The organism is Pacificispira sp. (assembly GCF_965228185.1).
Lineage (GTDB): Bacteria > Pseudomonadota > Alphaproteobacteria > UBA8366 > Aestuariispiraceae > Pacificispira.
The window spans coordinates 1-226,786 of the sequence record NZ_CBDDHE010000004.1 but is presented as its reverse complement, the minus strand read 5'-3'; the positions used below and the strand labels follow the sequence as shown (position 1 = coordinate 226,786).

At 61.7% G+C, this 226,786-nt stretch carries 231 protein-coding genes and 4 tRNA genes (1 of these 235 cut by a window edge); 88 read left to right on the top strand and 147 right to left on the bottom strand.

Features of this window, described 5'->3' with window-relative positions; translation table 11 throughout:
- The 4 genes from ACO06O_RS09400 to ACO06O_RS09385 all read left to right on the top strand — a co-directional run.
- Positions 1 to 288 carry the 3' portion of a cysteine synthase A gene (locus ACO06O_RS09400; protein WP_421878659.1) on the top strand. 714 nt of this gene lie to the left of the window's left edge, so 288 of the gene's 1,002 nt are visible here — the last part of the coding sequence; the start codon falls outside the window, past its left edge; the stop codon is at positions 286 to 288.
- Positions 289 to 377: 89 nt separating this feature from the next.
- On the top strand, positions 378 to 1,094 hold the full coding sequence (locus ACO06O_RS09395; RefSeq protein WP_421878656.1) for an alanyl-tRNA editing protein: 717 nt from the start codon (positions 378 to 380) through the stop codon (positions 1,092 to 1,094).
- A 3-nt stretch (positions 1,095 to 1,097) separates the two neighbouring features.
- Entirely contained in the window at positions 1,098 to 1,955 is an 858-nt protein-coding gene (gene sseA / locus ACO06O_RS09390; RefSeq protein WP_421878653.1) for a 3-mercaptopyruvate sulfurtransferase, read from the top strand.
- 30 nt (positions 1,956 to 1,985) lie between these two features.
- Positions 1,986 to 3,005 carry a GNAT family acetyltransferase gene (locus tag ACO06O_RS09385; RefSeq protein WP_421878650.1) on the top strand — a complete coding sequence of 340 codons (1,020 nt, stop codon included), beginning with the start codon at positions 1,986 to 1,988 and terminating at the stop codon, positions 3,003 to 3,005.
- A gap of 63 nt (positions 3,006 to 3,068) precedes the next feature.
- On the opposite strand, the gene ccoP is transcribed toward ACO06O_RS09385, so the two are convergent.
- The 4 genes from ccoP to ccoN are packed head-to-tail and all read right to left on the bottom strand — an operon-like array spanning position 3,069 to position 6,368.
- Entirely contained in the window at positions 3,069 to 3,938 is an 870-nt protein-coding gene (ccoP, locus tag ACO06O_RS09380) for a cytochrome-c oxidase, cbb3-type subunit III (protein ID WP_421878646.1), read from the bottom strand.
- Positions 3,939 to 3,949: 11 nt separating this feature from the next.
- On the bottom strand, positions 3,950 to 4,141 hold the full coding sequence (locus ACO06O_RS09375; RefSeq protein WP_421878642.1) for a cbb3-type cytochrome c oxidase subunit 3: 192 nt from the start codon (positions 4,139 to 4,141) through the stop codon (positions 3,950 to 3,952).
- A gap of 14 nt (positions 4,142 to 4,155) precedes the next feature.
- A complete protein-coding gene (gene ccoO / locus ACO06O_RS09370; protein ID WP_421878639.1) occupies positions 4,156 to 4,884 on the bottom strand; it encodes a cytochrome-c oxidase, cbb3-type subunit II in 729 nt (242 codons plus the stop codon).
- A gap of 17 nt (positions 4,885 to 4,901) precedes the next feature.
- Positions 4,902 to 6,368, bottom strand: coding sequence for a cytochrome-c oxidase, cbb3-type subunit I (ccoN, locus tag ACO06O_RS09365; protein WP_421878636.1), 1,467 nt, complete (start codon positions 6,366 to 6,368; stop codon positions 4,902 to 4,904).
- Between the two features lie 170 nt (positions 6,369 to 6,538).
- Between ccoN and ACO06O_RS09360 the strand changes: the two genes are divergently transcribed.
- Positions 6,539 to 6,703: a hypothetical protein gene (locus ACO06O_RS09360; protein ID WP_420416656.1), complete on the top strand. Its 165-nt coding sequence runs from the start codon at positions 6,539 to 6,541 to the stop codon at positions 6,701 to 6,703.
- 46 nt (positions 6,704 to 6,749) lie between these two features.
- Here the strand turns inward: ACO06O_RS09360 and ACO06O_RS09355 are convergent, their stop codons facing one another.
- Complete coding sequence (locus ACO06O_RS09355; protein ID WP_421878633.1) at positions 6,750 to 7,823, bottom strand: NAD(P)/FAD-dependent oxidoreductase; 1,074 nt, start codon at positions 7,821 to 7,823, stop codon at positions 6,750 to 6,752.
- 100 nt (positions 7,824 to 7,923) lie between these two features.
- Here ACO06O_RS09355 and metC point away from each other — a divergent pair, with 100 nt between their 5' ends.
- The 5 genes from metC (at position 7,924) to ACO06O_RS09330 (ending at position 12,975) form a co-directional block, all read left to right on the top strand.
- On the top strand, positions 7,924 to 9,123 hold the full coding sequence (gene metC, locus ACO06O_RS09350) for a cystathionine beta-lyase (protein ID WP_421878630.1): 1,200 nt from the start codon (positions 7,924 to 7,926) through the stop codon (positions 9,121 to 9,123).
- On the top strand, positions 9,120 to 9,878 hold the full coding sequence (modA, locus tag ACO06O_RS09345) for a molybdate ABC transporter substrate-binding protein (RefSeq protein ID WP_421878627.1): 759 nt from the start codon (positions 9,120 to 9,122) through the stop codon (positions 9,876 to 9,878). Before metC ends, modA begins: the two co-directional genes overlap by 4 nt.
- A gap of 3 nt (positions 9,879 to 9,881) precedes the next feature.
- Positions 9,882 to 10,586, top strand: coding sequence for a molybdate ABC transporter permease subunit (modB, locus tag ACO06O_RS09340; RefSeq protein WP_421878624.1), 705 nt, complete (start codon positions 9,882 to 9,884; stop codon positions 10,584 to 10,586).
- Positions 10,583 to 11,680, top strand: a complete 1,098-nt coding sequence (gene modC / locus ACO06O_RS09335; protein WP_421878621.1) for a molybdenum ABC transporter ATP-binding protein — start codon at positions 10,583 to 10,585, stop codon at positions 11,678 to 11,680. The genes modB and modC overlap by 4 nt, the downstream gene beginning before the upstream one ends.
- 83 nt (positions 11,681 to 11,763) lie before the next feature.
- Complete coding sequence (locus tag ACO06O_RS09330; RefSeq protein ID WP_421878618.1) at positions 11,764 to 12,975, top strand: adenylate/guanylate cyclase domain-containing protein; 1,212 nt, start codon at positions 11,764 to 11,766, stop codon at positions 12,973 to 12,975.
- 2 nt (positions 12,976 to 12,977) lie between these two features.
- Here ACO06O_RS09330 and ACO06O_RS09325 read toward each other — a convergent pair whose 3' ends face one another.
- A complete protein-coding gene (locus ACO06O_RS09325; RefSeq protein WP_421878615.1) occupies positions 12,978 to 14,432 on the bottom strand; it encodes a sulfotransferase in 1,455 nt (484 codons plus the stop codon).
- 80 nt (positions 14,433 to 14,512) lie between these two features.
- On the opposite strand from ACO06O_RS09325, the gene ACO06O_RS09320 reads away from it, so the two are divergent.
- The gene (locus ACO06O_RS09320; RefSeq protein WP_421878612.1) at positions 14,513 to 15,298 is read left to right on the top strand and encodes a substrate-binding periplasmic protein; all 786 of its coding nucleotides are present in this window, start codon (positions 14,513 to 14,515) and stop codon (positions 15,296 to 15,298) included.
- A 154-nt stretch (positions 15,299 to 15,452) separates the two neighbouring features.
- Here ACO06O_RS09320 and ACO06O_RS09315 read toward each other — a convergent pair whose 3' ends face one another.
- From ACO06O_RS09315 to ACO06O_RS09285, 7 genes are all read right to left on the bottom strand, one after another.
- Positions 15,453 to 17,909 (bottom strand): arsenate reductase (azurin) large subunit, encoded by a 2,457-nt coding sequence (locus ACO06O_RS09315; RefSeq protein WP_421878610.1) that lies wholly within the window; start codon positions 17,907 to 17,909, stop codon positions 15,453 to 15,455.
- A gap of 11 nt (positions 17,910 to 17,920) precedes the next feature.
- Positions 17,921 to 18,445, bottom strand: coding sequence for an arsenate reductase (azurin) small subunit (locus tag ACO06O_RS09310; RefSeq protein ID WP_421878607.1), 525 nt, complete (start codon positions 18,443 to 18,445; stop codon positions 17,921 to 17,923).
- A 151-nt stretch (positions 18,446 to 18,596) separates the two neighbouring features.
- Positions 18,597 to 19,958, bottom strand: a complete 1,362-nt coding sequence (locus ACO06O_RS09305; protein ID WP_421878604.1) for a sigma-54-dependent transcriptional regulator — start codon at positions 19,956 to 19,958, stop codon at positions 18,597 to 18,599.
- Positions 19,933 to 21,381 (bottom strand): sensor histidine kinase, encoded by a 1,449-nt coding sequence (locus ACO06O_RS09300; protein ID WP_421879103.1) that lies wholly within the window; start codon positions 21,379 to 21,381, stop codon positions 19,933 to 19,935. The genes ACO06O_RS09305 and ACO06O_RS09300 overlap by 26 nt, the downstream gene beginning before the upstream one ends.
- Positions 21,382 to 21,386: 5 nt before the next feature.
- Positions 21,387 to 22,298: a PhnD/SsuA/transferrin family substrate-binding protein gene (locus ACO06O_RS09295; protein WP_421878600.1), complete on the bottom strand. Its 912-nt coding sequence runs from the start codon at positions 22,296 to 22,298 to the stop codon at positions 21,387 to 21,389.
- 477 nt (positions 22,299 to 22,775) lie between these two features.
- Positions 22,776 to 22,852: transfer RNA gene (locus ACO06O_RS09290), tRNA-Arg, on the bottom strand.
- Between the two features lie 48 nt (positions 22,853 to 22,900).
- Positions 22,901 to 23,206, bottom strand: a complete 306-nt coding sequence (locus ACO06O_RS09285; protein WP_421878596.1) for an ETC complex I subunit — start codon at positions 23,204 to 23,206, stop codon at positions 22,901 to 22,903.
- Between the two features lie 273 nt (positions 23,207 to 23,479).
- Here ACO06O_RS09285 and ACO06O_RS09280 point away from each other — a divergent pair, with 273 nt between their 5' ends.
- The 7 genes from ACO06O_RS09280 to ACO06O_RS09250 all read left to right on the top strand — a co-directional run bounded on the left by ACO06O_RS09280 (position 23,480) and on the right by ACO06O_RS09250 (position 29,550).
- Positions 23,480 to 23,650 (top strand): response regulator transcription factor, encoded by a 171-nt coding sequence (locus ACO06O_RS09280; protein WP_421878593.1) that lies wholly within the window; start codon positions 23,480 to 23,482, stop codon positions 23,648 to 23,650.
- Between the two features lie 308 nt (positions 23,651 to 23,958).
- Positions 23,959 to 25,140 carry a substrate-binding domain-containing protein gene (locus ACO06O_RS09275; protein ID WP_421878589.1) on the top strand — a complete coding sequence of 394 codons (1,182 nt, stop codon included), beginning with the start codon at positions 23,959 to 23,961 and terminating at the stop codon, positions 25,138 to 25,140.
- Between the two features lie 85 nt (positions 25,141 to 25,225).
- Positions 25,226 to 25,990 carry an ABC transporter ATP-binding protein gene (locus ACO06O_RS09270; RefSeq protein ID WP_421878586.1) on the top strand — a complete coding sequence of 255 codons (765 nt, stop codon included), beginning with the start codon at positions 25,226 to 25,228 and terminating at the stop codon, positions 25,988 to 25,990.
- Positions 25,983 to 26,705 (top strand): ABC transporter ATP-binding protein, encoded by a 723-nt coding sequence (locus tag ACO06O_RS09265; protein WP_421878583.1) that lies wholly within the window; start codon positions 25,983 to 25,985, stop codon positions 26,703 to 26,705. The genes ACO06O_RS09270 and ACO06O_RS09265 overlap by 8 nt, the downstream gene beginning before the upstream one ends.
- Before the next feature lies 1 nt (position 26,706).
- On the top strand, positions 26,707 to 27,738 hold the full coding sequence (locus tag ACO06O_RS09260) for a branched-chain amino acid ABC transporter permease (protein ID WP_421878580.1): 1,032 nt from the start codon (positions 26,707 to 26,709) through the stop codon (positions 27,736 to 27,738).
- A 1-nt stretch (position 27,739) separates the two neighbouring features.
- On the top strand, positions 27,740 to 28,792 hold the full coding sequence (locus ACO06O_RS09255) for a branched-chain amino acid ABC transporter permease (protein ID WP_421878578.1): 1,053 nt from the start codon (positions 27,740 to 27,742) through the stop codon (positions 28,790 to 28,792).
- Between the two features lie 2 nt (positions 28,793 to 28,794).
- Entirely contained in the window at positions 28,795 to 29,550 is a 756-nt protein-coding gene (locus ACO06O_RS09250; RefSeq protein WP_421878575.1) for an alpha/beta fold hydrolase, read from the top strand.
- Between the two features lie 33 nt (positions 29,551 to 29,583).
- Here ACO06O_RS09250 and ACO06O_RS09245 read toward each other — a convergent pair whose 3' ends face one another.
- The 5 genes from ACO06O_RS09245 to ACO06O_RS09225 are packed head-to-tail and all read right to left on the bottom strand — an operon-like array spanning position 29,584 to position 33,129.
- The gene (locus ACO06O_RS09245; protein WP_421878572.1) at positions 29,584 to 29,949 is read right to left on the bottom strand and encodes a hypothetical protein; all 366 of its coding nucleotides are present in this window, start codon (positions 29,947 to 29,949) and stop codon (positions 29,584 to 29,586) included.
- Positions 29,943 to 30,299, bottom strand: coding sequence for a MaoC family dehydratase (locus ACO06O_RS09240; RefSeq protein WP_421878568.1), 357 nt, complete (start codon positions 30,297 to 30,299; stop codon positions 29,943 to 29,945). The genes ACO06O_RS09245 and ACO06O_RS09240 overlap by 7 nt, the downstream gene beginning before the upstream one ends.
- The gene (locus ACO06O_RS09235) at positions 30,292 to 31,782 is read right to left on the bottom strand and encodes an AMP-binding protein (RefSeq protein WP_421878565.1); all 1,491 of its coding nucleotides are present in this window, start codon (positions 31,780 to 31,782) and stop codon (positions 30,292 to 30,294) included. Before ACO06O_RS09235 ends, ACO06O_RS09240 begins: the two co-directional genes overlap by 8 nt.
- Complete coding sequence (locus tag ACO06O_RS09230) at positions 31,775 to 32,557, bottom strand: enoyl-CoA hydratase/isomerase family protein (protein WP_421878562.1); 783 nt, start codon at positions 32,555 to 32,557, stop codon at positions 31,775 to 31,777. The genes ACO06O_RS09235 and ACO06O_RS09230 overlap by 8 nt, the downstream gene beginning before the upstream one ends.
- Positions 32,554 to 33,129, bottom strand: coding sequence for a TetR/AcrR family transcriptional regulator (locus tag ACO06O_RS09225; protein WP_421878559.1), 576 nt, complete (start codon positions 33,127 to 33,129; stop codon positions 32,554 to 32,556). Before ACO06O_RS09225 ends, ACO06O_RS09230 begins: the two co-directional genes overlap by 4 nt.
- A 139-nt stretch (positions 33,130 to 33,268) precedes the next feature.
- On the opposite strand from ACO06O_RS09225, the gene ACO06O_RS09220 reads away from it, so the two are divergent.
- Positions 33,269 to 33,345 (top strand) — tRNA-Pro (locus ACO06O_RS09220).
- Positions 33,346 to 33,397: 52 nt separating this feature from the next.
- Here the strand turns inward: ACO06O_RS09220 and ACO06O_RS09215 are convergent.
- Positions 33,398 to 34,180, bottom strand: coding sequence for a hypothetical protein (locus ACO06O_RS09215; protein ID WP_421878556.1), 783 nt, complete (start codon positions 34,178 to 34,180; stop codon positions 33,398 to 33,400).
- Positions 34,181 to 34,640: 460 nt separating this feature from the next.
- On the opposite strand from ACO06O_RS09215, the gene ACO06O_RS09210 reads away from it, so the two are divergent.
- Positions 34,641 to 34,967, top strand: a complete 327-nt coding sequence (locus ACO06O_RS09210) for an ArsR/SmtB family transcription factor (RefSeq protein ID WP_421878553.1) — start codon at positions 34,641 to 34,643, stop codon at positions 34,965 to 34,967.
- Here the strand turns inward: ACO06O_RS09210 and ACO06O_RS09205 are convergent.
- The 3 genes from ACO06O_RS09205 to ACO06O_RS09195 all read right to left on the bottom strand — a co-directional run bounded on the left by ACO06O_RS09205 (position 34,964) and on the right by ACO06O_RS09195 (position 37,448).
- A complete protein-coding gene (locus ACO06O_RS09205) occupies positions 34,964 to 36,334 on the bottom strand; it encodes a mechanosensitive ion channel family protein (protein WP_421878550.1) in 1,371 nt (456 codons plus the stop codon). The two genes, ACO06O_RS09210 and ACO06O_RS09205, sit on opposite strands and share 4 nt — an antisense overlap.
- A gap of 119 nt (positions 36,335 to 36,453) precedes the next feature.
- Positions 36,454 to 37,158 carry a DUF899 domain-containing protein gene (locus tag ACO06O_RS09200; RefSeq protein ID WP_421878547.1) on the bottom strand — a complete coding sequence of 235 codons (705 nt, stop codon included), beginning with the start codon at positions 37,156 to 37,158 and terminating at the stop codon, positions 36,454 to 36,456.
- 11 nt (positions 37,159 to 37,169) lie between these two features.
- Positions 37,170 to 37,448 carry a hypothetical protein gene (locus ACO06O_RS09195; RefSeq protein WP_421878544.1) on the bottom strand — a complete coding sequence of 93 codons (279 nt, stop codon included), beginning with the start codon at positions 37,446 to 37,448 and terminating at the stop codon, positions 37,170 to 37,172.
- A gap of 102 nt (positions 37,449 to 37,550) precedes the next feature.
- On the opposite strand from ACO06O_RS09195, the gene ACO06O_RS09190 reads away from it, so the two are divergent.
- The 3 genes from ACO06O_RS09190 (at position 37,551) to ACO06O_RS09180 (ending at position 40,478) form a co-directional block, all read left to right on the top strand.
- Positions 37,551 to 38,771, top strand: a complete 1,221-nt coding sequence (locus ACO06O_RS09190) for a hypothetical protein (RefSeq protein WP_421878541.1) — start codon at positions 37,551 to 37,553, stop codon at positions 38,769 to 38,771.
- A 9-nt stretch (positions 38,772 to 38,780) separates the two neighbouring features.
- Positions 38,781 to 39,416: a DUF5074 domain-containing protein gene (locus ACO06O_RS09185; protein ID WP_421878538.1), complete on the top strand. Its 636-nt coding sequence runs from the start codon at positions 38,781 to 38,783 to the stop codon at positions 39,414 to 39,416.
- 78 nt (positions 39,417 to 39,494) lie between these two features.
- Entirely contained in the window at positions 39,495 to 40,478 is a 984-nt protein-coding gene (locus tag ACO06O_RS09180; RefSeq protein WP_421878535.1) for a methyltransferase, read from the top strand.
- Positions 40,479 to 40,503: 25 nt separating this feature from the next.
- On the opposite strand, the gene guaA is transcribed toward ACO06O_RS09180, so the two are convergent.
- The 46 genes from guaA to ACO06O_RS08950 all read right to left on the bottom strand — a co-directional run bounded on the left by guaA (position 40,504) and on the right by ACO06O_RS08950 (position 79,240).
- Positions 40,504 to 42,072 (bottom strand): glutamine-hydrolyzing GMP synthase, encoded by a 1,569-nt coding sequence (gene guaA, locus ACO06O_RS09175; RefSeq protein WP_421878532.1) that lies wholly within the window; start codon positions 42,070 to 42,072, stop codon positions 40,504 to 40,506.
- Positions 42,073 to 42,142: 70 nt separating this feature from the next.
- Positions 42,143 to 42,538, bottom strand: coding sequence for a RidA family protein (locus ACO06O_RS09170; RefSeq protein WP_420416635.1), 396 nt, complete (start codon positions 42,536 to 42,538; stop codon positions 42,143 to 42,145).
- A 53-nt stretch (positions 42,539 to 42,591) separates the two neighbouring features.
- A complete protein-coding gene (locus tag ACO06O_RS09165; RefSeq protein ID WP_421878529.1) occupies positions 42,592 to 43,929 on the bottom strand; it encodes an RsmB/NOP family class I SAM-dependent RNA methyltransferase in 1,338 nt (445 codons plus the stop codon).
- Complete coding sequence (locus ACO06O_RS09160; protein WP_421878526.1) at positions 43,926 to 44,174, bottom strand: SemiSWEET transporter; 249 nt, start codon at positions 44,172 to 44,174, stop codon at positions 43,926 to 43,928. Before ACO06O_RS09160 ends, ACO06O_RS09165 begins: the two co-directional genes overlap by 4 nt.
- A gap of 10 nt (positions 44,175 to 44,184) precedes the next feature.
- Entirely contained in the window at positions 44,185 to 45,648 is a 1,464-nt protein-coding gene (guaB, locus tag ACO06O_RS09155) for an IMP dehydrogenase (protein ID WP_421878523.1), read from the bottom strand.
- Between the two features lie 195 nt (positions 45,649 to 45,843).
- Positions 45,844 to 47,586: a patatin-like phospholipase family protein gene (locus tag ACO06O_RS09150; protein ID WP_421878520.1), complete on the bottom strand. Its 1,743-nt coding sequence runs from the start codon at positions 47,584 to 47,586 to the stop codon at positions 45,844 to 45,846.
- A 60-nt stretch (positions 47,587 to 47,646) separates the two neighbouring features.
- Complete coding sequence (locus ACO06O_RS09145) at positions 47,647 to 48,369, bottom strand: RlmE family RNA methyltransferase (protein WP_421878517.1); 723 nt, start codon at positions 48,367 to 48,369, stop codon at positions 47,647 to 47,649.
- Positions 48,370 to 48,566: 197 nt separating this feature from the next.
- Positions 48,567 to 49,472, bottom strand: a complete 906-nt coding sequence (locus tag ACO06O_RS09140) for a DNA cytosine methyltransferase (protein ID WP_421878513.1) — start codon at positions 49,470 to 49,472, stop codon at positions 48,567 to 48,569.
- Positions 49,438 to 49,647 (bottom strand): Com family DNA-binding transcriptional regulator, encoded by a 210-nt coding sequence (locus ACO06O_RS09135; RefSeq protein ID WP_421878509.1) that lies wholly within the window; start codon positions 49,645 to 49,647, stop codon positions 49,438 to 49,440. Before ACO06O_RS09135 ends, ACO06O_RS09140 begins: the two co-directional genes overlap by 35 nt.
- Positions 49,648 to 49,983: 336 nt before the next feature.
- Positions 49,984 to 50,376, bottom strand: a complete 393-nt coding sequence (locus ACO06O_RS09130; protein ID WP_421878506.1) for a DUF1353 domain-containing protein — start codon at positions 50,374 to 50,376, stop codon at positions 49,984 to 49,986.
- Between the two features lie 97 nt (positions 50,377 to 50,473).
- Positions 50,474 to 50,884 carry a hypothetical protein gene (locus ACO06O_RS09125; protein ID WP_421878503.1) on the bottom strand — a complete coding sequence of 137 codons (411 nt, stop codon included), beginning with the start codon at positions 50,882 to 50,884 and terminating at the stop codon, positions 50,474 to 50,476.
- 134 nt (positions 50,885 to 51,018) lie between these two features.
- Complete coding sequence (locus tag ACO06O_RS09120; protein WP_421878500.1) at positions 51,019 to 51,399, bottom strand: D-Ala-D-Ala carboxypeptidase family metallohydrolase; 381 nt, start codon at positions 51,397 to 51,399, stop codon at positions 51,019 to 51,021.
- Positions 51,400 to 51,424: 25 nt separating this feature from the next.
- Positions 51,425 to 51,760 (bottom strand): phage holin family protein, encoded by a 336-nt coding sequence (locus ACO06O_RS09115; RefSeq protein ID WP_421878497.1) that lies wholly within the window; start codon positions 51,758 to 51,760, stop codon positions 51,425 to 51,427.
- Between the two features lie 3 nt (positions 51,761 to 51,763).
- On the bottom strand, positions 51,764 to 52,381 hold the full coding sequence (locus tag ACO06O_RS09110) for a hypothetical protein (RefSeq protein ID WP_421878494.1): 618 nt from the start codon (positions 52,379 to 52,381) through the stop codon (positions 51,764 to 51,766).
- Positions 52,382 to 52,393: 12 nt separating this feature from the next.
- Complete coding sequence (locus ACO06O_RS09105) at positions 52,394 to 52,924, bottom strand: discoidin domain-containing protein (protein ID WP_421878492.1); 531 nt, start codon at positions 52,922 to 52,924, stop codon at positions 52,394 to 52,396.
- Positions 52,924 to 53,514, bottom strand: a complete 591-nt coding sequence (locus tag ACO06O_RS09100; RefSeq protein ID WP_421878489.1) for a hypothetical protein — start codon at positions 53,512 to 53,514, stop codon at positions 52,924 to 52,926. The genes ACO06O_RS09105 and ACO06O_RS09100 overlap by 1 nt, the downstream gene beginning before the upstream one ends.
- Positions 53,515 to 53,517: 3 nt before the next feature.
- Positions 53,518 to 54,129, bottom strand: coding sequence for a YmfQ family protein (locus tag ACO06O_RS09095; protein ID WP_421878486.1), 612 nt, complete (start codon positions 54,127 to 54,129; stop codon positions 53,518 to 53,520).
- A gap of 1 nt (position 54,130) precedes the next feature.
- Positions 54,131 to 55,189: a baseplate J/gp47 family protein gene (locus ACO06O_RS09090; RefSeq protein WP_421878483.1), complete on the bottom strand. Its 1,059-nt coding sequence runs from the start codon at positions 55,187 to 55,189 to the stop codon at positions 54,131 to 54,133.
- A 70-nt stretch (positions 55,190 to 55,259) separates the two neighbouring features.
- Entirely contained in the window at positions 55,260 to 55,529 is a 270-nt protein-coding gene (locus ACO06O_RS09085) for a hypothetical protein (protein WP_421878480.1), read from the bottom strand.
- Positions 55,530 to 55,545: 16 nt separating this feature from the next.
- Positions 55,546 to 56,493, bottom strand: a complete 948-nt coding sequence (locus ACO06O_RS09080; RefSeq protein WP_421878477.1) for a hypothetical protein — start codon at positions 56,491 to 56,493, stop codon at positions 55,546 to 55,548.
- 1 nt (position 56,494) lies between these two features.
- A complete protein-coding gene (locus ACO06O_RS09075) occupies positions 56,495 to 57,076 on the bottom strand; it encodes a phage GP46 family protein (RefSeq protein ID WP_421878474.1) in 582 nt (193 codons plus the stop codon).
- Positions 57,073 to 57,660 (bottom strand): phage baseplate assembly protein V, encoded by a 588-nt coding sequence (locus ACO06O_RS09070; RefSeq protein WP_421878471.1) that lies wholly within the window; start codon positions 57,658 to 57,660, stop codon positions 57,073 to 57,075. Before ACO06O_RS09070 ends, ACO06O_RS09075 begins: the two co-directional genes overlap by 4 nt.
- 8 nt (positions 57,661 to 57,668) lie before the next feature.
- Positions 57,669 to 58,754: a phage baseplate assembly protein gene (locus tag ACO06O_RS09065; protein WP_421878468.1), complete on the bottom strand. Its 1,086-nt coding sequence runs from the start codon at positions 58,752 to 58,754 to the stop codon at positions 57,669 to 57,671.
- Between the two features lie 27 nt (positions 58,755 to 58,781).
- The gene (locus ACO06O_RS09060; protein ID WP_421878466.1) at positions 58,782 to 59,927 is read right to left on the bottom strand and encodes a DNA circularization protein; all 1,146 of its coding nucleotides are present in this window, start codon (positions 59,925 to 59,927) and stop codon (positions 58,782 to 58,784) included.
- A 6-nt stretch (positions 59,928 to 59,933) separates the two neighbouring features.
- Positions 59,934 to 60,560, bottom strand: coding sequence for a phage tail protein (locus ACO06O_RS09055; protein WP_421878463.1), 627 nt, complete (start codon positions 60,558 to 60,560; stop codon positions 59,934 to 59,936).
- Between the two features lie 2 nt (positions 60,561 to 60,562).
- Positions 60,563 to 62,248 (bottom strand): phage tail tape measure protein, encoded by a 1,686-nt coding sequence (locus tag ACO06O_RS09050; protein ID WP_421878460.1) that lies wholly within the window; start codon positions 62,246 to 62,248, stop codon positions 60,563 to 60,565.
- Between the two features lie 12 nt (positions 62,249 to 62,260).
- Positions 62,261 to 62,404, bottom strand: a complete 144-nt coding sequence (locus ACO06O_RS09045; protein ID WP_421878457.1) for a hypothetical protein — start codon at positions 62,402 to 62,404, stop codon at positions 62,261 to 62,263.
- A 20-nt stretch (positions 62,405 to 62,424) separates the two neighbouring features.
- Positions 62,425 to 62,742 (bottom strand): phage tail assembly protein, encoded by a 318-nt coding sequence (locus tag ACO06O_RS09040; RefSeq protein ID WP_421878454.1) that lies wholly within the window; start codon positions 62,740 to 62,742, stop codon positions 62,425 to 62,427.
- The gene (locus tag ACO06O_RS09035; protein WP_421878451.1) at positions 62,742 to 63,107 is read right to left on the bottom strand and encodes a phage tail tube protein; all 366 of its coding nucleotides are present in this window, start codon (positions 63,105 to 63,107) and stop codon (positions 62,742 to 62,744) included. The genes ACO06O_RS09040 and ACO06O_RS09035 overlap by 1 nt, the downstream gene beginning before the upstream one ends.
- A 55-nt stretch (positions 63,108 to 63,162) precedes the next feature.
- Entirely contained in the window at positions 63,163 to 64,653 is a 1,491-nt protein-coding gene (locus ACO06O_RS09030; RefSeq protein ID WP_421878449.1) for a phage tail sheath subtilisin-like domain-containing protein, read from the bottom strand.
- Between the two features lie 3 nt (positions 64,654 to 64,656).
- Positions 64,657 to 64,845 carry a DUF2635 domain-containing protein gene (locus ACO06O_RS09025; RefSeq protein WP_421878446.1) on the bottom strand — a complete coding sequence of 63 codons (189 nt, stop codon included), beginning with the start codon at positions 64,843 to 64,845 and terminating at the stop codon, positions 64,657 to 64,659.
- A 24-nt stretch (positions 64,846 to 64,869) separates the two neighbouring features.
- The gene (locus tag ACO06O_RS09020; protein WP_421878443.1) at positions 64,870 to 65,436 is read right to left on the bottom strand and encodes a hypothetical protein; all 567 of its coding nucleotides are present in this window, start codon (positions 65,434 to 65,436) and stop codon (positions 64,870 to 64,872) included.
- A gap of 22 nt (positions 65,437 to 65,458) precedes the next feature.
- Complete coding sequence (locus tag ACO06O_RS09015; RefSeq protein ID WP_421878440.1) at positions 65,459 to 65,818, bottom strand: head-tail joining protein; 360 nt, start codon at positions 65,816 to 65,818, stop codon at positions 65,459 to 65,461.
- Positions 65,819 to 65,922: 104 nt separating this feature from the next.
- Positions 65,923 to 66,417 (bottom strand): hypothetical protein, encoded by a 495-nt coding sequence (locus tag ACO06O_RS09010; protein ID WP_421878438.1) that lies wholly within the window; start codon positions 66,415 to 66,417, stop codon positions 65,923 to 65,925.
- Positions 66,418 to 66,549: 132 nt separating this feature from the next.
- Positions 66,550 to 67,587: a major capsid protein gene (locus ACO06O_RS09005; RefSeq protein WP_421878435.1), complete on the bottom strand. Its 1,038-nt coding sequence runs from the start codon at positions 67,585 to 67,587 to the stop codon at positions 66,550 to 66,552.
- A gap of 66 nt (positions 67,588 to 67,653) precedes the next feature.
- Positions 67,654 to 68,316, bottom strand: a complete 663-nt coding sequence (locus ACO06O_RS09000) for a head decoration protein (protein ID WP_421878432.1) — start codon at positions 68,314 to 68,316, stop codon at positions 67,654 to 67,656.
- A 66-nt stretch (positions 68,317 to 68,382) separates the two neighbouring features.
- Positions 68,383 to 68,910 carry a hypothetical protein gene (locus tag ACO06O_RS08995; RefSeq protein ID WP_421878430.1) on the bottom strand — a complete coding sequence of 176 codons (528 nt, stop codon included), beginning with the start codon at positions 68,908 to 68,910 and terminating at the stop codon, positions 68,383 to 68,385.
- Positions 68,911 to 68,933: 23 nt separating this feature from the next.
- Positions 68,934 to 69,842, bottom strand: a complete 909-nt coding sequence (locus tag ACO06O_RS08990; protein ID WP_421878427.1) for a S49 family peptidase — start codon at positions 69,840 to 69,842, stop codon at positions 68,934 to 68,936.
- On the bottom strand, positions 69,839 to 71,434 hold the full coding sequence (locus tag ACO06O_RS08985; protein ID WP_421878424.1) for a phage portal protein: 1,596 nt from the start codon (positions 71,432 to 71,434) through the stop codon (positions 69,839 to 69,841). The genes ACO06O_RS08990 and ACO06O_RS08985 overlap by 4 nt, the downstream gene beginning before the upstream one ends.
- A 22-nt stretch (positions 71,435 to 71,456) precedes the next feature.
- Positions 71,457 to 71,675: a gpW family head-tail joining protein gene (gpW, locus tag ACO06O_RS08980; protein WP_421878421.1), complete on the bottom strand. Its 219-nt coding sequence runs from the start codon at positions 71,673 to 71,675 to the stop codon at positions 71,457 to 71,459.
- Positions 71,672 to 73,624, bottom strand: coding sequence for a phage terminase large subunit family protein (locus ACO06O_RS08975; RefSeq protein ID WP_421878418.1), 1,953 nt, complete (start codon positions 73,622 to 73,624; stop codon positions 71,672 to 71,674). Before ACO06O_RS08975 ends, gpW begins: the two co-directional genes overlap by 4 nt.
- Positions 73,593 to 74,300, bottom strand: a complete 708-nt coding sequence (locus ACO06O_RS08970; protein ID WP_421878415.1) for a hypothetical protein — start codon at positions 74,298 to 74,300, stop codon at positions 73,593 to 73,595. Before ACO06O_RS08970 ends, ACO06O_RS08975 begins: the two co-directional genes overlap by 32 nt.
- Before the next feature lie 344 nt (positions 74,301 to 74,644).
- Complete coding sequence (locus tag ACO06O_RS08965; RefSeq protein ID WP_421878412.1) at positions 74,645 to 75,316, bottom strand: hypothetical protein; 672 nt, start codon at positions 75,314 to 75,316, stop codon at positions 74,645 to 74,647.
- Positions 75,317 to 75,624: 308 nt separating this feature from the next.
- Positions 75,625 to 77,427, bottom strand: a complete 1,803-nt coding sequence (locus ACO06O_RS08960) for a hypothetical protein (protein WP_421878410.1) — start codon at positions 77,425 to 77,427, stop codon at positions 75,625 to 75,627.
- A gap of 2 nt (positions 77,428 to 77,429) precedes the next feature.
- Positions 77,430 to 78,599, bottom strand: coding sequence for a DUF7146 domain-containing protein (locus ACO06O_RS08955; RefSeq protein WP_421878407.1), 1,170 nt, complete (start codon positions 78,597 to 78,599; stop codon positions 77,430 to 77,432).
- Entirely contained in the window at positions 78,596 to 79,240 is a 645-nt protein-coding gene (locus ACO06O_RS08950; RefSeq protein WP_421878404.1) for a hypothetical protein, read from the bottom strand. The genes ACO06O_RS08955 and ACO06O_RS08950 overlap by 4 nt, the downstream gene beginning before the upstream one ends.
- A 124-nt stretch (positions 79,241 to 79,364) precedes the next feature.
- Between ACO06O_RS08950 and ACO06O_RS08945 the strand changes: the two genes are divergently transcribed.
- Both ACO06O_RS08945 and ACO06O_RS08940 read left to right on the top strand, forming a co-directional pair.
- Complete coding sequence (locus ACO06O_RS08945) at positions 79,365 to 79,619, top strand: type II toxin-antitoxin system RelE family toxin (protein ID WP_421878402.1); 255 nt, start codon at positions 79,365 to 79,367, stop codon at positions 79,617 to 79,619.
- A gap of 12 nt (positions 79,620 to 79,631) precedes the next feature.
- The gene (locus tag ACO06O_RS08940) at positions 79,632 to 80,027 is read left to right on the top strand and encodes a helix-turn-helix transcriptional regulator (RefSeq protein ID WP_421878399.1); all 396 of its coding nucleotides are present in this window, start codon (positions 79,632 to 79,634) and stop codon (positions 80,025 to 80,027) included.
- 93 nt (positions 80,028 to 80,120) lie between these two features.
- Here the strand turns inward: ACO06O_RS08940 and ACO06O_RS08935 are convergent, their stop codons facing one another.
- From ACO06O_RS08935 to ACO06O_RS08910, 6 genes are all read right to left on the bottom strand, one after another.
- Positions 80,121 to 80,966: a DUF6551 family protein gene (locus ACO06O_RS08935; protein ID WP_421878396.1), complete on the bottom strand. Its 846-nt coding sequence runs from the start codon at positions 80,964 to 80,966 to the stop codon at positions 80,121 to 80,123.
- Positions 80,951 to 81,100, bottom strand: coding sequence for a hypothetical protein (locus tag ACO06O_RS08930; RefSeq protein ID WP_421878394.1), 150 nt, complete (start codon positions 81,098 to 81,100; stop codon positions 80,951 to 80,953). Before ACO06O_RS08930 ends, ACO06O_RS08935 begins: the two co-directional genes overlap by 16 nt.
- A gap of 4 nt (positions 81,101 to 81,104) precedes the next feature.
- Positions 81,105 to 81,401: a hypothetical protein gene (locus ACO06O_RS08925; RefSeq protein ID WP_421878391.1), complete on the bottom strand. Its 297-nt coding sequence runs from the start codon at positions 81,399 to 81,401 to the stop codon at positions 81,105 to 81,107.
- Positions 81,401 to 81,688: a hypothetical protein gene (locus ACO06O_RS08920; RefSeq protein WP_421878388.1), complete on the bottom strand. Its 288-nt coding sequence runs from the start codon at positions 81,686 to 81,688 to the stop codon at positions 81,401 to 81,403. The genes ACO06O_RS08925 and ACO06O_RS08920 overlap by 1 nt, the downstream gene beginning before the upstream one ends.
- Complete coding sequence (locus tag ACO06O_RS08915; protein WP_421878386.1) at positions 81,685 to 82,341, bottom strand: hypothetical protein; 657 nt, start codon at positions 82,339 to 82,341, stop codon at positions 81,685 to 81,687. The genes ACO06O_RS08920 and ACO06O_RS08915 overlap by 4 nt, the downstream gene beginning before the upstream one ends.
- A gap of 138 nt (positions 82,342 to 82,479) precedes the next feature.
- Positions 82,480 to 82,740 carry a hypothetical protein gene (locus tag ACO06O_RS08910; RefSeq protein WP_421878384.1) on the bottom strand — a complete coding sequence of 87 codons (261 nt, stop codon included), beginning with the start codon at positions 82,738 to 82,740 and terminating at the stop codon, positions 82,480 to 82,482.
- Positions 82,741 to 82,885: 145 nt separating this feature from the next.
- Here ACO06O_RS08910 and ACO06O_RS08905 point away from each other — a divergent pair, with 145 nt between their 5' ends.
- Positions 82,886 to 83,296 (top strand): helix-turn-helix domain-containing protein, encoded by a 411-nt coding sequence (locus ACO06O_RS08905; RefSeq protein ID WP_421878380.1) that lies wholly within the window; start codon positions 82,886 to 82,888, stop codon positions 83,294 to 83,296.
- Here the strand turns inward: ACO06O_RS08905 and ACO06O_RS08900 are convergent.
- A complete protein-coding gene (locus ACO06O_RS08900) occupies positions 83,293 to 84,009 on the bottom strand; it encodes a DUF7424 family protein (RefSeq protein ID WP_421878377.1) in 717 nt (238 codons plus the stop codon). The two genes, ACO06O_RS08905 and ACO06O_RS08900, sit on opposite strands and share 4 nt — an antisense overlap.
- A gap of 47 nt (positions 84,010 to 84,056) precedes the next feature.
- Complete coding sequence (locus ACO06O_RS08895) at positions 84,057 to 84,434, bottom strand: TM2 domain-containing protein (RefSeq protein WP_421878374.1); 378 nt, start codon at positions 84,432 to 84,434, stop codon at positions 84,057 to 84,059.
- Positions 84,435 to 84,624: 190 nt separating this feature from the next.
- Between ACO06O_RS08895 and ACO06O_RS08890 the strand changes: the two genes are divergently transcribed.
- The gene (locus tag ACO06O_RS08890; protein ID WP_421878371.1) at positions 84,625 to 84,933 is read left to right on the top strand and encodes a hypothetical protein; all 309 of its coding nucleotides are present in this window, start codon (positions 84,625 to 84,627) and stop codon (positions 84,931 to 84,933) included.
- An 837-nt stretch (positions 84,934 to 85,770) separates the two neighbouring features.
- Here the strand turns inward: ACO06O_RS08890 and ACO06O_RS08885 are convergent.
- Positions 85,771 to 86,469, bottom strand: coding sequence for a hypothetical protein (locus ACO06O_RS08885; RefSeq protein ID WP_421878369.1), 699 nt, complete (start codon positions 86,467 to 86,469; stop codon positions 85,771 to 85,773).
- A gap of 151 nt (positions 86,470 to 86,620) precedes the next feature.
- Between ACO06O_RS08885 and ACO06O_RS08880 the strand changes: the two genes are divergently transcribed.
- The 9 genes from ACO06O_RS08880 to ACO06O_RS08840 are packed head-to-tail and all read left to right on the top strand — an operon-like array spanning position 86,621 to position 91,505.
- Positions 86,621 to 87,073 carry a helix-turn-helix domain-containing protein gene (locus tag ACO06O_RS08880; protein ID WP_421878367.1) on the top strand — a complete coding sequence of 151 codons (453 nt, stop codon included), beginning with the start codon at positions 86,621 to 86,623 and terminating at the stop codon, positions 87,071 to 87,073.
- Between the two features lies 1 nt (position 87,074).
- Entirely contained in the window at positions 87,075 to 87,362 is a 288-nt protein-coding gene (locus tag ACO06O_RS08875; protein ID WP_421878365.1) for a hypothetical protein, read from the top strand.
- A complete protein-coding gene (locus ACO06O_RS08870; RefSeq protein ID WP_421878363.1) occupies positions 87,359 to 87,562 on the top strand; it encodes a hypothetical protein in 204 nt (67 codons plus the stop codon). Before ACO06O_RS08875 ends, ACO06O_RS08870 begins: the two co-directional genes overlap by 4 nt.
- A 30-nt stretch (positions 87,563 to 87,592) precedes the next feature.
- Entirely contained in the window at positions 87,593 to 89,989 is a 2,397-nt protein-coding gene (locus tag ACO06O_RS08865; protein WP_421878361.1) for a ParB/RepB/Spo0J family partition protein, read from the top strand.
- A complete protein-coding gene (locus tag ACO06O_RS08860; protein WP_421878359.1) occupies positions 89,986 to 90,243 on the top strand; it encodes a hypothetical protein in 258 nt (85 codons plus the stop codon). The genes ACO06O_RS08865 and ACO06O_RS08860 overlap by 4 nt, the downstream gene beginning before the upstream one ends.
- 10 nt (positions 90,244 to 90,253) lie before the next feature.
- Positions 90,254 to 90,472, top strand: coding sequence for a hypothetical protein (locus tag ACO06O_RS08855; protein ID WP_421878357.1), 219 nt, complete (start codon positions 90,254 to 90,256; stop codon positions 90,470 to 90,472).
- Positions 90,473 to 90,475: 3 nt separating this feature from the next.
- Positions 90,476 to 90,733, top strand: a complete 258-nt coding sequence (locus ACO06O_RS08850; RefSeq protein WP_421878356.1) for a hypothetical protein — start codon at positions 90,476 to 90,478, stop codon at positions 90,731 to 90,733.
- Positions 90,734 to 90,736: 3 nt separating this feature from the next.
- Complete coding sequence (locus ACO06O_RS08845; protein ID WP_421878355.1) at positions 90,737 to 91,075, top strand: hypothetical protein; 339 nt, start codon at positions 90,737 to 90,739, stop codon at positions 91,073 to 91,075.
- A 4-nt stretch (positions 91,076 to 91,079) separates the two neighbouring features.
- The gene (locus ACO06O_RS08840; protein ID WP_421878354.1) at positions 91,080 to 91,505 is read left to right on the top strand and encodes a hypothetical protein; all 426 of its coding nucleotides are present in this window, start codon (positions 91,080 to 91,082) and stop codon (positions 91,503 to 91,505) included.
- 45 nt (positions 91,506 to 91,550) lie between these two features.
- On the opposite strand, the gene ACO06O_RS08835 is transcribed toward ACO06O_RS08840, so the two are convergent.
- From ACO06O_RS08835 to ACO06O_RS08825, 3 genes are all read right to left on the bottom strand, one after another.
- Positions 91,551 to 91,757 carry a hypothetical protein gene (locus tag ACO06O_RS08835; protein ID WP_421878353.1) on the bottom strand — a complete coding sequence of 69 codons (207 nt, stop codon included), beginning with the start codon at positions 91,755 to 91,757 and terminating at the stop codon, positions 91,551 to 91,553.
- A 6-nt stretch (positions 91,758 to 91,763) separates the two neighbouring features.
- A complete protein-coding gene (locus tag ACO06O_RS08830; protein ID WP_421878352.1) occupies positions 91,764 to 92,015 on the bottom strand; it encodes a hypothetical protein in 252 nt (83 codons plus the stop codon).
- A 134-nt stretch (positions 92,016 to 92,149) separates the two neighbouring features.
- A complete protein-coding gene (locus ACO06O_RS08825; protein WP_421878351.1) occupies positions 92,150 to 92,338 on the bottom strand; it encodes a hypothetical protein in 189 nt (62 codons plus the stop codon).
- Positions 92,339 to 92,416: 78 nt separating this feature from the next.
- Here ACO06O_RS08825 and ACO06O_RS08820 point away from each other — a divergent pair, with 78 nt between their 5' ends.
- The 15 genes from ACO06O_RS08820 (at position 92,417) to ACO06O_RS08750 (ending at position 97,493) form a co-directional block, all read left to right on the top strand.
- Positions 92,417 to 92,659 carry a hypothetical protein gene (locus ACO06O_RS08820; RefSeq protein WP_421878350.1) on the top strand — a complete coding sequence of 81 codons (243 nt, stop codon included), beginning with the start codon at positions 92,417 to 92,419 and terminating at the stop codon, positions 92,657 to 92,659.
- A 23-nt stretch (positions 92,660 to 92,682) separates the two neighbouring features.
- The gene (locus ACO06O_RS08815; RefSeq protein ID WP_421878349.1) at positions 92,683 to 92,913 is read left to right on the top strand and encodes a hypothetical protein; all 231 of its coding nucleotides are present in this window, start codon (positions 92,683 to 92,685) and stop codon (positions 92,911 to 92,913) included.
- Between the two features lie 146 nt (positions 92,914 to 93,059).
- On the top strand, positions 93,060 to 93,278 hold the full coding sequence (locus tag ACO06O_RS08810) for a hypothetical protein (RefSeq protein ID WP_421878348.1): 219 nt from the start codon (positions 93,060 to 93,062) through the stop codon (positions 93,276 to 93,278).
- A gap of 1 nt (position 93,279) precedes the next feature.
- Positions 93,280 to 93,561 (top strand): hypothetical protein, encoded by a 282-nt coding sequence (locus ACO06O_RS08805; protein WP_421878347.1) that lies wholly within the window; start codon positions 93,280 to 93,282, stop codon positions 93,559 to 93,561.
- Between the two features lie 174 nt (positions 93,562 to 93,735).
- Positions 93,736 to 94,374: a recombinase family protein gene (locus tag ACO06O_RS08800; RefSeq protein WP_421878346.1), complete on the top strand. Its 639-nt coding sequence runs from the start codon at positions 93,736 to 93,738 to the stop codon at positions 94,372 to 94,374.
- A 13-nt stretch (positions 94,375 to 94,387) separates the two neighbouring features.
- Positions 94,388 to 94,753 carry a hypothetical protein gene (locus tag ACO06O_RS08795; protein WP_421878345.1) on the top strand — a complete coding sequence of 122 codons (366 nt, stop codon included), beginning with the start codon at positions 94,388 to 94,390 and terminating at the stop codon, positions 94,751 to 94,753.
- 33 nt (positions 94,754 to 94,786) lie between these two features.
- A complete protein-coding gene (locus ACO06O_RS08790; protein WP_421878344.1) occupies positions 94,787 to 94,975 on the top strand; it encodes a hypothetical protein in 189 nt (62 codons plus the stop codon).
- A 10-nt stretch (positions 94,976 to 94,985) separates the two neighbouring features.
- Positions 94,986 to 95,213 (top strand): hypothetical protein, encoded by a 228-nt coding sequence (locus ACO06O_RS08785; RefSeq protein WP_421878343.1) that lies wholly within the window; start codon positions 94,986 to 94,988, stop codon positions 95,211 to 95,213.
- Between the two features lie 16 nt (positions 95,214 to 95,229).
- Positions 95,230 to 95,490: a hypothetical protein gene (locus ACO06O_RS08780; protein ID WP_421878342.1), complete on the top strand. Its 261-nt coding sequence runs from the start codon at positions 95,230 to 95,232 to the stop codon at positions 95,488 to 95,490.
- Entirely contained in the window at positions 95,487 to 95,942 is a 456-nt protein-coding gene (locus ACO06O_RS08775) for a hypothetical protein (RefSeq protein ID WP_421878341.1), read from the top strand. The genes ACO06O_RS08780 and ACO06O_RS08775 overlap by 4 nt, the downstream gene beginning before the upstream one ends.
- Before the next feature lie 11 nt (positions 95,943 to 95,953).
- Positions 95,954 to 96,202 carry a hypothetical protein gene (locus tag ACO06O_RS08770; RefSeq protein WP_421878339.1) on the top strand — a complete coding sequence of 83 codons (249 nt, stop codon included), beginning with the start codon at positions 95,954 to 95,956 and terminating at the stop codon, positions 96,200 to 96,202.
- Between the two features lie 15 nt (positions 96,203 to 96,217).
- Positions 96,218 to 96,511 (top strand): hypothetical protein, encoded by a 294-nt coding sequence (locus tag ACO06O_RS08765; RefSeq protein ID WP_421878337.1) that lies wholly within the window; start codon positions 96,218 to 96,220, stop codon positions 96,509 to 96,511.
- 11 nt (positions 96,512 to 96,522) lie between these two features.
- Positions 96,523 to 96,783, top strand: coding sequence for a hypothetical protein (locus ACO06O_RS08760; protein ID WP_421878335.1), 261 nt, complete (start codon positions 96,523 to 96,525; stop codon positions 96,781 to 96,783).
- Between the two features lie 104 nt (positions 96,784 to 96,887).
- Positions 96,888 to 97,043 (top strand): HNH endonuclease, encoded by a 156-nt coding sequence (locus tag ACO06O_RS08755; RefSeq protein ID WP_421879100.1) that lies wholly within the window; start codon positions 96,888 to 96,890, stop codon positions 97,041 to 97,043.
- Positions 97,044 to 97,133: 90 nt separating this feature from the next.
- Positions 97,134 to 97,493, top strand: coding sequence for a helix-turn-helix domain-containing protein (locus ACO06O_RS08750; RefSeq protein WP_421878333.1), 360 nt, complete (start codon positions 97,134 to 97,136; stop codon positions 97,491 to 97,493).
- 12 nt (positions 97,494 to 97,505) lie between these two features.
- On the opposite strand, the gene ACO06O_RS08745 is transcribed toward ACO06O_RS08750, so the two are convergent.
- The gene (locus ACO06O_RS08745) at positions 97,506 to 98,837 is read right to left on the bottom strand and encodes a DUF6538 domain-containing protein (protein WP_421878331.1); all 1,332 of its coding nucleotides are present in this window, start codon (positions 98,835 to 98,837) and stop codon (positions 97,506 to 97,508) included.
- A gap of 146 nt (positions 98,838 to 98,983) precedes the next feature.
- Positions 98,984 to 99,057 (bottom strand) — tRNA-Gln (locus tag ACO06O_RS08740).
- 196 nt (positions 99,058 to 99,253) lie between these two features.
- On the opposite strand from ACO06O_RS08740, the gene ACO06O_RS08735 reads away from it, so the two are divergent.
- The 4 genes from ACO06O_RS08735 (at position 99,254) to ACO06O_RS08720 (ending at position 101,757) form a co-directional block, all read left to right on the top strand.
- On the top strand, positions 99,254 to 99,952 hold the full coding sequence (locus ACO06O_RS08735; protein WP_421878329.1) for a glutathione S-transferase family protein: 699 nt from the start codon (positions 99,254 to 99,256) through the stop codon (positions 99,950 to 99,952).
- A 214-nt stretch (positions 99,953 to 100,166) separates the two neighbouring features.
- Positions 100,167 to 100,382: a DUF1127 domain-containing protein gene (locus ACO06O_RS08730; RefSeq protein ID WP_421878327.1), complete on the top strand. Its 216-nt coding sequence runs from the start codon at positions 100,167 to 100,169 to the stop codon at positions 100,380 to 100,382.
- Between the two features lie 293 nt (positions 100,383 to 100,675).
- Positions 100,676 to 100,903: a DUF1127 domain-containing protein gene (locus ACO06O_RS08725; RefSeq protein ID WP_421878325.1), complete on the top strand. Its 228-nt coding sequence runs from the start codon at positions 100,676 to 100,678 to the stop codon at positions 100,901 to 100,903.
- Positions 100,904 to 101,190: 287 nt separating this feature from the next.
- Positions 101,191 to 101,757, top strand: coding sequence for a cold-shock protein (locus ACO06O_RS08720; protein ID WP_421878323.1), 567 nt, complete (start codon positions 101,191 to 101,193; stop codon positions 101,755 to 101,757).
- A gap of 187 nt (positions 101,758 to 101,944) precedes the next feature.
- Here ACO06O_RS08720 and ACO06O_RS08715 read toward each other — a convergent pair whose 3' ends face one another.
- Positions 101,945 to 102,316, bottom strand: a complete 372-nt coding sequence (locus ACO06O_RS08715) for a GFA family protein (protein WP_421878321.1) — start codon at positions 102,314 to 102,316, stop codon at positions 101,945 to 101,947.
- Positions 102,317 to 102,344: 28 nt separating this feature from the next.
- Entirely contained in the window at positions 102,345 to 103,151 is an 807-nt protein-coding gene (locus tag ACO06O_RS08710; RefSeq protein ID WP_421878319.1) for a CmcJ/NvfI family oxidoreductase, read from the bottom strand.
- Positions 103,152 to 103,297: 146 nt separating this feature from the next.
- On the opposite strand from ACO06O_RS08710, the gene gcvA reads away from it, so the two are divergent.
- Positions 103,298 to 104,194: a transcriptional regulator GcvA gene (gene gcvA / locus ACO06O_RS08705; protein WP_420416623.1), complete on the top strand. Its 897-nt coding sequence runs from the start codon at positions 103,298 to 103,300 to the stop codon at positions 104,192 to 104,194.
- Here gcvA and ACO06O_RS08700 read toward each other — a convergent pair.
- From ACO06O_RS08700 to ACO06O_RS08655, 10 genes are all read right to left on the bottom strand, one after another.
- Positions 104,184 to 104,711: a gamma carbonic anhydrase family protein gene (locus ACO06O_RS08700; protein WP_421878317.1), complete on the bottom strand. Its 528-nt coding sequence runs from the start codon at positions 104,709 to 104,711 to the stop codon at positions 104,184 to 104,186. The genes gcvA and ACO06O_RS08700 overlap by 11 nt on opposite strands.
- Positions 104,708 to 105,607, bottom strand: coding sequence for a glutamate racemase (locus ACO06O_RS08695; protein ID WP_421878315.1), 900 nt, complete (start codon positions 105,605 to 105,607; stop codon positions 104,708 to 104,710). Before ACO06O_RS08695 ends, ACO06O_RS08700 begins: the two co-directional genes overlap by 4 nt.
- Entirely contained in the window at positions 105,604 to 106,572 is a 969-nt protein-coding gene (argC, locus tag ACO06O_RS08690) for an N-acetyl-gamma-glutamyl-phosphate reductase (RefSeq protein ID WP_421878313.1), read from the bottom strand. Before argC ends, ACO06O_RS08695 begins: the two co-directional genes overlap by 4 nt.
- Positions 106,573 to 106,653: 81 nt before the next feature.
- On the bottom strand, positions 106,654 to 107,721 hold the full coding sequence (locus ACO06O_RS08685) for a M48 family metallopeptidase (RefSeq protein ID WP_421878311.1): 1,068 nt from the start codon (positions 107,719 to 107,721) through the stop codon (positions 106,654 to 106,656).
- On the bottom strand, positions 107,699 to 108,799 hold the full coding sequence (locus ACO06O_RS08680; protein ID WP_421878309.1) for a YjgN family protein: 1,101 nt from the start codon (positions 108,797 to 108,799) through the stop codon (positions 107,699 to 107,701). Before ACO06O_RS08680 ends, ACO06O_RS08685 begins: the two co-directional genes overlap by 23 nt.
- Positions 108,800 to 108,913: 114 nt before the next feature.
- Positions 108,914 to 109,120 carry a DUF2061 domain-containing protein gene (locus ACO06O_RS08675; protein WP_420416617.1) on the bottom strand — a complete coding sequence of 69 codons (207 nt, stop codon included), beginning with the start codon at positions 109,118 to 109,120 and terminating at the stop codon, positions 108,914 to 108,916.
- A 75-nt stretch (positions 109,121 to 109,195) separates the two neighbouring features.
- Positions 109,196 to 109,708 (bottom strand): DinB family protein, encoded by a 513-nt coding sequence (locus tag ACO06O_RS08670; protein ID WP_421878307.1) that lies wholly within the window; start codon positions 109,706 to 109,708, stop codon positions 109,196 to 109,198.
- Positions 109,709 to 109,711: 3 nt separating this feature from the next.
- A complete protein-coding gene (locus ACO06O_RS08665; protein ID WP_421878305.1) occupies positions 109,712 to 110,209 on the bottom strand; it encodes a GNAT family N-acetyltransferase in 498 nt (165 codons plus the stop codon).
- 8 nt (positions 110,210 to 110,217) lie between these two features.
- Positions 110,218 to 111,180: a zinc transporter ZntB gene (locus ACO06O_RS08660; RefSeq protein ID WP_421878303.1), complete on the bottom strand. Its 963-nt coding sequence runs from the start codon at positions 111,178 to 111,180 to the stop codon at positions 110,218 to 110,220.
- Between the two features lie 37 nt (positions 111,181 to 111,217).
- Positions 111,218 to 112,891 carry a PAS domain-containing sensor histidine kinase gene (locus tag ACO06O_RS08655; protein WP_421878301.1) on the bottom strand — a complete coding sequence of 558 codons (1,674 nt, stop codon included), beginning with the start codon at positions 112,889 to 112,891 and terminating at the stop codon, positions 111,218 to 111,220.
- Positions 112,892 to 113,042: 151 nt separating this feature from the next.
- Between ACO06O_RS08655 and ACO06O_RS08650 the strand changes: the two genes are divergently transcribed.
- From ACO06O_RS08650 to plsY, 3 genes are read left to right on the top strand one after another with little or no spacing between them, the layout of a single operon-like run.
- On the top strand, positions 113,043 to 114,002 hold the full coding sequence (locus tag ACO06O_RS08650; protein WP_421878299.1) for an aspartate carbamoyltransferase catalytic subunit: 960 nt from the start codon (positions 113,043 to 113,045) through the stop codon (positions 114,000 to 114,002).
- Entirely contained in the window at positions 113,999 to 115,303 is a 1,305-nt protein-coding gene (locus ACO06O_RS08645) for a dihydroorotase (RefSeq protein ID WP_421878297.1), read from the top strand. The genes ACO06O_RS08650 and ACO06O_RS08645 overlap by 4 nt, the downstream gene beginning before the upstream one ends.
- Positions 115,304 to 115,336: 33 nt before the next feature.
- On the top strand, positions 115,337 to 115,942 hold the full coding sequence (gene plsY / locus ACO06O_RS08640) for a glycerol-3-phosphate 1-O-acyltransferase PlsY (RefSeq protein WP_421878295.1): 606 nt from the start codon (positions 115,337 to 115,339) through the stop codon (positions 115,940 to 115,942).
- Between the two features lie 31 nt (positions 115,943 to 115,973).
- Here plsY and ACO06O_RS08635 read toward each other — a convergent pair whose 3' ends face one another.
- Entirely contained in the window at positions 115,974 to 116,375 is a 402-nt protein-coding gene (locus tag ACO06O_RS08635) for a TerB family tellurite resistance protein (protein ID WP_421878293.1), read from the bottom strand.
- A 215-nt stretch (positions 116,376 to 116,590) separates the two neighbouring features.
- Between ACO06O_RS08635 and dprA the strand changes: the two genes are divergently transcribed.
- The 7 genes from dprA (at position 116,591) to rpmG (ending at position 126,697) form a co-directional block, all read left to right on the top strand.
- The gene (gene dprA / locus ACO06O_RS08630) at positions 116,591 to 117,670 is read left to right on the top strand and encodes a DNA-processing protein DprA (RefSeq protein WP_421878291.1); all 1,080 of its coding nucleotides are present in this window, start codon (positions 116,591 to 116,593) and stop codon (positions 117,668 to 117,670) included.
- A 271-nt stretch (positions 117,671 to 117,941) separates the two neighbouring features.
- On the top strand, positions 117,942 to 119,015 hold the full coding sequence (locus ACO06O_RS08625) for a DUF2336 domain-containing protein (RefSeq protein WP_421878289.1): 1,074 nt from the start codon (positions 117,942 to 117,944) through the stop codon (positions 119,013 to 119,015).
- Between the two features lie 131 nt (positions 119,016 to 119,146).
- The gene (topA, locus tag ACO06O_RS08620) at positions 119,147 to 121,837 is read left to right on the top strand and encodes a type I DNA topoisomerase (protein WP_421878287.1); all 2,691 of its coding nucleotides are present in this window, start codon (positions 119,147 to 119,149) and stop codon (positions 121,835 to 121,837) included.
- Position 121,838: 1 nt separating this feature from the next.
- Positions 121,839 to 124,130 carry a ribonuclease R gene (rnr, locus tag ACO06O_RS08615; protein WP_421878285.1) on the top strand — a complete coding sequence of 764 codons (2,292 nt, stop codon included), beginning with the start codon at positions 121,839 to 121,841 and terminating at the stop codon, positions 124,128 to 124,130.
- A gap of 136 nt (positions 124,131 to 124,266) precedes the next feature.
- Positions 124,267 to 125,769, top strand: a complete 1,503-nt coding sequence (locus ACO06O_RS08610; RefSeq protein ID WP_421878283.1) for a S41 family peptidase — start codon at positions 124,267 to 124,269, stop codon at positions 125,767 to 125,769.
- A 7-nt stretch (positions 125,770 to 125,776) separates the two neighbouring features.
- The gene (locus ACO06O_RS08605; protein WP_421878281.1) at positions 125,777 to 126,427 is read left to right on the top strand and encodes an NUDIX hydrolase; all 651 of its coding nucleotides are present in this window, start codon (positions 125,777 to 125,779) and stop codon (positions 126,425 to 126,427) included.
- A 102-nt stretch (positions 126,428 to 126,529) separates the two neighbouring features.
- Complete coding sequence (gene rpmG, locus ACO06O_RS08600) at positions 126,530 to 126,697, top strand: 50S ribosomal protein L33 (protein WP_420416603.1); 168 nt, start codon at positions 126,530 to 126,532, stop codon at positions 126,695 to 126,697.
- A gap of 100 nt (positions 126,698 to 126,797) precedes the next feature.
- On the opposite strand, the gene ACO06O_RS08595 is transcribed toward rpmG, so the two are convergent.
- The 4 genes from ACO06O_RS08595 to ACO06O_RS08580 all read right to left on the bottom strand — a co-directional run bounded on the left by ACO06O_RS08595 (position 126,798) and on the right by ACO06O_RS08580 (position 133,572).
- The gene (locus ACO06O_RS08595; protein WP_421878279.1) at positions 126,798 to 127,985 is read right to left on the bottom strand and encodes an SPOR domain-containing protein; all 1,188 of its coding nucleotides are present in this window, start codon (positions 127,983 to 127,985) and stop codon (positions 126,798 to 126,800) included.
- Between the two features lie 15 nt (positions 127,986 to 128,000).
- Positions 128,001 to 130,346 (bottom strand): TolC family outer membrane protein, encoded by a 2,346-nt coding sequence (locus ACO06O_RS08590; RefSeq protein ID WP_421878277.1) that lies wholly within the window; start codon positions 130,344 to 130,346, stop codon positions 128,001 to 128,003.
- 118 nt (positions 130,347 to 130,464) lie between these two features.
- On the bottom strand, positions 130,465 to 131,787 hold the full coding sequence (locus tag ACO06O_RS08585) for an HlyD family type I secretion periplasmic adaptor subunit (RefSeq protein WP_421878275.1): 1,323 nt from the start codon (positions 131,785 to 131,787) through the stop codon (positions 130,465 to 130,467).
- Positions 131,788 to 131,808: 21 nt separating this feature from the next.
- The gene (locus ACO06O_RS08580; protein WP_421878273.1) at positions 131,809 to 133,572 is read right to left on the bottom strand and encodes a peptidase domain-containing ABC transporter; all 1,764 of its coding nucleotides are present in this window, start codon (positions 133,570 to 133,572) and stop codon (positions 131,809 to 131,811) included.
- A 426-nt stretch (positions 133,573 to 133,998) separates the two neighbouring features.
- Between ACO06O_RS08580 and ACO06O_RS08575 the strand changes: the two genes are divergently transcribed.
- On the top strand, positions 133,999 to 151,479 hold the full coding sequence (locus ACO06O_RS08575) for a FecR domain-containing protein (RefSeq protein ID WP_421878271.1): 17,481 nt from the start codon (positions 133,999 to 134,001) through the stop codon (positions 151,477 to 151,479).
- A gap of 83 nt (positions 151,480 to 151,562) precedes the next feature.
- Positions 151,563 to 153,944: a CHASE2 domain-containing protein gene (locus ACO06O_RS08570; RefSeq protein WP_421878269.1), complete on the top strand. Its 2,382-nt coding sequence runs from the start codon at positions 151,563 to 151,565 to the stop codon at positions 153,942 to 153,944.
- Positions 153,945 to 153,962: 18 nt separating this feature from the next.
- Here ACO06O_RS08570 and ACO06O_RS08565 read toward each other — a convergent pair whose 3' ends face one another.
- The 8 genes from ACO06O_RS08565 to ACO06O_RS08530 all read right to left on the bottom strand — a co-directional run bounded on the left by ACO06O_RS08565 (position 153,963) and on the right by ACO06O_RS08530 (position 162,761).
- Positions 153,963 to 154,871 carry a DMT family transporter gene (locus ACO06O_RS08565; protein WP_421878267.1) on the bottom strand — a complete coding sequence of 303 codons (909 nt, stop codon included), beginning with the start codon at positions 154,869 to 154,871 and terminating at the stop codon, positions 153,963 to 153,965.
- Between the two features lie 6 nt (positions 154,872 to 154,877).
- On the bottom strand, positions 154,878 to 155,387 hold the full coding sequence (locus ACO06O_RS08560) for a MarR family winged helix-turn-helix transcriptional regulator (RefSeq protein WP_421878265.1): 510 nt from the start codon (positions 155,385 to 155,387) through the stop codon (positions 154,878 to 154,880).
- A gap of 65 nt (positions 155,388 to 155,452) precedes the next feature.
- Positions 155,453 to 157,624, bottom strand: coding sequence for a tetratricopeptide repeat protein (locus ACO06O_RS08555; protein WP_421878263.1), 2,172 nt, complete (start codon positions 157,622 to 157,624; stop codon positions 155,453 to 155,455).
- Positions 157,625 to 157,766: 142 nt separating this feature from the next.
- Positions 157,767 to 158,654: an ABC transporter ATP-binding protein gene (locus ACO06O_RS08550; protein ID WP_421878261.1), complete on the bottom strand. Its 888-nt coding sequence runs from the start codon at positions 158,652 to 158,654 to the stop codon at positions 157,767 to 157,769.
- 12 nt (positions 158,655 to 158,666) lie between these two features.
- Positions 158,667 to 159,410 (bottom strand): ABC transporter ATP-binding protein, encoded by a 744-nt coding sequence (locus ACO06O_RS08545; RefSeq protein WP_421878259.1) that lies wholly within the window; start codon positions 159,408 to 159,410, stop codon positions 158,667 to 158,669.
- Positions 159,410 to 160,489, bottom strand: a complete 1,080-nt coding sequence (locus tag ACO06O_RS08540) for a branched-chain amino acid ABC transporter permease (RefSeq protein ID WP_421878257.1) — start codon at positions 160,487 to 160,489, stop codon at positions 159,410 to 159,412. The genes ACO06O_RS08545 and ACO06O_RS08540 overlap by 1 nt, the downstream gene beginning before the upstream one ends.
- 25 nt (positions 160,490 to 160,514) lie before the next feature.
- Complete coding sequence (locus ACO06O_RS08535) at positions 160,515 to 161,420, bottom strand: branched-chain amino acid ABC transporter permease (RefSeq protein ID WP_420416590.1); 906 nt, start codon at positions 161,418 to 161,420, stop codon at positions 160,515 to 160,517.
- 129 nt (positions 161,421 to 161,549) lie between these two features.
- Positions 161,550 to 162,761 (bottom strand): amino acid ABC transporter substrate-binding protein, encoded by a 1,212-nt coding sequence (locus ACO06O_RS08530; RefSeq protein ID WP_421878255.1) that lies wholly within the window; start codon positions 162,759 to 162,761, stop codon positions 161,550 to 161,552.
- 350 nt (positions 162,762 to 163,111) lie between these two features.
- Between ACO06O_RS08530 and ACO06O_RS08525 the strand changes: the two genes are divergently transcribed.
- Both ACO06O_RS08525 and ACO06O_RS08520 read left to right on the top strand, forming a co-directional pair.
- The gene (locus ACO06O_RS08525; RefSeq protein WP_421878253.1) at positions 163,112 to 163,924 is read left to right on the top strand and encodes an enoyl-CoA hydratase/isomerase family protein; all 813 of its coding nucleotides are present in this window, start codon (positions 163,112 to 163,114) and stop codon (positions 163,922 to 163,924) included.
- Between the two features lie 105 nt (positions 163,925 to 164,029).
- The gene (locus ACO06O_RS08520; RefSeq protein ID WP_421878251.1) at positions 164,030 to 165,193 is read left to right on the top strand and encodes a hypothetical protein; all 1,164 of its coding nucleotides are present in this window, start codon (positions 164,030 to 164,032) and stop codon (positions 165,191 to 165,193) included.
- 5 nt (positions 165,194 to 165,198) lie between these two features.
- Here the strand turns inward: ACO06O_RS08520 and ACO06O_RS08515 are convergent, their stop codons facing one another.
- A complete protein-coding gene (locus ACO06O_RS08515; RefSeq protein ID WP_421878249.1) occupies positions 165,199 to 166,041 on the bottom strand; it encodes a fumarylacetoacetate hydrolase family protein in 843 nt (280 codons plus the stop codon).
- On the opposite strand from ACO06O_RS08515, the gene ACO06O_RS08510 reads away from it, so the two are divergent.
- The 6 genes from ACO06O_RS08510 (at position 166,040) to ACO06O_RS08485 (ending at position 172,755) form a co-directional block, all read left to right on the top strand.
- Positions 166,040 to 166,828: a DUF1194 domain-containing protein gene (locus ACO06O_RS08510; RefSeq protein ID WP_421878247.1), complete on the top strand. Its 789-nt coding sequence runs from the start codon at positions 166,040 to 166,042 to the stop codon at positions 166,826 to 166,828. The genes ACO06O_RS08515 and ACO06O_RS08510 overlap by 2 nt on opposite strands.
- Positions 166,829 to 167,107: 279 nt before the next feature.
- On the top strand, positions 167,108 to 168,694 hold the full coding sequence (locus tag ACO06O_RS08505; protein WP_421878245.1) for an ABC transporter substrate-binding protein: 1,587 nt from the start codon (positions 167,108 to 167,110) through the stop codon (positions 168,692 to 168,694).
- A 74-nt stretch (positions 168,695 to 168,768) separates the two neighbouring features.
- Entirely contained in the window at positions 168,769 to 169,755 is a 987-nt protein-coding gene (locus tag ACO06O_RS08500) for an ABC transporter permease (RefSeq protein ID WP_421878243.1), read from the top strand.
- Positions 169,755 to 170,732 (top strand): ABC transporter permease, encoded by a 978-nt coding sequence (locus tag ACO06O_RS08495; protein WP_421878241.1) that lies wholly within the window; start codon positions 169,755 to 169,757, stop codon positions 170,730 to 170,732. The genes ACO06O_RS08500 and ACO06O_RS08495 overlap by 1 nt, the downstream gene beginning before the upstream one ends.
- A gap of 5 nt (positions 170,733 to 170,737) precedes the next feature.
- On the top strand, positions 170,738 to 171,745 hold the full coding sequence (locus ACO06O_RS08490) for an ABC transporter ATP-binding protein (protein WP_421878239.1): 1,008 nt from the start codon (positions 170,738 to 170,740) through the stop codon (positions 171,743 to 171,745).
- On the top strand, positions 171,742 to 172,755 hold the full coding sequence (locus tag ACO06O_RS08485) for an ABC transporter ATP-binding protein (RefSeq protein WP_421878237.1): 1,014 nt from the start codon (positions 171,742 to 171,744) through the stop codon (positions 172,753 to 172,755). The genes ACO06O_RS08490 and ACO06O_RS08485 overlap by 4 nt, the downstream gene beginning before the upstream one ends.
- Positions 172,756 to 172,771: 16 nt before the next feature.
- Here the strand turns inward: ACO06O_RS08485 and ACO06O_RS08480 are convergent, their stop codons facing one another.
- A complete protein-coding gene (locus tag ACO06O_RS08480; protein WP_421878235.1) occupies positions 172,772 to 173,146 on the bottom strand; it encodes a cereblon family protein in 375 nt (124 codons plus the stop codon).
- A gap of 37 nt (positions 173,147 to 173,183) precedes the next feature.
- On the opposite strand from ACO06O_RS08480, the gene ACO06O_RS08475 reads away from it, so the two are divergent.
- On the top strand, positions 173,184 to 173,945 hold the full coding sequence (locus tag ACO06O_RS08475) for an SDR family oxidoreductase (protein WP_421878233.1): 762 nt from the start codon (positions 173,184 to 173,186) through the stop codon (positions 173,943 to 173,945).
- 21 nt (positions 173,946 to 173,966) lie between these two features.
- Here ACO06O_RS08475 and ACO06O_RS08470 read toward each other — a convergent pair whose 3' ends face one another.
- The 6 genes from ACO06O_RS08470 to ACO06O_RS08445 all read right to left on the bottom strand — a co-directional run bounded on the left by ACO06O_RS08470 (position 173,967) and on the right by ACO06O_RS08445 (position 180,773).
- Positions 173,967 to 174,710: a HisA/HisF-related TIM barrel protein gene (locus ACO06O_RS08470; protein ID WP_421878231.1), complete on the bottom strand. Its 744-nt coding sequence runs from the start codon at positions 174,708 to 174,710 to the stop codon at positions 173,967 to 173,969.
- 139 nt (positions 174,711 to 174,849) lie between these two features.
- Positions 174,850 to 175,635 (bottom strand): carnitinyl-CoA dehydratase, encoded by a 786-nt coding sequence (locus ACO06O_RS08465; RefSeq protein ID WP_420416576.1) that lies wholly within the window; start codon positions 175,633 to 175,635, stop codon positions 174,850 to 174,852.
- Between the two features lie 23 nt (positions 175,636 to 175,658).
- A complete protein-coding gene (locus ACO06O_RS08460; RefSeq protein ID WP_421878229.1) occupies positions 175,659 to 177,719 on the bottom strand; it encodes an acetate--CoA ligase family protein in 2,061 nt (686 codons plus the stop codon).
- A 4-nt stretch (positions 177,720 to 177,723) separates the two neighbouring features.
- A complete protein-coding gene (locus ACO06O_RS08455) occupies positions 177,724 to 178,884 on the bottom strand; it encodes an acyl-CoA dehydrogenase family protein (protein WP_420416574.1) in 1,161 nt (386 codons plus the stop codon).
- 10 nt (positions 178,885 to 178,894) lie between these two features.
- Positions 178,895 to 179,869, bottom strand: coding sequence for an L-carnitine dehydrogenase (locus ACO06O_RS08450; protein ID WP_421878227.1), 975 nt, complete (start codon positions 179,867 to 179,869; stop codon positions 178,895 to 178,897).
- 13 nt (positions 179,870 to 179,882) lie between these two features.
- Positions 179,883 to 180,773: a 3-keto-5-aminohexanoate cleavage protein gene (locus tag ACO06O_RS08445; protein ID WP_420416572.1), complete on the bottom strand. Its 891-nt coding sequence runs from the start codon at positions 180,771 to 180,773 to the stop codon at positions 179,883 to 179,885.
- 176 nt (positions 180,774 to 180,949) lie between these two features.
- On the opposite strand from ACO06O_RS08445, the gene ACO06O_RS08440 reads away from it, so the two are divergent.
- Positions 180,950 to 181,852, top strand: coding sequence for a GlxA family transcriptional regulator (locus tag ACO06O_RS08440; RefSeq protein ID WP_421878225.1), 903 nt, complete (start codon positions 180,950 to 180,952; stop codon positions 181,850 to 181,852).
- 88 nt (positions 181,853 to 181,940) lie between these two features.
- Positions 181,941 to 183,368: a mannose-1-phosphate guanylyltransferase/mannose-6-phosphate isomerase gene (locus ACO06O_RS08435; RefSeq protein WP_421878223.1), complete on the top strand. Its 1,428-nt coding sequence runs from the start codon at positions 181,941 to 181,943 to the stop codon at positions 183,366 to 183,368.
- On the opposite strand, the gene ACO06O_RS08430 is transcribed toward ACO06O_RS08435, so the two are convergent.
- Positions 183,356 to 183,520, bottom strand: a complete 165-nt coding sequence (locus ACO06O_RS08430) for a DUF2256 domain-containing protein (RefSeq protein WP_420416569.1) — start codon at positions 183,518 to 183,520, stop codon at positions 183,356 to 183,358. The genes ACO06O_RS08435 and ACO06O_RS08430 overlap by 13 nt on opposite strands.
- A 39-nt stretch (positions 183,521 to 183,559) precedes the next feature.
- Here ACO06O_RS08430 and ACO06O_RS08425 point away from each other — a divergent pair, with 39 nt between their 5' ends.
- Entirely contained in the window at positions 183,560 to 184,327 is a 768-nt protein-coding gene (locus ACO06O_RS08425; RefSeq protein ID WP_421878221.1) for an SDR family NAD(P)-dependent oxidoreductase, read from the top strand.
- A gap of 3 nt (positions 184,328 to 184,330) precedes the next feature.
- Here the strand turns inward: ACO06O_RS08425 and ACO06O_RS08420 are convergent, their stop codons facing one another.
- On the bottom strand, positions 184,331 to 185,110 hold the full coding sequence (locus ACO06O_RS08420; protein WP_421878219.1) for an SDR family NAD(P)-dependent oxidoreductase: 780 nt from the start codon (positions 185,108 to 185,110) through the stop codon (positions 184,331 to 184,333).
- 238 nt (positions 185,111 to 185,348) lie between these two features.
- Between ACO06O_RS08420 and ACO06O_RS08415 the strand changes: the two genes are divergently transcribed.
- Positions 185,349 to 186,884, top strand: a complete 1,536-nt coding sequence (locus ACO06O_RS08415; protein ID WP_421878217.1) for an ABC transporter substrate-binding protein — start codon at positions 185,349 to 185,351, stop codon at positions 186,882 to 186,884.
- Here the strand turns inward: ACO06O_RS08415 and ACO06O_RS08410 are convergent.
- The 5 genes from ACO06O_RS08410 to ACO06O_RS08390 all read right to left on the bottom strand — a co-directional run bounded on the left by ACO06O_RS08410 (position 186,881) and on the right by ACO06O_RS08390 (position 193,964).
- Positions 186,881 to 188,125 carry an FAD-dependent oxidoreductase gene (locus ACO06O_RS08410; protein ID WP_421879097.1) on the bottom strand — a complete coding sequence of 415 codons (1,245 nt, stop codon included), beginning with the start codon at positions 188,123 to 188,125 and terminating at the stop codon, positions 186,881 to 186,883. The genes ACO06O_RS08415 and ACO06O_RS08410 overlap by 4 nt on opposite strands.
- Before the next feature lie 12 nt (positions 188,126 to 188,137).
- Complete coding sequence (locus ACO06O_RS08405; protein ID WP_421878215.1) at positions 188,138 to 190,795, bottom strand: valine--tRNA ligase; 2,658 nt, start codon at positions 190,793 to 190,795, stop codon at positions 188,138 to 188,140.
- Between the two features lie 135 nt (positions 190,796 to 190,930).
- A complete protein-coding gene (locus ACO06O_RS08400) occupies positions 190,931 to 191,602 on the bottom strand; it encodes a DUF2497 domain-containing protein (protein WP_421878213.1) in 672 nt (223 codons plus the stop codon).
- Positions 191,603 to 191,771: 169 nt separating this feature from the next.
- A complete protein-coding gene (locus ACO06O_RS08395; protein WP_421878211.1) occupies positions 191,772 to 193,196 on the bottom strand; it encodes a TolC family outer membrane protein in 1,425 nt (474 codons plus the stop codon).
- A gap of 114 nt (positions 193,197 to 193,310) precedes the next feature.
- Complete coding sequence (locus tag ACO06O_RS08390; RefSeq protein WP_421878209.1) at positions 193,311 to 193,964, bottom strand: protein-L-isoaspartate O-methyltransferase family protein; 654 nt, start codon at positions 193,962 to 193,964, stop codon at positions 193,311 to 193,313.
- Positions 193,965 to 194,150: 186 nt separating this feature from the next.
- Between ACO06O_RS08390 and ACO06O_RS08385 the strand changes: the two genes are divergently transcribed.
- Both ACO06O_RS08385 and ACO06O_RS08380 read left to right on the top strand, forming a co-directional pair.
- Positions 194,151 to 194,224, top strand: a tRNA-Cys gene (locus tag ACO06O_RS08385).
- Between the two features lie 108 nt (positions 194,225 to 194,332).
- The gene (locus ACO06O_RS08380; RefSeq protein WP_421878207.1) at positions 194,333 to 195,439 is read left to right on the top strand and encodes a pyridoxal-phosphate dependent enzyme; all 1,107 of its coding nucleotides are present in this window, start codon (positions 194,333 to 194,335) and stop codon (positions 195,437 to 195,439) included.
- Positions 195,440 to 195,465: 26 nt separating this feature from the next.
- Here the strand turns inward: ACO06O_RS08380 and ACO06O_RS08375 are convergent, their stop codons facing one another.
- Complete coding sequence (locus tag ACO06O_RS08375) at positions 195,466 to 196,824, bottom strand: hypothetical protein (protein ID WP_421878205.1); 1,359 nt, start codon at positions 196,822 to 196,824, stop codon at positions 195,466 to 195,468.
- Positions 196,825 to 197,223: 399 nt separating this feature from the next.
- On the opposite strand from ACO06O_RS08375, the gene ACO06O_RS08370 reads away from it, so the two are divergent.
- On the top strand, positions 197,224 to 199,092 hold the full coding sequence (locus ACO06O_RS08370) for a sensor histidine kinase (protein ID WP_421878203.1): 1,869 nt from the start codon (positions 197,224 to 197,226) through the stop codon (positions 199,090 to 199,092).
- A 13-nt stretch (positions 199,093 to 199,105) separates the two neighbouring features.
- Here ACO06O_RS08370 and ACO06O_RS08365 read toward each other — a convergent pair whose 3' ends face one another.
- The 4 genes from ACO06O_RS08365 to ACO06O_RS08350 form a co-directional block, all read right to left on the bottom strand.
- Entirely contained in the window at positions 199,106 to 200,368 is a 1,263-nt protein-coding gene (locus ACO06O_RS08365; protein WP_421878201.1) for a TRAP transporter large permease, read from the bottom strand.
- A 3-nt stretch (positions 200,369 to 200,371) separates the two neighbouring features.
- A complete protein-coding gene (locus tag ACO06O_RS08360) occupies positions 200,372 to 200,932 on the bottom strand; it encodes a TRAP transporter small permease (protein WP_421878199.1) in 561 nt (186 codons plus the stop codon).
- Between the two features lie 85 nt (positions 200,933 to 201,017).
- A complete protein-coding gene (locus ACO06O_RS08355; RefSeq protein WP_421878197.1) occupies positions 201,018 to 201,992 on the bottom strand; it encodes a TRAP transporter substrate-binding protein in 975 nt (324 codons plus the stop codon).
- A 25-nt stretch (positions 201,993 to 202,017) separates the two neighbouring features.
- On the bottom strand, positions 202,018 to 202,572 hold the full coding sequence (locus ACO06O_RS08350; RefSeq protein ID WP_421878195.1) for a 3-hydroxyanthranilate 3,4-dioxygenase: 555 nt from the start codon (positions 202,570 to 202,572) through the stop codon (positions 202,018 to 202,020).
- 120 nt (positions 202,573 to 202,692) lie between these two features.
- Between ACO06O_RS08350 and ACO06O_RS08345 the strand changes: the two genes are divergently transcribed.
- Complete coding sequence (locus ACO06O_RS08345) at positions 202,693 to 203,661, top strand: LysR family transcriptional regulator (protein WP_421878193.1); 969 nt, start codon at positions 202,693 to 202,695, stop codon at positions 203,659 to 203,661.
- On the opposite strand, the gene ACO06O_RS08340 is transcribed toward ACO06O_RS08345, so the two are convergent.
- Positions 203,648 to 204,445 carry an aspartate dehydrogenase gene (locus ACO06O_RS08340; protein WP_421878191.1) on the bottom strand — a complete coding sequence of 266 codons (798 nt, stop codon included), beginning with the start codon at positions 204,443 to 204,445 and terminating at the stop codon, positions 203,648 to 203,650. The genes ACO06O_RS08345 and ACO06O_RS08340 overlap by 14 nt on opposite strands.
- A 160-nt stretch (positions 204,446 to 204,605) precedes the next feature.
- Between ACO06O_RS08340 and ACO06O_RS08335 the strand changes: the two genes are divergently transcribed.
- Positions 204,606 to 206,753, top strand: coding sequence for a xanthine dehydrogenase family protein molybdopterin-binding subunit (locus ACO06O_RS08335; protein WP_421878189.1), 2,148 nt, complete (start codon positions 204,606 to 204,608; stop codon positions 206,751 to 206,753).
- A 3-nt stretch (positions 206,754 to 206,756) separates the two neighbouring features.
- Positions 206,757 to 207,710 carry a dihydrodipicolinate synthase family protein gene (locus ACO06O_RS08330; protein WP_421878187.1) on the top strand — a complete coding sequence of 318 codons (954 nt, stop codon included), beginning with the start codon at positions 206,757 to 206,759 and terminating at the stop codon, positions 207,708 to 207,710.
- Between the two features lie 57 nt (positions 207,711 to 207,767).
- Here ACO06O_RS08330 and ACO06O_RS08325 read toward each other — a convergent pair whose 3' ends face one another.
- From ACO06O_RS08325 to ACO06O_RS08295, 7 genes are all read right to left on the bottom strand, one after another.
- Positions 207,768 to 208,925 (bottom strand): iron-containing alcohol dehydrogenase, encoded by a 1,158-nt coding sequence (locus ACO06O_RS08325; protein WP_421878185.1) that lies wholly within the window; start codon positions 208,923 to 208,925, stop codon positions 207,768 to 207,770.
- 41 nt (positions 208,926 to 208,966) lie between these two features.
- On the bottom strand, positions 208,967 to 210,340 hold the full coding sequence (locus ACO06O_RS08320) for an aldehyde dehydrogenase family protein (protein ID WP_421878183.1): 1,374 nt from the start codon (positions 210,338 to 210,340) through the stop codon (positions 208,967 to 208,969).
- A gap of 46 nt (positions 210,341 to 210,386) precedes the next feature.
- Positions 210,387 to 211,748: a glutamine synthetase family protein gene (locus ACO06O_RS08315; protein ID WP_421878181.1), complete on the bottom strand. Its 1,362-nt coding sequence runs from the start codon at positions 211,746 to 211,748 to the stop codon at positions 210,387 to 210,389.
- A gap of 80 nt (positions 211,749 to 211,828) precedes the next feature.
- Positions 211,829 to 212,863 carry a TRAP transporter substrate-binding protein gene (locus ACO06O_RS08310; RefSeq protein WP_421878179.1) on the bottom strand — a complete coding sequence of 345 codons (1,035 nt, stop codon included), beginning with the start codon at positions 212,861 to 212,863 and terminating at the stop codon, positions 211,829 to 211,831.
- 78 nt (positions 212,864 to 212,941) lie between these two features.
- Entirely contained in the window at positions 212,942 to 214,264 is a 1,323-nt protein-coding gene (locus ACO06O_RS08305; RefSeq protein ID WP_421878177.1) for a TRAP transporter large permease, read from the bottom strand.
- Positions 214,264 to 214,866, bottom strand: a complete 603-nt coding sequence (locus tag ACO06O_RS08300) for a TRAP transporter small permease subunit (RefSeq protein WP_421878175.1) — start codon at positions 214,864 to 214,866, stop codon at positions 214,264 to 214,266. The genes ACO06O_RS08305 and ACO06O_RS08300 overlap by 1 nt, the downstream gene beginning before the upstream one ends.
- 9 nt (positions 214,867 to 214,875) lie before the next feature.
- Positions 214,876 to 215,685, bottom strand: coding sequence for an N-formylglutamate amidohydrolase (locus tag ACO06O_RS08295; protein WP_421878173.1), 810 nt, complete (start codon positions 215,683 to 215,685; stop codon positions 214,876 to 214,878).
- 191 nt (positions 215,686 to 215,876) lie between these two features.
- Between ACO06O_RS08295 and ACO06O_RS08290 the strand changes: the two genes are divergently transcribed.
- Positions 215,877 to 216,761 (top strand): MurR/RpiR family transcriptional regulator, encoded by an 885-nt coding sequence (locus ACO06O_RS08290; RefSeq protein WP_421878171.1) that lies wholly within the window; start codon positions 215,877 to 215,879, stop codon positions 216,759 to 216,761.
- A 6-nt stretch (positions 216,762 to 216,767) separates the two neighbouring features.
- Here ACO06O_RS08290 and ACO06O_RS08285 read toward each other — a convergent pair whose 3' ends face one another.
- The 12 genes from ACO06O_RS08285 to ACO06O_RS08230 all read right to left on the bottom strand — a co-directional run.
- The gene (locus ACO06O_RS08285) at positions 216,768 to 217,931 is read right to left on the bottom strand and encodes a peptidoglycan DD-metalloendopeptidase family protein (RefSeq protein ID WP_421878169.1); all 1,164 of its coding nucleotides are present in this window, start codon (positions 217,929 to 217,931) and stop codon (positions 216,768 to 216,770) included.
- A complete protein-coding gene (locus tag ACO06O_RS08280) occupies positions 217,924 to 218,568 on the bottom strand; it encodes a protein-L-isoaspartate(D-aspartate) O-methyltransferase (protein WP_420416932.1) in 645 nt (214 codons plus the stop codon). Before ACO06O_RS08280 ends, ACO06O_RS08285 begins: the two co-directional genes overlap by 8 nt.
- Positions 218,569 to 218,617: 49 nt before the next feature.
- Positions 218,618 to 219,409, bottom strand: coding sequence for a 5'/3'-nucleotidase SurE (surE, locus tag ACO06O_RS08275; protein WP_421878167.1), 792 nt, complete (start codon positions 219,407 to 219,409; stop codon positions 218,618 to 218,620).
- 2 nt (positions 219,410 to 219,411) lie between these two features.
- A complete protein-coding gene (gene serS / locus ACO06O_RS08270; protein ID WP_421878165.1) occupies positions 219,412 to 220,698 on the bottom strand; it encodes a serine--tRNA ligase in 1,287 nt (428 codons plus the stop codon).
- Between the two features lie 155 nt (positions 220,699 to 220,853).
- Positions 220,854 to 221,693 carry a twin-arginine translocase subunit TatC gene (gene tatC, locus ACO06O_RS08265; RefSeq protein WP_421878163.1) on the bottom strand — a complete coding sequence of 280 codons (840 nt, stop codon included), beginning with the start codon at positions 221,691 to 221,693 and terminating at the stop codon, positions 220,854 to 220,856.
- Between the two features lie 11 nt (positions 221,694 to 221,704).
- The gene (gene tatB, locus ACO06O_RS08260) at positions 221,705 to 222,322 is read right to left on the bottom strand and encodes a Sec-independent protein translocase protein TatB (protein ID WP_421878161.1); all 618 of its coding nucleotides are present in this window, start codon (positions 222,320 to 222,322) and stop codon (positions 221,705 to 221,707) included.
- A gap of 86 nt (positions 222,323 to 222,408) precedes the next feature.
- On the bottom strand, positions 222,409 to 222,651 hold the full coding sequence (locus tag ACO06O_RS08255; RefSeq protein WP_421878159.1) for a twin-arginine translocase TatA/TatE family subunit: 243 nt from the start codon (positions 222,649 to 222,651) through the stop codon (positions 222,409 to 222,411).
- Positions 222,652 to 222,724: 73 nt separating this feature from the next.
- Positions 222,725 to 223,798, bottom strand: a complete 1,074-nt coding sequence (locus ACO06O_RS08250; RefSeq protein ID WP_421878157.1) for an ABC transporter ATP-binding protein — start codon at positions 223,796 to 223,798, stop codon at positions 222,725 to 222,727.
- A 77-nt stretch (positions 223,799 to 223,875) separates the two neighbouring features.
- On the bottom strand, positions 223,876 to 224,550 hold the full coding sequence (gene scpB / locus ACO06O_RS08245; RefSeq protein WP_421878155.1) for an SMC-Scp complex subunit ScpB: 675 nt from the start codon (positions 224,548 to 224,550) through the stop codon (positions 223,876 to 223,878).
- Between the two features lie 27 nt (positions 224,551 to 224,577).
- The gene (locus ACO06O_RS08240) at positions 224,578 to 225,483 is read right to left on the bottom strand and encodes a segregation and condensation protein A (RefSeq protein ID WP_421878153.1); all 906 of its coding nucleotides are present in this window, start codon (positions 225,481 to 225,483) and stop codon (positions 224,578 to 224,580) included.
- A 72-nt stretch (positions 225,484 to 225,555) separates the two neighbouring features.
- Positions 225,556 to 226,569, bottom strand: a complete 1,014-nt coding sequence (nagZ, locus tag ACO06O_RS08235) for a beta-N-acetylhexosaminidase (protein ID WP_421878151.1) — start codon at positions 226,567 to 226,569, stop codon at positions 225,556 to 225,558.
- A 3-nt stretch (positions 226,570 to 226,572) separates the two neighbouring features.
- Positions 226,573 to 226,786 (bottom strand): SPOR domain-containing protein (locus ACO06O_RS08230; RefSeq protein WP_421878149.1); only part of this gene is annotated, 214 nt, incomplete at its 5' end.

Sequence of the window (226,786 nt, the reverse complement as noted above, 5' to 3'; positions counted from 1 at the left end):
CAGGGTCGCGTGACCGGCAATATCGACGGCGCGGTCTTCGACGACGCCTATAAGATCAAGGACGAGGAGGCCCTGCCGATCGTCCATCGTCTGCTGAAGGAAGAAGGCCTGTGCATGGGCCTGTCCACCGGTGTGAACATCGCCGGTGCGATCCGGCTGGCCAAGGAAATGGGGCCGGGCCACACCATCGTGACCATCCTGTGCGACTGGGGCCACCGCTATATGGGCAAGGTTTGGAATCCCACCTTCCTGAAGGAAAAAGGGCTGCCGGCGCCGGAATGGCTCTGATCCCATTCGGTTAAAATCCGCTCTGGCAAAATCGGTCGCCTTCATTAGGCTGTGACGCAATCCGCGCGCATGCTGAGTTGGAGGCGACCATGACCGAAAGAACCGAAGAGCTCTTTCGAGACGATTCCTATCTGAAATCCTGCGACGCCAAGGTCGTCGACGTGAACGATCGCGGCGGTATCGTGCTGGACCGAACCGTCTTCTATTACACGGGCGGCGGTCAGCCGGGCGATACCGGTACGCTTTCCTTCGATGGCGGGTCCGTTCGCATCGGCACGACAATTCAGGTCGACGGCGACATCATCCACGTCCCGGAAGAAGGACAGTCGCTACCTGCCCCCGGCACATCGGTGAAGGCTGAAATCGACTGGGACACCCGCTACAGCCTGATGAAGATGCACACCTCCATGCATCTGTTGTGCTCATTGGTGCCCTGCGGGGTTACAGGCGGTCAGGTCGGACCGGACAAGAGCCGCCTGGATTTCGACGTCGGCGAGCATACGCTGGACAAGGAAGCCCTGACCGAGGCGCTGAACCGGCTGATCGATGAAGATCACGCTTTGGAGACCATGTGGATTTCGGACGCGGATTTGGACGCCAATCCCGACCTGGTCCGCACCATGTCCGTCCAACCGCCGCGCAATGCCGGCCGGGTCCGGTTGGTGAAGATCGGTGATGCCGTCGATCTGCAGCCCTGCGGCGGCACGCATCTGGCCAGAACCGGCGAAATCGGGCGGCTTCGCATCGGCAAGATCGAGAACAAGGGCGCGCGGAACCGCCGCGTGAACATACATCTGGGAGATTGAGATATGAGTGCCTTCCCTCTGGTTTCGGCACAGTGGCTGAAAGGCCGTTTGGACGATCCGAACACAATCGTCCTGGACGCGACGTTTCATCTTCCGACGATGAAACGGGACGCCTTTACGGAGTTTCAGGCCGAACGCATCCCGGGGGCGCGCTTCTTTGATGTGGATGGAATCAAGGACACCGGCAATCCCCTGCCGCATATGATCCCATCGCCCGAAATTTTCGCCGAACATGCGGGCCGCTTGGGCATTTCCAAAGATAGCCATGTGGTGTGCTACGACACCTACGGCCTGTTCTCCGCCGCGCGTCCCTGGTGGATGTTCCGCCTGTTCGGCCATGATGCGGTATCCGTTCTGGATGGCGGGTTGCCGGCCTGGAAAGCGGCAGGCATGCCCGTTGCGACCGATCCCCCAGGCCGGTTCGATGGCACGACATATCAGGCGGATTTCCGCCCTGGCCTGGTCCGGCGGGTAGAGGAAGTCATGCAGAACCTCAACGACCCGAAAGAAGTGGTTCTGGATGCCCGCCCGACAGACCGTTTCGACGGCAGCACCCCCGAACCGCGCCCTGAAGTCCGGGGCGGCCATATTCCGGGATCACTGAATCTGCCGTTCAACCAGTTGACCGATCCCGACACAAAGAAGGTGCGGGACGTTCGCGCCCTTGCCGATCTGTTCCGCGATGCGGGGATCAAGGTCGGCCGGGACAAGGTCGTCGCCAGCTGCGGGTCGGGCGTCACCGCCTGTGCCCTGGTCCTGGGGCTGCATCTGCTTGGCGACGAGACCGCGGCGGTTTATGACGGGTCCTGGTCCGAATGGGGCACACGCGCGGACACGCCGATCGACAATCCCTCCGCGTAAGCCCGCGCCGTACAAGACAAGGATACCGTTATGGAGATTCGGGAAATCGCCGATGGCGATGAGGCTCATATCGTCCCGTTGTGGAAGGCCTGCGGCCTGACCCGACCCTGGAACGATCCCGAAAGCGATATCCGCCTGGTGCGCGAGGCACCCGGCGGCACCATACTGGTGGGGGAACTGCAGGGCACGATCATCGCTACGGCTATGCCCGGCTTCGACGGTCACCGCGGCTGGATCTACTATGTCGCCGTCCGGCCGGATTTGCAGGGCAAGGGCTATGGACGCAAAATCCTCGCCGCGGCCGAAGAATGGCTGAAAGCGACGGGCTGCCCGAAGGTCGAACTGATCGTCCGAGAGGACAATTACCAGATCATCGATCTTTATAAGGCCCTGGACTATCGCCAGGAACCCCGCGCGCTGCTGGCGAAGTGGCTGAAGGAACCGCCGGCCCAATCGCCCGACATGGCCCGTCCCCGCCTGCTGGACGTCACCATCACCTATCTGGAAATGCGCGAGCCGCCGGCGAGACCGGCTGCAAAGCCGCCTCGCACGCCAGTTCCCATGGCACTTCAGCGTGTCCAGTCGCCAACCGTTTCCTACTATCGCTACATTCAGCACACGGTGGGCGATCCCTGGCTGTGGTGGGAACGCCGGTCCTTTACGGACGACGACCTGCGGAAAGTCATCCAGGACGAGGCCGTCGAGCTCTACGTTTTGAGTGTCGGCGGCGTGCCCGCCGGATTTGTCGAACTGGATTTCCGCGACATGCCGGATCAGGCGGAAGTCGCCTATTTCGGCCTGATGCCGGAGTTTATCGGGCGCGGCCTGGGTCCCTATCTGCTGAATTGGGGGATCGACTGTGCTTGGAACCGGTCGCCCGCCCCAATGCGTCTGACGGTCAATACCTGCACACTGGACCACCCGAGTGCGCTGGGCGCGTATCAGAAAGCAGGATTTCAGGTCGTCGACAGGGTCGAAAAGCAAGTGCCGGACCCGGTCGGGGCAGGCTTTATTTCCAAGTCCGTTAAGATTCTAAGCCCCGGATATTGACCCTGGAAAGAAGAAGGGCGGCCGCGATCGACCGCCCTTCCCGTCTCCCAGACTAGGCGGTGTTTACTGCCCACCGCCAAGCTCGTGCACATAGACTGTCAGCATCTTGATAGTCACCGGGCTCAACCGGTTGTCCCAGGCCGGCATGACGCCGTGGCGGGGCCGCGCGATCTGCGTCGCAATTTCGTCGGCATTTCCGGCATAGAGCCAGACCGCGTCGTTCAGTGCCGGCGCACCGAGGGTCGGGTCGCCCGACCCATCCGCCTTGTGGCAGGCCGCGCATTGTTCGGCATAGACGGTTTGACCCGCCGCCGCCGTTGCCGCGTCATGGTCGAGATTCGCCAAGCTTAAGACATACTGTGTCGTTGCGGCGATCTGGGCACGGTCCAGTATGCCGTCTCCGAAGGGGGGCATTTCGGAATAGCGCGTATCCTCATTCTGCTCCCACCGGATGCCATGACGGATGGTTGTTTGAATGGCGTTCAGATCGCCGCCCCAAAGCCAGTCGTCATCCTGAAGGTTGGGGTAACCCGGCCCGCCTGTCGCGCCCGTACCGTGGCAGGCGGCGCAGTTTTCGGCGAAGGCGGCACCACCGCCGGCGATCGAAAAGGCCAGCAAGTTCTGGTCGCCCCGGATCGTCTCCAGGTCGGATTCAGCGACCCGGGCCAGAATGTCGCCCTGGGCGGCCTTTGCCTCCGCCAGGTCTTTCTCCACCTCGACACGCGCGGAATAATCGGCGGTGCCCTTCAGGTATCCATCGCCATACGGCACCGAGGGAAAGATCACCATATAGCCGATGGAGAACACGACCGTGGCGTAGAAAACATACAGCCACCAGCGCGGCAGCGGATTGTTCAGCTCGCGCACCCCGTCCCATTCATGGCCGGTCGTATCAACGCCGGTCGCCTGATCCTTTTCAATCTTGGTCGGCATTCTGCGCCTCCTCAATTCAGGCGGTCCGGACGGCTCTCCGTCCGGTGGGCCGCATCGTCGTCAATCGGGATACGCGCAGCGTGATCCATCTGCGCCTGCCGCGCCTTGGTCGGCCACAATGCGTAGGCGATGGCGACCACGAACATCAGCAACAGCCAGGCGTTCCATCCGGCATTGGCCAGTTCTACAATCATGTCCCACATGGTTGGGCCTCCCTTTACTGGCGCAGCGCGTCGGCGTCGTACTGGCTGAAATCGACCAGCGTACCGAGCATCTGCAGATAGGCGACAAGTGCGTCCATTTCGGTCAGTCGGGCCGGATCACCGTCGAAATCGCCGACGACAGCCCCTGGATAACGTGCCTGGATCGCGTCCCAATCGCCGTCGGGATCGGCCTGCCCCTTCATGTCGGCCTGTGCCTCCGCGATCATTTCCTGTGTGTAGGGGACACCGACATAGGTCAGGGAGGTCAGATGATCGGCAATATCCGACGGGTCGATCTTCCGATCTGCCAGCCACGGATAGGCGGGCATGATCGATTCCGGGACAACGGCGCGCGGATCCATCAAATGCAGGACCTGCCAATCGTTCGAATACTTGCCGCCTACCCGCGCCAGATCGGGGCCGGTTCGTTTCGATCCCCATTGAAAGGGATGGTCATACATGCTTTCCGCCGCGATCGAGTAATGGCCATACCGCTCGACCTCATCCCGAAAGGGGCGGACCATCTGCGAATGGCAGTTGTAGCAGCCTTCCCGGATGTAAATGTTCCGCCCGGCCAGCTCCAAGGGGGTGTAGGGCCTCACGCCGTCCACTTCCTCGATCGTGCTTTCGATGGTGAACAGGGGCACCAGTTCGACGATCCCGCCGATGGACACCGTCACCAGAACCAGCACGGTCATCAGCGACACGTTGGTTTCAATCAGCTTGTGTTTGATTAAGGACATCTTTCATCCCTCCCCGATCATTCGGCCGCGGCCGGTGCGGGTTGAAGCCGCTCTACCGGGGTTTCGCTGCGCAGGTCGCCGCGAATGGTGCGGCACAGGTTGTAGAGCATGATCAGGGCGCCCAGCAGGAAGAAGATCCCGCCGATCGCACGGATCACATAGAAGGGGTGCATGGCGTCGACCGTCTCGACGAAGCTGTATTGCAGGAAGCCGAGCTCGTCATAAGACCGCCACATCAGGCCCTGCAGGATTCCCGACACCCACATCGACGTGATGTAGAGGATGATGCCGATGGTCGCGATCCAGTAATGCCAGGCCACGAGACGCAGGCTGTATAGCCGTTCGCGGTGCCACAGAACCGGGACGAGGTAATAGACCGCCCCGAAGCTGATCAGCGCGACCCAGCCGAGGGCGCCGGAATGAACATGCCCGATGGTCCAGTCGGTATAGTGGCTGAGCGAGTTTACCGCCCGGACCGACATCAACGGTCCTTCAAATGTCGACATGCCATAGAAGGCGACGGCGGTGACCATGAAACGCAGGACCGGATCGGTGCGCAGCTTCTCCCATGCACCGGAAAGGGTCATGATCCCATTGATCATGCCGCCCCAGCTGGGCATCCACAGCATGACCGAGAAAACCATGCCCAGGGTCTGCGCCCATTCCGGCAGCGCGGTGTAATGCAAGTGGTGCGGACCGGCCCAGATGTAGAGGAAGATCAACGACCAGAAGTGGACGATCGACAGACGGTAGGAATAGACCGGGCGGTTCGCCTGTTTCGGGATGATGTAATACATCATGCCCAGGAAACCCGCGGTCAGGAAGAAGCCGACCGCGTTATGACCGTACCACCACTGCGTCAACGCATCCTGAACGCCGGCGAAGGCGGAATAGGACTTGGCGCCGAAGAACGAGACCGGGACGGACAGATTGTTGACCACATGCAGCAGCGCGACCGTCACGATGAAAGCCAGATAGAACCAGTTGGCGACATAGATATGCGGCTCCTGGCGGCGCATGATCGTGCCCAGGAAGACGATCAGGTAGACGACCCAGACCAGGGTCAGCCACAGATCGACATACCATTCCGGCTCGGCATATTCCTTGCCCTGGGTGACACCGGTGACATAACCGACCGCCGCCATCACGATGAAGAGCTGATAGCCCCAGAACAGGAACATCGCCACTTCCCGTCCGCCATACAGTGGCACCCGGCAGGTGCGCTGCACGACATGCAGGGACGTCGCGAACAACGCGCATCCCCCGAAGGCAAAGATGGCCGCCGACGTATGCAACGGCCGCAGGCGCCCGAAGGACAGCCAGGGAAGATCGAAGTTCAGGACGGGGAACGCCAACTGCAGGGCGATGACCACGCCCACCAGAAAGGCGACGACACCCCACAGGGCGGTCGCAACCGTGAAGTACCGGACAACGGTTTCATCGTATTGCGGCGCAGCCCCCATTTCGGCATGCGTTGCTTTCATCTCTCAAATCTCCAACCGCGTTTCGGCCGCCCGACGGCGACTCAACTGTCCGCTTTATGACGCCGGTGCCGTCCAGCTTCATTGATGCAGGTCAACGCAGGCTCACAATCTCGGCGTCATAAAGGCGTCAACGAAACGGGTCCGCCCGCCGAGATGGAAGGAGTGAAGAGATGACAAGTTGGGGATTGGGTATCGTAATGGCCCTGATCGCCCTGGTTGGCCTGGTTCTGGCCGCCGGCGCCGCTGACGCCACCATGGAATGGGTCGGACTGCTACTGACGCTATTCGGGATCGGCTACAATTACGGATTGATCGTCAAAAACACCGGTCACTGAGCCGACAGGCGGTCCAGGACCTCGGCGGCAATCGCCAGCGAGGACGTCAGTCCGGGGCTTTCGATTCCACACAGGCCAACAAGGCCCGGTACGCCATGCTGCGCCGGGCCGTCGATCTGGAAATCGTCGCCCACAGCCCCTGCGGATTCAGTTTCGGCCGGATACCGGCATAGCCTGGGATTAATGCGCCGTCGGCCAAGTCGGGATAATAACGCCGGATCGCAGCGTAGAATGCCTCTCCGCGCGCCGGGTCGACCTCCAGGACTCGGTCCTCGTCCAGCCCGCCGATCCATTGCGTGTCCGGACCAAACCGCATGCCGCCGGCCATATCCAGTGTCACATGCACACCCAACCCCGACCGCACCGGCACCGGATAGATCAAATGGCTGAAAGGCGCCCTGCCCGATGCGATGAAATAGTTGCCTTTACAGAAATATTGTCCGGGGATTGCGTCGTTCGGGTATCCTGCAATGGACCGCAAGACGGTCTGGCTATGCAATCCCGCCGCGACAACGACCTCCCGTGCTTCCAGGGTCATCGGCGTTTCACCGCCTGTTTCAAGTCGGATTCGTCCCGATCTGATTTCGCCCCTGATGACCGGGGTTTCGAATGCGACCATCGCCCCCGCCGCCTCGGCATCCCCTTGATAGGCCAGCATCAACGCATGGCTGTCGATTATGCCGGTAGACGGGGACAGCAAGGCCTTCGTGCAGCGCAACTCGGGCTCCTTACTCATTGCCTCTTCACCGGACAGCCAGATCAAGTCGTCCGGCCCGTCGACACCATTGCCGCGAGCCTTGGCGAGAATGCCGTCCAGGACCGCCTCTTCCTCTTCCGTGGTCGCGACGATCAGCTTACCGCAGCGCCGGTGCGGCACTCCGTGAGAGACGCAATAATCGTAGAGCATCCGCCGTCCGCGCACGCAAAGACGCGCCTTGAGGCTGCCTTGCGGATAGTAAATGCCGGCGTGGATCACCTCGCTGTTGCGGGAACTGGTTTCGGTCCCAATTGCATCCGCCTGTTCGATCACCACGACTTCGCGGCCGGATTCCGCCAAAGTTTTGGCGCATGCCAACCCGACCACCCCGGCGCCGATCACGACGGTTTCGACTTCATCCATTCACCTGTTCCCTGACCAGGATTTTCAAACCCGACGAAGGCGCATAGGCTGCACGCCGTTCGGAGAGACAACAACCAGTTTGCAAAGGGTGGATCGGCCGGTGGACGAAAACAAGAAGCATAAGGACGACACGATCGCAGTTCATGCCGGGCGGCGGCCGCTGGACAATTTTGGGGTCGTCAATCCGCCTGTCTATCATGCGTCCACCATTCTTCATCCGACGATCAAGTCTTGGGAAGGCCGCAAGGAAGGCACCGTCCATAAGGTCGGGCGGCATTCCGTCATGTATGGCCGGATGGGAACGCCGACCCAGTTCGCGTTGCGCGACGCGCTAAGCGAGTTGGAAGGCGCCGCCGATACCGAATTGCTGCCCAGCGGCATGTCCGCCTGCGCGATGCCCTTCCTGGCCCTGGCGGCACCGGGTGCGCATTTCCTGGTCCCCGACAATGTCTATCTGCCGGTCCGGAATCTGAGCAGCGGATACCTGACCCAGCTAGGCTGCGAGGTCACGTTCTACGATCCCGCCATCGGGGCCGGAATCTCCGAATTGATCCGTCCCGAAACCAAAATGGTTTGGACGGAAGCGCCCGGCTCGCTGACTTTCGAGATGCCGGATTTGCGTGCCATCGTCGCAGCCGCCAAGGAAAAGGGTGTTCTGACCGGAATCGACAATACCTGGGGCGCCGGTTACTTCCTGAAGCCGATCGCACTGGGGATCGATTTCTCGGCCCATGCGTTGACGAAATATCCCTGCGGCCATTCCGACGCCATGCTGGGCAGCGTTTCCTGCGCAACCCAGGAACTCTATGACCTGATTCACCAGACGACCCTGTATCAGGGGATCGGCGTCTCGCCGGACGACTGCTACCTGGTTCAGCGCGGCCTGCGCACCATGCCGACACGCCTGATGCGTCACCACGAAAACGGCATCCGCATCGCCCAATGGCTGGCGGAGCGGCCGGAGGTCGTGCGCGTCCTGCACCCTGCCCTGCCAGAGGATCCCGGACACGCGATTTGGAAACGGGATTTCACGGGGGCCTGCGGATTGTTTGGGGCCGTCATCAAAGCGCCGGACCGCGACCGGCTTGTGGCGATGGTCGAAGGGTACGATCTGTTCGGGATCGGCGCATCCTGGGGCGGTTTCGAAAGCCTGTGCATCACCGCCTATCCGGAAAAGATTCGCACGGCGACCGATTGGCCGCAGGACGGGCAGGTTTTGCGTTTCCATATCGGTTTGGAGGATCCGGAAGACCTGATCCGCGACCTGGAACGCGGTTTCGATCGGCTGGCCGGTAAGTGAGGCTATCCCTTCCCCGGATCGCCGCAATTGCCCTCGCATCCGCGGTCATTTGGGTTCTGGATCCGTCGCCGTCTTCGGCACAGGACCGCGTGCGGGTATTTGCGGCGGCCAGCCTCACCCAACCGCTGACCGAAATCCTGTCGGCAATCCCGAATGTCGACGGAATCTATGCCTCGAGCGGGACTCTGGCGCGGCAGATCCAGGCGGGCGCGCCGGCGGATATCTATGTCAGCGCGCATCCGAGGTGGACCGACCACTTGGTTACCCAGGGCGTTGTCGCATCAAGGGATGTGACCCCCTTTCTGCAAAACGCACTTGTCCTCGTCGCCGGTCCCGACAAGCCGCTTCCGGACGCGTTCGGCAGCGATCTGGCGGCGCTTCTGACCGAACATCGGCTAGCCATCGGCGATCCGGATCATGTGCCCGCCGGTCAGTATGCCCGTCAGGCGCTGACCGCCGTCGGATTGTGGTCTTCATTGGAAGGGAGTGCCGTCCGCTCCACCTCCGTCCGCGCCGTTCTGGCCTATGTCGAACGGGGGGCCGTCGGATACGGTATCGTCTATGAATCCGACGCGGTGGCATCGCAATCCGTCGCCAAACTGCGGATTCCGGACGCGCTTCACGATCCCATCCTCTACACAATTGCCCTGCTTCGCGACACACCGGCCGCGCGAGCGGTTCTGGACGCTTTGAAAGGGGCCGACTCGCAGGCTACCCTGTCGCGGTACGGATTCACCATAGCCCCCGTGGAATGACGCATGTTGAGCGCCTTCGAGGTCGAAGCGCTGCTGCTTAGCCTGAAGGTCAGCGCGGCCGCCACATTGGGCGCGCTGCCCTTTGCCGTGCTCTTCGCATTCTTGCTGGCGCGGGGACGGTTTCCCTTGAAGTGGCTGCTGGACGGTATCGTTCATGCGCCCCTGGTCGTGCCCCCTGTCGTGGTCGGGTATCTGCTGCTGATCGGCCTGGGCCCCAACGGACCCCTCGGCGCGCCGTTGAAGGACTGGTTCGGATGGACCTTGGCCTTCACATGGCAAGGGGCCGCCGTCGCGGCCGCCGTCATGGCGCTGCCGCTGATGGTGCGGGCCATCCGACTGTCCCTGGAACAGATCGATTTCAAGCTGGAAGACGCGGCGACGACATTGGGCGCGGGCCGCCTGGATGTCCTGACGTCGATCACGCTGCCCCTGATCGCGCCGGGCGTCGTCGTGGCGATCGTTCTCGGCTTTGCCCGGGCGCTTGGGGAGTTTGGCGCAACGATCACTTTCGTTGCCAATATCCCGGGCGAAACCCGAACCCTGCCTATCGCACTCTATACCCTGGCCCAGACACCAGGGGCGGAATTTGAAGCCGGCCGGCTAGCCCTGATCTCCGTCATCGTGGCGGTCGCAGCCCTGGTCGCGTCGGAAGCGGTGGCGCGCCGTACGCGCCGTGCCATCGGTCTGCAGGAGGCAAGATCGCAATGATCTTCGCCCGTATCTCCAGCCGGTTGGGCGATTTCTCCCTGAATGCCAGCCTGGCGACGACCGACGAGCAGCCCACGGTGGCACTGTTCGGGCGGTCTGGCTGCGGCAAGACATCTCTGGTCAACGCCGTCGCAGGATTGCTGAAGCCGGATTCCGGCCGGATCGAGATCGCGGGCGAAACCGTCCTGGACACGGAACGGGGGATCGACCTGCCGCCGAACAAGCGCCGCATCGGCTATGTCTTCCAGGAAGGGCGCTTGTTCCCGCATATGACGGTGCGGTCGAACCTGAGCTATGGCCGGAAACGCAATGGCGACGGCAGTGTCGGCTTCGATCAGGCCGTTCAGTTGCTCGGACTGGACCATCTTCTGGACCGGAAACCTTTCGCCCTGTCCGGCGGGGAAAGACAGCGTGTTGCGATCGGCCGCGCGCTTCTGTCGAACCCCAACCTTCTATTGATGGACGAGCCCCTGGCATCGCTCGACTCCCATCGAAAGAACGAGATCCTGCCCTTCATAGCCCGATTGAAGGATGAAGTGGGAACGCCGATCCTTTACGTCAGCCATGCGATGGAAGAAATCGCCCAACTGGCGGATGTCGTGGCCCTGATGGATGCGGGGCGCATCGTCGCGATGGATTCGGTGGAACGCCTGACCGCGCGCCTGGACTTGCATCCGCTGACGGGCCGTTATGAAGCCGGCGCATTCTTGACCGCCCGAATCGCGGAGAAAAGCGCCGCAACGGGCCTGATGCGCCTCGCCGTCGCCGGGAAGGCGTTCCTGACGGTTCCGGCCGCTCCCTTCCCGCTGGGTAGCGAAATGAAACTGCGCATCCGGGCCCGCGATGTCAGCCTGTCCCTATCAGAACCGAAGGATATCAGCATCCTAAACCGCCTACCCGGCACGGTGATCGAAGTCCGCCCGGACGCGGAGGGACCCATGGCGGAAGTCCTGGTCGATGTCGGCGCACCGGTCTGGGCCCGGGTCACAAAACTGTCAGCGGAAATGTTGAAACTGGCGCCAGGGCAGGAAATCTGGGCGTTGATCAAGACCGTGGCCATCGACAGGACCTCGCCCGGCCGGCAAAAATCCTGAATCGGTCTTCGTAGCGGATGGATTATGGCCTCCGGCACCCCATCTTGGCTCGCATGACACAAGCAAACGACACCAACGCCCCAATGTCGGTGCGCCAACAGGCCGAACTGTTGTCGGGCAGCGTCGAGGGCTGGCCATTGGCGCCGGTCGTCCACTGGCTGATGACCGAAGGGATCAAGACGAACGATGCCGGCATTCTAATCGCAGGGTTGAGCGAAGCCTTGCTGGCCGCCGGTGCGCCGGTCTGGCGCGTTCGGTTCTCCTTCTGGACGATCCATCCCCTCCTGGCCGCAATGGCCCATCAATGGGTTCGCGGCAAAGGCACGGAAACCTTTCAGGTCGGGCATGGCATTTTCGAAAGCGCGGCCTATATCGGCAGTCCGGCCGAACAATTGCGCGAGACCGGGAAGCCCCTGCGCTATCGCTTAATGGACGGGCTCGACCCGGACCGGGACCATTCCGTGCTGTTCGAAATCCGCGAACAGGGCGGTACCGACTATTATGCCATCCCGATGCAAACCTTCAGTGGGCAGGTCGATTCCTTTTTCGTGACGACGGATCACCCGGACGGGTTCGTCGAGTCCGACTTTCCAAAATTCGACGCATTGGCGCGCTACCTGCTGCCGGTGATCGAGACGATTTCGCATCACCGGCTATCCGTCGCCCTGTTGGACACCTATGTCGGCGAACGAACCGGCCGGCGGGTCCTGGAAGGAAAGATCCGGCGGGGCGACGGCGAAGAGATCGATGCGGCCCTGTGGTTCAGCGACCTACGCAATTTCACCCATATGACCGAAACCCTCGACCCGCCGGAAATGCTGGCGGTGCTGAACACCTATTTCGAATTTGTGTACAATGCCGTTCGAACCTACGACGGAGAGGTCTTGCGCTTTATCGGCGACGCCATGTTGATTGTGTTTCCGACCGATCGCACCGGCGGCGCGCGCCAGGCCTGCCGCCATGCCCTATCGGCGGCGGAAGACGCCTTTAGCGGCCTGGCGACCATGAATCACTTGAGACGCCGTCACGGCCAGCCGGAAATACTGTTCGGCGTCGGATTGCATGTCGGGACGGTCATTTACGGCAATGTGGGCGCGCCCAGCCGGCTGGATTTCACCGTTATGGGTCCGGCCGTCAACCGAACCGCGCGTCTGGAGAGCCTGACCAAACAGACCCGGACGCCCTTGCTGGTTTCCGATCGGTTCGCGGCCCATTTGGACCGTCCCTGCCGCCATGTCGGCGCTTTCGACGTCAAAGGCATCGTCCATCCGATCGACGCCTACGCCGTGGACTGAGACTAGCGCTGCAACCGCGTCAGTACTGATTTCGGCAGGAAAGGTTCGTAACGCCGCCAGTCTCCGGCCGGTACGCCCTGGCGCCCTCCAAAGGCGTCGATGGCTTCCGGCGGTACGGCCCCCGGCAGTCCGAGGAAGGTCAGGATCGTCGACAGCGTCCCCGACGGGTCGGATTTGGCGTTCTCATAAGAGATTTCCAGCAATCGGTCCTGCAACTCTCCGGCAGTGGCGATCCAGTTAGATTGCACCGCGTTGAACAGATCCGCTGCGGATTCGAAGCGCAGCAGATAGGACGACACCGGCGTCAGCTCATATCCCCGCATGCTGGAGGCCAAGCAGGTTTCGATTGGATCCCGATAGAACCGGACGAAACGCGCAGCCGGAAATAGTTCGGCCAGGAACCCGGCATAGGCTGCTGCAATCGGCATATGGTCGACCCGCAGTTTCTGCGCGGCCCCTAACGTACCGAAGTGCAGATCATAGGCCCTTCGGGATTCGGACAAGGTTTCAGGGCTTAATCCGCGCGGGATGGCGGGCGAGCCGAAGGCTTGGTGGATCGCCTTTTCGACACTGAACCCGTCGTCTCGCAACTTGATCTGGGGATGACGCCGCAGAACTGCCGCCAATTCCTCCGTCCCGCTGTTCGGAAATCCGACGAGGAAGACGAGATCCTGGCCGGGGCCCTGTTTCGCGCCGGCCAAGGTCTTGCCCTGATACATTGCGCCGATCGATGCCAGATCCGCACGCTCGATTGAGGCGCGCTCCAGTGCGTCGGGAAAAAGCGATTCCAATACCTGTCGGCCGGAATCGGCGGATTTCAGCGCCTCCTCAGGCTGGTCCAAGGCGTCATAAGCCTGGACTTTGGTGTAATGCACAAGTTGCGCAATACGCCGCCCTGCCCGGTCCAAGGGCAAGTCCTCCAACCATGCCAGCGCGTCCGCCGCCCGGCCCTCGTCGATGGCCCCCTTGGCGGCAATTGCGGCAAGCCCCGGATGCTTGGCGAAACGGTTCAGGGCTTCCGCGGCCAGATTGGCGCCATCGCGCACCATCCCGACGGATTCCAATAGGGAGGCGAGTGAGAAGACGGCTTGGGCATCGTTTGGCGCACGTGCAATTCCCAGGCGGTAGTTCTCAATTGCCTGCATCGGTGCGGTTCTGCGGTCCAGATTGCCGAGATTGACATAGGGCGCGGAAAACTCCGGCGCCAAGGCGACCGCCCGGTTCCAATGGTCGCGCGCGGCTTTCAAGTCGCCGCGCTGAACCGCGATCATGCCCAGACCATTGATCGCGCCGGCGTGATTGGGTGCGGACTTCAGGAGCTTATCGAACGCAGACTCCGCGGCGCTCAACTGGCCCGCCTGTAGTGCAACCAGGCCCGACCGGAAAAGCTTGTTCACCGCCTCAACCGCTTTTGCGTTCATCGTTTCGTTCATTGTGCCGCCCGCCGAAGTCTGCATTCCCGTTCCCAAGGCTGTACCGTCTTCGCCGCTGCAAATCAAACCGGGTAGCGGTGGAAATTCGGTACGCTATACTGGTCATGGGCGCAGAGGTTGCAGGGGGCAAGAAGGTGATCACCAGAATTCTTTCGGTATTTGTCGTCATGGTTCTTTGGGCCGGCGTTTCGCATGGTCCGGCAAAGGCGGTCGAACTGGTGACCGGCAATAATTATTTCCCGTACGCCGACGAACGGATTCCCGGTGGCGGTTTGGCAACCGTCCTGGTGAAGGCGATCTTTGAGAAGATGGGCCACAACGCCACCGTATCCTTCGCGCCATGGCCGGATGGCTTCAAGGCAACGAGAGAAGGTCGGTTCCTCGCCACGTACCCCTATATCAAAACACCGGAACGGGAAGCGGAGTTTCTCTATACGGATGAGCTCTTTTCCGTTCGCCCGCACATATTCATGAACTACAGAAACGCTCCCGGCCTGACGCAACCGTCCGATCTGGCAGGAAAGATCCTTTGCGTCCCTGTCGGATGGGGGATCGACGAATATCTGAAGGATGTGACGGCATCCGGCCAGGTTCGGGTCTATGACAAGACCACCGTTGTCGGCTGCTTCCAGTTGCTGGCTCAGGGCAAGGTGGACGCCATTTCCATAGATCGCCGCCTCGGGACAGCGGCCGCCAGGGCTGTCCAGGAAGGCGCATGGTTCAAGGTCCGGCGACTGACCATCGATTCCAGCCCGAATTATGTAATTGTATCAAAGTCCCTGCCCGGCGCGCAGGATTGGGTCAAACGCTTCAACGCCGCGAAGGATTCTCTACGGAAGGACGGCACCGTCGCGCGATTGATTCAGGCGTACTACGAAAACTACCCCTGATCCGAAGGGCGTGCCTCGACGACTGTAGGACGCAGAACCGTCTCAACGGCGCAGTCTTTCAAACTGAAGCTTGCAAACGTACCGCGCCAAAAAAGAGGGATAGCCGGATTGACCGGCTATCCCAGCAATCAACCGGATCTAACGACCGTCAGGTTCAGAAACTGTATTCCTTCGATTTGAAGGAAATATGCCGCACCGATTCCGGAGCATCCGATATTTTTCTGATATTGCCCCAGGTCTGCTTGTAGTTCGGCAGGACCAGTTCGTTGACGCCGGAATTGATCACGTTGCCCTGCGTGCCGGAAGGCGCGCCAAACAACATGAAGGTTTCCTTCCGACGCGCGGTATCGGTCGGATAGACCATGGCCTGCGTCGCCCCGACATCGTTGTAGACTTCAACCAAGTCACCCGCCTTCAACCCGAGTTCCGTCATATCCGCCGGATTGATTTCAAGGAACGGATAAGGATACCGGTCCGCGACAAAGTCGTTGTCCTTGTCCAGGAACCAGTTCTGCCAATTGATGTTGGAGCGGCCGTTATTGATCAGGAAAGCGAACTTTTCCTTCTGTGCCGCCTTGCCTGGAGCCTGCAAGCCGCGCCACGCCCCGCCGCAGAAGCGGGCTTTGCCATCCCCGGTTCCGAATGTGCCATCGGCATAGAGGCGCTTCGTACCGACCAGTTTCCCGTCCTTATAGCCGACAACCGGTTCCTGAACGCCGTCATTTCCCATCGCACGGAGGCGATCATAGGTCACGTCGGGATGGGCAGAGTTATACCCATCCATGAACGCGTCTTCCTCGGTCTGCCAGTCATAGCCCTTGAACTGATCGGCATACTCGCTGCGGCCTTCTTCCCGAAGCACCCGTTCGAGATGTTGTGCCAGTCCGGCCGCGATCAGACAGTCGGGCTTGGCCGAGCCCGGACCGTCCATGTATTTTTCGACAAGACGCATGCGTCTTTCGCCGTTCATGGACGTCAAGTTCATCTCACCCGATTCAACGGCCGGCAGGATGACATGCGCGGCTTGGCCGATCTGACTGTGAATGATGTCGACATTCACTGAGAAAATCCCGCCGGCCTCAATCGCGCCCACGATCGCATCGACAAGCTCTTCGCGGCTTGCGCCGGCCCGGGCGTCCATCGCCTCTTTCACCAGATTGGTGCGCTTGTTGTAGACACGTTTGAACTCGGATGCGTTCAGTGTCGTCTTGTAATGATCGTTCGCCCAGATGTGATGGACCTTGCCCTGACCGCCGATCAGCAGATCGTCGATATAGGGTGCCGGACGGCCGACATGCGCATCGGAAGGCCGGAAATACCCTTCCTGGTGACCGCCCAGCCGGCAAACGCCGCCGCCTTCACGGCCGACATTGCCGGTCGCCAACGCGATATTCACGAGCGAGCCAACGGTACGATAGTTGTCGTTGCCCCAGATGATCCCCTTCTCATAGGCAGAGACGCATTTGCGCCGGGAGCCGTCTTCTTTCGGCTTGGCGATCCATTCCGCAGCCTTGACGATGTCGGCAGACGGGACACTACAGATTTCCGCAGCTTCCTCCACCGAGATCCGACATGCCTCCCGGGCCATTTCAAAGGAACCCAGTGGCGCCGGGAACTGTTCGTTCTGGGCCTGAACGATCGCATCCTGCGCTGTTGAACCAGCGATGAAATCGCCGTCAACCCAGCCTTGATCGGCGATATAAGTGAATAGAGCGTTGAAAAGCGCCAAGTCCGTGCCGGAGTTGATTGGCAATTGCAGGACATTGTCCTTGCCGGCTTCCATCTCGCACGCATTGACGGTCACCGTACGACGCGGGTCAACAATGATTACCTTGGCCCCGTTTCGTATTCCGGGAACCATGTGGTTCAGGAACAGATTGGTTTGCGTTTCCAGAGGGTTCGCCCCAACCAACAGAATCGTGTCGGTCAGGCCGTAATCCTCATAGGCGTAGTTCAACTCGCCGACCCCCATGTCGCGGGTCGAATGCACTTCGGAATTGTAGGCGGGCCGGTTGTGGATCCGGCAGTTCCGGATTTTCATGGATTCGAAGTACAGCTTCCCGGTGCCCCAGGTATTTTCATACCCGCCGGCCGAACCGCCATGGTCGAACATCGAGACGAAAAGGTCGTCTTCATTGTCCTTGTCGATCACCCGCGCGGTTACGCGCGCCACCAAATCCAACGCGTCTTCCCAGCTTGTCGGCTGCCACGTGCCATAGCGCCAGACCAGCGGTTGATCGAGCCGCTGCTGCTGGGTACCGGTCACATCGGAACGGCGGTTTTCCGCCATTCGGGCACCGCGGATCGAACCCAGTCCGGAATTCACGGAGCAGTCCTTGTCCGGCTTGATCACCAGATGGACGTCCTTGCCGCCCTGCTTGACGACATTGTACATGGACGGCGCATACCATGCTTCAGTTTCCGCCCATTGCTGCTCGGAGAGGTCGACGCCGAAGGCATTCTGCTCCGGGGCCGTTCCGCCCTGCTTGTTCACAGGCCAGGTATAGGCGTGATACCCGCACCCGACGATGCAGTAATGGCAAGTGACGTTGTGCTTCTTGGCATCCGCCGGGATGATCGGCAGGCGCCCGATATTTCTCTTGTAAGCCATGCGACCCTCCCTCAGAGCACGTTGGACAGACGACCGTAGAGAAGCTCGTCGACGCCTTCGGCGTAGATGTCTCCCTTGTCGTCGATGCGAAGGATGTATTGCGGAAGGTTCTGGGTTGCCTGCCCCCAGGTCTGCTGGCCGCCGGCCTCGCAGTCGAAGACCGAATAATGGCCGGGGCAGTTCAGGGTCTTCCGGTCGGCGTTATAGGTCAGACCGAACCCTTTATGCGGGCAAACCGTCGAAAACCCTACGATATCGCCATCCGGTCCGACACCGCCTTCCACCGGCGTACCGAGTTTCAGCAGGACGCCCGGCGCGTCGTCATCGGGATAAGCCACATCCAAGGGCTCATTGGGGGATAAGTCCGACAGATTGGCCAACCGATTGGCCGGATATTCGACAAGGGCCGTTCCGGTTGCCGCCCTTGCGTGTTTCGTTGCTAGTACCGTCGATGTGGCGGCACCCGCCACGACCACGGCCCCCCCTCTTAGAAATTGACGGCGGCCGACATCGACCAGTTTCGTACAGCGTGACATCAAATCCTCCCTGATGCTCGAGTTATGACCCGGTATCAGCAAGGGACGTGCCGTCGTAATTTCGTAATATTTTTCAGCTAGTTAGATTTAAAAAGATGCAATCTAACATGAACTATGTTCGGATTTTCGAACATGGTGCGGCGCCGAAGGTTCAGGAATCCGAACGGGACGGACCAATATCGTACTTGGTCATTTTCTCCCACAGCGTCGTGCGCGAAATTCTGAGAAGCTTCGCCGCATCCGAAACATGCCCCCCCGTGCGTTCTAAGGCACGGTCTATCTGACGGCGCTCCGCCGAGTCTCTTGCTTCGGATAAGGTTATGAACCCGTCGCTGTCGGTTCTGGCAGGACGTTTCGCATCTGGGAACAAATCCTGCGGCATGATCCATTCAGTGTCGCTGACCGCGATGGCCCTTTCGATCCGGTTCCTCAACTCCCGAGCATTGCCGGGCCAACCGTGTTCCAGGATCATTTCCTCGGCTTCCGTACTAATGCCCAGTATCCGGCGCTCCTGCCTTCTGCTTGCTTCGACTAACATCCGATCCGTGAGCCAGATCAGGTCATCCGGCCGTTTGCGCAAAGGTGGAATTGGCAGCGGCAATGCGGAAACGCGAAAATATAGGTCTTCACGAAACGCTCGTTCCGCGCAGGCCTGTTCCAGGTCCTGATGTGTTGCGGCCACGACCCGGGCACGGAATTCGATTGGCTTTTCGCCGCCGATCCGAAAGAAGGTCCGTTCCTCAATCAATCGCAAGATCTTGGCTTGAAGCGGCAGGGGCATGTCGCCAATCTCATCGAGAAACAGCGTACCGCCAGCGGCGCGTTCGGCATATCCGTGATGCTGCCTGACGGCGCCGCTGAAGGCGCCACGCTCGTGTCCAAAGATTTCGCTTTCCAGCAATTCGGCTGGAATAGCGGCGCAGTTCACCGCCATGAACGGAGCCTTGGCCCCGCATTGCAGAAGATGCAGATGCTTTGCGGCCACTTCCTTGCCAACGCCCGACTCGCCGGTGATCAACACGGGCAGGTCCAGCTTGGCATACCGTTTCAACAGAGTTTCGACATCCCGCATTTCGGGCGACAGACCAAGCGGATCGTCGTTCGACGGTTCGCCCTGCCGTGCCCCGTCAGCGATCCGCCGGATGCGTGCCAGGAAATCTTCGAATTCAAAAGGTTTGGTCAGGTAGTCGGCTGCTCCGAGCCGCATTAGACGTACCGCCTGATCAATTTCGCCGAAGCCGGTCACAAATACGAAGGGCGGCGCCTGAGCGGCGGTGACCAATTCCTTGAAGATTTCCTCACCCGAAACACCAGGAAGACGGATGTCACACACTATCAGGTCCAGATTGTTAAGCGAGGCCGGGGCGGCATTGATCATATCCCGACCATTCTGCCACCAGGCGACAGAATAGCCTTCGAGTTCAAGTCGCTGAACGATCGACCCGCCCATGACGGGATCGTCTTCGACCAGACCGATCTTGAGGTTGCTAGGCTGCATGTTCAATTTCCTCATCCCCCTTTGGGGCGGATATGGTGATTGTCGTCCCGGACGGCGTCCCCTCCGCAACCGACACTCCGGCGTGAAGTTCCTCGGCGATACGGCGCACGACCCAGAGACCCAACCCCCCGGAATCCGAGGGTGGATGTATCGTCGAACCGGACGACAGAACCCTTCTTGCCGCTGCGGGAAGTCCTTGGCCCTGGTCGGATACCGACAGTTCGTACCTGTCCGGGGTGGTTCGGCAGGCCAGCGTTACCGTCGACCCCGCCGGGGATGCCTGACTGGCATTCAGAAGAAGGTTCAGCAATGCCTGGCGTAATGGACCCGCAGGCAAATCGATCTTCCCTTCAGCAAGATCGCCTGTCTCGATCTCCAGATTCTGGCCCTTTCGCTCCATTTCGGGTCTGAGAAGCAATTTCAGATCCTGAAAATCCTGAACGGAAAGCGGCCGTGTCGCCCGTTCGGCCCGATAGGTCGCCAGTGTCGCTGATACTACTTCCTTGATCCCCTGCAATCCGCGCTGGACCAGATCGAGCGACCGGTTCCGGACATCGCTGTCGGCGCCATGCTTCCTCAGCGTGTTGACTGCATTCATCAGCCCACCAAGTGGATTGTTGATCTCGTGCGCCATACCGGACGCCAGTCGACCGAGACTGGCCAACTTTTCCTCCTCCGACAATTGGCGGGCCAGCAATGTGCGGTCCCGTTCCGCCTCCACGAGTGCGTTATAGGCGTGATACAGGCGCCTCGCCTCATGGTCGGATGTCGCCAGTTCCTGTTGCGAGATAAGTCGCGCCTGCCCGGACGCCGCCGCGGTCATGTGGCTTTCCAGTATTTGCATCGGCTTCACCATCTGCCGGACGGTCGCGAACCCGATGAGCGCAATCAATCCGGTCAGCAATCCGTTCGTCACCAGAAGCGTCAGCAGCACCCTCTGCCGTTCCGCCAATAGAGACGAGACGTCGAAGATGACGAAAACCGCACCGATATTCTGTCCCTGATAATCGATCCGACGCTTGGCATAACCGCGCCGCTCGGCAGTCGCGATCGCAACCCCCTCGCCGGGAAAGAGCGATGTGAAGGACTGGGGCAACTCTCCCAAGGTCGGGCGTGCTTCAGGCCGGTCGGACGCCAAGGTCAAACCTTCCTCGGATGCAACGACCGTTTCCAGTGGCACGATTTCACCGTCGGTCGGACGCACTCTGACGATGGCGTCGTAGATTTCCCAACTGTCTTGCCGCAGGACTGATGGCGAAATCGAGGCGATGATTCCATCCAGATAGGAGGAGGCCAACCCGCTGAGCCGGTCTTCCTGAATCTGGTGAAGGCGCGACAGCACACGTTCGGAGATTGCCGCCGAAACCGCGATCATCAGAATCGCCACGGTGATCGGCACCCGCAATGTCAGGGGAAGTCGCCGGAAGCGGGTCAGCATACCCTTCACAGCACCCCCTTCAAGGCCTCGACCTTTTCGGCAATGGACCGGTATATCTCGTCCTCAGGGAGGCTGAACCCTGTCAGTCGCAGCATGCGCAAAACGTCCCGCCCCTCTTCGCTTTCCGACATGGCAAGAAATGCCTGTGAAAGCGATTGCATTTTCTCAGTTTGGGCGACCCGTCTATTGGCGGCGACAGGGGGGAAGCCCAGCCATTCAGATCGCCTTAGAATACGCGTCCGATTGACGAGTTCAGGTTCGATCTCGCGCATCACCTCCCAGACATACCCATCGACACTGCCGGATTGTGCCAGACGCGATGCGACGGCTCGGATCACATTGCGATGGCCGTAGGTAAACATGGCATCTCGAAAGAACCGGTTCGGCGACAGATCGAGTTCGTGCAACAGGGCCTGAGTTACCAGATAGCCGGAGTTGGAATCAGGGTCGGAATAGGCGTGAATATCCCCGCCCAGTTCTTCGATCGATTCCACCGCACGGTCCGACCCGACGATAAGATAGGAGCGATAGTATGGGCTCCCGTTCCAATCCGGAACGGCCACTAGATCCAGGGCATCCCGGAACTTGACGAACGGGTAGCCGCAAATCCAGGCGGCATCGAGTTCCCCGGTAACCAGTAGCGATGTGACTTCCTGGTAGGTTCTTCGGGTAACAAGTTCGACATCATGGCCGGTTGCCTTTGCGAGGTAGTGCCGTAGCCCGCCAAGCAGTTCCAAGTCATTGGTAAGAAAGACGGGGGTCAGCCCGAAACGGATCGTGCCGGCCTTCTTCCCGGAAGCGACCACAGCCCCTGTTCCGCCGACAGTCATACCGAACGACACACAGAGTGCCGCGAGCAATTGCCGTCGGCCCAATCGATACCGGTCGCCAACGCTGGACACGCGTTGTCCCCGCATGGTTCCTCCCCAGGGCGCATTTTCATTGTTTTGCGGATACTATGCCCTAACCGGACAATCTCAAAACACTGTCATTGCCGCCAGCACCGATACCGTCCGGACGGGACCGTCGCGTTCGAAGGCACTTCAACAAGGCTAAGCGCCGGTTATCGCACGGGCCTTCACCCTGATCTGCCCTAATATTTATGGACGCAGTGCTCTTAGTATTGAAGCGAAGGATTGTCCTTCGGATCTGACGGTATTGAGCGAAGAGCTGCGTTCGTTCCTTTGAGGAGTCGGACGCCAGATCCTGAAGCTCAGCCGGTCGGTGTTCGGATTTGCATGGATTGAAAGGATTGCGCCGGACGAATTGAGAGGTCAGGGCCAGCGGCGCACGGCAGGAACGAAGGTCCGCGCAAGGGAAAAAGAATGTTTGAAAGTCGAAATTGAACGAACTTTAAAGCCCGAACGGCACCACCACTAAGTGGTTGAAAAGTTTGGTGGCCCCGGCAGGACTCGAACCTGCAACCATCCGCTTAGAAGGCGGGTGCTCTATCCGGTTGAGCTACGGGGCCGGACGCCGCGGCGGGATGTCTAGTCGCGGCCCCGCGGTCGGTCAACGCTCAATGGGTCCAGGGGCGCTTACGCCCATTCGCGAAATTATCGGCATAGGCCTTCGGTTTGATCTGACGGTCCTTAGGCTTTTCGACCGTATAGGCATACCCGTGCTTCTCGGCGTAGGAGATCGCTTCTTCAGCCGTATCGAAGCTGAGCTGTACCTGCTTGCGCGTGTCGGCCGATCCGACCCAGCCCATCAGCGCATCCGGCCGCCCGGCGTCGGTCGGCTCGAATTCCAGGATCCAATCCCGGGTCTTGCCGCGGCCGGATTGCATGGCGGTTTTTGTGGGCTTGAAGATCCTGACTTCCACTGTCCCCTCCCTGGGCGAGGCAAATTCCGTAACGAACGGGTCTTACCACGCTTCGGCGGGATTATTCCAGCCTGCAAGCACAGTTCAGATTCACCCTCATAACCGGCGTGACGTCTTCGAGGGTCATCACATGGCCCCCCGTCTCGGACCATTTTGTCATTCTCGACAACGCAACTGGATCGAAGGGGTACGGATGATTAAACATTCAAAAGGTGCCGTTTCGCCCCCATGGCACAAGCACGGTCTGTCCAAATAGTTGATACGATTCAGAAATTGAAATGCCGCGTCCTGATCGTCGATGACAACGCGCCAGTGAAAATGCTGTTTCGCGAGTTGCTGCTGAAGGAAGGCGTTGCGTCAATTTCGGAGGCGGAGAATGGCGTTGAAGGCCTCCCCCATCTGGAGGCACGGCCGGCAAAAGGCGCCGATACCTGGGATCTGTAAAAGATTGGCCGACAGTGACCGATTCCGGGTCCTCCCGGTTTCCTTTATTTTGTAGGGCTGCAGAGTCCCAGAGCGGCGGTGGCCCAACGGGCGGGTTTGTATCGACCCGCCCCTATAACTCTCCCCAGCAGCCTCTATGAACAGAGGGGCGTTACCGCACCGGCATTTGCCCTGGTGCATGCATTCTGCACAGGTCCGTTCGATCCCCTGCCCGCTTGCGGCGAAATCAATCGCCTTCCACATTGACATGAATATTGATTCATGTTTCATAATTTGCCTAGAACATACAAACAGGGAGGACTATCCAGATGAAGAGAACGTTTATGGTAGGCTTGGCCGCTTCGTTAAGCGCCATGCTGGCGACGACCGCACTCGCCGAAATCCGAATTGCACATGTCTATGGCAAGACCGGGGCCCTGGAAGCCTATGCCGCACAGTCACACCAGGGTTTGATGCTGGGGCTTGAATACGCAACAGGCGGCACGATGGAAATCAACGGCGAGCCGATCGTCGTCATCGAAAAGGACACCCAGGTGAAACCGGACCTCGGCAAGGCAATGCTGGCGGAGGCCTTCGGTGACGATGACGCTCATATTGCCGTCGGGCCTGTGTCCTCCGGCGTCGCACTGGCGATGCTGCCGGTCGCTGAAGAATACGAGCGCATCCTGATTGTGGAGCCGGCCGTGGCCGACTCGATCACCGGCGAAAACTGGAACCGTTTCATCTTCCGGACCGGGCGCAACTCGTCACAGGACGCCATCGCGAATGCCGTGGCGCTGGGCGGCGAAGGGGTGACCGTTGCCACACTGGCGCAGGATTACGCGTTCGGCCGGGACGGTGTCGCCGCCTTCAAGGAAGCCCTCGAAGCAACTGGGGCGACACTGGCGCATGAGGAATATGTACCGACAGACACGACTGATTTCACCGCCGCGGCCGAACGCATCTTTCAGGCCATGGCCGACATCGAGGGGGAAAAGAAACTCTTCATCATCTGGGCCGGTGGCGGCAATCCGATGGGCAAGCTCAATGCCATGGATCCGTCCCGTTTCGGCATCGAAATCGCGTCCGGCGGCAACATTCTGGCGGCCCTGACGGCCTACAAGGAACTGCCCGGCATGGAAGGCGCCACCTATTACTACTACGAGATCCCCAAGAACCCGGTGAATGACTGGCTTGTGGAGCAGCATCTCGATCGGTTCGGCACGCCCCCGGACTTCTTCACCGCGGGCGGAATGGCGGCTGGAATTGCCGTCGTGGAAGCGATCCGCAAAGCAGGCGGCGCAGAAGATACCGAAGCGCTGATTGCGGCCATGGAAGGCATGGAGTGGGAAACGCCGAAGGGCACCATGCGGTTCCGCAAGGACGACCACCAGGCCATGCAGACCATGTACCACTTCCGGACCGAAATTCAGGACGGAAAGGACTATGGTGTTCCGGTTCTGGTGCGTGAAATCGGTATGGACGAAATGGACATTCCGATCCGCAACTGATCCGCACGGGCGGGCACCGGATCGGCGCCCGCCCCTGCTCCGCCCTTGCCGCTGTCACAGCCCTTCCCGCCGAAAGTGTGACTTCATGACCCGGACACTCCTGGAAACCGACGGCCTTACCGTGCGCTTTGGTGGTCACGTCGCCGTCGATGCGGTGACCTGTTCCTTTCGCGCCGGCGAACTGACCGCGATCGTGGGGCCGAACGGGGCCGGCAAGACGACATATTTCAATCTGATTTCCGGACAGATCCCGGCGTCGGCCGGGACGGTAAAACTCATAGGATCCGACATCACCCGGGACGGTGTATCGGAGAGATGCCACAAGGGACTTGGCCGCGCCTTTCAACTGACCAACCTGTTCCCCAACCTGACCGTGCTGGAAAACGTCCGCCTCGTGATCCAGGCACGGGCAAACAAGGGATTCAGCCTACTGTCGATGGCCGACAGCCATTCGAAACTGACTGCCGACGCGATGGCAATCCTGGAGCGTGTCCGCCTGGACCGCCTGAAGGGGCAGACCGTCCGCGAACTGAGCCACGGCAATCAGCGAAAGCTGGAAGTGGCGCTGCTGATCGCCTTGGATCCAATGGTTTACATGTTCGACGAACCGACCGCCGGCATGAGCGTCGACGAAGCGCCGGTCGTGCTTGATCTGATCGCTGAACTCAAGAAGGACCGCGACCGCACAATTCTGCTGGTCGAACACAAGATGGATGTCATCCGGTCGCTCGCGGACCGGATCATTGTGCTGCATAACGGTGCCCTGGCGGCGGACGGGCCGCCCGGCGAGGTCATGGCGTCCGACATCGTTCAGGAAGCCTATATGGGACGGGATCTGGAAGATGTCTGAACCGGTGCTCACCCTGACAGGCGTTCATACCGACATCGCCCAGTACCATATTCTCAACGGTGTCGATCTGGCCGTGCCACGGGGCGGTGTCACCATGCTGCTCGGCCGGAACGGCGTCGGAAAGACAACGACACTTCGAACGATTATCGGCCACTGGCAGACGAAGGCCGGCAGCATCACCTTCGACGGCACGGACATTACCGGTCAGACCGTACCGGCCAGGGCCCGCGCCGGAATTGGATTCGTGCCGGAGGATATGGGAATCTTCTCCGATCTGACGGTAGAGGAGAACATGATCCTTGCGGCGGTTTCGGGGCCACTGGACCCCGCCCGCCGCGACTGGCTGTTCTCCGTCTTTCCCCCGCTTCGAACGTTCTGGGAATCGCCGGCAGGGACATTGTCAGGCGGTCAGAAGCAGATGCTCTCGATCGCCAGGGCAATGGCGGAAGAACGGGTCCTTTATCTGATCGATGAACCCACGAAGGGACTTGCCCCGGCCATTGTCTCCACCATGGCCGGTGCCCTGCGAAAGCTGAAGGCGCAGGGAGCGACCATCCTGCTTGTCGAGCAGAATTTCGCGGTAGCCAGGGCCCTGGGCGATACGGCCGCGGTGATGGATGACGGTCGCATCGTTTGGGCCGGCCCCATGGCGCAACTGGCGGAAGACGCCGCGTTGCAGGAACGCCTGATGGGCCTCAGCATGGAAGCGCATTGAGATGACCACTGCACCGGACCACACGCCGACTTTCGCTGCCGAGACACTTGCGGAGCGCCTTGCCCGCTTGGCTCCGTATCTCCTGATCCCTGCCCTCGTGCTGATCGGCTTCATCGCAATCGGGGCGCCGTCGTCATGGCTGACCCTGACGGTGTCGGGTCTCGCCATGGGGATGATGATCTTCATCATGGCCTCCGGGCTGACCCTCGTGTTCGGGTTGATGGATGTCATCAACTTCGGTCACGGCGCCTTCATCTCGGTCGGCGCCTTTGTCGGGGTTTCCGTCCTGCTGGCGATGGGGGACTGGACCGGGGCCTCATCCCTGCTGCTGAATGTATCAGCCGTGTTCCTGGCGGTCATGGCCGCCATGGCAGTCACCGGGTTTATGGGCTGGGGGTTCGAGCGGATCATCGTACGGCCTGTCTATGGGGCCCATCTGAAGCAGATCCTGGTTACCGTCGGCGGACTGGTCGTGATCGAGCAGTTGATCCACGTCGTCTGGGGGCCGGATGAAATCTACCTGACCCGCCCGGAGACCCTGAAGGGAGCCTTCACCTTTGCCGGCGCCGCGGTCGAGAAGTACCGGTTGCTCGCCGTCGTACTCGGTATTGCCCTGTTCCTGGTCATGCGCCTTGTTCTGAAGCGCACGAAGATTGGGCTGATTGTCCGGGCCGGTGTCGAAAACGGCGAAATGGTGCAGGCGCTGGGTTACCGGCTGCGCGTGGTTTTCATCGGTGTCTTCGTGGCCGGATCCGCCCTGGCGGGACTGGGCGGCGTCATGTGGGGGCTCTATCAAGAAGTCATCACCGCCGGGATGGGTGAGGAGATGATGATCCTTGTCTTCATCGTGGTCATCATCGGGGGCCTCGGGTCGGTCGAAGGGGCCTTCCTTGGTGCGCTGCTGGTCGGGCTCTTGCAGAACTACGTCGCCTTCCTCGAACCGAAACTGGCGCTGGTTTCCAATATCGGACTGATGACAGCAATCCTCATGTGGCGGCCGCAAGGCATGCTGCCCATCGTGAAGGCGAAGTAGCATGATCTCGACACTCCTGTCCCGCGACCTGCCCCGGTCGACGATCCTGACCCTACTTCTTGTCACGATCCTGGTCTGCCTGGCGGCCGCCCCCTTCCTGTTCCCGGGGGTCCGCTCGCTGGAGACGGCCGCCCGGATTTGCATCTTCATCGTCCTGGTCGCCAGCTACGACCTGTTGCTTGGGTATGGCGGCATTGTCAGCTTCGCCCATACCATGTTCTTCGGGTTGGGCGCCTATGGCGTGGCCCTCGCCTCGACGCATCTCGGTCGAGGCTATGACGCCCTGCTCATCGGCGCCCTGCTCGGCGCCCTCGGCGCGGCGCTGCTGGCTTTGCTGATCGGGCTGTTCTCGCTACGCGTGAGAGCGATCTTCTTTGCCATGATCACCCTGGCCGTCGCATCGGCCGTCGCGGTGCTGGTTTCGCAGTTTTCCGGGATCACCGGCGGGGAGGACGGGTTGAACTACTCCATTCCGCGCGAACTGACGCCCGCCTTCCGGCTGGGTGAAGTCTTTGGGGTCAAGATCAACGGAAAGCTTCTGAACTACTATCTGATCTTCTTCGCTTCGCTGGCGCTTTTCCTGATCCTTCTCCGGGTCGTCAACTCGCCCTTCGGACGCGTCCTGCAGGCGATCCGGGAAAACGATTTCCGGGCCGAGGCAATCGGATACAAGGTCGTCTGGTATCGCACCGCCGCAACCTGTCTTTCCGCGGCAATCGCCGCACTTGCCGGCAGTCTGTTTGCCATCTGGCTGCGCTATGTCGGTCCGGATACGACGCTGAGCTTCACGATCATGCTGGACATCCTCTTGATGGTCGTGATCGGAGGCATGGGTACGATGTACGGCGCGGTCATCGGGGCGACGATCTTTGTTCTGGCGCAGAATTATCTGCAGAATCTGATGGGCGCCGCGTCGGACGCCACGGCGATGATCCCGGTTCTGCCGCAACTGTTGGACCCGGATCGCTGGCTGCTTTGGCTGGGTGTTCTGTTCATCCTGAGCGTCTATTTCTTTCCCTCCGGCATCGTCGGCCGATTGCGGGCGGGGCGCTGACAGTGGCGCACCAGTTCCTGTTTCTGCATGGCTGGACAATGCATGGCGGCATCTTCGATGGCCTTATCGCAAGGCTGGGGGATCGTTGCATCTGTGCCGCCCCCGACCTTCCCGGACATGGGAGCGCCAAGGCACGGCCGCCGACGCTGGACGACTGTGCAGATGTCGTAGCTTCCGCCCTCGACGCGCTTGGTCCGGATCCGGTCATTCCCGTTGGCTGGTCGATGGGCGCAGCCGCGGTCTGGCGATACATTCGCCGGCATGGCACTGGGAAAGTCACCGGCCTGGTTACGGTGGACATGAGCCCCAGGGTCAGTCCAGCCAAAGACTGGCCGCATGGCCTGATAGGTCAGACCGAGGAATCCGTCGCCGCATCGACCGCGCGGTTCGAAACGGATTGGCATTCTGCGACGGAGAGTATCGCGGCGACCATGTTCGGATCACCGGAGGGCGCGCCCCGGTTCAGCCGGTCCGATGCACTGCGTATTATTCGCGGACACTCCCCTGCTGCCATGCGCGCGCTATGGCATGACCTGGTGGCCCTTGATGAACGGGCGCTCATTCCGCAGATCGACGTGCCCTATCTGGTATGTTCCGGTCAGCGCAGTCGCGTTTATCCGGAGTCCGCGTCACGCTGGATCGCCGACCAGGCACCGCAAAGCCGTCATGCGGTCTTCGAAATGTCCGGCCACTCACCTCATCTCGAAGAACCGGCGACCTTTGCACGCACTCTATTGGATTTTGCCGACCAGCTTTGACACTGCCTGTCGGATACGAAGGGGCAAATGTCGCTAGAATCCTCCGGCGACATCCTTCGCCTTGACCAAGGAGCGCCCCTCACAGATCACCGTCCCGTCCGGCGTCACACAACGCGCCCAAAGGTCGACGAGGTGCTTGTCCGGGCGCAGGCGGGTGACTTCCACGCTCGCGGTCAAGTTCGTATCCAGCGGTGCGGGCGTTTTGAAATGCAGTTCTTGCTTGAGATAGTTCGTGCCCGCCCCAGGCAGCTTGACGCCCAGAAGGTAGGAGAACAACGCGGCGATCAGCGGTTCCGGGACATGATCGCCCGGATCCGCGCCCGCCAACACTGAGAAACGCTCCAGGTCGGCGCGGGAGTAGCGGCGGGCAACGGACGCTGACTGACCGACATTCAACATTCGATTTCGGCCTCGCCAACCAGAACCTCCGCTCCGTCGGCAACACGCATGGCCCGGAAGGCAAGCTTTCCAGGCGCTGTTTCGATAACCGACAAAGCCACCTCCTCCTCGGCAAAGGCCGGATTGGGAAACATCATGGTCTGAAGGTGCTGCCGGACGCCCGGACGCGCCTGTTGCAACAGCCCCCACAGTTTCGAATAGATCAGCATGCCGTGACTTACCGTACGGCCGAATGCGGTCCTGGCGGAGAATGCCGGGTCCACATGGATTGCATTGTCGTCGCCGGATACCGCCGCAAAGGCATCGAATTCCGCCTGGGTCGGCACCCAACGCGCGGACAGGTCAATCATGGTCCAGCAGCTTTCTCAGTTCCGGTTTCCGAACCTTCCCGGCGGCGGTGCGCGGGAAGTCTTCAACGATCCGGACAATTGCGGGCACCTTGTACGCGGCCAGTCTTTCCCGGCACCAGGGCCGCAATGTCTCCGCCGACAAGGTTTCACCGGGTCGCAATGTTATGAAGGCCGCGCCGACCTCGCCCCATTTATCGTCGGCAGTGCCGATCACGGCACATTCCAGAATGGCCGGATGAGCGATCAGAACACGCTCGACCTCGGCCGGATAGACGTTCTCGCCGCCGGAGATATACATGTCCTTGATACGATCGACGATGAAGTAATAGCCATCCGCATCACGCCTGCCGACATCGCCGCTCTGCAGCCAGCCGTCTTCGGTAAAGGTCTTCTTCGTTGCCTCGGGATTTTGGAAATAGCCCGGTGTGATGTTGGGCCCGCGCAGTTGGATTTCGCCTTCACCGGACTCTCCGTCAGGCACGCCGGCCAGCCGAACCTCCGTCAGCATCTGCGCCCGCCCGACAGAGCCGATCTTCTCCGCCGCATGGCGGGCATCCATCAGAAAGACCGTCGGGCCGGTTTCGGTCATTCCGAACCCGTTCAGGACATAGGCGCCGCGCTGCGCGAAGAACCGGATCAAGGGTTCCGACAGCGGCGCGCCGCCACAGCCACAGCGAATGCCGGCCCAGTCCACCGCATCGATGTCATTCAACAGCGAGAAGGCCTGATAGATGGCGGGGACGCCAAAGAACTGCGTCACGCCACCGCCCTCGAGAAGGGCCATGACCCGATCCGCGTCAAACTTCGGAAGGATGGTGGAGAAACCGCCATTCAGAAAAACCGGAAGCGTATAAAGATTGATACCGGCGGTATGAAACAGGGGCAGGAAATTGATCGACCTGTCCGCCCCGGTCAGGCCGATGGCCTGACCGATATTCACGGCATTCGCCCAGGCCATCTTTGCGGTCTGAATGACCGCCTTGGGCCGCCCTGTCGTGCCCGAAGTGAAAAGCAGGTACCAGGGACGGCCGGCGGGAATGGCGGCGCGCAGCCGCGGCCCGCCCGCGGCGATCCAGGACTTGAGGTCGCCATCCGTCCCAACCAACGGAATCCCCGACCTCCGCGCGACGTCTGCGGCCGTTTCGGCCATCGCCCGATCATGGATGAGGGCCCTGGGGGTGACGGTGGCCAGCGTCTCAACAAGTTCGGCGACAGGCTGTCGCCAGTTCAACGGACACAGGATGACGCCCGTTTTCTGGCAGGCGAACAACGCCAGAAAGAACTCCGCGCAATTATGACAGAGGATGGCAACGCGCTCTCCCTCCTCCAGCCCCATCGATCGAAAGCCACATGCAATGGCGTCGGCAGCCGCGTTTATGGCGGAGAAGCTCCAGTCCTGACCGGAAATGGCATCGTGAAACGCCAGATCATCGCGCGAAAGTTCCGCGCGTTTCATCGCCATGTCCGGGAGCAGATCAGACATTGCCGGCGGCCTCCTCCCGGCCAAGGAAACGCGCCATGCGGGACTTCACGATATCCGATCCGATCAAGCTGCAAAAGGCCGCTGTTTCCCGTGACAGGCCGTCCCGGACGCGACTCAGGCGTTCCGCATTCCAGATCAGCCGCTTCGTGGCCAGAGCACTGTCGATGTCGATCCGCGCAAGAAACTCCGCGCATCGAGACTCCGGATCGTCATCGACTGTGGCAGCAATGCCGAGCCCTACAGCGTCGCCAGCGGAAACGCGGCGATCGGTCAGGAGCCAATTCCGTGCTGCGGAGGTTCCGATAAGGTCGGGCAGTACCGCCGTCCAGCCGCCGTCGGGCGCGAACCCCACGGTCCCATAGTACGGTTGAACAAAGGCCTCAGGGCACAGTACCGACAAGTCGGCAGCGAATAGAAAGCCTGCGGACCCGCCTGTGATGGCACCCCGAGCCGCCACGGCGAAGATCACCGGGGCCGCCATCATGCGATAGACGCATTCCTGAAGGCGGGGCACAACGGCGTTTGCGTATTCCAGAACCTCCCCGGATTCCGCCGCGTCGTGGAAACGTCCGACATCGCCGCCGGTCGAAAAGTTTCTGCCGCCCGAGAGAACGACCCGCCTGACACCGCTGTCGATCACCGCATCCAGCGCAGATTGGAGGGCGTCGAGAAGTCCAGGTTCAAGAGCATTGGCACGGGGCGCGTCGAGCCGAATGAAATGACAACGCTCCCCGGTCGGCAGATCGCGCAGATCCAGCCTTACCAGTTCGTTCACGGCTCAAGTCCCCGGCAGATCAGGCGGTGCGCTTCTTCAACCACACGGTCGATATCGGGGGCATCATCCCAGAGGATGTATCGATCCCCCAAGGCCCGCGCCATGCCCATCAGCGCCCAGGCTCTGATTTCCGGATCGCCGGCGGAGATTTCGCCCTTCTGCTGCGCTTCCCGAAGACCGGCCGCATACGCATCGCCAAAGGCGGTGAAATAGCTGCGATAGGCTTCCGGATCGGTAAACCTGGCTTCCTCGACGATGCGGTACAGCGATGGCCGGGCCAGCAGAAACCGCAAGAAGGCCTCCAGACCCAGCCGTTCGGCCGTCAGCCTGTCCGGGGCACCCGCGACGGCGTCGGACACCTCCGAACGGGTCAGGCGCCCCATTTCCAGAACGAGTTCCCGGAAGATCTCCTCCTTGCTGGAAAAATAGATGTAGAATGTGCCAAGAGCGGTTTCGGCCTGTTGCGTGATTTCCGCGATCGATGCCGCAGCAAACCCCTGAGCACCGATGACGGCCTCAGCGGCTTCCAGAATTTTTGCGCGGCGCGCCAGTCCGCGTTTTGTTTTTGGCACAGCTTGAACACCCATAAAATCATGAATACTGATTCATGTTTCAAATTCAAGCTCTATTTTATCGTCGGAATGGCTTGCAGTACGCTCCAAGCTTGCAAAGACACCGAACTATCCATAGAAGACCCAACGTTTCATATATCGGGGCGTAGCGCAGCCTGGTAGCGCATCTGCTTTGGGAGCAGAGGGTCGTTGGTTCGAATCCAGCCGCCCCGACCATTCTCGAAAAACGACTTGAAATGGCGGCGTTGGCCTGCGGCGACGTCGGTGATCAGATATGTCTGTCCTTGGCGGATTTGGGCCAAGGACCTTCGCGCAGATGCCGGCGAAGCTCCATGCCGAAGAAGATCGCCCCATAGCCTCCAAACGAGATCGCGCCCCCGGCTTTCAACACCAACCAAACATCCAGCTCATACAGATGAACAGTTTTCATAATCCCAAGGCTAAACATCGAGGCCATAAAAAGCGTACCGGAGAGCTTAGATTCACAAGAGTCCAGCATAAATGATAACAATCCGGCGTTCATGGGCATGATGTAGCGGCGAAGAGCGACGAGTGGCAGCGCGCTGACCGCGAAGATGACAATCAAAATGGGCGTCGACCAAATCTGCCACACCTCTGAACCGAAATGGGCGGTAGAATTGGCGTAGAATGACAGGCCGATGCACGCCGCCGGACCGACCACCAGAAACAGAACAATGGCGACCAAGCGGGGAAGTTTTCCAAAAGGCGATGAAACCCTTGGGTCCCAATCATCGGGCAGTTTTTCAAACTCCCTATTCCGGGCCTCCTGCATCTCGGCTTCGGTAAACAGAAATGGGAGGCCGAACCGCCGGCAATCTGCGCGACGGCACAGGAAGGTGAGAGCCGGGCCGATCAGAATCACCAACCCCGCGACCCCAATAGACGCTATGACGGTACGATCGTCGATTCCGTCCCGCGTCTCCTTGGAAGCAAAGAGCATCACCGGGATCGCTAATAGAGAGAAACAGTGCACAATGGAGTGTAATAGAAATACACAGGCGGAATACGCCCGTTCATAAACCATCCGCATCCTTGGCCACCTCCCCGTCGAATGCCGGTCCTGCAATTGATACGCGATCGATCAATCCGTGCTGCTGAATTATATCAGCGACGCCGGGGCCGGTACGGCAATCCGTCCATCGTTCGGCATTTGAACGATTCCGGCAAAATCTCTTGCGGTTGTTCGTTATTCGAACGCATAGCCTGGGCAGATTGCGAGAAAAGTGACCTCTGGTTTTCCGGTTCCTTCCAACGCCCTTTAGCCTGAACAATTGTAAGCGAACGGTCATAATTCCATGGTTTTTAATCGCTTTTCGGGCATGGCGCGAATTGCGGCGTTCTGAGAAGTATTCTCGTTTACCGGGTATCAGAGACTTCGCCTAAAATGCTCCCAAAATCTCCTTGAAAAGATAAGGGTAAGACTATTACATCCCCCCGGGACATGGAAGTGAGTGCATTGCATTCGCTTAAACAATGAGTTGGTGGGACAGATGATGACCGCGCATGCAAGCATCGCGGACGAGCGGTCTTTTGACCGGCTTGTCGATTTTGACGCCGCAACGACACTGTTGCGTGCATTTGCAAACCCGCATCGGTTTAAGATTCTCTGCTTGTTGCGGCAGGGTGAACTGACCGTGGGTGAGCTGGAAATGGCGATTGGTATCCGTCAGCCCAGCATGTCGCAGCAACTGGCCAGGCTGCGCGAGGACGGAATCGTGGCATGCCGTCGCGACGGCAAGTCGATGATCTACAGCATTGCCAGCCCGCGGGCGCAACGCCTGGTAGACGCCCTGATCTGCATTCACGAAGCGGCTTAATCTTCCCCGCTTTGGGAGGGACCGTCCGGTACGTCCCCCCGTACGACCTGCACCGGCAACCTCACCGACGAGCGGATATGCAGGTCGCGCTGCGAGAACGGGAAATCGATGCCGTTCTCGCGATAGACTTGCCAGACATTCAGCAGGACCTCGCTGCGGACATTGGCAACCCCGGCCTGCGGATCGTCGATCCAGATCCTCAATTCGAGCTCCAACGCATCCGCGCCGAAGGCCATGAAGCGGCAGACCGGCGCCGGATCCTTGCGCACCCGCGCGGCCGCATTCGCGGATTCTTCCGCCAGGGCCATGGCCCGCTTCACGTCGGATTCATAGGAAATTCCGATTGGAATTTTCAGGCGTACCAACGTGTTGGAGAAAGACCAGTTCTCCACCCGCTGCGAAATCAATTCCTCATTCGGGATCAGATGTTCGGTTCCGTCCCGCGTGATGACCGACACATAGCGGGCCCGCAGCGAGTTGATCCAACCAAACGTGTCACCAATGGCGATCACATCGCCGGGTTTGACGGATTTATCCATCAGCAGGATCAACCCGCTGATCAGGTTCGAAACGACTTTCTGCAGGCCGAAACCGACACCCAGGCCAACGGCGCCGGAGAAAACCGCAAGCGCCGTCAGGTCGATGCCGATACTGTCCAAGGCAGCAACGACCGCCACCCCCATCAGGAAGATGCGAACCGTCTTCCCCAACAAGACCTTTGCGGAAGGCGAAAGTCCCCTGGCATGCTCGAACCGGGCCTCGATAAGGCGCGACAGGAATCCCGCCCCCCATAAAAGTGCGACGAGAACAAGGCCGGCCTTGAGGGCGCTCAGCACACTGATCCGCACGTCACCGAACGTGACGCCCATACTGTCCAGGGTAACCATTGTCGGGGTCAGCAAGCCGAGCAAATTGAGGGCTGCGAGCGTCCAGGCCAGGAAGGCGAGAGATTTGGACCAGCCAGGGTCCCGAATGGCGCGGGACAGAACCTGGATCACCACCCAGGCCGTCAGAAGACTGACCGCGCTTTCCACCAGATGGTTTGGCCATTGCGCCTGTTTTGCCGCAAAGACGCTGAACCACTGCAGGACGAGCCAAAAGACCGGCAGGACAAGCGGCAACAAGGTGCGTAACGCTGGATCCGTGAAACGAGCGAACCGCCCCTTCCCGATCTGCCGTTCCAGAATCCGGCGTCCCGCCGGTGACAGCATGCGTGCCAGCGCCCAGGCCGCGAAAATGATCAGAAACTGGACGAGAGTGGACGGCACAAGGACCGTATTATCAATCCAACTCCAGACCGTTCCGGACAATTGTTGCAATTCGTCCGGATCCAGCAGGCGCTCGAGTAGCCCGATCTCCTCTTCCATTCGTATAGTTTAGGATGGCTCCAGTCATTTGGCTATGTATTGGCGAAGCGATAGCCGAAGGAACGTGTCCCCCGGCTATCGGCTGACAGAACATTGTGAACGCCAGACTCGGTCCCGGACTAGCCGGATGACTGATCGTAACGATCGTGATGGCGCACCCACGCCATGCCGGAGGATTCATTGCGCCCTTTCGGGGCGAGGTCGAGCATGCCGTAGGTCCCCATCATGACCTCCACACCGCGTCCATAGGTCGAATAGGTGTGATAGACCGTGCCGTCCTGATCCCTGAAGAAGGCGCTGATGCCGGGCCACTCTTCGCCGGTCATGTCCCATTCACCGAAATTATAGTGGATGCGACCCTCTGCGATCTCCTCCGGGGTAAAGCTGACCCTGAAGTCGTAGTTGAACGAACTGCCGTTCGAGGACACCCAATTGAACCGCCAGCCCATGCGCTCCTGAAAGCGCTTGATCTCTTCAAGCGGCGCGCGCGATACGGCGATCATGGTGACATCGTGATTGGCGAGATGCTTGTTCATGCCGTCGGTATGATCGGCCATGAAGGAGCAACTCTTGCAGCCCTGCTTCCAGCCTGGTCCGAGCATGAAATGCTGCATGAGCAGTTGCGAGCGGCCTTCGAACAGATCGGCCAGGGTCTGCGGTCCAACCGACGTATCGAACATATAGTCTTCGTCGACACGGGTCATCGGCAGGGCAAGACGTTGGCGGGCGATTTCGTCGCGATGCCGCGTCAGGTCCTTCTCGGCCTTCAGCAACGCCCGGCGCGCGTCGAGCCATTCCTCGCGAGATACGATGGCATGTTCCATAACTTGTCTCCTTACTTTTTGGTTTCGGTGTGGTCGAACCGCCTTACACGACCGGATGCGGCCCTCAGCCAGGGCGGCAGATGAAACAGGGCCATCAAGACGTACATCAGGGTCATGTCATCGATCGGCAGAACGGCCGTGGCTGTCCCGCAGATGACGGGCCCCTGCGGGCCGGTTGCGGAAATCCAGGACATCACGGCGAAAACCGGTGTGGCGGCCAGGCTCAGCCAGTCCGTCAGGGGGCGGACCGGCCCGCAGGCCCTCTTTCCGTTTGTCTGTGTCCTTGCCAAAGTCGATCCTCCGATCTGACCTGCCGCTTGCGGCGGTTGCGATGACCGGACGCTATCGCGGGCGGCCCATCGAGTGAGAGTTACAAACGTGACGGGGTTTTCATGGACTCGTTGATTACCGCTGCGGCGGGGGCCCTATCGGCCGGCGATCCCCTCGCCGCGCTGAAGCGCGTCGCGCTGCGCGACGACCCGCCGGCCCTGGCGCTGCGCGGTATCGCAATGGCGCAACTCGGCGACCTCGCTCGCGCACGAGATCTGCTGCGCCGGGCTGCGCGCGCTTTCGGGTCGAACGAACCGATTGCCCAGGCGCGCTGCGTTCTCGCTGAAGCGGAAATCGCCTTGGTATCGCGCGATCTCGGCCGATCCCTTGATCGGCTCTCGAAAGCGCGTGTCGTGCTCGACAACGCCGGTGATCCTGTGAACGCCGCCCATGCCGGATACCTCGAAGCACGACGTCTGCTTCTGATCGGCCGGATCGATGAGGCGGAGCAGGTGCTGGAATCCGTCGATCCCAGTGTGCTGCCCCCCGCCTCCACAATCGGTTTCGAGCTGGTCGCGTCCGGTCTTGCCATGCGGCGCGTCAGGACTGAACCGGCATATGCCGCCCTGGCGCGCGCAGAGGACGCCGCGCGACATCTAAAAATTCCCGCTCTCCTGGCGGAGGTGGAACAGGCGCGCAGAGCGCTCGATTCCCCGCCTGCGCGGCTCGTTACGGGGCAGAACGGCCGGTTGATTGGCCTGCAAGAGGTAGAGGCCCTGCTCGCTTCACGGACCCTGGTCGTTGATACATTCCGGAACATGCTGCGTGCCGGATCAATCACGATCCCACTTTCCAGTCGCCCGGTTCTCTTGTCGCTCCTGCGTGCACTCGCCGAGGCATGGCCGAAGGATGTACCGCGCGAAACGTTGTTGCGCCGCGCATTCCAGGCTCGCCATGCCGACGAATCGCACCGCGCACGCCTGCGAGTCGAGATCGCGCGTTTGCGTGAGGCGATCGCGCCGCTGGCGCTGCTGAACGCGACCGGCCGCGGCTATGCATTGCACCCCATTAGGCCGGAGGAGGTTGTCGTCCTGGCGCCGCCCGTTGAGAGCGATCACGCCGAAGTTCTGGCATTGCTGGCAGACGGTGAGGCCTGGTCCAGTTCCGCACTGGCCCAGGCGCTCGGAGTCAGCGCGCGCACAGTTCAACGCTCCCTCAGGGAACTTGTCGAGGCAGATAAGATCGAAGCGTTCGGCCGCGGTCGCGCCTGCCGCTGGGTCGCCAAGAGCGTTCCCGGTTTCCCGACAAGTTTGTTACTCCCCGCCGCGGGTCTTTCCGGCTAGCCTTTAGCTATGAAAAAATTGAAAGCAGAAATCCTCCGTGAGTTTGGCCCCTTCCCCGGCATCGTCGAAGTCGCCGGGGTCAGCTTCGACGGTAGCCGCGTCTGGTTCGCCTCCGGCGACCGACTGAATGCGCTCAACCCGGATAGCGGGGCAATCGAACGCGCCCTTGCAATGCCTGCCCATGCCGGGACCGCCTTCGACGGGCAACATCTCTACCAGATTGCCGACGCCGTCATCCGCAAGATCGATCCCGAAACAGGAGCGGTGCTGTCCGAGATTCCGGCACCCGGCGACGGCGGTGATTCCGGGATGGCCTGGGCGGAGGGATCACTATGGGTCGGTCAGCATCGCGGCCGACGAATCCACCAGGTAGACCCGGAGACAGGCAAGATCCTGCGCACCATCGAGTCCGACCGTTTCGTCACGGGCGTGACCTGGGTGGACGGCGATCTCTGGCATGGCACATGGGAAGAGAATGAGAGCGAGCTGCGCCGCATCAATCCTGCGACCGGAGACGTGTTGGAAACGCTGGAAATGCCGACTGGCAGCAATATTTCCGGCCTGGAATCAGACGGCGGTGATCGGTTCTTCTGCGGCAGCGGCACTGTTGGTAAGCTCAGGGCTGTTCGGCGCCCCAGGTCTTAGTACGTTCATCAACCGTAACCGTGCGCGCCGCCAGGATACCCCGCCCATATTCCTGTACTGGCCAATAGGTGTGACATTGTGAACCCTGATCGGATCGATAGCCTGATCGCGGCGGTACCAGCCGCCTTAGCACTTCGTACCGGGTTGGATCTTGGCATATTCACCTTGCTAGGCGGACGCGCTATGACGGCCGGTGAGATCGCTTCCGCGCTCGACATTGATTCAAACCGTCTATCACGACTCCTCTACGCCCTAGCCAGCATCGGCCTCCTCGAAATCGAGGCCGGGCGGTTTCGAAACGGTGCGGAGGCAGCTGCCTATCTCGACGCTTCCAAACCGGGTTTCCGCGGCGGTGATCATGCCCTGTTGCGGACGCTATGGAGCGCGGATTTGCTGACGGCGGAGTCTCTGAGAACAGGCCGGCCGGCCGCGCTGCACGACTTCACCGACTCCGGTCCCGAAACAACGGCAGATTTCTTCAGAAATCTCGCACCGGGCGGGCTGAAGTTCGGGCAGCAGCTGGCACAGTTGCTGGATCTTTCCGAAACCAGTTCGGTGATCGACATCGGCGGCGGGGCCGGAACCAGTCTCATCGGGCTTCGCGAACGATGGCCCCGGGTATCGATGACGTTGCTAGAACTGCCGGCAGTCGCGGCCGTTGCGCGGGACATTCTTTCGGAATACGGCGCCGAGGATATCTTTATCGAGCACGGAGACATCACAGTCGCGCCGTCGCGGGATCGGCACGATCTGGCGATCCTAAAGGCCGTCGTTCAGGTTCTGCCGCCGGACAAGGCGCGCCTGTCGATCCTGAACGCGGCACGTTGCCTGATTCCCGGGGGCGAGATCGTTGTCGCAGGTTCAGGCGTTGTCGACGACGACCGCCTCGGGCCGCCCGAAGGCGTTTTCCTGAACCTCACCTTCCTGAACCTCTACCACCATGGCGAAGCCTATCCGGAAGGTCGGTATCGTGCCTGGATGACGGAGGCCGGTTTCCAGAATATCTCCCGAACGCGCCTGCCGGACGGCTGCACGCTGTTTCGGGCACGCCTGGCGGCCTAGGAGCCCCTATCCCTCGGCTTGCCCCTCACTCCCACTCGATTGTCCCGGGCGGTTTCGACGTCACGTCATAGACGACGCGGTTGATGCCGCGGACTTCGTTGATGATCCGGGTCGCGACGCGGCTCAGGAAGGCGTGTTCGAAGGGATAGCTGTCCGCGGTCATGCCGTCGGTGGATGTAACGGCCCGCAGACCGCAGACATGGTCATAGGTGCGCGCATCGCCCATCACCCCGACGGTCTTGACCGGCAGCAGGACCGCGAAGGCCTGCCAGATTTCGTCATACAGACCGGCATTGCGGATTTCTTCCAGATAAATCGCGTCGGCCTTGCGCAGAATGTCCGCCTTGTCCCGATCGACCGGACCCGGAATGCGGATGGCGAGGCCCGGGCCGGGGAACGGATGGCGGCCGATCATGCTTTCGGGTAGTCCCAGCTCTCGGCCCAGGGCGCGGACTTCATCCTTGAACAGCTCGCGCAGCGGTTCCACCAGTTTCATGTTCATGCGTTCCGGCAGGCCGCCGACATTGTGGTGGGACTTGATCGTCACCGACGGGCCACCGGCGAAGCTGACACTTTCGATCACATCCGGATACAGGGTTCCCTGGGCCAGGAAATCGGCGCCGCCGATCTTCTTCGCCTCTTCCTCGAAAACGTCGATGAACAGGCCGCCAATGATCTTGCGCTTGTGTTCCGGGTCGTCCACGCCGCTCAACTTGCCCAGGAACAGGTCAGACGCATCGCGATGGACCAGAGGAATGTTGTAGTGATCGCGGAACAGGCGCACGACCTGATCGCTCTCGCCCTGGCGCATCAAGCCGTGATCGACATAGATGCAGGTCAGCCGTTCGCCGATGGCTTCGTGGATCAGGACCGCGACAACGGAGCTGTCGACGCCGCCGGACAGACCGCAGATGACGCGGCCTTTTTCCCCGACCTGACGGCGGACGCTTTCGATCGCCTGCTGTTTGAAGGCGGCCATGGTCCAATCGCCGGTGCAGCCGCAGACCAGATGCACGAAATTGGAAATCAGCCGCGCGCCATCCGGTGTGTGAACCACTTCGGGGTGGAACTGCACGGCGTAGAATTTGCGGTCGTCGTTCGCAATCGCAGCAAAGGGGGCGTTAGAACTGCGGCCGACCACGCGGAATCCTTCCGGCAGACTGTCCACCCGATCGCCATGACTCATCCAGACCTGAGGCTTACCGCCCTTCTGCCAGACCCCCTCGAACAGGCCGCAATCGTCGACGATTTCCAGTTCGGCTCGGCCGAATTCCTGATGATCCGAACCTTCAACCGACCCGCCGAGCTGGGCACACATGGTTTGCTGGCCATAGCAGATGCCAAACACCGGCACGCCGAGGTCGTAAGCAATTTTTGGGGCGCGCGGCGTATCGGAATGAGTGACGCTGGCCGGGCCGCCGCTGAGAATGATCCCTTTCGGGGCGAAGGCGCGGATCTGCTCGTCCGAAAACGCATTGAACGGATGTACTTCCGAATAGACGCCCGCTTCGCGTACCCGGCGCGCGATCAACTGCGTTACCTGGCTGCCGAAATCGAGGATAAGAATGCGTTCGTCGCCGACAATGTCTGTCATGGTCTGAAATCTTCCTTCATCGGACGCGTCTCGCGCCTTGAGCTATCGGACATCCGGAAACCGGATAAGGTTAGGGTCGGCGGGCGACCATATCGATCTCAACCAGGGCGCCGACGGCAAGGCCGGTCACGCCGATGGTCGTTCTGGCCGGCAAACGCCCCGCCTCAAAATACTCCAGATAGGTTCGGTTCATGGCCGCATAGTCCCGCTCGAACTCGGTCAGATAAATCCGGCATTGCAGGACATCCGACAGCCCCAGATCGAGACCGCCCAGTATCAGGATCAGATTGTCCATGACACGGCGTGTCTGTGCCTCGATCCCGTCGGGCAGCGGTGCTTGATCGTTTCCGGGATCGGTCGGCATCTGCCCCGTCAGAAAGACGAAGCCGTTGACTTCCGTCGCGTGCGAAAAGGGCGCGACCGGTGTCGGGCCGTCGGCAATCATATGATACAGGATATCGGACAAGGTTCCTCCCCTCTATCTTGCGGACGCATTCAGCCGTAACGGTGCCCGTCCGCTCACCCCAGTTTCCGACCCAGAATCGCGACAAAGAACCCGTCCGTATCATGGTCCTTCGGGGTCAGGCGCAGGAACGGATTTTCGGTATCCCCAGGATAGGGAGAACCGGCAACCGCCTCCTTCCAGACATCCGCGGCGGGATGCGTAAAAAAGGACGGGTTCTGAGACAGGAATGCAGCGACCTGCGCCTCATTCTCGCTGGGCAGGATCGAGCAGGTCACATAAATCAGGCGACCGCCGGGCGCGACCAGACGTGCCGCGCTGTCCAGAACCGCCGCCTGTTTCGCCATAACCTCGTCCAACCCTTCGCGGGTCAGCTTCCACTTCTGGTCCGGATTGCGCCGCCAGGTGCCGGACCCGCTGCACGGCGCGTCGACCAGGACACGGTCGAAGCCGCCATCGAACCGGGCCGCACGGCGTTTGACCCATTTGTCCCGTTCGGACGACAGGTGACGCCGCTCCACCATGAACACGCCGGCCCGCTTCAGCCGTTGCCCCGCCCGTGTCAGACGGGCTTCCGAAACGTCGCAGGCGACGATGCGGCCGGTATTTTCCATCGCCGCGCCAAGCGCCAAGGTCTTGCCACCGGCACCGGCACAGAAATCGACGACCTTCATGCCGGGCTTGGCTTCGACCATCAGGGCGGCCAGTTGCGACCCCTCATCCTGCGGCTCGATCAACCCGTCCTTGAAAACGGCGGTCCCAGTCAGCGGCCGCCGTTCGCGCAAGCGCAGCCCAATCGGCGAATAAGGTGTCGAAACCGCTTCCACCCCTTCGGCTGCCAGGCGCTCGGCGGCAGTCTTCCGATCCCCTTTCAGCGTGTTGACGCGCAGGTCGACCGGCGCTTCCTCACCATGGGCGGACAGTTGCACGGCGGCAGTGTCGCCATAGAGCGATGTTAGCTCGTCTGACAGGAAATCCGGCACATTCGCGGCCGCGGACAAGGGCTGGCAATCCAGTTCGAAGCCTCGCTGAGACGCCAGTTCGACCGCGACGCGCTTTTCCGCACCGGTCAAAGGTGGGGGATCGAACCGGTCGCCAGTGAAGGCGCCATCCATATCCGTCAGTTGCTGCCCCTGCCCCAGCTGCAGCCAGATCAGAATCCGCGCGCGTGCCGTCGGCGCTCCGCCCTGGCAACGCGACAGCCACCAGTCGATCTGCCCCCTGCGGCGCAAGGTACCGTAGACCATCCCGGCGATGGCCGATTTGTCTTTTGCCCCGGCATACCGGTTGTTCCGTGCCCAATCGGCCAGCAGCTTGTCCGCCGGCGGCGCGTCGGCGGCATCGAGCCGTTCCAGCAGCCCTATGGCGGCCGAGATGCGTGCCCCTGGTGTCATCCGTACCGCACCTTCATCCAAAGAATCGACAATACCAGAAACAGCGTCACGCCATTCGCCAGGACGAGCGGCAGATCGCCGATCGCCAGGCCATAGGTCAGCCAGAGACACACTCCGGCCGCGAAGATCAGGAACATCGTCAAGGAGATGTCCCCGGTCGATCGGCTGCGCCAACATTTCAATGCCTGGGGCAAAAAGGCGATTGTCGTGCAAAGCCCCGCGATCAATCCGACGAGTTCGATCATCGGCGTCGGCTCAACGGTCGATTTGATAGTTCGGGGATTCCTTCGTCACCGTGATGTCGTGAACATGGCTTTCCCGCAGACCGGCATTCGTGATCCGACGGAAGGTCGCGCGTTCCTGCAGATCCTTGACGGTTGCGCTGCCGGTATACCCCATCGCGGCGCGCAGGCCGCCGACGAGTTGGTGCACGACGCCCGAGACGGACCCTTTGTAGGGAACGCGGCCTTCGACGCCCTCAGGCACGAATTTATGGCTTTCCGCGACCTCTTCCTGGAAATATCGATCGGCGGAGCCGCGCGACATCGCCCCGGCGGACCCCATGCCGCGATAGGATTTGTAGGAACGTCCCTGATACAGGAAGACCTCGCCCGGCGCTTCCTCGGTCCCGGCCAGCAGCGAACCGACCATGACGGCGTCGGCACCTGCGGCGATGGCCTTGGCGAGGTCGCCGGAGAACTTGATGCCGCCATCGGCGATGGCAGGAATGCCCTGGGCGCGGCAGACCTCGGACGCTTCGATGATCGCGGTCAATTGCGGGACGCCCACACCGGCAACAATCCGCGTGGTGCAGATCGATCCCGGGCCGATACCGATCTTCACCGCATCGGCGCCGTGGTCGATCAGCGCCTTCGCGCCGTCAGCGGTCGCGACGTTACCGGCGATGACCTGAGCATAGTTGGACAGTTTCTTGACATTGACGACCTGATCCAGAACGCCCTGGGAATGGCCATGAGCGGTATCGACGACGATGACGTCGGCCCCCGCCTCCAACAGCGCTTCGGCACGGGCCAGGCCGTCCGCGCCGGTCCCCGTCGCCGCGGCGACACGCAGGCGACCGCGTTCGTCCTTACAAGCGTTGGGATAGTTTTGCGCCTTTTCGATATCCTTCACCGTGACCAGCCCGACACAATGCCGTTCCTCGTCGACGACCAGCAGCTTCTCGATGCGGAACTTGTGCAGCAGGCGCATCGCTTCGTCGCGGTTGACGCCTTCCGGCACCGTGACCAGGCCGCGCTTGGTCATCAGTTCCTTCACCGGGGTGCTCATGTCCTCGGCGAAGCGCACATCGCGGTTGGTCAGGATGCCGACCAGCTTCTTCGAGCGTTTGGAGACGACCGGAATGCCGCTGATGCCGTTGCGGCGCATGATGGAAAGCGCTTCGTCCAGGGTCCGGTCCGGCGTGATGGTGATCGGGTTGACGACCATCCCGCTTTCGAAGCGTTTGACCATCCGAACTTCATTCGCCTGTTCTTCGACGGTCAGGTTCTTGTGAACGACCCCGATACCGCCCTGCTGGGCCATCGCGATGGCCAGACGGCCTTCGGTGACCGTGTCCATTGCGGCGGAGATCAAGGGAATGCCCAGTTCTACGGTACTGGTCAGCTTCGTCGCCGTCACGGTCTTCGCCGGCAGGACATTGGAATGTCCGGGCTGCAGGAGGACGTCATCGAATGTCAGGGCTTCGGCGAAGGTCATCGGACGGCACTCCTCTTTTGTCTGCGGTGCCGCAATATACGCAGAATTCCCTATAATCCAACCTCAATCGGGTGCGGATTTGCAAAATTTAACCCAAAATTCCTATTCCCGACGGTATCAACTGCAACTCAACCGCCAAAACAGACTTTCAGGTCACCTTGCGATGCATTTCGTCGGAATTTGACGTCAAATGACCTAAAGCAGGTCCGCATCCTGCAATTCAGCCTCGATTTTTGCGATTGCCTTGCCAGTGATCGCGCCATTCAGCAATCCGACGGCCGCCTTCGCCGCGACACGCTGCAGCGAATTGTCCAAATTCTCATCGATCAGACGACACAGAACCTTACCGATCCGCTTCTTCATCCGCCCCTTCAATTCCGGCAGTTTGTCCGGGAAGCCACTCGGCCAGGGCGGTGTGAAGGGGCGTAGCCCCAAATCCAATCCGAATAGATCGCGCCGGTTCATGCCGCCGACCAACGGAATGATCGGCACGACATGGGTTCCGTCGTCGCGCGCGATTTTCCAATAGTCGATCTGCTCGTCCGACCAGCGTCCCGCGATCAGGCGATGCTCGACGGGAACCGTGAACCAGTTCGCCAGGAACCGCTGAGCGTTGATCCGGCCCAGAATGTAATCGTGATGGCGAAAGCCGATATCCAGGAACCCGCCAAAGGCGCCAAGCGCCCCGCCCGCAACAGCATACTTCGCAGGCCTCTCATCCCCGGCAGCGTCCAATTCATAGCGGGCGGGGGCGATGACGTATCGGCTGGGCGTGCCATTGCGCAGGACCGCCAAATCCTCCGGTTTGAACCGGGCCTGTTGCTTCAGGGCGGACATAACAGCGCCCAGGACGAAGCCGATTGTCGGTTCCCCGTCTTTCGGTTCCCCTTCTTCATGAACATTCGGGAACGGGTCTACCATAATGAGCTTCCGTGTGGATTTGACAGGGTCTCGTTCATTCCGGCCGCTTTCGTCCGCGATCAGCCGTCGGCCGACCTCGATCGGCTCGTTATTCATCGTCCCGCCATCGACCGTCCAATAAGCGAAATCGCCACCAGCGGGCGAACCCGGGAAATCGGGCCGGATTTTGACGGAACTCATGCATTTGCCGTCGACGGGCTTATCCAACGGCACCGGCCAGTGCATTTGATTGTAAAGGTCCCGGTCGGTTGTGATCCGCCGGGGACGCAACGCGAAAGGAAATGCCGCCGTGCCCATGGCGGCATCGGCCAATGTCCGGAAGGCGGGCGAAGATCCATCTGTATTGAAGTCCAGAAAACCGTGCCCGACCCAGCCCGGATCCTGCGTCCCGAAGGCAAACCGGGCGTAGTCCTTATGCGCCGTCACCGCATGCAGGGTCCCCGCCTCGCCAATAAAGGACAGGTTATAGGGAACACCGCGCAAATTCGTGGTCGACAGATAGATCGGCAGAGGATCGCGCAGCCAGGCTGGAAAGTCGGTACGGGTCTTCCGGATGTCGACCGCCCGATCCCGGATACCGTCTATACTGTGTTCTCCGAGCGTGTTGAGCAGCGACACCAAGGGTTTGCCGTCGGTCAAATCATCGTCGCGCAACATGCCGGCAATATCGACCTCCTCCACCCAGGACCGGTAGAGCACGGAATGTTCGGCTTGCGGATCATAGCGGGCGCCGGCGACCCCCTTGACCGGACCTCGTACGACGGACGCGAGCAACGCCACGCTGATCCCACCGGCCGAAGCGCCGAGCACGGCATCGACCGTGACGCGATGGTCCCGGGGCAGCATGGGATCGCCCTCTGCCCGCGCGGTTTCCAGGGCATCCAATGCTTCGATCAGAAAATCCAGAACCCCGGCGGTATAGGCCCCCGCCGAAACCGCACCGGCCATGACCAAGGAAAGATGAAAGCCGGTATCGTCTTCCTGCCGCCCCGGCAGGCGCATGTCTTCCAAATACATTCGATTGCCCCCTCTTCCCCCGAAGAATGATGGCAATCATATCACGCTATTGTAGAATATTTAACCGCCCTGGTTGTCATCCTTTCGGCGGAAGCCGAGGGCGACCACATACATTTCCGGAGATTCCTTACGGCTTGAGGGCGGTTTCATATGGAAAACGCGCTCGAAATCGAGCTTCAGAACGTTGAGCAGCGATCCTTCGGTCCCGCCGGAAAAGACCTTTGCGACGAAAGCGCCGCCTGGTGCCAGGACCTCCTGAGCGAAGGCATAGGCCGTCTCGACCAGCGCGACGATGCGCAGATGGTCCGTCTTTGGATGGCCGGTCGTGTTTGCCGCCATGTCGGACAGAACAATGTCCGCCTGCCCGCCTAGGGCGGATTTCAAACGGTCCGGCGCGTCGTCATCCATGAAGTCGCCGGTCATCAGGATCGCGCCGGGGATCGGATCGCATTCCAGAAGATCGATCCCGACCACGCGCGCGCCGGCACCGCAGCGCTGCAGCGCGACCTGGGTCCATCCGCCGGGTGCGCAGCCCAGATCCACGATCCGGCTGCCGGGCTTCAGCAAATTGTGCTTATCGTCGATTTCCGCCAGCTTGAACGCCGCCCGACCGCGATAGCCCAACCGGCGCGCCTCCGCGACATAGGGGTCGTTCAGTTGCCGTTCCAGCCAGAGAGTGGACGACAGTTTTCGCCCGCGTGCGGTCTTTACCCGGACCCGGGCGCCGCGCGCGTCCGTGACATTCCGGCTGCCGCCGCCCTTCTTACCTGATTTCTTGGCCATTGAGCGGCCTCCCAGAACGAAGAAACCGCGCCGAAGCGCGGTTTCCGTGTGGCTGGGGAACCTGGATTCGCGCGCTGAGCGGGGTTTATTAAAAACAATAACTTAGCTAGGTTCCGCACATTAATTGTGTACCGAAATGTGACCCCAAAATCGGAATCCCTTGAGATTGCCGTTCCCCTATCACGAATTACCGCAACCTACGAGTCGCAATTGACCGTGCTGAGGACAGAGCGACCGAGCCATTCCACCACTTGCGGCACGATGGAATTACCTAGGCATCGCAGTCGGTCCAGTTGATAGGGTATCCCATCAGCCAGTCTGTCCAAGTCGGGTTCAGAGGCAAACCAAGCCCCGATTGATAAATCGCATTGGCTCGATCCAAGTGTTTTGCCAGCGACACAGGGTCGACTGTCCCGCCGGTCACTAGATCCCGATCTATTCCTCCCAAATCCACAATCCAAACCGTGTGGGTCAGACACAGTCCGTACTTGTGACCTGTCTGTGCAAATTTCACATATCGGGCGCCGGAGATCGACAGACGGCCGGTCGCGAATGATAGGGCGTTGGTGTCGGTTGCTACTGGGGTAGGCCAGTATCCAGATTCGGTCGCGGCGGTGAGGGGCACCAAGGGCGGAAGCTGGAATGCAGTGCCATTCCGCATCATACCCGATCTCGGCCAGGTCGCCGAGAACGGTTCCCAACCCTCGAAAAGTGAGCGCTGCGACGTTCTCCACGAGCACGAAGCTGGGTCGTAGTTCGCCAGTAAGACGGGCGATTTCGGACCATAGCCCGGACCTGGCGCCGGCAAGTCCGACGCCGCTGCCTGCAACGGATAGATCCTGACAGGGAAATCCCCCACAGATGACGTCGATTGGAAGAAGTCCGGCTGATCCGAGAGAGGCATGTGTTACCTCCCGGACATCGCCGAGAACCGGGATACCAGGCCAACGCTTGGCGAGCACCGATCGCGGGTATTTTTCGATCTCGCAAAACGCGGCCGTTTCAAAGCCGCCAGTGCGCTCCAGGCCGAGCGAGAAACCGCCAATGCCTGAAAATAGATCCAGAATTCTAAGTTTTTGATGGGGATTTGGTTGAGCATCCAATGCCAGCCTCCGGGCAAACAGACGCTCCAGGGCGTTCGGAGGGGGCGTTCTCGGGGACGCTCAGTTTGTGGATAGTCCCGCAGCGCGGGCACTTGGTTTCGATGACCAACCCAGCCATGCGCCGGGCAAGTTTGTAGAGAAGCCGGCCGCAGGGCCGACAGCGTATAGACTCCATTGAGTTGCATCCGTAATGTGCCCTCTTGTCACGCGCGTGACGGGCGGGGCGACCGCCGGGCTCGCGAAAGCCTGGCCTAAGTGCGGCGTTGTCGCGCCGCGGTTCGGGGCGTTGCTGCGCCCCTGCCCCCGTCAGCTACTTCTGAGCGGAGGGTGAAATGTATATTGACGACGCGCTGCGGCATTTTCGGAATGCGCAAAACACACAAGATCGTGGAATTCAGGAATTAGCCAAAGGGATGGAGGATTTATCCCATGCTATCCGGATTTTACTAAGCAAACTCGACAATATCGAGAGAGCGGTCGAAGACGTCTCCGCGGAGCACAAATAGCCGGATCAAGGCCGCCAGGCGCGCCCCCCGAAGATCCGGACAGCGAAATACATCGCCCGGGCGCGCCAGGCGGGCACGCCGTAGCGCAGCATGATCTCCAGGAAAATCGCATCGGCGCGGGCGCGCGAGACCGGGCGATTGACGTAGAGCCAATCATGTACGATCGCGGCGCGCAGATGGAATCCGAAGGGCGGGAAAATCGGCCACAGCGCACGCGGGACCGATGCCAGGTCGGTATGAAAGCCCGCCGGGATGGTCAGGGACACGCCCAAACCGTCGCGATAGCTGACCGGCGCTGCGAGGCGCCAGGTCGGAATACCGGATTCCAGACTTTCGCGTTCCTTGAAGGTCACCGAGATTTCGGAAACCTGAACGGATTCGGGATCGATCGCGGCCATGGGCCCGCCCTCGCCTGTTGGAAACGGGAAAAGCGGGCCGCGAATGGCGTTCGCGGCCCGAGGAGACCCCAGGATGTGAGGCCAGGGGAAATCGGTTCTAGTGGGTAAGGCCGGACGGAGGATCGTCGCCGGCACCGACCGGACTCATCAAAGCGGTTTGCGTCTTGGGCTTCGGACGCGGCGCCGGCGCGCCCCCACCGGACACCCGCTCGGGGATCTCAGGCGCCGCCGCCTTCCCCACGCGTTTGGCACAGTGGATTTCCAGAACGTGACCGGACGTATAATCCGCCAACGCACCGCGCAGGCCGAGGCGCTGCGCCTCCGGCACGACGGCGCAATAGGTATCGATCGCCTTACCGACGCGGCCCAGGGTCTCGTCGGAGACCTTACCCTTCAGTTCGGCGGCCTCGGTCAGGAAAGCGGCCGGATCGGACAGGGCGGAACAGGCGGCAACCACGGGCACCAATAGGCACAGCGCGGCGGCCGCGAAAAGATTTCGCAGACGCATGGGATCTCTCCCCTCTTTCAGTGGATGGACGGGCCGTCAGTCGACCCAGGACCCGGTCACCCGGGTTTCGCGCACCGCTCTACTCGCGCATGAACGGATTTCGCGAATGCTTGGCGACGCCGCCCTATGGCGCGTCAGCTGTATGTCCAGATTGCAGGCCGGGCGGCGTAGGCGTGCCCATCATCGATATGGACAAACGAACGCCCCACCCCGACGCCTTGAAAACCCGCCATCAAAGCGAGCTTTACGAGGCGGTGCCGGTTCCCGCCGTCGATGCAGCGAATATCCGCCGCCAAGCCTTGGGCATGCGCGCCAGGCTTTGCTTTCTGGCGCTCGTCCTTGTGATTAGGGCATCGAAAGCCGGATTTGACGACCATGCTCTGCCCATAGGCAACCCGCAGCGCCTCTAGTCCTTCCATGAATTTCTGATCCATTTCACAGGCGCCACAGCCGCAACGGCATTGCATTTCTTCCCTTGTGAAATGCGGCGTGGTCGCCGGATCCCATTTCGGCATCGAACGATCCTTTCGTTAGTTGTGTTTAACCCTGAGCCTTGGGCAGATGGCGGTCTGCCAGCCAGATCACGATCGTCGTGATCCCGCGCGGACCGATATAGGCGATGGCGACGACGGCACCGCTTTTCACCGGGCCGGTAAAGCCGAGATAAGAGGCGATACCATCGGCGACGAAGGCGATCGCAACCGCGACAGCCGTTTCCCAGACCAGATGCAGCGACCAGAATTTCCGACGCTGGCGTTGAACCTGCTGGACATGGAAGGCCATCCGGCCGACCCAGCTAAAGAAGAAAAGCGTGGCGAGCCCATAGATCGCCTTTGCCAATTCAGGCGGCACATATCTTTCGATAAGATCGAACATGATCTATTCGCCCAGATCGACGGTCTGGACCGCCGGCCAATGGCTATCCTCCGCGAAATCGGCAGGCGGTGCGGCCCGCAGCACCGCAGACGTCGCCAGCACGGCCGCGCGATGGCGCAGAAGCGCCTCGTAGATCGCGGCGGCGGCGGCGGCGGTCTCGGTCAACGTCAGGACGTTTCCGGCGGCGGTGGCAAAAGTGACCCCTTCCACCGGCACAAGGGCGCGTTCGAATGCGTCCAGCATCTCGGAAACGCGCTGTACCGACGCATCGTCCCCCCGGAACGCCGCGCCATCGACCAGGATACCGACCGCGATCCGCCGCTCGGCCTCCGCCGCGATATCGTCGGCGGTCACGGGGCGCACGCTATAGGCCGGCAGGGCGAGACCGTCACCGGACAGATCGCCGCCGCCGTCCGCGACATGGCGCGACGGATCGAAATCCGAGGCCGGATCGACCGCGACCAGACCGACCCGCTCGGCCAGCTCCGCGTCGCTGAAAGCCGTAACGTCGGTGTGGCGATAGATCGCCCCGTCGATCACCGCATCGGTGCGGATCGGCCGGGGCACCGGGACGCCGACGACGCTGGTACGGTCTTCGGACAGCTTCATATAAAGCGTCATCGCGGGCGCTCCTTAAACGATGTTTTCGATAAACTGGGCTTCTGCGACAACCCAGACAGGGATCGATCCGCCGCCGGTCAACGCCGTCGGACGCAGCCGCGCCGCGCGGGCCAGGACCGGCACCGCGACGTCGAAGGTTTGCACCGGCCCCGCGCCTTCGCCGAAACTAGTGTTCAACGCGCGCGTATCGACGACTGTCCAATCGACCAGGTCGTCGGACACTTCGAGAACGGCCGTACTGGCGAGCTTGGTTCCGTTGGACGCGTTGTAGGCTTGCTGGATTGACCACCGCCGAACAATCGCCCGGCAATCGTCCTCGCCGGCGCTCCAATTCCAACCGATATAGCTGGCCGTAGTGCCGGGACTTTCGGATTCCCAGTTGTTCGCCGAATTGTTGTCGAACGCGCGGTCGCCGCTGGCGCTCGCGCGGTGCCCACTTTCGATATAGGCACCGACGCCAAGGGCGGTGATATCCCCCGTGACGCCGATGAAGCAGCTACCGATCCCGGGCCGGACCGATACGCCTTGCGGATAGAGGTGCATCAGCCCGCCTCACCCTTCAGAGTGAAGCCGATGCGTTGCCCCGCCACGCTAGACCCGACCTGCGTGACCTTGAATGTAAGCCGTGTCCCCGCCGCCAGCGTCAGGCTTGCGGCGCCGGCGGTGAAGGCACCGGCCGTCATGGCGTTGGCCCCGGCCGCGAATTGTGGCGCGGTCTGGAAAATCGTCGCCCCGTTGGCCTCAACGTCCAGAACCACCGCAGCGCCGGTCGCAGGCGCCTCGATATACCCGGCCATCCCGGTCAGCTTGATCGCCCGGGCCAGGACCAGGTAACCATATGTCGCGACCTCCAGGTCGGCGCCCGCGCCATCCGGCCCGAACCCGGCCATGAAGGGGACGTCCCCGATCGCGCCGGCTTTAATCAATGCCAGGACCGCCGCGGCGATCTGAGCGTCGTCCTCGTCGTCGAGATCGATCCCGGCCGCCTCAACAAGGGCGATCAATTCCGCTTGGACGAGATTGAAGAACCTCGCGGATGGGATCGATCCGGACCCCGGAACACCCGATGACCCGTTTGCATAGGCACGGTCGGGATCTTCAAGGTCGCCATTGAGCGGCGGCACATATTCCATGGTCTAACCCTCGTAAATAAGGTCGGCGTCGGTATGCGCCGGCTTCAATCTTTGGACGAGGCAGTTGAGATCCTCGGCCTGGCGGTAGTCGGTCAGCGCCGTGACGCCGCATTCGCCTTCCCCGCAATGGAAATGAACGACCCGGGGCCCGGCGACGTGCAGGAACCAGTTGAACCGGATCGTTTCGGCCGCGATTTCATGCGCGCCGCCGCATTCCGAGACGCCACAGGTGAACGGCCGGCGCTCCGCAACCGTCGCGCTGTAACCCAAGGCGGCGGCCAATCCTTCAAAGAAGGCCGGCGTTTGGCCATTCTGAGCCGTCAACCTTGCGACCACCGCCTGGCGCCGCTCCTCGATCGTCGGAGATTGCGGCATGCAGGGATCGGGCAGACCGACAAACCTTTCCCAATCCGTCAGCAATTCGGACGCGGCAGACGGATCGCTTTCGCGGATCAGATCCAAGACGCGAAGGTGAAAACGCGCGAATTCGCGCACGATCCCGCGCCAGAATTGTTGGATCGCCCCGTCGTCGCCCTCTTTGGGCCAAGCCAGACCGACCGGCAACAAACGCAGCGCGGCGCCGTGATAGGCCGCGGTCAATTCGTCCAGGGTCATTTTACGCTCCCGGGAAGGTCACAGCCCCGAGTACCGGCAACTCGACCGTATCGGGCTCGATATCGGCGGCGGGTGCGGTGATTAGGTGGCGGCGCTCGCCGGCGGCAACCGAAACCGCCTCCCAGATGCGCGAGATCGGCAGCACGGCCCCCAGGTCGCCGTCGCGGCGGAATAGATCCTGCAGTTCCAGCTCGACGGCCGCCCGGATTTCCGGTGTATCCGGCGACAGGCCGGTTACCTCGACCGGCACGACCAGGGCCGTCGGCGCAAACGCCGTCGCATCGGAGGTGACCGGACGCTGCTCGTCGATTGCGGCCTGAACCAAAGCGACCAGGCCGGCCGACGGAATAGGGCCGTCCTCGGCGTCATCCGCCGCCACGGCAACGCCAACGGTCCCGGCACCGTACAACCCTCCGATCGTCCAGGCGCGGGTGACGCCCGCGACCGCCTTCGCCCATGCGACATAGTCATGGGCCGCGCCACCTGCAGGCGGACGCTGTACTCGCGCCAGCAACCGGCCGCGCAAGGCGCTGTCTGTCTCCGCGTCGGCGCCGCCGGCAAGTCCCGGCGCCGAAACAAGCGCCTCAGCCTCGATCCCGGACACAGCGGCCGTCAGGCGGAAACTTGTGCCGGTCTCAGCATTGCCCGCCGCCCCGGCCTGTGACGCGACAACCGACACCTGCGCGGTGCCGCCCGCGATTACCGCCGATACGATCGCGGATACCGGCGCACCATCCGCCCGGGCGAATTCCGTTCCGACCGCAACCTGCGCGCCGTCGACACCGGTCACCGTCAGAAAGCCCGAGGCATTAGTCGCGGGTTTCCGCGTCACACCCCAGATCCGGCAATGCCGATCCAGATAGGCGGTTTCCGCCGTGTCCGGCAGGATCTGGCGCGCCGCCCATGCCTGAAACGCATAGACACCATCGACCAGGGCGGCGGCGGTATCACTTATGACCGCCAGGTTCGAATTCCGCAGGATCGGCGCGGCGATACTCGCGCGAAGATCCGCCAGCATCCGGCGCATAAGGTCGGATAGTTTGGGACGTTGAAACGGCATGGGTTCTGACCTGGTTCTGCGCCAACAATGGCGATGGCAAAGCGGACCGCGCGGCCGGGCAACCAGGCCCCTAAACGATCTCGGCCCCACTCCAGTCGGGCTTGGTAACCAGAATTGCGTACCAATCCGCACGCGAACGATCCGGTTCGTAATCCGACCCCAAGAACGTCTCGCTGAGAACATCGAGCGGCCGCATTTTCTGCTGCGCCGCCTGCTCATCCTTGAACCCGTACAAGGTCAATTGAGCGCCACCAGACCAAAAATCCTCATTGATATTTCCGATCATCCAGTACGTCGCGTCGACGCCTGTTCCGGTCGGGCGGGTTTTAAGCATACCCATTGCAATTCTCCCTTTATCAGGCGGGCGCAATTTCTGTGACTGTTCCTGCCGGGCCGCGATATTTCAAAGCGCCGGCCGCGTCGACAAACAGGTACCCGCCGCCGGTTGGATCGGTTGACGGAACGGCGGTACACGCGCGGATGAACTGAACCCGGTCGCCGCCGCCGAACACCCCGAAGCTGACCTGCCACCCGTTAAGTGTGTTTCCGATTTCGACAGGGGCGGCGCCTTTGGCGTAAACCTCGGATTTCACGGACCCGTCCGCGCCGTCCGCCAGCCAACGCACGCCCGATCCTGTCGGTGCGCCGGCGACATGGGGGAAATTCACCGCCAGGTCGACCGTCGTCGCCTTGAGTCCGGGCGCGCCGCCGGCGCCGCCCAGCGACACGACGCCGGCCGCGTCGATCGCAAGCCGCGTCAGCCAGGTCGACCCGTTGTAGAAGCGCATGAGCAAGCCGCCCGTCGTATTCGGCGCGATATTCCATAGTTTGCCTGAAATGTTGTCTCCAAGACGCAGCCCCTGATTGCTGGGGTCCGAAATGTTAAAGATATCGAGTCGGCGGCCATTCATATTGACGTTGCCGTTCATCGTGAACGTGCCGTCGGCCGCTATTCGCATCCGCTCCGCAAAGACGCCGGCATTCGACGTTCCGAAACGGATCTGCGTGTTGCCGCCAGATGAGTCCGGACCGAACCATGCCACGCCCGCGTTGGCGTCATAGGTTGCCTTCAAACAGTTCGCCAATGATCCGGCGGCGCCGAACACCGAAAACTGGCCCTGTGAGGACAAGGATTGGAATACGCCGGTCCCGCCGGTAATGACGACATTGTCCGCGCCCTGCCCCGCCATACTGCCCAGGAAGTCGCTGGCAGAGATCTTTCGGGTCGAACCGTTCTGGTGGACGACAAAATAGGCGGGCGTCAGCAATGCCTCTGCGGCGGGCAATTCCGGGATCGACGACATGTCACAACACCTCGATAAGTTGGCCCGTCTCGGTCCGGATTGCGGCGCCGGCCTCGGTCGCCAGAACGTCCAGGGTCGGTATCGCCGGACTATCGGCCGCGCGCACGCCGATAGCGCCGGCGAGATCCCGCCAAATCACGCCATAACGGCCAACAAAGACCTCGACGCCGGATTTCCAGATCGTCACGACCAGCACCAGGCGGTCGCGAATTGGCGCGGCACCGCCCGGCTCCAAACTCGCCTCGACGTCGATCCGGTCGGCAACCGCATCCTCCAGCATCCAGGCCAAGGCCTCGCGCGCATACCCTTCCGCGCGGGGCAGAGTGCCGGGCGTCGCCTTTTCGCGTGACAGAAGCCAGAGCCGCGAGCCCTTTTTCCAGCCGGAGATCCCATCCGCCCAATGCCCCCGACGGTCCGTGCTCCCATCGGGAATTTCATCGGAAGGTTCCGCGATCCGGTCGGTGAATAGAGAGTGGATGACGGAGGTACCCAAACCGGTATCCTGCGCGAGACCGCCGTTGCCGAACGTCCAACCGGCTACAAGCTTGGTACCGTCAAATTCATGCCGGACATCCGCCATCATGCGCCCTCCCCGCCGGCCGCCGGATGTTCGCTATCGAGTGCCGGCTGCGAGACGGGATAGGCCGCGCCGCCGACAATCGCATCCGTGTCGAACGTGTCCCGGGTGTAGTTCTTGGCGCCTGTCCATTTGACCCGCTCGCCATAACCATAGACCTCGGTCTGCATCGACGTTTCGGCGCGCATTTCGATTTCGCCGGCGTCGACACGAAAGACACCCGGCGTCTTGACCAGGACGTTCTTTCCCTCGATCTCGACACCGTTCCGGGTCAGACGCACGACCTGGCCCTCGAAATCATACTGCGCAACGTCACCCGGCGCCGACGCGGGCGGGCGAACGCGCTGATCTTCCACCACGACGGCGATGACCCCGTCGCGAACGCCGTTCGCGGACAACAGAACCACCGTCGCGCCCGGCAGCGGATGGGCGGTGAAGCCGTAATTCTGGTACCGGGGCACGGTCAGAACCTCATCCGCCAGAACCGAAACGATCAGGCGCTGTAAGCCGCCATCGTCGACCACGGCTTTCAGGGCACCGCGCACGATCAAGCCCGCAACTCGCCGGGCGATTGCCTGTAACGCCCGCATCGAGGCCCCTATTCCACCGGCTGAAGTCCGGCCCAACTGAATGAATTCGCCCCTGACGCGGCGGCGGCGGTTGCCAGCGACTGCACGTCGACCGCTTCCGGCAGGATCAGATCCAACGACGCAACGGTCCCCGCGCCGCGGCTGCGGGTCAGCGTCACCGTTTCGATCAGCATGTCGCGCTGCAGGCCGATCGACGGAATCCACACAGGGACGATCCGGTTGACGTCCCAAAGCGCGCCGCCGGGGGTTTCCTCCCAACCCTGTACCGTCACCGTCGCGGTGACACCGGCGGCGAGACGCCGATCGCGCTCGTGCGCCGCCCGGGTCGTCAGGGACGCGGCGACCTGGTCGCCCGATGGCGTTACGATCAGCGGCCGGTAGCGTGTCACGCCGAGGTCTGTCGCCCGTCCCTGGCCCGTGAGGGCCGGCGCGCCGTGGAACCCGTCAGTCTCAAAGGCCTGTCCCTTGAAAATATACTCCGAATACCGATCCGAAACGTCCAAGTTGGCCGACCCTTCCAGGACCGTTTCCCCTTCGACCAACCGCCCCGTCGATCGGCCGGACGCCGGCAGGCCGATCACCGCGCGGCCCTCGGCGTCATCGTGGAAGATCGCGCCGCGATCCGCCGACAGGCGGGTCAGCAGCGCGGCGACTTCTTCCCCCGGCGTTACGGCAACCGACGCGAAGGGCGCACCGGGCGCCAGGCGCAGATCGAGCGCGACGCCGAAGGGCCGCAACAAGGCCCGGGCGATCGCATCCAACGTGTAGCCGCGAAACTGACCGCCCGGCACGACCGCGGAACAATCCGCGAGGTCGACTGTCCGCGACGCGCCTGCTATCCGGACGCCGCGCGACCGTCCCGAGAATGACGGCGCATAGCCGGTCACATACCCCGTCACCACACGACGCGCCGGATCGGGAACCGTCAGCGTGCAGGCCTGGCCCGGGCGTATCTGCCAGCGTTCGCTTTGCCCGACCCATCGCTCAGTCACGCTAAGCGAGAATTGCGACGCGGCCTGCCGGATCGAACGCGTTACCGAGACATCCGTCCAACCCAAATGGCGCAGCCCGTCGACTTCCAGCACAACGTCCATTGCGGACCCTTCCGGCGGCGGCTTCCGTCATCGCCCGATCGCGAGTCCGGTGCCGGCGTGAAACAAGGGATGCGGCGCCGGCGCGGCGAGGATCAGCTCCTCGGCCCGCGCGCCGTCACCATAGAGCCGTTGGGCGATTTCCAGGACCGGGCCCGACGGCAATTCGAACGGGACCAGGCGCTCCAACTTGGCCGCGCGGTCGGTCAGATCCGCGACCACCCGGCCGCGCAGATCGAACAGCGCCGTTGCAGCCCGATCTTCCGAACCGTCCGCCGCCGTCAGCGCCTCAACGCGCAGAGCCTCCCCCAATCGGGCGCGCATGCCGAGCGCCGCGTCGGCGTTCCCGAATTCCGCCGCGGCGGCGGTGCGAGCCCAACCGGTCAATGCCAGGCGCCGGACCAGCCCGGCCGCCAAGGTCGCATTGCCGGCGGCACGCAACCGCGTCGGCGTTGCCAATCCGGCAGCGGCCGGCGCGAACGCCGTCAAGCCCTCCGCGAAATCGGCGAAGGCCGTCAGATCCAACACCGCGCGCACCGTGGCGACGGCATCGGTGAAGGCGGTGCCAATTCCAGCCGCGCGGGCCGCCGTATCAGGATCGACAAAACCTCCCAGCGACGCGGTCAGGTCGACCGCGCCCGCCATCAGCAGATCGGCCGCTGCAGACAGGGGAGCCCCCGACAGAGCGACCGCCCAATCCGGCAATCCCGTGATATCGAATGCCGCCTCGTACCCGGCCAAGGTTTCCAGATCCGCGAAATCCGCGGCCCTGTTGACCTGCGCCTGCGTGTCGACGATCGAAACCGGCGACGGCGCCAAGTCCGCACGTTCGAACCGCAGCCGAAACGACGCCAGCCGTTGCCGGCCTGCCGCCTCCGACACCGTGAACCCGTCGGCCTGGGCCATCATCGACCCATGGCGCGGATGGACCAGTTCGCCCGGTCCCGGCATTTCCAGGGCCGCAATCAGGCGATCACGGTCGATATCGTAATCCGCGCCGATGACATAAGCCGCGAACTCCATGACCCGCGGCTGCGTGCCGAGATCCTCGGGGTAACTGCCGCGCCCCGGATAGGCGTGAGACACGACCGCCCGGCCGCCGGACACATCGTCGCTTTGCACATGAAACGGTACGCCGCGAAACGATGCAGCGCGCATTCGGTCCCGGTAAGACATGACACCCTATCCCGCGCGGTCGAACTTCGCCTGCGCTGCCGCCGACAGTTTCGCGCGGCCGGTCAACACTCTCAGGCGGCGGTCGATTTCGTGATCGAGGTGCCGGCCGAGAAGATCGGACGCGATACGTTGCAATTCCGCAAACACCTCCGGCATGCGCGCAACGCCGGCGACGCTGGGGCCGAACAAGCGATCGATCGGCAGGCGCCCTTTCCCGCTTCGGCGGAAAACCTGCCAGCGACCTGGCGCGACCTCGACGAAGAAGGCGCCCGGGTAGAGCGACCGAACCCCGAAGATCTTCGCCGGAACGCCGATCTTGTGCCGTCGAGCCGGCGGCTTTTGTCCCGACACGAAGCGGATTAATCCGACTTCCTGCCGGCCGATCCGAAACTCGGCAACCGGCATTACCGGACTGGCCGCCACGATGCGGAACCTTGGCCGGATTTCCTGAGTCGTCTTCAGCATACCGACCCGCGCCTTGATAAGCGCCGCGGCCGGCCGCGCCATCCCCTTGGCGGTCTTGGTCGCGGCCCGCGACTGAACCAGGTCGATGTTCTTTTTGCCGAAGACCGCTAAACGATCCTGGGCCACGCGCGCATCGATCTTGACGGTCACTCCGAAGGGATCGGTCATTCTCACCCACCCGCGAGCGCCAGGGCGCCATCCATGTTGTAATCGCGCGTTTTCGTCGACCCGTTGTCGACTTCCGTCTCCAAGGAATCGACCTTGCCGGCAACGTGAACGTCGACGGTAACCGGCGCGGCAACCGCTGAGGGGCCGACCGTCCCGGCGGCGGCGGCGTCGCGTAAATGGTCCGTCGCCGTTCCGCGTCCCCGACCGACACCAAGCGACCCGGGCCGACCATCCTCGCGAACGGCATTCGCGTCCGGCGTTTCGCCACCGGAAAGCCAATCCGGAATGAAACTCGACGCGAAGGATGACACCCCGTCCAGGGCACGGCCAAAGCCTGCCGAAAAGTCCGTACTGAAAAGATCGTCGACGAGGCTAAGCACCGCCTCGATTTGCCCGATCATACCGTCAAAAATGCCGTCAATCAGATCGGCGAATCCAGTTGCCCATTGCTTCGCCCCACCAAAGGCGCGGCCAAAGTCCAGCGTCAGAATGCCTGCGATAACATCGACCGAACCCTGGAAGATATCGGCGATATTCCCCCACATCCGCTCAAACCAGGCCGAGACACCTTCCCAGTTCCGATAAATCAGATAGGCGCCGGCTGCGATAGCCGTGATAGCGGCACCAATCGGATTCATCAGAAAGACCCGGGACAGGGCTATGCCGACATTCAGCAGCGATGCGATCAACGGACCGTTCAGGACCGCCGCGATACCGATCGCGGCGTTGTCCCAACCGCCGATCATGTCGACGACGCCGCCGATCGATTGACCGATCTCCGCGATACTCGTTCCGACGGCCTGCCAATCGACCCCCTCCAGCGTTGCCGCAAAGCTTTTCGCGACGCCCTCGATATTGGTTGCGATCAGGTCGCGGTTCGCCGCGATCCAGTTCGTCAACTGCTCGATCAGCGGGCCGATGATCGGTGCCAGGCGCGCGCCGATTGTCAGGAACAACCCCTCGCCCGCGCGGGACAGGTCGGTCCATTGGTCCGTCAACTTCTCCGCCGCCGAGGCGTTCTCCTGGGACATGCTGAGCCCCAGGCGCCGCGCCTCGCCACGCAACGCCGCCATGGCGTCCCGGCCTTGGCTCATCGCGTCGACCATGCGAACGCCCGCCTCCTCGCCGAATAGCGCGATCGCCATCCGCTGCCGGGCGATCGGATCGGTGTTCGCCTCAAAGGCCGCGGCCAGGTCGCCCAGAACGGCGTCGGTCTGGCGCGCATTCCCCGCCGCGTCGCGCAGTTCGATGTTCAACGTCCGCAACAGGCTGGCGACTTTCTCGTTATCGCCGCCGGCCGCCTGCGCCAGACGGGACGCCAGCGCGCGCTGCGCCGCGCCCCATTGCTCGGTCGAGAGGCCGGACCGTTCGGCCCAGAAACCCAATTCCCGATAAGCGCCGGCGGTCATGTTCAGGGCGCGGCTCATCTTTGCCGCCTCGTCCCCGACATTCGCGAAGGTCGTCAGGGACTTTCCGAGACCCGCGACAACGCCCGCGCCGGAAATGAAGCCGAGCGGCCCGGCGATACCGCGCAGATTGCGGCCCAAATCGCGGGTAGCATTGCGCAGTTGGCTCAGCCCCGGCCCGAGGTTGCGGGACAGATTGCGGCCGATCCCACGCGCGATCTTGCTGACCCCGTCAATTCCGGCGAACCGGAAAACGACGTCCTTCTGTTTACCGGCAGCCATGGCACGACCCGATCATTTCCGTTTCAGGAGCGCGTTCACCACGCCCATGCCGGCCTCAAGTTCTTCCAATTCCGCGATGGTCTTTCCCAACACGACGGTCGGATCGAGTCGCCAGAAATACGCAGCCGCGAAATAGCGCTCGACCAGGCGTTCCAAGGCCCCAGGATCGTCGGGGTCTAAGCCTGCTCGCCGAAAAAACCCGCGATGTGCCAGGCGAGACGGTTCGCGGTGCGCGCATCAAGCTCATCGATAACGGCGGGCGGTACGCCACCCAGATCCGCCGCGAGCCGTAAACAAGCGTCGATATTCGGGCTGACATCCCCCGACGGCGAGACGCTGAACAGCGACCCGACCTTTCGGAGCTCGCGCCCTTTCGGGGCGCGGAAGGTGAGCGCCTCGACCGTCTGAGCCCCTTCGCCGCGACCGATCGTGACCGGGACGGGAAACAGGAACGGCTGCGGCGCGGCAGTGGCGTCGTCGTTGGGGGCGCTCATCAGACAGGCCCAATCGACTTGCAGTCGAAATTCAGCGTCATGCCTGCCGTGATCGCGTCGAACTCGCCGCCGCCGGCCGCCTTGTACCAGGCGTCCCGCGCGATGTAACTCCGACCATCGCGCAGATCCGCCTGGATCATCATATTGTCGACCTCGTGCAATGCCACGAGATCGAAACCGGGCGGCACGGAAACCTCGACATCAAGGCCGGGCACCGTCGGCGTCGCGGTGTAGCCATGCACGCCGCTCTGGCCGACCACCGTCTCGCGTTCTTCGAGGCCGAGGCGCACGGTCACGGTTCCCCGCACGCTCAGCGTTTGTCCGCCGGCGATGATGTGCAATACACCGCCCAATTGATTAGGCATGATTTTGTCCTTTCCTCAGCGCGGCACGGCGGCCGCTTCAGGCGTCGCGAGCGGCTTAGGCCGCGGCCGGATATTGCAGGCGGTACTGGGCCAGAACGGCGACGACCATCAGGCCGTTCACCAGGTCCGGCGGGAATAGAACATCAACACGGTTCGGATTTGTGGTGGACCGCTCTACAACCAAGTGCCTTTTGAACTCAGCCAGGTTTTCAACCAACCCGTCGATCATCATTGCCTCGTACTCAGCAATAATTCGCCCTCGAATCAGCTTAGGGGTTGTCGTCGCCGATCCGGCCGCAATCGGCTGATCGTCATTCGCTAGCTTCATTCGCCCGAACTCAGATTCGACGACGCGACGCGGGCGGCGCAGAACTTCCATAATCGTGTAAGGCGTCGTGACGTCGAGCCAGGCGTTATCCGGCTGGCCGAACGGGTTTTCCTGATAGGTCGTCACGACACGCTCAAGCCGAACCGTCCCGCGATCGTCGACCGACAGGGGCGCGACACCGTCATAGAGCAGCGTGTTCCGTTCCTGCATCGTGAACCGCTGGCCGCTGGCGCGGCAGCGAATGCCCGACAGGGTCAGGGTTTGGAGCGGCCGGGCCGGATCGATGCGCAAAGACTGTGCCGCGCGCGCGGCAGACGCCGCCGCGATCTCCCAAACAGGATGCGGACAGGCTCGCAGAACCGATACCGTGACGTGTTCGCCGTTCCGGGCGTTGCCGAAGCTCGCCAGGTTCGACAGCGTGTCGACTTTGGCGGCGAAGGCGTGACCGTAGAGTTGCGACGCGTAGCTCCACCGACCGGAGACACCGGACAGAAAATCATCCAGATCGTCGAGCGCGGCGGTATCGGTAAAGGCCGACACGATGAAATCGTAAATGTCGTCCCCCAGGGCGGCGAGGCCCGCGGCGATATCCGGAACACCGGCACCGTCGGCAAAGGCGGACGGCGTGACGGTCAGACCTGCCGGCACCGTTTCGCCCCCCAGACTGCCCAAGGGGGCGATTTCAACCGGCAGGCCGTTATAGACCACGCCGTCGTGACGCGCGGTGAGCGTTACCGTCCCATCGACTGCGGCCGCCGTGGCGACGCCGTCCTTGTCGGCCTGCACCGCCGCGGCGAGCGCCGTCGCGACCTCGGCCGCGGTATCACCGACCGAGACAGACACGCTGACTTTTCGTCCGCCAGCATAAACCGGCAGGACCCCGGCCTGGGTCGCCGTGCCGGCAATCGCCACCGTCGCCTCGGCGGCCGTCCCATCGGGGGCCGCGACCGGCAAGATCCAGGTTTCGATCGTCGGATCGTTCTCAAAGGCGCGGCGCGCCATCGCATGCAGCATCGAGCCGCGGCCGGCCAGCTCGCCGGCGTGATCCGCCGACCCGATGAGATGCGGCAGATCCTCCGCTGCGGTCCCGGTGCCGAGCTTGTGACCGATCAGGATCAACGGTTGCCGAATATCGAACGTGCCGGCGCGCGATCCGTCGACCTCCGCATAGAACAGCGGGACACGCAGATCGTTCGGGATGGTGTTGAAATCGACCATGGATCAACCCTCGGCTTTCTGGGATTTCGGGGCGGCGGGCGGCTTCGCGGCAACGGCGTCGCCATCGGCGATCCGGCGCCGCCAGTAAACGTCGTCCGGAACAAAGGCGCCGCCGGCATCGAGCGGGCGGCCATCGGGCGCGGGACGTCGGCAAACGCGGCCGGGGGCCGGTTTCAGAAACAATCGGGTCATGGGATCTTCCTTCGTCTGGCCCGCTTAATCGGGCGGCGGTAAATCGATACGCATCAGCAGCGCGCCGGCGTCTTCCGGGCCGGGATAGGCGACGTCGATATCGACGCCCTCCAGATGCGGTGCATCGACGGGCGGGTAGCCCGTCGGATAGGCCACAGTCACGGTCAGGGCGGCCGTGCCCGCAACCAGGGCACCGCCCCCTTCAAAGGCCAGTGCATGATCGATGCGGCGGATATCCAACCGCCAGGCATAAGCCGGGTCCTGCAACAGCACTGCCCGGATACGGGCACGCAAGGCGCGGATCGCTGTCTCCCAACCAGACGCCGCCGGGACGGTCGCTATGATCGCGATCTGCGCCTCGGTAACGTCGGATTCCGGCGGCCCGGCATTCGGAAAAACCTCAGTCTCCGACACGCCGAATATCTCGATCGCCGCACCGTCGCGGCCGTCGCGGGCATCGACCGGCGATTCCCGGACCTGCCTTTGCGACGCCAGGGACAGATACGCGGCATTCGCGCGCAAGGCGGCGGCAGTATCCGCGACCAGGGTCGACAGAACGTCCGGCGCGACATGGGCCAAAGGCAAGACCATGGAACCCCCTCGCCCGCTTTCGTCAGGCGGCCAATCGCAGAAACAATCGGATCGCGGATTGTCCGTCGGAAGACGGCTTTCGGATTACCTCGTAATCGGTTTCCCGAATTCTAAGCGTCGCCCCGCGCCAGCCGGACGGCGCCAGCAGCGCCGCCGGCAGATCCGCCAGGGCGAACACGGCCGACGGCGTTTCCATATCGAATCCCGGATCGTCACCAGCCGCCGCAACCTGCTCGGTCGGATCGAAGAAAATGCCCTTGAGATCCGCATGCACCGACAGAATTTCCAGGTCGTCGCCGATCAGTGTCAGAACCGCCGGCTCACCGAACGCGCTGCGCGCAACGCCGATCAGCCCGGCCGTCAGTCCCCGCCAATTCGTCATGCCGCACCCCTAACCTGTACGAATCCGCCCCGCGAACGGCGTTCGCGGGGCGCACAAGACGCGCAAGGGAGAGAGAGAGGGCCCAGACGCGCCCGTGTTTCGGGCTATTCGTTTCCGCCGACGATCGGCGGATCGGGATTATCCGACCCGCCCTGCGCGGGATCGTCACCGCCTGCGGCCGCGCCGGAGACACCCGGCTCGAAGTCAGGGTTTTCACGGTGGAAGACGGCAAGCGCTGCATTCCGCTGCGCCGCATTCAGCTTGACCGACTTGCCGAGAACCGATTTCAAGCCGGCCTGGATCGGCGCCAGATTGGGCACGCCGTCCTTGCCCCATTCCTCAACCGTCAGCGCACGGAAAACGGCGGGCAAAGCCACCTGAACATCCGCTGGCAAGTCTTCGGGGGCCGGCGCGGCGGGGCGGGCCGACAGAATGACGGTCCCGGCTGCCGGCGCGGCTTCCTTTTCGGCAAGACCTGCCGCAATCAACTCTTCGGCAAGGGTTTCGGGGACATCGCCGCGCCAGTTTTGGGGAACGTGGCGCATATCGCCGCGATCGTTCTCCGGATAGGAGAACGCTTCATTCGCTCGAATTCGCATCGGATTTCCTTTCAATCGGGTCTCTTGCCGGCGCGGCGCGCCATGAACGCGGCGGGCGGGAAAGAAACGGACAAAGACAAGGGCCGCCGTTGTCGCGGCGGCCCTTCCCAGGCAATCGGTAACGCCGGAAGGTCAGTCCGACGAATGACCGCGGACCAGAATTTCCGGACGCAGACAGAGAAACAGCGGGTTGCTCTGGGCGTGGAAATCGATCCAACGGTTCATCTTCCCCGGTTCCGCCTTCTGATAAAGCGGCAGGCCCAGGGTGTTGGCGGTTTCGACGAAATCGCCCGGCGCACAATGATGGGTGAACGTTTCCTGGGTGCCTTCCGGGAAGAACCGGCAATCGCCGGCGGCGATGAAACGCCGTGTCGTCGTCGTGCCGTCGGAATTCAGCGCGCCCGCACTGCCGCGATATTCCTCGAAGGTGATACCGCCGAACTTGAACCCCTTGCGCGGATCGCCGCCGAGTTTGTCCGTCGCTTCCGAATGATACATGAAGGCTTCCTTGACGCTTTCATGCTCGATCAGCTTGTCGAAGAATTCGGGACTGGCCATGCCACGAACGCCGGTCATGGTCTCGCCCAGCAGATTGTCCTCGATATGGCGGCTGACTTCCAAACACTTGGTGCGAACCGCCGTACCCGCCGTGCCCAGTTTGAAGTCGACGACTTTCTGGGTAATGCCGAACGTCTCGTAAAGATCGTGAATGACCGATCCGTCGGCGTCCAGGACCTTGCCGGACATGGCGCCGATGCGGTGGAATTCCCAGGTGATAAAATGCTTCTTCGCCATGGATTCTTGAATTTCCATGGTCTTCTGCTGCAGCGGCTCCAATTCGTTGGCGCTGCCGAACTTCCGGACCCCTTGGAAGTCCTCGGCCTTCAGAATGTCGTCCAGCGGGATATGCGGGACGACGAAGCTGATTGCGTCGCGCTTGCCGCGCTCGTTGGCCGGCGCCGGTTCGCCCCGCGTCTTGGTCGACAACAGGTTCAGCTTGCCGTGCCGGCGTTCGATGACGACGGTCGTCGTCGCAATGCCGCGCGGCTCGCCGAACAGGCCGATTTCCTGAAGTCGGCCGTACTCATTGGGGATGACGTTGATCGCGTTCGTCAGGGACGTCGTCGAGAACAACCCATTCGGGCCGAACATATCCGGGGTCAGATCCATGACCGTTACTCCTTTCACAGGGCCGACCCCGTCGGGTGCCGGCAAATTGGGTTGGCGTCCGCCGGCTTAGCCGCGGTCGCGGAATTGGAAACCGCGGGCGGCCAGGTCGGCTTCCGCCATATCCTGCTCCGCCGGGTCGATATCGGCCGGCCAGACCAGGCCGCCGCGCTTCACGATCGCCTCGCCGGTGATGACCAGACCCTTGGTGTCTTCGCCATCGGGCACGGTCAGCAGCGCGAAGTTCACCGCGTCCGCGATCTGTTCGCCGTGCGTGCCGTCCTGGTCGTAGGGGACCTGTTTCAGCGACCCGGCGGAAACCGCGATCGTCGCGGTATCGCCGACCTCGAAATCCGTCGCGGCGTCGGCGATCGTGAAGCCCATATGATCGTTCGCGTATGCGACGCCGACCAAAGCGTCGGCCAACGCGACACCGGACGGCGTCACGACCTGGAACCGGCCACCATCGGCGGCGGCGGCGATACAGGTCAGGGTGTAGGTGCCAATCACGGCCGCGCGGCCAAGCACGACACCGCCGACCGCACCCTTGCCGCCGCCGACATCCGTGACAACGGGATCGGCGAACAGGACGCGGCCCAGAACGGTACCGGCCTTGATCGTCAGATCGGCGCCGTCCCCAGCCAGAAAAGTACGCGCCGCGCGGCTGCGGTGATCGTCCGCCTCGCGCAGCAACCAATCGCCGGGATAGGCCGGCTCAACTTTCGTAACCATGGCATTTCTCCAAAGTGATTTTCAGAAACGCCGAGGGCACTTCCTGCGGCGCGATTGGTGCCGGCGTTACCGGCGGCGGCTCTCGGCGCGGGCCGCGATACGTTCCCGCTGCAGGTCCGCGAGGGACTTGGTGCCAGCAGGCGCGGAGGCCGACGGGCCGAGATCCGGACGATCGATCTTGTCCATCGCGGCGCTGAGACCGCCGGACTTCGCGAAGGTCGGCAGAATGCCGAGGATCTTGGCCGGGCTCATGTTCGAACCGGCCAGCAGCATCGCGGCCTGTCCCTCACGCCCCTTTGCCTTCGGGTCGCCGAGTACAGTCGCGGTGCGGCGGCGCTCGCGGCGGACACCCGCCTTGAGGCCGGCGCGATAGTCGCGGGACTTTTCCTTGTCGCCGGCGACGGGCTCGTCTTCGTCCTCGTCCTCCGCATCGGCCGCGGACTCGTCTTCGTCCTCGACTTCGGTCTCCGCGCCCTCCTCCTCGTCCTCGTCTTCGGGACCGGCGGCGGTTTCGTCCTCGTCCTTTTCCGGATCGTCCGGATCGGCGGCGCGCTTCGCGCGCTTGCCCATCAACGCAAGCAGCGAGTTTTTCATAACCATTCCTTCCATTGTGGAAATCAGCCGCCCCGGGCGGCCGACAGGGACGCGCTCAATTCCCACTGAGCACGAAAGCGATCCTTGATCCCGTCAGCGAGACCGGCCGACACGGCGGCAGGCCCGCGCAGAATGCGGGCTTCGGTTTTCAGAACATCGGCGACCGACAGATCGCGATAACGCGCGACGGCATCCGCGAAGACGGCGCGCGTTTCGTCGACGCTGGCCTGCCAATCGGCCTGGACATCCTCGCCCAACGGCGCGAACGGATGACCGTCGACCTTGTGCTTGCCGGCATGGATCAAGGTCGGGCTAAGCCCCTCACCCTTGAGGCGCGCCGACATGTCCATATGCAGACACCAGACGCCGATCGAACCGGCCTCACCGAGGCGCGGCAGATAGACATTCCCGGCCGCCGAGGCGAGCCAATAGGCCGCGCTCAATGCTTCGTCCGCAAGGCATGCCCATACCGGCATTTCACCGGCGATCGCCTCGATCAGCTCCGCCAGTTCCGCACATCCGGCCGCCTCGCCGCCGCCGCAGTCGATATCCAATAGGATCGCCCGCACATCCGGATCGTGATAGGCCGCCGTCAGTTGCGCGCGCAGCCCCTCGTAACTGGTCATCCCGCAATAGGAGCCGATCCATGCGCCGCGGTTGACCAATGTCCCCTCGATCCGGATCTCGGCGACACCGCCGACAACCGGGTACAGTTTCTCCAGCGCAGGTTCGGCGGCGCCGGGATCGTCCGCGTCGAGATCGAAGGCGAAGGCCGGCGCCGCAAGCGGCAGGCGCGCGCCGTCGATCCAGACGCTATCAAACCCCAGGCGCGGCCCCAGCACCGAGAGAAGCGGCTGCAGCCGTTCCGGCCCCATCAAGAGGGGACGGTTCAGCACACGGGACGCGAGTTGCGGATAGGGCTGTGACTTCATGGCTTTTGCCCCTCACGCGCCTCAATGTCCGATGCGTGTTCCACTGGCGCCTGCCCGCGCGCCCCGGCTCCTGGGTCCGGCAGGTTCAACTGCTGGCGTCGAGCCCGCTCCCGCGCCTGCTGCTCTAGAACGTCGTCATAGTCGTTGCCCTGGATCGCCGCCTCGATCGTGCTTGTCGAAATCTGGCCGTCGATCCGCATCAACGCGCCCTGCGCTTCCTTGGTCGGATCGACCCAGCCGCGCGCCGGTCCCAACCATTCGCAATCGGTATAGGCGCCCATGGCTTCATAGAAATCCGGGGCGCCCGGCGGCAGTTCCACATCGCCCAGGTCGATCGCCTCCTCGAGCCAGGCGGCATAGATCGGTGTCGCGAAGCTCTGCGCGAAGTAAAAGCGCCGCGCATCCAGGAACCGCCAGACCTCGATCAGGGCGGCCCGGGCGCTCGAATAGTTCACGGCGGACCAATCGCCGGACAGCTGCTCGTAACTAATCCCAAGCGCGGAGGCCGTTGACCGCAGCACGGTCTGGATAAACGGCCAATGACCGCTATGCGGCCGCGCCGCATTCGGGAATGTAGCCTCATCGCCTGGAAACAGGTTCGAGATTGCAACGCCGTCGACGGTAATCGCGCGCTCGCCATAAAATGCGGCACGCTCCTTTTGGTAGTCGCCGAAACCGTCACCACCATCCAGCAGCTCGGAGACCATTTGCGAGTCGGCCTTCGACTGGATGAATGCCGCGAAGACGGCATTCAGAACGGCGGCCTGCAATTCGGTTTTGTCGTATTTGTCCCCCATCCGAAGCTTGGCGAGAACCGGCGCCAACATGGATTTCCCGCGATGCTGACCCGCGCGTTCAGGTTCGAAGAAGTGAACACATTGGGGACGGCCCCACGGCGTAAACCGCGCAACGCGCTCCACCTGGTAGCCATCCGCCCGGAACCCGATATCGGACGGGTGCGATTTCCGGATATGCGCGGCGATGAACGCTCCGTAACCGTCGAGCTCGATCCCGCCGCGCAGGACGTTCGAATCCGCCGCGCCGATCGGATTGGCCAGGCGGTCAGGATCGACCAGTTCCACCGCCAGGGCGTAGCGGGCGCCCCGGTTCGGAATCCAATGCAGCACCGCCAAACCTTCGCCGTCGACGACGCGATGACGGAACGCCGTGCCGCACAAGCCGGCAAAGGTCGATTGGCGCGTGCTGTCGATCCAGCAGCGCGGGTCCATGGCGTACTCGCGCCATTTCGCCTCGACCTGGTCGGCGAACTCAAAAGCCCATTCGGACGACAAACCCAACGCGCGCCAGTTCGGCTTGGATCGGAGCCTCAGCCCTTGTCCGATAACCGCGTCGAGCTGCCGCTGCAGACCGCCCGCCACCCAGCCGTTATTGGCGGCCTGGTCACGGGCGCGGGAGACCAGGGTATCCCGCTCATAGAGCAAACCCGCATCGGCCGACAGGATCGGCGCATGCCAGCGGGCGGTTTCGCGCGACATTCGCGACGCGCCCTCATGAGTCGTGTCGCGGATATCCGACGCGGCGCGGCGCATCGGTGCGCCATCCGCGCCGAGGATCGGGGACAATGCGGCCATGGTGCCAATCGCCAAATGCGTTTCAGAAATACGGAAGGATCGGCCGGCGGCCGGACCCGAGCCCCAACTGCATGCGAAGCTCCGAAATCCGGCGGCGCAACGCCGTTTCATCGGCTGCCGTATAGGTCACCGAGTTTCCGCCATAGGCGACGGTCACCGGCCGAAGTCCGGTCGTCAGCTCCTGCAACGCCACTTCGGCGTCGTTCAACCACTTTTGAAGCGTCGCCTTGTCCTGTGTCATGCCAGATCCCTATGCCGCGCGACTTTCCTCGGCGGCGTTCCATCCTGTTCCGAACCCTGTCCGCGAACGGCGTTCGCGGCCGGCACAGCGAGATCCTCTAGATCGAGCTGAGCGCCGGGCGGGCCGACGGGCGCCTCGCGTTCCGCGCAAAGCGTGTCCCAGAATTCCTCGTGACGCTGGTTTTGCCGCCATCCTTTGAAAACCGCGGCGGCCTCGGCGTACATCATCGTGTCCAGCGGTTCGTTGCGGGTGTTGGGCCGAACCTCCCATTTCCACCGCTCTTGTCCATTCGGGCCGCGCTTCGCCTGACGCACCCGCCTTTCGGCGGTTAGTCCCTCGAAAAACACGTCTTCCATCCCGGATGGCAGCGCGACATAGCCGCGCGATAGCGGATCGGTTTTTTCCAGCAGACGATAGAACGCCGCTTTCATCCCGATGACGCCGACCGCTTTGAACCGTTTCCCGAACCGCTTCTTCCGGCCGCGGCGGTCGCGTTCGTATTTCACTTCCGCAAGGGGCGGCGCGGTCTCTTGGTTCGATCCGCGAATTCCGATCACTTTCGAGGCCGGGTGGCGTTTCACCCAGTCCATGACGTCCTCGGTATACGCGTTCGCGTCGACCGCCATCGCATCCGCTTGAACGCGTCCGCCGGCGGCGTTCCGCCAGGTCCGCGTCAGCAGCGCGTCCAACGCTTTGCGCGGTTTGTCATCCTGAATGTGACCTTCGATCACGATGTAATCGACGATCGCACGGCGCAGATCCGGCCCCCAGGCGACGACCTGGCATTCCAATCGCGGTTCGGCGTCCCCGCCCTGAACGTCGACACCGATCGTCAGCAACGGGAACCCGGCCGGGATCACCCCGCGCGGGTGCCCTTCGACCGCGCGGTCGCGCAGGGCTTCCGCCGGGGGCGCCTGGCCGGCGGCCTCATAAGCGAGACCCAGCCAATCGTTGTAGAAAACCTGTTCCGCCGCCGGGTCGCCTTTGACCTGAAGCCATTTCCGGGCGATATCCGCGAAGGTATCGACACCAAACAACGCTCGCCAAAGATAGAACGACCGGGACGGCGCGCCGGGATTGCCCGCGACGAAGCGGCCTTTCGACCGCATGCCCCGCAAATGGTGTTGCTCAATCAAGCCGCCGCAATCGGGACAGGAAAACGCCGCCGCTTCCGGATGCGCCTCATCCAGATTTTCCAGCAGGTTCTCCCACCGAAGCGGGTGCCGAAAGCCGCAATGCGGGCACGGCATGGCCCATTCTTCGCGCGTCCCGGCCTTGTATGCCCGGGTGATGCGGCACCCCGGCTCGATCAGCGGCGTCGACGCCTTTAGCGTCTTGCGGTTCCGCACCGACGCCGACCGGCTATCGGCTTGTTCCTCCGGGTCGCCGGCCTCGTTCGTTTCCCATTTCGCCAGGTCGTCTTGCACCTGGCGCCGGGCCGTAATCATCGACAGCGACGATTCCGAACGCGCGCCCGATACCTGGATCTGCGCGGCCCCATCGCGACGTTCGATATACAAGAGCGACTGGTCCGACACCGGACCGAAAATCTGGGTCAGCGCCGACGACTTTCGCAGCATCGGGCGCAGCTTGGTACGCGACCAGCGTTTCGCGTTGTCGTCCTGGGGATGCGTATAGAGAAACAACCCCTCTTGCGTCGACACGGTACCCAAACAAAACACTTGCCCGATGACCGACTTGCCGAACTGCGCGGACCCTTTCAGAACAACGTCGCGACACGGATCGGTCGGTTCCAACGCCGAGAAGATCGTCGCGTTCCACGGCGCGTTGTCCGGGTTGTACGGTCCCGGATACGGGCTTTCGCCTCCGAAGACGATGTTGTCGATAGCCCATTGGTTCAGGTCGAGCGGCGGCGGTGGCGGCAGAACGGCGGCAATTGTGGCCGCGACAAGGTGTTCAAGATTTCGAAGGACGATCCCCGTTGTCATCGTCGACGCCTTCCGCCGGGTCCTCTAGCCTGTCGGTCACGGTTTCCGGCAAAGCGGATAACATCGCTTCGCCATGTCGCGCGATCCGGTCACGTTGCCGGTTCCAGGCGTTTGACAAGGCAACCTCTACCACCCTGGCCTCGACCGTAACGCCGCTGTTTTCTCGGATCGCCTGCGCGACGTCCTCGCTGATTTCCGGCAAGCCGCCCTCGATCTGGCGAACAACGCCCGCCAGCCCCTCGCCCAAGGCGCGGGCCACATCGTCGGCGCGGACATAGATCCCTGCCGCGGCGCGGCTTTCGCGTTCCAGTTTTTCGTTTTTGAGCCGCGCCTCTCGGATGCGCTCTAGCTTCAGCTCGTCCGTTTTGCCCAAAGGCCGGCCATCGTTCCGAACGCGTTCCACGTTGTCGCGCTTCGGAAGATCGAAATCCGGCGCATCGTCGTCTTGATCCAGATCCGCGCGGCCGTTGATCGCGCGCTGCAAAGGATCTAGCGACCGGCCGAGCTGCTCAAGCGCGACCCGCGCGTCGATCTTTTGACCGCGGCCATCCCCGACCAGTGCCGCACCGTGCAATTTGCCCTCTTGGATCCAACGGGTGATGTTGCTGCGGTCGATTTCCAGCCGTCGCGCAAAATCCGCTTTCGAGATCGGCCGTTCCAATCCGTTCGCGCCCATCGCAACATTCCTCAACACCGCGATTGTTGAGCCTTTCGTTGAGTTGTTGAGGCTCCCAAAACCCCATCCGACGAGTGAAACCCCGCGGGTCTCCTCGCCGCATGACGTGAGGGTGCCGGGAAGGACCCGCGCGGGGCGGGCCCTGTCCATGCGGTCACATAGCACCCTCCGAAACGACGAACGGCCCGGGCGAGACGCTCCGAGCCGAACCATTTTCTTCGAATTAGACGTCGCCCTGATCCTTCGACCCACACGACGCGCTAGCATGGCCGAAAACTACCCCTGATTTGTCAACCCCGTCAACCCCTATGAAAATAAATCCCGGGAGCCCCCATATCTTGCGGCTATCCGCGCCTTTCTACGGCGACGCTCGTCCCGGAAAAGTCCGACGCCAACGCATTGCATGCGCGATCTAGCTTCTTATTCGCCGCCTGCCGGGAAATGCCGACCTTGCGGCCGATATCGGCGAACCCCGCACCGGTCACATACCAAATCAAGATCAAACGATAGTCGATATCCGACGGTTCCCAGGCCAACAGCAAGTTCCAGACCTTATCCAATCGCGAAACATCCGCTGCCGAAGCGCCCGCGCTGAAAAAATCCGACGGCGCGAACTGCGCCATCTGCGAGCCCTGTGCCTTGCGAAGAAATCGGACATGATCCGGCGCCGGCATGGCGCGCATCGTTTCGCGGGCCCGGTAAATTTCATCCTTCACCGCTTGCCCGCCGCTGGTCAGGTTGATCTGCCCCGAATTTCGTTTGGTATGTCGCGACGCCGTTTCGCCCATCCCGTCAAAGCGCGAGACAAATCCAGGTCCGAAGGCGGCGACTGCCGCCCCCAAGGTCATGACCCGCACCTGCCCCCCGATCCAGACACCTTTCCCGCCCGCCATTGGCTCAAGATTGGTCTGAACGAGATCATTCTGCCCGCCTTGCCCAGGAATGACCCGCGCCAGGCGCCGCAGACCTGCGCCCGAACCGCTAGATTTCGTATCCGTGCTATCACCGTCCCGCATAATCTCGCCCTCTCTGCTAGATTTCGTGGCCCGTTACCGGGTGTTACCGAAACTGTTACGGCCTAACTCTTTGATCTTTCTTTCTCTTTCTCTCTTGGTAACGGAATTAAAGAGAGAACTAGAGAAATTACGTCCTGCGCGCCCGCGCGCGTGAACGCCCTGCCCGTTACGCCGTTACGCCGTTACGCGGGCCGGTTTCGCTTGATTTGTCAGGGAGATACGCCGTAACGCCTCCGGTAACGATGGCGTCGCGCGGCACATCCAGCCCGCGCATAGTCCGGGGGAAAGGGGGTATGGGGGAAAGGGGGTTAGAACGGCGGATCATCGGCTTCACCTTCATAGTGGTCGGACACTTCCGGGAATGCGGTATCGATCGGGATCAGAACCGCGCGGAACCGATGTTCCCGTCGCGAGGCGTCGGCGCCACCACCGCCGCCGAAGTTCAACGATGACTTGGACCGAACCGCCCCTTCCAAGCCAAGCAAGGCGGATTCATAGCCCCCGTCCCGCCATTTCGTCTTTGCGAAGACCTGAACGATCGCCTGGTGCCGCCGCCCGATGGCGATATGGGTCATTTCGACGTCCGAGTGTTCCCGGACGACTCGACCGTCCTTGTCGGTGAACATGATACCGGACATGCGCAACACGTCCCGATCGTCGGCGGCCATAGGGAAACTCGACAGCGCATGCTCAATGAAATCCGAGAACGGCCGGCGCCGACCCGAATTCCAATTGTCCGCATGAGAGGTCATCAAATGGTGCCAGCACGAAGACGCATTATCGTCGCTTTCGTCGACACCGACCGCGTCCTCGTCGACCAGGTCGACCCATTGACGCAGATCCGCATCAGACCGCAGACGGTCGAACAAGATGATATCGGCCAGCGCGAACAGCGTTCCGAACGTGTCCGCCACGCGCGGGACATCGGGAAAGGCCGGCAGGATCAAGCGCCGATAGGCCTTCAAGGTTTCGGGGAAACGCGCCCAACCGTCCAGCACACGCCTAAAGAGGCGCGGCCCCATCGCGGCATAGTGCGCCGTCCGGTCCCCGAACCCCGTCAGATCGGCAGATTTTCCTAATTTCTTGAGGCGCAACACGACAATCCGCGTCGCCTCAGCAGGGGGCAATGGCGGCGGCTGGATCGCCCCAGCCAGGAAATAGGCGTTCAATGGCCGTCCGGCGTCCCCCATCCGCGCATAACCGCCCTGCCCCTGTGTATAGGCAGATCGAATGACGTCCAGCAGCTCTTGAATTCTGGCGTTCCTATCTTCGCCCGACGGCATTTCCAATTCGTCCAGCACGACAGGCCGCGCGCCATCGCCGACAATGTCCTTTTGGACCGACGCCGCCGTTGCCTTGTCCTTCCAAACCGCCATTGGCCCGAGGAGTTGCTTGACCAGCTTCATCAAGGTCGATTTTCCGGACGACGCCTCGGCCTGCAGTAGGACGGGCGGACGAAAGGGCACAACGCCGGTCATGAACCCCGCGCCGATCCCGCCCAATAGACAGGCCGCCGCCAATTCCGGTTTCTCGAACTGCCAGCTTTCCCGTATGAATTCGAATAGCGTTGCGGCGTCGGCGGTGGACAACGCATCGCGCGCGGGCGGCGGAAAACTATCCTTGGATACCGGATAGACATAATCTCCGACGCGGCGGCCGGCGATCGGCATTGCCGCGTCGAACAACCCTTCGGACGGATCGAAATCGGCGCAATAGCGCCCGGTATTCAAGACCACACGCGGATTATCGGACGTGAACTCGCCGACAGGCCAAACCCCCATACCGCGCCGCGCCTGGTCGGCGGACAGAAACCCCGCTGCGTTACAGGCCTCAATCAGAAACGCCGCCGCATCCGCTTTTGCGAAGCGAAACCCTTTGCGCTCGCTCGGAAAAGCGGCGGAAAGCCAAGAGACCGCCCCACCGAACAGATCAATCAAACCGTTCTCGGAAAAGCTCGCCGCCGTCATGCGCCGTAACTGTCCGGCCCGGTCGAAGAAGAAGTAATTGCCCTCCAAATGACCCAAGGGCACGACGGGGCAGTCGTCCAAGCGCGGATCGCCGACGGTTTCGGCGACGTTGTCCAATTCGGCGCTCAGATCCTCGACGGCCATACCTACCCCCTTCCGGACGCCGCGCGTCCGGGTAACAGTGTCAAATGGTTTGCATCGCCCGTCAGCCAGACCAGATCCACGCGGCGGCGGCCGCCATCCGCCCATAGCCGGGCGGCATGCCGCAGGCTTTCATCGGCCGGGACCAAGGGCGATCCGTCGGGTTTGAATACGGGGTTGCCGGCAGCGTCCTTGGCGCACCCGGAATCGGTCTCGCCGCAACCGACGACACGGCGCACCAGGCCGGGGAACCGCAACACCCCGAACCGGCCCGACGATCCCGCGCACCAACCGCCCCAATCGGGCCGGGCGTCCAGGACCGATTGCGTGTTCTCGATGCCCTCCGCAACCGCCATGACAGGCCGAGCCGAAGTCAATCGTATCCAGCCATCCGCCGGATCACCCCGGAACTTCTTTGCGGGCACCCCTTCGCCGGTTTCGGGATGCGTCAGGCGCAGCTTCCCTTTAGGCGCGGCCAGATCGATATAGGTCAAATGCAGGGCCGTCAGCGACGCCTGGCCGCCCCGGTCGGCAATCATCGGCGTCACGATGCAGGGATAGGCGCCCAGGTCGATCCGCTTCTTATCCGACCCCTCGACCCAATAGCGCAGTGCCGGCACGAACCGGCACGGCGCCGGAACGGAAATGCCCCGCAGTTCGCGGAAATAGATCTCGCCATCCGTCCCCCGCACCGGTCCGACACGCCGCCACAACTCGCGGGCGTTTTCCGCTTTCCTGGCCTTTTCGATCTGCGAACGGCGTTCGCGTTCCCGCGCCCTTTCCGCCGCTTGTTCCTTGTCCCGTTCGATCCGGCGGCGCTCCTCGACCGTCAGCGCGCGGCGGGCCGGATAGCCCAGAATTTCCTCACGCGCGAACCGGAACGCCTCCGCCTGGTCGCAGCCACGCACCAACATAATCAGATCGATCATCGACCCGCTTTGCCCGGTCGGATCGCCCTCGAAATCCCGGTACCGTCCCGCCTTGGCGTGCGACCCGACATAGACGCAAAACGACGTGCCCGGCGCACCATGCGGCCCGCCACAGCGCCATTGCGTCGCGGTCTGGCGCCACTGCGCCCCCGGCATGACGCGCCCAAGGACCGTTTCCACGCGATCCGCCAGCATTTCGCGGATCTGTTGCGCCGTCAGGTCGCCGTCTTTCGCCCGATCCGTCATTGCCCGGCCGCCTTCCTCATAGTCAGCAGCACATCCGGCCGGATAAGGTGACCGCCCAGCCAGGGCGCGCCCGGCGGGTGCAGGCGATCGTAAAGGTGCCAATGATAGTTCGTCTGCCCGCCAGTCGGTTTAATCCCGCGACCGCCTGGCGGCATGGAGGGTCGGCTGGACAGCACCCAGACCCGGGCCAGGGGCAAGCCCTCGGTAAAGTCCAGATAGCGATCCTCCGACGCCAGAAAGCTTTCGGTGACGACCGCCGCGACATAGCGCCGGGTGAGTGTCAGCGCATGGCGGATAAAGTCGATCGCCAGAACGCCTCTGTCATAGGGCGGATTGAAAACGAAATCCGCGACACCGGCCGCGCCGCGCGGAAGATCCGTCATGCCGAGAAAATTCCCGACCCGATCCAAAGCGATGTAGCCCCGATCCCGAAGATCCATTGAAACGACGTCATACCCGAACGACCGCGCCGATTTCGGGATATTCCCCGACCCGGCGCAGGGATCGCAGATCAGCGGTGCGAAGTCGCGAAATGCCGCGAACAGCAACGCCGAGACCCAGGGCTCATCGACATACCAATGATCCGGCTCGCGCTCATATCCGCTTTCCTTGAACAGGCGCCCGCGACCTTCAGCCCCCATAAGCGCCTCCGTCGACCAGACCGGCACGGGCACTCTCACAAATTATAACTTTTAGTGCGATTTTTCGCTTGCCGCTACCCGCACTAAAAGTTATAGTTTGTTTCATCGGAAGCGAGGAAACGACATGCAAATCGAATTCACCAAAACCGCCGCCAAAGGCCTCCGGAAAGCGCCGAAGCATGTCGCGACCGCTATCCTGGACAAGCTGGCCGATATCGCCCGCACCGGCGCCGACGCCAGCCGTCACGACGTGGTTCGGCTTTCGGGCCGGGATGGCTACCGCCTGCGGGTTGGCGCATGGCGCGCGATCTTCACGGCGGACGGAACGGTTCTGTTGGTCTTGAATGTCGCCCCGCGCGGCGAAATCTATAAACGCTAAGGAGTCATCGAAATGGCCAAGGTACAAATCATCCACGACGCCGACGGACGCCCGGCCTTCGCCGTGATTCCGATTGACGAGTATCGCGCCGCCTTCGGCGACCCGGACCCGGCCGGAACCGCCGCGACGGACGAGGAGCTGTTTGACGCCGCCATGGCGGAGCGCAGCACCGGCGAGGAAACGGTCCCGTTCGACGTGTTGCGCCGCATGACCGACGGCGAGGCCCCGCTGAAAGTGCTGCGCGAATGGCGCGGATTGACCCAGGCGGATCTTGCCGCCGCGATCGGCGTCACGCCGAACTATATCAGCCAGATCGAGCGCGGGACGGGCAAGCGCCTGTCCCGAAAGCTCGAACCGCGCGCGGCCGAGGCGCTGTCCATCGACGTGGATTTGATCCGCAGTACATAGAAATGCCCGGCTCTGCGCGTCGCGATGGTGGCGATACCGGAACATCATTCCAGGGCCCTTGAAACTGCGGTTGAACAAATGACGCGGACCGGATCAACGATCCCAGGGCAGCCGCCGCGTTTGTGGCAGATTGCGGTTATAGGCCCTGACGACGACCATTCGGATTGCATCCGGCAACTTTGTGGACACCAAATGCTCCGACAGGGCCCGGCCCGCGCGAATCCAATCCTCTCCCGCTTGTTCGGCAATGGCCGCCACCAGGCGCGCATCGTCGATTTCCGGGCCGCCGGATTTTGCCTCGACGGCCGCCAATCCGATCAGACGGACAACACCGGCAATCAGGGGACCGCGAAGGTCACCGCCGCCCTCTGGATAGGCTTCTCGCAGAATGCTCAAGGCCCGGCGCGCCTTCGCTTCCCCGTAAACTTTGACCGCCGACGCGACGGCGGAAACCGACAGGATTTCACCGGCGCGCATGGCCGACGAGTGCTTGACGTTTCGCGGGATTGAGCAGCCGGACGCATCCAGCACCCTTGCGATTGCCAAAGCGGTTTCATCCCCGGCAATGCGTTCGGCATGAAAAATTTGCAGGGGATTGATATTCACACGCCCCTTGTTGATCCCGACAAAGGCCTCGGCCTGTTCTTTCAAGGTCTCGGCATCCGGTACAACGCACGGAACGGATCGGATTTCCCCGATTTCCAGGGCGGCATGCAGACGATGCTGCCCATCGATCACAACATAGGTGCCGTCGGCATTGTCGGCGCAAACCAGGGCGCCAAACTTATGCCAATCGAACTCCCGAACGATGCGCGCGACCGCTGCGGCGCTGCGCTTTTCGCTCATGCTGCGCTGATACCGCGGATCGACCGACAAGACCGACTTATCGATCAACAGCACGGCCGGCGGCGGACCGATCGGGTTCAAGGGCGCGTCCATTCAGGATCTCCTTTAGCGGTGACAGGCGCCGGCGGCAGATCCGGCAAGATGGGCGCGCGGCCCGGAACGATGGCGCAGTAAATCAGCGCCGCGACGCAAAGGCAGACAATCAGGGCTTCGTCGTCGATCCGCATCGCCTTAAAACTCCCCGTCCGGATCGTCGGACCACAGATCGTCGCCCTGACGGCGCGCGGTATTCCGGCGGACGCCCGCCTCGGCCTCGACCCGGCGGTAAACGCCGATCCAGTCACGACGCGGCGCACCGTCGGCATACGGACAGGAATCGATCCCCGTCGCGGCATTGGCGCAGGCCATCGCATGGAGAATGCGCGCGGCGCTGTTGGACGGATCGGCGCGGCAGGCATTTTCCAGATCCGCAAGCGGCGTACTGGCCGACAGGACCGCAGGCGCGTTATGAACCGCCGCACCGGTCATCAGACGGGCCCCTTGCCCAAGACGAAATTCAGATCGGCGGAAAGGGACAGCAGATCGCGCGGACGCGCGACGATGGTGAAGCGGCGACCGACGCGGTCCCGCGCCGACACCTGAAACGCCATGGCGCCATAGTTCGCATATTCCGCGCCCGTACGCCGCGACCGAACCGCCAGGTCGCGACCGGTCGACGTCGAGATCACCAGATCAAGCGCATCGGGGAGACCGCGATAGAATTGCAGGCGGATTGCCCCGCCCTCCCCCGTCACGATAGGCGCCGGCAGGGTCATACCGACACCTCACGGATATTGCGCAGGACACGCGACACCGGCGGACGAATGTTAGGCGGCCCGGACGGCCCCCGGCGCAGGTCGATATCGGCGGCTTGCAGCGTTCCCGACATTTGCGCGGCGGCGACCAGGGTGAAAACGCCGGCGACGGTCAGCGCTCGGAGTGCCGCCCCTGCCCGCGCCATCCCCGTTCGCCGATCCAGATTGCGAGAATGGTCAATCCCATCGACAGCCGGTTCAGCACCGACGCCGCCCCCGCCACAATCCAGGCCAGGCGTTCCGACGCGGTCAGACGGCGCGGCGCCGATCCGGTCGCGGCCCATTCCGAGCGTCGCATAAAATTCCTCCAGATCCCGTTTGATTTGCGCGGTTTCGAGCGCGACCCGCTCGACGCGATCGATCAGCGCCAGGTCCGGCGCGTCCATCAGCGGCCCATAAAGCACGTCGAGAATGGTTTGCCCCCAGACCCGCACCATGCCCTGAACCTGGGCCGGGCCAGGATTGTTCCCAGCCTTGTATCCGTGCGCCGTGCGGACCTCACAGCCCAGCATTCGCGCCAGTTCCTTGGCGGACCATTGACCGAAGAACTCGCGCCGCCGCGTCGCGAGAAGGTCCTCCACCTGGTCGAGGGTCATCGTGTCGATCATCGACATGGCGTTCCCTCCCCGGTCCGGGGACGATCGGCGCATGACACACACCACGCACCCCAGACGCAGCCGCGACGCGGCGGCACGCCCCGCCCGGCCGTCCCGCGCCCCGATCCGGCGATCGCCGGGGTATGCCGGGCACCGTCACGCATCGCCCAAGGCCTCCGCCCGGTCGGCGGATGTATCTGAAGAGAAAACGGTCGCGGACAGATCGAGCCCAGCGGGATCGCGACGCAGAAATTCTTCCGCCTTCTCGATCGACCGAAAACTGACCCCACGTCCGCGCGCCAGGTTCGCCAGAAACTTCGGATCGCCGGTCGCCTCCCGGCTATACGGCGTGACATCCAGGCCCAGGGCCCGCCGATGCGCGTCGAGCGACCGCAATATTTTGTGGCGTATCGTCATCGGCACTAACAAAAGTGTGATTTTACCCATTAGTCAATGGGATTTTTCACATCTTACCTAAACGACTGAAAAATCGCAGTATTTAGGCATGAAAGCGCGAGACCTCACTCACATGCCACCGTTAGCGCGGGAAATTTACCGTCGCATGGTGGCAAAAAAGTCTACCCAGAAGCGGCTGGCAATCGCCGCCCAGCTGTCAGACACCTATTTGCGGGATCTGTTTGACGGCCGGAAGCAAAGCGTCACCGTCGACAAGCTTCAACGTATCGCCGAAGAACTTGATTGCACTGTTGGCGAGCTGCTCGGGGAGAAGCCGACCATAACCGAGGACACTCGTGCCCTGGTTTTTCGGCTTACCCTTGAATTTCTGAAAGTCTTCCGCGATGGGGAGCAACCTGTTCCCCCGGACGCGTCGGATTACGATCTCGAGATCATTGCAAAAGCATTCGCCGACGGCGCGCTACAGCAGAAGGCGCCGGACCCTGACAAGCTACGCCAGACCGTGAAACACGCGATCGAAGAAGTGAACGATCTGCAGTCACTCCGCGGCCGCTAGTCCTTCTCTATCCAGTAGAAAGTCGCGAATTGGCCTGGGCTGAGCAAAGTCAAATCCCTCACCCAATCCGATAGACGGACATGCGCCGATGCGCGCGTGTCCACATCCTTTACATTGTAGAAGCCCTGCGCCCCATCCGGCCAATCGATCTCCCCGTCAACATAACTTGCTACCGTTCGGAGCTCGATCGGCTGGCGCAGATCGTTATGGAGAACAATTCGATAAGAAACGTCTCTAGGGTCGAACCGCGCCGTCGGAACCACGCTCGCCACCGCGTCCTTAAGGGCTTGCTGCCCTTCATCGGGGAAGTACAGATTAAATTGCGAGGAACCGTCGGACGCGCGTGTACTCAACAATACGCCAACCCCCTGATAGCTGACGTCCGCCACCGTCGGGTTCACAATCTGAACCCAAAATCGGACCCTAAGGAAAGTGGATATGCCGTTTTTCTCGCACCAACCTGGACGATCAGCATCGAGATCAAGCATTTGCCCCAACGTCGGAAGCAACTTTTCGACTTGCGCGGTACATTTTTCAACGCCCATCAACACTTCCGACGCATACTCGGCCTGAACCTTGCCGCGCGCCTCGGGGTCGGCAATTACATCCTGCATGTCCCGTGAATAGACATGAAAGGCGACCTCGTCCTTACATCCGGCCAATCCGGCCGCCACTACAATTGAGCCGATCAAACTAATCAAAAATCTGAACATTTGCCCCTCCCCGTCCCGATACGGTACCACAAACACCGCGCTTCCGTTTAGGCCTGCACCGCAGGCGTAGACCCCAACCGGTTCGCCAAACCGATATTGTGGCGAGAGACCCACCGTCCGACGAAGAACACGTCGACGAACACCCATATCGCGACCACGGCCCAAATCAGCAGGGCAAACGCCGTCGTTCCTCCGGCCGCTTCCGCCGCCGCATTGTCACCGGAGATCGACGCCGCCATGCCGCCGGCCAATGACACGATCATGACAATCAGGGCCCCTACACCGGCGAACAACTGCAACAATCCGGACTTTGTCTTTCCGCAATAGAACCGGTGAATCCCCAACCACCCCAGAAAGAACCACAGGACATAGCCCAGCCCTGCTGACTTCTTCTGAGCATCGTACTGCATCATTTCCGCTGACATAGCACTCCCTCTCATTGATTTTTCTACACGATACACCCTTTACGATACATCCACCCAAAACGCGGCGGCAAGAAGGTTCTGCTAGATATTCGGGAATTCTAAAAATTATTGCACCAGTTACGAGCCTGTGTTTCGCTACCCGGAACGCGGCAATATTTGGCAGCGCCGCACTTTCTGGGGGCATTTTTGTATGGCGGATATTTGGAGGGATCCGGCGCGGCTGCGCCGGTCGGTTGGCTTTCATGCCGCGCTCATCGGCGAAACGGTCGACCATGTTGGAGAAACAGCGGGAATTGGCTCGACCCGGTTCAAAGCGATTTTGAAAGGAACGGAGACGATCACACCCTATGAGGCGCTTCGCCTAGCCATAGCCCTGGAAATTACGCCAGACCGCTTGTTTGCCGAACCAGGCCAGGCCCCCGCCCTCCCCGCGTCCGGGATAAAGCTCTATCGACGGATCGCGAATGCCGTTCGCACCTCAGAAGACGACGCATGCTAATCCGCGCGGCGGCCAACCTGGACACGGCGTTAACTCCAGCCGGCGACGAGGCGCGCGTTTACTGGATCGGTGACAGTGGACCCCCGGTAAGCGTTCCCCAAAGCGTCATACGCACAAACCCGCTTTATCCATTTGCCCTGCGCGATCTGGGAACGCCATTCCGACAGTTCGCCTGGGTGCGGCTGCACCGGTTTTTGAGTGGCTGCGAAATCGCCTTTGATCTCGAACGAGTATCGGATCGGGCCCTTTCTAATGCTCTGAGTTTGAGGCGCCAATTCAACGACCCTGGGTCAACGCGCATCCGGTACCGATATGGCGGCGCGTGGGCTCGCGAACTCCATCCGGACCCACGATCAACAGAGACCAGACTAGAGACGCTAATGACATGGGCATCGATTAGGACGCTTGGCGCATTGCGTGAACAAGAACTAGATCCCTCTCGACCGGCGGCTTTGTCTCGGGATCTACTGAATGGCTGGCGCGTCAGAAATGGCCGAACGCTTCCCGATGCGACCTCAATTCTATCGGAACTTCGCGATCACAGGCGCGTTTCAGTATTCTGCCTTTCTGAAGACGGAAAAGGCGACCTGCCCGCCTATGTTGGGCGCCGGTCTCCATTGGCGGCGATATTCGGGCGCGATTGGGCCCAGAAGCCCGGCGCCCTACCCGACCAATCGTATGAAGCCGCCGCCCAGTCGCCCTATGCTACGGCTCGATATGAGCAGAACCCTCAAAGCGACCGCGTACTGGCGGCGATTCAGACAATACTGTTCCCCGAACCAATCTGGATTCGCTATGACCGGACCATAGCCCCTGCGGCAGGCCCCGGCTTACCGGTCATTTGCGCGACGACCATCCTGAAAGGACCGGCAAGCCCCATTCCATGATCTCCCCGGCCAGGTGCTCGAGATCCGCGTCGGTAATTGCGACAATCCACTCATTCCGAGGGATATCAGGCGGCGCAACTTCCCAACGCATCGCGCCCGGCTGCATCCTGGTGTAACCCCACCTCGCCGCAAGGCCCGTCAGCACCTTACGCGGCTCAACAATGCCGTAGATAGTGTTTGGGGCCCAGTAATGGGCGGCGAGAAACAGTCCAATTTTGGGAAGTATATCGCTTAGGTGAGCCTGCAACCCTACACCGCCGGCACCACGTTCAATCCATAGGTCTCCGTGATAAGCCACGCGACCACCCCGCTCGAGCGCGGCCGGTGCTGTCGTGAAAGGTTCTGCAGGCAAGGAACCGTCGGCCGCGTTCTGATGATAGCGAAGCCAAAATCCAGCGAGGTCGTCGGCGGCGGTGCCCGCAAGCATTTTCAGCCTGAAAGCCTGGCGGTGCATTAATACGCCGTTCAGTCGGCCCGCCAGAAACAAAAAGCCGCCCGGCTCCACACCTTCGAAGGGCGCGCCGGGGACGCAATCACCCTCATGACAGAGTGACCGGTATTCTTCGATTGTCTCTCCGTAGTGGATTATAACGCCACGTTCTTTGGCGGCCCCTCTGAGGGTCTCGAACGCTTCCTGAATGATGGTCAAAATTGAAACTCCCCAATGCCTTTAACCTGTTTATCGTGCGGTATCATAATCTAGCAAATCTCCCATGGTGTGTTTTTTCACACTTTTGATATTGACGGTGTGATTTTTCCCATTATGCTCTCCACTACCTACACAGGAAAGAGAGAGATTTATGCCACACCCAACTGACATTCATGTCGGCCGCATCGTTCGCGAAACCCGTGTTGCGCGGGGGCTGAGCCAGACGGAGATGGGCGAGCGCCTCGGCGTCAGCTTTCAACAGGTTCAGAAATACGAGAAAGGGACCAACCGGATGGGGGCCAGCCGCCTGCTGGCGACCGCCAACATCCTTAACGTTCCGGTCGCGGCGCTGTTCGAAGGGTTGGGCGAGGCGCGGCCGATGCAGGCGAATGGCAAGCCGCCCAGCCGCCGGGCGATCGAAATCGCCACGATCATTGACGCCATGCCGCCGAAGAAGCGGGCGGCCTTCCTGACTATCGTCGATTTTTCCGAGACCGGCCGGGACGGCACGCCAGACGCCCCGGCCGTGATGGCGGAGAGCGCCGGCGGACGCGACCGGAGCGGCTTGACCGCCGCGTCCCAGAGCGCCGCGCGGGTCGCGTAACATGCGCGCCCTGCCCGCCATCCCGACCGCGCGCCGTACCGCCATGGTGCGGCGCGCGGTCACCGCCGCCGGCTTGGAAATCCTGCGGAACGCGATCAACGCGCCCGGGAAGTATCAATCCGGCAACACCTACCTGGACCACAACGCGCGCCAGGCCGTCCGACGCCTGGAAGGGTCCGGCCACCTGGACGGCCGGGGCGCGGTCACGCGCAAGGGGCACGAAATCCTGCGGCAGGCGGAGCTGGGTTATATCGGCCGCGAACGGCATTCGCGGGCGGGTGGCGCATGAGCGCGCCGGAAACCGCCCGGCCCGGGCCGAACGAAACCCGGCGCGGCTTCACTGACGGGTCGACCCTGATCCTGTGCGGCGGGCATTGGGCCGTCGCCTGCGGTCCGGACTTCGCCGGCAACGACCCAAACGCGCCCAGCCAGGCCGCCGCGGCCGCCGCGATCCGAAATTCGGCTATGCGGGACACCGCGCGCGGCTGACCCGCCCCAATCCGACATTGGAGAGAGACCATGAATGCGATCAAAGGTCGGATTCCGTCCGACCCCCCCGAACAACCGGCTTTGGATTGGGACGCCGTCCGCGGCCGAACCGCCGAAATCGTCAAAATGCACGGCAGCCAAGGCGCCGCCGCCAAGGCCGCCGGGATCGATCAGGGCAATATCAGCAAGTTTCTGAACCGCAAACAGGACACGATGCAGGTCGCGGTCTGCGACGCCCTGGCGCGCAGCGTGAAGCGATCGACGAATTGGCTTCTCTACGGCGCCGCGCCGGAATTGCCGGACCACGATTCCGGGACGCTGCGCCTGATACCCTGGCATAGCCTGACGCCGTCGCCGCTGAACCCGCGCAAGCAATTCGAGCCCGAGGCTTTGCAGGATCTGGCAAACGCCCTGCTGGCCCAGGCCCGCGACGGCGGCAGCGGCATCCTGCAGAACCTCGTCGCGCGGCCGCATCCGACGGCGGCCGGCAAGTTCGAAATCGCCGCCGGCGAACGCCGCTATCGCGCGGCCGGGCTGAATATCGAGGCCGGGCATTACGGCGCGGATATCGCGATCCCGGCTCAGATCCGCGGCCTTTCCGACGCCGAATTGCTGGGGATCGCCCTGTCGGAGAACCGCGATCGCCGCGACGTGCATCCGATGGACGAAGCGCGCGGCTATAAGGCGCTGCAAGACCTTCTGCGCGCGGAGTTCGGAACGGACGTGCCGGCAGCGACCATCGCCGAACGGACCAAGGCCGATAAGCGCGTCATCCAATTGCGACTGGAACTGGTCGACAAGCTGCACCCTGACGTTCAGGCGGCGCTAGAAGCCGACCGCCTGTCCCTGGCCCAGGCCCGCGCGCTGACCGCCGCGCCGCACGAATTCCAGATCAACGCGGTGCAATTGATCGCGCAGAACCATTACGACTATCGGACGGCTGAGCAGATCAAGACCGCGCTTAAACGGTCCCTGATCCCGGTTGGATTGAACTTCTTCCCCCTCGACGCCTGGACCGGGCTGATCCGGACCATCGAGGACAAGGACTATTTCGAAGACCGCGCCCTGTTCGACACGATGCAGGCCGCCGCGATCGAGGCGAAGGAGAAAGCCCTCGCCGAGAAGTGGGGCGGCGGCGTGATCGTTCACGACAACAGCAGCAAAGGCTCGCGGCACTTCGATGACTGGCCGAAGACCCAGGACAAGGCGACAGGCTGCGCGATCATTCAGATCGACTATTCCGGCCGCGTCACCGTAATCGAAGGGCGGGTAAAGCCGACCGAACCGGCAAAGCTGACCGCCGCCCTGCCCGCGCCGGCAAAGGACGGGGACGGACCGGCTGAGGCGCCGCGGGATCTCTGCACCAAGGGCCATTTGATCCACGCCCGGAAACGCAAGACAGAAGCGATGCAGGACGCCCTGGCGCAAGATCCTCACCTTGCGATGCGCGCGGTAATTCTGGCGCTATTGGGCGGCACCGACGCGGTGAAGATCAAGCGCGAGGAGAAATGCGCCGACGACGACATCGCCGCGACGCGGCCGGCCGCGACGATTGAGAAGTACCGAACGCGTTTGGCCCTGCCGGTCGACCGGTACAGCCGGGACAGAATTTCATCGGACAACGAGGGTACGGCCTGGCGGCGGATCATGGGCTTGACCGTTGCCGAAACGAAAGAGCTGTTCGCCGCCCTGGTCGCCCTGCGGATCGGCTCGCATAACGAATACCACACGGATTTCGGCGACCGGCCGGGATCGCTGGCGATCGCGCACACTTTGGGACTGGTCGGGGACGAGGCGGGCCGCGGGCTGACCCTGCGCGCCGGCGGCGGCGAACGGCCCGGCGATTTGGACGGCTTGCGCACCTTCGGGTATGAGCGCGCGGGCGCGGAGATCGGTCTGCAATCGATACCCGGGACCGGCAAGAAAATCCGCGAGGCAATCGAGATCCGCGCGGGTCTGACCGATTGCCCCCAGGCGGATATCGAACGCCGCCGGGACTATGTTCTGCCGACCTTGCGCTTCGGGACACCCGATGCGGTCAAGGCCGCTTTCGCGACCGGCGCCAAGATCCCCGCGCCGAAGCCCGACGACGTCCCCGACCCGGCGTCCGCCGTCGCACCGGCGACGGATCGAAGCGAGTCTACCGATGGGGACGCGAACGCCGTTCGCGGGGCGGTTTTCACCCGCGCGCTATTTGCGGTTTGCGGCCATATCGGCGGCCGAGTGTCGGCGCGGCCGGCGCACAATCCCACCCTTTGCATCCACGACCTGCTCGACGACCTGCAATTCAGCGATGTGATCCGCGCCCTGGAGATCGAGGCCGGCGACGTCGATATGACCGAGGCGGAACGGGAAGCCATGACCACGCTCGGCGATCTGGCGGATTGGCTTGCACCGCATCTGCAGGGCGAGGACGCCGGACGATGACCGAGGCGCGACGCTTCACCGATCTGACCGCCGGGGATCTGGAGGCCTATGACGACGACGCCTTGCGCCTGTTTGTCCGCCTGCAAACTGCGATGATCCTGCCCTATTCCGCCGCGGGCGACGGTTTTGACCGCGCCGCCCGCGCCTGCCGGCCGCTTTTGGACGTCCTGGATCGGCGCGCCCCGGACCTGGCGCAGAACCTGCGGCGGGCCGGCGGCGAGATCCGCGCCTGGCGCGCGCGGACGGGACGTTAGGCCGGCCGCAATGCGCATCCGCCGACCCAAACCCGAGCCCGTCACGATCGATAGACTGGATCGCGCCCTGGGGCATTTGGCGCAGATCATCGAGACCCACGGGACCGGCGCCGGCGGCGGATTGCTGTTGATTTTCGAACGGCTGCTGAAAGACCGCGCCGCACTGTTGGAACAGGACGGCCTCATGAGCGAGGTCGCGCGCTATGCCCTGCTATCGAAACAAGGATAACCGATGACCGACGCGCCATCCCCGATCGTCATTTTCGCCAGAACCGGATCGGTCGACGTCCGGTCGCCGGACGGAACCACCCGCGCCGGCCGCTACCGCCGGGACCACGCGACGAAGTGTTTCGTCTTCACCGCATGGGACGGCCGCGAGCGCACCACCTGGCGCCTGTCCCTTCTGAGACGCGACGCGATCGCCGCGGCCGGCCGACGAGAGTCAGGCGGATCGCAACCTGCCCAACAACCAATGACCACGGAGATATGACCAATGAGCGCGATTGACGATATCGCGGCGGAGCGCCGCCGCCAGATCGAGGTCGAAGGCTGGACGCCGAAGCACGACGCCAAATACACCGACGGGGAGCTGTCCGTGGCCGCTGCGGTCTATGCAGTCGGGGCCGCCACCGAAGACTCGCATTCTTGGGCGATTGAGGCCGCGAGCAAGGGCACCATCAAAGACAGCACCCCATGGCCCTGGGACGCATCCTGGCACAAGCCAACCACAAGGCGACGCGACCTAGTGAAAGCGGCCGCACTACTTGCAGCGGATATCGACCGCATGGACGCCGAGACAGCCGGATCCGTTAACTGCAACGGAAAGGAATGAGGATATGAAGATCGAATTTGTCAGCGAAACAAACTTCCCTTGGTCCGGCGTTGGGAACCTGGAAATTCCCTTCAACACGTTCCGGATTGGAGACAAATGGGCGATGGCGATGGAGCGGTGCGGCGAGATCGACCCGCACAACTACCCGTGCCCCGAGATCTTCATTGATGGAGATAAAGCCGACATCGCGCTCAAGATTGTTGGCTGGGCATACGGTCCATTCGAGACGATGGCGGATCACTTCGGCTCTGACAATCACGGATGGCGAAACAGCAACCAGAAGCAATCGCCGAAGGCATGGCTGACGGAGCGCCTAGAGAAGATCTACGGCGCACCGATCACCAGCACGACGCCGGTGAGCGTTCTGATGTTTGAGCCGCTCACGTCCGAAGAGCGGGAAAGGCTCAACGAGGAACTCGATGAAGACTAGAGCGTTGGACAAGCGCGACACCGAAGGCATGGGGAAATGACCGGATCATTCAGGCCAATCCGCTGGGCGCCATCCATCCAGATAGGCGCGGAGCAAGCGAACCATGCGAGCCGCAGGGGCGCGCGCTGTGGCGCGGTCGCTCGACATCTCCATGCGCCGCACGGTCTGCGGATCGGTTTCAAGCAACGTCGCCATCTGGGCAACGGAAAGGCACAGCGCATGCCGGGCCTGCCGAATATCGTCGGGATTCATCGGGCGTCACGCCTCCACGACGGGCCAGACGCGCCCGTTGTAGGACAGACGGGCGATAACCGTGTTGCCATCCATAATGTCGGCCCGGCGCAGATTGCCGCAACCGACATCGTGACGGTCGCGCCATGCGGAGAACGCGGCGACCGCCTCATCCTGATCCGCCACCGGCTGCCGAATGCTTGGCGCATGGGCGAGCGGGAGCGTGTTGTCCTGACGAAAATCGGGGTTGCCCACGGTTTCTGTGACGAGAACGAGCATGGGAAAATCTCCTGTGTCGCGGGGCGCGATGCCCCTGTTTCGATACATAGAAAATATGGGCATTTGCCCATACTGTCAAGGAACAAAACACCGTCCGGTAAGCGCGACTTCGAAGGCCTGGAACAGTGACTGGCCTAATGGCGCCCCTTCATCCATTTGGCTATCAGGCCGCGCGTCACGTCGGACGCATTCGATCCTTCGCGCTCCGCCGCCTGGATGAAGTCCGCCCGCTCCTCCGCAGACATTCGGATCTGCAACAGCGCCGTCTTGGCATCGTCTTTCGTGCTGCCCGCCGGCCGGCCCCGACCTCTTTTTTCTGTCATTACATTTTATCCTTGCAATGCGCATTTAATGTCATTACGCTTAATTCATCGAAACACGAAACGCAAGGACCGAAATCGATGACCACGACCTTTGAAACCGGAAAGACCTACTACTGCCGCAGCGTTTGCGATCACGACTGCATTTGGACATTCACGGTTGAGCGCCGCTCGCAGTCAAGTGTTTGGCTGACGGATCGCCGCGGCAACACGAAACGCCGCACCATTAAGGTCGGCGCCGGCACAGAGTTCTGCTTCCCCCTCGGGCGATACTCCATGGCGCCAGTCCTAAGCGCCGACCGCGAACAGAAGGAGGCGGCGTAAGCCGCCCCTTCGGGAGAACGACGATGCAGACCACGAAAATCGCCGCCGGTCGTTACCGTGTCGAAGGGACCAACCTCCATATCGCCAAGGATACAGAGCACAAGCCGGTGTGGGGCCAAGGCGCGCGTTGGTGGGTTGAGAAGGCAGAAGGCGAACCGCTGTTTAGCGCTGCTAGCCTAGACGAGGCGCGACGCATACTTGGCGATCTGCACGTTGAACTGTCGGGCAAATGCACGGGAGGCGAAGATGTCTGACCTAAGTTCTCTATTGGAGATCCTCGAAGACGTTCGGGACCATCCCGACATCGACATTCTATCGAACTCCGATCTGATCAAAGTTCTGATCTGGCGCGTGAGGGCGCAGGAGCGAGCAACCGGGTCCGTTTCTGACAGGAGCGAGAATGATGCTTGACGGGTTCCCGAAGCAAATCCGAACCACGAAACAGGCGCGCGGAAAGTACAGGATCACACGCGACGATGGGCGCGCCTACAATGTCGAACGCGGCATCCGTGGCCGCTGGTGGGTCAATGGCATGCCGCGCGACGGATCATCCCTCCGCGAAATCAAAAGCGATATATCCAACGGTTACACCCCCGCCGACCAGCTGGGGGGCATCTAGCATGGATCGCCTCGACCGCATCGTATCGAAACTGTCCGGCGTGTCAGCAACGCCGGTCGCCGCCGTAATATCGGCAGTGGCCGGGCAGGATCGGGAGGCACGCGAAACAACCGCCGCTCGGCTGGTGGATATGCACCGGCGCGGCGTTGTCCGGATTGAGTTTTGGGATGGCGCCGGTGTCCGTGTCCCTGGCGTGCGGCGGAATTTTACGTCCGTCAACGGGTCCGAAGGTATGGGAACTGACCATCCGGACGGCCCGAAACCGCAGAACACCGAGGGGTGAACAACCTCACCTATCGCAATGATGGCTAAAACGGCCTGACGACAACCGAAGGAAACGCGCCCGCGCGCCTAAGAAGATCAACGACTTATGAACACGATTAGCAAAACTGTCACCGCTATGCCCATTCTCGGAATTCCGTTTTTACGGGATTTTGACAATCAGGGAGTGACAGGAATGAAGATCGGATACGCGCGGGTATCGACCACGGACCAGAACCTGGAACCGCAGATCGATGCGCTCATAGAAGCGGGCGTTGAGGAAGGGAACATCTATCAGGAGTTTGTGTCCGGGGCGAAGACGAACAGGCCGCAATGGCAACACTGCCTGCGGGCGCTCCGCGAAGGCGACACACTGGTAATCTGGAAGCTGGATCGGCTTGGCCGGTCTATCGTGGAACTGGTCACGATTGCAGCGGAACTGAACCGGCGCGGCATCCACCTGAAAAGCCTGACTGACGCGATCGACACGACCACAGCGGGCGGCATGTTGATCTTCAACGTGCTGGCGGCGGTCGCTCAGTTTGAGCGGGATATCATCTCCGAACGGACCAAGGCCGGGCTGAAAGCGGCCCGCGCTCGCGGCGCCCGTGGTGGCCGCCCGCCGACGCTGGACGCCACCCAGGTCAAGCTTGCCCAGAAGATGCTGGAAGACCCGACCGTCACCATGGCGGACGTGGCGCGGCTTGTCGGCACCAGCGAAAGCACTGTGCGCCGGGCACTGAGAAAGGCCGAAGACCCGAAGGTTATGGCCGAACTGGAGAAGCTGGCGAAGAAGCGGCGGTCGGCTGCGAAGGCCAGGAACCGAAAACCCTAGAAGGAGAAACACGATGGGACATCATGGAGACGAGCCGTTCGGCGCTTACGACGAAGAAACCGCCGAAAGGATGCGGGAGATGAAAGAGGCTCTTGGCCGTGAGCGCGCAAAAGAGCTGCACCGAAAAGCGTCTATCGGCGCGACCGGAGAATTCCCCGGCGGACAACTTTCCAAGGACGATGAAGGCGAGATCGCGTTTGCGGTCGGAAGCCGAAACGGAAAGGTCGTGCTGGACTTTGGGAACCCTGTCGCATGGGTCGGTATGGACCCACAGCAGGCCATCGCGCTCGCCAACACTCTGGTCAACCACGCAAAGAAGGCGCGGCTTATCGGTGTTCCCAAGGTGGACACCCGCCACACCGCCAAGACCCAAGCATAAACGAGGCCCAATCCGGTGGACGAGGAAACGGTCATGGAGCGACTGAAAGCTGCGGTGGAGGCGACCGGATCGCTCAAGGCCTGGGCCGCTCAAAACGGCCTGTCCGAACCCTACGCCTCACAGATCGTGAACCGCCGCCGCCCGGTGCCGGATCGGGTTCTGGCCACATTGGGAATCAGGCGACGGGAAATCCGGCAAGTCGTCTATGAGCCTGTCAACTGAGGAGCGTTTGATGGACCAATACACTTTCGCATTGAACGAATTCGAAAAGGCTACCTTGGCGATGCGCGAGGCTGTCGAGAAGAAGTATCCAGTCGGATCGACGGTCTGTTGGCGGCACGGGAGAAACGTGCGGCACGGCACGGTCCGGGGCTATTCGTTTCTCGGTTTTCAATTGGTCGTGGAGCATGGCCCGAACAACCGGCGCCGGCAGATCGACCCGCGCCAGGTCGCGGCATAAAGGAGGCCTGACAGCCATGAGCGACAAAGAGAAAACGTGCCGGAACTGTAAGTTCTGGGGCTGGGACCCGGACGGCCACTACTGCGCCCACCCGACTGTTTTGAAAGCCCATCCGTACGGCCTCGTTCTGTCGAGCAGAAAGCTGCTGGACTACTGCCGCCTTCCCGACAGCGCGCTTTGGGAGAAAGACCCTGACGACCGCATCGGACGGCTCCAGGAAACACTAAATCGCGCCCAACCCGCCAACACCGAACAAACGGAGATTTCGACGCAATGAAGATCTATCTCGCCTCATCGTGGCGCAACGAGAAGCAGCCGCACATCGTCAACGAACTCCGCGCGGAGGGGCACGACGTCTACGACTTCCGGCGCCCGTTCCACACTCACCGGGGCTTCCAGTGGTCGGACATTGATCCGAACTGGCAGGCCTGGACCGCCGAGGAATACCGCCGGCACCTTGTGACGCACCCTCAGGCGGCGCGCGGATACATGAACGATCTGCGGGCTATGGAATGGGCGGACTGCTGCGTCCTGCTACTTCCGTGCGGCCGCAGCGCGCACCTTGAAGCGGGATGGTTCGCGGGCCGTGGGAAGCCAGTTCACATCCTGACGCGCGACGGCGAAGAACCGGAGCTGATGGCGCTAATGGCGACTTCGATCTGCATTGATCTGGACGAGTTGAGGGGCGCCCTTCATGGCGACCCCATCGACATCTGCGACGTGGCATAAAGGAGCGACACATGCGCAATCTGATGGTTATCACGATCCTGACCGTTCTGGTGTCCGCGTGTGAGCGTGAACCGAAAGCGCCCAAACCGGAACAGTTCACCAGGATCGTTTGCCATATGGCCGGCGAGCGTCACGAGTTTGTGCAGGCGCGCGGGACGTGGTCGCGGGATATCGGCTTTGACACGGTCGTGATCGAGACGAAGGAGGGCGAACTTTCGTTCCCGGATATCGCCTGCACGACGCTCAAACTCAAATCGTAATGGAGGCCCAAGGGCATGAAATTCAAAGTCACACAACCCGGCCCGGAAGGGTTCTTCGATTTCTTCGCGGTCCAAGTGTTCGACGGCGACCTCTACGATATCCGGTCGAAGGACGGCGGGATCTATCTGGGGGCACTTGCCACCATTAGCGAAGGAGTGCGGTTCTCGACCGCGCACCATGAGGACCTGCCCCTGGAATTCGACGACGTCACCCACGTTCGGCCGCACCGGGTCAAGGACCGCATCGGCCTTGTCGTCTCATTCACTAAAGCCCAGCAGGCCGAAGCGCTTGCGAAGCTGAACGCATAATCGGAGCCCGCATGCCGACGCTACCCGATGACCAGATCACCGATAACGCCCGTGAACTTGGCTTAGTAATTTTCCGGGAGACGCTGGCGAACGGCGGAACAGGCGAGGATGCGGTCCTTATCCTGCTGGCGGCGGCCGCCATGTTGACCGCCAATGGCACCCGCGACAATGCCACACCAAGCGATCAGGCGATCATTTCGAACGAGATCGCGGAGGCCATGAAAGATCTGACGATGCAGTCGTTCCGTGAACGGTTCGGCGCCGTCAACTAAGGGGCGTCTGATTGGTGGCCGGCCCGAGCTCGCGAAACAAACAAGAGTTGCGGCGAATTCTGTTCGAACGGCAGAGCGGGACATGCGCCATTTGTGGCGAAGACATGCCGCACCCAGACCTTATACGGCCAAAACACGGAAACATTCTCGACGGGAACACACCAACACTGGATCACATCATCCGGCGACGGTTTGGGGGAACCTGGCACATCGACAATCTTCGCCTTACGCATCATTACTGCAACGCGCGGCGCAACTGATAAGCGCACAACCCCATAGGATTGTCAGAAGAAGCCAGCGACGCTACTAAAGGTAATCGACCCGATACCCTTCTAGCGAAAGCGACCCCCTTGCCCCACCCCATCGACCAACATGTCGGCCGCCGTCTCAGGGAAGCCCGCCTAGCCAAAAGCTGGAATCAGGAACGGTTGGGGCAGACAGTCGGAATTAGCTTTCAGCAGGTGCAGAAATACGAAAAGGGTGTCAACCGGATCGGCGCATCGCGGCTCTTTGAGTTTGCTACCGCCCTCACGTTACCCGTTTCCTGGTTTTTCGAAGACCTGGATGTAGCCGAGGAAAGTGAGGAGGAAGCAGATCTGACACGCCGGGCGACGGCGGCCGGCCGGAAGCTGCAGGAGATCAAAGACCCTATTATCCGTAACGAAGTTATCCGCTTGATCGACGCGCTGCACGAGAAAGAGAACCGCTAACACCGGCGGCCGTCAAAATGTAAGCCCGGTGAACGCAATCCGATCGAGCCAGGTCTTTTTCTGTGCCAGGCTCGGCCCCGCGCCATATCGCGGCCGGTGATACTTGTGCCCCATCAGCGCCGCTTGCACCTTGTCCGGCGGCTCGACGGCCGTCAGACGATCCTCAAAACTGTGTCGCAGCGAGTTTAGGGTGTGCTGATCGCTCGGCAGCATGCCGTGTGCGCGTAGGAATTTGTTGATTACGGCCGACGCGCTATCCGGCGATTCCCGATAACGTGCCGTGCCCGCCGGCATTGCCGTTGCGGCGACCAGGGCCGCACCGACAAGTGGGATCTGCCGCTTCGTGTGAGCGACCTTCAAATCCCGAAACCTGTTTGGCCGAATATCGATGAACGGCACCGGAGCGTCCAGGCGAATTTCCAAGGCCTCCGGATCAAGACCGCAGAGCTCACGGTTACGCGCGCCCGTATCTGCCTTCATGAAGATCAACCATCGCGCATCGTCATTCAGCTCCATTAGCTTCGGGGACGTCAGAATGCGCTCGCGGATGAAAGCCGTCTCGAACGGTTCCCGCGTTTCCTTGGCGAGCTGCGGCACCGACAGGCGGTGGAATGGGTTCTCCAACCCCAGCCGAAGCTTATCGTTCACGGTCCCGAAAATTTTTCGGAGATGACCGATATCCTTGTTGGCCGCATTACCGGTCAACCCCTCATCCTCGATCCGGTTGAGCCACCACTCTTGAAACTTCAGCGCCAGGTTCCGGTCGATCTGGTCGAGGGTCGGTGTACCGCAAACCGATTTGAAGTTCCGCAGTGCCAACAGCCGCGGATTAAGCCACCGCCGGCGCTGATCGTCGCTATAGGCCAGCCGTTCCGTACGGGTCATTTCCTGATACTTGCCAAAGGCGCGATCGAAAGTCAGCGCCGGCTGATCCACGGCGCCCAGGACAGCCGCAGCGACCAGGTGCGATTGCGGCCGCGCGGCGCCGGCGATCACCGCCGCCTCGATCCGCCCAAGCAATTCCTCCGTTGTCGCTGCCGCAGCTAGAACGGACGATGGCCGGTACTCATAGCCGATTGAGCGCGCCAGGCTGACCGCGGCGTCGAATTCGGCCATCCGGTCATCTTCGGCCGAGGCGATGGCACCGGCGCGAAGTGAGGCCCATTGCGCCTCGATTTCCGCATCGAGGGCGGCCGCCCGGGTCGCAGCGAGATCCCGGGATTTTGTTTTCAGAGATCGCTTGATCTGTTTCCGCCCCAGCACGTCGACCAGGTCGACCGGGACGCGCCGGCGAAATTTCCAGACCCCACCCTCAAGCACGAGGTGAGATTTTTCATACCCCATCCGCGACCCTCTCTCCCGGATTTGTGTACCGAAAAGTGTACCCAAATCTGGAGATTATCAAGAGCGCGTTGAAATTTAGGATGGCGACAATCCGATTAACGCATTGAAAACAAAAAGAAAGCCGCGCATTGGCGCGGCTTTCTAAGTGGCTGGGGAACCTGGATTCGAACCAGGACTAACGGAGTCAGAGTCCGTGGGTCTACCGTTAACCTATTCCCCATTGGAGGTCCGGTGCGCCGGACGGGCGGGTTCATAACGATTTCCGCCGACGAGGTCAACGCCTGCGTCCTCACGAATTCCAGAATAGTATCACAAATCGGTAGCCGGGGCGACGTCGCATCCGATTAGCGTTTTACACAGGACGTCCAACCCATATATTGGAACGATCATTCCATATTGACTTGCGGGAGAGCAGAATGACGATCGATCTATTTGAACTGCGCGGCAAAGACCCTGACCTGAAGTTCAGCCCGAGCGTCTGGCCGACCCGGATGGCATTGGTTCACAAGGACCTGCCCTTCAATTCCGTTCCATGGCGCTTCACCGAAAAAGACGCGATCGCGTTTTCCGGACAGAAGCTGGTGCCGGTCATCAAGGATAACGGCAAATCGGTCCATGACTCCTGGGCAATCGCGAACTATCTGGAAGAAACCTACCCGGATCGGCCCAGCTTGTTCGGCGGCCCCGCCGGAAAGTCAGGAATCGTGTTCTTCCGTCGATACGTTTCCACGGTATACGGCGCGGCTGCTCCAATGGCAGTCCTACCGGTCTGGTCCCGGCTGGACGAAAAAGATCAGACGTATTTCCGCGAGACGCGGGAAGCGCGGTTGGGCAAGAAACTGGAGGACGTCTGCGGCGACCCGGCGGCGCGCCTGGAAACTTTCCGTACGACCTTGGGTCCGGTTCGGGCGATGCTGGACGATCAACCCTTTGTCGGCGGGGATTCGCCACTCTATTCCGACCATATGCTGTTCGGGGTGGTCCAATGGCTGCGCTGTGTGACCGAGTTGACGCTTTTCGATGCCGATGACGCGGTCCATGGATGGGTTGAACGCATGCTGGATGCCTATGACGGCCATGCAAGAAAGGCAAAAACCTGCCGCGCGGTTGATTGATCGTTTTGGGGCGGATGATCATCCCATCCGCCCCCGATCATCCGCACTCCACTCGCCATGCTGCAGTGCGGTATTCGATTTTTGCACGGCGACCCTGCCCTTTATGCAATTGTGAAATGTCCCGGCGACAGCCATTTCCAGCGCAATCGCCGGGACGCGACGTTCCCCCAACGCAACGGCCCGGTTCCAATAACTTGAAGTTGGAGTAAGCCAAATGGCCGTAACCACACTCGACGCCGCCCGCAGCGCCCAACCGACGAAAGTCGGCTCTTTCGCCGTTCCTGCCGTACTGACCGGCATCGTAAACCGCGTCGCGGCTTACATGGAGCGCCGTAAAGCGGTCGCTCAGCTGCAGTCGCTGACGGATCGCGAACTGGCCGATATCGGCCTGACGCGGACGGAAATCGAAAGCGCAGTCGCCGGTCGCTAAGACCCCTCTGTCTGCCGTTCGACCCGCCTTTCCCTGAGGGCCGGCCGAACCTGTAAGAACCCCCGCCCGGGTGACCGCGGTGGGGGTTTTGCATTTCCGGTCCCCAGATACCGTCAGATGCCGCAAATAGGATAGAACACGCCGTGCGCGTGCCATGCCAAAACCGCACGGATCCCCTGCTAATTCTGCAATTGCGGCATGTCGCAAAAACGATCATTTGAACGCCAGACGGAGCCCAGGACGCCCGCGCCCAAAGCCCGAAATCGAAACCGCTAGTTTCTGGAGATCGCATCATGGCTGTTACCACGTTCGATACCGGCGCTCGCGAAATCACGGTTAAGGACCTGATCGCGCGCGGCGTTTACTCTGTTATCGCCCTTCTGGAAGGCGCCGCCTATGCGGTCGCCGACTATCGCTCGCGTCGCGCCACCGCCGCCCAGCTCTACGCCCTGTCGGACGAAATGCTGGCCGATATCGGTATGACCCGCGACACGATCGAAGAAACGCTCGCCCGCCGCTAATCGGCAGGGTTGCCCGGGTTCATACCCTGGGTAGCGACAAATGACGATCCGCAGCCCCGCCCGGCCCCGCCGAGGCGGGGTTGCTTTTGGCCGGATTACCGCATTACACGCCGCTGGATACGCGTTTATGCCGTAGACGCGCGAACGGATATGCCTTAAGACTATCAGGGTAAACCGGGGCAGGCTTTCAGAGAAACCGCGCCCTACAGTAACGGTTGGGGATTCGGGGGAGATTTGCAAGACATCCGTACCCTGGCCAGGGAGTAGCGAAGGAGCGCCAGTTTCCCATGAATCGCCGTTTGCCGCCCGCCATCGTACAAGAGCGGGTGACCGTTCAAGTAAAGTGGTTCAACCCGACCAAAGGCTTCGGATTCGTCGTTCCGGAAGATGACGACAATAGCGATGCGTTTCTGCACGCATCGGTCCTGCCCTTGGAAGACGCCGCCATGATCGCCGAAGGTGTGACCCTGGTCTGTGACCTCGCGCAGGGACAGAAGGGTTTGATGGTGTCCACCGTCTATTCCGTCGATGCTTCGACCGCCGCGCCTCAGCCGAGCCGCGGCCCGAGCCCGGGTCCGCGTCCAGGCGGTTTCGGCGGCGGCATGGACCGGGGGCCGCGTCACCACCAATCCGGTGGACCGCCCGGCGAACCGGGCGAAGGCACTGTCAAGTTCTTCAACGATGCCAAAGGCTTCGGTTTCGTCACCCCGGATAATGGCGGCCAGGACGTTTTCGTCTCCGCCCGGATCCTGGGCCGGGCCGGGCTGCAGACATTGGAGACCGCACAGCGCGTTCGCTATGTCGCGCGTCAGGGCGATAAAGGCCCGATGGCGGAGAAGATCGAACCGCTATAAACCCAGCGGCGCGGTCAGGAACCTTTTCGAGGCCGGCGCGAGCCGTAACGCATCATTGTGCCTGTTCCGCTTTTCAATCCGGACAGGCTGGCGTGGTGCGCAATACGCGCCTTGCCACTGAACAAGACAACGGGGTGTCAGGTTTCAACCTGCCGCCCCGCTTCCGTTCCGGACCATAGTTCGAGCGTTAGTCCGCCGGGATGTCATAATAGTCGGACCGATCTTTCACGAAGATGTGTCGGGTCATCCGTAACCCCGTGGGCAGATCGAGCGTTCCGGCCGTGACGGAAATCGTCGGCTTTTCCGCCGGATCGAAGAACAGGTTTCCGCCACATCGATTACAGAATCCCCGGCGCACGGTTTCGGACGACTGAAACCAGGTCAACGTCTCGTCGGACAGCAAGATCAGCTTGTCCTTGGGAACCGAAGTCATCGCGGCGAAATGGCCGGACGTCTTGCGACATTGGCTGCAATGACAGCCGATAATGTCGCGGCGCGGCCCGTCCAAGCGATAGCGTACGCCGCCGCAATAGCATCCGCCGGTAAGATGATCCGCCATTTCCCCTCCCCCGATTGTTGTCTCCGGTTCAGTCGAAGCGCAGGAAGCTTCGGACCTCGATACTGTGCCGCGGCGGCGCATCCACCGGCTCTCCCGGCAGTGAGAAGGCGGTATGGGGCGTGAAACGCGCCCGTCCATCCTCCGCACTGTCATATCCCTTGATCAAGATCGCCTCGTCGCGCGTCATCTCCGGGAAATAGACCCATCTCTGCGCATCATTGTGGCTCAAATGATAGATATGGCCGACGCGGTCATCATAGATCAGGGCCGTGTCCCGCAGATCGTGGGGACCAATCGTCCGCGCGTCGACAAGCGCCAAGGGCAGAGTGCGCACCGGTCCTTTCAGCGGACGCCACAGATTGACCTGCGCCACCCGGCCCTTCAGCCATTCAGCGGCGGTTTCCGCGCCCAAAAGTTGCGCCAACCGGATCGGGGCCGAATTGTGGGTATAGTCGTTGTGGACATGCTGCACCGGCCGACGGACCGTATCGCTGCCCGTGATCCGGATCGTATGATCGAACAGCAGAACCTCCGACGCGCCGGTCTGTCGCCGCAGAGTCTCCTCGACCTCCGGATAGTAGACCACGCGAATATCCGGATGATCCGGATCCTCGACCTCGCCTAAAGCGGTCGTGGATTGAATCAATTCAAAACCGGAGCTGTCCAATCCATAATCGTCGGCGCGGATGCGGCCATCGGCGACCTTCACCGACCGCCGGTCCGGGTCGTAGTTGCGCTCCGCGGCCCCGGTCGCGCCGATATAGCGGGCTTCCGGATTGCGTATGCCGGCAGGCACGAAATTCATCTCCGCCTGGGTGAAAGGGTATTGGGTCATCGCTTGCCTTCTTTCAGTTTCCATTAAGTTCCGATCAAGCGCCCCCTCAGGCACACCCCATATTTTGTCCACTTCCACTACTTCGACAAACGATGTTTCTTTTTCTGATAATTAAGCTGTGCTAAACAATCGAAATGACCGACCGGATGCCGCCCCTGACCGCGTTACGGATGTTCGAATCCGTCGCCCGCAACCTGAGCTTCACCAAGGCGGCGAAGGAGTTGCACGTCACACCGGCCGCAGTCAGCCAGCAGATCCGCCTTTTGGAAGACCATTACGGAACCGCCCTTTTCATCCGGTCGACCCGACGGCTGGAGTTAACCCCTGACGCGGCAGCGGTTCTACCATCCGTCCGGGAGGGATTTTCGGCGCTGCGGGACGTTCACAACCGTCTGTCGGCCAGCCGCGACGGGGCCATGCTGACGGTCAGTGTCTATCCCACCCTGGCGGAGAAATGGCTGATTCCGCGCCTGGAGCGCTTCCGCAAGGCCCATCCGGATATCGATCTGCGCATTCATGCGACGGACGACTTTGCCGATTTTCAGCGTGGCGGGATCGATATCGCCATTCGGTATGGAACCGGACGCTATCCGGACCTGACCGTCATCCCGTTCCTGGAAGAGACGGTGTTTCCGGTCTGCAGCCCCGCCCTGGCGGAGCGCCTGAGACATCCGGAGGACCTGCGCGGTCAGACCCTGTTGCACGCCGAATGGCGCATGGAGAGGGAGGCCGGTGCAAACTGGCGGCTGTGGCTGAAGGCCGCCCATCTGGACGGTATCGACCCGGCGCGTGGCATGCGTTTCAACATGGAGGCGATGATGGTACAGGCGGCAATCGACGGTCTGGGAGTGGCACTGGCTTCATCGACATTGGTCGGGGGCGATCTGGCGGCAGGCCGATTGGTACGCCCGTTCGGCGACTCCCATGAAATCGCGCCGGAATTCGCCCATTATGTGGTCTATCCGAAATCCTCCGAGACCATCGCAAAGGTCACGGCTTTCCGTGACTGGGCCCTGGATGAAGGAGGACGCATTACGCCGTGAGGCTGGCGGCGTGACGTTTCGCAAGCTGGACGTAATGGGTTCGGGTCCAGGTCATCATCTCGATGTCCTTGTCCGACAGCACCCTTTTGCAGGCGGCCGGCCATCCGGCCCATAACTCGCCGCGCCGCACGACCTTGCCGGGGGTGATCAACGCCCCCGCCGCGACCATGGCGCCACTTTCCACCGTGGCGCCATCCATGACCACCGCTTTCATACCGACAAAGCAGCCGCTTTCCAGGGTGCAGGCATGGATCAGCGCCATATGACCGATGGATATATCGTCGCCGATATAGGTCCCCTGCCCCTTCGATGCGACATGAATAACGGTGCCATCCTGAATGTTAACCCGGGCGCCGATCCGGATTTCATTCACATCGCCGCGCAGAACGCAGCCGTACCAGATACCGGTATCGGCGCCAATTTCCACATCGCCGATAACCTTCGCGCCCGGGGCGACGAAAGCGGAATCGGCAAGTTTCGGCATGATCCCGTCGAACGGCAGAATATCCTGGCTCATTGGGCCTCGCTTTCCGCTACCAGCGTTTCGGTCGGCTCCGGTTCGACGCCGCTCAAATGACGAAACGGCGCCGGCGCGCCATAGAACCGCGCGGCGATCTCGGAAACGGCCTTTGGATCCCCACTGGTCAATAGCTCCAGGCCGGGCGCTTCGTCCGGGCGCCGTTTGAATTCCGGATGCCGGGTCAAATAGGCAACAAGACTCTGGGCCACGACATCCGGCTGATCCATGACGCGGACATCCCTGGGCAAGGCCGAGCGAAAATGGTCGCCAACCAAGGGAAAATGGGTGCAGCCCAGAACGACCAGATCAAGCTGCGTGCGGCCGGCCTTTGCCAGCAATTGACTGACATAGCGTTCGACCCCGCGCCGCAGGGCGTCGTCCGCCAGCCCTTCTTCGATCGCCTCTGCCAATCGCGGACAAGGCTGCTGGATCACCGACATGGACGGCGCACGAGCCTTGATCTCCGTCGGGAAGGAGCGGCTTTCGACTGTCCGGCGCGTCGCAAAGACCCCCACCGTCCGCGCGGCGCGCGGCGGCGCATAGGGCGATGGACCGCGCACATACCAGTCCTGCGCTGTCAGTGCCTCCACTACCGGCACGAAGACCCCCAGGATCCGCTTTTGTGGCGCGGCTTTCGGCAGCCAATCCTGTTGCAAACGCCGCAGTGCGACGGCCGACGCGGTGTTGCAGGCCAGAACGACCAGATCGCAGCCCCGCTCGAACAGATCCGCGATCCGGCGGCGGGTCAGTTGATAGATTTCCTCGTTCGAGCGCATGCCATAGGGGGCATAGGCGTGATCGCCCAGATACAGAAACCGTTCATCCGGCAGTGTCGCTGTAAGGGCCCGCAAGACGGTCAGCCCGCCATGGCCCGAATCGAAAACCCCGATCATTCGATATGGGCCGGCCGGTCCAATCCCTCGTCTTCGGGAAGACCGAGCATGATATTCAGGTTCTGAACGGCCTGGCCGGACGCGCCCTTGCCCAGATTGTCCAGCTGCCCGACCACGACGGCCTGCCCTTCGGCCTCGTTGGCGAAGACGTGCAAGCGCAATTCGTTGGTACCGTTCAGCTCTTCAGGGTCGATCTTCGCGGCGGCCAGACTGTCCTTGAGCTCACAAACGCGAACATAACGCTGTCCGGCATAATGATCGCTCAGCACCTTATGAACCTGCGCCACCGATGGTTTGCCCGGCAGGGCCCAAAGCTGCAGCGGCACCTGAACCAGCATGCCCTGCGCGAACCGTCCGACACTCGGCACGAAAAGCGGCCGATGCGTCAGGCCGCCCCATTTCTGGATTTCCGGCACATGCTTATGCGACAATCCAAGGCCATAGACGCGGAAGGATTCGTCGGTATAGGCCTCCGACCCCTGATCCTCGAAGGCCGCAATCAGTTGCTTCCCGCCGCCGCTATAGCCGGAGACGGCATTGATCGTGACCGGCCAATCGGAAGGCAGCACACCTGCGGCGATCAGTGGGTGCAGAATGGCGACCGAGGTGATCGCGTAGCAGCCGGGGTTGCTGACCAGACGGCCGGACGCCACGGCGTTTCGGCTGTCGGATTCATACTCCGGGAAACCGTATACCCAGCCATCGGCCGTACGATGGGCCGAGGAGGCATCGATCACCCGTGTGGTACCGTTGTCGATCAGGGACACCGCCTCTTTAGCGGCATCATCCGGCAAGCACAGAATGACCAGATCTGCGTCGTTCAGGGCCTCACGCCGGGCGGCCGGGTCTTTGCGTCGCGCGTCGTCCAGTCGGATGAAATCGAGATCCGTCCGGCCGATCAGCCGGCTTTTGATCTGAAGTCCCGTCGTTCCTGCTTCGCCGTCGATGAAGATCGTTGCGCCCATGGCTCGCCGCCGTGTTCCTGATGCTGTGTCTTGGTACGGGGCATGGATACATGCTTTGCGGCAGGCTTCAAGCCGGTCGGGTCATTCCGTCCCGGCACCAACGCTTTCCATACGCTCCCGCAGGCCCGGATGCGTTGACCAGAACCCGGATTCCTCGCAATCGTCGTTGCAATCGCTATGCAGGCGCCGCAACAAGAAAACCATTGCTTCGGGATCCCGGCCGAGACGCCGCATGATCCGAGCGGAGGTGACATCCGCCTCCGTCTCGAATTCGCGGCTATAGGACAATTCCGTCGCGAAGACGCCGGCGGCGGCCAGTTCTTCCAGCAGCGAGGCGGAATCGCCGACGAAAATGGTCACCAGAAGCCCAAGACCGGCCGCCCTGACCGCCTGGCGAAGACTGTGCCGATGTTCGATATGCCCGATTTCATGGGCAAGTACGCCTGCCAGTTCGTCTTCATTTTCAGCGATCTCCACCAGACCGTCGAATAGAACGATCGTGCCATCCGGCAGGGCAATGGCGTTTTCGTTCAGGCCCTTATGGGTCGCCATTCGAAGCCTCAAACGAACGTCATCCGGGTCCAACGCCGAGGCATCCACGATCTCCCGGAAGAGGCGGTTGAGGTCGCTCTTCGTCTTGGGCGCGAGCCGACTTCCCCGGAACAGCCTTCCATCCATCTCCTCGAAGGCTGAGGCCCCGATCGCCTTGTCTATGGAGCGCGGCAATGCCCGTGCGACACCATCGGCCGCGTAAGGCATGGCAAGGAAAACGCCGACCGGCAACAGGACAGCCAGCACCGCCAACGCAATGAGCTTGACCGGCCCCAGCCCCAACGCGCCGGATTTGCGTTTCGACCGGCCCTCGGCGTAAGCGAGTGCGGCTTCGAACATCTCATGATCGTCGCTTTCGAAGACCTCCCCGCCGGGAAAGCGGAGACGGCGCGGCAGTCCCACCACCGGACGGTCGATCGTTACCTCCGTCAGCGACCGGATAGCGCCCAGATTGCCGTCCACCCCGATTAGGCAGACCGATCCGACACCGAACTCGACGGATGCTTCGATGAACGCGCTGCTACCGGCCGCGAACAAGCGGCCCGAAACGCGGTGCGGCGTCCTTCCAGGGCGGTCAGATACCGCTGAAGACGCCATCCGCAATCCCTTCCATTGCACCGAATTCGCTGACCGCCGCGCCGCCCGGATCGACTTCCGCCGCCACGAACCGGTCCAAGTCGCCATTCGCCAGCAATGCGGTTTCGGACACGAGGTAACGATGGATCTGGATCGTTGCCCAGGGCAGCAAAAGTCCGAGAGTCACGGTCGCCAAAAGGCCGCGTGACAGAACGATCCAGGCGAGTTTCATGCTGTGCACATTGCTATCGAAGGAATGACCGCCTTCAAGTTGCAGGTTCCGACCCGTCGTGTTCCGCAACGCCGTCGTGAATATGAACATGACGGCAGCAAGCGCGAAGGCATAAATCGACGTCAGCGCGATCAGCAACAACTCGATTTGGACACTCGACCCAATGTCTAATGCGCTGGCCAGGTGGAAACTTCCCGGAAATGCGAGTGCGAAATAGCCCACAGTCAGCAATATGCTCAACACCGCGGTCACTATGAACGCGCGGTAAAGCGGCCACATTGGCATTTCCAGGGAAAAGCCGGACCGCCCGAGTTTCACATTGTTCCAGATGAATTTCTGATACTTGGCGCGGTACCATGGGAAGATCAGCCCCGCCGTAATGCCGACCAGGAAGGGCGCGACAATCGTCACAAAGAAGGCGCCCCAGTACCCGCCGACGAAATCAAAGCGAATATTCCGATAGCTGGTGTTGCGGACATGAAACCGCAGACTGCGCAACACCACGAAAGGCATGCCGAAGAGCACCAGCAACGAGAAGGCGGGACTGATATAGCCCAGGATGTCCGGCGGAAGGAAGGTGACCGATAGTTGGATCCCGATGATGACGCCAATGGCGACAAAGCGTCCGATCAGAAGGACTATCGGGCTGGCGTGATAGTCGAAACCATGCCCGGCGACCCGGGTGTTGCCCATTCGGTACCGGCGCCGCTCGACCGTGCCCCAGGCGTCATAGATGCCGAAGGTCACCACGGCCAACAGGAAGGTCCGCAGACAGATGGCAAAATAGGTTCGGGCATCACCGGTAAAAACGAAGTCATGCCGGATTGGACGAACGCTCGCGGGCCCCGCCGCTGTTAGATCGGACATATCCCCTCTCCCGCCCCTGTTGTTTTCCGCCTGGATACTATCGCGCGGTGCGGGAAAGGATACCGGTCAGACGCCTGACTTCAATTGAAAAGACCTGCCGGTTTCTCTTCGGCGTCAGGCCGCCTCAGGTTCGCGGCGCCAAAAGTTTACTCGCGTCCAGACCTTCTCGTGTACCGCATAGGCGACGGTCTGGACCATCGGCTCTATCACCCCGATGCTCAACGCAATACGCCAGTCACCGGACAGCGCATAGGCCACCGTCACGGCGACGCTCAGATGCATGACGCTGTATGTTGCTGTCTTGGCGATATTTCTGACCATTTGTTCGCTCCATTACGTCGTACCGAACACGGTATGGCGACAATATATGCGAACGATTCTTAGTTTCAATACAAATCAATCGACAAAGTATCCGCAGCCCGGCCGGAACGGAATATCCGTCGATCCGTAATCCAACCCCATACGATGAAGTTCCGCTGTCACTTGGCTCCGATGATGCGTTTGGTGATTGAACATCTGAACAACCAGGATCCAACGCGGCATGAACCTGGCATCCGGCCTGCGTGGACTTCGAACATCGGCCTCACCGGCAAGCCAGTCGAGATCCCAACTTTCGGCAAATGCCTTGATCGACAAATCCATCTCTCGGCGCGCTGACTTAAGCTCCGTCCAATCCGGCCAGATCATATCCTGGTAGGAACTGGGCGGAGGCGTTTCGCTGTTCAGGTAGGTCAGGATCGCCCTGTCGACCATCAGAATATGATCCAGGGTGTGATGAATCGATGAGAAGAACATGCCCCGATCTTCGCCCCGAGCCTCCTCCCCGATTTCGTCGCATAACCCAAAAACGACATCGTTTTGCCATTCGTTATGCGCGCTCAACTCGCGCAGATAGGCTCGGGAAATCATGGATTATGTCTCCGTCACACCCCGGCGCATAAGACACACGGCCTTCTTGCCGCCCTCGGTATCCTGTTCGCCGACGGCGATGAAACCCAGGGCCGCGTGAAACCGCAGGGAACCACCGTTGAAAGGCTTCAGGTTGACTTCGCATGTAACTGCACGGGTCCCAGGGCGTTCGGCGGCGATGCGGAAAATGTCATGGTAGAGCGCCTGTCCAACACCATGTCCGCGCGCGGAATCGGACACCATGATGCGGTCGAGATACAGGAAATCGTCCATTCGAGCGTCGAACCACAGATAATTCATACTGTCGTGATCGATGCCGGGCGCGAGCGTCATGGCGACGCCAACGGCTTGGCCGTCGATTTCCGCCACGCGCGTCACGGCCGTCTTGCCGACAAGTTTCCACAGCCTGTCATGGCTCAACTGGTTTACGGCCGGCAGACAGGCCTCATTCAAGGCGTGCAGCCATGCCGCGTCGCTCTCGGCAATATTTCGGATAAGCATGGACCCTCTCAAAGCCACTTCTTGATACGGAACAAAAGCCAGGCCGCGATTCCCAGAAGGACCAACAGGATACAGACGATCCAGAAGGCCGCACCGTCATCGACGCCAGGCATGCCGCCAACATTGATCCCCAGAAGCCCGGTTACGAATCCAAGCGGGAGGAACAACCCTGCCACAAGCGACAGCGAATACATCGCCCGGTTCATCTTGTCGTTCCGCATATCGGATATCTCGTCGCGCAGAATCTGCGTCCGGTCCCGCAGGACCTCCAAATCCTCAAGCAGCCGCGCGGTCCGCTCCCGCACTTCGGCGAACTGGCTATGGGCCCGGAGATCCAGCGTTTCGTCGAAATCGCCCGACGCCCGCGCCAAAGCTTCGCGCTGCGGCGCCACATAGCGGCGCAGTTCAAGAATTTTACGACGAAGGTCGCCCAGCAAAGTCTCGTCCGGCGGAAAGTCCTCTTCCATTTGATCGATTTCGCCGTCGATCTTCATGATCAATTCACCGATGCGCGTGGTCAACCGGTCGGCGATGGCAGTCAGTATCTGCCCCGGTGTCTTTGCCCCCCGTCCCGCCTCCAACGCAGCGCGGACATCATCGACCGCCCGCAATCGGGGCAATCGCGCGGTCACCAGCCGCTTTCCGTCACAGAAGCAACGGATGGAAACCATATCCTCCGGCTGCGCGCCTTCGTTCAGGTTGATGCCGCGCAGATTGACGATCACCCCGCCGGGGGCCGGATCGAAACGCGGCCGCGTTTCAGGCAGCAGCATGGCGGTGGTAATCAGCGGATCAAGACCGGACTCATCGACCAGCCACGCCTGCCCGCCCGGATCATTACGGTTCAAATGGACCCAGATCCCGGACTCGTCGGATTTCCACGCTTGTTTTGCCTCTTCGATCGACAGGCTTTGCGCCCCGCCATTGCCGTCCAATCGATAGGTGCAGATAAAGGGAGAGGTATCGACCATGGCCGGATGCTAATCGGGATTCCGCCGTGGCGTCGAGTTATCGTTCCGCGTCCGGCAGTTCCAGAACCTTGTCCTGTGGAATGCCGATCCGGATGGAAGTCCCCTTCCCGACCTCGCTTTCAACACCCAGCGTCATTCCCATCGCCGCGCACAGCCGGTCGACGATGGAAAGACCGATACCCGATCCGGGCTCTCCTTGCAGATGGGGCGTACGCAGTTGTGTGAAAGGCTCCAGAACGCGCTGAAGATCCTCCTGGCGAATACCAATGCCGGTATCTGAAACAACCAGTTCGCAACCGCCAGGCGCCACCATGTCGACCCGAACGGAAACCGACCCGCCACTTCGAGTGAATTTCACCGCGTTGGATAGCAGGTTGATAACGATCTGACGCAAGGCACGGCTGTCACACTGGACACGGCACGAAGGGGGCACGGTAACGGATAGCGCGACAGCCCGTTCGGCCGCCTGATCCCGAACCACGCTGACGCTGGCCTCGACGATATCGCTCAGTACGACATTCTCTTCGGACAGGTCCAATCGCCCGGATTCAATCTTGGAAAGATCCAGGATGTCGCCGATCAGTTCCATCAAATGAGTCCCGCTACGCCGAATGTCCGACGCATAATCGCGGTACCGGTCACTTCCCAACGGGCCGAAGACTTCCGCTTCAAGAACCTGCGAGAACCCAAGAATAGCGTTCAGCGGCGTCCGGATTTCATGGCTCATATTGGCCAGGAAGTCCGTCTTGGCGCGGTTCGCCAGTTCGGCGTCCTCCTTCGCCCAGAGCAATTCTTGCTCGATCGCCTTGCGTTCGGTGATATCGACCTCGATCCCGCCGATGGCCGTCAAGGTACCGTCCTCGTCGAGGACCGGAAACTTCAGGACTTCCAAGTTTGTTTCCTTGCCGTCGACCAATTCCTTGGATTCGAAGACGATTGCCTCCCCGGTTTCCTGGATCTGCTTATCCGCCGCAATTTGTTCCGGCCGCGCCGGCTGTCCCGTCGCCTTCAGAATGGTCGACCCGATCAAGTCGGATTGATTGACCCCGACATAGCGACAGAATGCCGGGTTCGCGAGGATAAAGGCGCCCTCCAAATCCTTGAGATAAACACCAACCGGTGCATTCTCGAGGATTGCGCGGATCCATCGGTCCGACTTGGAAAGGCGGCGGGAAATCCTCAGGACCTCGGTCTGATCCGCAACGACTGCCCCCAGGCCCAGCAGTTCTCCTGCCCCATCCAGGATTGGAAACTTGCTGAGACGCAGTTCCCTGGGACCGAGTGCCGTTTCGACCAGCGCATCGCGGGAAATTGCCTTGCGCTCTTCCAAGACCGCAAGATCGTGCTGACGGATCAGGTCGACACTGCCTTCCGGTACATATTCATTTGGTAATGCCCCTAACAAATCTTCCTGCCGGACCCCGATCAACCGTTCAAAACTGCGATTGATCCGCAGATAGCGCCCCTGATTATCCTTCAGATACATTTCGACCGGCGCCTGATCGAACATGGCCTCCAGCAGCGCCAGCCGCTTCGATTCGTCGTCGGAAATCCCGTTGGATTTTACGGTCAGCAGGTCGCGCGCGGTAGCAAACGCCGCGACCAATGCGGCGAGTCCCGCCAAAATAATGGCCCAGATCGGCCCGTTGCTGCCCAACAGATAGAACGCACAGGAACTCGCAACCAGGGTCAGAACGGGCATTCCGAGCATAAACAATCTAGACTGATACACGTACCTGTCCCTTGCGGGTGAATCCTCGGCGTCGGTCACAATAACGGTTCCACGCCGCCGGGAATAGACACGTTTCGATTCGAAAGGAACGGCTTGCCAATGACCGCCGTTTGCCTATAGTGCGCGCCCGATGAAGACCTCACCGGAAACATCCTTCCCGCATCGCCATCTTCTTGGCATCGAAGGTCTTTCTCCCCTGGATATCACCATGGTTCTGGACGCGGCCGACGGCTATGTCGACCAGTCGCGCCGGGTCGACAAGACGTCGGACCTGATGAAGGGCCTGACCGTCATCAACCTGTTCTTCGAGAATTCGACCCGCACCCGCACATCCTTCGAAGCGGCCGCAAAACGGCTCGGCGCGGACGTGATCAATATGACCGTCGCCTCCAGTTCGATCAAAAAGGGGGAAACCCTGATCGACACCGCGATGACGCTGAACGCGATGCATCCGGATGTCCTTGTCGTCCGGCATGGCAATTCCGGCGCGGTCCAGCTTTTGTCGGACAAGGTCGACGGCGCCGTCATCAATGCCGGCGACGGCCGCCACGAGCATCCGACCCAGGCCCTGCTCGACGCGCTCGCAATCCGGCGCCGGGTCGGCAAGTTGAGCGGTCTGACCGTCGCGATCTGTGGCGATATCGCCCATAGCCGCGTCGCGCGTTCCAACATCCAGTTATTGCAGATCATGGGTGCGCGCGTCCGTCTTATCGCGCCCCCGACCCTGCTGCCGCCGAAAGCCGAGCGGTTCGGGGTCGAGGTTTTCACCGATATGCGCGGCGGGCTGCACGATGTCGATATCGTCATGATGCTGCGTCTTCAGTTGGAGCGGATGCAGGGATCCTTCGTCCCCTCCGTGCGCGAATACTTCCGGTATTTCGGCCTCGACCGCGAGAAGCTGTCCTATGCCAAGCCCGACGCGCTGGTCATGCATCCCGGCCCAATGAACCGGGGCGTCGAAATCGATTCCGAGCTGGCGGACGACATCGACCGGTCGCTGATCCGCGATCAGGTCGAAATGGGCGTCGCCGTCCGCATGGCCTGCCTGGACATTCTGACCCGCCCGCTTCGGGAAGGAGGTGCGGCATGAGCGAAGAAGGCCGTATCGCCTATCTGAACGCCCGATTGCTAGATCCGGCCACCGGTCTGGACGTTACCGGCGCCTTGCTTGTGGAAGACGGCCGCATTGCCGATTTTGGCGCGCATCTCTTTCGGACCGGTGCGCCATCGGTGAACGAGGTCGTGGACTGCAAGGGCAAGTGCCTGGCGCCCGGCCTGATCGACGTGCGAGTTCAGTTGCGAGAGCCCGGCGAGGAGCACAAGGAAACGATCGCCAGTGCCAGCCAGGCGGCGTCCCATGGCGGCGTTACCACCATGGTTCAATTGCCGAACACCTCGCCCGTCATCGACGACGTGTCCGTCCTGGAATTCATCGCCCGCCGTTCCCGCGAACTGAAACAGACAAAGGTCTATTGCTACGGCGCCCTCACCAAAGGGTTGGAAGGCAAGGAGATCAGCGAGATCGGCCTGCTGACCGAAGCAGGAGCCGTTGCCTTCACCGACAGCGAGCGCATGCTGGGCGATGCCAAGGTCCTGCGCCGCGCCATGAGCTACGCCCGTGCTTTCGACGCCTTGCTAGTTCAACACCCCGAGGACGCCTCTCTGGCCAAGGGCGGCGTCATGAACAGCGGCGAACTGGCTTCGAAACTGGGGCTGGCGGGCATTCCGGCCGTCGCCGAAGTCATCGCGATAGAGCGCGACCTGCGCCTTCTGGCGGGAACCGGCGGACGTTATCACTTCGCACATGTGACGACCGCGGACGGGTTGGAGGCAATCCGACGGGCCAAAAAGGCCGGTCTGGACGTCACCTGTGACACCGCCCCGCATTATTTCGCGTTGAATGAACTCGCGATCGGGGATTACCGGAGTTTTGCCAAGGTCTCCCCGCCGTTGCGGTCGGAGGAGGATCGCCAGGCGGTGGTTGCCGCGCTGGCCGACGGCACGATCGATATCGTTGCGTCGGACCATGCGCCCCACGATCAGGATTCCAAGCGCCTGCCCTTCGACGACGCGGCCTTCGGCGTGGTCGGGTTGGAAACGCTGCTGCCCCTGGTACTTAGCCTGTATCACAACGAACATTTGAGCCTGAACGACGCCCTGGCGCTGGTCACCGTGCGTCCGGCCGAGCGGTTTCGTCTACCCGGTGGCCGACTGCGGCGAGGGGCGCCGGCGGACCTCGTCCTGTTCGATTTGGACAAGGCTTGGCGCATCGAAGAGGATCTGCTGCACAGCAAATCCAAGAATTCCGCCTTTGGCGGCCGCCCGGTCCAGGGCAAGGTTCTGCGGACAGTGGTCGACGGTCGCCCGCTTTATGCCGCCGCCGGCTATTGATCGGAAAAGGTCGTGACGGAACACCTGCCCCTGATGTCCGCCGCTCTTCTAGGCTACCTGCTGGGCAGCATCCCCTTCGGCCTCGTCCTGACCCGCCTGTGCGGATATGGCGATATCCGCAAGATCGGTTCGGGCAATATCGGGGCGACCAATGTGCTGCGCACCGGCAATAAGCCGCTCGCCTTCGTCGTATTGCTGTTGGACAGCGGCAAGGGCGCAGGCGCGGTGATGTTGGCCCGATATCTGTTGCCGGAGCTTGGGCTTGGCGGTCCGATCGCCCCGATCGTCGCCGGCGTCGCGGCGGTTTTCGGACACAATTTCCCGGTCTGGCTGGGTTTCAAAGGCGGAAAAGGCATCGCGACCACGCTCGGCACGTTGATCGCCATTCATTGGCCGGTCGGGCTCGCAGCCTGCGCCACATGGCTGGTCGTAGCTCTGATCTTCCGGTTCTCGTCTCTGTCGGCCCTGTTGAGCTTGGTGGCCGTACCCGTTTACGCCATGTTGCCCGTCTTGGGCGGCGCGAACCCGCCCCTCGCTTGGGCCGGCGTCGTCCTGGCGGTGCTTGGGTGGGCGCGGCACCACGCGAATATCCGCCGGCTTCTGAACGGTACCGAACCCCGGATCGGGCAGAAGAAGTAACGACGAGGCAGTCCCGGGCTCGCGCCCTGATTCAGGTTTCGAACCGAAGGCCCCAGGCCGACCCGATCTGCCGAAGCAGCGAATTCTCCTGCTTGTGCAATTGCCTGTCCGAGATGGCGACCCGCATCAGCATCACGAAGACCTGCTGGCGCAATTCGCCATCGTCGATTTGATGCAGCACTGTTTTTAGAACTTCGTCCGGCCCTGTCCGTTCCAGCTCTTCATAATATCGGTTAAGGGCGGCCATCAACGCCTCGGGCTGCCGGCCCGGATCGTCGGAAAGCGTCGGCGACAAGTCATTGAGGCAATTCTGAATTTCGGAGAATTCCACATCCTTGCGCTTGCCATCGGCGTCCAGCGTCAGCATCAGCAACCACAGGCATGCCGCCGTCGAATTCTTACCCGGATTGGCCATCGATCCACCCTGCCCCATTTTAGATTTGCCCTTAACCATCATTCCCAGTGGGCGTTCCGCGTCAACCCCACAGCCCTGTCGCAACCGCCACGTCTCGGCCCAGTCCCATTTCGACAGGACCCGCCCGCTGTGTATTCGTGTACTAAAATCGCCGATAAGTGTCATTCTGGATTGACCCGGACCCGATTTGTTCCCATTGTCTGAGCATGCTAATCCGTCCGCCGATCAACGATATGGATCGCGTCAACCGACTGAGGCTGATCCGGTCCGAAAATGTCGGGCCGATCACCTTCCGTCAGCTCATGGCGCGTTACGACAGCGCCGAAATGGCCTTGGACGCCCTGCCGGGACTGGCGGGCCGGGCCGGGCGCCGACGCGGCCTGCGCATTCCCGACCAGACGGAAATCGAATCCGAGATGGAGGCGCTTCAGGCCTATGGCGGCCGCATGCTACATCTGGGCGACCCGGACTATCCGCCGCTATTGGCCGAAACGGAGGATGCGCCGCCTGTCTTGAACACTATTGGCGATCAAAGCCTGCTTCACCGCCCGACCGTGGCCATTGTCGGATCTCGAAACGCGTCGACCAATGGCAAGCGCATGGCCGCACAGTTCGCCTCGGAGGTCGGGCGTGCCGGTTTCTGCATCGCGTCGGGCCTCGCTATGGGGATCGACACTGCTGCGCATAGCGGGTCATTGGCAACCGGCACGGTCGCCGTGCTCGCCGGCGGGATCGACGTGATCTATCCCCGGGAGAACACCAACCTGTACCGGGCCATCGCTGAGGGCGGCACGATCGTCGCTGAGATGCCTTTCGGAATAGTCGGCCAGGCACGCCATTTCCCGCGCCGTAACCGCATTATCTCCGGCCTATCCCGGGCTGTCCTGATCGTCGAGGCGACCTTACGGTCCGGGTCGCTGATCACAGCGCGCCTGGCCGCGGACCAGGGACGCGACGTCTTTGCCATTCCCGGGTCGCCGCTCGACCCCCGCGCCAGAGGCGGGAACGATTTGATCCGGAAGGGCGCCGCACTGATCGAAACACCGGACGAATTGCTGGGCGCGCTGGATACCCAACTTTCCGCACCACAAGCCGCCCTGCAATTCGAACCGATCGAAACGGCTCGACGCGATGGTGACGACGCCTTGCGCGACCGTTTGCTGACCGCGATGGGACCGACAGCAATCGCACTGGATGACCTTGTCGCCGATCTGTCGGCGGATGCCGGCGAGGTTTCTTCGATCATTCTTGAACTGGAACTGGCGGGCGCGGTCGAGCGGCGTTCCGGCGGCAAAATTGCACGCATCCGTTAGGAGATTGATTCAACTTGCGCGGCTTACCTCCTGAGATACCGCAAAAAAATGACTCCGGTGCGCCGGAAGACTTATCAAGTAGATAAAATGCGCAGAAATTTGCGCTCAAATAATATGAAGTCCTTTCTCCTTTTTTTATTGAATTCCCGGCTGATAGTTCTTCCTTATAGAACTGGGTCGGACGTATTCATATTGTGCGATCCAACGGGCAGCCAGAATGGTGCGCCCCGCGTCGCGCCCCGGGGAGGGGCTTGGAAGAAGACCGAGAGCGATGACCGACCGTGCCGTATCCTTTGAACATTTGCTGCGCCTAGCGCATCAGCGCGCGCTTGACGGGAAAGGCGGACTGGCCGCCTCCGTGGCGAAGCTTTGTCTCGATTCGCGTTCCGATCTCAGCGATCGCGAACTGTCCCTGACCTTCGATATTTTGCGGATGCTGATCGACAAGGTCGAGGTCGCGGTTCGGCGAAACATTTCCGACTATCTGTGCGACCGCACCGATGTGCCGAAGGACCTGATCGCCTTCCTGGCCAATGATACGGTGCATGTCGCCTATCCGATCCTGCGCTCGTCCCCCCTGCTGTCCGACTATGACCTGATCCGACTCATCGACGACCATGGCCATGGCCACGCCATGGCGGTCGCGACACGCGCGGAACTGACGGGTCCGGTCAGTCACCGTCTGGTCGCGATGAATGACGAGGCGATCGACGTTACCTTGGCGAAAAATCTAAGCGCGACCATCGAAGCGGAAGATATGAGCATCTTGGTCGATCGCGCCGTGGATTGCGGTTCGCTGCATACGCCGCTTTCGTCCCGCGGAGATCTGGGCGCGGATCTGGCCCGGCGGCTTTACACGCTGGTCGGGGAAGCGCTGCGCCGCCATATCGTGGATACCTACGACATCGATGGTGCCGTCGTTGCGGAGGCCGTGGACAACGCGGTCCTGGATGGTTTGGCAGTGTCGTCGCCGCTCAACGCCGCGATCGGTGGCGGCTGGGCCGAACAGGTGCAACGGGGCGGGCACCGGCCGGCAGCACGCCTGCTGCGCCGCCTTCTGGCCGACGGTCCGGAGGGTGCGGCGCTTGAGTTTTCGGAACACACGCACCTGCCGCTGGAAACGTCGCGCTGGGTCTTCGAGCGTGGCGACGGCCAAACGCTGGCGGTGGCGATGAAGTCGGTCGGCATGGATGTCGACGGCTATACGACTTTGCTGGATCGGATGCAGCGGATCGCCGAATACGAAGACATCGAACGCCTGACGGCCTATTTCGAGCGGATCGACACCAAGACAGCGGCGATGGTGGTGAGTCACTGGAAAACCCGCCCCCCGCGCGCGGATTGACCGCCGAGCCCCAACCGTCCGAATTTTCACAGGTCCTTCAACACCTTAGAAACGAGCTGTTGACGCCTTGCATCCTGGGTGCCAATTCTGTCGCCCATGCGAACCGTTATCTTTAGAGGCCTTTCCCACTCATGACCGGCCAAAATGTCGTTGTCGTCGAAAGCCCGGCGAAGGCCAAAACCATCAATAAGTATCTCGGCGGCGATTATTACGTTCTCGCGTCCTATGGCCATATCCGGGACCTCCCGCCGAAAGACGGATCGGTTCAGCCCGATGCCGACTTCGCGATGGAATGGGAAGTCGATAGCCGTGCCAAGAAGCGGATCGACGAAATCGCCAAGGCCTGCAAAGGCGCGAAGGCCCTGTTTTTGGCGACTGACCCCGACCGCGAAGGGGAAGCCATCTCCTGGCATATTCAGGAAGAACTGACCAAACGGAAGGTTCTGGCGCCGATTTCGGTTCAGCGGGTGGTCTTTAACGAGATCACGAAAAGTGCCGTCACCAATGCGATGGCCAATCCGCGCGATCTCAACAGGGAACTGATCGACGCCTATTTGGCGCGCCGTGCCTTGGACTACCTGGTCGGGTTCACCTTGTCGCCGGTCCTTTGGCGCAAGCTGCCTGGCGCGAAGTCGGCCGGGCGCGTGCAATCGGTCGCGCTGCGGCTGATCTGCGAACGCGAAGCGGAGATCGAAGCGTTCAAGCCGCGCGAATACTGGAGCATCGACGCCCAGATGGCTGCCGCCGACGGCACGCCCTTCGCTGCGCGTCTGACGCATCTGAACGGCAAGAAGCTCGACAAGTTCGATCTCGGCGATAAGAGCGCCGCCGAGACCGCCCTGGCCGCCGTCCGCAGTGGCGGCCATCAGGTGCAGTCCGTAGAGCGGAAACAGGTCAAGCGACACCCCGCCCCGCCCTTCACCACGTCGACCCTGCAGCAGGAAGCCAGCCGCAAGCTGTATTTCGGCGCCACCAAGACCATGACCTTGGCGCAGAAACTCTATGAAGGCATCCAACTGGGCGGCGAGGCCGTCGGCCTGATCACCTATATGCGGACCGACAGCACGACCATGTCCGGCGAAGCCATTGCGGCGGCGCGCGGCATGATCGAGGACGTCTATGGATCCGACTATCTGCCCTCCGGGCCGCGCCAGTACCGCACCAAGGCGAAGAACGCCCAGGAAGCCCATGAATGTATCCGTCCGACCAGCATGCGCCGCCGGCCGGAAGACGTCGCCCGCTACCTGGAGCCGGATCAACGGAAGCTCTATGAGCTGATCTGGAAGCGCGCGGTGGCCTGTCAGATGGAAAGCGCGACACTGGATCAGGTCGCGGTGGATATCGACACGGCCGACAAATCCGCGCGGCTGCGCGCCAGCGGCTCCGTCGTGCGTTTCGACGGGTTCCTGACGCTCTATATCGAGAGCGAGGACGACAAGGACGACGACGATAAGGAAGGCGGCCGTCTGCCGGACCTCAAGGAAGGCGACCGGCCCGGCCTGCTGAACGCCGACGCCAACCAGCATTTCACCCAACCGCCGCCCCGCTTTACCGAGGCGAGCCTGGTGAAACGGATGGAAGAACTGGGCATCGGCCGACCGTCGACCTATGCCTCGATCCTGAAGGTGCTTCAGGATCGGGAATATGTGCTGCTGGACAAGCGCCGTTTCCAGCCGGAAGACCGTGGGCGGCTGGTAACAGCGTTCCTTTCTTCCTTTTACGACAAATACTTCGACTACGCCTTTACGGCAGGACTTGAAGAACAGCTTGATGATATCTCCGGCGGCCGGATCGATTGGAAAACCGTCCTGCGCGACTTCTGGACGGCGTTTCGAGGCATAACCGACCAGGCGATGGAACTGACCGGGCAGGAAGTTCGCGAAAAGATCGACGCGGTTCTGGGCCCACACTTTTTCCCGCCGGACGAAAAGGGCGATACCGAAGCCGCCCGTAAATGTCCGTCCTGTGGTAACGGCCGGTTAAGCCTGAATTTCGGGCGCTATGGCGCGTTCATCACCTGCTCCAACTATCCGGACTGCAAACTGACCCGGAATCTGGACGAGGCAGGCAATCTGAACGGTGACAGCCCGGATGCGACCGAATATCCGCGTCTGCTGGGTACCGACCCTGAAACCGGCCTGGACGTTGCGGTTCGCCAAGGTCCCTATGGCTATTACGTTCAGCTGGGAGAGGCCGAGAAGGACGCAAAGGGCAAGACCAAGACCAAGCCCAAGCGCGCGTCTTTGCTGAAAACGATGGAGCCGTCGACGATCGATCTCGAAACGGCGCTGAGGCTTCTGTCCCTGCCCCGCCTCCTGGGCGATCACCCCGAAAGCAAGCTGCCGGTCGCGGCGGGCATCGGACGCTTCGGCCCCTATCTGAAGCATGGCGACGCCTATGTTTCGCTGCCGAAAGACGACGATGTCCTGACCATCGGCCTGAACCGGGCCGTCACCGTGCTGGCAGAGGCCGGTCCCAAGGGCAAGGGCCGCGCCAGCGTCGCGAAGGAACTGGGCCCCCACCCGTCGGACGGTAAGCCTATCAGCCTGGGTTCGGGCCGTTTCGGTCCTTATGTGAAACACGGCAAGATCTATGCGTCGATCCCACGCGGGACGGAGCCCGATGCGGTTACGCTTGAGCAGGCCATCGAATTGATCGCCGCGAAGGCGGCCAAGAAAGCCGCCGGCAAATCCGCCGGCCCGAAGCAATCCGGCGCCAAGAAAGCCGCCGCAAAGAAGTCGACGGCAAAGAAGTCCGCCGCGAAGAAAGCCAAATCCAAAAAGTCCAAGGCCAAGAAGGCGCCCGCGCGCAAGGCTTCCTGATTTGGACGACCCCGACGACATTCCGGATCGCATCCGCTCGTCGCTGCCGGACAAGGCACGTATCAAGGCCTATATCGACGAAAGCGAACGGCCGCTGGACAAGCGTGACATCGCCCGTGCCTTCGGTCTGAAAGGCGCACAACGCGCTGCCCTGCGGGAAATCCTGCAGGAGATGACCGATGAAGGGCTGATCGACCGCGGCCACAAAAAGAAGGTCGCGGCCCGAGGCGCCCTGCCCGAGGTCCTGGTTCTTTCGGTTGAGACAATCGACGCCGATGGGGAGCTTTGGGCAAAACCGGCAAGCTGGAATGAAGACAAGGACGGATCGCCCCCGGAAATCGTTATCGGCGGTACGCGCAGCGGCCCCGCCCCGAAAGTCGGCGACCGGATTCTGGCCCGAACCCGGCGGCGCGGCGACCATCAATACGAAGCTTCGGTCATCCGCGTACTTCAGCCCGGCCCGCGCAAGCTTCTGGGAGTCCTGGAACCGGCCAAGGGCGGCGCGGTCCTGGTGCCGACCGACAAAAAGCTGCAGGACAAGACTTGGTTCATCGAGCGCGATCACCTGAAGGGCGCGACGCCCGGCGATCTGGTCCTGGCGGAACCGCTGCGCGGCGGTCCGCGTGGTGGCCATGCCGCGCGCGTCGCGGAATTGATCGGGCGCCTGGACCAGCCCAAAGCCTTCAGCCTGATCGCCATTCACGCCCAGGGCATCCCTGTTGAGTTCCCTGACGAGGCCCTGGAAGAGGCCGAGTCGGCGCAACCTGTCACACCGGACGGGCGGACCGACCTGCGCGCCCTGCCCCTGGTTACGATCGATGGAGAGGATGCGCGGGATTTCGACGATGCCGTCCACGCCGCGCCGGATGACGATCCGGGCAATGCAGGCGGCCATGTTCTGCATGTCGCAATCGCCGATGTCGCCCATTACGTGACGCCGGAAGGCCCGCTGGACCGATCCGCCCGCGAACGGGGCAACAGCGTCTATTTCCCGGATCGGGTCGTCCCGATGCTGCCCGAGGCCCTGTCGAACGACCTTTGCTCGCTTCGTCCCGATGTGGAGCGGGCCTGTATGGCGATCCGTATGCGGATATCGGCCGACGGCCGCCTGCTGGACAAGAAGGTCATGCGCGGCATCATGCGCTCAAAGGCGCGCCTGACCTATACCCAGGTCCAGGACGCAATGGAGGGCCGCCCGGTCGAACAGAAGATCGCCGATCTGCTCGACCCTGTGATCAAACCGCTCTATGCCGCCTATGACGCACTGCAAAGGGGCCGTGCCGCCCGCGGCACGCTGGAGCTGGACCTACCGGAACTGCAGGTCGTCCTGAGCGATACCGGAACGGTTGAGCGCATCACGCCGCGCAAACGCTTCGACAGCCACAAACTGATCGAAGAATTCATGATTACGGCCAATGTCGCCGCCGCCGAACTGCTGGAAGAGCGTCATGCCCGTGCCGTGATGTACCGGGTGCACGAACCGCCAAAACTGGACCGGTTGGAAGGCCTGCGGGAATCGCTGCAAGTCCTGGATATCAAGCTGGCGACCGACGGGGCCTTGCGTCCGCATCATTTCACCAAGATTCTGAGCCGGGTCGCCGGGACGGAAAAGGCCCAACTGGTATCCGACATGGTCCTGCGGGCACAAAGCCAGGCCGTCTACTCCCCGGAAAATGAGGGCCATTTCGGCCTCGCGCTGCAACGCTACAGCCACTTCACGTCGCCGATTCGCCGCTATGCCGATCTGCTGGTGCATCGTGCCCTGATATCCGCCTATGGGCTGGGCAAGGGCGGCCTGCCGGATGCGCAGGCGGAACAGTTCGATAAGTTCGGGGAGTTGATCTCAAATACCGAACGCCGGGCCATCGCGGCAGAACGTGACGCAACCGACAGGTATCTGACCGCCTATATGGCCGACCGAATCGGCGCGACCTTCCATGGGCGCATCACCGGCGTGAAACGGTTCGGCCTGTTCGTGCGGCTTGATGAAACGGGCGCGGACGGGCTCGTGCCGGTCGGCACCCTGCCCTGGGACCGCTACTGGCATGACGAGGTACATCAACGCCTGGTCGGCGAACAGACCGGTCAAGCCTATCAACTAGCCGAAACGGTTCGGATCAAACTGGCCGAGGCGAATACTGTCACCGGCGGCCTGGTGTTCGAAATCATCGAGGGCGGTCATATCGTGAAGGACCGCAAGGCCCGAACGCCGGGGCGCGGCAAGGGCGGCCCCCGGAAGTTCGGACCGAAACGCGGCGGCCGTCCCGGCGGCGGGCGAAAAGGCAGACGGTAGCAGCACAGTCTCAAAGGATCACAAATCTAACATGGTGCGGCCCCGGCGACGCGGCTATCCTCATTCCATCATGTGCGGTAATACCTTCCGACACCTTCCGCGATTTCGTCCTGAGTTCGCCCTTGCGATTCCCTTGATGCTGAGCGCGTGCACGGCCGCCGTTCAGCCGGATCCGGCATTGGAAAGCCGGATGACCACAATGTTCGACGCGGTCTACACCGAGGTTTCGTCGGTTCATATCGATCCGCCCGACCTGCGCCGATTCACGATCGGCGGTCTGGACGGTCTGCGAAAGTTCGACAGCAGCTACGATCTGGATATCGACGACGACGACGTATTCATGATCGAAGTCGGCGGGCAGATCGCGGCGGAAGGCCTGGCCCCGGACGATGGCGCCGAAATCGCCGCCTGGAGCGAGTTCGCCCGTTCCATGGTCCTGGACGTACATATGTCGGGACTGTTGCCGAAAGACGCCGGCGAGGAAGCGCTGTATGATCGGTTCTTCGATTCCGCCATGCGGACGCTGGATCGGTATTCGCGCTATGCCAATCCGAAGGACGCAGCTGATCTGCGTGCGGAACGCGACGGATTCGGAGGCATTGGGATCGACCTTGAGGAACATCCGGAAGGCGCCCGAATTCACAGGCTGGAACACGACAAGCCTGGCGCCGCGGCCGGTCTGCTTGTCGGCGACAGGATCGTCGCGATCGACGCATTGAAGATTGCCGGCATGCCGCTGCACGCCGTGGACCGGCTGATGCGCGGACCGGTCGACTCGCCCGTATCGCTGACCTTGGTTCGCGACGGGCTGCCGACGCCCTTGAACGTGACTGTGGGGCGAACACGAATCGTTCCCAACACGGTCTTCTATTCCCTGATCGACGACCACGCCCTGATCCGGATTTCGGGCTTCAATCAACGGACGTCCAAGCGCATTGCCGAGGCCATCGGCCAGGCGCGGGCCGATCTGGGTCAGGGCCTCAGCGGCTTGATCATCGATCTGCGCGGCAATCTGGGCGGTCGCCTGGACCAAGCAGTCGATTCCGCCGACCTTTTCCTGGAATCGGGGTTGATCACGCGGGCGGACGGACGCCACCCGGAAAGTCACCAGGTCTTCAAGGCGGAACCCGGCGACATTGCCGACAACCTTCCGACGGTCGTCCTGATCAATGGTGCGTCGGCCAGTGCCGCAGAAATCCTGGCGTCGGCGCTTCAGGACCACGGTCGCGCCGTCGTGGTCGGCATGAGCAGCTTCGGCAAGGGCACGATCCAGACCATTGTCGATCTTCCCAATAATGGCGAGCTTTACGTCACCTGGGCGCGGTTTGTCGCCCCCAGCGGGTATGCGTTGAATCGCATGGGGGTGATGCCGACCGTCTGCACCAGCGGCGCGTCCGACGCCGTCGCAACTCTCGATCAGGCTCTGGGTCAGGGCGTGGACAGCGGTGCCGCCAATTTGAAGCGCCGGCGCGCGGCAAGTTACGGTGACGAAGCGGAGACACGGGAAATTCTGAAACTCTGTCCGTGGCTGCCGCACGCATCGGGCGATATCGACCTCGCGATCGCGGAGCTGATCCTGGAGTCGCCCGCGCTGATCCGACGGGCTTTGACCGTCGGGCGGGCTGTAGACGGTGCCTGATCGCGGCATGTCACACCCTGTGGACGCGGCCAGCCTCGTCATTCTTCGGGGCGATCCGAGTGCGCCGGACGTTCTTCTGGGCCGGCGACGGGACAATGCGCGCTTCATGCCGGGCGCCTATGTTTTTCCCGGCGGCGCGGTCGATCCGCCGGATATCGATTTAGGCAACAGCCCTGAATGGCGGGGAACGCGTTTCCATGCCGCCGCCCTGCGTGAAACCTGGGAGGAAACCGGGTTGATGATCGCCACCCGAGGGCCCCTGCCCGCCTTCGTGCCGCGCGACAATCCCTACTTTGCCCGGCTGGACGCAGACGGACAGATGCCAGTGGCGGACGAGTTGCGCTACATCGTGCGGGCCATAACGCCGGAACCCTCTCCCATCCGCTTCGACACCCGCTTCTTCCTGGCACCGGAATCGGCTGCCACCGGGGTGGCTCATGCCGTCGGCGAGTTGCCGGAAGTCATGTGGATTCCGGCGGCTCAGGCGCTGATCAGCGACCACCTGCGTGGCGTCACCAAATTTGTCCTAAGCCAGGCCCTGGAGCTGTGGCGCGACCCGGAAAGACTGGATTCCCCGTCCCGCCCGATCCGGCTGTTCACCTGGGTCGACGGCGCGCGGCTTATCCAGAAACAGCCGCAGGAAGACGGTTTGCTTTAACATCTTGACATGGCCGGGCGGACGGCTATTTTCCGGCACCGTTTCAACGCGGCGCTCCCGCACAGTTGGGTGCGACGCGCTTCAAGTAGAAGGATCAAGGCGATGGCGAAGCCCGCGACCGTTCAAATCAAGCTGGTGAGCACGGCTGGCACCGGTCATTTCTATGTGACCAAGAAGAACCCGCGCAACCAGACCGAAAAGCTGGAATTCCGCAAGTACGACCCGGTCGTGCGCAAGCATGTGGCGTACAAGGAATCCAAGATCAAATAAGATCTTTGGCCCCGGTTTCGGGGTTCCAAATCAAAAGGGCCGCCGAATCTCGGCGGCCCTTTTGTATGTGCGACCGGCGCCGCCGGCGTAGAGTACGCCCCTACAGCCGTGCGACCTTGCAATAGCTGCCGCGCTGCGCCAGCACCCGGCAAATTGCCTTCCCCTGCGCCTCGTCTGCCACCGGGCCCGCATGCAGCCGATAGAAGGTCCCCTTCCCGGTAATCTCCACTTTGCGGACCAAGGGGCGCAGCCCCTGCAACTGGTCGCGGTTGGCCCCCAACAGTTGCTGCCATCCTTTTTCGGCGTTGCCGGGATCCTTGTATGACGCTAGGTGCACCGCCAAGGCGCCTGCCGGCACGCCCGCATCGGTCGCGGCCATGGCGGTCGACGGAACAGGCGCCGCCTGCGCACCGCCCTCGACAGCGGTCAGCCCGGATTGTGGTGTCTCAGCCGGGGCCGGCGCCATCGGCGCCTGGCCGCCTTCAGCAATCATCCCCAATGCAGTCGGACCGGACCGCGGCGCATTCACCTGGCCGGATTGAGGTTCCCCCATCGTCATACGGCCGGGCTCGTCCGATTCCATCACCACTTCGCCCGGCGCGGGCACGGGCATGCCCGCCTGCTGCATCGGCATCGCGGCGCGGGAGAAGTCGGTCAGTCGCCGCTCATGCGGCGCTCCGCCATTGGAATCGGCTGTGATCAAGCGCACGTAATTACCGACTTCGGGTGCGTAGTAGAAGACGACCTCGTCCGGCATCTGCCTTCCGCAGGCGATGCGATAGGCCGGGAACGTCCCTGCGGGAACAGCGACCGATTCGAGATCTCCGGTTTCGCAGATCCAATCAAACTCCCAGGCATAGGGCGGCTGATCTGTATCGACCGTCGACCGGAAGGTCAGTTCGCTGCCCGGTTCCAGTGGGAACATCGATCCGGACATGTTGGAGATCAAACGGCGGCCGCTGCCGCGTGTCTCGCTGTGCCATTCCAGGGCGGGCAGCAAAGGGTTCGGCGCGGTGATCTGGGTTTCTCCATTATCCGCCTGCCATGCGATATTGCCGTTCTCCGCAATCGAAACGACCTGCCAGGTAACGGTAGGATTGTCGAAGACGAACCGGTCTCCCGGACGCAGGTCCGGTTGCGTCTGGGCGGCCGCGAGAACGGCCGACATCCGGTCGCTCGGTACGCCGGGAACATTGTCCGCCATGGGGTCGAGGAGATCGCAACCGGCAAGCAGCAAGGTCAGTCCTGCCAGCACGAAACCGGGGGTCTTTAAAACCTTATTGGTCATTGTCTCACGCTTCCGCTATCGCGGCGGCGGCACATCACCGAACAGAAGGGTTCCGGGAATGTCGAACATGGCGCCGGCGCCGGCAGTATCTTGATGCAGTCTGACCGCGATCGCATCCGTTTCATCGCGCACAACGGTTGGCACCGTCACGGGTTCCAACTTGGCAACGGCGGGTCGTCCGGCCGCGGTGACGATCTCGGTCGATGCCTGCGGGGCCGGACCGGGTTGCGGATCGGCCGGGACGGTATCGATCATCATTGCGCCAGAGGTCTCTGAAGAAGCGTCCAGGGCGGCCGGCACAGACGTCGTATCCGTCGGTGCGGCCAAGACTGCCGGCTCCAGGCCCGCATTGGTGGTTCCAAACAGGCTTCGAACCGCTTCGAGCAAGTCCGGCCCGCGCGGCGCCGTATCGGTCGCGGCGATCGGTTCAGCCGAAACCAGTTCGGCTTCCGATGTATCGCGTTTGGTATCCGCAATCGGCTGCTCGACCTGCACCGCCGGCTTGGGGCCCGCAGTATCGCGCACGGCCAAAGCTTGCGACTCGGGAGCCGCCGGGAAAGGTTCTGCTGCCGCCGGGGCATCAAGGCTTGTGACCTCGGAAACCGGAAGATCCTGAGGCACAGCGAATTCGCCCGCGAACGGGGGATCCGCTTGGATCTCGCGGGCCGTCGCGATCGAATCGGACGCTTGTGTCACAGCGTTATCGGGAACGGGGGGAAGCGTCGGGGACGCATCGGCGGTCACCGGCGACGGGGTGGGTTGATCAAGTCCGCCGATTGTCCCGTCGGTCGGGGGCGGCTCAATAACGGAATCGGTGTTCTGCTGAGGTTGATCCTGCGCGTCGACGGCATCCGTCTCTTCCGGCAGGGTATTTGTAGGCGGTGCCGGCGGCTTGGCGCGGTTCAACGGCGTCGGGGTCTCCGCCTGGATCCTGTCGCGGTATTCCTGAACGCGTGTATCCGGTTCGGGGTCGATGATCTTCCCCGCCCCCGTGATGTATTCTTCGGGGTTTTCGATGATCTGAACATCGATCCCCAGCAAGGCGGGCGTCATGATGCCCATGGCGACCGCCAGTTCATAGACCGCCACCCGGGTGTCGTAATCGGCGCGGATCAGGTTCTGTTCCGCCTGGAAAACCTCGTTCTCGGCGTCCAGAACGTTCAGCGTCGTCTCCTTGCCCGCATCGCGCAGCTTCTGACGGGCGGTGAACACTTCCTGTGCGATGGAAACCGCGTTCAGCAGCAATTCCTTACGATCGCGGGTGTTTTCCAGCTTGGTCCAGGCCTGCCTGACCTGCCGTTCGATTTCGCGCTTGGTGCGGTCGGCGGCGGACAGGCGTTCGATCAACGTTTCCTGCGCGCTTGTCACCGCGGCGTCGGTCCGGAAGCCGGAGAATATCTCCCAGGACATCTCGATCAGCACGGCGGAGTCCTTGGACAGCCCCCGGGTTCCACCGACATTGCTTTCATGATCGACACGGCCGACCAGGTCCAGGACCGGAAGATAACCGGACCGCTCCGCCTCGACCGTGAAACGCGCAGCGCGGGCCAGGAACTCGTTACCGGACAGCAGCGGGTTTTCCTCCCGCGCCGTGAACAATGCGTCTTCGATGGTCGGCGGCACGATCTCGATGGGCGACGGTTCCAGCCGCATCTGAGTGATGTCCGGTTCTCGATTGAAATGAAGGATGTATTCCGACATGGCCTGGCGCAGTTGGCCCTCGAGATCGACCCGTTGCTCGATTGCCAGTTGCAGGCGCGACTTGGCCTGCAGCACGTCGACTTCGATCCCGGCGCCACGCTCCACGCGTTCGGTCTCAAGCTGCAACTGCTCGCGAATCGTCCGCTCCCGGGCGCGAGCGACGCGGATCAATTCGTTCAGCCGCAGCACATTCAAATAGGTCGTGATGCCTTGCAGCATGACCCTTTGAACCGTGCTTTCCAGGGCGTATGTGACACTGTCCCGTGCCATGAGAGCCGAATCGACGGAGTTCGGCGTGAACCCGCCATCATACAGGTTCTGGCGAACCTCAATGCCGAGCGCGTTGAACCGAACCAACTCGTTGTCATGGTTCGTTCCGCGAGTCGTAGGATTCGAGACAATGTTGCCGCCGGCGCTGCCGCTCAAGGAAACCGTCGGCAAATAGCCGGATCGGGACGTCGTGACGGCCTCGTTCGCGCGGCGCAGGATCGCCCGCTGTTCCTCGATTCTGGGATGCGTTTTGACCAGATGGTAGAGCTCGTCCTGGAGCGTCTGTGCGGCACTGTTCTGTGGAATCGCGAGGGACAGCGCGCAAGTGACCGCTGCGGCGAAAACTCCGCCACGGGCGAATGCGATCGTCCATGTCCCTTTGATGTCCACCGGCGCCCCTAAAATACCCCCGACAGGGATGCTGCAAAGCACAACATCCTGATAACGCATTCGTCGAATATCACAACAACCGGTGCTCCGCCAGCGAGCGTTACCGGCGGATGAAATATTACCGCTCTCTGAACGCTTCGTGCTGTAGTTTCAGCACGGGCTTGACCAGATAATCAAGCACCGTTCGCGTCCCGGTATGGATATCGACGCTCGCTTCCATGCCGGGTGTGATCGGAAAGTCACCTTCTTCCTTGCCGAGATAGGTTCGGTCCGTCCGCACCACGACCTCATAGAAGGTTTCACCGTTCTGTCCGGCATTGGTACTCGCGGAAACCCGCTCTACCGCGCCTTCCAGCCCGCCATAGCGGGCATAGTCATAGGTTGTGATCTTCACGACGGCGCGCTGTCCGGCGGCAACGAAGCCCCTATCCTTCGGGTTCAGTCGCGCCCGAATCTCCAATTCCTCCGAGACCGGGACGATCTCCACAATCGGCTCTCCCGGGCGAATGACGCCGCCCACGGTATTGGTCTTCAGATTCTTCACGATGCCGTCGATCGGGCTCTTGATTTCGGACCTCAATTGTTGGTCCGTGGCGGTTCCCAATGTCTCTTTTAACTCAGCGATTCGCGTCTCGACCGGCACCAGTTCCTCCAGAGCGCGGCGGCTGTAGCGTTCGATTTCCCGATTCCGTTCCGCCGTGATCTCCTGTAGTGCCGAGCGCGCCCGGGGAATCGACTGGTTCATAACGTCGATCTGGCCGCGAAGTTGTTCAACCTCAGCCTCGATGGCGACATGTTCCATACGCGGGGTCAGTCCCTCTGCCAGCAGGTTCGATGACATCGTCAGACGCTGTTCCGCCAACTGCAGGTCCCGGCGGATCGAGGCGATGTGCGCTTCCAGTTCGGAAATCTCCAGCTTCCGCTGTCGCCCCTTCTCATCCAAAACCGCAAGAGACGACAGCAAGTCTCTCTTTCTGCCCATAAAACTGCGCAGTTCGGCTTCCACCATTTCGGGCCGGCGCGCGACCAGATCCTCGGGGAATATCGGCTCGGCATCCCCGCCGCTCGCCTCGGCCTCCAGGCGCGCTTTGGCAAGCACCATGCCGTCGAGACGAACCTGCACCTCTTCCCGATTGATCCCTGCGCCCCCAAGATTGAGACGCATCAGCGGCTGGCCCTTCGCAACGGTATCGCCTTCGCCGACAAGGATCTCGTCGATGACGCCGCCTTCCAGATGCTGCACGACCTGCAATTGCTGCTGGGGAATGACCTCCCCGACGGCGACGGCGACCTCGTCGAGCTCCGCCGTGGCGGACCAGCCGAGAAAGCCCAGAATCAGCAGGCCCGGCCCCCAGGTACAGAAGCGGGAGCCGCCGACCTTGACGCTGGCCCGGAGACTGTCGAGCGGGTTGGCTTTGGGATCGTTAGACAGGGTGGTCATACCGCGCTTCTCCCCCTCGCCCTATTCCGCCGCCCGGGTGTCGCCGCCTGCCGGCCGCGCAGATTGGGCAGGTTGAGAGCCTTGCGCGCGTCCGCCGGACAAATGGGTCAGGACCTCCTTCGCCGATCCGGCCATCGCCACCCGGCCCTTCTCAAGGACCAGTATCGTGTCGGCCACGGACAGCAGGGTCGGAGAATGGGTCGAAATCAGAATGGTGTGATCCTTCGCCATTTCGCGCAGATTGCGGGCCAGGGCGACTTCCGCCTCACCGTCCAGATCGCCCGACGGTTCGTCCAACAACAGGACGGGCGGATCCCCGATCAGGGTTCGGGCCGCGGAAATCCGGCGTTTCTGGCCACCAGACAGACGTCCACCCGATTCGCCGCATTCGGTTTCGTATCCTTCCGGCAGCAGCGCGATCGCGTCATGCGCCCCGGCGCGTTTGGCCGCCTCCACGGCATCCTCATCCGTGCCGCTTTCGTCGCCCATGACGATGTTTTCGCGAATCGACCCGGTGAACATCACCACTTCCTGCGGCATGTATCCGATCCAGCGCGCCAACTGGCGACGCGGAAACTGGGCGATATCCGCCCCATCCAGCAGGACACGCCCGGATTCCGGCGGGTAAAGCCCGGCCAGGATCTTGAACAGCGTGGTCTTGCCGCTGCCGTTCTTGCCGACGATGCAGTGCAGCCCGTTCGGCCCGATCGTCCCGTCGATCTTGTCGATAGCGGCATCGCCCTCGCGGCCATAGCGGAAGACGATTTCCTCCAGCTTGAACTGTCCTTTCGGGCGGCCGAAGGGCAGTGCCGGAATGTTGCCCTCCTCCTCCAGATGCAGAACCTCGTCCAGCCGGCGCGCGGCGTCGCGGGCGTTCTGCAGCGTCTTCCATTGCCCGACCAGACCGGCAATCGGCGCGATCATCCGCGCGCCTAGCATGTTCGAAGCGATCAAGGCGCCGATCGTCATGCTCTGTTCCAGGATCAGCAGCGCCCCGACACAGGTCATGGAGACCGTCGTTGCCAGGCTCATCACATGGCTCAGGGTCATATGGGCGTCACCGGCGGTGCCACGGCGCAGGGAGGCCTGGATACTGTCGGCGTGTCGCGCCTCCCAAACCGGGCGCAGACGTTCCGCCAGGGCCAGCGACTTTACCGTCGCGCGGGCGGCGACGATCTCGTTGATCAGCCCCTCGCGCTTGGCGCTTTCCGACCGCTCGTCTTCCGACAAATTGGCCGCCGTCGCCCCGGATCGCCAGGCCAGCAGAATGAACAGCGGCAGCGCGACCAGAATCACGGCGGCGAGCGGCGGCGCCAGCCACAGGATCGCGCACAGAAACAGCACCGCGAAGGGCAGATCCATCAACAGCCCCATGGCCGGCCCGGACAGGGCGGCGCGCACGGCATCGATATCGCGGAACAGGATCTGCCAGGAGGTCGAACTGCGCGATTCCAGAACGCGCATCGGCAGCTTGACGATCTTTTCGAACAGCGACCGGCCGACATCGATATCGATATCAAGGCCGATTCGTTGGAACAGGCGGGCCCGGCCGAGACGCAGCAATCCGTCGAATAGAATCGCCGCCGCCATGCCGATAACCAGGCCCTGAAGGGTCGTCAGCCCGGCGTGGAACACCACCCGGTCATAGACCTGAAGCATGAAAATCGGCACCGCGAGCGCCAGGACATTGACGAATAGCGACGAAAAAAGCGCCTCGGCGAGCCGCCCCTTGCTGCGGGACAGTGCGTGGCGTACCAGCCGTCCAACCCGCCCTTTCGTCGCCATGTCACCCCTCGGCGCTACAAACCGTGTCGCGGCGCAATCGCGGGCTGATACCGCCCTGAGGCCGCCCACGGCATCCCGCCGAACTAAACCGGCGGGAGTGTAGCCACATCCGCTACTGGCGTCACGCGGCAAGCGGCAGGCGACCCGAAAGTCCCAGTTTTCAGCCTTTTTCGCATGCAATTTTAACCATAAAAAGCTCCACGGAAAACTTTCCAAAAGATCACTAAAATGCTACAGATCATTCCAGAGGGGTGAGTACTTTTGGGGTTGTCTCCCATTTATCGACTGGTCCTGGCGACAGAAGTCCGCCGATCCGCCGACCTTTGAGACGACCCGGGGAATGACATGGCCAGGGTAGACTCAACGCCGCCGTCCGGTGGCGACTCGACGTCCGTATCAACGCACCCCCAGGAGTCCGACGCCTCGATGAAGGCGGCCGGCCCGGGCGATCCGGCCGCGCAACCGTCCGGCGGCGACAGTCTGATCGGCAACGGCGCGTCGAGCTCCGTCAATTTCCTGGACAGCGACTTCCTGAACGATACCGCGCGCGGCGCGGAAGCCACCTCCCCTGCCCCGGGCTCTGATGCCACCATTGTTGCCTCTCTCGACGCCCGGTCCGGCGACGACGTTCACCTGACCGACCTGTCCTTCATGTATGAAGGCTCCTTCATCCGTCAGGGTTCAGACCTGCTGTTGATGAAGCCGGACGGCACCGCGATCCTGATCGAGAACTATTTCGCCGCCGATCCGCCGCCGGATATCGTTGGCGAGTTCGGGCGCCGCCTGACGCCGGAACTGGTTGATTCCTTCCTGATGCCGATGGCGCCGGGCCAGACGGCGGCGCTGACCGACGAACAGGTCGCCCAGGCCCAGGGCAATGCAATCGGCACGGTCGATACGCTGACCGGGGAAGTCTATGCCATCCGCCCGGACGGGACGCGGGTCCTGCTGCAGGCCGGCGATCCGGTCTTCCAGGGCGACCAGGTCGAAACCGCCGATGGCGGGTCGCTGAAGATCACCTTCGTCGACGGGACGATCTTCACGTTAGGCGCCGACGCGCGACTGGCGCTGGACGAGATGGTCTACGATCCCGGCACCCAGACCGGTCAGTCCGCCTTCTCGATCCTCAAGGGCGGATTCCTGTTCGTGTCCGGCCAGATCGCCGAGAACAATCCGAACGACATGCAGGTGTCGACCCCGGTCGCCACCATCGGGATTCGCGGCACGATCGTGACCGGGGAAGTCGCGGGCCTGCAATCCGCCGACGGCGAGACCTTCCGCTTCACCGTCGTCGACGGGGAAATCGCAGTGTCGGCCGGCAACCAGACCATCGTTCTGTCGGACAACTTCTCGACGGTCAGCGCCCAGCCGGACGCGTCGACCGGGCAGCTTCGGGTCTTCGATTTCGTCGACACGGCCGAAAACGTCATCGCGCGCAACTCCTCGCAGTTCCGGGCGCTGACCTCAAACGACCTGTCCAATATCGAGCGGGCCATCGAGTCCTCGATCCAGACGAAGACCGGCGCGACGGTGAATATCGACCTGCGCGGCATCGTCGAAAATGTCACGCGCGAGCAGCAGAACCAGCAGCAGAACAACGAATTCGAATCCGACGATCAGGAAGAAGGCCCGGAGGGCGTCGAGGGTGAAGCGCCGCCCGAAGAGGGTAATGCCGGCGAAGAGGCCGCCCCGGAAGGCGAAGAGGCCCCGGTAGAGGAAGACGTCGTCGAAGAAGACGTGCAGGAAGACGACATCGACGAAGAAGAGGACGTCGCCGATGACGGCGAAGAAGTCGAAGGCGGCGGCGACGATCCGGAACTGACCGACAAAGATCTGCAAGATCTGGAAGGCGGCGGCGAGGACGGCGGCGACGACCCGAATGCGGGTCAGACCGGTAACGAAGGCGATGGGGATGCCGGTGACGATCCCGATCAGGCACAGGACACCGAGGCCGAAACCACGAATGTGACGGAAGGATCCACCAGCCAAACGGTCACGAATGCCGACGCTGGTAACACCGAGCAGAACAACGGCGACCTTCTGTCCAAGACTCCGGGTTTTGGCGGAAACAACAGCTACACCCAAGGTGAACAAACAGGTCAGGACGACGCATACGGCATCGTTAACGGCGATGATGGCACCGACGGCGACAATTTCGGCGGCGATTCGCAAAACAATGCAGGAACGCCCGTCGCCGAAGAAACCAACAAGGACGAAAAGAAAGACGAAATCGTCGATGATGTTGAGGAGGACGTCATCGAGGACACGATTCAGCAGCTCGGGGAATCGGCTCTGGATTCGAATAACACGCTCGACCGGTCGCAATCGACCGCGAGCTTCAACGTTAATCTTGGGTCTTCAACGGCCAATGTGACGGTCAGGACCGGCAGCGGGAACGACACCATCAAGACCGGGTCGGGCAACGACACGGTCCGGGCGGGCGCCGGCAATGACACGATCATCGGCGGTACCGGCAACGGCGACGATTTCTATGACGGCGAGGATGGGTCCGACACCCTGACCTATGATTCCGTCACCGGGACCCTGACCGCCAACCTGACCATGGAGATGAACGGGCTGTTGGGCACCAGTTCGATCATCGACGGCACCGCCAGCGTCATTGATAACGATACCATCACCGGGGTCGAGCATGTCCGTCTGGGCGACGGCAACGACATTGTCTATGTCAACACGGCGGGCGTGAATGTGGACGGCGACGCCGGGACCGACACGGTCAGCTTCGCGTCCTTTACGATCAACCAGGTGGAAACGCCAAGCGGCGGGACGTTCTCGTTCCTGACCGGTGTTGCCACGCGCGATTCCGCCAGTTCGACCTTCACCAACATGGAAGCCGTCGAAGGCGGCAGCGGCGACGATTCCTTCACCCTGTCCAATCTGTTGCAATCCGCTTCGGGCGGCAGCGGAACGGACACCCTGTCCCTGGAAGGTTTGAGCGCCGGTCAGACGCTGACCCTCGGCAGTGCGGGAATCAGTGTCGAAACGCTGACCCTGGACGCCGGCACGATCGGGGCAACGAGCCGTTCTGCCGACTATTCCGGTTTCGAGAAACTGATCGCAACCGACCATGACGATGTGATCTACGCCGAAGATGGGGTGGTCGCGGTCGATGGTGGCGACGGCGACGACCGTCTGGTGATCGAACCGGCCGAAGGAAACCTGTCGGTGTCCATCGGACTGAACGGCAACATTCAGAACATCGAAACGCTGGACCTCAGCAGCTTTAGCAATTCGACGATCACCGTCGACATGACCCCGGCGGACATCGCGGCGGCAACCAGTGACGGGACGCTGCACATTATCGGCGCCGGCAATTCCGCCAACAACATCATCCGCCCCGGCTCCGGCTGGACCCGCAGCGGCGGTCTGTCGGCCGAAGGCAACCTGACCCTGACCAGCGGCGAAGCGACGCTGATCCTGGATTCGAATGCGCTGTCCGCGACGTCCAACGGGACGGTCACCTTTACCGGAACGTCGGACGATTCCTGGCAGAATTCCGAGAACTGGCGCAACGAATTCGCGGACGGCGTCACGCCGATTTCGACCGATACGGTCATTCTGGAGAATACCGGCACGCGCGCGGTTTCCTTCAGCGGGGCTTCCGCGACCGTCGGATCCATCAGCGGATCGACGGAGTTCGGCACGGATGGGCTGATTGTCTTCGACGGTACCCTGACGGTCACGAATGGCGTGTCGATCAATGACACGGTTCAGGGCGGCAACGACGGCAAGCTGATCCTACAGGGCGACAGTTCCATCGGGACGCTGGACATCGACAGTGCCGAATTGGAAATCGCGGGAAGCGCCGTCGTCACGGCGGAAAACATTCTTATCGACGGTACCGGCGAAGTCGCCGGATCGGTTGCGGGTACCGGAACGCTGGTTTCCACCGGCACCGTGACCTTCGCCGAGGGCCATAATGTCAATATCAGCGCGACGGTCGATCTGCGCGACGCGGAACTGTTCAACAATGCCGGCACCAATGATGTCACCATCGAATCGGGCGGCCGCCTGATCATTGACGGCGACACGGAATTCCTGGGCGAGAATCCGGACGGCATCGATGTGTCGGTAGCGTCTCTGGGCGTTCTGGAAATCGGCTCGGACGGGACCGTTTCGCTGAACGACGGCTTGTCGGCCGACTTCACCTTCTTCGATCAGTCCACCATCGACCTGGGTGGTGTATGGGAGAATGAAGGCACCTTTACCGGACTGTCCGATGCCGGGAACACGGCCATTATCGGTTCCGGAACCCTGATCAACGCCGGATCGCTCGAATTTAACAACGACCGGTTCGATGCCAATCTGCAGAATTCGCGCGGCGAAGCGCAAGGCGCGGTGAGCGTCGAGGCGTCGTCCAGCCTGACCCTCGGCGGGGAACTGACCGGTGGTGATCTGACCCTGGGCGCGAACAGCCAGTTGCGGGGCACAGGGTCGGCGGTCGACCTGTCCCTGTTCGTCGGCAACAGCAACTCCGTCATGGACCTGTCCAACCTGTCTGTAACCGGCACCGCGCGCCTGTTCGGCGGCACGCTGACCGGCACGATGGACATGGCCGACGGACAGCTCGACGTCCGCTCCGATTACGAGATCGGCACCAACGGCGTCCTGTATGTCGGCAGCGACACCAGCACGTCCGAAACCATGTTCGGAGCGATCAATGTGTCCGACAAGGGCACGGTCGCGGTCGCTGAGGGCGAGACCGCCGATCTTAGCCTCTTCCAGGGTTTCCAGCAGGGAACGTCCACTCTGAACTTCCAGGGCGGCAAGCTGCAACTGGACGGCAATGCGGAAGTCTCGCAGGACAGCAGTTTCCTGGGTTTCGAATCCGCCTCGATTACGACAATTTCCGGCGATGGGACACTGACCAATGCCGGGACTTTGGGCTTCAATCAGGACAATGTCCTGGTTGAAGTGGTCAACGCCTCCAGCGGCACGATCGATGTCGAAGGCACGATGACCACCGCTTTTTCCGGCGGGATGACCAATAATGGCTTCCTGGACGTGCATGATGGCGCGACGCTGTCGACGTCTTCCGACCTTACGAATTCGGGCACCTTGTCGCTGTCCGGCAAGGTAACGGGCGTCGGGACGCTGACCAACACGACCGCCGGGGTGATCGAGGGCAATGACGGGACCTTGGCCGGTTTTGTCGAGAATCTGGGAGTCCTGACCGGGTCCGGGACAATCACCGGTTCTTTCGATTCGACCGACGGAACGATCTCGCTTTCCAGCACCAATTTCGACATCGCTGATAACGGTACACTTCTGGTTGGGAGCGATACGGAATTCGAAGGCAATTACGGCTCGGTCCGGGTCAATGGCGGCGGGACCGTCGAGGTCGCCGAGGGCGAAACCTTCGCCCTGCCCTCCTTCGGTCTGCAAGGGTCGGAGAGCGGCCTGACCTTCCAGGACAGTTCGGTCCTGAAGCTTGTCGGCGACGCGACCGTCTCCGGATCGGTCGGCCTCTTCTCCAATTCGGATTCCACGACGATCACCGGGTCGGGCGTCTTGCGCAATGCGGGCACCCTGGGCCTGGACGGCGACCGGGTAGAGGCGCGGCTGGAAAACGAAGGTCAGTTGAACCTGGACGATGGCGTTACCGTCACCGGAACCGTCGTGAACACCGGCACCGCGACCCTGTTCGACGAAGGAACGCTGACCATCGACGGTCGCTTCCAGAACGACGCAAGTTTCGAGTTGGAGGCCGCGCAGCTTCAAGGGACCGGCGTTTTCGAGAATAACGGCTCGATCTTCATCGACGAGAGCGACGCAACCCTGTTCAGTTTCGATCTGGACACGACGGAAGGGTCGATTGTCCTTTCGTCCAATGCGAGCCTTCTGGCAGCCCTCGGCTCTACGCTGACCGTCGGCGACGAAAGCAGCATTTCGGGCAACGGGACGATCCAGCTCACCACCAATTCCAAACTGCACCTCGAAGATGACGAACAGTTCATTTTCACCGGCGGCGAGGTCCCTCTGATCCAAGGCGGCCCGGTCCTGGATATGGACAGCGGCACGACCATTACCGGCACCGGCACGCTGTCCAACCGGGCGGGCTTGGAAGTTGACGGTGCCACCTTGTCGTCGGCGTCGACCCTCGACAACGAGGCCGGCATGACGGTCGGATCCAATGGCTTCTACATCGACGGCGACATGACCAACGAAGGCCAGGTCACCGCGAATGGCCATGTCACCGTCACCGCCACAGGCTCCCTGGACAACAACTCGACGATTTCCATTGCGACCGGCGACCGCCTGAGCATCATGGGCGACGCCAGCAACGAAGGGACCGTCGTCTTCGGCAGCGGCGCGGACCTGACCGGCTCGGGTACGATGGTGAATACGGGCCATCTGACCTTCGGCGCCGGCAGCTCGATCAATATCACGCGCCTGGAAAGCCACGGGACGCTGGATTTCAGCGCCGATTCCGTCTCGGTCGTCGGCGGCTTGATCGACGCGACCTTCGGAACCTTCGAGGCCGATGACATATCGGACGTGATGACGGTATCCGGCGGCGGTGTGATCCGCGTCGGCAGCATGACGGAGTTCGGCAGTTTCGGGACGCTGTTCTTCTCCACCGGCGGCACGTTGAGCATCGCGGAGGACGAAGTCTTCGACTACGGGCCGACCGAAGGCCAATGGCTGACCCTGACGCTAGGCTCCGGCTCCACCATCGACGGTCCCGGGACCTATCAGGTGACCGGCTCGCAATTCTTCGACGGCGTCACCCTCGCCTCCGGCGGCCGCATCGACAATGACGGCAACATCACGCTGGGCAATGACGGCCTGACCATAAACGGCGATCTGGATAACAGCGGCGGCACGATGAATGTCGCCAGCAATTCGACGATCACGCTCAATTCCGGCGGCACGACCTCCTTGGCGGGGTCAATCGCGCTGGGCGGCGGCGTTCAGATCCAGGGCGGTTCGACCTTGGACGTGCTGCAGATCACCGGCCGGTTGAGCAGCAATGGCGACGCGTCGAACCAGGACACGATCAGCGCCAATCTGGAAGTCTCCGAAACCGGGTCGATCGTGGTCGGCGGATCGAACGGCCAGGACGGCAGCCTGGTCATTACCGGCAACTTCGTGAACAACGGCTTCGTTCAGGTCGATCCGACCAACCAGAACGTCAATGGCGTCCTGCTGATCGACAATGACTTCGTCAATTCGGGCACGCTTCAGGTCGACAATGCCGCGACACTGATCGTCGGCGACAGCAATGACGACGGCACGATCGATGGCGGCGGGATGATGACCAACAGCGGCACGCTGATGGGCTTCGATCCGGGCACCTCCGAAGAGGCCATATTGCGCCTGGGGTCCATCGCCAATACCGGCAAAATCGCCCTGCCCGGCAATGGCCAGGGCGACGCGGCGCGCATGACTTTCCAGGGCACGCATATCAACAGCATGTCCGGCGCCTTGGCCCTGGGCATGGGCGCGGTCCTGACCCTATCCAACAGTACCCTGGCGGTCGCCAGCGGCACGACCTATGAAAACGACAATGGGACGCTGGTCCTGGGCAGCGGCGGCGTCCTGGATATCGGCGGATCCCACAGCGTCACCAGTTCCGTCAACAGCACGATCGTGCTGGAATCCGGCGCCTCCATCGGCGGCGACGGTACCCTGGTCAACCAAGGGCTGATGAATCTGGACGGCGTCATTATCGATTCCGTCTTCGACAACGTATCGACCGAAGGCGGGACCGGTGACATCTCGCTGTTCTCCGGCGAAGAGCTGACGGTTCACGGACGCCTGATCAACCGCGACGGCGCAGGCCTCATTGTTACTGGCGGCACGCTGAGCGGGACAGGTACTGTCGAACATCAGGGGACGTTCACAACCAACGGCGCGACCATCGACGACGATCTGCGGTTCGAAGGCGCCATGCGGATCAGTGGAACGGGTACGGCCTTTACCGTCGATGGCCTGGCGCGCGGCAACATCATCGTCAACGCGACGACCGCAACCGCCATCGACGGCGACGGCGTCCTGGAAATCACCGGCGGCGAGATATCCGGTGCCGGGCTGCGCCTGTCGACCGGCGTGGATGTGCTGCAGGTCGGCGTCCTGACCTTCGGATCCACATCGGGCCGGATTTCCGTGGTCAGCAGCGACTGGGTCTTCGGCGATCAGGCGGGATTCACGGACAGCAACGGGACGCTGACGATCAATGGCGGCGCCCGGATCGGCGTCGCGGAAAATGTCGATTTCCATTACGACAGCACATCCATGGCCCATCTGCAGCTTGCCTCCGGCGGCACTGCGGAAATGTTCGGCGACGGTACTTTTACCAATGCCGGCGGGACGCTGACTGCTGGTGACGGCACCCTGAACCTGTCTATCGACCGTTTCGTCAACGAAGCGGTGTTCAACGTCGACACCTATGTCATGGTCGGCGAAGACACACATCTGTCGAACACGGCGACACTGAATGTCCTTTCCGGGACCTTGGCCAGCCAGGGCATTTTGGCCAACGCCGGGACCCTGAATGTTTCGGGCTCGGTCGTCGACATTCACAACGGCATTTTCACGAATACCGGTGAGATCAACCTGGACGGCAACAACGGCACGGCGGTTCTGTATTCGTCCGTTGATTTCACCAATAACGGTTTGATCCGGATGGACGAATCCGGCGTCGGATTTGGCGCCGAAATCGATATGTACAATTATAACGAAAACAACGGCCATCAGACGCTGACCAATGCCGGTACGATTGAAGCCAACAATTCCAGCGAACGCGTCGGCCTGGATCACCTGATCGCCGGGAATTTGATTAATACCGGACTGATCGACGTCAACAACGACCTCAATTTCGGATATGTCGAGGGGACGAACGGCTTCTCCCTCGACACCCGCGACGGTGCGATCGCCATTGAAGGCGGGCAAAATCTGTCGATCCGGCACGACAACTCACTGATCGTCGGCGCCGACACCACGCTCTCGGGCAACGGCGAGATCGACATGATCAGCGGCTCCACCCTATCCGTCGCGACGGGCGAGACCTTTGCCTTTGACTCGACGACCGGGCCGGACATCCGTTTCAACGGTACAGGCGCGCTGGATGGCGGCGGGACGTTCAGCAATACCGGCGGAACGTTAACGATCGACAGCAACACCATGTCGGTGTCGGTGAACCGCTTCGAGAATGCCGGAACGGTCAATATCGAGGAGGCGAATGTCTCCTTCACCGGAATGGATTTCGCGAATTCCGGGCAATTGAATGTCCTGAACGGCGATGTCGTTTTCGCGGACACGCTGACGGCGACCAATTCCGGTACAATCGGGCTGGATGCCGGCGACAATTTTGGCGCCATGGTTCTGAACGGGACCACTTTCACGAATACTGGCGCGATCGTCTTCGACAGTTCCAGCGGCGGCAATTACAGCTCGACCCTGGAGGGCCTAAGCAACGCCGTCGTGAACAATAGCGGCCGAATTGTTTTCGCGAATTCCGGTGGCGGCATCCTGCGCCACAAGCTGGAATCGGACACGACGAATACCGGCACGATCACGGTCAATGACGACACACGTGCGCGGTTCGGCACGAGCGAAGGCGCAAGCGGCCTGAATCTCGACAGCCGTGACGGCAGGATCGAGATCGGCGAAGACGGTACCCTGGAAGTCAGCTCGACCCTGACCCTTGGGAACGACTCCGCCGTGACCGGGGACGGCACCCTCGCCTTCCAGAACGGTTCGACCCTTTCCATCGCCCAGGGCGAGACCTTCACGCTGGGCGATGGTACCTCCACGACGTCCGACCCGGCCACCGTTGTGGCACCGGTTTCAGTGCGGACTTCCAACGCTTTTGACCCGACCGTAAAGGTGTTGAGCGACGGTCGGATCATGACGACGACCGTGACGTCGGATGGCGGAACAATCCATATTCAGGTTCGTGATCCCGCGACCAATAACGTCGTTGACGGTCATTCTGTCGGCGTAAACACCTCCAATGTCTACGCGGTCACGCAACTGTCCGACGGCACCTTCCGGATGGTCACGGACAACCCGCAGGTCTCCAACAACCGTATACGGGTCTACAATTTCGACGACGAGTTCGCCTTCAATGGTTCACAGGCAGTCTCGACCACCGTTCCCGCCGGCCAACGTTTCGACGATTTCGAAATTCACCCGACCAGCGATGGTGGTTACATCATCGTCGGCCAGAATATCGCTGCGGGCGAAATTCGCATTCTGTACATGAACAATGACGACACCGTTCTGGAAACGGTCAGCCATGCCGTGTCGGGGATGGACACCGGTCTGGACGCGGATGTCTTCCCGAATGGCGATGTCGTGGTCTACTACGGGGAAGACAATGGCAGTGCGGTGAACCGCAAAGCCGTGTTCGTCGATGCGGACGATCAAACGACGACCCTGCATCACATCGGCGGAGCGGCCTCGGATTCGGATGCCCCCAAAGCCGTCGCGGTGCTGGACGCCACCACATATGTTGAAGCCTCGGTCAGCAGCCATTTCGGCGCGGAAGTCTTTATTCGAAAGGCGCCGGGTTCGGGCGTCAACACGATCCAACTGCCCGATTTCGACCCCGACACTTTCGCTGAAAGTATCGATGTCACCGCAATGACCGATGGCGGCTTTGCCGTCGCCTGGTCGGTCAGCAACGGCACCGATGTCGACGTCTATGTGCAACGCTACAACGCCTCGGGCGAAGCGATCGGCGACCCGATCAACGCGACGCAGGCGGGCGACGGCAGCCAAACGGTCGGCGCAACGGGCGATCAGACCAATGTCCGGATCGACATGATCAACGGCACGGAATTCGTCGTGATCTACGAAAACGGTTCCGGCGCGGTAAGCTACAGCCGCGGCACCTTTGGCGCCGTCGTCCAAGCCGAAGCGCAGCCGACGATGACCTTCTCCGGCACGTTCGAGGTGACCGGCGGTGTGCTGAGCAACGAGACGGAGACCGACATTTCTACGGAAGTGTTCCAGATCGGCTCCGACGCGGAATTGCGTAACAGCGGAAGCTTGACGTTCGACGCCGGCACGATGGAGATCGCCTCCCTGCTGAACGAGGGTTCGTTGTCGAACTCCGGATTCATCGACTTTGTGTCTGGCACACTGACCAGCAATGGCAGTTTGACGAATACCGGCACGATATCCGTCGGCACCTATGGGACGATCCAGAACCAGGGTGAACTGAACAATGCCGGCACCCTGAACATCAATGGCGGCGACCTGGAAAGCCTTTCCGGCGGGTTGACCAATACTGGCGAAATCAATCTGACCGGCAGCAACAGCAATTCGGTGCAGTTCGTCACCGGCGACATGACCAATGACGGCACGATCCAAATGGACGATGACGGAACCGGTTATGGTGCCCGGATCGACCTGTACGACTATATCGAAGAAAGCGGTCACAACACGCTGACCAACGCCGGAACGATCACTGTCAACAATACAGGCGAAGGGCAATCCGCCGATTTCTCGATTGTCGGCTACGTCATCAACACCGGCCGGATCAATATCAATACGGAACTCACCTACGGTTATAGCGAGGGCCCGAATGGGTTTGCCCTCGACACCCGTGACGGAACGATCAATGTCGCCAGCGATTCCGAGCTGACCATTCGGTACAACAACACCCTGGTCGTCGGGTCGGATACCGAATTCACCGGATCCGGTACCCTGGATCTCCGTGAGGATTCCAGCCTGATCGTCGCCAATGGTGAGAGTTTCACCTATGACTCCGCCAGTGCTCCGGTCGTCGACTTCGGCGGAACCGTTGCAATCAGCGGCGGCACCTTCACGAACGCCGCGGGCAGCACGCTGACGGCCGGCAGTTACGACGATGTGTCCCTATCCGCGACGCAATTCATCAACAATGGCGTGCTGGAAGCAGTGAACGGTGGCGCATTCACCATTTTCACCAGCAATTTCAACAACTCCCAAGGCACATTGAATATCCTGGGCGACAGTCTCGATTCCGACCTGTACATCCGGTCGGACATGTCTCTGGGGGGTGTCATTCGTCTGGACGGCGGAAGCGGCACGATTACCGACGCCGATCTGGACACATTCGACAATACCCTGACCGTCACCGGAACGCTTCATTCGACGTCGCAAAACAGTATGTCGACGGAAGACAACGACCTCTACGGACATTTCGTCAACCAGGGCCTGTTCGATATCGATCAGGACACGGAGTTGGAAGGCAGCGACGATACTCTCGACAGCCGTGACGGCACGATCGACGTCGCCTCCGGGAAGACTTTTGAGATCGACGGATCGCTGACGGTCGGCACGGATACGAGAATAAATGGCAGTGGGACTGTCGCCATCGACGAAAGCCATTTCATCGTCGCGGATTCCGAACATTTCACCCATACGGGTTCGGCGGAGATTCACCTCACCGACGGCATTCTGGAAGGTGCCGGGACCTTCACGAACTATGGCGCTGTCACCTTCGATAGCGGCACGCTCAGTTCCTCCGGCACGCTGGCGGTCAATTTCTTCTCGAACTACGGCCAATTCACCGCCGGTCAGGGCACCCTGACCCTGGCGACGAGTGGATTCGGCAACGAAACCGAAGGTGTCGAAGGCAGCACCGGTACTTTCACGCTCGACGCCGGATCGATTGGCACGTCGACCGTGAAACTGGACGAAGATTTCCAGAATGCCGGGGTGCTGGAACTGACCGGTTCGGGCACACTGGCAAATGCCGTCCTGACCCATACCAGCTCGGAAATTGTCGAGAACTCCTCTCAGGGTACGATCCTGATCACCTCTGTCGGTGACGCGGGCGGGCGTACCCTGGATCTGGGCATCGAAAACCTGGGTACCATCGATGTCGGCGTCCTGACCACTTTGACCGCCGGCCATACCCTCGACAACAGCGCCGGGACGATTGCCTTGGGTGCCAACGGCACCCTCGAGATCCTGGGCGAACTGACCATGGGGCAGTCCTCCAAAATCAACAGCGTGGCTGGCGGACTGATCGACGTCAAAGGCACGCTGAGCGTGGCCGAGGACGATACCGCAACCAATGAAGGCGGCCCGGACGATATCGTGCTGTCCGACGGCGCCACGCTGGCCGGGCTCGGCACGTTCCGGAATGTCGGCGATGTGGAACTCAGCGGCGTCACGCTGGCCATCTCGGCCATCGACAATGACGGCACCCTCCGTGCGCAGGACGGCACGCTGGACCTGGGCACCACGACCGTTATCGACAATACGGGCGGCACCATCAGCGCCGTTTCGTCATTCTCGACCGGCGCCATCGAAATCTCCGAATCCGCGACTCTTGGCGGCAAGATCCTGCTGGATATCGCCGCCGGTACCGACGGCGCGTCCCTGACCGTGGCTGCCGGGGAGAGTCTGACCGTGTCCGGCGTCCTTCAGACTGCGGAGAATGTCCCATTCGGTCTTGATAACGTCATTTCCGAACACACGATCACAGGATCTATCGTCAATACCGGCACTTTCGACATCGACCACAGCACCAACATCTTCGGCGATCTGGACAGCACCGAGGGCGATATTGAAATTGCCGCCTCCGCTATTCTGAACATCAAGAGCGGCCACACGCTCACCGTCGGGGATGACACCGACGTTACCGGTGACGGCACACTGAAGATCAAATCAGGCGCGGAACTGGCGGTTACCTCAGGCGAGACCTTCACCCTTGGGGCGTCAACGGATCTGGAGATGGAATCCGACTCGACACTCTGTGGCGCGGGCACACTGGCAATTGCTACTGGGCACGACCAGAATATCGACGGCGTGACCTTGAGTGTGGCGGCGGTCGACAATGACGGAACATTGAGCGTCGAAGCCGGCGCTGCGGTTACGCTGGCCGCCACGACACTGTCAGGCGACGGTGTGCTGGAAATCAATTCCAGCCAGGTCAGCGCGGGCAATATCGTGCTGACGGGCAACGCCACGAATGCCGCGGGGCACACAATCGCCCTGACGAACAACGACACGACCCTGTCCACCGCCGGATCGATTACCACGGCGAATGGGTCGACCCTGGTCAATCTGGGCGTCATCACCGGCGCGGCCTCGGCCGGCAGCTACGCCTTTGCCGCCAGTATCGCGAATGCGGGGGCAATCCTGCTGTCGGATAGCGCGACCCTGTATGCCGGAAGAACCCTCGATACTTCCGACGGCACGCTGACCATCACGGAAGGCGAAGTCCTGGGCCTGAACGGCAACCTTATCCTGGGCGCGGATACGGAACTCGACGCACAACTCAATCTCGGCAGCAGCGGGACGGTCAGCGTTGCCGATGGCGAAGTCTTCACCTTCGACGGCAATGGCAATCAAGGCTTGTCCTTCGTTTCGGGCGGAACGATTTCCGGCACCGGCACGTTCCGGAATACCGACGCCCTCTTCGATCTGGCGAACGGCAAGATCGGCAGCACCGCAGTGTTCGACAATGACGCCAAGGTTTCCGTCTCGGACGGCGAAGGCATCATCGCCACCGCCAATTTCGACAATACGGGCGGAACCATAGAGGTGTCGGCGGATGACACCGACGCCGGAACGTTGACGATCAATTCAAACATGACCAATGCCGGCTTGCTGGAAGTCGACCTGAACGGCGGCGGTCAATTGCCGGGCCTGGATGCAACGATCCGCACGACAGGCGGCGGCCACCTGACCAACACCGGGACATTCCTGGTCCAGAATTCCGGCTTTGGATTCTCCGGACAGCTCAATCTGGGTATCGACGTCACCAATACCGGCCTGATCAGCTTTATCGGCAATGTGGATCTGGGCAGCGGCCGCGTATTGGATACGACGGACGGCACGCTGCTGGTCACCAATGACGACTTCAACGAATCCTCGACCGAACTGACGATGAACGGCAGCACTCTTGTCGTCGGGACGGACACGGTCTTTGGCACAGCGAACGAAGCGACGGCCGGCACGATCAATATCGGTTCCGGCGGCGCGCTGAAACTGACCGATGGCGAGGATTTCACCTACGGCCTCAATACGCCAATCCTGAATTTCGAATCCGGCGGATCCATTACCGGAACTGGCGAAATGACGGTTACCGGATCGTTGAATTTGACCGGCGCCACAATCGGAAGCTCCGTCATTATCGACAATGATGGCGATATCTATGTTCAGGACGGGGCGCTGACGCTGCGGCCCAGCAACATCGACAACGCGGGCGGAACCCTGTTCATCCTTTCCGACACCTCCGCGGGATCTGTCAGCATTTCGAACAGCGGAACGCTGGCCGGAACTGTGATTCTGGGTACCGCGAACAATGGAAACGATGATTCCACTCTGTCTGTCGGATCGGGTCAGGTCCTGACACTGACAGGGACCCTTGTTTCGCAGGACGAAGCGTCGTCCGGCCTGAGTCACGAAGTTTTCGGCACGGTCGTCAATCGTGGCCTGGTCCTGGTCGAAGCGGAACTGAACATCAACGACCATCTGGACTCCACCGACGGCGACATCTCGATCACGCCCAACCAGACCTTGGATCTGGATGGCACCCTGTCCCTCGGCACGGATACCGACCTGCTTGGCTCCGGGGTCATATTCGTGGACGGCGGCGCTGTCCTGAATGTGCAGAATGACGAAAACTTCACCTATGCCGCCAGCGGCGCAACCTTCGATTTCGGCGAACAAATCGCATCCACCGACATCGAAATTACCGGCGGCGGGACATTCACCAACCAGACCGAACTTCATCTGTCCGAAGACGTCACTCTAAGCATCAATCAGTTGGTCAATGACGGCGGAACGATCGGCATATTGGACGAAGGCCTGTTCCTGGACCTGTCCGGCACGACGATCACGAACCAGAATAATGGTGTGTTCAATGTCGGGACGCTGACGGGAACCGGGCGTTTCACGAACGAGACCAATATGACGATCACCAGTTTCGTCGCCGACGGCGCCGTTACGCTGGTCAACAACGGCACGTTCGAGACCGACAGCGGCACGATCGTGCTGACCGGTGCCTCCGCATCGATGACCATCGGTACAACGGGCACGCTCTCGGAAACCGGCGTCGACAGCATGACGATCCAGATGAATGACGGCGCGTCGGTCGAGAACCGCGGCCTGATTACGCTGAGCGACAGTTCGGGCACGGCCCTGATACTTGAGAACGACGGCACCGGAAACGGCACCTTTGCCAATACCGGCACGATCGATTTCGGCACATCTTCAACTGAAATCCGGATACGCGACGGCGCGACAATGTCGATCCGCGCAGGGACCACTTTTGCCGGCGCGGCCGGGATTATCGCCCTCACCAATGGCGGTGCCCTCGCCTTCGACACGGACTTTACCCTGTCTTCCAGCACTTTCGTTCTGGACAGCGTTAGCGAAGGCGGCAACCTGCCCCTTTTGACCGGTACGGGAACCCTGACCAATACCGGCGGGATCGACAATTTCGGCTTCTTGAACATCGATGTCGCCAAATTCGTGAACCAGGCGACGGTTGACGCCGGTACGTCCACGATCTCGACCAATGATTTCGTCAACGACGCCATCGGCACGATGGAGATCGCCAGCGAGACGCTGACAATCAACGGCGCGGTGACGAATAATGGCCTGTTCCAGATCGGCAATGGCGCTGTCACCGGCACCGGCGCGTTCAACAATGCCGGCCAACTGGAAGTCATCGCCAGCGTCACCGATGTCAACGCGAACTTTACCGGGCTGAGCACCTTCACCAACAGCGGCACACTGACGCTGAAGAGCACGTCCAGCGGCGATATCCCCACCCTCACCGTCGGAGACTTCGTCAACTCCGGTACGATTTCCTTCGAATCCGGGAACTTCACCGACGCAGCCGTGCTGAAACTCGGCGCCAGTGGGGGCGGTACCCTCACCAATGAAGGGCTGATCACCAACATCCTGTCCCGCGACATCACGGTGCCCAGCGACGCCTTCACAATCATGGGTGACGTCACCGCCGGCGATAGCGGCGGTACGATCCATGTCGTCGACTATGTGACCGTAGCCGGGGGCACCGACGGCAGCCTGGCGATTACCGGCGACCTGACCCTGAATGAAAATTCGACGACCATCATCGAAAGCGGATCCGGTTCGATCGGCGGCGTATTGAACGTCCAGGGGACGCTGACCTATGCAGGCGCGTTCGAATTGCGGATCGATACGGGACTGAATTTCGTCAGCGGGTTCGAGGCCGTCCGGGCCGGTACAGCCATTGGTTCCCCCGACCGCATTCGCATCCTCGATTCCACCGGCACGACGGATTTCGGGCTGAACCAGTTCGGCAAGCTGGTGCTGCCGAATTTCAACAATGACGGGAACCTGGAATTCCAGTTCATCACCCCCACCGACATCCTCTCATCCGCCGGCAGCCTTATCGGCGACACCGGGCACGAAAACGTACTCGGTTCGGTCGGCGATGACATCATGACCACGGGAAGCGATGGCCGCTCGCGCTTCTACGGCCGGGGAGGAAACGATTCCTTCACCCTGTCCGCCTCCGCCGAAACCGACTACGTAGACGGCGGAATCGGGGGGCGCGACATAATCTACACCGATGATCTCAATTTCGGTGACTACGAAGCCTGGCGCATCAACAACATTGAGGCTCTGGACTTCAGTGGTGCCGGCAGCGGCACGATCTCAATGAATCAAGAGTTCATCTACGGCATCTCGGAAGACATCAACGAGATACTCAATGGCCTGGCAATCGACGACGCATTGAAGGACGATGCCCTGATCATCGAGGGTGACAGCGGCCAGACACTGGCACTGGACCAAAACGATTGGACCGCAACGGGCACCACCGTGTCGGTCGACCATGACCAGAGCGGCTCCTCCAGCAGTTACGCCATCTACTCGGCCAGCAACGGGGCTCATGCCTTTGTCGACACCGACATGCAGGTCAACCTGGCCGCCACACCGTCCTAATTTTTACCGGACTCCGGTTCCGGGACGCGATAGAGTGACCGAAACAGGACCGCGCGCCATGGGGCCGTGCGCATCGGGGGAACATGTCTGACACCGTCGCCAAAGCGGAACCGTCAACGAGGGCCAGCGCGTCTGAGCCGGAGAAAAGTTCTATTTTTTCGAGGCTTATAGGCGGAAAGAAAAAGAACAAGAAACGTAAGGGCGGCAAGTGGTGGAAAATCTCTCTCCCCTCCGCTTTAGGCCTATTCATTATCGCCGTCAGCGTACTCCTTCGACAGGGCGATCCCTACTTCATTGAAGTTTTCCGGCTTAAAACCTTTGACTTGTACAATCGGATCGAACCGAGAGTCCCGCTGCATTCGCCCAGCAGCGTGGTCATTGCCGATATTGACGAAAAAAGCCTGGCAGAAATTGGGCAATGGCCCTGGCCCCGCACAGTTATTGGTGACCTGATTGCAGCGCTTGGCGAGTACGAGGTTTATGTCGTTGGTTTCGACGTTGTGTTTGCCGAACCCGACAGGACATCCCCGCAAAATCTTGTCGGTGCCCTCCGAGGTTTGGACGAAGACACTCAGACGAAACTTCAGGGCCTGCCGTCCAATGAAGCCTACATGTCCGCTGCAATGCGCAGAGCGGCGACCGTACTGGGGCAAGCGGGAAAGCAAGCACGCGATGAACCATCGGAACACCCAGAAATTGCACTTAAATCATCGTCCAATGCGGCAATTGGTGAAGACCCGAAGCGATTCCTAATTCACTATCCCGGCCTCATTACCAATGTGGATGAGTTGGAAGAAGCCGCAATGGGACGGGGTTTCTTTTCTATTGCCGACGAGGTCGATGGCATTGTTCGACGGATTCCGATCGTTGCCGTCTACAACGATGTTGTCCGCCCAGCCCTCTCGGTAGAAATGTTGCGTGTGGCAACGCGTGGGAACACGATTTTTACAGTCGCCAATCAGGCCGGAATTGAAAGCGTCAGGCTACAAACGCCAATGGGGAAATTCGACCTTCCGACCGATGGGCAGGGTCGCTTTTGGGTCCATTTTGCCGAAGCCGATACCTACAACACGGAAAACAACGACAATCGGCTGTACATTTCGGCATCTGACATCATCAACAAGCGCGTGCCCCCCGAAAGACTGAAGCATAAGTTTGTCCTGGTAGGAACGTCCGCCGTGGGACTGCAGGACATTCGTAACACGCCGGTAGCCGTACGCATGCCAGGCGTTGAAGTTCACGCCAACGTCTTGGAAATTGCGCTTGAATCTTTGGAAGGCGTTCCGCGCCTGCACTACCCGCCAATCGCCAACTCCATCGAAATGTTCGTGGTGATTGTCCTTGGTCTAATGTTGATCTTTTTCATACCCCGTGTCGGGCCATTCTGGACACTTCTTGGATTGGTCACAATTGCGGGCGGCGCGGCCGTTGGTAGCTGGATTTTGTTCTCCGAGCATAAGGTCCTGATTGACGTGGCCTATCCCGGTGCGACGATCCTGGCGCTATATGCGGTTCTCGCCTTCTCAAACTACGCCCGTGACGCGGCTGAAAAGCGGCAGGTTCGGGGAGCGTTCAGTCAGTATCTGTCGCCGGATCTGGTCGAGCAATTGGCCGAGGATCCCGAGAAACTGAAACTGGGCGGCGAGACGAAGCGGATGACGCTGTTGTTCTGCGACGTTCGCGGTTTCACGACGATTTCCGAACAATACAAGGCCGATCCGCAAGGGCTGACGGTGCTGATCAACCGGCTGCTGACGCCGCTGACGGAGGAAATCCTCAACCGCCAGGGGACGATCGACAAGTATATGGGCGACTGCATCATGGCGTTCTGGAACGCCCCGCTGGACGTGCCCAATCAGGAACAGATGGGCGTCGCCTCCGCGCTGGCCATGTTCGAATCCCTGGAAGCGCTCAACGAAGAGCGGAAGCGTGAGGCATTGGAGGAGGACAAGCCCTTCCTGCCGCTGAATATCGGGATCGGCCTGAATACCGGCGACTGCGTCGTCGGCAATATGGGATCGAAACAGCGCTTCGACTATTCGGTTCTGGGCGACGCGGTGAACCTTGCGGCGCGTCTCGAAGGGCAATCGAAAAGCTATGGCGTCGGCATCGTGATCGGCGAGGAAACCGCCGGTGCATTGAACGGCGTCTTCCCGATGGCCGAACTGGACCTGATCGCGGTGAAGGGCAAGAGTGAGGCCGTCCGCATCTTCACGGTGTTGGGCAAGCCCGATCTCTTGTCCGATCCCGACTACGCCGCCCTGCAGTCTCAGCATGCGGCGATGCTGGATGCGTATCGAGGCCAGCAATGGGACGAAGCGAACCGGATCATCCAGACCTGTATCGGGCGCCTGGACGGGGTCCTGGACGGGTTCTACGGCATCTATCAGACCCGGATCGAGGAATATCGTGACAACCCGCCGCCCGTCGATTGGGACGGCGTCTACGTCGCGACCACGAAGTAGCCGCCCGCTGGGGGCGCCCTACCGAACCCGAATCCAGACGAGCGCCGATAGGATCATGACGGCGCCGAGCAGCTGCGGCAGACTCATGGCCTCGCCAAGGAAAACGGCCGCACCCAGCAGCCCGAAGACCGGAACCAGAGTGAGAAACAGGCCGGCGGTACCGGGCGATAACCGCCGCAGACCGATCAGATAGAACCAAAAGGCCAGGGCGTATTGAACGATGCCCGAAATCAGCGCCAGGCAGAGCATCGGCCACTCCGCCGCCGCGATCTCACGCAATAGGACAGACGGCGAGGCAACGACCGCGACCACGGCGAGCGCCAAAGCAAGACCAACCGTCTGCTGAAGCGCGGCCAGCGTCACCGAGGGGAGCCGCGCTGCAATCCGGCTGCTGGCAAGGACGTAGAGCGCTGCAAAAAGCGTCGCCAGAACAATCAACGCATCGCCTTCGATCCCGCCTCCCGCTGCATCGGCATGCGCGCCGGATACCAGGGTAACCCCCGCCATTGCGATCACGATGGCCAACAGGGTTCGGCCCGACACGGACTGGCGGAAAACAAGCCAGGACAGAAGTATGATCAGCAACGGTTCCGTCGTGGAAATCAACGACGCATTCCCCGCGCTTGTCAGCAACAGGCCGAATGTCCCGAAGACATAGGCAAGTCCCGGCTCAAAAACGCCGGTCGCAGCAGCCGTCGCGGTCTGTCTATTGAGCGAGCATCCCTGCCCCGTTGCCGCGACGGCCCCCCAAAGAAACGCGACGCTGGCGGAGAGTTGGATGGCGACCAGGGACGGCGGAGAAAAGGCGGACAGTGCAGCCTTTGACATGACCGTCGCCAACCCCCAGCATGCCGCTGACAGGATCATGCATGCGACCGCCAGTCTTCTGGTCGGGATCGCACCGCCAGCTTGAACAATCTCGGTCATTTGCGCTCAAGCCTCTTTGGGCACCGCACATTCCACCGGACAGGAGGCGGCGGGACAGATTTCTTCCCGGCAGAACCGGCAGATATGATCGGCGGACTCACGATCCTTCGTCAGTCTGGCGAGCGACCGTTCCAAGATTTCGGACAGAATTCTTTCTTCAGGCCGGGTCAGGCTACCAACTGCCGCAGCCAGGAAATCTGATCGTTCCGTCTGGAACTGGTGGCGGATCTCTTGCCCCTTCTGCGTCAAGGTCAGGCGTACCTGTCTCTTATCGGTGCCGGGTTCGCGCGCGACCAATTCGGCCGCAACAAGGCGGTCGACCAGACGCACCGCGGCGGACCGCGTGAAACCGATCACCGGCGCGAGACCACCCACCGTCAGACCCGGTGCGGAACCTAGCGTGTTCAACGCCGCGATATCGCTGGGATGAATGCCACGCTTGGCACATAGGTCTGTTTGACTGTCCGACAAGGCCAGACCGAAGGCGCCAAGGAGGTTGAGAATACGCTCGTTCATAATATATGAGTGACTCACTCATATAATTTTGTCAAGACGTATAGCCCTCGCAAACTCGGCGCCTATTAGCTGGTTTTCGCGGGTTTCTTTCGGGAGCGTGCCTTTTTCGCGGAGGATTTCCGCGCCTTGGACTTCTTGCCCGCGACCTTCGCCTCGACGCCTTCAGGCGAAGCAACGCTCTCTTCCGAAGGAGACGCTTTGACCGCGGCCCCGGGGGACAAGCCTTTCTCACGGCGGCTCGCGACTGCCCCTTCCAAGCCCTCCCGGACCCGGTCGATGACCATGCCCCAATCACCCAGAACCCGCTGCCGCACCAAACGCATGCTGGGATACCAGGGCGTATCCTCGCGATTGCGCAGCCATCGCCATTCCCCACCGAACGGCACCATGGTCCAGACATCCTTGCCCAAGGCACCGGCCAGATGGCAGACCGCCGTATCGACCGATATCAGCACATCGAGCTGCGATAGAATGGCGGCGGTATCGGCGAAGTCCTTAATGCGGCCGGAATGATCGAACACATTGTCCCGGCCCGTATAGGCCTTCAGGTCCGAAACACCGTTCCCGATCTGAAGGGAATGGAAATCGACCCCGTCGATATCGAACAACTCAGCCAACTGCGTCAGCGGAATCGACCGGTACAAATTGTCGGAATGTGTCGGTCGCCCGGTCCATACGAAACCGGCCTTCACCTGAGCCTTCCCTGAGGCCGGAAGCGGCCCCTTAGGCGCCGCGGCATCAGGGACACCGAGATAGGGAATGTCTTTTGGCACCGTCTCGACGGTCGTGCCGAACCGATGCGGCAAGGACAGCAACGGAATTTGCAAGTCATAGACGATCTGAACGTCGCGCTGCCGTATGTGAAAGAGGTCATCCACCCCTGGCAGCGTCCCCATCAACCGATAAAGCTCCGGCTCGCATAGAAAGGCGACTGACCCGCCGCTGCCCATTCTCTCGCGGATCTTCGGAAGATAGCGGCAGAACTGGATCGTATCGCCGAACCCCTGCTCAACATGGACCAGAAGCCGACGCCCATTCAGCGGAGATCCGTCCCACAGACGCTCGCGGATATTCGGCACGTTCGGCTTGAACGCCGTCATGTCATAGCGGGATTCATAGGCCGCCCAGCCCTTCTCGTACTGTCCGTCCATCAACAGAACGGCCGCCGGGGCGAAGGTGCCGCGCGCCTGTTTGGGCTGAAGTTCCCGGACCCGCAGATACAAATCCATCGCCGGCTGAAGCTGTTCCATCCGTAACAGGCAATTGGCATAGGAATAGAGCGTATCCGGATCCGCCGGCACCAGTTCACGGGCACGCGCAAGGACATGCTTGGCCTCGACCGCATTGCCCAGCTTGAGGGTTATATGGCCCAACGCCTTCAGGGCCGCGACATCGTCCGGCGAGACTGTCAGCGCATGGCGCAGATGCGACGCCGCGGCGGTAAGATTGCCCCGCTTCTCCAATGTCGCGGCGATGGCGGTAAGGCATCGCACGTTGTTGGAATTCAGGCGCAGTGCCTTGCGCAGTGCTACTTCCGCCTCATCAAGCCGGTCAAGGGCATGACAGGTCGTCCCCAGCTTGACCCATGCATCGGACCAGCGTGGATTGGCCTCCACGGCCTTACGATAATAGCCGGCTGCCTCCTCCCGTTTCGACCGATCGAGTGCCAGGGTTGCGTCGCCTCGATTGGACCAGGCCTCCGCATAGTCCGGCCTTTGGTCCAATGCCTGTTCATAACGCGCCAGGGCGTCTTCGAGGCGACCGCTGCGCGCCAGGATATTGCCGAGATTATTGAGGACTTCCGGAAACTTCGGATTGGCGGCGAGCGCTTCCTCATAGGCTTTCACCGCCTCATCGGTCCGTCCGGCCTCCGATAGGGCGATCCCCAGATTGTTCCGGGCCTCGGCATAGTCGGGCTTCAGTTCGACCGCTTTCGACAGGGATTCAATCGCCTCGTCGTGCTTCTTGGCCAGTCGAAGCATGAAGCCCAGCGTATTCCGGAAGGCCGGCGCTTCAGGGTCGATTTCGATCGCCTTGCGCACCAGTTCGACGGCGATGTCTGATTTTCCCGCCTGATGGGCGATGACGCCCAACAGATGGACGGCAAGCGGGTCGCGGTCGTTGTCTTTCAGGATTTCGCGCGTCCGCCGCTCCGCTTCGGGCAACTGCCCGCGCTGAAGCGCCGTCACGGCATCCTGAAACCGCGGGTCCGCATGCCCCCCGGCGCGCCCAGCCATGTCCGCCCCTACCGCCTCGGCAGGCTCCGACTTCCCGTTTTCATCCGACATACCCTGTCACACGCCCCCAATGTATCGGCCCCCCTCCGGTTTACCCCAGGGCGTGGAACCGGAAAAGTCAGGAATGGGATGGGATCGCCGATCAGCCGCCGAGGAAGAGACGACCGACTTCCGGATCCTTCAACAGATCCTGACCCGGTCCCGCCATTGCCAGTTCGCCCGACACCAACACATAGCCGACATCGGCGAATTCCAGCCCTTTCTTGGCATTCTGCTCCACCATGATGATGGTCTTTCCTTCGTTTTGCTGCAGATCGTACAGAATTTCGAAGACCATATCGATAAACCGGGGTTCCAGCCCGATTGACGGTTCATCGACCAACAGAACCTCCGGATTCATCACCAAGGCGCGGGAGATCTCCAACAGGCGACGTTCGCCACCGGACAACACCTTGGCCTGGTGCTTGCGGCGATTGGCCAGCCTTTCATATTTCGCGAATACCCGTTCCGCAGCCTCCTTGGCCTCGGCCGGCCGGTCCATCAGATAGCCGCCCATCCACAGGTTCTCTTCAACCGTCATGCCCGGAAACACGGATTTATCCTGCAGGATATAGGCGATGCCCGCCTCCTTCAGCTTCCGGTTCGAGGACAGGGCGGTGACGTCCTTTTTCCGATCCCCTTCGCCAACCAGGATGCGGCCGCCGAAAATGTTCGTGAAACCGAAGATGGAATGCAAAATTGTCGACTTGCCCGCCCCGTTCGGACCGATCAGACAGAGAGACCGGCCCTTGGCGATCTGCAGATCGAAATCGTGCAGAATCTGCATTTTGCCATAACCCGCCGTCAGCCCTTCGATTTTCACGAATGGATCGCCGCCGGCCAAGGCTGCGATACGATCTTTCGTCACGCCTTCGCCCAGTTGCTTGGCCTGGCGGTTCACTTCCTCCACCGAAATGACGGTGTCGACGCTGCCGAGGTGATAGCCGGTCGAGGTCTCTTTTTGCGCTTCGTTGTTATTCTGGTCGCTCATCCCTCAGCCCCCTCAATGCGCGCCCAAATAGGCGTCAATGACCCGCTGGTCGTTCTGCACCGCTTCCGGCGCACCGGAGGCCAGGATTTCGCCATGGGCCAGACAATAGACCGTGTCGGCCATATTCATGATGACGCGCATGTTATGTTCGATCACCAGAAGCGTAATCCCGAAATCCGTATTGGCGCGCTTCAGCCGGTCGATCAGCCCGTTGATCAAGGTCGGGTTGATGCCTGCGGTCGGCTCGTCGAGAAGCAGCACCTTGGGCTCGTTCATCAGCGCCATGGCGAATTCCAGCAGCTTCTGCTGACCGAAGGACAGATCGCCCGCCGGCAGCATCCGCTTCCCATAAAGACCGACGAATTCCAGCAGGGAATCCGCCTTTTCCCGGTCCGCGGCGGTGCTGTGGCCGAACATGTCCAGGAATCGGTGCTTTCGGTGCGGGATGGAAATCAGCATGTTCTGGACGCAGTTCATCTTGCCGTAGATGCGTGTCTGCTGGAACGTCCGCAGCAGCCCAAGGCGGGCGATCTGCTGCACCCGCATGGTCGAGATCTCCTGATCGTCGAAGCGGATCGACCCGCCGTCGATCGGGTGAAAGCCGACGATGGAATTGAAAAGGGTCGTCTTACCCGACCCGTTCGGGCCGATCAGCCCGGTAATCTTGCCGTCGGCAACATTCAGGTCGATATCCTTGTTCGCGATGACGCCGCCATAGGCTTTGGAAACGCCGCGCACTTCGATCACATTGCCCATCAGTCGGCCCCTCCCTTGCCCTGCGCGGTCGCGTCTGTTTCGACGCGAATTCCGAACCGTTCCGGGAATCGCTCCATCAGCCAGCCGACAATGCCTTGTTGGAAATAGACGACATTGACGATGATGATCAGACCCAGCGCGACCCATTGCCAGCCCAGCAGATGCGTCCAGGTGACCTCCTTGATCACATGGAACAGGACCGCGCCGAGGATCGGTCCCCACAGCGTGCCCTTCCCGCCCAGAAGCGACATCGCCACCATGAAAATCCCGAAGGTGATGGTCGGAAATGCGACTTCCAGCGGTTCGATGAAATGGACGATATTGCCGTGCAATCCGCCGCTGATTCCCAGGAAGAAGGAGGAACAGGCCCAGGCGACCGTCTTGTAGCGCATGGTGTGAATCCCCATGCCCTCGGCTTTCTCCTCATCGTCCCGGATCGCATTCAGCGCCAGACCGAACCGCGTCTTGTAGAGCCAGCGGAAGAACAGAAAGGTCGCCACGGCCGATGCCATGCACAGGAAATAGAAGAAAAGGCCTTCCTCGTCCGCGCTGCCCGGAAAAATGTCCGACCCGGGATACAGAGGCAGTGAGATGCCCGATCCGCCGCCGACCCATCGCCAGGCGCCGATCAACTCCCCCGCCGCCAAGGCGATCCCCAGCGTGCCGATGGCGAAGTAAGGGCCGCGCAGCCCGAAGAAGAAGAATCCCAGAATGATGGACAGAAAGACACAGCCGACCGCCGCTGCCGCCAGCCCGATGAACAGGCCGGTGAAGTACTGCGTGTCGGTGATGTCCACCTTGATCGCGCCGAAGGCGGCCGTGTATTCGCCGACATCGTAGCCGCCGACAATGATCTGGACGACGGCGCAGATATACATGCCCGCGCCAAAGAAGAAGATATTGCCCAGGGAATTGTACCCCATCTGCCCGCCCATCGTGTCCCAGGTCAGGGCGAAGAGAATCATAATCCAAAGCAGCGCGATCTGTTGGATATAGGCAGGGAACAGGAAGGGCGCGATCAGACCGAAGGCCAGGACGGCGATCTGCAGCAACCGCTCATTCGTGTTGGTAGCGATCATCGAGTGTTTCTCCTAAAAACCCCGGTCACCGGACGACCTGGCGAATGCGGCTTGCCTGATACTGCCGCCAGATCAGGACCAGCAGTAGCATCACGACGACCGTCGCCACCTGGAATTCCGCCCCCAGCACGAATCCGGAATACTGTTCGATCACACCAAGTCCCAGGGCCGACATGATGACCCCCGGCAGATTGCCGATCCCTGCCGCGGTCACGATGACGAAAGACCGAACGGAATGGGTCACGCCATAGTAGGGCTGGATCACCATGATCATCGCCACCAAAACGCCGGCGGCGCCGCAGATTGCGGAGTTCAGGGCATAGGTGAACGCATAGACGCGGTCGGTGTTGATCCCCATTACCCGCGCCGCGCGGGCGTCCTGCGAGGTAGCCCGGATCGCCTGTCCCATGCGGCTGAACTTCATGAAGGCGACGACCGCTCCCGCCAGCAGGATGCACATACCGAACGCCCAGAACTTGATTTCCAGAATGGACACGATTCCGCCCATCATGGAGACCGAGCCGCGCCCGAATTGGGCGACCTGGACCTCTGGCCCGAAGGCGAGGTTCAGGGCCTGCTGCATCACGATGGCGAGGCCGAAAGTGGCCAGGAGTGACGTGAAGAGGTCTTTGTCGACGACGCGCCGGATCATCAGCACGTAAATCGCCCATCCGAAAACGAACATCAGCACCGCAACGATCGGCAGTGTCAGAAGCGGGTTCATCCCCGTCGTCTTGGCGATATACCAGGCTAGATAGCCGCCCATGATGACGAATTCGCCCTGGGCCAGGTTCTTGACGTTCATAACGCCCCAAACCAGGGCTAGCCCGTATGCGGCCAGCGCGAAGACGGCGCCGACGCAGAGGCCGTTCAGTATCAGGCCGACATTATAGGCCGGCAGGGAGAGGAGAACCTCTATACTTCCCCACATGGTGCTGTGTCCCTATTTCGGTGCTTGGATGGCAAGGCACGGTCGCGCGGCCGGATAGACGCCCCCCGGCGCCGCCCGTAGGGCACGGCGACAGGGGACGCATCCACCCAACCTTCGCAACAAGCGGGTTTAGTTACCCGCGGCCTGACGCGGCCAGACCAGTTTATGCGACGCCCATTTCGGCGGGGCGACCACCTGGTACTGGTTGTCCTGGATCTGCCAGAGGACCATCGGCTTCGCGATATTGTTGCCGGCCTCGGCGAATTTGATGCCGCCATAGAACGTCATCATATCCGTGGCCGAGAGCGCATCGCGGACCTTGTCCTTGTCGAAGCTGTTGGCGCGCTCGAAGGCGTCTGCAAACACCATGACGGCCGCCGCAGCCTGGGCCGACTGATACGGCACGCCGGCGTCGTAACCTTCATAGGTTTCCTTGAACAGCTTCTCGAAATCCGCGGCCGATCCGAACAGGTCGTCGCTATAGGTCAAAGTCGGCGACCATTGCGTGGCGCACAGGAAGCCTTCGGACGCTTCCGGGAATTTCTCCGTGACCTTTGCGGCGTCGCAATGGGTCAGCGCAATCATCGGGACATCGATCGCCATTTCACCGATCTGGCGGGCGGCGGTAGCGGCCCCTTTGGAATGGCCCGAAATGATCAGCAGGTCCGGTTTCAAGGCCTTCACCTTGATCAGGGTCGGTGTCATGTCGGAAAGGTCGCGCGGCAGGTTCTCATCAATGACGATCTGCATGCCGTGTTTGGCGGCGTCTTCCATGACGCCAGCCCGGACATCCTGGGAGAACGGATCGTTCTCGAAGGCAAGGGCGACCTTCAACTCCGCCGGATCCTTGCCGGTCGACTTCGCCTGGTCCGCGGCCAAATCAATGGCGGAAGCAAGATACTGCTCCGATGTCGAAAGCACGGCGAATAGATAGCGGTAGCCCTGGGTAAAGAGAGAGCGGGATGCCCCTTCCGCCTCGACCATCGGCACGCCGTATTTCTCGGTGACAGGCGCAATCGCCTTGGTCAGGCCCGAGGAGTACGGGCCCAGCATGAATTCGACGCCGTCCTGCTGAATCAAGCGTTCGGCAAGCTGCGCACCGCGCGCCGGCGTGGATTCGTCGTCATAGTATTCGATCTTGATCTTGTACTTCTTGCCGTCGACGGTCACGCCGCCGCCATCATTGATAAGCTTGGCGGCCAGTTCATAGCCATTCTGCGTGTGAATGCCGTTGGTGGAATATTTCCCGGTCAGGGAAATCGCCGACCCCAGAATGATCGTATCACCTTCGACCTTTGCTTGAGCCGTGGTAACGGACATGGATAGTGCAGCTGCGGCCACACTGAATCCCAGCTTCCTCAAGAGCATAGAAATACCTCCCAGATGTTCAGGAGGATACGCGCCCGCCCCGGAAAATCCGGCCCGTGCCCACCTCCCCCTTTGGTTCTGTCCGCGCGCCGAACTTGCCGTCGGCGTTGAAAAGTGCGGACATATTTGCGCCTTCGTCATTTCGTGCGAAGGTCCGGAGGCGCAAAGACTAACCGCAACAGAACACGATGGGAAGGCGCGTTTTGAAATACTGTGTCCAAACAACCATGCTGCGACGCAATAAAACTACGCGATACCGATAATCGAAACGACCCGCCCTCCCCCGTGCATTCATATAAATCCCAGAGAAATTGGAGGCCGACGTGACGGACGCCCTGACGGCGCAATCCTTTGAAACCCTGCAGCTCACCTCCCCCGCGGACCATGTTCTAAGCATCGTGTTGAACCGGCCGGACCGGCGCAACGCCTTCAACACCCGCATGGCCGAAGAACTTATCTCTGTTTGGGCGAGATTGGCGGAGCGGGAGGGAGATGGGTATCGCTGTGCCGTCCTGTCCGGCGCCGGCGACAAGGCGTTCTGCTCAGGTGCCGATCTCAAGGAACGGAACGGCATGGACAAGGCGGCATGGCAGCACCAGCACACGCTTTTCGAGCGCATGTCCTATGGGCTGATGAACTGCCCCATCCCGGTCATCGGCGCCGTCGAGGGCGCCGCCTATGCCGGTGGGTTCGAGTTGATGTTGGGCTGCAGCTTTGTGTTTGCGTCCCGTACCGCCCGTTTTGCTCTAACGGAAGTCACGCTGGGTCTGATCCCCGGGATCGGCGGGACGCAGTTGCTGCCCCGGGCCGTCGGACGTGCGCGCGCCTTGGAGATACTGCTAACCGGTACGCCCTTCGGCGCGGCGGAGGCGGCGGAATGGGGTCTCGTCAATCGTCTCTGCGAACCCGGCACGGTTCGGGATCAAGCTATAGAGAGCGCTGCGCGCATTGCCGCGAACGCGCCGCTATCCGTGCGTCAGGTCCTGCGTGCAGCGCGGGATGCCACGGATAAGGATCTGGCCAGCGGACTTGCATACGAACTCGACTGCTACAACACGCTGATCGAGACGGAAGACCGCCGGGAAGGCATCCGCGCATTCAACGAAAAACGCCCGCCCCGATTTATCGGTCGTTGACGCCGGCCCCATCCGACCATTTTATGGCCGTCTTCCCGCCGCAAGGGACCGGTAAAAATCATAACGGATGGCGCTGCCGCTCGTTTCACATGCCCCTGGAGAGTCATGCGACTGATAGCCTGCCTCGTTTTCGCTATTGCCGCCGCCCTGCCCTTCGGTGCGGCCCAGGCACAGGATAAGCCGCTGCTGGTTCTGCAACTGGAGTCAGCTCTGAACTTGACTGTCACCGGACGCAAGGCCGGTCTGTCCGGGGCCGTCTACGCCTTGGCGCCGCGCGGTGACGAAAGCGGTGTTCATTCGGTTCAGGTGGCCTTCGACGCCCGGAACCGTCCCGTCCTGACACGGTTGGTGCGAAAGATTGCGGGCGCGCCGGATTCAGATCTGTTGGTGTCGGCCGCACAATCCGCCGTGCCTTTGGTTCTGCCCGATTGGGAGGACGGGCCAAACGTATTGGCGCAGCAGGCTGCGGAAGTCCTGCGAAACTTTGCTTCGGACGGAACGGCCGTGCGCACAACGATCCAGGCCGATGCAGGCCGGGCGGTAACCGTCGATTTCGTCGCCGCGGAAAGGCTGGCCGTTGTCGACCTCCCGGTTGGCGCACAGGACGCGCGGCGGCTCGATGAATCCTCGGTCGCTCGGTTGATCTCCGACGCGACGCTGACATTCGACGACGGGGCGACCGGTGGACATCGCCGCTACCACGCACCGAACGGCCGTCTGGCCGGAGGAGAAGGCGACGGCGAAACGCGGGAAACCGGCAGTTGGATGACCAACGCCGACGGTCACTATTGTATCGAGACGGCACCGGTACCAGAGTTCCGGTGCTTTGCCGTCTATGATACCGGGAGCCGCTATGCGGCGGTGCCGGTCATCGCCGGCGCGGCGGACAGCCGGGGGCTGCGCCATTTCCGTGTCGAATTCGGCAATCCGGGCCAGTTTTCAGCACCCCGCCGCAACGACGCGACCGGCGCGGCCGTAACCGCGATGATTGTATCCGGACAAACGGAAGAACGGCGCCGGGCCGGAGGCGGCACGGATCGGATTTTCCTGAAACCGGATGGCGATTTTGCCGGAATTCGAAACGGCCAACCCGTCCAGGGCCGTTGGTCGGTGATGAGCGACGGGCGGCGCTGCCTGACAGATGCGGACGGCATAAGCGAATGCGTTTTTCTGAGCGAAACAGATGGTGGTACCTTCCGGCATTTCGATGCCGAGGGCACTTTCCTGGGCGAATCCTTGTACCGCGACGGCAATCCGAACGGGTTCTGATCCGTTCAGGCCGCGACCACGAAGTGGTTCTGGTTGCCTAACCCATCGACACCGCATTCCAGCCGGTTGCCCGCCCGCAGATATTCCGGCGGGTCCATGCCATGGCCAACGCCGGGCGGCGTGCCTGTCGCGATTACATCACCCGGATGCAGGGTCATGAAGTGACTGAGATAGCTGACGATATGGGCGACCCCGAAAATCATCAGTTCGGTATTGCCGTACTGCTTTCGCCGACCGTCGACATCGAGCCATAGACCCAGGCGCTGAGGGTCGACCACCGCGTCCCGCGTCACAAGCCAAGGTCCCAACGGCGCGAAGGTGTCGCAGCTTTTGCCTTTCGTCCACTGGCCGCCGCGCTTGTTCTGATAATCGCGTTCTGAGAAATCGATGAACGCCGAATATCCCGCGACGTAGTTCAAGGCGTCCTCTTCCGAAACATAAGACGCCTTTTCGCCGATCACGACCGCCAACTCGACTTCCCAATCGGTACGGCTGGAGCCCTTCGGCAGTTTGATGTCGTCGGAAGGACCGGTCAGCGCGCTGGTCGCCTTCATGAAGATCACCGGTTCGGTTGGTGGCTGCGCCCCCACTTCCTTGGCATGGTCGCTGTAGTTCAGCCCGATGCAGATGATCTTGCCGATCCCCGTGACCGGAATACCCAGGCGCGGCTTGCCTTCAACGAGGGGCAGATCCTTGACGGAATGGGCGGCGAGCGCCTTCAGCCCGTTCGAGGACAGGACATCGCCGGTGATATCCGGCACCAGGCCGGAAAGGTCCCGCACAGCCCCGTCACCGTCGACCAAACCGGGTTTTTCGTCGCCTTTTTGACCGTATCGGACCAGTTTCATGGTCGCGCTTCCCCTTCGGACTATTATTCTGGCCCTGGATCGTGCATGGAGGTCGAACGAAATGCAACGTCGGCAAGTATTGGCTGCGCTTGGCCTGGGGATCGGGTCTGCGATTTTTCATCTGCCGCGAGCTGATGCCCAAACGGGCGGTGGCGCAGAAATCGTGGATGTCGAGATCGTGCTGGCCGCGGACGGTTCCGGATCGATCGACGACGAGGAACTGGCCCTGCAACGGCGCGGCTACGCGGACGCCATCACCCACCCGGATGTCGTTCGCACCATTCTGGGTGGCCTGCACGGCCGCATCGCCATCGCCTATATCGAATGGGGCGGCCCCTATTCTCAGCACACAATCGTCGATTGGACACTGATCGAAAGCGAGGAGTCGGCACAAGCATTCGCCGCGGATTTGGTCAGGGCGCCCCGCGCGGCCCAGGGCTACAATTCGATCAGCGGCGCGATCGACTATTCAGTTAAAAAGATAAACACGAACTCTTTCAATGGATTGCGTAAAATCATCGATGTTTCAGGTGACGGTCCGCAGAATGGGGGACGGTCCGTCCAGGCAGCACGGGACGATGCCGTGGCGCAGGGAATCACCATCAACGCCCTGGTGGTAAAGTCCCGGGGCGGCGGATATCCGGGGCCCCGCGGTGAGCCCTTGGAAGATCACTATCGCAATGATGTCATCGGCGGGTTCGGCGCTTTCGTCATGACCGCCGATGAAACGCTGCGCTTCAACGAGGCGGTGCGCCGCAAGTTAGTCCTTGAAATCGCAATGAAATAGCCTTTCGCGGCTTGATCACTTGGAACGGGTCCTTTGCCGGGTTGGACCAGAAGTATTGACCTTATGGGCGGCTTATCTTTTAAGTTTGTGTAACGGAAAGCGATGCGATGGGACTGGGGTTATCGCACATGCGGGGGAAACCGGGCAAACACAGACCCTATCCCTCCCATTCTCTACAATCATAATCGGCATCCGATCCGCCAACCGGTTCGGCGCTCACCTCTGGGAAATGGTCCTCCCGCGGGCGCCGACGAGACAACAGGGAAAGGGACTACATCCATGAAGAAGTCACTGGCGTATCTAATCGCCGCTGGTCTGGCGGCAACGACGGCGTTGTCGACCGCACAGGCCGAAACCTTGCGGTGGGCGCGAGCCGGCGATTCGCTGACTCTCGATCCGCACGCTCAGAACGAAGGCCCGACGCATACCCTGGCACACCAGATGTATGAGCCGCTGCTGCACCGCGACATGGCGGGTCAGATCGTGCCGGCCCTCGCGACGTCCTGGGCAGCCACTGACAACCCGAACATCTGGGAATTCAAGCTGCGCGAAGGCGTGAAATTCCATAATGGCGAAGATTTCACCGCCGACGACGTCGTGTTCTCGCTGAACCGCGCGATGCGTCCGACCTCGGCGATGAAGGAGCTGCTGTCCTCCGTCGAGGAAGTTCGCAAGGTTGACGATCTGACGGTTCATATCGTGACGTCCGGTCCGAACCCGCTGATGCCGAACAACCTGACCAACCTTTTCATCATGGATGAAGGCTGGACGATGGATAACGGCTGCGCCGAACCCCAGGATATCGCCAATGGCGGCGACAATCCTTGCGTGCGCAGCACCAACGGCACCGGCGCCTATGTGCTGGAAAGCCGCGCCCAGGATCAGAAGACCGTCCTGAAGGCCAACCCGAACTATTGGGGCATTGGCGAGTTCCCGCTGGAAGTGACGGAAATCGTCTACACGCCGATCCAAGAAAGCGCGACGCGCGTGTCCGCCTTCCTGTCGGGTGAAGTCGACCTGATCCAGGACGTCCCGGTTCAGGATCTGGGCCGCGTGTCCGAAACGCCCGGCCTGGTGGTCAGCACCGCGCCGCAGAACCGGACGATCTTCTTCGGGCTGAATGTCGGTGATGCCGACCTGACGTCCGATAACGTCGAAGGCAAGAACCCCTTCGCCGATGTCAAAGTCCGCGAAGCGATGAACATCGCCATCAACCGCGATGCCATCCAAAAGGTCGTGATGCGCGGTCAGTCGTCGCCGACGGGCGTCATCATGCCCCCGTTCGTCAACGGCTGGACGGAAGCGCTGGATCAGTATCCGGCTTACGACGTCGACAAGGCGAAGTCGCTGATGGCTGAAGCCGGCTATGCCGATGGGTTCGAAGTTACGCTGAACTGCCCGAACGACCGCTACATCAACGACGAAGCGATCTGTCAGGCGGCCGTCGGCATGCTGGGTCAGATCGGTATCAAGGTTGCACTCGACGCGTTGCCGAAGGCGCAGCACTTCCCGCTGATCAAGAACAAGGAAACCGACTTCTACATGCTCGGCTGGGGCGTCCCGACTTTCGATTCGGAATACGTCTTCAACTTCCTGGTTCACACGACCACCGACGAGCTGGGTTCCTGGAATGGCACGCGCTACACCAATCCGAACCTGGATCAGTTGATCGTCAGCCTGGCGTCTGAAACCGATCTGGATCGTCGCAACGAAACCATCGCCCAAATCTGGGACACGGTTCAGTCCGAAATCCTGTACCTGCCGATCCACCATCAGGTCCTGAACTGGGGCATGACGGACAAGATCGATTTCGCGGTGCAGCCTGAAGACCAGCCGCACATCAAGTACCTGAAGTACAAGATGTAAGGCTGAATGGGTTCGGGGGCGGTCGTTAGCGGCCGCCCCTTTCCCTTTCGATCTCTCAGGAAAGCGAAGACGAAATGCTCGCCTTCATCATCCGCCGTATCGGGCAGGCCCTTCTCGTCCTGCTGGCGGTCGGCTTTGTTTCATTCGCCATGTTCAAGTTCATGGGCGATCCCCTGGAAAACCTGCTCGGCCAGGAAGCCACCCTTGCGGACCGCGCAGAGTTAGAGGAACGCCTCGGCCTGAACGACCCGATCCCGGTTCAATACATGCAGTATCTGGCGCGCGCCATGGACGGCAATTTCGGCGTGTCCTATCGCGTCGGCCTGCCAGTCGGAGAAGTCATTCTGAGCCGCCTGCCCGCGACACTGGAATTGGCCGCGTTATCCGGGTTTCTGGCGATCTTCTTCGGCATCATTTTCGGCATCTACACCGCCATCCGCCGCGACGGATTCATAGCCCAGACTATTATGACGACCTCGCTGATCGGCGTTTCGCTACCGACCTTCCTGATCGGCGTGTTTCTGATTTGGGCCTTTGCCGTCAATCTTGGCTGGCTCCCCTCCTTCGGGCGCGGTGAAACGGCTTCCGTTTTCGGCGTCGACCTGGCGATCCTGACCTGGAACGGCTTCAAGTCGATGATCCTTCCGGCGGTGACGTTGGGCCTGTACCAGATGACGCTGATCATGCGCCTGGTTCGGTCCGAGATGCTGGAGGTCCTGCGCTCCGACTACATTCGCTTTGCGCGCGCCCGCGGACTGGGCGACCGGGCAATTCATTTCGGACATGCCCTGAAGAATACGCTGGTTCCGGTCATCACCATCACCGGCCTTCAACTCGGGTCGATCATCGCCTTCGCGATCATCACCGAGACCGTCTTCCAATGGCCGGGTGTCGGCCTTCTGTTCATCAACGCGGTGAACTTCGTCGATATCCCGGTCATGTCGGCCTATTTGTTGCTGGTCGGTGCGATCTTCGTGACGATCAATCTGATCGTCGATCTGCTGTATTTCGTCATTGATCCCCGGCTGCAAGCAGACCGCGCCGGCGGAGGAGGTCACTGATGGCCGACACCCAACCCAAAGGCGCGGCCCCCCGCCCGGTCTTCGGCGGCACCGTATCACCGAAATCGCGGTTACAGCGTTGGGCGGATTCCGACATCTGGTATTCGTTCAAGCGGTCGCCGGTAACGATCGTTGCTACCACCGTCTTCTTCATGCTGATCGCGGGCGCACTTCTGGCGCCCCTGCTGTCGCCTTACACGCCGTTCGACCCGGGGTCGCTGAACCTGATGAACGGGTTCACGGAACCGATGGCGGTCAATGCCTTCACGGGCGATTACTTTCTGCTGGGCACCGACGATCAGGGCCGCGACGTTCTGTCGACCATTCTGTTCGGTCTGCGCATCTCGCTGTTCGTCGGCATCACGGCCGTCCTGTTCGCCATGACGCTGGGGATCACCCTGGGGCTTATCGCCGGATATATCGGCGGTTGGCTGGATGGGCTGATCATGCGCATCGCGGATATTCAGCTCACCTTCCCGTCGATCATGGTTGCGATGCTGCTCTATGGCATCGGCAAGGGCCTTATCCCGCCCGCCCTGCGCGACGAAATGGCGATCTGGGTTCTGATCGTCTCGATCGGCCTTTCAGAATGGGTGCAGTTCGCCCGGACCGTGCGCGGCGCGACGCTGGTCGAGCGTGAGAAGGAGTATGTTCAAGCAGCGCACCTGATCGGGCTTTCGAAATGGAGCATCATGTTGCGCCACATCCTGCCGAATGTCGCGGGACCGATCCTGGTTATCGCCACCATCAGCCTGGCACTGGCGATCATTGCCGAGGCGACGCTCAGCTTCCTGGGGGTCGGCGCGCCGAAGACCCAGCCGTCCCTTGGCACGCTGATCAATGTCGGCCGCCAGTTCATCCTGAGCGGCGAATGGTGGATCCTGCTGTTCCCGTCGCTGACCCTGCTGGCCCTTGCCTTGTCGGTGAACCTGCTGGGCGACTGGCTGCGCGACGTTCTGAATCCGAAGCTACGGTGATCGATATGAGCACCCTACCCGTCCTTTCGATTTCCGATCTGATTGTCGAGTTCCCCACGCGGCGAGGCGTTCTGCGGCCGGTCGACCGCGTCGGTTTTGACATCGCCCGCGGTGAAATTCTGGGAGTCGTCGGAGAATCCGGCGCCGGTAAGTCCATGTGCGGATCGGCCATTGTCGGCCTGATCGACCGGCCCGGCCGGATCACCGGTGGCGAAATCCGTCTTTCCGGCGAACGTATCGACACCCTGTCGCAAGAGAAAATGCGCCGTATCCGCGGCAAGCGGATCGGCATGGTCTTTCAGGATCCGCTGACCAGCCTCAACCCGTTAATGCGGGTCGGCGATCAGATCGTTGAGACGATCCGCACCCACCTGCCGGTTTCGGAACAGGAAGCCCGACGCCGCGCTGTCGCCGCCCTGGAGGAAGTCGGCATTCCCGCCGCCTCCACCCGCATCGACAGCTACCCCCACCAGTTTTCCGGCGGTATGCGTCAGCGTGTGGTCATCGCCCTCGCCCTGGCGGCCGAACCGGAACTGATCATCGCGGACGAACCGACAACGGCTTTGGATGTGTCGGTTCAGGCCCAAATCATGGCCCTGTTGAAACGTCTTTGCCGTGATCGGGGTACGGCGGTCATGCTGATCACGCACGATATGGGGGTCATCGCCGAATCGACGGACCGCGTGGCGGTGCTCTACGCCGGACGCCTTGCCGAGATCGGTCCGACGCGCGACGTCCTGAGCAGCCCCCGTCATCCTTATACGATCGGCCTCATGGCCTCCACGCCCTCGCCTACCGGCGGGGCGGACCGGCTGAGCCAGATTCCTGGCGCCATGCCGAACTTGCGCGCCATTCCGCCTGGCTGCGCGTTCAATCCACGGTGCACGAAGGCATTCGGCCCCTGCACGTCCGAACTGCCTGTCCTGAAACCCGTCGGCCGGAACGAGGTCGCCTGCTGGCTGTTCGATGACGCACTGACGGGTAATCCCAACAAGGCGGAGGAAAACGCATGAGCGAGCAAACCCCGCTGATCCGCGCCGAAAACCTGACCTGCGTTTTCGATGTTTCCAAACCTTGGCTGAACCGGGTGATCGAACGGCGTGAACGACAGTTCCTGACGGCGGCACGGAACGTCACGTTCGACATTCCCAAAGGCAAGACCTTCGCCTTGGTGGGTGAGAGCGGTTCCGGCAAATCGACCATCGGCAAGATGGCCGTCGGTCTGCTGCGCCCGACCTCCGGCAAGGTCACCGTCGACGGAACGGACCTGTTCGGCGCCCTGAAAGCCTCGTCGGCGAGCGCTCTGCGCCGGCGTATCCAAATGATCTTCCAAAGCCCCTATGCCAGCCTGAATCCGCGCTGGCGGGTCGGCGACATCATCGCCGAACCGATCCGTGCCTTCGATTTGGCGTCAGGAGACGCTGTCGGCGCGCGGGTCACGGAGCTTCTGGAGCAGGTCGGCCTGGCGGAGAATGACGGTCAGAAGTATCCCCACGAATTCTCCGGCGGCCAGAGACAGCGTATCGCAATCGCCCGCGCGCTGGCCTCAAACCCTGAATTCATCGTCTGCGACGAACCGACCTCGGCACTCGACGTGTCGGTGCAGAGCCAGGTTCTGAACCTGATGAAGGATCTGCAGCGTGATCTGGGCCTGACCTATCTGTTCATCAGCCACGATCTGTCCGTCGTCCGCTACATGGCAGACCAGATCGGCGTGCTCTATCTCGGTCAGTTGGTGGAAACCGCCAACAGGGAGGATCTGTTCAACAATCCGCAGCATCCCTATACCCGGATGCTGATGGACGCGGCGCCGCGCATCGACGCGTTCGGACGTACGGCGGATGCGGTGAAGGGGGAAATCCCGGATCCGATTACGCCGCCGCCGGGTTGTCCCTTCCATCCCCGCTGCCCGCTGGTCGACAATCGCTGCAAGACGGAAGTGCCAAAGCCCTTCCAGACGGGCGAGACCAATGTCGCCTGCCACGCCGCGGAAGAAGGACGCGGACGACCGGAGGCCGCCTGATCCCGGCATTGGGTGGCTAACCCGGCTTCCGTCCGCTTAGGGCCGAACGGATCAGACCGTAGAACCGGTCTGATCCGCCCTGAAGGTCATAGCGCCACCCGATATGCCGACCGCAAGCGCCGCAAACCGCGACACGCCATTGATATCCCGGGAACCAGGTGAAATCGCCCCGCCCAGCCCAAGGCGAGAGCAATCCCCAGGCCTCGCCAAAACAGCGGATGGTGAAAACCTGCCCCATCGGATTGAAGACGGTATGCTCGTGGCTGTCGCGCCGCACGACCGCAAGACTTTCCCGCGTAACCGACGCCCCGCAGCCTGCACAGAACAACTGGTCGTCTTCCGTCCGTTCGACGTCGGAATCCGGCTTGCCCGCAGTTAACTCGTCCAGCATCGTGGCCCCTTCATCCACCGTTTGAAGGAGGGTAGCCGTGCAGCGTTTCTCTGGCAAAAGGGCCGTCGTCACCGCCGCCGGCGCCGGGATCGCCCGGCATATCGCCGAACGGCTTCTCGCCGAAGGTGCAGCGGTCTTCGCGGGAGATGTCGATGCCGCCGCTCTTTCGAGCCTGCCGGACGCCATGGGCCAGGACAGCGTCGATGTCGGGGACCCGAATTCGGTAGATCGCTTCTTCGACCGGGCACTGGACGAATTGGGCGGGATCGATCTGCTGATCAACGCGGCGGGAACCAAAGGACCGACCGGGCCAATCGAAGACACCGATCCGGCAGCCTGGCAGGCCTGTATCACCGTGAACCTGACAGGCGCCTATCATTGCCTGCGGCGTGCCCTGGGACCGATGAAGCGTCAGGGAAGCGGCGCCATCGTCAACTTTTCCTCCACCGGCGGCCTCTACGGATATCCGGAACGCTCGCCCTATTGCGCAGCGAAATGGGGGATCATCGGCCTTACAAAGACGGCTGCGGCGGAGGCCGGGCCTTTTGGTGTGCGGGTGAATGCCCTGTGCCCCGGTTCGGTCGAGGGCGACCGCATGGACCGCGTGATTGCCGCCGAGGCCGCCAGTACAGGCCGCAGCGAGGCGGAAATCCGCGCGGACTACGTCAAAGATACCAGCATGCGCTGTTTCGTGACGGCGGATGACGTGGCGGAAGCCGCGCTGTTCCTCTGTTCCGACGCCGGGCGCCGCATATCGGGCCAGGCCCTGCCAGTCGACGGCCACACAAGCATGTTGTGATCCGCCCCGCGGCGGCCCCGGTCAAATGAACGGCGTTTCAGCGACCGGCTGCTTTGCAACGGCAATCGCGTCTTCCAGGGATACCGCATTCTGAAACAGGGCCCTGCCGATGATGGCGCCCGAAATGCGCGGCAGATGCTTCAGGACCGCGACATCGTCCAACCGGCGCACCGTGCCGGAGGAAATGACGTCGATCTCCAGTTCCTTCGCCAGCTGCGTCGTATGGGCGAAACTGGCTTCCGGCAGATCGATATCCATGTCGATATCGGTATAGATGATTGCGGCGGCCCCGATATTCTGAAATTCCCGGGCCAGTTCCAGGGGCGAGAACATGGTTTTCTCACGCCAGCCCTCGATCACGACCTTGCCTTCATAGGCATCGATACTGACCAGAACCTTGCCCGGCCAATGGGAGCAGGCTTCCCGCACGAAGGTCCGGTCCTTCACAGCCGCCGTGCCTAAAACGATGCGGTCCGCGCCCGCCTTGAACCACCATTCCGCCGCCGCCATGGTCCGGATCCCGCCACCGACCTGACAGGGAATATCGACCGATTTCATGATCTCGGTGATGACTTCGCCATTGTGTTCGCCGCCCTGCAGAATGCCGTCGATATCGACCAGATGCAGCCATTCCGCACCCTTGGCGACATAGGATTTGGCCGCCGCGAGGGGCGCCACCGCGAACTCCTCAACCTCCGTGACATTGCCACGGATCAGGTTAACGCATTTACCGCCCTTAACTTGAATCGTCGGATAGATGATCATGGCGCGCTCCCGAATCTGTCGCTCCCGCCTCCATCTTTCGGGCGGATATTGCAGACAGTCTATCATGAAGGCATGCGTCGATCCTATGGGCACGACGAATCGGCCCGAACTCGCGAAGTGCTCGGATGTGGCTGGACCTTTAGCGGCCTTTCCAGACAGGTTTGCGCTTTTCCGCGAAAGCGCGCGCGCCTTCCAGTTGATCTTCCGAATGGTAGAGCTTCTGGATCGTCGGCAGTTTTTCGCCGTTCAACATGTCGATCGCGTCCTGGAACCGCTTGTTCTCCGTCTCGCGCAACGTTTCCTTAATCGCAGCGAAGACAAGCGGGGGGCCGTCGGCCAAAAGCGCCGCCGTCTCGCGGGCGCTTTGCATCAAGGTGTCGGCCGGCACGATCCGGTTCACGAAGCCCCAGCGCGCGGCCTCCTCGGCATCGACCCGCCGCCCGGTGAACAGCATTTCCATCGCGATGTGATACGGAATGCGGCGCGGCAGCTTGATCGTCGCGGCATCCGCGATGACGCCCGAATTGATTTCCGGCAGGGCGAAGGTTGCGTGTTCGGCCGCGATGATGATGTCGCAGGACAGCATGATCTCGAACCCGCCGCCGAAGGCGATGCCGTTGACCGCCGCGATGATGGGCTTGTTCAGGCCGGGCAGCTCCTGTAGCCCGCCAAATCCACCGACGCCATAATCGGAATTGGCCTGTTCCCCGCCGGCCGCCGCCTTCAGGTCCCAGCCGGGACAAAAGAATTTGTCGCCCGCACCGGTCAGAATGGCGCAGCGCAATTCGGGGTCGTCCCGGAAATCGGCGAAGATGTCGCCCATGATCCGGCTGGTTGCTGCGTCGATGGCATTCGCCTTCGGCCGGTCGATGGTCACTTCCAGAACACGGCCGTTGCGCACCGTCTTGATGGGGGTATCGGTCATGGCGCTCCCTTTCCAATCTATGCTTATTCTGTCCAGCGTATCAGCGCGTCGGCCGCGACGACGCCCCGGCCCTGCGGAAGGACGATCAGCGGATTGATATCCAACTCCTCCAGGCGGTCGATATGCGCTTCCACGAAGCGGGCGACCGCCAGAACGGCCTCGATTAGCGCTTGCCGGTCCCCGGCGGGCTTGCCGCGATACCCGGCGATCAATTTCCCGACGGTCAGACGATCCAACACCCGCGCGACATCCGCTTCCAGGACCGGGAACAGGAGGACCGCCGCGTCCTTCAGAAGTTCCGCCAGAATGCCGCCGGCCCCGATCATCAGCATCGGTCCGACCTGCTCGTCACGGGTAACGCCGACAATAACTTCGCAAACCCCGTCGCGGGCCATGCTTTCGACGATAAAACGCTCGGACAGCGATGTCATATTGTCGACGGCAGTGGCGACCGCATCGGCATCTGCAAGATTCAAGGCGACGCCCCCCGCCTCCGTCTTATGCGCCAACTCGGCGGCGCAGGCCTTGACCACGACCGGATAGCCGATGGCCTCCGCCGCCGCGACGGCTTCGCTGGCACTGGACACCAGGGAACCCTGCGGCAATGCCAAGCCAAAGGCCTGCAGGGCCTTCTTCGAGCGCCACTCGTCCAGAACGACCGACCGGCCTTGCGCCGCGAGTCCGAAGCCTAGAGGCGGGCTTGCATCCAATGCCCGGCCGCGTGCCTCGCCATACCAAGCGGCCCTGTCGACGGCTTTCAGCGCGTCGTCGAACCCCTGTAGCGGCACGACACCGGCGGCCAGGAACCGTTCACTCAATGCGACGGGCATGTTTTCCGGCAGGCTGGACGCCACAGCGGTAGGGCGGCCGGTTTCCTTGGCCGCCGCGATGATGGCGTCCATCGCCTCCGGCCAGCCGAACAGATCCAGCCCGGCGCGGTCCGGCGTATCGAGCGCCAGGATTCCCGCATCCACATCCTGCCTCAGCGCCTCGGTGAAGCAGGCCGTCATGGCCGGACCGTTCCCCCAGATATAGGTGTGATAATCCAACGGGTTATCGATGGTGACCTTGTCCCCCAGCACATCCAGCAAGGCGTCCGCCCTGTCCTTGGCAAAGGGCGGCATGGACAGGCCGATCTTTTCCGCCAGATCCGCCAGGATCCCCGCTTCGCCGCCGGAACAGCTCATGGTGAGGATGCGACGGCCGTCCAGCCCCGGATGCACATGCACGAATTTCAGGATTTCCAGGAATTGCGGCAAGGTTTCGGCCCGGATCACCGCCAGCCGGTCGCACAGCGCGTTGAAACCGGCCGACGATCCGGTCATGGAACTGGTATGGGACAAGGCGACCCGCGCGGCGGCGTCGGAATCGCCGGTCTTCAACACGACGACCGGCACCCCCTGTTTCGCGGCCTGCAGCGCTGCCTCACAGAAACCGGGAATATCCCCGACGCTTTCGATGAAAAGGCCGATGGCGGTCACCCGGTCGTCGCGCAGAAGGGAGCGCATGACCGATGGCACCCCGTCCTTCGCCTGGTTTCCAAGGGCGGCGAGCTGTGCCACCGGCAGACCGCGTTCCTGCATCGACAGGCTGATCGCGACATTGCCGCTCTGGCTGATCAGGGCGACGCCCCGTTCGATCCGCTTGCCGCCATGATCGTCCGGCCACAGCGCGACGCCGTCGAGATAGTTGACCGCGCCATAACAGTTCGGGCCCAGCATGCCCATATCGCCCGCGGCGGCGAGAAGGCGCTTCTGCCGGTCCAAACCCAGCGCCCCGGTCTCCGCGAAGCCGCTGGCGTAAATGACGACCCCGCCCGCCCCCATCGCGGACAATTGTCCGACGGCCTCGATGGTCGGTTCCGCCGGGATCGCCAGAAAAACGGCATCCGGCGGTTCCGGCAGATCGGCGATCGATCCCAGGCTGGGGACGCCCGCCATGGTAGGGCGCGAACGGCTGATCGGATAGACCGGACCGTCGAACCCGACCTTCTTGCACTCCAGAACGACTTTCTCCGCCTCCCGGCCGCCGATTGCGGCGACGCTGCGCGGGCGCAGCAGACGGTCCAACCCGACTGCGGTCATGATCTCACCCGCCCAACGGACGCAACAGCGAACGGGAAATGATGTGACGCTGGATTTCGCTGGTCCCTTCCCAGATTCGCTCGATCCGCGCATCGCGCCAGATCCGTTCCAGCGGCAGTTCGGACATCACGCCCATCCCACCGTGAATCTGGATCGCCTCATCGGCGATATAGGCCAGGGCTTCCGTCGCCGACAGTTTCGACATGGCGGCGTCCATATCGGACATCGTCCCATTGTCGTATTTCCAGGCGGCTTCATAGGTCAGCAGTTCCGCCGCCTTCAGCTTGGTCTGCATATCGGCCAGTTTGAATGACACGCCCTGGAACTTGGAAATCTTCTGCCCGAACTGTTCGCGGTTCACCGCCCAGTCCAAGGACAGTTCCATGGCCCGGTCGCAGCGGCCGAGGCAGAGCGACGCGACTTGCAGCCGGGTTGCGCCCAGCCAGTCGTTCGCAACATCGAAGCCTTTATCCACCTCGCCCAGCACCGCCGTTTCGGGCACCCGGCAGTCGTCGAACTCCAGGATGAAATTGTGATAGCCGCGATGGGAGACGTTGCTGTAGCCAGGACGCACCGTCAGGCCGGGCGTGTCCTTGTCCACCAGAAAGGTCGTGATCTTCTTGCGCTTGCCGCGGGCGCTGTCCTCTTCGCCCGTCGCGGCCATCAGAATGATGAAATCGGCCCAATCGACGTGGCTGATGAAGTGCTTCACGCCATTGATGACGAAATCGCTGCCGTCGCGCTTCGCGAAGGTCTTCATGCCGCGCACATCCGACCCGGCACCCGGCTCCGTCATGGCGAAGCAATCCACCCGCTCACCCCGGCAGGCGGGATAGAGATACTGTTCGCGCTGATCGCCAACGCAGGCCTGCAGCACGTTCGACGGACGATAGACGATGTAGTTCAGCGCCATGCTCGCCCGGCCAAGCGCGCGGTCCAGCATGCACATGGAAAGCGTGTCCAGCCCGCCGCCGCCGACTTCTTCCGGCATGTTGGCGGCGTAGAGACCGAGTTCCAGCGACTTGCGCTTGATCTGCTCGCCCAGTTCGCGGCTGACCTTGTCGGACTTTTCGACCTCTTCCTCGTAGGGATAGAGCTCTTCCTCAACGAAGCGGAGCGCCGTTTCGACGATCAGCTTCTGCTCTTCGGTGATGCTGAAATCCATGCTTCCCCGCCTATTGGTTCTTTTCCCGCAGGCGCAGCAGCACTTCGCCCGCGCCTTCCCGGTATTTCGACAAGGCCTCCATGATCTCGATCAGGCAATTGTCGCGCAGCTGTTCCATCTCCGGGATGGTGATATCGGCCAATTGCTCCTCGGTACCTTTCACGACCGTGTCGATCAGTTCCTCGGTCAGTTCCGGCGCTTCCAGCTTGGTCCAGGGCAGTTTCAGCGCCGGGCCGAACTGTTCCATGAAATGGCGCATGCCTTGATCGCCGCCAGCCAGCGCGAAGGTCCGGTTGACGCCCATGAAGGCCCAGCGCAGCCCAGGTCCATAAACGACGACATCGTCCATTTCCTTGGTCGTCGCATGCCCTTCGGCCAGCATATGCAGGTTTTCGCGCCACAGCGCTTCCTGCAGGCGGTCGGACAGGAAGCCCTCGACTTCCGTGCGGCATTGGACCGGGTACATGCCGATCTTCTCATAGAACGCCCCGGCGCGGGTCCGCGCCTCCTGGGCTGTCTTCTTGCCCCCGACGATCTCGACAAGCGGCAACAGATAGACCGGGTTGAACGGATGGCCGACCAGGACGCGTTCCGGGTGCTCGCATTCCGCCTGGAAATCGCTGGGCAGCAGGCCGGAAGTCGAAGAACAGATCAGCACGTCCGGCGCGGCCGCCGCGTCGATCTGCGAATGAATGCGGATCTTGAGATCCAGCCGTTCCGGCACGGATTCCTGAACCAGATCCGACGCCGCCGCGACTTCCTCGATCGAGGATGCCATGCGCAGGCGGTCCTGGGACGCGTCCGGATGCAGGCCGATCCGGGTCAGGGCCGGCCAGGCATTGGCCACCTTCCCGCGCAGGATCGCCTCGCCATTGGGTGCCGGATCATAGGCGATCACATCCAGCCCGTTCGCCAGGCAGCGCGCCGCCCAGCCACCACCGATCACCCCGCCGCCAACCAGGCCGACAGTCTTCACTTCCGACATTCGTCGATGCTCCTCAGACCAGCTTTTTCAGCGCGAATTTCTGGCGCGCCTCTTCCGGCGTGCAGACCCTGGCGCCCATCAGTTCGATAATCTGCCGGGCACGCGCCACCAGTTGCGCGTTGGTCGCGAAGACGCCGCGATCCAGATACAGGTTGTCTTCCAATCCCACGCGGACGTTTCCGCCCAGCAGGACAGCCTGTGCCACCATCGGCATCTGCATCCGGCTGATCCCGAAACCGGACCAGTTGGCGTTGGCCGGCATCATATCCGCCATGGCCTTCATTGCCGTCGTATTGGCTTCCGCGCCATAGGGGATGCCAAGACAGAGCTGGAACAGCGGCGGGTCGCTCAACAGGCCCTCGGCATGAAGCTGCTTGGCAAGCCACAGGTGACCGGTGTCGAAGACCTCGACTTCCGGCTTCACGCCGATATCCTGCATGCCCTTGGCCAAGGCGCGCAGCATCGGCGGCGTGTTGGTCATGATGTAATTGCCATTGCCGAAATTCATCGTGCCGCAATCCAGCGTGCAGATTTCCGGCAGGCATTCGCGGACATGATCCAACCGCTCGGACCAGGGGGCCATATCGGTTTCCGCCTGACTGATCGCCATCGGGTCTTCGGGCGGGCCCAGCGTCAGGTCGCCGCCCATGCCGGCAGTCAGGTTCAGGACCACATCGACGCCGCTGTCGCGCACGCGGTCGCAAACCTCCTTGAATTTCTTAGGATCGCGGCAGGGAGTCCCGTCGTCTTCACGGACATGGATATGGACGATGGCCGCGCCGGCCTTGGCCGCTTCGACCGCGCTGTCCGCGATCTGGGCCGGGGTCTTCGGCAGATCCGGGTGCTTGTCCTGCGTCGCACCGGAACCGGTGACCGCGCAGGTAATGACGACGTCTGTGTTCATGGCTGGATAACCTCCCGCGTTTGGGTTTTGCCGGATGGTAAATTGCAGCAAAGGCCACGCTTTCCATTTTCCGACTTGAGCATGATAGAATCCGTCTTTATTGCTGAAGCATGTTTCATCGTCCCGCCTCCGAAAGTACCGAGCGTATCGGCTTTCTGCTCCTCCCCGGATTTTCGATGCTCGCCTTCTCGGCGATGATCGATCCGCTGCGCATGGCGAACTGGCTGTCCGGCAAACCGCTCTATGAATGGGTTCTATTGTCCCGCGACGGGGCAGCGGTTCCCGCGGCGAACGGGATCAGTGTCGCCGTCGACCATTCGCTCGGCTCCGCCCAACGATTGCCGACCCTGGTCGTCGCGGCAAGTTATGATCACGAAGATCTGGCGACGTCGGATGTGTTGGCTGTCCTGCGCCGCTGGTCCAGTTTCGGTTCCGCCATCGGTGCCCTGGACAATGGCACCTTCGTACTTGCCAGCGCCGGCCTACTGGACGGTTACCGCGCCACCGCGCATTGGGAAATGCTGGAAAGCTATATCGAGAGCTTCCCCAGGGTGACCTTCAGCCAGGATCTCTTCGTCGTCGACCGGGACCGGTTCACGGCCGCGGGCGGCACCTCCGGTCTGGATATGATGCTGAGCCTGCTGCGACTCCGGCACGGCGACGAACTGGCGAACAAGGCGGCCGACGAGTTCGTCTATTCTCGTATTCGCGACCCGGGCGATTCCCAACGCCTCAAATTGCGGGAACGCCTGCGCGGCATCAACCCGCGCCTGACCCGCGCCGTGGAAGCCATGGAAGCCAATCTGGAGGAAAGCGTCCGCACCGAAACCTTCGCCGAAGCCGCCGGCGTTTCGCCTCGGGAACTGGAGCGTCAGTTCAAGAGATGGCTGAAAACCACGCCCGGTGCCTATTACCGCGGGCTGCGCCTGGACCGGGCGCGGCAGTTGCTGCGCCAGACGGACCTTACAATCATCGACATCGCCTTCCGCTGCGGCTTCGGATCCGCCGCCCACTTCACCCGCAGCTTCTCCAGCCGGTTCGGACAGCCGCCCAGCGCCGAACGGCGGCCCCGCCCCTGACTTGAGACCTTGAGGCCGTAGCGCTTTTCGCACTCCCGCCCGAACGATAAGCTGCCCCGCGCCCGAGACGAGGACACAGACCGGATCCATGACCGATACGCCCTTTCAACCCGTTATCCTGTCCGGCGGCTCCGGCACGCGCCTCTGGCCCCTGTCGCGCCGCACGTATCCCAAGCAATTGCTGGCGCTTGTCGGGGATGGGTCCCTGCTGCAACAGGCGGTGCAACGACTGGCAGGGACCGAAGGCCGCGCGGCGCCGATCATTATCGCCAATGACGACCACAGGTTCCTGGTCCGCCAACAATTGACGGATATCGGCGTCACGCCCGAAGCGCTGATTTTGGAGCCGGTCGGCCGCAACACCGCGCCCGCGGTCGCCCTGGCTTGTCACGCGGCCATGGCGGGTGGCCGCGATCCGGTGATCGGCATCTTCGCCTCGGATCATCGAATCGAGGACGAATCAGCTTTTACAGAATCCTTGCGAAAGGCGATCGCCGCCGCCGCCGAAGGGTGGATCGTCACCTTTTCCATTGCGCCGACGCGGCCGGAAACCGGCTATGGGTATATCCGGCACGGTGCGCCGGTCCCAGGCCTAGAAGGCGTCAATATCGTCGACGGCTTCGTCGAGAAGCCTGACGCCGCGACGGCGCAATCCTATCTGGATCAAGGCGGCTACGGCTGGAACAGCGGGATGTTCGTCTTCCGCGCCTCTGTCATGCTGCGGGAACTGCGCACGCTCGCCCCGGAGGTCGAAGCAGCCGCCGCCCGGGCGCATGCCGCCGCACAGCAGGATATCGGCTTCACCCGTCTGGACGCCGCCCTGTTCGGCGCGGCGCCATCCCTGTCCATCGACGTCGCGGTCATGGAGAGAACACGGCATGCCGCGACAGTGACGGCGGACATGGGGTGGAGCGACCTGGGGTCCTGGGGCGCGCTTTATGAAACCGCGGGCCATGACGCGCATGCCAACGCCACGATCGGCCGGGTTGCGACGCGCGATACGTCCGGCAGCTATCTTCGGTCCGAGGACGGTCGCCTGCTGACCGCGATCGGTATCGAGGACATGGTTGTCGTCTCGACCGCCGACGCCGTTCTGGTGGCACCGAAGGATCGTGCCGGAGAGGTCAAGGAGATCGTCGCCGACCTGTCGCAGGAGCGCGTCGCGGAGGCCGAGTATCACCGCCGCGTCGCCCGTCCCTGGGGCACTTATGAAGATATCGACAAGGAAGACGGCTTCCGCGTGAAACGCATCATCGTCAATCCGGGCGGCCGCCTGTCGCTGCAGCGGCATCGACGGCGATCGGAACACTGGGTCGTGGTGCGCGGCACCGCCCATGTGACCATCGATGGCGAGGAGCAGGTTTTGACTCGGAACATGAGCACCTATGTCTCGGTCGGCGCGACGCACAGGCTGGAAAACAAGGGACCGGAACCGCTGCATATGATCGAAGTGCAGGTTGGCGACTATGTCGAAGAAGACGATATCGAACGCCTGGAAGACGTTTACGGGCGTTGAGCCCGTCGCTCCGACCGGCATCGGTCGGAACAGAACCGCACCTCCTCCCAAACGGCGCGCCATTTCTTCCGCCACGTGAAGGGACGCCCGCAGGCAGCGCAGGTCTTGGTTGGCAGATCGCCTTTCTTGCGGTGTTTCCCATTGGCTTTCATGTGCTTGAAGACCCCGACGCCCCCACTAGCTTTCTCGCCATGCAAGATACGAAGCATGAAGGCGAACGGACCAAGCCGATGGGCTGGCTGCCACCAGGTTCGGAGGTCGCGGTCATCGGCTCCCAAGGTGGGATCGGCCGCGCCCTTGTCAGCCGTCTCTCGCAGCACCCGGCCATTTCCACGCTACACGCCTTCGCCCGCCGGCCGGATGAGGTTTGGGCCGGCGACAAGATCACCCCGGCCCCCATGGACCTCACGGACGAAGCGTCCATCGAGGCGGCCGCCCGAAATCTGCACGCCCCGCGTCTTGTCGTCGTAGCCAGCGGTATTCTGCACGACGCAACGCATCGTCCGGAAAAGTCATGGCGGGAACTGGATGCGGAGTGGCTGGAAAGGGCGATGCGGATCAATGCATTCGGGCCGGCCCTTATCGCCAAACATTTCCTGCCCAAACTGCCGCGCGACGGCAAAAGCGTCTTTGCAGTACTTTCCGCGCGGGTCGGCAGCATCGGCGACAATCAATTGGGCGGTTGGTACGGCTACAGGGCGTCAAAAGCCGCGCTGAACATGCTGGTGAAAACGCTGTCCATCGAACTTGGCAGAACTCATCCGCAAGCCTGCGCGCTGTGCCTTCATCCCGGCACGGTCGACACTGCCTTATCGGGTCCATTCCAGCGCGGAGTCCCAAGCGACCGACTGTTCACGCCGGACTACAGCGCCGAATGCCTGCTGCGAGTGATCGATAATGCGGATGCGTCGATGTCCGGCGGGTTCTATGCCTGGGACGGTCAGCCCATCCCCTATTGAGGATCACCCCCAATGGGTCGTCCCACCGCAGACGCTGACCGACTGGGCGGTGATCTGTGCCCCCCTGTCGGATGCGAGATAGACCGCCATGTCGGCGATGGCCTGGGGCGGAACGATCTCGCCCAGCAAGGAATGGGACTGCATTTCCGCCGTAGCGTCAGCCGCGTCGCCATGTCCTTCGCGCGCATACTGATCGCGCGCACGGCCGGCCATCGGCGTTTCGACCCAGCCGGGCGCGATGCAGTTCACGCGAATCTTGTGCGGCGCCACCTCCACCGCCAGACAACGCATCAACCCGCGAACCGCGTGTTTGGACGCGTTGTAGGCGGAGTAGGTTGCCGCCGCATCCTTGTCGCTGGTCGAACTGATGAACAGAATCGATCCACCGGCACCCTGCCCCACCATTGCCGGAATGCAGGCCTGGCTCAGGGTAAAGCAGGATTTCGTGTTGATAGCAAAGGACCGGTCCCACATGTCCTCGGTCGTCTCACCGATGGGCGCGGTCTCAAAGATTCCGGCGTTGTTGATCAGAATATCCAGCCCGCCCAAGGCGGAAATCGCATCGGCGGCCATGCTTCGGATCGCATCCGAATCGCCCAGATCCGCCGCCACCGGAACTGCGTTCGGACCAAGCGCCTCAGCGACGCTTCTCGCGGTGTCCGCCTTGCGAGCATGCACGGCCACGCGTGCGCCTTCTGCCAGGAAACCGGCGGCAATTGCTCCTCCGATCCCGCCATTCGCACCGGTCACAAGGACCCGCTTGCCGGAAAGGTTCATGTCCATGTCGATCTCCCTCACTGCGCATCGCAGCATGGAAACCGAATTGTGGCACGCGGACAAGCTTGCATGCGGCAAGGTACGGAAACGTTGGAATTTCTCTCAGTGAAAGAAATCCTCATTCTAATACAAGTTGTTCGCCAGGGTCATCTCGTGACAGGAATGCGCTGGGGAATGCACAAGTCGAGGTAGTGGCAACCTGCTGCGATGCAGGGACCGGGCGCCGATCTTCGGTGGAAGGGGTATGACGCGGCGCGGCGTCTTGGCGGCCGCGACGGCCGCTGTCGCAATGCCAACCCTGCTGACAGGGAGCGCCCGGGCGGCGAGCACACCGAAGCGGGGGGGCCATTTCGTCCTGGCGCTGGGGCATGGCAACACGGCGGATACACTGAACCCCGCGACCTGGGAGAACCAGTTCACCAACTGCCTTGCCCATGCGATGCATGGCCGCCTGACGGAAATCGCGGCCAATGGCGACCTGGTCGGAGAGGTTGCGGAGACCTGGGAGCATTCCTCCGACGCAAGAACCTGGCGTTTCACCCTTCGGCAGGGTCTGACCTTTCACAACGGACAATCGGTGCGTCCGGACGATGTCGCGGCGTCCCTGAACTATCACCGCAACCCGGATGTCGCATCGGCAGCACAGCCACTGTTAAAGGACATCACCGACCTGACGGTCGATGCCGACGGCATCACCATCCGCTTGCGGAACGGCAACGCGGATTTTCCCTTCCTTCTGGCCGACGGCCATCTGGTCGTTGTGCCCAGCAGCGAGGGCAAGATCGACCCCAACGCGGAGATCGGTTGCGGCGCCTACCGGCTGGACCGCTTCGACCCGGGGGTGGTCGCACAGTTCAGCCGCTACAAAGGCTACTGGGACGACAATCGCGGCTTTTTCGACAGCGTGGAGATTCGGACTTCGGTCGATCCCGCCGGCCGTCAGGCGGCCCTGCTGACGGGTGAAGTCCACGCCATCGACCGGGTTCCCCTCGATACGTTCGAATTGCTCAGACAGGCGCCGGGCGTCGCGGTCATGGAAGTGGCCGGCACACAGCATTTCACCTTCCCGATGCAATGCGATATGGCGCCTTTCGACGACCCGGAGGTCCGCCGCGCCCTGAAATGTGCCCTGGACCGTCAGGACCTGCTGACGCGCATCCTACGTGGCCATGGGACGGTCGGAAACGATTCACCGATCACTCCGGCGAACCGCTATTACAATCATGAAATGCCGGCAGCGGAATACGACCCTGATCGCGCCCGTCATCACCTTAAAAAGGCAGGATACGACCGCCTCAGCCTGACCCTGAGCGTGGCGGACGCGGCCTTCCAAGGGGCCGTGGACGCAGCCGCCCTGTACCGCGAAAACGCCGCCGCCGCCGGAATCGACATCACCGTGGACCGCGTTCCTTCCGACGGATACTGGACCAATGTCTGGCGCAATCGTCCCTGGTGCGCCAGCTATTGGGGCGGCCGAACGACGGAGGATTCCATGTTCTCCGAAGTCTATCAAAGCGGTGTGCCGTGGAATGAATCCGATTGGTCGAATGAACGCTTCGACGCCCTTCTCTTGCAGGCGCGCGCCGAAACGGACGTTTCGACCCGGCGCACGCTGTATTTCGAAATGCAGGATATCGTCCGGCGCGACGGCGGCTCCGTCATACCGCTCTACGCCAATTACGTCTTCGCCCGCCGCGACTCGGTCGCCGTCCCGGCGGAGATCGGCAGCAATTGGACCCTGGACGGCAGCCGCTGTATCGAACGCTGGTGGTTCGCCTAGCCGGATTGCGTCGCGTCGTGCCGACCGCGATAGCGTGCGATCAGGGCGTTGGGGTCCATGGCGGAAAACAGGCCGGTTTTGATACCGGCCATGATCCGCGCGATATCCCGCCGGAAATATGGTGCGCGGCAGGCAGCGCCAAAGACAGCGTCTCTGACCCAGGCCAAGGGCTGAAGATCGGATTGGAACACCGGCGTAAGATAAGCGCTCATCATCTGGTATAGATGTGTATGACGGCGCCGTTGGGCGATGAAATCGCTCAATCCCTCTTCCACGGTCCGGGCCCGCGCGAAGGCAATCGCCAGGACGACGGCGTCTAGAAGCGCCAAATTGCCACCATTTCCGAGTTGCGGACTGGTGCCATGCGCGGAATCGCCAATTAACGCCGCGGCAGGTCCCAAGCGTGGATGGACGTTGATATCCGCATAGACCGAATGCAGCAGTTCGTCGTGATCGTGCACTTTGGACAATAGCGGTTCTGCTTCCGGCCAGTATGTAACGACCCTGTCTTTCCAAGATGCCAAAGGCGCCAAACGCCACGTTTCATACTGATCGTTACGCAGGCTCCAGAAGAATGCTATTTTTCCCGATCTGTCAGCGATGCCGCCATTGCCGATGGGCAAGGCGCCGATCATTACGTCGGTCCCGTGGAACCGCTGCTGCAAGGCCGGTCGGGTGAAAATTTCATTGGGCACATCCGCCGTGATCCAAACCGCCCCATAGGGAAATGGCCTGCACCCCTGCCCACCAAGATGCGCAGTCCTAAGCCGCGAGAACATGCCGCCGGCATCCAGCAAAAGGTCGAATGGCCCATAGCTTCGGCCCGTCGATGCAACCAAGCGCGGTTTCGCCGTATCGACCCCTTCGATATGGCTCACTTCGATACCGAGTTCGAAGGAGACACCCGCCGCCTCGCATTCCGAAAACAGGGCGTCGAACAGGGCGGAACGATGCGTCCCGAGGCCGAACATGTCGCCGTTCAGACGGCGGTAATCCAGATCGAGTACCTTTCGGCCGGATACCGTACGGCCGTCCAGCTGGGTAATCCTCGCGCCCGCCCGGACAATAAAACCCCGTTGGCCGAGGCATTCCAGGACCGCTTGCCCAGTGGGTTGCAGAAGCAGGCCGGACCCGACTGGGGCTGCCTTGTCGAACTTCTCGAAAATCACCACGCGGTGACCGTCGCGCGCCAGAAACGCGGCGCTTGCCAGACCGGAAACACCGGCCCCGACAATGGCCACGTCCAAGCTTGATCACTCCGCCGAGCGGATCCGCGACAATGCGTCGGCCAGCTTGGCGCGTTGGGCCTGCTCTTCGGTCAGACGGTCGCGGTTTTCCTGAACCACTTCCTCCGGCGCGTTGGCGACGAACTTTTCGTTCCCCAGCTTCTTTTCGATCTTTGAGATTTCGGCGTCGGCCTTGGCGATGGCCTTCTCCAGGCGTTGCCGTTCGGCGTCGAAATCGATCAGGCCGGCCAGAGGAATGCCGATCGTGGCTTCGTCCAGGACGATCTGAATCGCGTTCCGGGGAATGGCGTCAACATGTTCCACCGCCTCGACCCGGGCAAGGCGCCGGATCAGCGCGTCATGACGCACCAGCCATTCCCGCGCGGCCTCGCCCATCCCTTGGATAGCCAAGGTGACTTTGGTACCCGGCGGCACATTCATTTCCGACTTGGCGGAGCGGATTTCCGAGATTAACCGGACAACCCAGTTCATCTCCTTTTCCGCTGCCGGATCGACCAGGGCCTCGGCGCCCTGCGACGGCCAGGCGGAATCGATCAGCAGATCCGCGCCCTCGCCCTTCAGATTGTCCCAAATCTCGGACGTGATGAAGGGCGCGATGGGGTGCATCAGGCGCAAAACCCGTTCCAGCACATGCGCCGCCGTCTTCCGGGTTTCCTCCGCGACCGCCGCGTCATCCCCGGCAAAGAGCGGTTTGGCGAATTCGATGTACCAATCGCAGAACGTGCCCCAGACGAAGGCATAGATCGCCCCCGCGGCTTCGTTGAAACGGTAGGTCTCGATTGCGGCCGTGACGGCATCGCGGGTCTTGCCAAACTCTCCCAACACCCAGCGGTTCAGGGTGTGCTGCGCCATTTCCGGGCGATAGCTTTCATCCAGAACACACTGATTTCGCTCACAGAACGCGGCCGCATTCCACAGTTTGGTCATGAAGTTGCGATAGCCTTCGACCCGCTGGGGCGACAGTTTGATATCGCGTCCGGCCGCCGCCAGGGCGATCAGGGTGAAGCGCAGACTGTCGGCGCCATACTCGTCGATCAGTTCCAGGGGATCGATGATGTTCCCCTTGGATTTCGACATTTTCTGGCCCTTCTCGTCCCGCACCAGGGCGTGGACATAGACGGTGTGGAAGGGCTCCGTCTTCATGAAATGCAAGGTCATCATCATCATCCGGGCGACCCAGAAGAAGATGATATCGAAACCGGTCACCAGAACATCGGTCGGGTGGAACCGTTTCAGTTCCGGGGTCTGTTCCGGCCAACCCAGGGTCGAGAAGGTCCAAAGGGCCGACGAGAACCAGGTATCCAGCACGTCCGGATCTCGCGTCAGTTCGGTCGCGGCGCCGTAGTGGGCATCCGCCTCCGCCTGAGCCTCTTCCTCTGTCAGGGCGACGAAAACCTTGTCGTCCGGCCCGTACCAGGCCGGGATGCGGTGGCCCCACCAGAGCTGGCGCGAAATGCACCAGGGCTGAATGTTGCGCATCCATTCGTAATAGGTCTTGGTCCAGTTTTCCGGCACGAACTTCGTGCGGCCCTGCTCGACGGACTCGATGGCGGGTTTCGCCAGGGTCTTGGCGTCGACATACCATTGATCGGTCAGATACGGCTCGATCGGCACGCCGCCTCGGTCGCCATAGGGAATGGTGTGCTGGATATCCTCGATCTTCTCCAGCAGGCCGAGCGCGTCCAGATCTTCGACGATCTGCTTGCGCGCGGCGAAACGCTCCATGCCGCGATACTTTTCCGGCACGCTGTCGTTCAGCGTCGCCTGCGGGGTCAGGATGTTGATCATCTCCAACCCCTGGCGCTTACCGACCTCGAAATCGTTGAAATCATGCGCCGGCGTCATCTTCACCGCGCCCGACCCCTGTTCGGGATCGGCGTATTCGTCGGCGACGATCGGAATGCGGCGACCGACCAGCGGCAGAATGCAATGCTTGCCGATCAGATGCTTATAGCGCTCATCCTCCGGATGAACCGCGACGCCGGTGTCGCCCAGCATAGTTTCCGGCCGGGTCGTTCCCACGGTCAGGAAGACACCGTCCTCGCCTTCAACCGGATAGCGGAAGAACCACATATTGCCCTTGGTTTCGACCTGCTGAACCTCCAGGTCGGAAATCGCGGTTTCCAGGGCCGGGTCCCAGTTCACCAGACGCTGGTCCTTGTAGATCAGGCCGTCCTTGTACAGGTCGACGAAGACCTTCAGAACGGCGGCGCTCAACCCCTCATCCATGGTGAAGCGTTCGCGGCGCCAGTCGCAGGAGGCGCCCAGGCGGCGAAGCTGACGGGAGATCGTGCCGCCGCTTTCGGCCTTCCATTCCCAGACCTTGTCGATGAAGGCATCGCGGCCCATTTCGCGGCGCGACTGATTACCCTCTTTGGCCAGCTTACGTTCGACGACCATCTGGGTCGCGATGCCGGCGTGATCCATGCCGGGCTGCCACAGGGCGTCCTTGCCGATCATGCGGTTGTAGCGGATCAGGACGTCCTGAATCGTATTGTTCAGGGCGTGCCCCATGTGAAGGCTGCCGGTTACATTGGGCGGCGGAATGACAATGGTGAACGGGTCGGCGTCCGGACGCCGTCCGCATTCGAAATGGCCGCCATCTTCCCAGCGCTGATAATGCGCACCCTCGACCGCGTCGGGCCGGTAGGTCTTGTCCAGCATCGAACACCTTCAAACGATAGAGATTCCGTCAAACGCGTCGGTTATACGGCTTGCGCCGGGCAGGTCAAATCCTGCCGCGACGCAGACATGAAAAAGCCCCCGAAGTCGGGGGCTTTTCCAAATCTGTGAAGAGGGTCAGTCCTCTTCGTCCCAGCGTCGACGGGCGCGGTGGGACATTTTCTGAATTTCTTCCTGGACCAGCCTTTCGACCAATCCGGGCAGGTTCTCGTCCAGCCAAGACCGCAGCATCGGCCGCAGCAAGCCCTTGACGATATCCTCCAGCGTCTCTCCGGCCTGCCCCATGCGAATGGAGCGTTCCAACGCCGCAAAATGATGGACACCGTAATCCTCGGTCTGGTCCGAAATGATCCGATCGTCGTCGGACATCGCCGCAGGCATCGGGGCCGGTGCGGGTCTCGGTTCCGGGCGCGGCGGAGGGGGTGGAGGCGGCGGTTCCGGCTCCTCGACCTCATCCTCCATGTCGACCAATTCAATATCCGGCGGCTCGGGCTCGACTTCGTCGTCGAGCTCAAGTGGCTCTTCCTCCTCTTCGAACTCGTCGTCGAGTTCGAGAGGTTCTTCCTCGGGTTCCGGCTCAGGTTCCGGCTCAGGTTCCGGCTCTGGTTCAGGCTCCGGTTCGGGTTCCGGCTCCGGCTCTGGCTCGGGTTCCGGCTCGGGTTCAGGTTCCGGCTCCGGTTCAGGGGGCGGGGCGGCCTGCTTCTCGGGTTCGTCCTCGCTGTCCTCCGAAATGATCTTTCGGATCGACGCGAGGATTTCCTCCATCGAAGGTTCTTGGTTGTCGCTCATCGTTTCGTCACCGTCCCTGAAAAGACCGGAGCACACCCCCGACGGTAAGCATACGCCGATTCCCCGCCCGTCATTCGAAAAAGCACAAGCGGATCAAGGGGGAGCCTGCCTGATTCAGGTCAGACTTCGCAAGTAGACTTTGCGGTTACGCGATGTCGCCCGCCGGAGGTTAGGGCTGAACGGCGCGGGCCGTTTCGTCGCTGTCGTGGGGTTCGACTTCCCCCCCCAAGCCCCACCACTCGTCTTTGACCGAGTCGTAATGACGGCTGGGATCGTAAATTTCGACATCGAGACCAAGGTCCTGCGCGGTCAGAGATCCGACAGCGGCAACCAGTTCGAACCGGGCAACGGTTTCGTCACGCTCGGCCTGAACAAGGCTCACCTTCGCATCCAGCAATTCCTGCTCGGCATCCAGCACATCCAGCACGGTGCGCTGCCCGACCAGCTCTTCCTGCTGCACGCCTTCCAGCGCGATCTCCGCCGCGCGGACTTCCTCGCGGATGGCGACGATCGTCGCCACGACCGATTGATAGGTCTCCCACGCGCTCAAAGCCTGTTCGCTGGCGTCACGGCGGGCCGCCTCGATCTGCATCTTGGCCTGAGCCGCGGTCATCTTGGCACCGCGTATCTGGCTCGTTTCGAAGCCTTGCTGATAGATCGGAACCGTCAATTGCGCCGCCACCTGATATTCGCGGCTGCGCGACCCGTCCGACGTCCTGTCCCAATTGTGGGAGGCAGTGCCGATGATATCGACCTGCGGCAGCAGATCGGCGAACTGGGCATCGACGTCATGCAGGGCGGAACGGCGCGAATACACCGCACTCAGCACAGACGGATTCCGTTGAACCGCCATGGATTTCGCTTCGTCCCGGCCGCCGGGCAGGGTCGGATTCAAGGTCGGGCGGCTCAAATTCGCCGGGGCGAGGCCGATCACCTCTTCAAACACCGCGCGGCTGACCTCAAGGTCGCCCTCGGCGGTCAATTGGTCGGAGCGCGCCCGCGCAATGCGGGATTCTGATTGCGCGACATCGGTCAGCGTCGCCACACCGGCATCGTACCGGTCGCGCGTCGCCTCCAACTGGCGCTGCAGCCGCAGCACGTTCTGTTCGTTCAAATCGACCACGGCCGTATCGCGCAGCACGTCCATATAGGCCGTCACCGCCTGCAGCAGCACGGTCTGTTCGGTCGAGGTCAGTTCGGCCCGGTTCGTCAGGACATCCGCCTTGGCGCCTTCGACCGCCGCTTCGGTGCCGCCACCGTTGAAGACGTTCTGGGTTACCTGCAACTCGATACCATGCGTCATACGGGTCGAATTGGTGCGGGTTGTCCGGGTCCGGGAGCGCGACCGCAACAGGCCGGAATCGGCAACCAGTTCAACGCTGGGGCGCCAGCCGGCCTTGGCCTGCGGCACGCCCTCGTCCGTCGCCCTCACCTGGGCACGCTGTGCCTGAAGAGTCGGGTTGCTGAGATAGGCCTCGGAAAGGGCTTCCTCCAGACTTTGAGCCAAAGCCCCGCCGGAAACCGCGCCGGAGAGCGCAAAAGCGACCGCGGCGGCCGTCGAAAACAGCCCGAACCGCATACCGAATTTCGTCATAACCACTGGCCCCTCTCGGCACCCATCTGCCGCTTAGAAACAAAACTGCCGGTCATATATGGTGCGGCCGACGGCATTGCTACCCACAATCGCAACATGTCGTACCGGAGTCTCTTAAAAAACGAAAGCCGCCGCTTTTTGAAATCCCGGCAAGGATTTGACGGTGGCATCGAACAGCGTCCGCGGCGTCGTAACCCCGTTACGTTTGCCATACAGCGTCGCCCGGCCGATCCCGTTCGGTGAGTTCACGATCGCCATCAAACGGCCCCCCTCGTTCAACTGGTCGATCAGACCTTCCGGCACCTCATCGACCGCACCGCCCAGGATGATGACGTCAAAAGGTCCTTCCTTGGGATAGCCCTGCTTGAGGGGCCCTTCCACGGCGACGACATTGTCCAAGGCCAGTTCGGTCAGTGCCGCCCCCATTTCGGCCACCAGATCGGCATCGCTTTCCAGCGCAAAGACTGACCGGCAGAGACGGCCCAGAATGGCGGCGGAGTAGCCCATGCCCGCACCGACGACCAGCGCATTGTCATCCGCCTGCGGCATGGCGTCGTGAATCAGGCGAGCCATCGGCATGGGCGGCATGATCCAGCGGTCCTTGGCGATCTGGACATGTTCGTCGACATAGGCCTGAGCCCGGCGCGACGGCGGCAGAAAGCGTTCCCGCGGAATGCTGTGCAGCGCGTCGAGCACGGCCGGCGCGATGACCTTGTTCGTCCGCAGTTGAGACTCCACCATGTTCCGGCGTGCGAGGGCGAAATCCATGTTCCTGACCCGTCCTGATACTATGTTGCTAGGCCCTTGCTTTATATGTTCCCGCGTCATTCTTGGCAACGCGCGAAGGAGGGACAAATCATGTCGCCGATAGCTTTCTTGACCGGCGATCCGGCTAAGGCTATAGACGCGCCTCCGGGCAATGGCGGTCGCTTCCGACCCCGATCTGCCCGGTGAGGCGCGATGGCGGAGTGGTTACGCAGCGGCCTGCAAAGCCGTGTACGCCGGTTCGATTCCGGCTCGCGCCTCCAGCCCCCTCCCCTGATCTATCCAATGGCCAAAGGTTCCTGACGCGGCGTGTCAGGAGACTAAGCCTACCCGCATGGTCTCCTTGAAATCGCCATGCTAGCCTTCCCCGCATGCAACTTTACGATGTCCCGACCGACACGCGTTTGTTTGGCCAAGACGGCGGAACCGATTCGTTCCGCCTGAACGGTCTTTTGCCGGCGCCGATGGCCGAGGAGGCATTTTCAGAGATATCCGCCTGGCCGGAATATGCCCCGTCGCCGATCCGCGACCTATCCCCGCTCGCGCAGGCCGTCGGCATAGGTGCATTGCACTACAAGGATGAGTCGCAACGCCTTGGGATCGGCGGCGTTCAAGCGCTCGGCGGCGCCTATGCGGTACTGCGGTTATCGGCGGAAATTCTGGCGCGGGCAATCGGATCGCGTCCCGCACTGTCCTCCGTCCGGAACGGCGCCTATATCGACGCCTTGCGCAAAATGACAGTGACGGTCGCGTCCGGCGATTCCTTCGGCGTTTCCGTGGCCTGGGAGGCAAAACTGGCCGGATGCCGGTGCCGGATCTTTGTACCGACCGCCTCCCCTGCTGGACTGGTTAAGCGGATCGCCGCTTTGGACGCGGTGGCGATTCCGGTCGATGGTGACGAAGCTGCGGCAGTGCGGGCATGTGCCGCGGCAGCGGCAAGCGAAGGTTGGCATGCCCTGGCGGAGACCCAGGACAATTCCGCTCTCACACGTTTTCAGGACATCTTGGCGGGCTACAGCGTGGTCGCGTCGGAAGCACTCGACTTACCGGCAGAGTTACGGCCGACCCATGTATTTGTTCAAGCCCAAGCAACGGAAATGGCACTCGCCCTTGCGGCGCGTTACCGACATGTTCTCGGCGATCAAGGTCCCAGGCTCGTTCTCGTCCAATCCCAAAACGTGGACCTGCCGAATTTCGGGGGGACCTTACCATCCGTCGTCCAAGACAGCTTGCTGCAAGATCTGGCGGCGTGCCTGACGGTCGATGACCTGGCGGCCAAATCGATTCTAGAGACGCTGCACGACCGTCCCTTTGTACCGGTTGAGACCTCTATTGCCGGGCTACTGGGCGCCCTGGGCGCGGCTTCGTCCCCAACGCTTCGCGAGGCGTTGGGCATTATGCGGGATAGCCGCATCCTGACATTGGGCAATGAGAGCCTAGCCGGCGTATCGTACGCGTCAGACATGCTTGCCATATAGGCAAACATGCCATCTGGCATAAGGGCTTAAGCAAATCCATTCAGGTTCAAGATCGCGATTATGCCGGCCAAAATCAGGGTCGCGGTTATTCCGAACGGGCCGTTCCAACGCCATGCCACAGTCCACCCGCTGCGTCCGGTCACCCGCGCCATATAAAGCACCGTCGCGGAGAAGGGAGAGATGTTCGTGCCCTGTCCCCACATCGTCATCAGGGCCAAGGCCAAGATGGCCGGCGAGACACCGATCACGGTCGGAGTCAAAATCGACGTGACCAGCACGACGGTCACGACCGGATGCAGCCCGGCAGCGCTGAGCAGAGCATAGCCCGCCATGATCAGGACCAGCATTACCGTCGGCGCGATTGGGAATTCCGACGCCGCCGGGCCCGCATCCGGAATCAGCGCCGCGATCCCGACGCCCAGGACATTTGCCCCGGTGAACAGCAACGCCTCGCCACGCAAGCCTGGCAGGCCCGCCAGAACCCGACGAGCCGTCGCTGCGGCCCCCGGCCCAGCGCCCGCCCGCCGGATCAGCAACGACCAGATCATGGCATAGACCGGCGCCGTTACCGCCAGAGCGACCGGTATCGACCATCCCAGTCCTTCGACCAGCCCGATGATGCAGCCGAACAGACTGCACAAGATCAAGATCAGTCGCGCCCAAACGATCGGAGGCATGCCGGACTGGCGTTCCGTTGCCGTCCCGCCCCCTCCACCGCCTCGCCGAGCGAACAGGCGGTCGAAAGTCCAACTCCAGCCCAGCAGAACCATGGCTATTCCAAACCCTGCGGGTCCGACTTCAATCCAACTGACACCCGGCACGGACGCGATAATCACAGCCGTCCCGACATAAAGCGGCGACCAACAGGTACCCGCCCCAAATCCTTGGATCATCGCCCGACCCAAGCGTTTCTGGAGGCGCTCATCCTTGCCTTGTTCCACCATGGGAGTCAGCAGGGACAACCCCGCCAGATTGAAAGCGACGCCAAGAAAATGGCCAACCGCAGCGACCCAGGCGAACCGGCGTCCTGGCGGCTGCCGCAGAACCGTCTCGCGAACTGCCAACAGCGACGGGCTTTGCCCGGACGGAATCTGCAGCCACGCCACGGAAGCGAACAGGAGCAGGAAAGGTAATGTCTTTTCCAACCCCAATAGTATGATTGCGGCCGGGTCTGGCGTGAAGGCAGCCGCTACCGTGCCGCCAAGCAGAAGCGCAATTCCGACCCCGCGTTGAAGTCCGGGAATGCGGGTGAATTCTACGATCAGCAGCAGCGCCACCAATCCCGCGGCAACGCCCCCAAGCCATTCAAGTGCGAACAGCGCCCTGACAACGGTCAGAACGGCGATCGAAAGAAACAGAAAGATTGAGAACGTATCGCGCGGCATCTGTCCGGAGTTTCCACATTTTGGTTCGGGACGGATAGCCCATTTTTAGACATATCAGCTTATCCAACGGGTGAAATATCCGGCATCTTTGACCAGCGGGACGCAATCATGAAGTTTGGGGTCTGGCCGTTCCAGCATGGAGACTTGGCGGCGGTTACCTGTCCGCATCGACAGCATCCCCATTTCGCCTCAACAGCACGTTTCCGTCATCACAGGTTGTGGTTGATGAAAACATGATCCTAACTGGCTGTAATTGAATCACTATATGTCATTGCTGACGATCATTTTCCCCGGCATTCTAGTTGGTGTTGGGATGGGAGATACACGTAATCCGGTCGCCATAAGACTGGTAAATCTGGCCTTACCCAGGTACGGCTCCAGGGATGGGATTGGAACAGCATGGCGGACGATCGGGCACAATCGTCGACCATCCGGCTCGCACGTGGCGCCCGCATGGTCGTCATGGCATTTCTGCTGCTGACCGTCGCGGCAGGCGGGTTCGCATTTCTGATCGGCGAACATTTCCATCGGATCGAGCGTGATTGGACCGTTCTAGGCCAAATGCCGACCGAGAAAGGTCTTCTGCTCAGCCGTCTGCATGACAAGATCGGGTTCGGCGGTCTGGTTCACAACTTCAAGAACTATGTCATTCGCGGCGACGAGAGGTACCGCGACATGGCGCTGGCGGATTTCAACGCCGCAACGAGCATCCTCAATCAGTATGAGAGCCTGGGGGTGAACCAGGATGAACGGATCGCCCTGAAAGCGATTCGTGACACGATCGATAAATACCGCACCAACATCGACGTAGTAGATGCCCTCGTGGAGGCGAATACGCTGGTCCGGCAGATCGATCAGGCGGTACGGGTAAACGACACTGCAATGATCAGCGGCTTGGCCACTTTGCGCGCTGCCTGGCGAGGCACATACGACAGTGGCAGAAACAGTTTGTCGCGTTCCGTGGATCAAGGCCGGTTTTGGTCCAACGGAGCGCAGATTGCCGCAGCCCTGTTCCTGGCGATGGGCTGCGCCATGACATTCTGGATACTACGCCGCGAACGGCTATTGTCCCATGCTGTCCGCCACCTCAACAACGAAGCGTCCCGGTTCGAAAGCATCGTTAACAGCGGCAGTGATGGAATCCTGACCGTCGACAAACATGGCAGGATTGAAGTCTTCAACGCGGCGGCCGAGAAAATCTTCGGGTATGTCCGCGACGAGGCGGCGGGCATGGACATAAGCGCCCTTGTCCCAGCCGATTTGCAGGAACACCATCGAAAAATCATTGATGAAATCGCCGCAACCTCCCCCGCTGTCATTCATTTTCCCCGCCACGTTCACGGCCGTCGCAAAAATGGCAGTTCGGTTCCGATCGAGATCAACATCGCCACCTATCAAGCGAATGGCGACAGACACTATGTCGCCTCTTTCCGCGACATCACGGATCGCCTGCGCGCCGAAACCGAACTGCGTGGCCTAAAGGACGCTGCGGAACAGGCCAGCAGCGCAAAATCCTCCTTCCTCGCCAGCATGAGCCATGAATTGCGTACACCGCTGAACGCGGTGATCGGCTTCTCCGAAATGCTGCGAATGGGGGAGTTGTCGGACAAGCAGAATGAATGGACGGGCCATATTCACAACGCCGGTACCCATCTCCACGAACTCGTCAGCCAAATTCTGGACCTCGCGCAGATCGAGCGGGGTCGCCTGAACATCCGAATTCAGGCCGTCAACATCGTGGATATCGTGACCGAATGTCTGGCGCAGATGCAGCCCTACGCTCAGAAAAAGCAAGTTGTCGTCACGAACAAGGTGACGACGAAAACGGAGATCACGGTTTACGGTGACCCGACACGCCTGCGCCAATGTGTCTTCAACATCCTGTCGAACGCCGTGAAGTACAATCGCATAGACGGGACGGTCACAATCACCGGCCTGGCCACGCAAGACGGCTATTACCGCATCGCGGTCGCCGATACGGGAATTGGGATCGCCCCGGAGGAGCATCCCTATGTCTTCCGCATGTTCCAACGGTTTGCCGAGGAACCTGATCTGGCCCATGACGGCGCCGGAATCGGCCTGGCGGTGACGGATCAACTCGTCCGGCTGATGGGCGGACGGTTGAGCTTCCGTAGCGCGCTGAACGAGGGCAGCGAGTTCAGCATCGACATACCGACGACCCCGCCATCAGACGCAGAATCTCAGCCAAGTCAGGCATTGGGCACGTTCAGGCCCTCCTCGTCCGTCGGTCATTCAGGCGACGACTAACGGCCTGGGCCGGTTACTCGATCAAAATGGTGACCAGCCAAGGCTGCCAGCTCAGAATGACCAGGACGACGAGGGTCGTGAAGAGGAAGGGCATCAAGGCCTTGAACAGCGCGCCCGGGCGCACTCCTGTCATCGCCGTGGTCACGAACAATCCCGCCCCGACCGGCGGCGTCAGCAGTCCTAGAACCAGATTGATGCACACAACGACACCGAAGTGAAACGGGTCGATCCCGTAATTGCTTTGCGCAATCGGCAGAAGAATGGGCACCACTAGGATCAGAGCCGCAATACCGTCAAGAATCATGCCGACGAATAGCAGGCCCAGATTGACCAACAGCAGGAAGACGAAGGGATCGTCGGTCAACGCCGCCATCCAGGCAGCCAGTTGCTGCGGGATCTGCTCGTAGATCACGATCCAGCCAAACAAGTTGGCCGCCGCAATGATGAAGACGACGATGGCCGTGTTCAGTCCGGTTCGCAAAAGGATGACCGGCATTCTCTTGAAATCCAGCGCGCGATAGAGAAACCGGCCCAAGAACAGCGCCACGACCGATGCCACGGCGGCGGATTCCGTCGGTGTCGCGATGCCAGCGAGGATGCCGCCAACAATAACCGCTGGGATCAGCAAGGTCGGCAGACCGAACAGCAAAGCACGGCGCTTCTCCGTGCCATCCATTGCTTCCGCAACCGGCATGTCGGTCAGCCAGCCGAGAATTGCCAGCACGATCAGGAAACCGGCCGCCATCATCAGCCCGGGAATGATCCCGGCAATGAACATGTCGCCGATGGCGATCTGCGCCAGGACGCCATAAATCACGAACAGCATGGAAGGTGGGATGATCGGCGACAGCAGGCCACCCGCCGCCGTCGTTGCCGCCGCGAAGGACGGCGCATAGCCCTGGCGAGTCATTTCCGGCACCATGGCACGCGACATGATCGCGATCTGGGCTGCGGCAGATCCGATGATCGAGGCCATCATCATATTGACCATCAGATTGATATAGGCGAGCCCGCCCTTCACCCGGCCGACGAAGACGCCGGCAAACCCGATCAGGCGTGCGGTAATCCCGCCTTCATTCATCAGTTCTCCGGCCAGCATGAACAGGGGAATCGCCAGCAGCCCGTAACTTTGGATGCCGGAAAACATCTGCTGCGATACCGATTGCAGCAATACCGTCTGATCGGCGTACCAGATATAGAACAACGCCGATGCCGCCAGGACGAAAGCAATGGGCAGGCCGATCATAAGCAGGACAAGGAAGACAATACCGACCATGGATCAGTCCTCCCAGCCGGTGAAATCTGTCACCTGACCGGTAATCCGCTCAACGAGGTTGGTCGCGGCATGGATCGTCATGGTGACTGCCGTGATCGGCATGACCAGCCACACCAAATACTTCGGAAGACCGAGCGTATTGGTCGGTTCCTGATAGATGAAATTGAAGGTCGATCCGGAGAAAGCCGCGAAATTGAAATCATTCGCGATCAAGGCGGCCGGGTCGTACCACAGGATGCTGGTCCAAATCAGTAGCCCGGCGAGCAGCAATAGGCCTGCGTCGACCAGAATGCCTGACATCCGCTTTGCCGCCGGCGACAACATGTCTTCAACGATTGTGACCGAAATGCCGCGCCGCAGCCGGATGATGGCCGACGCCCCGATCATGACCAGCCAGACCATGGCGTAGATCGCCGCTTCGTCGACCCAATAGATCGCATTGTCAGTGGCCCGTGTGACGACATTCAACAGGATGAGCCCCGTCACGGATGCGGAGAGGAGGATCATCGCCCATCGTTCGGCCAGCAGGACGGCCCCGGAAATCGATCTGAACACTGAAATCATGAAACGCACCATATGAAACGGGCCGCCCCTCCTGATTGCGGGAGGAGCGGCCCCGAAACCCGGCCCAAACGGTCAGGCGAGGAAATTACATGCCCGCTTCCTTGCGAAGCGCCGCCAAGGCGTCCGTCTTCTTCTCCCAGGCGGCATTCCACTGGTCAATGGCATCGCCGAAGAATTCCGGCCCGACCTCGACGATCGAAACACCGGTCTTCCGGGTTTCCTCCAAGAATTTCGGCTCCTGCGCGACGAAGGTATCGATCGTCGAATCGACATGTTTCGCCATCAGTTCCCGCACAAGCGCGCGGTCCTCTTCGGACAATTGGGCCCATACGCGTGCAGACACCAAGCCGACCATCGGGAACATCATGTGATTGGACAGGACGACCGTCTTGGAATGCTCCCAGTATTTCAGCTTCCAGATCAGTTCCAGATCCATGTCGATGGCATCGACCTGACCGTTGGCCATGGCGTCATAGACCGCCGGCAGCGGCATCGGCGTCGGCGCCGTGCCCAGCAGATTGTAGAAGTCCTGGATCGGCGCGAAGGGGGTGATCCGGATCTTCTTACCGGACAGATCCGATACGCTTTCGACCGTGTCGCGGGACGCGATCTGCCGCAGCCCGGCCGAGCCGTAGCCAACGCCGACGACGCCGATCTGTTGCGGTAGCTGGTCCAGAAGTCCGGTGGCGGTTTCGCTGCGCAGGATCTTGGCAACGCCGTCCATGTCGTTCACCAGATAAGGTGCATAGAAAGCGCCCAGATCGGCCACGCGGTTGGACACTTCCGCGACCGTCAGGAAGGCCATGTCCAGGGCACCGGTCTGCAATTGCTGCAGCATTTCCGCCTCATTCCCCAACTGACGGGACGGAAACACCTGGACCGTATGCGCACCGTTGCTCTTCTCCGCCAATTCGGCTCCGAAAGCGTCGGCTGCCTTAGTCCAAACATGCGGCGGCGGCGTGATCAGGCCCAAACGAAAATCTTTCGCGACCGCGGCCCCCGCGGACAATGCGAGGGACAGGCCAACCGCCCCCGCGACGATGCTCTTACTCAGTTTCATCACTCTCTCCCTGTCTCTCGGATCATCAAGTCAGATTGGCCCAACCGGCGGGCGGTTCCCGCCCCGGATGAACGGAACCGCAAGCGCCGCAAGTCCGGCGTGCGGTATCTCCATAGAAGGCATCGAACAATGGCGGCAGATCCTTGACGATATCGGTGACCTTCACCTCCACCCGGTCAACCATCGCGCCGCAATTGAAGCAGTACCATTCGAACCCGTCCCGGGCGTCGGGCAGTCGAGCGCCTTCGACGACAAGACCGATGGAGCCCGGCACCGGACGCTGCGGAGAATGCCGGACATGCGGCGGCAGCAGGAACACTTCCCCCTCCCGGATCGGCACGTCGTAAAGTTCCCCGCCGTCATGGATTTTCAGCAGCATGTCGCCGCGCAGCTGATAGAAAAACTCTTCCGCAGGGTCGTCATGGAAGTCGACGCGCTGGTTCGGGCCGCCGATGATCATGACAATCAAGCCGCTGTCCTGATCGAACAGCTTCTTGTTGCTGACCGGCGGTTTCAGCTGATCCTCGTTCTCCGCGATCCATCGCTGGAAATTGAATGGCTTGAAGCGCGGGTGGCCCATGCCGACGCATCCCCTGTTTCTTTTCTCTTCCAAAAACGCTACGAGGCGTTGAACCGGCCATCAATGAAATTGGTTTGAAGTGGCTATTCGTTTTTACAATACCAAAACCGGAGGAACCGCATGGTCGCCGCCAACCGACACGTCAAGATCGCGGAACGGGTTTCAACGCGCCTGAAGCTGAAGCAGTTGCGATTGCTGGTCGCCGTGGCCGAACGATCCAGCATTCTGCACGCGGCGCAGGACCTCAACATCTCCCAACCGGCGGCGACGAAACTGATCAAGGATCTAGAGATCGATTTCGGCGTCCGCCTGTTCGACCGCACCAATCGCGGCGCCATCCCGACTACCTTCGGCGAGGCACTGGTCCGGCATGGGAAACTGATTCTGGCCCAGGTTTATCACGCAGCACAGGAACTGGACGACCTGAACGAGGGCAGCGGCGGCCGTGTTGTCGTTGGGACGTTGCTGGCCGCGTCGGCCTGGCTGCTTCCTGCCGCGATCAAGGCGATGTGCGAAGACCGCCCGAACGTGACCGTTGCCGTGCGCGACGGCACCAACGATGTCCTGATGCCTGCCCTCAGCGCCGGGGATGTCGATCTGGTCGTCGGACGATTGCCTGAGTTCCGGCACCGCAAGGATTTGGCCCAGATCCGCTTGCTGGAAGAAGAAGTTTGTATCGTTGCGCGCGCCGGACATGCTCTGGCGCGACAGGACAAGGTGGAATTCGCGGACCTGGTCGACCATGCCTGGATTCTGCAGCCGCCGGAAACCTCCCTGCGGCGTCAGTTCGAAAAGGCCTTCTTCGACCGGGACCTGACTCCGCCGGCCGCCGCGGTGGAATCCGTATCCTTCCTGACCAACCGGGAACTTTTGATGCGCACGGATATGCTGGGGGTGTTCCCCTATCACGTCGTCGCACCGGAAGTGGCGCGCGGCGACCTGGCGATCCTGCCCTGCAAGGTGGACCTGTCAGGCCGGGCGGTCGGCGTCACCTATCGCCGTGCCGGCGGCCTGTCCCCTGCGGCGCAGGCCTTTCTGGCGGTCTTGCGTGAGACGGCGGCCGGTGCCGCGCCCCCTACACTGCAATAGTGCTGACGCGGTTTCGGACCGCACGCACGACACTCATGGCGGTCAATGCGGATGACTTCGGGTTATCGGGCAATGGCTTGCCCTCAATCTGGAAGGTAAACCGTCCGAAAGCGCCGATAGCCTCGACCTCATGGATGTTTCCTGACGCATACGGATCGGCGATCAGGACCGCCTTGGTCTCATCCAGTCCCAGCCCCGCCAGGGCAACGGTCGCCGCCACATTGGCATTCTTGGGATAGAGGCGCGCCGCCTCGCGTGCCGTACCGTCGAAATGAACCGCGGCCTCTGTTAGCGACGCAAGGTCCAATCGATCCTCGGCCGCGGAACCGGCCCAGCCCGCGGGCGGCTTCCGGCCGGTATAGCGGACACTGTCGAGCCCGCCGATCCGTGCCGCCGCCAACGCGTCAATCGCGCCGACAGCCCCCGACACCAGTTCCAAGCGAGCCCCGCCTTCCCTCGCCGCCGCCTCCAAGCGTTCCGCAAGCCCGTCATCCGCCAGAGCGCCGATAGAGACCGTGATCAGGTCGATTCCATTCCTCAGAACCGCCGCACCATGGGCAACAAGTGCCGGATGTCCGCCGCAATCGACGACGCAATCCGGTTGCCGGGAAAGCGTCTCAATCGATGATGCGATTTCGATATCCGGCCACAGTGCGGCTCTAGCCGCCTCTTCCCGGCCCGGTCGGCACAACACCGACACGCCTTCGATTTCCGGCAAGCCGGACAGGGCACGGGCAGCATATTGGCCCACCGCGCCAAACCCGATCATTGCGATTTGCGCCATTGCATCGTCTCCCAAAGTTGGGGCGGAGAATATCGCCCTCACCCCGTCATGGTTATTCGGATTTGCGATATCACAATTCATTCTTCGTATTTGGCATTATACCTGGCATCCCACACACTCTCGCCAACCGGCCAGACCGACAGCCAGAAGAGCGATCCGCGTGGACCTGCCAGATTCCAAATTCAACACGCCGTTGGGAAAATCCGTCCCTCGTCGCGAGGATGCGGCGCTGCTGACCGGGCGCGGATGCTATACCGATGACATTCGGCTGCCGGACGCGTTGCATATCGCCTTCGTTCGGGCGGACGCGGTAGGACCGATCCTGTCGCTGGACGGCCCGGAGGACCCGGCCGATATCGGGGCCGACCATGTTTTCACTGCCAACGACCTGGGCGAAACAGGACTTCTGACGGTCAACGCGATCTTGCCGGATGCGCGCCCCTCCCATTTCCCGATCCTCGCGAAGGACCGGACGCTTGCGGTCGGCCAACCGGTCGCCGCCGTCCTGGCCCCGTCGCGCAGCGCGGCGCAGGACGCATCCGAAGCCGTATATGCCGAAATTGGCGATCCGCAGATTGCAGACCTCTTTCCCGAATTCCCCGGCAATCGCGCAATGGGCGCAAGCTGGCAGTCGGGCTCCTTCGACACGACAGCGGCGCAGGCAGCGCATGTGGTGGAATGTGTCGTTCAACACCCCCGCCTGGCCCCTTCTGCGCTGGAACCCAGAGCGGTCGCCGCGCGGTATGACCAAGACCGGGATGGCGTCACCGTCTGGCTGTCCACCCAGACGCCGCATCGCGCCCGGACGGAGCTGAGCCGCATCCTGAAAGTGCCCGAAACCCGAATCCGCGTCGTCGCGCCGGATGTCGGCGGCGCTTTCGGTATGAAGGCCTCGCTCTATCCCGAAGACGTCTTCGTGGTCTGGGCGGCGCTGACGCTCAGACGGTCGGTGCGCTGGACCGCCAGCCGGTCCGAGGATTTTCTGTCCGGCACGCATGGGCGCGGCGCGCGGACGGCGGGACGGCTGGCAATCGACGCAGACGGCCGTTTTCTGGCCCTAGAAGCGCGGATCGATTGTCCGCTGGGCCATTGGCTGCCGACCAGTGCCGCCGTTCCGGCCTGGAATGCGGGGCGCATGCTGCCCGGCCCCTATGATATCCCGGTTCTGGACATCGAAACCCGCGCGGTTCTGAGCACGACCGCCCCCGTCGGCATCTACCGCGGCGCCGGGCGGCCGGAGGCGACCGCGCTGATGGAGCGGCTGGTCTCGACCGCAGCGTCCAAAGCCGGAATCGATCCGCTGAAAATCCGTCAGCGCAATCTGCTGACCCCGGATGCCCTGCCGCATGAAGGCGTGACGGGCAGACGGCTGGATTCCGGCGACTATCCCGCAGCCCTGCGGCGGCTGTCGGAAGCGGCGGGATACGCGGATCTTTGCGAGACCCTGGCACAACGGCGCGCGGCGGGAGAGATCGTCGGACTGGGCGTCGCCTTCTATGTCGAACCCTGCGGCCAGGGGTGGGAGAGCGCGCGCGTAAGGCGTGAAGCCGATGGCCGGATCGTGGCGGAAGTCGGGGCATCCAGCCAGGGCCATGGCCGGGAGACCGCGTTTGCACAGATTTTGGCCGACCGTATGGCGGCGCCGATGGACGCCATCGAAATCCGGTTCGGCGATACGGCCGTCGCACCCAAGGGTATCGGTGCCCTGGCAAGCCGCAGTACGCCGATCGGCGGCAGCGCCCTGGCCTTGGCCGCCGACCAGGTTATGGCGCGGTTGCGCGAAATCGGGGACGGCGAAACCATCGAGACCGAGGTCAAATACGAGGCGGAGGGCGAGGCCTGGGGATATGGCGCTTATCTGGCCGTTCTGAGCATCGACAGCGATACCGGCGTCCCGACCCTGGAACAGTTGGTCTGTGTCGATGACGCCGGAACCATCGTCAATCCGATGATGGTCGAAGGCCAAATCCGGGGCGGCATTGCGCAAGGGATCGGCGAGGCGCTCTTGGAAACCCTCGTCTATGCCCCTGACGGACAATTGCTGACGGGGTCCTTCAGCGACTATGCCCTGCCCCGCGCCGACGACATTCCGCCGGTGACTATCGTCAAGACCGAGACCCCCTCACCCGCAAACCTTCTCGGTGCGAAAGGTGTCGGGGAAGCGGGCACAATCGGCGCGCCGGCCGCAATCCTGAACGCGGCCTACGACGCCTTGAAAGACCGCGGCGTAACGAGTTTATCCATGCCGTTGACCTCCGAAAAACTTTGGCGGGCCCTGAACGGCCTGCAGGAACAACAGGACAATTGAACAATGAAGTACACGCGTGACCAGGCGAAAGACTATGCCCGTGAAACCATGCGCGGCATCTGGGCGGCGGCTCTGCAGCCCTTCAAGGACGATCTGAGCGTCGACGAGGAAGGGTTCCGCCGGAACATTCGCCATTGGGTGGACGATCTGGGCATCAATGGACTGTTCATCGCCGGGAAACAGGGCGAATTCTTCTCCATGTCCTTGGCGGAGCGCAAACGCGCCTTCGAAATCGCGGTGGAGGAAACCGGGGACAAGGCCGGCACCATCATGTCCGTGTCCGATCAGAACATGGATACCGTGATCGAACTGGCCGAACATGCCCAGGCGGTCGGCGCGGACAGTATCGTCGTCCACGCCCCTGTCCTGCATTTCGTCCATGACCGCGACGAGATTCTCTATCGTTACTACAAGACGATCAGCGAACGGGTCGATATCGGCATCGCGATGTGGAGCCATCCGGATTCCGGCTACCTGATGTCGCCGGAACTCTGCGCCCGGATCGCGGAGCTGCCGAATATCGTGGCAATCAAATACAGCGTAGAGCGCCCGATGTACGCCAAGCTGACCGAACTGGCCGGCGACAAAATTCTGGTCAGTACGGCATCTGAGGAGGAGTGGCTGGACAACATCATCGATCTGGGCTGGCGGCTCTATCTGTGTTCTTCGCCCCCCTATCTGATCCAGACCGCCAAGGACCGACGAATGCAGGAATACACAGAACTGGCCTTCGCCGGCAAACACGACGAAGCCCGTAAAGTCAGCGCCAGCCTAAACCCAGTCCGTAAGGCATTGAGGGGCACGCGGCCGGGCGGCAAACCGCAATCGCATCAGAAATACTGGCAAGAACTGCTGGGCCAGGTCGGCGGCCCTGTCCGCGCACCGATGATCGGCCTTACTCAGGAAGAACGGGACCGGACCAAGGCGGCCTTCGAAACCTGCGGGCTGCAGTTCTAACAGAAACGGGCCGGCGCCCTGCGGCGACCGGCCCGTTCCATTTCAAGTTTCAGTCAATCAGCCGACCGACGCGCGGAACACGTCGGCATATTCGGCGGCACTGAGCTTCTGCGGGTTCGTTCCCGCCGACGGATCGCGTTCGGCCAATTCGCCGATATAATCCGCACGGTCAGCCGGAACGCCGATTTCGCCCAGCGTGTCCGGAATGCCCAGACGCTCGCGGAATTGCAGGGTCCAATCCAGCACGCCGGAAAAGTCCTGCTTCGCCAGGCCCAGGGTACGAGCCAGGATCGGCATACGGTCGGCGATCGCCGCCTCGTTCTTCCGCATCATATGCGGCAGAACGATGCCGTTGGTCAGGCCGTGATGGGTATCGTAGGTCGCCCCCACTGCATGGCTGATCGCATGCACGCCGCCCAGACCCTTCTGGAAGGCGGTGGCCCCCATCGACGCGGCGGCCAGCATATCGGCCCGTGCCTCGATATCCTTGCCGTCGTCATAGGCGCGCGGCAGGGCTGTCTGGATCAGGCGCATGCCTTCCAGGGCGATCCCGTCCGCCATCGGATGGAAACCCGGGGCGCAGAAGGCTTCGAAACAGTGAACATAGGCGTCGATCCCGGTCGCCGCCGTCACCTTCGCCGGCAGGCCGACGGTCAGTTCCGGGTCGGAGATCACCACGCCCGGCAGCATGCGCGGGTGGAAGATGATCTTCTTTTCATGCGTGTCGGGATGGGTCACGACGCTGGCGCGGCCCACTTCCGACCCAGTGCCGGACGTGGTCGGCACGGCGACGATCGGCGCGATGGCGTCGGCATCGGCCCTGGTCCACCAGTCGCCGATATCCTCGAAATCCCAGATCGGCCGGGTCTGGCCGACCATGAAGGCGATGGCCTTACCGACATCCAGACCGCTGCCGCCGCCGAAGGCGACGACGCCGTCCGCGCCGTGGGCCTTATAGGCCGCGACACCATTGTCGACATTGGACTGGACCGGGTTGCCGCGCACATCGGCATAGAGCGCCGCCGCGCAGCCGCAATCCGCCAGAACCGCCATAGCATTCTTGACGATGGGCAGATCCTTCAGCCCTTCGTCGGTGACGAGCAGCGGCCGCTTGATCCCAAGTTCGCCGCAGGCCTTGCCCAGTTCCTTGATGCGTCCGGGCCCGGACCAGACTTTGGTCGGGAAGCCCCAGTTACCGGTAATCGTTTTCGTCATTTCTGCGATCCACTTACGTAGGTCACGCGCCCATGCTTCGGTCAGCTGGTACGCCGTTTCAGGTGATAGGATTTCGGGCGGGTCAGGTTGTGGAAGCCGATCACCGACAGACCGCCGCCGCGCCCGGTATTCTTGCAACCGGTCCAGCACAGGCCGGGATCGAGATAGTCGGCGCGGTTCATAAAGACCGTCCCCGTCTCAATCCGGTCGCCGACGCGCTGGGCCCGTTCGACATCCTTCGTCCAAAGGCTGGCGGTCAGGCCGAATTCGCTGTCATTCATCAGGGCGATGGCTTCCTCGTCGGAAGACACCTTCATGATCCCGACCACGGGGCCAAAGCTCTCGTCACGCATGACCCGCATGTCATGGGTCACGTCGGTCAGGATCTGCGGCGACAGATAGGCGCCGCCGTCATCCGCAGGGGATTTGGCGATATGCGCCTTGGCGCCGGCAGCAACGGCCTCGTCGATCTGGGCACGGACTTCCTCGGCAAAGCGAACATGCGCCATCGGACCCAACGTCGTTTCCTTGTCCAGCGGGTTGCCGAGGACATAGCCGTTGACGATCTCCACCGCCTTCTCAACGAAGGAATCGTACAGCGCTTCATGGACATAGATGCGTTCAATGCCGCAGCAGCACTGGCCGGAATTGAACATGGCGCCGTCGATCAAAGTGGCGACCGCCGCATCCAGATCGGCGTCTTCCATGACATAGCCCGGGTCCTTGCCGCCCAGTTCCGTGGCAACGCCGATGAAAGTACCGGCCGCCGCGCGCTCAATCGTACGGCCGCCGCCGACGGATCCGGTGAAGTTCACAAAATCAACGGAGCGGGAGGACAGCAGTTCCGATGTCGTATCGTGATCCAGGAAAATGTTGTCGAAGACGTCCTTCGGCACGCCTGCGCTGTGGAATGCGGCCGCCATATGCTCGCCGACCAACAAGGTCTGGGTCGCATGCTTCAGCAGCACGGTGTTCCCGGCGATCAGCGCCGGGGCGACCGTATTGATCGCCGTCATATAGGGGTAGTTCCAGGGTGCGATGACCAGGACCAGCCCATGCGGCACGCGCTTGATATAGCGCGTGAAGGTCTCGTCCTCACCGACCTGAATGTCGGCCAGCGATTCCTGCGCGATCTTCGCCATATGGGACGCGCGCTCGTTCACGCCGCCAAATTCGCCGCCATAGCGGATCGGACGCCCCATCATCTTCGCCAGGTCCGGGACGATGGCGTCATTCATTTTGCCGAGCGCCGCGACACCGGCCAGAACCAGATCGATGCGTTCCTGCATCGGGCGGGCGGCCCAGTCCTTCTGGGCGGCACGCATCTGCGTCGTGCGGGCCTTGGCTTCCTCGGCAGTGAGGGCCGGGCGTTCAGCGAAAACCGATCCGTCGATCGGGGAGATACAACGAAGCATCTTACTCATCATGTGCGTCTTTCAGGTATGGGGCTTCGGTTCGGTCCTAGGCCCGTTCAAATCCGCGGGCGATCTCGTAATCCGTCACCACGCTTTCGAATTCCTCGATTTCCCACTCCGCCGCGCGGCCGTAATGGTCGATCACGTCATCGCCGAACGCTTTGCGCAGCATTTTCGAGCCGAGCAACGCATCCCGCGCCTTGATCAGGCTGGTGGGGATTTGCCCACCCTGACCGGCATAGGCGTCCCCGCTGAGCGGCGGGTCGAGCGGCAGCTTGTCTTCCATTCCCTTGATGCCGGCGGCAATCTGCGCGGCCATCGCGAGGTACGGGTTCATGTCCGACCCGCCGATGCGACATTCGACACGAACGCCTTTCGTCCCCTCGCCGCACAGCCGGAAACCGGCCGTGCGGTTGTCGACGGACCAGATCACGCGCGTCGGCGCGAAGGAGCCCTTCTGGAAGCGCTTGTAGCTGTTGATATAGGGCGCCAGGAAATAGGTCATGTCCGGCGCATAGGCGATCAGCCCGGCCAGATAGTGCTTCATCAGCTGCGACATGCCGTGCTTGTCGTCGGCGTCATAGAAGACCGGCTTGCCGTCCTGCCAAAGCGACTGGTGGATATGCGAAGACGAGCCGACACGCTGATGGTGCCATTTCGACAGGAAGCTCGCCGAATGGCCGTTCTGCCAGGCGATTTCCTTGGTCGCGTGTTTCGCAATCGTGTGGAAATCGGCGGCGTCGAGCGCCGGGCCGTATTTGATGTTCAGCTCTTCCTGACCGGCTTCCGCCTCGCCCTTCGTGTTTTCGATGGGCAGACCGGCCGCATAGAGGTGATTGCGCAGCGGGCGCATCACATGCTCTTCCTTGCTGGTCTGAAAGATGTGGTAATCCTCGTTGTAGTCGCTGATCGGCTCCAACGTCCGATAGCCGTCCTGGCGCAGTTCCGCATACGTCTTCTTGAACAGGAAAAATTCCAGTTCGGTCGCCATCATCGGCGTGAAGCCCATGGCCTCCAGGCGCGCGATCTGTTTCTTCAGGATCTGGCGCGGCGCATGCGGCACCGGCTCATGCGTGTGGTGGTCCAGGATATCGCACAGGACCATGACCGTCCCTTCCAACCATGGCACGGGACGCAGCGTGGTCAGATCGGGCTTCATGATATAATCGCCATAACCCCGTTCCCAGCTTGTTGCCGCATAGCCGTCCGGGGTGGCCATTTCGAGATCGGTCGCCAGGAGATAGTTACAGCAATGCGTTTCTTCCCAGGCGCTGTTCACGAAATGCGCCGCGTGGAAACGTTTGCCCATGAGGCGGCCCTGCATGTCGATGATGCAAGTCAGGACCGTGTCCACCTTGCCTTCCGCGACCTGCGCCTTCAGCGCCTCGAAACTCAAAACCTCCGGCATTTGGTAAACTCCGATCCGGGTCAATTCAGGTCAATGAGAGGGGGGCTTCGGCGCGCCGAAACGCGCCGAAGCCTTCGCCCTTAGCTGTAACGGTACGGCCGGCCCGCCTTCTGCATGTCGGCATTGTACTTCTTGAAGATTTCCACGACTTTCGCCTTGGTCTCCGATTCGGCCGCAATCTCGTCCCAGAACTTCTGGGCCGCCTGCTCCACCTGATCCCATTCGGCATCGGGGATGGAGGTCAGTTCCATCTTGGTGCCGTGGACGCGCAGGCTGGCCTCGCCGCCCCAGTACCACCATTGACGGTAATAATGCGACTGGTCGCAGCACACGCGGAACAGGGTCTGCATGTCTTCCGGCAGTTCGTTCCACCGGTCCATGTTGGCGAAGAACGAGCCCGCCCAGGCGCCGGAGATGTTGTTGGTCAGGAAGTAGTTCGTCACGTCCGCCCAGCCGACGGTGTAGTCTTCGGTGATGCCCGACCAGGCGATCCCATCCAACTCACCGGTCTGAACGGCGACTTCGATGTCTTCCCACGGCAGGGTCACCGGCACAACACCGAACTGCGCCAGGAAGCGGCCGGCCGTCGGGAAGGTGAAGACGCGCTTGCCTTCCAGATCCTTCAACGAGCGGATCGGGTCCTTCGTCGCGAAATGGCACGGATCCCAGGACCCGGCGGAAATGTGCTTCACGCCGACCTTGGAATATTCCTCGTCCCAGATCTCGTTCAGACCGTACTGGTTGAACAGAACCGGCACGTCCAGCGAATAGCGCGACGCAAACGGGAAATAGCCGCCGAACACGGTGACTTCCGTCGGCGAGGCCATGCTGTCGTCGTCCGACTGAACGGCATCAATCGTGCCGCGCTGCATGGCGCGGAACAGCTCGCCCGTCGGGACCAGCTGATCGGCGAAGAACAGCTCGATCTGCATCTTGTCGCCGGCGATCTTGTTGAACATGTCGATGGCGGGCTTCACCACATGCTCGGCCAATGCCGGACCGGCATAGGTCTGCATACGCCATTTGATCGTCGACTGCGCGATCGCCGGGGTGGCCAACGCCGCCGCCGGAGCCGCTACCGCCGCGCCTTTCAAGAAATTACGTCTCGTTGTCATATCCTAGCCTCCTTGCTCACTCAGTTGTTGAAACTCTGACGGCCTCTTCACCGAGGCACTGTTATTCGATTATCCACCCTAATTCGCGTAGACGGTTTCCGGCAGCCACAAGGCGATTTGCGGAAAGACCATCACAATGGCCAGGGCCGCGACCATGACCAGCACGAAGGGACCGATGGAACGATAAATGTCGCGCAGACCGATCTCCGGCGGCGCCATGGCACGCATCAGGAACAGGTTATAGCCGAAGGGCGGCGTCATATAGGCGATCTGTGTCGTGATCGTATAGAGCACACCATACCAGATCAGATCGAAGCCCAGCGCGCCCACCAGCGGGACATAAAGCGGCGCCACGATGACCAGCATCGCCGTGTCGTCCAGGAACGTCCCCATAAGGATGAAACTGAGCTGCATCAGGATCAGGATCATCCAGGGGTTCAGACCCAATTGCTCCGTGAACAGGCCTTCAATCGCCTTCACCGCGCCCAGACCGTCGAAAATCGCCCCAAAACCGAGCGCGGCCAGGATGATCCACATGAACATGCAGGAGATGCCCAGCGTGTTGCGGACGCTCTTCTCGAAAACTTCCTTCGTCATCCGGCGTTTCAGGATCGCCGCGACCATGGCCGTGATCGCCCCGATGGCGGAGCTCTCGACCAGCGAGGTCCAGCCATTCACGAAAGGCACCATCATCGCCGCGAAGATCGCGATGGGCAGCAGTCCGGCGCGCAGCAGCCGAAGCTTCTCCGCCATCGGAATGTCGCGTTCTTCCTTGTCCAGCGGCGGGCCCAATTCGGGCTGCACCCTGCATCGCACATAGATGTAAATGATGAACATCGACGCCATCATCAGGCCGGGAATGACGCCCGCGAGCCAAAGCTGTCCGACGGGCTGACGCGCGATCATGGCATAGAGAACGAGCACGACGGAGGGCGGGACGAGGATTCCCAGGGACGACCCGGCCTGTATGACCCCCGTCACCATGATCTTGTCGTAGCCGCGCCGCAGCAGTTCGGGCAGTGCGATGGTCGCCCCGATGGCCATGCCGGCGACCGACAGGCCGTTCATGGCGGAAATCAGGACCATCAATCCGATCGTGCCGATGGCCAGTCCGCCGCGTACCGGCCCCATCCAGACATGAAACATCTTGTAGAGGTCGTCGGCGATCCGGCTTTCCGACAGCACGTAGCCCATGAAGATGAACATCGGCAGCGTCAGCAGCGGATACCACTTCATCAGCTTCATCGCCGCCGCGAACGGGATATCGACACCGCCGACGCCCCACAGCAGCAGGCCGGACAGCGACGCCACGAACCCGATCGCCCCGAAAACGCGCTGCCCCGTCATGAGCATCAGCATCATCGACGAGAACATCAGGATCGCGATCCACTCATAGGACATCAGGTGTCTTCCTTACCGCTGATGAGGTGATCGATATCGCGGATCAGCTCCGCCAGGACCTGCAACAGCATCAGAAAGACACCGGCAATGAGAACCAGCTTGACCGGCCACAGGAAGGGCCGCCAGGCGGTGGAACTGCGCTCGAGATAGCCCAGCATTTCCCCCGCCGCGTCCGGCCCTCCGGTCAGGAAGGCGGTCAGAAGATCCCAATAGAACGCATATGGCTCGGTCCCGAAATATCCGAGCGAATAGGCCATGGAAACCATCGCGCCCTGGAACAGGATGCCGAGATAGAACAACAGGCACAGGACGGATACCGAATCGACCATGGCCTTGGTGCGTACCGACCAACTGCCATAGAACAGATCCATGCGGACATTGGAGCCGAGCTGGATCGAATAGGGCCCGCCCAGAATGAAATAGGCGACCATCAGGAACTGCGCGACTTCCAAGGTCCAGAGCGACGGGTTGAAGAAACTCTTGGAAATCGACGAATACAGCAGCACGGCCATCATGGCGAAAATGCCATACATGGCGACGCGGCCGACCCCTTTGTTCATCAGGTCGATCAGGCGGACGAATTGCATCAGCGCGCGCGGCATGGATCGCCCCTACCCCGCCTTGTCCAAGGCCGGCTGACGGGAAAGAATCGCCGACGCTCCGCGCGCCAGACGCCCCAACAAGGCCGCGATCCGGTCGCGTCCTTTGGAATCGGCCAAAAGCTCATTGCGAATCTCGATCATCACATTCGGCAGCCCGCGCGGCACCGCATGCAGGGCCAATGTATGCGTCACGCCGTCGGCGGGTCCATAAGGTTCGTTCCGACATATGCGCAATGTTGCCGCCTCGTCGTCTTCCGCCGCAACCTGCAACATGGCATCGGCAAGCCGCGAATCGCTATCGTGCAGAATCCCGATATCAACCTCGCGCCGTCGTCCCAGATAGACCGGCGTGAAGGAATGGATCGTCAGGACCAGTGGCAGGCGTCCCATCGCTAAGGCGCGATCCAGCGTATCGGCGACACCGTCCCGAAACGGCCCGTAGACCGCCAATGTTCGCGCCAGCCGTGCCGAATGATCCAGCCCGGCATTGCCCGGAATGTCAGTCGCTTCGCTGCGGGCCGGCATCGCGGAATCCGCATGCGGCGGACGATTGCAGTCATAAATCAGACGGGACATGCCGGCAGCCACCAACGGGGCATCCAAGTCCCGCGACAGGGTTGCTGCGACCGCACGGGCACCGGGGTCCCAGGCAATATGGCTGGACAGCGCCTCATCGGACAGACCGAGCCGGTTCAGGGCAGCCGGGATACGATTGGAGGCATGTTCGCAAATCAGCACGAAACCGCCTTGGCCGTCGGGGTTCAACACCTCCACGGCTTCGGACGGATTGATTTCCGACAATGCAAATGGACCGGACATGCCAGCCTGCTCCCCCAGAGCTCCCGATCTACGGTCCATTCTGACCGCCTCTTGAAACCATTTTTTCAGAGTTTGAGCCGCAGTCAATTCCTTTTCTGAAAATTTCTTTACAGACTTGCCAACATTGATCGATAGTTTCCAAAAGCATCGGGAACAACCCGTTGGCGGCAAGTCGAACCGGGTAGGAAATCATGTCAGCAGCCACGCGCGGTGCACAGAATGGGACGGTGGCAGAGCGGATTCATGCCCGCTTTGACGACCTGACCCGCGCCGAGCGGCAACTGGCGAATGCCCTGCTGGAGAATTATCCCGTCTTGGGCCTGAATTCGATCGCCGCCGTGGCCGATGCCTCCGGCGTCTCCATGCCGACCGTGGCGCGCATGGCGAAGAAACTGGGTTTCGACGGGTTTCCGGAACTGAAGGACAAGCTGCGCTCGGAGCTGGAAGAGACGATCACCAACCCGATCGCCAAACACGACCGATGGGCCGAAAGCGCGCCCGACACGCATATCCTGAACCGCTTTGCCGATGCCGTTCAGGAAAACATGCATCAGACCCTGCGGCAGATCTCTCTGGAAGCCTTCAACGAGACGGTCGATCTGCTGGCGGACACGGAAAGGGAAGTATACGTCGTCGGCGGACGGCTGACCCGGGCCCTGGCGGATTACCTTTTCACCCATATGCAGGTGATCCGGGGCGGTCTGACCCTGATCAAATCCAATTCCAACACCTGGCCGCATTATGTCCTGAACATGAAGCCGGGCGATACGCTGGTGATCTTCGATATCCGGCGCTACGAATACGATCTATTGCGCCTTGCCGAAATGGCGCGGACGCAAGGTGCCACCATCGTCCTGTTCACCGATCAATGGCGTTCGCCCGTTGCGAAACACGCGGCACACAGTTTCCATTGCCGAATCGAAGCGCCGTCCGCCTGGGATTCCAATGTCGCGATCATGTTCGTCGTGGAGGCGATCATTGCGGCCGTCCAGAACCTTCGCTGGACTGAGACGCGCGACCGAATGAAGGCGCTGGAAGACCTGTTCGACCAAACCAAACTGTTCAAGAAATTCTGAACCGGCTCAACTGGTCAGCAGCAGCCGGCGCGGATCGATGGCATCCCTTCCCCGACGGATCTGGAAATGCACCTGCGGCGTCTCGACCGTACCGCTGGACCCGACGCGGGCGATCGCCTGACCGCGTTGAATGACCTGCCCCCGACTGACCAGCAGCGCGTCGGCATGGGCATAGGCGGTGACATAGCCGTCGGCATGCTTGATCAGGACGATGTTGCCGAAACCTTGCAGCCCGTCACCGGCATAGGCGACGACGCCGGCTTCGGCAGCGCGGATCGGGCTGCCGCGCGGTGCGGCAATATTGATGCCGTCATTATGCAGGCCCCGACCTTTCGGACCGTAGGCCGATACGACATTCCCCCGGACCGGCCACAGGAAACCATTGCCCGTCATCGGCGGCGGGCGCGGGATTGGCCCCACAAGGCGCGGCGGCTCGTAGGGTTTCGCGGGCGGATAGATCACATCGCGCGGCCCGAATGACGGTTCCGGGGGCGGCTGCGATGGGAGTTGCGACGGGGCCGGTTCCGGCGAGGCCTCCAGAACCGGAACATCGTCTCCTGACGAAGCGGGCGGCTGAGACTCCGGCAAAGGCTCGACCGACGGCGCGACTGCCGACGGTTCCGGATTGCCCGGGGCGTTGGGTATCGGTTCCGGCCGTGGCGGCGGTGCGGCTGGATCGGTGGAGACATAGGTAGCCCGCGGCACGGTAGACGACGGCACGCTCAACCGCTGACCGACCTTGATGGTATAGGGCGGCGCCATTTGATTGACGCGCACCAATTCATTCATCGCAACGCCGTATTGCCGGGATATGCCGTAAACCGTCTCGCCGGTCCGAACCGTGTGGGTCCGCGCCGCGGGAATGCGCAATTGCTGACCGACCCGCAAATCGTAGGGTGGCCGAAGCGCATTCTCGACGATCAGCGCGCGGAGCGGCACACCATATCCCCGAGAAATCGCGTATAGCGTCTCACCGCGCCGGACGGTGTGGATATTCCCTTGGGTCGGGGCAACCGGGGCGCTGCTGGAACTGCCGACGGATTGCGACGTCCCCTGGCCGCCGCTCTTAACACTGGAACTGTCGAACAGGCGTATCTGCGGTCCCGACCCGCCGCCGCCACAGGCAGCCAGCAGTGCCGCGGTCAGGACCAGGACCGCGACCCTAGTCACGGTCGGCCTCCACCCCCGGCAATAGCGGAACGAAACGCACGTCGCCCATCTCCTCCAATTCCAAGCCGCCCTCGGTCTTCGTCCCGCAGAGCAGTACTTGCGGCAGATCGTGATCCCCGACCGGTACGACGATGCGACCGCCGACGGCCAGTTGGTCGACCAGAACCGGCGGCACATCCATCGCGGCGGCCGTCACGATGATCCGGTCGAACGGCGCTTGCTCCTGCCAGCCCGTTGCGCCGTCTCCATACTTGGTGACGATATTGTGCAAATCGAGGTGCCGGAACAGCGACTCCGCCTCACGCAACAGCGGCTTGTGGCGTTCGACGGTATAAACGCGGCGGCTCAGCCGGCTGAGCACTGCGGCCTGATAGCCGGAGCCGGTGCCGACCTCCAGCACCTTGCAGCGCCGATCCAGTTTGAGCGCTTCGGTCATCAGCGCGACGACGAAAGGCTGACTGATCGTTTGCCCCCGCCCGATCGGCAGCGCGGAATCGTCATAGGCGTGGCGGCGGAAGGTTTCCGGCACGAAGAGCTCGCGCGGCGTCTGTTCCAGCGCGGTCAGAACCGCCTGGTCCAGAATGCCGTTACGGCGCAGCGTCAGAATCAGCCGAGCCCGCTCGGACTGAAGATCCATCGCGATCACGGTCACGTCCCGTGGTTGGGGTCCCTCGTAGCCCCCCGGTTTAGTTCGCTTCGGCGATCCGGCGCAAGAGGGCGTGGTCGGTTCTGTCGATCGTCAGCGGCGTCACCCCGATCCGGCCGGTGGAAATCGCCCCCAGATCGGTCCCGTCCAAATCCCCGGGCGCGCCGCCCTCGTGATGCAGAATATAGCGGTTTCCGTCCCCCGGAACAGGGCGGTAGACCATCGTGTCGCCGGATGTGCCCTGGCGCACGAAAAGCGGCGCCGGGTCGGCGACCGCGACCGGAAAATTGACGCCCAGCGCGCCGCCACGACGAAGGCCACGGCGACAGAGCGCATTCAGAACGGCGGGAAGATGAGACGCCACATCGCCCCAGGTCGCGTCGGAAACCGGCTGACCTTCCGGGTGATCCGCACTGAGCGCAATCGCCGGAATGCCGTTCAACGCGGCCGCGACCGCGACGCCGACCGTCCCGGAATAGATCAGGTCGCCGCCAATGTTGACGCCATGATTGATCCCGGACAGAACCAGATCAGGCGGCGCATCCGCCATGGTAATGCGCAAGGCCGCCAACAGGCTGTCCGCCGGCCGGCCTGTGACGGCGAAACGGTGTTCGCCGCGCGGTTCGATGGCGATTTCCCGGCGCAGGGAGACCATGGCCGACGCCCCGCTATGGCCCTCCGCGGGTGCGGAGATCCATAGTTCACCGACCAGCGGCCGAACCACCTCCTCCAGGACCTGCAGGCCCCGCGCCTCGATCCCGTCGTCATTGCTGATCAGCACCCGCGCTTTGGTGAGATCGATTGGAACGAGATCGAGGGGAGACGGGTTCATCATTAGCCTCGGGAGACCGCTTCGATCCGTTCCAGGCCGCCCATATAGCCGCGCAGGGCTTCCGGCACCGTTACGGATCCGTCGGCGTTCTGGTAGTTCTCCAGGACCGCAATCAGGGTGCGGCCGACCGCCAGACCAGATCCGTTCAGCGTATGCACGAAGCGGGTTCCCTTTTCACCGGCGGTGCGGAAACGGGCCTTCATGCGACGGGCCTGGAAATCGCCGCAAGTCGAGCAGCTTGAGATTTCCCGGTACCGTCCCTGCCCCGGCAGCCAGACTTCGATATCGAAGGTCTTGCGCGCACCGAACCCCATATCGCCGGTACACAGGACCATGGTCCGGAACGGCAGTCCGAGCGCTTTCAGGATGCCTTCGGCACAGCCTGTCATCCGTTCCAGTTCCGCTTCGGAGTGATCCGGATGCGTGATCGACACCATCTCGACTTTCGAGAACTGGTGCTGGCGGATCATGCCTCGGGTATCCTTACCGGCCGCACCGGCTTCCGACCGGAAACAGGGCGTCCACGCCGTGAGGCGCATCGGCAATTGGGCTTCGTCCCAGATCTTCTCGGCCGCGGTGTTGGTCAACGGAACTTCCGCCGTCGGGATCAACCAGAAACCGTCATCCGTGTGGAACAGATCCTCGGCGAATTTGGGCAATTGTCCCGTGCCGAACATCGCATTGTCCCGCACCAGGAAGGGCGGGATGGTTTCGGTATAGCCGTTCTGGGTCGTGTGCGTGTCCAGCATGAAGCTGGCCAGGGCACGCTCCAGCCGCGCCAAAGCCCCCTTCAGGATGACGAACCGGGCGCCGGACATGGTCGCGGCGGTTTCGAAATCCATCAGGCCGAGCCCCTCGCCGAGATCGAAATGCTCCTTGGCGTCGAAGTCGAAAACGCGAGGCTCACCGATACGGCGGACCTCGACATTGTCGTCTTCGCCGCCACCGACCGGCACGTCGGCCAACGGCAGGTTCGGCAGGCTGGCCAGCAAGGCATCCAGCTTTTCCGCCAGATCGCTTTCTTCCTGCTCCGCCTGGGCCAGACCGTCCTTCAAGGCCTGCACTTCGGCGATCAGATCGTCGGCGTTCTCACCCTTCGCCTTCCGCTGTCCAACCTCCTTCGAGGCGGCGTTACGGCGGCTCTGGATTTCCTGCATACGCGTCTGGGCGGCGCGGCGCGCCTCGTCCAATGCCAGGATGTCGGCGGAGGACGACGACACGGCTCCGCGGCTCCGCAGAGCCGCGTCGAAGGTTTCCGGATTTTCGCGGATATACCTCAGATCGTGCATGTCACACCTCTCATGGCATCGGTTGATAGGAAATGCCCGGGAAACCGGACCGGCGGGTTATAGGACGCGCCGCGACCGGGCGTCCAGCATCTATCTGGCCGCGGCTATGTCATGTCCCGGTGAGTGTGGCTTTCAGGCGACCGATGGGGTCCGAGTTAGGACTTCTTGTCCTCGTCCTCGTCGTGCTCTTCCTCGTCATCGTCGAGGCCGAGCAGCCGGTCACGCTCCTTCTTCTGCTTCTCGATGAAGACGGAACACCAAATCGAGATTTCGTAGAGCAGAATGATCGGAATCGCGAGACCGATCTGGCTCAACGGATCCGGCGGGGTCAGGATGGCCGCCGCGACGAAGGCGATCAGGATCGCATAGCGGCGTTTCTCCCGAAGCCCTTTCGCGGAAGTAATGCCGACCCGGACCAGCAGGGTCAGCAGCACCGGCAGTTCGAAGCACAGACCGAAGGCGAAAATCAGCGTCATCACGAAGGACAGGTATTCGCTGACCTTCGCTTCCATTTCGACGCGCACGCCATCCGCCGCGACCTGTTCGAAGCCCAGGAAGAACCCGAGCGCGACTGGCATGACCAGGTAATAGACGAAGGCCGCACCGAGGGTGAAAAGGAAAGGCGTCGCTACCAGGAACGGCAGGAACGCACTCTTTTCATGGCGGTACAGGCCCGGCGCCACGAACATCCACAGATGCCAGGCAATGAACGGAAAGGTGAAGCAGAACGAGGTGAAAAAGGCGACCTTGATCTGGGTGAAGAACCATTCATGCGGCGCGGTGAAAATCATGCGCCGGCCGGCCAGGTCGTCGCCCCAGGCGATGACCAACGGTTCCGCCAGGAAGTTATAGACCGGTTCAGCGAAGGCAAAGGCGATGAAGAAGCCGACAATCAGCGCACCGACCGAATAGAGCAGCCGGGACCGCAATTCCTTCAAATGTTCGAGCAACGGCGCTTTCGACGCGTCCAATTCGCTCTCATCCACCTCGCTCATACTCGACTTCCTTAACTAGAGGCGGACGATCCCGGCTTCGCGGCCGGTTTCGAAGCGGATTTCGCCGGGGCGGATTTCTTTGCTGCCGTTTTCCGGGGCGTAGCTTTCTTCGCCGCGGCTTTCTTGGCCACCGACTTTTTGGCACCGGCAGCCTTCGGAGCCGCGGGCTTCGATGACGCCGGCTTGGTGGCGGGCTTGGGCTCGGTCTTCTTGGCTTCGGCCTTGGCGGCAGGCTTCGGCGGGACCGGAGCGGACACTTCAGGCTTCGGCGTGGTCGTGCTGGGCGACGGCGTGCTGTCAGTCCGTCCGGCCTGGTTCACTTCCCCACGCGCGGCATTCACTTCGGATTTCATGTCGCGGACGGATTTTTCGACTTCACCCGTCGGGTCGATGTCCTTGACCCAACTGGAAGAGCCGTTCTTGACGCCCTCGACCTGTTTCTTGATGTCCTGGAGATCAGCCTCTTTCGCCATCTCGTCCATGGCGCTGTGGAATTCCCCAGCGAGAGACCGCGCCTTGCGCATGAACCCGGTAATCGTCCGGAAGACACGCGGCAGTTCCTTCGGACCGACCACCAGGACGGTCACAACTGCCACGACTAGGAATTCCTGCCAGCCGAAGTCAAGCATGGCCCACCGTTAGAACCGAGTTACAGGGAACGAGCCAGAGATCGCGCCGAACCCGGCGTCGCATCCCGGCCCGTGCGCCGATCCAATCAGCCGTTGGCGGCCTTGTCCTTGGACTTTTCGGACGCTTCGGCATCCGATTCCGTGGCGATCCGCTTGGTCTCGGTATCGGTCTCAGCCGTTTCCGAACCTTCTTCTTTCATGTTTTTCTTAAACGATTTCAGGCCCTTGCCGAAGTCGCCCATGAGCGCGGAAATCTTGCCGCGGCCACCGAAAAGGACAAGCACGACCGCCAGAACAATCAGCCAATGCCAGATGGAAAAACTGCCCATAATTTACCCCTCGTTAAGCCCGTTTGGTCCCGGCTTCCTCCAAGAGTGCCGCCGGCCCTGTATCATTCCCTCGCTATGTAGCGCCTTCCGCCGGAAAAACAAAGACCTGACTGCGATCCAGCTTCACGGACTGCATTGCGCCTTCGTCCGGGAGATAGCGGCCCGGCATCCGGGCATGCAGATGCAGCTCCTGCCCGGTTGTCTGGCACGTACACAAATGGATCAAGCTGGTTCGTCCCAGCATCCGCGACGCCAGAACCTTCACTTGAACGGCCCCTGAACCCTCCCCGGAAAGGGCAAGGGCCTCCGGCCGGATCACGACCTGGGCGGCCCCGCCTTCCGGCAGGCCGTTCGCATCGAAGACGCCGAGCGGCGTATCCACCGCGCCACCGCTCACCCTGCCTGACAAACGGTTCACGTCACCAAAAAAGCCGGCGACGAACCCGTTCACCGGGCGGAGATAAAGCGAATCCGGCGTACCGTCCTGTTCGACATGGCCCTGGCGCATGACAACGATCCGGTCGGCCATATGCATCGCCTCTTCGGCGTCGTGGGTGACCATCAAAACGGCCGATTTGGACCGTTTCAGAATATGCAAAGTCCGGTCCCTTACGGATTCCCGCAGACGCGCATCCAGCCCTGAAAAAGGCTCATCCATCAAGATGATCCGGGGTTCCGGTGCCAGTGCGCGGGCCAGGGCCACGCGCTGCTGCTGCCCGCCGGACAATTCGTGAGGATAGGCCCCCGCATAGTCGCTCAATCCGACCTGTTCCAGAACCGCCTTCACCCGACCGGCCGTGTCGACCCCACGCGGCAGGCCGAAGGCAATATTCTTCGCGATCGTCATGTGGGGGAACAGGGCATAGTCCTGGAAGACCAGACCCAGATTCCGGTTTTCGGGGGGCATGATTTCCCCCGGACGGGTCACGATGACGCCATCCAGCTCTACACTGCCGGCGCGCACCGGCTCCAGCCCGGCAGCGATTCGCAGCGCCGTTGTCTTGCCGCAGCCGGACGGGCCGAGAAGGCATACCACTTCACCCGCGCCGACCGACAGGTCCAGCCCGCGCACCGCCGGCGTATCGCCATAGGAATGGTGCACGCCTGTCAACTGCAGAACCGGTGTTTTAGGGGCCAGATCGCTCATAGCGCCAATCTATTGAGCATGATTATCACAATCAACCGGTCACGAGAGCGCAGCGGGACTGAACCGGCGCCATAACATCAGTCCTCAAGCGCGATATGCTCATCGTCCTCGACCGATTCGAAGGCCTCGTCATTCTCCAGGAAAGCGGTCCGTTCGTCGACGTCGTCACCATCCTCGGAATCGTCGTCGCTGTCGGTCGCCTGCATCGCGATCGCGCCCAAATTGGGCCGGCTGTCCAGCAGACCGGCAGCCTTCAGCTCTTCCACGCCCGGCAGATCGGTCAGATCCTCCAAGCCGAAATCGGCCAGAAACCGTTCCGTCGTGCCCCAGGTCACCGGCTTGCCCGGCGCCCGTCGACGGCCGCGCGGGCGGATCCACTCGGCCTCCAACAGCGCGTCCATCGACCCTTTGGACAGGGCGACGCCGCGAATTTCCTCGATCTCAGCGCGCGTGACCGGCTGGTGGTAGGCGATAATCGACAGGGTCTCGATCGCGGCCCGGGAGAGTTTCCGCGGCACTTCGCGCTCGAGCACCATATAGCCCGACAGATCGGTCGCGGTGCGGAAGCACCAGCCCTTGCCGACCTTGGCCAGGTTAACGCCGCGCGCGGCATACATGCCTTCCAGCTCCTCCAGAAGGCTGTCCAGCTCGATCCCCTCCGGCAGCCGTTCCAGCAGCGTCGGCTCCGTCACCGGTTCCGCGGCCGCGAACAACATGGCTTCAAGAAGCCGGATTTGCTGAAATCTATCCATCGCGATTAATCTCTTGATTCCATAAACTTATTCTTCATCGCTCTTGTCTTCGTAGAGGTCCAGATCGTCAGGGTCCAGCGGATCCTCGTCGGCGGCCAGGGCATTCGGATCGTGTTGACGCAAATCCGCGCCGGGCTTCGCGCGCATATAGATCGTTCCGAACACGCCGTTCTGGCGGATCTCGACCAGGCCTTCCTTGCTGAGCTCCAGGCTGGCCGCGAAGGTGGACGCCATGGCCGACCGTCGCAGCAACGGATCCTGGCTGTCGTAAGGCACGAAGCGTTCCAGCGTCTGCCAATCCGGGATATCGCCCAGGATGGCCCGAAGCCGTCGCGCCGCCTGCTCCATCGACACAAGGCGGGTCGGCATGATGCGCAATTGACCGCCAACATCCTGTTTGCGCCGGATTTCGCCATAGACCCGCATCAGATCCAGAAGGTTGGCCTCATAAATCGCGCGATTGGCGACGCGCAGCCGTTCCGGCATGCCGCGGGCGAAGAATTCCTGCCCCAGTCTCGGCCGGGCGAACAATTCCTTGGATACCTTCTGCATCGCTTCCAGGCGTTGCAGTTGGAAGGCCAGCCGTGCGGCCATTTCCGCCGGGTTTTCCTCATCGGAATCATCCGCCGGCGGCGGCAGTAGCAGTTTCGATTTCAGGAAGGCGAGCCACGCTGCCATGACCAGATAATCGGCCGCAAGTTCCAGCCGTAACTCTCTGGCACGATTGACGAATGCCAGATACTGCTCGGCCAATGCAAGGATCGAAATCTTGGCGAGATCGACCTTTTGATCCCGTGCCAGGGTCAGCAGCAGATCGATCGGCCCTTCGAAGCCGTCCAGGGCCAGAACCAGATCGTCCAAACCATCGACCGGACGCGGCGGGGCCGCGTCTTCCTGAAAGCCTGAATTTTCGGTCGATCCGGTATCGGACACGTCGTCCCCCGCCTGTCGGCGCCACGCATTCCATTGGGTTTGCCGGATGGCCCCGCTCTTGGCAAGGCGCGGTTACAGAAACAAGTCTTCCAGTCGCGCCAGTGCGGCCGCGCTATCGAACTCCGACGCCGGTTTCGCGGGGCTTGGGACATCTCGGATGCGCCGTTGTGCGTCTGCCGACAATGCCCCCGTCCCTTCCGCGACCGCCCGCATCTCCGACATGTCGCCATTGCAATGCAGGACCAGATCGCATCCGGCGGCCAGGCTGGATGCCGCACGGTCGTCGAAACCGCCGCCCAGCGCCTTCATCGACAAATCGTCGGTCATCAGCAGACCGTCGAACTCCAACGTATCCCGAATGAAGGCGATGCCGGATTCCGACTGAGTAAGCGGCCGATCCGGGTCGATCGCATCGAAGACGATATGCGCGGTCATGCCATAGGGCATATCGCGCAAACGCCGGAAGGGCACGATGTCGCTCGCCATCAATTTATCGAGGGAAACGCTGACGCGCGGCAGATCGTGATGACTGTCCGCCGTGGCGCGACCATGTCCCGGCACATGCTTGATTACCGGACTGACGCCGCCTTGCATCAGTCCTTCACAGGCCGCCCGGCCGCAGACGGACACGATCTCAGGATCGGTCGAAAAGGCGCGGTCGCCGATAATGTCATGCGCGCCCGGGACGGGAACGTCGAGGCATGGCACGCAGTCGACATCGATCCCCAGGTCGACAAGCTCCTGCGCGATCAGGCGGTAGTTCAGGCGCAACGCGTCCAGTGCCGCTTCGGCGTCCCGCAGGTACAGGTCCCCGAAATCGCGTGCCGGCCGGGCCTGCCGCCAGTGCGGTGGGCGCAGTCGCTGCACGCGGCCGCCCTCCTGATCTATCAGAATGGGGGCGTCGGGCCGGCCTGCCGCGGCGCGCATGGATGCGGTCAGGGCCCGAACCTGATCCGGTGTATCGATATTCCGGGCGAAAAGGATGAAACCGAACGGTTTCTGATCCGCGAAAAAGGCCTGTTCCTCGTCGGTCAGTGTCAGTCCGGAACAGCCGTAGATCGCCGCGCTAACGGCCTCGAACGCCACGAATTACTTCCCCGGTGCAACAGGAATGCAGGCGACGCCCTTGGCCTTGAGCTGGACGCATAGGGCCTTGGCGGCATCGCCGCTGCTGATCGGACCGCCACGGACCCGGAAATAGTCCGTGCCGTTCACGGTCGCCTTCTGAACCTGAAGGGCGAGGTCGCCGAGTAGATCCCGGTTGGCGGATTGAACTTTCGTCCATTGCGCCCGCGCATCCGCA

Coding starts and splice junctions, on each gene's coding strand:
- ACO06O_RS09395 (WP_421878656.1), top strand. CDS start 378: ATGACCGAAAGAACCGAAGAGCTCTTTCGAGACGATTCCTATCTGAAA.
- sseA (WP_421878653.1), top strand. CDS start 1,098: ATGAGTGCCTTCCCTCTGGTTTCGGCACAGTGGCTGAAAGGCCGTTTG.
- ACO06O_RS09385 (WP_421878650.1), top strand. CDS start 1,986: ATGGAGATTCGGGAAATCGCCGATGGCGATGAGGCTCATATCGTCCCG.
- ccoP (WP_421878646.1), bottom strand. CDS start 3,938: ATGCCGACCAAGATTGAAAAGGATCAGGCGACCGGCGTTGATACGACC.
- ACO06O_RS09375 (WP_421878642.1), bottom strand. CDS start 4,141: ATGTGGGACATGATTGTAGAACTGGCCAATGCCGGATGGAACGCCTGG.
- ccoO (WP_421878639.1), bottom strand. CDS start 4,884: ATGTCCTTAATCAAACACAAGCTGATTGAAACCAACGTGTCGCTGATG.
- ccoN (WP_421878636.1), bottom strand. CDS start 6,368: ATGAAAGCAACGCATGCCGAAATGGGGGCTGCGCCGCAATACGATGAA.
- ACO06O_RS09360 (WP_420416656.1), top strand. CDS start 6,539: ATGACAAGTTGGGGATTGGGTATCGTAATGGCCCTGATCGCCCTGGTT.
- ACO06O_RS09355 (WP_421878633.1), bottom strand. CDS start 7,823: ATGGATGAAGTCGAAACCGTCGTGATCGGCGCCGGGGTGGTCGGGTTG.
- modB (WP_421878624.1), top strand. CDS start 9,882: ATGTTGAGCGCCTTCGAGGTCGAAGCGCTGCTGCTTAGCCTGAAGGTC.
- modC (WP_421878621.1), top strand. CDS start 10,583: ATGATCTTCGCCCGTATCTCCAGCCGGTTGGGCGATTTCTCCCTGAAT.
- ACO06O_RS09330 (WP_421878618.1), top strand. CDS start 11,764: ATGTCGGTGCGCCAACAGGCCGAACTGTTGTCGGGCAGCGTCGAGGGC.
- ACO06O_RS09325 (WP_421878615.1), bottom strand. CDS start 14,432: ATGCAGACTTCGGCGGGCGGCACAATGAACGAAACGATGAACGCAAAA.
- ACO06O_RS09320 (WP_421878612.1), top strand. CDS start 14,513: ATGGGCGCAGAGGTTGCAGGGGGCAAGAAGGTGATCACCAGAATTCTT.
- ACO06O_RS09315 (WP_421878610.1), bottom strand. CDS start 17,909: ATGGCTTACAAGAGAAATATCGGGCGCCTGCCGATCATCCCGGCGGAT.
- ACO06O_RS09310 (WP_421878607.1), bottom strand. CDS start 18,445: ATGTCACGCTGTACGAAACTGGTCGATGTCGGCCGCCGTCAATTTCTA.
- ACO06O_RS09305 (WP_421878604.1), bottom strand. CDS start 19,958: ATGAGGAAATTGAACATGCAGCCTAGCAACCTCAAGATCGGTCTGGTC.
- ACO06O_RS09300 (WP_421879103.1), bottom strand. CDS start 21,381: ATGCTGACCCGCTTCCGGCGACTTCCCCTGACATTGCGGGTGCCGATC.
- ACO06O_RS09295 (WP_421878600.1), bottom strand. CDS start 22,298: ATGCGGGGACAACGCGTGTCCAGCGTTGGCGACCGGTATCGATTGGGC.
- ACO06O_RS09275 (WP_421878589.1), top strand. CDS start 23,959: ATGAAGAGAACGTTTATGGTAGGCTTGGCCGCTTCGTTAAGCGCCATG.
- ACO06O_RS09270 (WP_421878586.1), top strand. CDS start 25,226: ATGACCCGGACACTCCTGGAAACCGACGGCCTTACCGTGCGCTTTGGT.
- ACO06O_RS09265 (WP_421878583.1), top strand. CDS start 25,983: ATGTCTGAACCGGTGCTCACCCTGACAGGCGTTCATACCGACATCGCC.
- ACO06O_RS09260 (WP_421878580.1), top strand. CDS start 26,707: ATGACCACTGCACCGGACCACACGCCGACTTTCGCTGCCGAGACACTT.
- ACO06O_RS09255 (WP_421878578.1), top strand. CDS start 27,740: ATGATCTCGACACTCCTGTCCCGCGACCTGCCCCGGTCGACGATCCTG.
- ACO06O_RS09245 (WP_421878572.1), bottom strand. CDS start 29,949: ATGTTGAATGTCGGTCAGTCAGCGTCCGTTGCCCGCCGCTACTCCCGC.
- ACO06O_RS09240 (WP_421878568.1), bottom strand. CDS start 30,299: ATGATTGACCTGTCCGCGCGTTGGGTGCCGACCCAGGCGGAATTCGAT.
- ACO06O_RS09235 (WP_421878565.1), bottom strand. CDS start 31,782: ATGTCTGATCTGCTCCCGGACATGGCGATGAAACGCGCGGAACTTTCG.
- ACO06O_RS09215 (WP_421878556.1), bottom strand. CDS start 34,180: ATGCGGATGGTTTATGAACGGGCGTATTCCGCCTGTGTATTTCTATTA.
- ACO06O_RS09210 (WP_421878553.1), top strand. CDS start 34,641: ATGATGACCGCGCATGCAAGCATCGCGGACGAGCGGTCTTTTGACCGG.
- ACO06O_RS09205 (WP_421878550.1), bottom strand. CDS start 36,334: ATGGAAGAGGAGATCGGGCTACTCGAGCGCCTGCTGGATCCGGACGAA.
- ACO06O_RS09200 (WP_421878547.1), bottom strand. CDS start 37,158: ATGGAACATGCCATCGTATCTCGCGAGGAATGGCTCGACGCGCGCCGG.
- ACO06O_RS09190 (WP_421878541.1), top strand. CDS start 37,551: ATGGACTCGTTGATTACCGCTGCGGCGGGGGCCCTATCGGCCGGCGAT.
- ACO06O_RS09185 (WP_421878538.1), top strand. CDS start 38,781: ATGAAAAAATTGAAAGCAGAAATCCTCCGTGAGTTTGGCCCCTTCCCC.
- guaA (WP_421878532.1), bottom strand. CDS start 42,072: ATGACAGACATTGTCGGCGACGAACGCATTCTTATCCTCGATTTCGGC.
- ACO06O_RS09165 (WP_421878529.1), bottom strand. CDS start 43,929: ATGACACCAGGGGCACGCATCTCGGCCGCCATAGGGCTGCTGGAACGG.
- ACO06O_RS09160 (WP_421878526.1), bottom strand. CDS start 44,174: ATGATCGAACTCGTCGGATTGATCGCGGGGCTTTGCACGACAATCGCC.
- guaB (WP_421878523.1), bottom strand. CDS start 45,648: ATGACCTTCGCCGAAGCCCTGACATTCGATGACGTCCTCCTGCAGCCC.
- ACO06O_RS09150 (WP_421878520.1), bottom strand. CDS start 47,586: ATGTATTTGGAAGACATGCGCCTGCCGGGGCGGCAGGAAGACGATACC.
- ACO06O_RS09145 (WP_421878517.1), bottom strand. CDS start 48,369: ATGGCCAAGAAATCAGGTAAGAAGGGCGGCGGCAGCCGGAATGTCACG.
- ACO06O_RS09135 (WP_421878509.1), bottom strand. CDS start 49,647: ATGGAGTCTATACGCTGTCGGCCCTGCGGCCGGCTTCTCTACAAACTT.
- ACO06O_RS09130 (WP_421878506.1), bottom strand. CDS start 50,376: ATGGCCGCGATCGATCCCGAATCCGTTCAGGTTTCCGAAATCTCGGTG.
- ACO06O_RS09125 (WP_421878503.1), bottom strand. CDS start 50,884: ATGCGTCTGCGAAATCTTTTCGCGGCCGCCGCGCTGTGCCTATTGGTG.
- ACO06O_RS09120 (WP_421878500.1), bottom strand. CDS start 51,399: ATGCCGAAATGGGATCCGGCGACCACGCCGCATTTCACAAGGGAAGAA.
- ACO06O_RS09115 (WP_421878497.1), bottom strand. CDS start 51,760: ATGTTCGATCTTATCGAAAGATATGTGCCGCCTGAATTGGCAAAGGCG.
- ACO06O_RS09110 (WP_421878494.1), bottom strand. CDS start 52,381: ATGACGCTTTATATGAAGCTGTCCGAAGACCGTACCAGCGTCGTCGGC.
- ACO06O_RS09105 (WP_421878492.1), bottom strand. CDS start 52,924: ATGCACCTCTATCCGCAAGGCGTATCGGTCCGGCCCGGGATCGGTAGC.
- ACO06O_RS09100 (WP_421878489.1), bottom strand. CDS start 53,514: ATGGAATATGTGCCGCCGCTCAATGGCGACCTTGAAGATCCCGACCGT.
- ACO06O_RS09095 (WP_421878486.1), bottom strand. CDS start 54,129: ATGACCCTGGACGAATTGACCGCGGCCTATCACGGCGCCGCGCTGCGT.
- ACO06O_RS09090 (WP_421878483.1), bottom strand. CDS start 55,189: ATGCCGTTTCAACGTCCCAAACTATCCGACCTTATGCGCCGGATGCTG.
- ACO06O_RS09085 (WP_421878480.1), bottom strand. CDS start 55,529: ATGGGTATGCTTAAAACCCGCCCGACCGGAACAGGCGTCGACGCGACG.
- ACO06O_RS09080 (WP_421878477.1), bottom strand. CDS start 56,493: ATGTCGTCGATCCCGGAATTGCCCGCCGCAGAGGCATTGCTGACGCCC.
- ACO06O_RS09075 (WP_421878474.1), bottom strand. CDS start 57,076: ATGATGGCGGATGTCCGGCATGAATTTGACGGTACCAAGCTTGTAGCC.
- ACO06O_RS09070 (WP_421878471.1), bottom strand. CDS start 57,660: ATGCGGGCGTTACAGGCAATCGCCCGGCGAGTTGCGGGCTTGATCGTG.
- ACO06O_RS09065 (WP_421878468.1), bottom strand. CDS start 58,754: ATGGACGTTGTGCTGGAAGTCGACGGGCTGCGCCATTTGGGTTGGACG.
- ACO06O_RS09060 (WP_421878466.1), bottom strand. CDS start 59,927: ATGTCTTACCGGGACCGAATGCGCGCTGCATCGTTTCGCGGCGTACCG.
- ACO06O_RS09055 (WP_421878463.1), bottom strand. CDS start 60,560: ATGACCGATCCCTTCGGAGTGACCGTCAAGATCGATGCGCGCGTGGCC.
- ACO06O_RS09050 (WP_421878460.1), bottom strand. CDS start 62,248: ATGGCTGCCGGTAAACAGAAGGACGTCGTTTTCCGGTTCGCCGGAATT.
- ACO06O_RS09040 (WP_421878454.1), bottom strand. CDS start 62,742: ATGAGCGCCCCCAACGACGACGCCACTGCCGCGCCGCAGCCGTTCCTG.
- ACO06O_RS09035 (WP_421878451.1), bottom strand. CDS start 63,107: ATGCCTAATCAATTGGGCGGTGTATTGCACATCATCGCCGGCGGACAA.
- ACO06O_RS09030 (WP_421878449.1), bottom strand. CDS start 64,653: ATGGTCGATTTCAACACCATCCCGAACGATCTGCGTGTCCCGCTGTTC.
- ACO06O_RS09025 (WP_421878446.1), bottom strand. CDS start 64,845: ATGACCCGATTGTTTCTGAAACCGGCCCCCGGCCGCGTTTGCCGACGT.
- ACO06O_RS09020 (WP_421878443.1), bottom strand. CDS start 65,436: ATGGTCTTGCCTTTGGCCCATGTCGCGCCGGACGTTCTGTCGACCCTG.
- ACO06O_RS09015 (WP_421878440.1), bottom strand. CDS start 65,818: ATGACGAATTGGCGGGGACTGACGGCCGGGCTGATCGGCGTTGCGCGC.
- ACO06O_RS09010 (WP_421878438.1), bottom strand. CDS start 66,417: ATGCGAATTCGAGCGAATGAAGCGTTCTCCTATCCGGAGAACGATCGC.
- ACO06O_RS09005 (WP_421878435.1), bottom strand. CDS start 67,587: ATGGATCTGACCCCGGATATGTTCGGCCCGAATGGGTTGTTCTCGACG.
- ACO06O_RS09000 (WP_421878432.1), bottom strand. CDS start 68,316: ATGGTTACGAAAGTTGAGCCGGCCTATCCCGGCGATTGGTTGCTGCGC.
- ACO06O_RS08995 (WP_421878430.1), bottom strand. CDS start 68,910: ATGAAAAACTCGCTGCTTGCGTTGATGGGCAAGCGCGCGAAGCGCGCC.
- ACO06O_RS08990 (WP_421878427.1), bottom strand. CDS start 69,842: ATGAAGTCACAGCCCTATCCGCAACTCGCGTCCCGTGTGCTGAACCGT.
- ACO06O_RS08985 (WP_421878424.1), bottom strand. CDS start 71,434: ATGGCCGCATTGTCCCCGATCCTCGGCGCGGATGGCGCACCGATGCGC.
- gpW (WP_421878421.1), bottom strand. CDS start 71,675: ATGACACAGGACAAGGCGACGCTTCAAAAGTGGTTGAACGACGCCGAA.
- ACO06O_RS08975 (WP_421878418.1), bottom strand. CDS start 73,624: ATGACAACGGGGATCGTCCTTCGAAATCTTGAACACCTTGTCGCGGCC.
- ACO06O_RS08970 (WP_421878415.1), bottom strand. CDS start 74,300: ATGGGCGCGAACGGATTGGAACGGCCGATCTCGAAAGCGGATTTTGCG.
- ACO06O_RS08965 (WP_421878412.1), bottom strand. CDS start 75,316: ATGCGGGACGGTGATAGCACGGATACGAAATCTAGCGGTTCGGGCGCA.
- ACO06O_RS08960 (WP_421878410.1), bottom strand. CDS start 77,427: ATGGCCGTCGAGGATCTGAGCGCCGAATTGGACAACGTCGCCGAAACC.
- ACO06O_RS08955 (WP_421878407.1), bottom strand. CDS start 78,599: ATGACGGATCGGGCGAAAGACGGCGACCTGACGGCGCAACAGATCCGC.
- ACO06O_RS08950 (WP_421878404.1), bottom strand. CDS start 79,240: ATGGGGGCTGAAGGTCGCGGGCGCCTGTTCAAGGAAAGCGGATATGAG.
- ACO06O_RS08945 (WP_421878402.1), top strand. CDS start 79,365: ATGCAAATCGAATTCACCAAAACCGCCGCCAAAGGCCTCCGGAAAGCG.
- ACO06O_RS08940 (WP_421878399.1), top strand. CDS start 79,632: ATGGCCAAGGTACAAATCATCCACGACGCCGACGGACGCCCGGCCTTC.
- ACO06O_RS08935 (WP_421878396.1), bottom strand. CDS start 80,966: ATGGACGCGCCCTTGAACCCGATCGGTCCGCCGCCGGCCGTGCTGTTG.
- ACO06O_RS08930 (WP_421878394.1), bottom strand. CDS start 81,100: ATGCGGATCGACGACGAAGCCCTGATTGTCTGCCTTTGCGTCGCGGCG.
- ACO06O_RS08925 (WP_421878391.1), bottom strand. CDS start 81,401: ATGACCGGTGCGGCGGTTCATAACGCGCCTGCGGTCCTGTCGGCCAGT.
- ACO06O_RS08920 (WP_421878388.1), bottom strand. CDS start 81,688: ATGACCCTGCCGGCGCCTATCGTGACGGGGGAGGGCGGGGCAATCCGC.
- ACO06O_RS08915 (WP_421878386.1), bottom strand. CDS start 82,341: ATGTCGATGATCGACACGATGACCCTCGACCAGGTGGAGGACCTTCTC.
- ACO06O_RS08910 (WP_421878384.1), bottom strand. CDS start 82,740: ATGACGATACGCCACAAAATATTGCGGTCGCTCGACGCGCATCGGCGG.
- ACO06O_RS08905 (WP_421878380.1), top strand. CDS start 82,886: ATGGTGGCAAAAAAGTCTACCCAGAAGCGGCTGGCAATCGCCGCCCAG.
- ACO06O_RS08900 (WP_421878377.1), bottom strand. CDS start 84,009: ATGTTCAGATTTTTGATTAGTTTGATCGGCTCAATTGTAGTGGCGGCC.
- ACO06O_RS08895 (WP_421878374.1), bottom strand. CDS start 84,434: ATGTCAGCGGAAATGATGCAGTACGATGCTCAGAAGAAGTCAGCAGGG.
- ACO06O_RS08890 (WP_421878371.1), top strand. CDS start 84,625: ATGGCGGATATTTGGAGGGATCCGGCGCGGCTGCGCCGGTCGGTTGGC.
- ACO06O_RS08880 (WP_421878367.1), top strand. CDS start 86,621: ATGCCACACCCAACTGACATTCATGTCGGCCGCATCGTTCGCGAAACC.
- ACO06O_RS08875 (WP_421878365.1), top strand. CDS start 87,075: ATGCGCGCCCTGCCCGCCATCCCGACCGCGCGCCGTACCGCCATGGTG.
- ACO06O_RS08870 (WP_421878363.1), top strand. CDS start 87,359: ATGAGCGCGCCGGAAACCGCCCGGCCCGGGCCGAACGAAACCCGGCGC.
- ACO06O_RS08865 (WP_421878361.1), top strand. CDS start 87,593: ATGAATGCGATCAAAGGTCGGATTCCGTCCGACCCCCCCGAACAACCG.
- ACO06O_RS08860 (WP_421878359.1), top strand. CDS start 89,986: ATGACCGAGGCGCGACGCTTCACCGATCTGACCGCCGGGGATCTGGAG.
- ACO06O_RS08855 (WP_421878357.1), top strand. CDS start 90,254: ATGCGCATCCGCCGACCCAAACCCGAGCCCGTCACGATCGATAGACTG.
- ACO06O_RS08850 (WP_421878356.1), top strand. CDS start 90,476: ATGACCGACGCGCCATCCCCGATCGTCATTTTCGCCAGAACCGGATCG.
- ACO06O_RS08845 (WP_421878355.1), top strand. CDS start 90,737: ATGAGCGCGATTGACGATATCGCGGCGGAGCGCCGCCGCCAGATCGAG.
- ACO06O_RS08840 (WP_421878354.1), top strand. CDS start 91,080: ATGAAGATCGAATTTGTCAGCGAAACAAACTTCCCTTGGTCCGGCGTT.
- ACO06O_RS08835 (WP_421878353.1), bottom strand. CDS start 91,757: ATGAATCCCGACGATATTCGGCAGGCCCGGCATGCGCTGTGCCTTTCC.
- ACO06O_RS08830 (WP_421878352.1), bottom strand. CDS start 92,015: ATGCTCGTTCTCGTCACAGAAACCGTGGGCAACCCCGATTTTCGTCAG.
- ACO06O_RS08825 (WP_421878351.1), bottom strand. CDS start 92,338: ATGACAGAAAAAAGAGGTCGGGGCCGGCCGGCGGGCAGCACGAAAGAC.
- ACO06O_RS08820 (WP_421878350.1), top strand. CDS start 92,417: ATGACCACGACCTTTGAAACCGGAAAGACCTACTACTGCCGCAGCGTT.
- ACO06O_RS08815 (WP_421878349.1), top strand. CDS start 92,683: ATGCAGACCACGAAAATCGCCGCCGGTCGTTACCGTGTCGAAGGGACC.
- ACO06O_RS08810 (WP_421878348.1), top strand. CDS start 93,060: ATGATGCTTGACGGGTTCCCGAAGCAAATCCGAACCACGAAACAGGCG.
- ACO06O_RS08805 (WP_421878347.1), top strand. CDS start 93,280: ATGGATCGCCTCGACCGCATCGTATCGAAACTGTCCGGCGTGTCAGCA.
- ACO06O_RS08800 (WP_421878346.1), top strand. CDS start 93,736: ATGAAGATCGGATACGCGCGGGTATCGACCACGGACCAGAACCTGGAA.
- ACO06O_RS08795 (WP_421878345.1), top strand. CDS start 94,388: ATGGGACATCATGGAGACGAGCCGTTCGGCGCTTACGACGAAGAAACC.
- ACO06O_RS08790 (WP_421878344.1), top strand. CDS start 94,787: ATGGAGCGACTGAAAGCTGCGGTGGAGGCGACCGGATCGCTCAAGGCC.
- ACO06O_RS08785 (WP_421878343.1), top strand. CDS start 94,986: ATGGACCAATACACTTTCGCATTGAACGAATTCGAAAAGGCTACCTTG.
- ACO06O_RS08780 (WP_421878342.1), top strand. CDS start 95,230: ATGAGCGACAAAGAGAAAACGTGCCGGAACTGTAAGTTCTGGGGCTGG.
- ACO06O_RS08775 (WP_421878341.1), top strand. CDS start 95,487: ATGAAGATCTATCTCGCCTCATCGTGGCGCAACGAGAAGCAGCCGCAC.
- ACO06O_RS08770 (WP_421878339.1), top strand. CDS start 95,954: ATGCGCAATCTGATGGTTATCACGATCCTGACCGTTCTGGTGTCCGCG.
- ACO06O_RS08765 (WP_421878337.1), top strand. CDS start 96,218: ATGAAATTCAAAGTCACACAACCCGGCCCGGAAGGGTTCTTCGATTTC.
- ACO06O_RS08760 (WP_421878335.1), top strand. CDS start 96,523: ATGCCGACGCTACCCGATGACCAGATCACCGATAACGCCCGTGAACTT.
- ACO06O_RS08755 (WP_421879100.1), top strand. CDS start 96,888: ATGCCGCACCCAGACCTTATACGGCCAAAACACGGAAACATTCTCGAC.
- ACO06O_RS08745 (WP_421878331.1), bottom strand. CDS start 98,837: ATGGGGTATGAAAAATCTCACCTCGTGCTTGAGGGTGGGGTCTGGAAA.
- ACO06O_RS08735 (WP_421878329.1), top strand. CDS start 99,254: ATGACGATCGATCTATTTGAACTGCGCGGCAAAGACCCTGACCTGAAG.
- ACO06O_RS08730 (WP_421878327.1), top strand. CDS start 100,167: ATGGCCGTAACCACACTCGACGCCGCCCGCAGCGCCCAACCGACGAAA.
- ACO06O_RS08725 (WP_421878325.1), top strand. CDS start 100,676: ATGGCTGTTACCACGTTCGATACCGGCGCTCGCGAAATCACGGTTAAG.
- ACO06O_RS08720 (WP_421878323.1), top strand. CDS start 101,191: ATGAATCGCCGTTTGCCGCCCGCCATCGTACAAGAGCGGGTGACCGTT.
- ACO06O_RS08715 (WP_421878321.1), bottom strand. CDS start 102,316: ATGGCGGATCATCTTACCGGCGGATGCTATTGCGGCGGCGTACGCTAT.
- ACO06O_RS08710 (WP_421878319.1), bottom strand. CDS start 103,151: ATGACCCAATACCCTTTCACCCAGGCGGAGATGAATTTCGTGCCTGCC.
- gcvA (WP_420416623.1), top strand. CDS start 103,298: ATGCCGCCCCTGACCGCGTTACGGATGTTCGAATCCGTCGCCCGCAAC.
- ACO06O_RS08700 (WP_421878317.1), bottom strand. CDS start 104,711: ATGAGCCAGGATATTCTGCCGTTCGACGGGATCATGCCGAAACTTGCC.
- ACO06O_RS08695 (WP_421878315.1), bottom strand. CDS start 105,607: ATGATCGGGGTTTTCGATTCGGGCCATGGCGGGCTGACCGTCTTGCGG.
- argC (WP_421878313.1), bottom strand. CDS start 106,572: ATGGGCGCAACGATCTTCATCGACGGCGAAGCAGGAACGACGGGACTT.
- ACO06O_RS08685 (WP_421878311.1), bottom strand. CDS start 107,721: ATGGCGTCTTCAGCGGTATCTGACCGCCCTGGAAGGACGCCGCACCGC.
- ACO06O_RS08680 (WP_421878309.1), bottom strand. CDS start 108,799: ATGTCCGATCTAACAGCGGCGGGGCCCGCGAGCGTTCGTCCAATCCGG.
- ACO06O_RS08675 (WP_420416617.1), bottom strand. CDS start 109,120: ATGGTCAGAAATATCGCCAAGACAGCAACATACAGCGTCATGCATCTG.
- ACO06O_RS08670 (WP_421878307.1), bottom strand. CDS start 109,708: ATGATTTCCCGAGCCTATCTGCGCGAGTTGAGCGCGCATAACGAATGG.
- ACO06O_RS08665 (WP_421878305.1), bottom strand. CDS start 110,209: ATGCTTATCCGAAATATTGCCGAGAGCGACGCGGCATGGCTGCACGCC.
- ACO06O_RS08660 (WP_421878303.1), bottom strand. CDS start 111,180: ATGGTCGATACCTCTCCCTTTATCTGCACCTATCGATTGGACGGCAAT.
- ACO06O_RS08655 (WP_421878301.1), bottom strand. CDS start 112,891: ATGCTCGGAATGCCCGTTCTGACCCTGGTTGCGAGTTCCTGTGCGTTC.
- ACO06O_RS08650 (WP_421878299.1), top strand. CDS start 113,043: ATGAAGACCTCACCGGAAACATCCTTCCCGCATCGCCATCTTCTTGGC.
- ACO06O_RS08645 (WP_421878297.1), top strand. CDS start 113,999: ATGAGCGAAGAAGGCCGTATCGCCTATCTGAACGCCCGATTGCTAGAT.
- plsY (WP_421878295.1), top strand. CDS start 115,337: ATGTCCGCCGCTCTTCTAGGCTACCTGCTGGGCAGCATCCCCTTCGGC.
- ACO06O_RS08635 (WP_421878293.1), bottom strand. CDS start 116,375: ATGGGGCAGGGTGGATCGATGGCCAATCCGGGTAAGAATTCGACGGCG.
- dprA (WP_421878291.1), top strand. CDS start 116,591: ATGGATCGCGTCAACCGACTGAGGCTGATCCGGTCCGAAAATGTCGGG.
- ACO06O_RS08625 (WP_421878289.1), top strand. CDS start 117,942: ATGACCGACCGTGCCGTATCCTTTGAACATTTGCTGCGCCTAGCGCAT.
- topA (WP_421878287.1), top strand. CDS start 119,147: ATGACCGGCCAAAATGTCGTTGTCGTCGAAAGCCCGGCGAAGGCCAAA.
- ACO06O_RS08610 (WP_421878283.1), top strand. CDS start 124,267: ATGCTGAGCGCGTGCACGGCCGCCGTTCAGCCGGATCCGGCATTGGAA.
- ACO06O_RS08605 (WP_421878281.1), top strand. CDS start 125,777: ATGTCACACCCTGTGGACGCGGCCAGCCTCGTCATTCTTCGGGGCGAT.
- rpmG (WP_420416603.1), top strand. CDS start 126,530: ATGGCGAAGCCCGCGACCGTTCAAATCAAGCTGGTGAGCACGGCTGGC.
- ACO06O_RS08595 (WP_421878279.1), bottom strand. CDS start 127,985: ATGACCAATAAGGTTTTAAAGACCCCCGGTTTCGTGCTGGCAGGACTG.
- ACO06O_RS08585 (WP_421878275.1), bottom strand. CDS start 131,787: ATGACCACCCTGTCTAACGATCCCAAAGCCAACCCGCTCGACAGTCTC.
- ACO06O_RS08580 (WP_421878273.1), bottom strand. CDS start 133,572: ATGGCGACGAAAGGGCGGGTTGGACGGCTGGTACGCCACGCACTGTCC.
- ACO06O_RS08575 (WP_421878271.1), top strand. CDS start 133,999: ATGAAGGCGGCCGGCCCGGGCGATCCGGCCGCGCAACCGTCCGGCGGC.
- ACO06O_RS08570 (WP_421878269.1), top strand. CDS start 151,563: ATGTCTGACACCGTCGCCAAAGCGGAACCGTCAACGAGGGCCAGCGCG.
- ACO06O_RS08565 (WP_421878267.1), bottom strand. CDS start 154,871: ATGACCGAGATTGTTCAAGCTGGCGGTGCGATCCCGACCAGAAGACTG.
- ACO06O_RS08560 (WP_421878265.1), bottom strand. CDS start 155,387: ATGAACGAGCGTATTCTCAACCTCCTTGGCGCCTTCGGTCTGGCCTTG.
- ACO06O_RS08555 (WP_421878263.1), bottom strand. CDS start 157,624: ATGGCTGGGCGCGCCGGGGGGCATGCGGACCCGCGGTTTCAGGATGCC.
- ACO06O_RS08550 (WP_421878261.1), bottom strand. CDS start 158,654: ATGAGCGACCAGAATAACAACGAAGCGCAAAAAGAGACCTCGACCGGC.
- ACO06O_RS08545 (WP_421878259.1), bottom strand. CDS start 159,410: ATGGGCAATGTGATCGAAGTGCGCGGCGTTTCCAAAGCCTATGGCGGC.
- ACO06O_RS08540 (WP_421878257.1), bottom strand. CDS start 160,489: ATGATCGCTACCAACACGAATGAGCGGTTGCTGCAGATCGCCGTCCTG.
- ACO06O_RS08535 (WP_420416590.1), bottom strand. CDS start 161,420: ATGTGGGGAAGTATAGAGGTTCTCCTCTCCCTGCCGGCCTATAATGTC.
- ACO06O_RS08520 (WP_421878251.1), top strand. CDS start 164,030: ATGCGACTGATAGCCTGCCTCGTTTTCGCTATTGCCGCCGCCCTGCCC.
- ACO06O_RS08510 (WP_421878247.1), top strand. CDS start 166,040: ATGGTCGCGCTTCCCCTTCGGACTATTATTCTGGCCCTGGATCGTGCA.
- ACO06O_RS08515 (WP_421878249.1), bottom strand. CDS start 166,041: ATGAAACTGGTCCGATACGGTCAAAAAGGCGACGAAAAACCCGGTTTG.
- ACO06O_RS08505 (WP_421878245.1), top strand. CDS start 167,108: ATGAAGAAGTCACTGGCGTATCTAATCGCCGCTGGTCTGGCGGCAACG.
- ACO06O_RS08500 (WP_421878243.1), top strand. CDS start 168,769: ATGCTCGCCTTCATCATCCGCCGTATCGGGCAGGCCCTTCTCGTCCTG.
- ACO06O_RS08495 (WP_421878241.1), top strand. CDS start 169,755: ATGGCCGACACCCAACCCAAAGGCGCGGCCCCCCGCCCGGTCTTCGGC.
- ACO06O_RS08490 (WP_421878239.1), top strand. CDS start 170,738: ATGAGCACCCTACCCGTCCTTTCGATTTCCGATCTGATTGTCGAGTTC.
- ACO06O_RS08485 (WP_421878237.1), top strand. CDS start 171,742: ATGAGCGAGCAAACCCCGCTGATCCGCGCCGAAAACCTGACCTGCGTT.
- ACO06O_RS08480 (WP_421878235.1), bottom strand. CDS start 173,146: ATGCTGGACGAGTTAACTGCGGGCAAGCCGGATTCCGACGTCGAACGG.
- ACO06O_RS08470 (WP_421878231.1), bottom strand. CDS start 174,710: ATGATCATCTATCCGACGATTCAAGTTAAGGGCGGTAAATGCGTTAAC.
- ACO06O_RS08465 (WP_420416576.1), bottom strand. CDS start 175,635: ATGACCGATACCCCCATCAAGACGGTGCGCAACGGCCGTGTTCTGGAA.
- ACO06O_RS08460 (WP_421878229.1), bottom strand. CDS start 177,719: ATGACCGCAGTCGGGTTGGACCGTCTGCTGCGCCCGCGCAGCGTCGCC.
- ACO06O_RS08455 (WP_420416574.1), bottom strand. CDS start 178,884: ATGGATTTCAGCATCACCGAAGAGCAGAAGCTGATCGTCGAAACGGCG.
- ACO06O_RS08450 (WP_421878227.1), bottom strand. CDS start 179,869: ATGTCGGAAGTGAAGACTGTCGGCCTGGTTGGCGGCGGGGTGATCGGT.
- ACO06O_RS08445 (WP_420416572.1), bottom strand. CDS start 180,773: ATGAACACAGACGTCGTCATTACCTGCGCGGTCACCGGTTCCGGTGCG.
- ACO06O_RS08440 (WP_421878225.1), top strand. CDS start 180,950: ATGCTCGCCTTCTCGGCGATGATCGATCCGCTGCGCATGGCGAACTGG.
- ACO06O_RS08435 (WP_421878223.1), top strand. CDS start 181,941: ATGACCGATACGCCCTTTCAACCCGTTATCCTGTCCGGCGGCTCCGGC.
- ACO06O_RS08430 (WP_420416569.1), bottom strand. CDS start 183,520: ATGAAAGCCAATGGGAAACACCGCAAGAAAGGCGATCTGCCAACCAAG.
- ACO06O_RS08425 (WP_421878221.1), top strand. CDS start 183,560: ATGCAAGATACGAAGCATGAAGGCGAACGGACCAAGCCGATGGGCTGG.
- ACO06O_RS08420 (WP_421878219.1), bottom strand. CDS start 185,110: ATGGACATGAACCTTTCCGGCAAGCGGGTCCTTGTGACCGGTGCGAAT.
- ACO06O_RS08415 (WP_421878217.1), top strand. CDS start 185,349: ATGACGCGGCGCGGCGTCTTGGCGGCCGCGACGGCCGCTGTCGCAATG.
- ACO06O_RS08405 (WP_421878215.1), bottom strand. CDS start 190,795: ATGCTGGACAAGACCTACCGGCCCGACGCGGTCGAGGGTGCGCATTAT.
- ACO06O_RS08400 (WP_421878213.1), bottom strand. CDS start 191,602: ATGAGCGACAACCAAGAACCTTCGATGGAGGAAATCCTCGCGTCGATC.
- ACO06O_RS08395 (WP_421878211.1), bottom strand. CDS start 193,196: ATGACGAAATTCGGTATGCGGTTCGGGCTGTTTTCGACGGCCGCCGCG.
- ACO06O_RS08390 (WP_421878209.1), bottom strand. CDS start 193,964: ATGGATTTCGCCCTCGCACGCCGGAACATGGTGGAGTCTCAACTGCGG.
- ACO06O_RS08380 (WP_421878207.1), top strand. CDS start 194,333: ATGCAACTTTACGATGTCCCGACCGACACGCGTTTGTTTGGCCAAGAC.
- ACO06O_RS08375 (WP_421878205.1), bottom strand. CDS start 196,824: ATGCCGCGCGATACGTTCTCAATCTTTCTGTTTCTTTCGATCGCCGTT.
- ACO06O_RS08370 (WP_421878203.1), top strand. CDS start 197,224: ATGGCGGACGATCGGGCACAATCGTCGACCATCCGGCTCGCACGTGGC.
- ACO06O_RS08365 (WP_421878201.1), bottom strand. CDS start 200,368: ATGGTCGGTATTGTCTTCCTTGTCCTGCTTATGATCGGCCTGCCCATT.
- ACO06O_RS08360 (WP_421878199.1), bottom strand. CDS start 200,932: ATGATTTCAGTGTTCAGATCGATTTCCGGGGCCGTCCTGCTGGCCGAA.
- ACO06O_RS08355 (WP_421878197.1), bottom strand. CDS start 201,992: ATGAAACTGAGTAAGAGCATCGTCGCGGGGGCGGTTGGCCTGTCCCTC.
- ACO06O_RS08350 (WP_421878195.1), bottom strand. CDS start 202,572: ATGGGCCACCCGCGCTTCAAGCCATTCAATTTCCAGCGATGGATCGCG.
- ACO06O_RS08345 (WP_421878193.1), top strand. CDS start 202,693: ATGGTCGCCGCCAACCGACACGTCAAGATCGCGGAACGGGTTTCAACG.
- ACO06O_RS08340 (WP_421878191.1), bottom strand. CDS start 204,445: ATGGCGCAAATCGCAATGATCGGGTTTGGCGCGGTGGGCCAATATGCT.
- ACO06O_RS08330 (WP_421878187.1), top strand. CDS start 206,757: ATGAAGTACACGCGTGACCAGGCGAAAGACTATGCCCGTGAAACCATG.
- ACO06O_RS08325 (WP_421878185.1), bottom strand. CDS start 208,925: ATGACGAAAACGATTACCGGTAACTGGGGCTTCCCGACCAAAGTCTGG.
- ACO06O_RS08320 (WP_421878183.1), bottom strand. CDS start 210,340: ATGCTTCGTTGTATCTCCCCGATCGACGGATCGGTTTTCGCTGAACGC.
- ACO06O_RS08315 (WP_421878181.1), bottom strand. CDS start 211,748: ATGCCGGAGGTTTTGAGTTTCGAGGCGCTGAAGGCGCAGGTCGCGGAA.
- ACO06O_RS08310 (WP_421878179.1), bottom strand. CDS start 212,863: ATGACAACGAGACGTAATTTCTTGAAAGGCGCGGCGGTAGCGGCTCCG.
- ACO06O_RS08305 (WP_421878177.1), bottom strand. CDS start 214,264: ATGTCCTATGAGTGGATCGCGATCCTGATGTTCTCGTCGATGATGCTG.
- ACO06O_RS08300 (WP_421878175.1), bottom strand. CDS start 214,866: ATGCCGCGCGCGCTGATGCAATTCGTCCGCCTGATCGACCTGATGAAC.
- ACO06O_RS08295 (WP_421878173.1), bottom strand. CDS start 215,685: ATGTCCGGTCCATTTGCATTGTCGGAAATCAATCCGTCCGAAGCCGTG.
- ACO06O_RS08290 (WP_421878171.1), top strand. CDS start 215,877: ATGTCAGCAGCCACGCGCGGTGCACAGAATGGGACGGTGGCAGAGCGG.
- ACO06O_RS08280 (WP_420416932.1), bottom strand. CDS start 218,568: ATGGATCTTCAGTCCGAGCGGGCTCGGCTGATTCTGACGCTGCGCCGT.
- surE (WP_421878167.1), bottom strand. CDS start 219,409: ATGAACCCGTCTCCCCTCGATCTCGTTCCAATCGATCTCACCAAAGCG.
- serS (WP_421878165.1), bottom strand. CDS start 220,698: ATGCACGATCTGAGGTATATCCGCGAAAATCCGGAAACCTTCGACGCG.
- tatC (WP_421878163.1), bottom strand. CDS start 221,693: ATGAGCGAGGTGGATGAGAGCGAATTGGACGCGTCGAAAGCGCCGTTG.
- tatB (WP_421878161.1), bottom strand. CDS start 222,322: ATGCTTGACTTCGGCTGGCAGGAATTCCTAGTCGTGGCAGTTGTGACC.
- ACO06O_RS08255 (WP_421878159.1), bottom strand. CDS start 222,651: ATGGGCAGTTTTTCCATCTGGCATTGGCTGATTGTTCTGGCGGTCGTG.
- ACO06O_RS08250 (WP_421878157.1), bottom strand. CDS start 223,798: ATGAGCGATCTGGCCCCTAAAACACCGGTTCTGCAGTTGACAGGCGTG.
- scpB (WP_421878155.1), bottom strand. CDS start 224,550: ATGGATAGATTTCAGCAAATCCGGCTTCTTGAAGCCATGTTGTTCGCG.